The 228,526-nt window shown below is 69.8% G+C and carries 208 protein-coding genes, 2 tRNA genes and 1 riboswitch (2 of these 211 only partly in view); of the genes, 129 read left to right on the top strand and 81 right to left on the bottom strand.

Annotated elements, in window-relative coordinates; translation table 11 throughout:
- The 3 genes in view from ACW14X_RS08715 to ACW14X_RS08705 are tightly spaced (at most 33 nt apart) and all read left to right on the top strand, a layout consistent with a single transcriptional unit that may run on beyond the window.
- Positions 1-630, top strand: partial view of an N-acetyltransferase family protein gene (locus ACW14X_RS08715; RefSeq protein ID WP_457165333.1) — the 3' portion only. 222 nt of this gene lie to the left of the window's left edge; 630 of the gene's 852 nt are visible here — the last part of the coding sequence; its start codon lies beyond the left edge, outside the window; it ends in the stop codon at positions 628-630.
- 1 nt (position 631) lies between these two features.
- Positions 632-1,834, top strand: a complete 1,203-nt coding sequence (locus tag ACW14X_RS08710; protein ID WP_457165332.1) for a pyridoxal-dependent decarboxylase, exosortase A system-associated — start codon at positions 632-634, stop codon at positions 1,832-1,834.
- A 33-nt stretch (positions 1,835-1,867) separates the two neighbouring features.
- Positions 1,868-2,134: an acyl carrier protein gene (locus tag ACW14X_RS08705; RefSeq protein ID WP_350719830.1), complete on the top strand. Its 267-nt coding sequence runs from the start codon at positions 1,868-1,870 to the stop codon at positions 2,132-2,134.
- Between the two features lie 138 nt (positions 2,135-2,272).
- Here the strand turns inward: ACW14X_RS08705 and ACW14X_RS08700 are convergent, their stop codons facing one another.
- Positions 2,273-3,661 (bottom strand): AMP-binding protein, encoded by a 1,389-nt coding sequence (locus ACW14X_RS08700; protein WP_457165331.1) that lies wholly within the window; start codon positions 3,659-3,661, stop codon positions 2,273-2,275.
- Positions 3,662-3,814: 153 nt separating this feature from the next.
- Between ACW14X_RS08700 and ACW14X_RS08695 the strand changes: the two genes are divergently transcribed.
- Positions 3,815-5,113: a glycosyltransferase family 4 protein gene (locus tag ACW14X_RS08695; protein WP_457165330.1), complete on the top strand. Its 1,299-nt coding sequence runs from the start codon at positions 3,815-3,817 to the stop codon at positions 5,111-5,113.
- 117 nt (positions 5,114-5,230) lie between these two features.
- Positions 5,231-6,346, top strand: coding sequence for a DUF1972 domain-containing protein (locus ACW14X_RS08690; RefSeq protein ID WP_457165329.1), 1,116 nt, complete (start codon positions 5,231-5,233; stop codon positions 6,344-6,346).
- Here the strand turns inward: ACW14X_RS08690 and ACW14X_RS08685 are convergent.
- Positions 6,343-7,533, bottom strand: a complete 1,191-nt coding sequence (locus ACW14X_RS08685) for an MFS transporter (RefSeq protein ID WP_457165328.1) — start codon at positions 7,531-7,533, stop codon at positions 6,343-6,345. The two genes, ACW14X_RS08690 and ACW14X_RS08685, sit on opposite strands and share 4 nt — an antisense overlap.
- A 499-nt stretch (positions 7,534-8,032) precedes the next feature.
- On the opposite strand from ACW14X_RS08685, the gene ACW14X_RS08680 reads away from it, so the two are divergent.
- Positions 8,033-9,307, top strand: a complete 1,275-nt coding sequence (locus tag ACW14X_RS08680) for a DUF222 domain-containing protein (RefSeq protein WP_457165327.1) — start codon at positions 8,033-8,035, stop codon at positions 9,305-9,307.
- 650 nt (positions 9,308-9,957) lie between these two features.
- Here the strand turns inward: ACW14X_RS08680 and ACW14X_RS08675 are convergent.
- Both ACW14X_RS08675 and ACW14X_RS08670 read right to left on the bottom strand, forming a co-directional pair.
- Entirely contained in the window at positions 9,958-11,856 is a 1,899-nt protein-coding gene (locus ACW14X_RS08675) for a glycosyltransferase (RefSeq protein WP_457165326.1), read from the bottom strand.
- Complete coding sequence (locus tag ACW14X_RS08670; RefSeq protein WP_457165325.1) at positions 11,853-12,620, bottom strand: CDP-alcohol phosphatidyltransferase family protein; 768 nt, start codon at positions 12,618-12,620, stop codon at positions 11,853-11,855. Before ACW14X_RS08670 ends, ACW14X_RS08675 begins: the two co-directional genes overlap by 4 nt.
- Positions 12,621-12,791: 171 nt before the next feature.
- Between ACW14X_RS08670 and ACW14X_RS08665 the strand changes: the two genes are divergently transcribed.
- Positions 12,792-13,913 carry a glycosyltransferase family 4 protein gene (locus tag ACW14X_RS08665; protein ID WP_457165324.1) on the top strand — a complete coding sequence of 374 codons (1,122 nt, stop codon included), beginning with the start codon at positions 12,792-12,794 and terminating at the stop codon, positions 13,911-13,913.
- Complete coding sequence (locus ACW14X_RS08660; protein ID WP_457165323.1) at positions 13,910-15,391, top strand: lipopolysaccharide biosynthesis protein; 1,482 nt, start codon at positions 13,910-13,912, stop codon at positions 15,389-15,391. Before ACW14X_RS08665 ends, ACW14X_RS08660 begins: the two co-directional genes overlap by 4 nt.
- On the opposite strand, the gene ACW14X_RS08655 is transcribed toward ACW14X_RS08660, so the two are convergent.
- Positions 15,378-16,532 carry a right-handed parallel beta-helix repeat-containing protein gene (locus ACW14X_RS08655; RefSeq protein ID WP_457165322.1) on the bottom strand — a complete coding sequence of 385 codons (1,155 nt, stop codon included), beginning with the start codon at positions 16,530-16,532 and terminating at the stop codon, positions 15,378-15,380. The two genes, ACW14X_RS08660 and ACW14X_RS08655, sit on opposite strands and share 14 nt — an antisense overlap.
- Positions 16,533-16,711: 179 nt before the next feature.
- Between ACW14X_RS08655 and ACW14X_RS08650 the strand changes: the two genes are divergently transcribed.
- From ACW14X_RS08650 to ACW14X_RS08635, 4 genes are all read left to right on the top strand, one after another.
- Entirely contained in the window at positions 16,712-19,009 is a 2,298-nt protein-coding gene (locus tag ACW14X_RS08650; RefSeq protein ID WP_457165321.1) for a hypothetical protein, read from the top strand.
- 119 nt (positions 19,010-19,128) lie between these two features.
- Positions 19,129-19,749 carry a hypothetical protein gene (locus ACW14X_RS08645; RefSeq protein WP_457165320.1) on the top strand — a complete coding sequence of 207 codons (621 nt, stop codon included), beginning with the start codon at positions 19,129-19,131 and terminating at the stop codon, positions 19,747-19,749.
- An 11-nt stretch (positions 19,750-19,760) separates the two neighbouring features.
- Complete coding sequence (locus tag ACW14X_RS08640; protein WP_457165319.1) at positions 19,761-21,401, top strand: hypothetical protein; 1,641 nt, start codon at positions 19,761-19,763, stop codon at positions 21,399-21,401.
- Positions 21,402-21,411: 10 nt separating this feature from the next.
- Positions 21,412-22,326: a glycosyltransferase family 2 protein gene (locus tag ACW14X_RS08635; RefSeq protein WP_457165318.1), complete on the top strand. Its 915-nt coding sequence runs from the start codon at positions 21,412-21,414 to the stop codon at positions 22,324-22,326.
- Positions 22,327-22,335: 9 nt separating this feature from the next.
- On the opposite strand, the gene ACW14X_RS08630 is transcribed toward ACW14X_RS08635, so the two are convergent.
- From ACW14X_RS08630 to ACW14X_RS08615, 4 genes are read right to left on the bottom strand one after another with little or no spacing between them, the layout of a single operon-like run.
- The gene (locus ACW14X_RS08630; RefSeq protein ID WP_457165317.1) at positions 22,336-23,670 is read right to left on the bottom strand and encodes a phenylacetate--CoA ligase family protein; all 1,335 of its coding nucleotides are present in this window, start codon (positions 23,668-23,670) and stop codon (positions 22,336-22,338) included.
- A 16-nt stretch (positions 23,671-23,686) separates the two neighbouring features.
- The gene (locus tag ACW14X_RS08625; protein ID WP_457165316.1) at positions 23,687-24,706 is read right to left on the bottom strand and encodes an acyltransferase family protein; all 1,020 of its coding nucleotides are present in this window, start codon (positions 24,704-24,706) and stop codon (positions 23,687-23,689) included.
- On the bottom strand, positions 24,699-26,075 hold the full coding sequence (locus tag ACW14X_RS08620) for a hypothetical protein (protein WP_457165315.1): 1,377 nt from the start codon (positions 26,073-26,075) through the stop codon (positions 24,699-24,701). Before ACW14X_RS08620 ends, ACW14X_RS08625 begins: the two co-directional genes overlap by 8 nt.
- A 2-nt stretch (positions 26,076-26,077) precedes the next feature.
- Positions 26,078-27,499: a polysaccharide biosynthesis tyrosine autokinase gene (locus ACW14X_RS08615; protein ID WP_160025043.1), complete on the bottom strand. Its 1,422-nt coding sequence runs from the start codon at positions 27,497-27,499 to the stop codon at positions 26,078-26,080.
- 308 nt (positions 27,500-27,807) lie between these two features.
- Between ACW14X_RS08615 and ACW14X_RS08610 the strand changes: the two genes are divergently transcribed.
- Entirely contained in the window at positions 27,808-28,518 is a 711-nt protein-coding gene (locus ACW14X_RS08610; RefSeq protein WP_350714255.1) for an arsenate reductase/protein-tyrosine-phosphatase family protein, read from the top strand.
- 36 nt (positions 28,519-28,554) lie between these two features.
- Positions 28,555-29,337 carry a siderophore-interacting protein gene (locus tag ACW14X_RS08605; protein ID WP_400461005.1) on the top strand — a complete coding sequence of 261 codons (783 nt, stop codon included), beginning with the start codon at positions 28,555-28,557 and terminating at the stop codon, positions 29,335-29,337.
- 19 nt (positions 29,338-29,356) lie between these two features.
- Here ACW14X_RS08605 and ACW14X_RS08600 read toward each other — a convergent pair whose 3' ends face one another.
- Together ACW14X_RS08600 and ACW14X_RS08595 are read right to left on the bottom strand one after the other, a co-directional pair.
- Positions 29,357-30,256, bottom strand: coding sequence for a M15 family metallopeptidase (locus ACW14X_RS08600; RefSeq protein ID WP_457165314.1), 900 nt, complete (start codon positions 30,254-30,256; stop codon positions 29,357-29,359).
- Positions 30,253-30,840 carry a TetR/AcrR family transcriptional regulator gene (locus ACW14X_RS08595; protein ID WP_457165313.1) on the bottom strand — a complete coding sequence of 196 codons (588 nt, stop codon included), beginning with the start codon at positions 30,838-30,840 and terminating at the stop codon, positions 30,253-30,255. The genes ACW14X_RS08600 and ACW14X_RS08595 overlap by 4 nt, the downstream gene beginning before the upstream one ends.
- A gap of 67 nt (positions 30,841-30,907) precedes the next feature.
- On the opposite strand from ACW14X_RS08595, the gene ACW14X_RS08590 reads away from it, so the two are divergent.
- Both ACW14X_RS08590 and ACW14X_RS08585 read left to right on the top strand, forming a co-directional pair.
- Entirely contained in the window at positions 30,908-31,663 is a 756-nt protein-coding gene (locus ACW14X_RS08590; RefSeq protein ID WP_457165312.1) for an SDR family NAD(P)-dependent oxidoreductase, read from the top strand.
- Between the two features lie 43 nt (positions 31,664-31,706).
- The gene (locus ACW14X_RS08585; RefSeq protein ID WP_160025038.1) at positions 31,707-32,150 is read left to right on the top strand and encodes a MerR family transcriptional regulator; all 444 of its coding nucleotides are present in this window, start codon (positions 31,707-31,709) and stop codon (positions 32,148-32,150) included.
- Here ACW14X_RS08585 and ACW14X_RS08580 read toward each other — a convergent pair.
- A complete protein-coding gene (locus ACW14X_RS08580; protein ID WP_457165311.1) occupies positions 32,107-33,117 on the bottom strand; it encodes an aldo/keto reductase in 1,011 nt (336 codons plus the stop codon). The genes ACW14X_RS08585 and ACW14X_RS08580 overlap by 44 nt on opposite strands.
- A 187-nt stretch (positions 33,118-33,304) precedes the next feature.
- On the opposite strand from ACW14X_RS08580, the gene mfd reads away from it, so the two are divergent.
- The 3 genes from mfd to ACW14X_RS08565 all read left to right on the top strand — a co-directional run bounded on the left by mfd (position 33,305) and on the right by ACW14X_RS08565 (position 37,936).
- On the top strand, positions 33,305-36,820 hold the full coding sequence (mfd, locus tag ACW14X_RS08575) for a transcription-repair coupling factor (protein WP_457166057.1): 3,516 nt from the start codon (positions 33,305-33,307) through the stop codon (positions 36,818-36,820).
- An 89-nt stretch (positions 36,821-36,909) separates the two neighbouring features.
- Entirely contained in the window at positions 36,910-37,527 is a 618-nt protein-coding gene (locus ACW14X_RS08570; protein WP_457165310.1) for a MarR family transcriptional regulator, read from the top strand.
- The gene (locus ACW14X_RS08565; protein WP_457165309.1) at positions 37,487-37,936 is read left to right on the top strand and encodes a hypothetical protein; all 450 of its coding nucleotides are present in this window, start codon (positions 37,487-37,489) and stop codon (positions 37,934-37,936) included. Before ACW14X_RS08570 ends, ACW14X_RS08565 begins: the two co-directional genes overlap by 41 nt.
- Before the next feature lie 10 nt (positions 37,937-37,946).
- On the opposite strand, the gene ACW14X_RS08560 is transcribed toward ACW14X_RS08565, so the two are convergent.
- The gene (locus tag ACW14X_RS08560) at positions 37,947-38,324 is read right to left on the bottom strand and encodes a hypothetical protein (protein WP_457165308.1); all 378 of its coding nucleotides are present in this window, start codon (positions 38,322-38,324) and stop codon (positions 37,947-37,949) included.
- A 43-nt stretch (positions 38,325-38,367) separates the two neighbouring features.
- Between ACW14X_RS08560 and ACW14X_RS08555 the strand changes: the two genes are divergently transcribed.
- The 4 genes from ACW14X_RS08555 to ACW14X_RS08540 all read left to right on the top strand — a co-directional run bounded on the left by ACW14X_RS08555 (position 38,368) and on the right by ACW14X_RS08540 (position 40,953).
- The gene (locus ACW14X_RS08555) at positions 38,368-39,411 is read left to right on the top strand and encodes an alpha/beta fold hydrolase (RefSeq protein WP_457165307.1); all 1,044 of its coding nucleotides are present in this window, start codon (positions 38,368-38,370) and stop codon (positions 39,409-39,411) included.
- 82 nt (positions 39,412-39,493) lie between these two features.
- Entirely contained in the window at positions 39,494-39,889 is a 396-nt protein-coding gene (locus ACW14X_RS08550) for a PNPOx family protein (protein WP_160025031.1), read from the top strand.
- A gap of 60 nt (positions 39,890-39,949) precedes the next feature.
- Complete coding sequence (locus tag ACW14X_RS08545) at positions 39,950-40,531, top strand: NUDIX hydrolase family protein (RefSeq protein ID WP_141803230.1); 582 nt, start codon at positions 39,950-39,952, stop codon at positions 40,529-40,531.
- Positions 40,528-40,953, top strand: coding sequence for a MazG nucleotide pyrophosphohydrolase domain-containing protein (locus ACW14X_RS08540; protein ID WP_201451112.1), 426 nt, complete (start codon positions 40,528-40,530; stop codon positions 40,951-40,953). Before ACW14X_RS08545 ends, ACW14X_RS08540 begins: the two co-directional genes overlap by 4 nt.
- Positions 40,954-40,999: 46 nt before the next feature.
- On the opposite strand, the gene ACW14X_RS08535 is transcribed toward ACW14X_RS08540, so the two are convergent.
- Positions 41,000-42,469, bottom strand: coding sequence for an MFS transporter (locus ACW14X_RS08535; RefSeq protein WP_457165306.1), 1,470 nt, complete (start codon positions 42,467-42,469; stop codon positions 41,000-41,002).
- A gap of 100 nt (positions 42,470-42,569) precedes the next feature.
- Positions 42,570-43,193 carry a malonic semialdehyde reductase gene (locus ACW14X_RS08530; protein WP_160025029.1) on the bottom strand — a complete coding sequence of 208 codons (624 nt, stop codon included), beginning with the start codon at positions 43,191-43,193 and terminating at the stop codon, positions 42,570-42,572.
- A 93-nt stretch (positions 43,194-43,286) separates the two neighbouring features.
- Between ACW14X_RS08530 and ACW14X_RS08525 the strand changes: the two genes are divergently transcribed.
- Positions 43,287-43,640 (top strand): winged helix-turn-helix transcriptional regulator, encoded by a 354-nt coding sequence (locus tag ACW14X_RS08525; RefSeq protein ID WP_160025028.1) that lies wholly within the window; start codon positions 43,287-43,289, stop codon positions 43,638-43,640.
- A 63-nt stretch (positions 43,641-43,703) separates the two neighbouring features.
- Here the strand turns inward: ACW14X_RS08525 and ACW14X_RS08520 are convergent, their stop codons facing one another.
- Positions 43,704-46,049: an esterase-like activity of phytase family protein gene (locus tag ACW14X_RS08520; protein ID WP_457165305.1), complete on the bottom strand. Its 2,346-nt coding sequence runs from the start codon at positions 46,047-46,049 to the stop codon at positions 43,704-43,706.
- Positions 46,050-46,271: 222 nt separating this feature from the next.
- On the opposite strand from ACW14X_RS08520, the gene eno reads away from it, so the two are divergent.
- The 9 genes from eno (at position 46,272) to ACW14X_RS08475 (ending at position 52,668) form a co-directional block, all read left to right on the top strand.
- Positions 46,272-47,549, top strand: coding sequence for a phosphopyruvate hydratase (gene eno, locus ACW14X_RS08515; protein ID WP_160025026.1), 1,278 nt, complete (start codon positions 46,272-46,274; stop codon positions 47,547-47,549).
- A 95-nt stretch (positions 47,550-47,644) separates the two neighbouring features.
- The gene (locus tag ACW14X_RS08510) at positions 47,645-48,244 is read left to right on the top strand and encodes an FtsB family cell division protein (protein WP_350714280.1); all 600 of its coding nucleotides are present in this window, start codon (positions 47,645-47,647) and stop codon (positions 48,242-48,244) included.
- Between the two features lie 4 nt (positions 48,245-48,248).
- On the top strand, positions 48,249-48,758 hold the full coding sequence (locus tag ACW14X_RS08505) for a DUF501 domain-containing protein (protein WP_402991004.1): 510 nt from the start codon (positions 48,249-48,251) through the stop codon (positions 48,756-48,758).
- Positions 48,755-49,675: a Ppx/GppA phosphatase family protein gene (locus ACW14X_RS08500; protein ID WP_457165304.1), complete on the top strand. Its 921-nt coding sequence runs from the start codon at positions 48,755-48,757 to the stop codon at positions 49,673-49,675. The genes ACW14X_RS08505 and ACW14X_RS08500 overlap by 4 nt, the downstream gene beginning before the upstream one ends.
- A gap of 99 nt (positions 49,676-49,774) precedes the next feature.
- Entirely contained in the window at positions 49,775-50,440 is a 666-nt protein-coding gene (locus ACW14X_RS08495) for a hypothetical protein (protein ID WP_160025023.1), read from the top strand.
- 87 nt (positions 50,441-50,527) lie between these two features.
- Positions 50,528-51,046 (top strand): glycine cleavage system protein R, encoded by a 519-nt coding sequence (locus tag ACW14X_RS08490; RefSeq protein ID WP_350842706.1) that lies wholly within the window; start codon positions 50,528-50,530, stop codon positions 51,044-51,046.
- 17 nt (positions 51,047-51,063) lie between these two features.
- Complete coding sequence (gene def / locus ACW14X_RS08485; protein WP_201451111.1) at positions 51,064-51,600, top strand: peptide deformylase; 537 nt, start codon at positions 51,064-51,066, stop codon at positions 51,598-51,600.
- Positions 51,601-51,618: 18 nt separating this feature from the next.
- Positions 51,619-51,693 (top strand) — tRNA-Leu (locus tag ACW14X_RS08480).
- Between the two features lie 126 nt (positions 51,694-51,819).
- Complete coding sequence (locus tag ACW14X_RS08475; RefSeq protein WP_350714291.1) at positions 51,820-52,668, top strand: Bax inhibitor-1/YccA family protein; 849 nt, start codon at positions 51,820-51,822, stop codon at positions 52,666-52,668.
- 70 nt (positions 52,669-52,738) lie between these two features.
- Here the strand turns inward: ACW14X_RS08475 and ACW14X_RS08470 are convergent, their stop codons facing one another.
- Positions 52,739-53,761 (bottom strand): SGNH/GDSL hydrolase family protein, encoded by a 1,023-nt coding sequence (locus tag ACW14X_RS08470; protein ID WP_350842712.1) that lies wholly within the window; start codon positions 53,759-53,761, stop codon positions 52,739-52,741.
- Between the two features lie 87 nt (positions 53,762-53,848).
- Here ACW14X_RS08470 and ACW14X_RS08465 point away from each other — a divergent pair, with 87 nt between their 5' ends.
- Entirely contained in the window at positions 53,849-55,249 is a 1,401-nt protein-coding gene (locus tag ACW14X_RS08465) for a cystathionine beta-synthase (RefSeq protein ID WP_350842713.1), read from the top strand.
- A 149-nt stretch (positions 55,250-55,398) separates the two neighbouring features.
- Positions 55,399-55,710: a hypothetical protein gene (locus tag ACW14X_RS08460; RefSeq protein ID WP_350842715.1), complete on the top strand. Its 312-nt coding sequence runs from the start codon at positions 55,399-55,401 to the stop codon at positions 55,708-55,710.
- On the opposite strand, the gene ACW14X_RS08455 is transcribed toward ACW14X_RS08460, so the two are convergent.
- The gene (locus ACW14X_RS08455; protein ID WP_457165303.1) at positions 55,671-58,235 is read right to left on the bottom strand and encodes a LuxR C-terminal-related transcriptional regulator; all 2,565 of its coding nucleotides are present in this window, start codon (positions 58,233-58,235) and stop codon (positions 55,671-55,673) included. The two genes, ACW14X_RS08460 and ACW14X_RS08455, sit on opposite strands and share 40 nt — an antisense overlap.
- A gap of 465 nt (positions 58,236-58,700) precedes the next feature.
- Between ACW14X_RS08455 and ACW14X_RS08450 the strand changes: the two genes are divergently transcribed.
- The 4 genes from ACW14X_RS08450 to ACW14X_RS08435 are packed head-to-tail and all read left to right on the top strand — an operon-like array spanning position 58,701 to position 65,229.
- Entirely contained in the window at positions 58,701-60,170 is a 1,470-nt protein-coding gene (locus ACW14X_RS08450; RefSeq protein ID WP_160025015.1) for a cytochrome ubiquinol oxidase subunit I, read from the top strand.
- A gap of 10 nt (positions 60,171-60,180) precedes the next feature.
- The gene (gene cydB, locus ACW14X_RS08445) at positions 60,181-61,182 is read left to right on the top strand and encodes a cytochrome d ubiquinol oxidase subunit II (RefSeq protein WP_457165302.1); all 1,002 of its coding nucleotides are present in this window, start codon (positions 60,181-60,183) and stop codon (positions 61,180-61,182) included.
- 1 nt (position 61,183) lies between these two features.
- Positions 61,184-64,573, top strand: coding sequence for a thiol reductant ABC exporter subunit CydD (gene cydD / locus ACW14X_RS08440; RefSeq protein ID WP_457165301.1), 3,390 nt, complete (start codon positions 61,184-61,186; stop codon positions 64,571-64,573).
- Positions 64,567-65,229 (top strand): response regulator transcription factor, encoded by a 663-nt coding sequence (locus ACW14X_RS08435; RefSeq protein WP_350714305.1) that lies wholly within the window; start codon positions 64,567-64,569, stop codon positions 65,227-65,229. The genes cydD and ACW14X_RS08435 overlap by 7 nt, the downstream gene beginning before the upstream one ends.
- Position 65,230: 1 nt before the next feature.
- Here the strand turns inward: ACW14X_RS08435 and ACW14X_RS08430 are convergent, their stop codons facing one another.
- Together ACW14X_RS08430 and ACW14X_RS08425 are read right to left on the bottom strand one after the other, a co-directional pair.
- Entirely contained in the window at positions 65,231-66,871 is a 1,641-nt protein-coding gene (locus ACW14X_RS08430) for a GAF domain-containing sensor histidine kinase (RefSeq protein ID WP_457165300.1), read from the bottom strand.
- Between the two features lie 96 nt (positions 66,872-66,967).
- Positions 66,968-67,393, bottom strand: a complete 426-nt coding sequence (locus ACW14X_RS08425) for a YchJ family metal-binding protein (RefSeq protein ID WP_160025010.1) — start codon at positions 67,391-67,393, stop codon at positions 66,968-66,970.
- Between the two features lie 114 nt (positions 67,394-67,507).
- On the opposite strand from ACW14X_RS08425, the gene ACW14X_RS08420 reads away from it, so the two are divergent.
- From ACW14X_RS08420 to ACW14X_RS08410, 3 genes are read left to right on the top strand one after another with little or no spacing between them, the layout of a single operon-like run.
- Positions 67,508-70,360 (top strand): BTAD domain-containing putative transcriptional regulator, encoded by a 2,853-nt coding sequence (locus ACW14X_RS08420; protein WP_457165299.1) that lies wholly within the window; start codon positions 67,508-67,510, stop codon positions 70,358-70,360.
- Complete coding sequence (locus tag ACW14X_RS08415; protein ID WP_457165298.1) at positions 70,357-71,760, top strand: magnesium chelatase; 1,404 nt, start codon at positions 70,357-70,359, stop codon at positions 71,758-71,760. The genes ACW14X_RS08420 and ACW14X_RS08415 overlap by 4 nt, the downstream gene beginning before the upstream one ends.
- Positions 71,761-71,817: 57 nt before the next feature.
- Complete coding sequence (locus ACW14X_RS08410) at positions 71,818-73,833, top strand: hypothetical protein (RefSeq protein WP_457165297.1); 2,016 nt, start codon at positions 71,818-71,820, stop codon at positions 73,831-73,833.
- A 32-nt stretch (positions 73,834-73,865) separates the two neighbouring features.
- Here the strand turns inward: ACW14X_RS08410 and ACW14X_RS08405 are convergent, their stop codons facing one another.
- Entirely contained in the window at positions 73,866-74,468 is a 603-nt protein-coding gene (locus ACW14X_RS08405) for a DUF6461 domain-containing protein (protein ID WP_457165296.1), read from the bottom strand.
- Between the two features lie 95 nt (positions 74,469-74,563).
- Between ACW14X_RS08405 and ACW14X_RS08400 the strand changes: the two genes are divergently transcribed.
- The 3 genes from ACW14X_RS08400 to ACW14X_RS08390 are packed head-to-tail and all read left to right on the top strand — an operon-like array spanning position 74,564 to position 77,016.
- The gene (locus ACW14X_RS08400; RefSeq protein WP_160025006.1) at positions 74,564-75,343 is read left to right on the top strand and encodes a TSUP family transporter; all 780 of its coding nucleotides are present in this window, start codon (positions 74,564-74,566) and stop codon (positions 75,341-75,343) included.
- A 1-nt stretch (position 75,344) separates the two neighbouring features.
- Complete coding sequence (locus ACW14X_RS08395; RefSeq protein WP_457165295.1) at positions 75,345-75,968, top strand: YigZ family protein; 624 nt, start codon at positions 75,345-75,347, stop codon at positions 75,966-75,968.
- A 46-nt stretch (positions 75,969-76,014) separates the two neighbouring features.
- Positions 76,015-77,016: a GNAT family N-acetyltransferase gene (locus tag ACW14X_RS08390; RefSeq protein ID WP_457165294.1), complete on the top strand. Its 1,002-nt coding sequence runs from the start codon at positions 76,015-76,017 to the stop codon at positions 77,014-77,016.
- A 7-nt stretch (positions 77,017-77,023) separates the two neighbouring features.
- On the opposite strand, the gene ACW14X_RS08385 is transcribed toward ACW14X_RS08390, so the two are convergent.
- Together ACW14X_RS08385 and ACW14X_RS08380 are read right to left on the bottom strand one after the other, a co-directional pair.
- Positions 77,024-77,827, bottom strand: a complete 804-nt coding sequence (locus ACW14X_RS08385; RefSeq protein ID WP_457165293.1) for an SDR family oxidoreductase — start codon at positions 77,825-77,827, stop codon at positions 77,024-77,026.
- A 200-nt stretch (positions 77,828-78,027) separates the two neighbouring features.
- Positions 78,028-79,143: an NAD(P)H-dependent amine dehydrogenase family protein gene (locus ACW14X_RS08380; RefSeq protein ID WP_457165292.1), complete on the bottom strand. Its 1,116-nt coding sequence runs from the start codon at positions 79,141-79,143 to the stop codon at positions 78,028-78,030.
- Between the two features lie 77 nt (positions 79,144-79,220).
- Here ACW14X_RS08380 and ACW14X_RS08375 point away from each other — a divergent pair, with 77 nt between their 5' ends.
- On the top strand, positions 79,221-79,760 hold the full coding sequence (locus ACW14X_RS08375; RefSeq protein WP_457165291.1) for a DinB family protein: 540 nt from the start codon (positions 79,221-79,223) through the stop codon (positions 79,758-79,760).
- A complete protein-coding gene (locus ACW14X_RS08370) occupies positions 79,760-80,239 on the top strand; it encodes an N-acetyltransferase family protein (protein WP_457165290.1) in 480 nt (159 codons plus the stop codon). Before ACW14X_RS08375 ends, ACW14X_RS08370 begins: the two co-directional genes overlap by 1 nt.
- A 2-nt stretch (positions 80,240-80,241) precedes the next feature.
- Here the strand turns inward: ACW14X_RS08370 and msrA are convergent, their stop codons facing one another.
- Positions 80,242-80,895, bottom strand: coding sequence for a peptide-methionine (S)-S-oxide reductase MsrA (msrA, locus tag ACW14X_RS08365; protein WP_457165289.1), 654 nt, complete (start codon positions 80,893-80,895; stop codon positions 80,242-80,244).
- Between the two features lie 104 nt (positions 80,896-80,999).
- Between msrA and ACW14X_RS08360 the strand changes: the two genes are divergently transcribed.
- From ACW14X_RS08360 to greA, 5 genes are all read left to right on the top strand, one after another.
- A complete protein-coding gene (locus tag ACW14X_RS08360) occupies positions 81,000-82,169 on the top strand; it encodes a cystathionine gamma-synthase (protein WP_457165288.1) in 1,170 nt (389 codons plus the stop codon).
- Positions 82,156-83,523, top strand: a complete 1,368-nt coding sequence (locus ACW14X_RS08355) for a glutamate mutase L (protein WP_457165287.1) — start codon at positions 82,156-82,158, stop codon at positions 83,521-83,523. Before ACW14X_RS08360 ends, ACW14X_RS08355 begins: the two co-directional genes overlap by 14 nt.
- Before the next feature lie 10 nt (positions 83,524-83,533).
- Complete coding sequence (locus ACW14X_RS08350; RefSeq protein ID WP_457165286.1) at positions 83,534-84,982, top strand: AI-2E family transporter; 1,449 nt, start codon at positions 83,534-83,536, stop codon at positions 84,980-84,982.
- Position 84,983: 1 nt separating this feature from the next.
- Positions 84,984-86,195 carry a threonine ammonia-lyase gene (gene ilvA / locus ACW14X_RS08345; protein ID WP_350714675.1) on the top strand — a complete coding sequence of 404 codons (1,212 nt, stop codon included), beginning with the start codon at positions 84,984-84,986 and terminating at the stop codon, positions 86,193-86,195.
- 228 nt (positions 86,196-86,423) lie between these two features.
- Positions 86,424-86,933, top strand: a complete 510-nt coding sequence (gene greA / locus ACW14X_RS08340) for a transcription elongation factor GreA (RefSeq protein ID WP_457165285.1) — start codon at positions 86,424-86,426, stop codon at positions 86,931-86,933.
- Positions 86,934-87,024: 91 nt separating this feature from the next.
- Here the strand turns inward: greA and ACW14X_RS08335 are convergent, their stop codons facing one another.
- Positions 87,025-87,408: a DUF4307 domain-containing protein gene (locus ACW14X_RS08335; RefSeq protein ID WP_350842755.1), complete on the bottom strand. Its 384-nt coding sequence runs from the start codon at positions 87,406-87,408 to the stop codon at positions 87,025-87,027.
- 166 nt (positions 87,409-87,574) lie between these two features.
- Here ACW14X_RS08335 and mca point away from each other — a divergent pair, with 166 nt between their 5' ends.
- Positions 87,575-88,561: a mycothiol conjugate amidase Mca gene (gene mca, locus ACW14X_RS08330; RefSeq protein WP_160024996.1), complete on the top strand. Its 987-nt coding sequence runs from the start codon at positions 87,575-87,577 to the stop codon at positions 88,559-88,561.
- Positions 88,562-88,594: 33 nt separating this feature from the next.
- Positions 88,595-88,870, top strand: coding sequence for a hypothetical protein (locus ACW14X_RS08325; protein WP_160024995.1), 276 nt, complete (start codon positions 88,595-88,597; stop codon positions 88,868-88,870).
- Here ACW14X_RS08325 and ACW14X_RS08320 read toward each other — a convergent pair.
- Together ACW14X_RS08320 and ACW14X_RS08315 are read right to left on the bottom strand one after the other, a co-directional pair.
- Positions 88,851-89,513, bottom strand: a complete 663-nt coding sequence (locus tag ACW14X_RS08320) for a hypothetical protein (RefSeq protein ID WP_160024994.1) — start codon at positions 89,511-89,513, stop codon at positions 88,851-88,853. The genes ACW14X_RS08325 and ACW14X_RS08320 overlap by 20 nt on opposite strands.
- Positions 89,513-93,757 (bottom strand): LamG-like jellyroll fold domain-containing protein, encoded by a 4,245-nt coding sequence (locus ACW14X_RS08315; RefSeq protein WP_457165284.1) that lies wholly within the window; start codon positions 93,755-93,757, stop codon positions 89,513-89,515. The genes ACW14X_RS08320 and ACW14X_RS08315 overlap by 1 nt, the downstream gene beginning before the upstream one ends.
- Before the next feature lie 204 nt (positions 93,758-93,961).
- Between ACW14X_RS08315 and ACW14X_RS08310 the strand changes: the two genes are divergently transcribed.
- Positions 93,962-94,768 carry a HoxN/HupN/NixA family nickel/cobalt transporter gene (locus tag ACW14X_RS08310; RefSeq protein ID WP_457165283.1) on the top strand — a complete coding sequence of 269 codons (807 nt, stop codon included), beginning with the start codon at positions 93,962-93,964 and terminating at the stop codon, positions 94,766-94,768.
- Positions 94,769-94,792: 24 nt separating this feature from the next.
- Here the strand turns inward: ACW14X_RS08310 and ACW14X_RS08305 are convergent, their stop codons facing one another.
- Entirely contained in the window at positions 94,793-95,368 is a 576-nt protein-coding gene (locus ACW14X_RS08305) for a TerD family protein (protein WP_160024991.1), read from the bottom strand.
- A 42-nt stretch (positions 95,369-95,410) separates the two neighbouring features.
- Entirely contained in the window at positions 95,411-96,892 is a 1,482-nt protein-coding gene (locus ACW14X_RS08300; protein WP_457165282.1) for a cellulase family glycosylhydrolase, read from the bottom strand.
- A gap of 158 nt (positions 96,893-97,050) precedes the next feature.
- On the opposite strand from ACW14X_RS08300, the gene ACW14X_RS08295 reads away from it, so the two are divergent.
- Together ACW14X_RS08295 and ACW14X_RS08290 are read left to right on the top strand one after the other, a co-directional pair.
- Positions 97,051-99,411: a phosphoribosyltransferase domain-containing protein gene (locus tag ACW14X_RS08295; RefSeq protein ID WP_457165281.1), complete on the top strand. Its 2,361-nt coding sequence runs from the start codon at positions 97,051-97,053 to the stop codon at positions 99,409-99,411.
- Positions 99,411-100,253, top strand: a complete 843-nt coding sequence (locus ACW14X_RS08290; protein ID WP_457165280.1) for a ribokinase — start codon at positions 99,411-99,413, stop codon at positions 100,251-100,253. Before ACW14X_RS08295 ends, ACW14X_RS08290 begins: the two co-directional genes overlap by 1 nt.
- Here the strand turns inward: ACW14X_RS08290 and ACW14X_RS08285 are convergent.
- Positions 100,250-101,143 (bottom strand): bifunctional helix-turn-helix transcriptional regulator/GNAT family N-acetyltransferase, encoded by an 894-nt coding sequence (locus tag ACW14X_RS08285; protein ID WP_400459192.1) that lies wholly within the window; start codon positions 101,141-101,143, stop codon positions 100,250-100,252. The two genes, ACW14X_RS08290 and ACW14X_RS08285, sit on opposite strands and share 4 nt — an antisense overlap.
- Before the next feature lie 116 nt (positions 101,144-101,259).
- Between ACW14X_RS08285 and ACW14X_RS08280 the strand changes: the two genes are divergently transcribed.
- Positions 101,260-102,156 carry a Vgb family protein gene (locus tag ACW14X_RS08280; protein WP_457165279.1) on the top strand — a complete coding sequence of 299 codons (897 nt, stop codon included), beginning with the start codon at positions 101,260-101,262 and terminating at the stop codon, positions 102,154-102,156.
- A 63-nt stretch (positions 102,157-102,219) separates the two neighbouring features.
- Here the strand turns inward: ACW14X_RS08280 and ACW14X_RS08275 are convergent.
- Both ACW14X_RS08275 and orn read right to left on the bottom strand, forming a co-directional pair.
- Positions 102,220-102,295, bottom strand: a tRNA-His gene (locus ACW14X_RS08275).
- Between the two features lie 48 nt (positions 102,296-102,343).
- On the bottom strand, positions 102,344-102,991 hold the full coding sequence (gene orn, locus ACW14X_RS08270) for an oligoribonuclease (RefSeq protein WP_350842792.1): 648 nt from the start codon (positions 102,989-102,991) through the stop codon (positions 102,344-102,346).
- Between the two features lie 125 nt (positions 102,992-103,116).
- Here orn and ACW14X_RS08265 point away from each other — a divergent pair, with 125 nt between their 5' ends.
- The 5 genes from ACW14X_RS08265 to ACW14X_RS08245 all read left to right on the top strand — a co-directional run bounded on the left by ACW14X_RS08265 (position 103,117) and on the right by ACW14X_RS08245 (position 108,266).
- A complete protein-coding gene (locus tag ACW14X_RS08265) occupies positions 103,117-103,875 on the top strand; it encodes a DsbA family protein (protein ID WP_457165278.1) in 759 nt (252 codons plus the stop codon).
- A gap of 408 nt (positions 103,876-104,283) precedes the next feature.
- Complete coding sequence (locus tag ACW14X_RS08260; protein WP_457165277.1) at positions 104,284-105,582, top strand: DUF222 domain-containing protein; 1,299 nt, start codon at positions 104,284-104,286, stop codon at positions 105,580-105,582.
- A 92-nt stretch (positions 105,583-105,674) separates the two neighbouring features.
- Positions 105,675-106,436 (top strand): FkbM family methyltransferase, encoded by a 762-nt coding sequence (locus ACW14X_RS08255; RefSeq protein ID WP_457165276.1) that lies wholly within the window; start codon positions 105,675-105,677, stop codon positions 106,434-106,436.
- 9 nt (positions 106,437-106,445) lie between these two features.
- On the top strand, positions 106,446-106,862 hold the full coding sequence (locus ACW14X_RS08250; protein ID WP_160024982.1) for a limonene-1,2-epoxide hydrolase family protein: 417 nt from the start codon (positions 106,446-106,448) through the stop codon (positions 106,860-106,862).
- A 78-nt stretch (positions 106,863-106,940) separates the two neighbouring features.
- On the top strand, positions 106,941-108,266 hold the full coding sequence (locus ACW14X_RS08245) for a hypothetical protein (protein ID WP_457165275.1): 1,326 nt from the start codon (positions 106,941-106,943) through the stop codon (positions 108,264-108,266).
- Positions 108,267-108,272: 6 nt separating this feature from the next.
- Here ACW14X_RS08245 and ACW14X_RS08240 read toward each other — a convergent pair whose 3' ends face one another.
- Positions 108,273-108,854, bottom strand: coding sequence for a dihydrofolate reductase family protein (locus tag ACW14X_RS08240; RefSeq protein ID WP_350842780.1), 582 nt, complete (start codon positions 108,852-108,854; stop codon positions 108,273-108,275).
- An 81-nt stretch (positions 108,855-108,935) separates the two neighbouring features.
- Here ACW14X_RS08240 and ACW14X_RS08235 point away from each other — a divergent pair, with 81 nt between their 5' ends.
- Genes ACW14X_RS08235 through ACW14X_RS08225 form a run of 3 tightly spaced genes read left to right on the top strand, consistent with a single transcriptional unit; the run spans position 108,936 to position 111,007 of the window.
- Positions 108,936-109,382 (top strand): group II truncated hemoglobin, encoded by a 447-nt coding sequence (locus ACW14X_RS08235; protein WP_350842782.1) that lies wholly within the window; start codon positions 108,936-108,938, stop codon positions 109,380-109,382.
- Positions 109,383-109,391: 9 nt separating this feature from the next.
- A complete protein-coding gene (locus ACW14X_RS08230; RefSeq protein WP_457165274.1) occupies positions 109,392-110,465 on the top strand; it encodes an NAD(P)H-dependent flavin oxidoreductase in 1,074 nt (357 codons plus the stop codon).
- 23 nt (positions 110,466-110,488) lie between these two features.
- Complete coding sequence (locus tag ACW14X_RS08225; RefSeq protein WP_457165273.1) at positions 110,489-111,007, top strand: mycothiol transferase; 519 nt, start codon at positions 110,489-110,491, stop codon at positions 111,005-111,007.
- A 13-nt stretch (positions 111,008-111,020) separates the two neighbouring features.
- On the opposite strand, the gene ACW14X_RS08220 is transcribed toward ACW14X_RS08225, so the two are convergent.
- Positions 111,021-111,674: an NAD(P)H-binding protein gene (locus tag ACW14X_RS08220; RefSeq protein ID WP_457165272.1), complete on the bottom strand. Its 654-nt coding sequence runs from the start codon at positions 111,672-111,674 to the stop codon at positions 111,021-111,023.
- Positions 111,675-111,810: 136 nt separating this feature from the next.
- Here ACW14X_RS08220 and ACW14X_RS08215 point away from each other — a divergent pair, with 136 nt between their 5' ends.
- From ACW14X_RS08215 to ACW14X_RS08205, 3 genes are read left to right on the top strand one after another with little or no spacing between them, the layout of a single operon-like run.
- Positions 111,811-112,218 carry a DUF6069 family protein gene (locus ACW14X_RS08215; protein WP_457165271.1) on the top strand — a complete coding sequence of 136 codons (408 nt, stop codon included), beginning with the start codon at positions 111,811-111,813 and terminating at the stop codon, positions 112,216-112,218.
- Positions 112,219-112,228: 10 nt separating this feature from the next.
- Positions 112,229-113,293, top strand: coding sequence for a sensor histidine kinase (locus tag ACW14X_RS08210; RefSeq protein ID WP_457165270.1), 1,065 nt, complete (start codon positions 112,229-112,231; stop codon positions 113,291-113,293).
- Positions 113,290-113,898, top strand: coding sequence for a response regulator (locus ACW14X_RS08205; protein ID WP_457165269.1), 609 nt, complete (start codon positions 113,290-113,292; stop codon positions 113,896-113,898). Before ACW14X_RS08210 ends, ACW14X_RS08205 begins: the two co-directional genes overlap by 4 nt.
- Before the next feature lie 3 nt (positions 113,899-113,901).
- Here the strand turns inward: ACW14X_RS08205 and ACW14X_RS08200 are convergent, their stop codons facing one another.
- Positions 113,902-114,354: a MarR family winged helix-turn-helix transcriptional regulator gene (locus ACW14X_RS08200; protein ID WP_160024973.1), complete on the bottom strand. Its 453-nt coding sequence runs from the start codon at positions 114,352-114,354 to the stop codon at positions 113,902-113,904.
- A gap of 140 nt (positions 114,355-114,494) precedes the next feature.
- Between ACW14X_RS08200 and ACW14X_RS08195 the strand changes: the two genes are divergently transcribed.
- The 3 genes from ACW14X_RS08195 to ACW14X_RS08185 all read left to right on the top strand — a co-directional run bounded on the left by ACW14X_RS08195 (position 114,495) and on the right by ACW14X_RS08185 (position 117,006).
- Positions 114,495-115,676 (top strand): MFS transporter, encoded by a 1,182-nt coding sequence (locus ACW14X_RS08195; protein WP_457165268.1) that lies wholly within the window; start codon positions 114,495-114,497, stop codon positions 115,674-115,676.
- A gap of 30 nt (positions 115,677-115,706) precedes the next feature.
- Complete coding sequence (locus ACW14X_RS08190) at positions 115,707-116,528, top strand: aldo/keto reductase (protein WP_457165267.1); 822 nt, start codon at positions 115,707-115,709, stop codon at positions 116,526-116,528.
- 91 nt (positions 116,529-116,619) lie between these two features.
- A complete protein-coding gene (locus ACW14X_RS08185; protein ID WP_160024970.1) occupies positions 116,620-117,006 on the top strand; it encodes a hypothetical protein in 387 nt (128 codons plus the stop codon).
- Positions 117,007-117,026: 20 nt separating this feature from the next.
- Here ACW14X_RS08185 and ACW14X_RS08180 read toward each other — a convergent pair whose 3' ends face one another.
- Positions 117,027-117,452, bottom strand: coding sequence for a hypothetical protein (locus tag ACW14X_RS08180; protein ID WP_160024969.1), 426 nt, complete (start codon positions 117,450-117,452; stop codon positions 117,027-117,029).
- Positions 117,453-117,606: 154 nt separating this feature from the next.
- Between ACW14X_RS08180 and ACW14X_RS08175 the strand changes: the two genes are divergently transcribed.
- From ACW14X_RS08175 to ACW14X_RS08160, 4 genes are all read left to right on the top strand, one after another.
- Positions 117,607-117,840 carry a hypothetical protein gene (locus ACW14X_RS08175; protein WP_350844747.1) on the top strand — a complete coding sequence of 78 codons (234 nt, stop codon included), beginning with the start codon at positions 117,607-117,609 and terminating at the stop codon, positions 117,838-117,840.
- On the top strand, positions 117,837-118,487 hold the full coding sequence (locus tag ACW14X_RS08170) for an RNA polymerase sigma factor (RefSeq protein WP_457165266.1): 651 nt from the start codon (positions 117,837-117,839) through the stop codon (positions 118,485-118,487). Before ACW14X_RS08175 ends, ACW14X_RS08170 begins: the two co-directional genes overlap by 4 nt.
- On the top strand, positions 118,484-118,705 hold the full coding sequence (locus ACW14X_RS08165; protein ID WP_457165265.1) for a hypothetical protein: 222 nt from the start codon (positions 118,484-118,486) through the stop codon (positions 118,703-118,705). The genes ACW14X_RS08170 and ACW14X_RS08165 overlap by 4 nt, the downstream gene beginning before the upstream one ends.
- Before the next feature lie 94 nt (positions 118,706-118,799).
- The gene (locus ACW14X_RS08160) at positions 118,800-119,291 is read left to right on the top strand and encodes an SRPBCC family protein (RefSeq protein ID WP_457165264.1); all 492 of its coding nucleotides are present in this window, start codon (positions 118,800-118,802) and stop codon (positions 119,289-119,291) included.
- 3 nt (positions 119,292-119,294) lie between these two features.
- On the opposite strand, the gene ACW14X_RS08155 is transcribed toward ACW14X_RS08160, so the two are convergent.
- Both ACW14X_RS08155 and ACW14X_RS08150 read right to left on the bottom strand, forming a co-directional pair.
- Positions 119,295-119,672 carry a YdeI/OmpD-associated family protein gene (locus ACW14X_RS08155; protein ID WP_457165263.1) on the bottom strand — a complete coding sequence of 126 codons (378 nt, stop codon included), beginning with the start codon at positions 119,670-119,672 and terminating at the stop codon, positions 119,295-119,297.
- Between the two features lie 49 nt (positions 119,673-119,721).
- A complete protein-coding gene (locus tag ACW14X_RS08150; protein ID WP_457165262.1) occupies positions 119,722-121,245 on the bottom strand; it encodes an alpha/beta hydrolase in 1,524 nt (507 codons plus the stop codon).
- Positions 121,246-121,457: 212 nt separating this feature from the next.
- On the opposite strand from ACW14X_RS08150, the gene ACW14X_RS08145 reads away from it, so the two are divergent.
- The 6 genes from ACW14X_RS08145 to ACW14X_RS08120 all read left to right on the top strand — a co-directional run bounded on the left by ACW14X_RS08145 (position 121,458) and on the right by ACW14X_RS08120 (position 127,638).
- Positions 121,458-122,243 (top strand): HAD-IIA family hydrolase, encoded by a 786-nt coding sequence (locus ACW14X_RS08145; protein ID WP_350714388.1) that lies wholly within the window; start codon positions 121,458-121,460, stop codon positions 122,241-122,243.
- A gap of 153 nt (positions 122,244-122,396) precedes the next feature.
- Positions 122,397-123,659 carry an Nramp family divalent metal transporter gene (locus tag ACW14X_RS08140; RefSeq protein ID WP_457165261.1) on the top strand — a complete coding sequence of 421 codons (1,263 nt, stop codon included), beginning with the start codon at positions 122,397-122,399 and terminating at the stop codon, positions 123,657-123,659.
- Between the two features lie 26 nt (positions 123,660-123,685).
- Positions 123,686-124,351, top strand: coding sequence for a response regulator transcription factor (locus tag ACW14X_RS08135; protein WP_350714392.1), 666 nt, complete (start codon positions 123,686-123,688; stop codon positions 124,349-124,351).
- Positions 124,352-124,373: 22 nt separating this feature from the next.
- Positions 124,374-125,729: a sensor histidine kinase gene (locus ACW14X_RS08130; protein ID WP_457165260.1), complete on the top strand. Its 1,356-nt coding sequence runs from the start codon at positions 124,374-124,376 to the stop codon at positions 125,727-125,729.
- Positions 125,726-126,694: a TAXI family TRAP transporter solute-binding subunit gene (locus ACW14X_RS08125; RefSeq protein WP_457165259.1), complete on the top strand. Its 969-nt coding sequence runs from the start codon at positions 125,726-125,728 to the stop codon at positions 126,692-126,694. The genes ACW14X_RS08130 and ACW14X_RS08125 overlap by 4 nt, the downstream gene beginning before the upstream one ends.
- Positions 126,695-126,750: 56 nt before the next feature.
- Positions 126,751-127,638, top strand: coding sequence for a helix-turn-helix domain-containing protein (locus tag ACW14X_RS08120; protein WP_457165258.1), 888 nt, complete (start codon positions 126,751-126,753; stop codon positions 127,636-127,638).
- Here ACW14X_RS08120 and ACW14X_RS08115 read toward each other — a convergent pair.
- Positions 127,525-128,694 carry an MFS transporter gene (locus tag ACW14X_RS08115; RefSeq protein ID WP_457165257.1) on the bottom strand — a complete coding sequence of 390 codons (1,170 nt, stop codon included), beginning with the start codon at positions 128,692-128,694 and terminating at the stop codon, positions 127,525-127,527. The two genes, ACW14X_RS08120 and ACW14X_RS08115, sit on opposite strands and share 114 nt — an antisense overlap.
- 178 nt (positions 128,695-128,872) lie before the next feature.
- Here ACW14X_RS08115 and ACW14X_RS08110 point away from each other — a divergent pair, with 178 nt between their 5' ends.
- Genes ACW14X_RS08110 through ACW14X_RS08080 form a run of 7 tightly spaced genes read left to right on the top strand, consistent with a single transcriptional unit; the run spans position 128,873 to position 136,340 of the window.
- A complete protein-coding gene (locus ACW14X_RS08110; RefSeq protein ID WP_457165256.1) occupies positions 128,873-130,150 on the top strand; it encodes an amidohydrolase family protein in 1,278 nt (425 codons plus the stop codon).
- 1 nt (position 130,151) lies between these two features.
- Positions 130,152-130,898: an ABC transporter ATP-binding protein gene (locus tag ACW14X_RS08105; protein ID WP_457165255.1), complete on the top strand. Its 747-nt coding sequence runs from the start codon at positions 130,152-130,154 to the stop codon at positions 130,896-130,898.
- Positions 130,895-131,764 carry an ABC transporter permease gene (locus tag ACW14X_RS08100; RefSeq protein ID WP_457165254.1) on the top strand — a complete coding sequence of 290 codons (870 nt, stop codon included), beginning with the start codon at positions 130,895-130,897 and terminating at the stop codon, positions 131,762-131,764. Before ACW14X_RS08105 ends, ACW14X_RS08100 begins: the two co-directional genes overlap by 4 nt.
- A 46-nt stretch (positions 131,765-131,810) precedes the next feature.
- Complete coding sequence (locus ACW14X_RS08095; protein ID WP_457165253.1) at positions 131,811-132,995, top strand: hypothetical protein; 1,185 nt, start codon at positions 131,811-131,813, stop codon at positions 132,993-132,995.
- Positions 132,996-133,000: 5 nt separating this feature from the next.
- Entirely contained in the window at positions 133,001-134,344 is a 1,344-nt protein-coding gene (locus tag ACW14X_RS08090; RefSeq protein ID WP_457165252.1) for an FAD-binding oxidoreductase, read from the top strand.
- Positions 134,344-135,117, top strand: coding sequence for a creatininase family protein (locus ACW14X_RS08085; protein WP_160024951.1), 774 nt, complete (start codon positions 134,344-134,346; stop codon positions 135,115-135,117). Before ACW14X_RS08090 ends, ACW14X_RS08085 begins: the two co-directional genes overlap by 1 nt.
- Positions 135,114-136,340, top strand: a complete 1,227-nt coding sequence (locus ACW14X_RS08080) for an amidohydrolase family protein (protein ID WP_457165251.1) — start codon at positions 135,114-135,116, stop codon at positions 136,338-136,340. The genes ACW14X_RS08085 and ACW14X_RS08080 overlap by 4 nt, the downstream gene beginning before the upstream one ends.
- Here ACW14X_RS08080 and ACW14X_RS08075 read toward each other — a convergent pair.
- Positions 136,330-136,911, bottom strand: coding sequence for a cupin domain-containing protein (locus ACW14X_RS08075; RefSeq protein WP_201451107.1), 582 nt, complete (start codon positions 136,909-136,911; stop codon positions 136,330-136,332). The genes ACW14X_RS08080 and ACW14X_RS08075 overlap by 11 nt on opposite strands.
- 148 nt (positions 136,912-137,059) lie before the next feature.
- On the opposite strand from ACW14X_RS08075, the gene ACW14X_RS08070 reads away from it, so the two are divergent.
- Both ACW14X_RS08070 and ACW14X_RS08065 read left to right on the top strand, forming a co-directional pair.
- Entirely contained in the window at positions 137,060-137,512 is a 453-nt protein-coding gene (locus tag ACW14X_RS08070; RefSeq protein WP_160024949.1) for an agglutinin cell wall attachment protein, read from the top strand.
- A gap of 108 nt (positions 137,513-137,620) precedes the next feature.
- Positions 137,621-143,140 carry an ATP-binding protein gene (locus tag ACW14X_RS08065; protein ID WP_457165250.1) on the top strand — a complete coding sequence of 1,840 codons (5,520 nt, stop codon included), beginning with the start codon at positions 137,621-137,623 and terminating at the stop codon, positions 143,138-143,140.
- Between the two features lie 22 nt (positions 143,141-143,162).
- On the opposite strand, the gene ACW14X_RS08060 is transcribed toward ACW14X_RS08065, so the two are convergent.
- Together ACW14X_RS08060 and ACW14X_RS08055 are read right to left on the bottom strand one after the other, a co-directional pair.
- Positions 143,163-144,452: a hypothetical protein gene (locus tag ACW14X_RS08060; RefSeq protein WP_457165249.1), complete on the bottom strand. Its 1,290-nt coding sequence runs from the start codon at positions 144,450-144,452 to the stop codon at positions 143,163-143,165.
- Between the two features lie 139 nt (positions 144,453-144,591).
- A complete protein-coding gene (locus ACW14X_RS08055; protein WP_201451106.1) occupies positions 144,592-145,029 on the bottom strand; it encodes a DUF7144 family membrane protein in 438 nt (145 codons plus the stop codon).
- A gap of 229 nt (positions 145,030-145,258) precedes the next feature.
- Between ACW14X_RS08055 and ACW14X_RS08050 the strand changes: the two genes are divergently transcribed.
- Positions 145,259-147,499 (top strand): LuxR C-terminal-related transcriptional regulator, encoded by a 2,241-nt coding sequence (locus tag ACW14X_RS08050; RefSeq protein WP_457165248.1) that lies wholly within the window; start codon positions 145,259-145,261, stop codon positions 147,497-147,499.
- Here the strand turns inward: ACW14X_RS08050 and ACW14X_RS08045 are convergent.
- From ACW14X_RS08045 to ACW14X_RS08025, 5 genes are all read right to left on the bottom strand, one after another.
- On the bottom strand, positions 147,496-148,692 hold the full coding sequence (locus tag ACW14X_RS08045; protein WP_457165247.1) for a cation:proton antiporter domain-containing protein: 1,197 nt from the start codon (positions 148,690-148,692) through the stop codon (positions 147,496-147,498). The genes ACW14X_RS08050 and ACW14X_RS08045 overlap by 4 nt on opposite strands.
- A 94-nt stretch (positions 148,693-148,786) precedes the next feature.
- Positions 148,787-149,605 (bottom strand): substrate-binding periplasmic protein, encoded by an 819-nt coding sequence (locus tag ACW14X_RS08040; RefSeq protein WP_457165246.1) that lies wholly within the window; start codon positions 149,603-149,605, stop codon positions 148,787-148,789.
- 159 nt (positions 149,606-149,764) lie between these two features.
- Entirely contained in the window at positions 149,765-151,912 is a 2,148-nt protein-coding gene (locus tag ACW14X_RS08035; RefSeq protein WP_457165245.1) for an alpha-galactosidase, read from the bottom strand.
- Complete coding sequence (locus ACW14X_RS08030) at positions 151,909-153,987, bottom strand: beta-galactosidase (RefSeq protein WP_457165244.1); 2,079 nt, start codon at positions 153,985-153,987, stop codon at positions 151,909-151,911. The genes ACW14X_RS08035 and ACW14X_RS08030 overlap by 4 nt, the downstream gene beginning before the upstream one ends.
- The gene (locus ACW14X_RS08025; protein WP_457165243.1) at positions 153,984-155,024 is read right to left on the bottom strand and encodes a LacI family DNA-binding transcriptional regulator; all 1,041 of its coding nucleotides are present in this window, start codon (positions 155,022-155,024) and stop codon (positions 153,984-153,986) included. The genes ACW14X_RS08030 and ACW14X_RS08025 overlap by 4 nt, the downstream gene beginning before the upstream one ends.
- A gap of 110 nt (positions 155,025-155,134) precedes the next feature.
- On the opposite strand from ACW14X_RS08025, the gene ACW14X_RS08020 reads away from it, so the two are divergent.
- Genes ACW14X_RS08020 through ACW14X_RS08005 form a run of 4 tightly spaced genes read left to right on the top strand, consistent with a single transcriptional unit; the run spans position 155,135 to position 160,134 of the window.
- Positions 155,135-156,082 carry a carbohydrate ABC transporter permease gene (locus ACW14X_RS08020; protein ID WP_457165242.1) on the top strand — a complete coding sequence of 316 codons (948 nt, stop codon included), beginning with the start codon at positions 155,135-155,137 and terminating at the stop codon, positions 156,080-156,082.
- Positions 156,079-156,951 (top strand): carbohydrate ABC transporter permease, encoded by an 873-nt coding sequence (locus ACW14X_RS08015; RefSeq protein WP_457165241.1) that lies wholly within the window; start codon positions 156,079-156,081, stop codon positions 156,949-156,951. Before ACW14X_RS08020 ends, ACW14X_RS08015 begins: the two co-directional genes overlap by 4 nt.
- A 15-nt stretch (positions 156,952-156,966) precedes the next feature.
- Positions 156,967-158,307, top strand: a complete 1,341-nt coding sequence (locus ACW14X_RS08010) for an ABC transporter substrate-binding protein (RefSeq protein WP_457165240.1) — start codon at positions 156,967-156,969, stop codon at positions 158,305-158,307.
- Positions 158,308-158,310: 3 nt separating this feature from the next.
- Positions 158,311-160,134: a glycoside hydrolase family 35 protein gene (locus ACW14X_RS08005; RefSeq protein ID WP_457165239.1), complete on the top strand. Its 1,824-nt coding sequence runs from the start codon at positions 158,311-158,313 to the stop codon at positions 160,132-160,134.
- Between the two features lie 36 nt (positions 160,135-160,170).
- On the opposite strand, the gene ACW14X_RS08000 is transcribed toward ACW14X_RS08005, so the two are convergent.
- Positions 160,171-160,755: a TetR/AcrR family transcriptional regulator gene (locus tag ACW14X_RS08000; protein WP_350838323.1), complete on the bottom strand. Its 585-nt coding sequence runs from the start codon at positions 160,753-160,755 to the stop codon at positions 160,171-160,173.
- A 117-nt stretch (positions 160,756-160,872) separates the two neighbouring features.
- Here ACW14X_RS08000 and ACW14X_RS07995 point away from each other — a divergent pair, with 117 nt between their 5' ends.
- Positions 160,873-161,715 (top strand): alpha/beta fold hydrolase, encoded by an 843-nt coding sequence (locus ACW14X_RS07995; RefSeq protein ID WP_457165238.1) that lies wholly within the window; start codon positions 160,873-160,875, stop codon positions 161,713-161,715.
- A 53-nt stretch (positions 161,716-161,768) separates the two neighbouring features.
- Here the strand turns inward: ACW14X_RS07995 and ACW14X_RS07990 are convergent, their stop codons facing one another.
- A complete protein-coding gene (locus ACW14X_RS07990) occupies positions 161,769-162,752 on the bottom strand; it encodes an AraC family transcriptional regulator (RefSeq protein ID WP_457165237.1) in 984 nt (327 codons plus the stop codon).
- 121 nt (positions 162,753-162,873) lie between these two features.
- Between ACW14X_RS07990 and ACW14X_RS07985 the strand changes: the two genes are divergently transcribed.
- The gene (locus ACW14X_RS07985) at positions 162,874-163,626 is read left to right on the top strand and encodes an SDR family NAD(P)-dependent oxidoreductase (RefSeq protein WP_457165236.1); all 753 of its coding nucleotides are present in this window, start codon (positions 162,874-162,876) and stop codon (positions 163,624-163,626) included.
- A 98-nt stretch (positions 163,627-163,724) separates the two neighbouring features.
- Here ACW14X_RS07985 and ACW14X_RS07980 read toward each other — a convergent pair whose 3' ends face one another.
- The 12 genes from ACW14X_RS07980 to ACW14X_RS07925 all read right to left on the bottom strand — a co-directional run bounded on the left by ACW14X_RS07980 (position 163,725) and on the right by ACW14X_RS07925 (position 177,451).
- Positions 163,725-164,369 (bottom strand): NAD(P)H-binding protein, encoded by a 645-nt coding sequence (locus ACW14X_RS07980; RefSeq protein WP_457165235.1) that lies wholly within the window; start codon positions 164,367-164,369, stop codon positions 163,725-163,727.
- 169 nt (positions 164,370-164,538) lie between these two features.
- Entirely contained in the window at positions 164,539-165,195 is a 657-nt protein-coding gene (locus ACW14X_RS07975) for an NAD(P)H-dependent oxidoreductase (protein ID WP_160024932.1), read from the bottom strand.
- 34 nt (positions 165,196-165,229) lie between these two features.
- The gene (locus tag ACW14X_RS07970; RefSeq protein ID WP_350838317.1) at positions 165,230-165,559 is read right to left on the bottom strand and encodes an ArsR/SmtB family transcription factor; all 330 of its coding nucleotides are present in this window, start codon (positions 165,557-165,559) and stop codon (positions 165,230-165,232) included.
- 228 nt (positions 165,560-165,787) lie between these two features.
- Positions 165,788-167,371 carry a glycoside hydrolase family 32 protein gene (locus tag ACW14X_RS07965; RefSeq protein ID WP_457165234.1) on the bottom strand — a complete coding sequence of 528 codons (1,584 nt, stop codon included), beginning with the start codon at positions 167,369-167,371 and terminating at the stop codon, positions 165,788-165,790.
- A gap of 41 nt (positions 167,372-167,412) precedes the next feature.
- On the bottom strand, positions 167,413-168,885 hold the full coding sequence (locus ACW14X_RS07960) for a glycoside hydrolase family 32 protein (RefSeq protein WP_457165233.1): 1,473 nt from the start codon (positions 168,883-168,885) through the stop codon (positions 167,413-167,415).
- A 10-nt stretch (positions 168,886-168,895) separates the two neighbouring features.
- Positions 168,896-169,945 carry a LacI family DNA-binding transcriptional regulator gene (locus tag ACW14X_RS07955; protein WP_457165232.1) on the bottom strand — a complete coding sequence of 350 codons (1,050 nt, stop codon included), beginning with the start codon at positions 169,943-169,945 and terminating at the stop codon, positions 168,896-168,898.
- Positions 169,942-170,850, bottom strand: a complete 909-nt coding sequence (locus ACW14X_RS07950) for a carbohydrate ABC transporter permease (protein WP_201451103.1) — start codon at positions 170,848-170,850, stop codon at positions 169,942-169,944. Before ACW14X_RS07950 ends, ACW14X_RS07955 begins: the two co-directional genes overlap by 4 nt.
- Positions 170,847-171,752 (bottom strand): carbohydrate ABC transporter permease, encoded by a 906-nt coding sequence (locus tag ACW14X_RS07945; RefSeq protein WP_457165231.1) that lies wholly within the window; start codon positions 171,750-171,752, stop codon positions 170,847-170,849. The genes ACW14X_RS07950 and ACW14X_RS07945 overlap by 4 nt, the downstream gene beginning before the upstream one ends.
- Positions 171,745-173,082, bottom strand: a complete 1,338-nt coding sequence (locus ACW14X_RS07940; protein WP_457165230.1) for an ABC transporter substrate-binding protein — start codon at positions 173,080-173,082, stop codon at positions 171,745-171,747. The genes ACW14X_RS07945 and ACW14X_RS07940 overlap by 8 nt, the downstream gene beginning before the upstream one ends.
- Positions 173,083-173,141: 59 nt before the next feature.
- Positions 173,142-174,626, bottom strand: a complete 1,485-nt coding sequence (locus tag ACW14X_RS07935) for a GH32 C-terminal domain-containing protein (protein ID WP_457165229.1) — start codon at positions 174,624-174,626, stop codon at positions 173,142-173,144.
- A 366-nt stretch (positions 174,627-174,992) separates the two neighbouring features.
- On the bottom strand, positions 174,993-175,733 hold the full coding sequence (locus ACW14X_RS07930; RefSeq protein WP_160024926.1) for an SDR family oxidoreductase: 741 nt from the start codon (positions 175,731-175,733) through the stop codon (positions 174,993-174,995).
- Complete coding sequence (locus tag ACW14X_RS07925; protein WP_457165228.1) at positions 175,730-177,451, bottom strand: (2,3-dihydroxybenzoyl)adenylate synthase; 1,722 nt, start codon at positions 177,449-177,451, stop codon at positions 175,730-175,732. Before ACW14X_RS07925 ends, ACW14X_RS07930 begins: the two co-directional genes overlap by 4 nt.
- A gap of 104 nt (positions 177,452-177,555) precedes the next feature.
- Here ACW14X_RS07925 and ACW14X_RS07920 point away from each other — a divergent pair, with 104 nt between their 5' ends.
- Positions 177,556-179,100, top strand: coding sequence for an FAD-dependent monooxygenase (locus tag ACW14X_RS07920; RefSeq protein ID WP_350838303.1), 1,545 nt, complete (start codon positions 177,556-177,558; stop codon positions 179,098-179,100).
- Between the two features lie 149 nt (positions 179,101-179,249).
- Here ACW14X_RS07920 and ACW14X_RS07915 read toward each other — a convergent pair whose 3' ends face one another.
- The 4 genes from ACW14X_RS07915 to ACW14X_RS07900 are packed head-to-tail and all read right to left on the bottom strand — an operon-like array spanning position 179,250 to position 182,212.
- Positions 179,250-180,500 (bottom strand): alpha/beta hydrolase, encoded by a 1,251-nt coding sequence (locus ACW14X_RS07915; RefSeq protein ID WP_457165227.1) that lies wholly within the window; start codon positions 180,498-180,500, stop codon positions 179,250-179,252.
- Positions 180,497-180,745, bottom strand: a complete 249-nt coding sequence (locus tag ACW14X_RS07910; RefSeq protein WP_457165226.1) for a hypothetical protein — start codon at positions 180,743-180,745, stop codon at positions 180,497-180,499. Before ACW14X_RS07910 ends, ACW14X_RS07915 begins: the two co-directional genes overlap by 4 nt.
- The gene (locus ACW14X_RS07905; protein ID WP_457165225.1) at positions 180,742-181,428 is read right to left on the bottom strand and encodes a VOC family protein; all 687 of its coding nucleotides are present in this window, start codon (positions 181,426-181,428) and stop codon (positions 180,742-180,744) included. Before ACW14X_RS07905 ends, ACW14X_RS07910 begins: the two co-directional genes overlap by 4 nt.
- Before the next feature lie 28 nt (positions 181,429-181,456).
- A complete protein-coding gene (locus ACW14X_RS07900) occupies positions 181,457-182,212 on the bottom strand; it encodes a maleate cis-trans isomerase family protein (protein ID WP_457166056.1) in 756 nt (251 codons plus the stop codon).
- A gap of 156 nt (positions 182,213-182,368) precedes the next feature.
- On the opposite strand from ACW14X_RS07900, the gene ACW14X_RS07895 reads away from it, so the two are divergent.
- The 7 genes from ACW14X_RS07895 (at position 182,369) to ACW14X_RS07865 (ending at position 194,339) form a co-directional block, all read left to right on the top strand.
- Positions 182,369-183,718, top strand: coding sequence for an MFS transporter (locus tag ACW14X_RS07895; RefSeq protein WP_457165224.1), 1,350 nt, complete (start codon positions 182,369-182,371; stop codon positions 183,716-183,718).
- On the top strand, positions 183,711-184,850 hold the full coding sequence (locus ACW14X_RS07890) for an acetyl-CoA C-acyltransferase (RefSeq protein ID WP_457165223.1): 1,140 nt from the start codon (positions 183,711-183,713) through the stop codon (positions 184,848-184,850). The genes ACW14X_RS07895 and ACW14X_RS07890 overlap by 8 nt, the downstream gene beginning before the upstream one ends.
- 47 nt (positions 184,851-184,897) lie before the next feature.
- Positions 184,898-185,632, top strand: a complete 735-nt coding sequence (locus ACW14X_RS07885) for a TetR/AcrR family transcriptional regulator (RefSeq protein ID WP_457165222.1) — start codon at positions 184,898-184,900, stop codon at positions 185,630-185,632.
- Between the two features lie 185 nt (positions 185,633-185,817).
- Entirely contained in the window at positions 185,818-187,923 is a 2,106-nt protein-coding gene (locus tag ACW14X_RS07880) for a hydantoinase/oxoprolinase family protein (protein ID WP_350838294.1), read from the top strand.
- Between the two features lie 11 nt (positions 187,924-187,934).
- Positions 187,935-190,250, top strand: a complete 2,316-nt coding sequence (locus tag ACW14X_RS07875) for a hydantoinase B/oxoprolinase family protein (protein ID WP_457165221.1) — start codon at positions 187,935-187,937, stop codon at positions 190,248-190,250.
- A 99-nt stretch (positions 190,251-190,349) separates the two neighbouring features.
- On the top strand, positions 190,350-192,380 hold the full coding sequence (locus tag ACW14X_RS07870; RefSeq protein ID WP_160024915.1) for a thioredoxin domain-containing protein: 2,031 nt from the start codon (positions 190,350-190,352) through the stop codon (positions 192,378-192,380).
- 63 nt (positions 192,381-192,443) lie between these two features.
- The gene (locus ACW14X_RS07865) at positions 192,444-194,339 is read left to right on the top strand and encodes a helix-turn-helix domain-containing protein (protein WP_457165220.1); all 1,896 of its coding nucleotides are present in this window, start codon (positions 192,444-192,446) and stop codon (positions 194,337-194,339) included.
- A gap of 7 nt (positions 194,340-194,346) precedes the next feature.
- Here ACW14X_RS07865 and ACW14X_RS07860 read toward each other — a convergent pair whose 3' ends face one another.
- Genes ACW14X_RS07860 through ACW14X_RS07840 form a run of 5 tightly spaced genes read right to left on the bottom strand, consistent with a single transcriptional unit; the run spans position 194,347 to position 198,994 of the window.
- Positions 194,347-195,345, bottom strand: a complete 999-nt coding sequence (locus tag ACW14X_RS07860; RefSeq protein ID WP_350714606.1) for a branched-chain amino acid ABC transporter permease — start codon at positions 195,343-195,345, stop codon at positions 194,347-194,349.
- Complete coding sequence (locus ACW14X_RS07855; RefSeq protein WP_350714608.1) at positions 195,342-196,214, bottom strand: branched-chain amino acid ABC transporter permease; 873 nt, start codon at positions 196,212-196,214, stop codon at positions 195,342-195,344. The genes ACW14X_RS07860 and ACW14X_RS07855 overlap by 4 nt, the downstream gene beginning before the upstream one ends.
- Before the next feature lie 23 nt (positions 196,215-196,237).
- Positions 196,238-197,485, bottom strand: coding sequence for an ABC transporter substrate-binding protein (locus tag ACW14X_RS07850; protein ID WP_457165219.1), 1,248 nt, complete (start codon positions 197,483-197,485; stop codon positions 196,238-196,240).
- Positions 197,486-197,535: 50 nt separating this feature from the next.
- On the bottom strand, positions 197,536-198,228 hold the full coding sequence (locus tag ACW14X_RS07845) for an ABC transporter ATP-binding protein (RefSeq protein WP_160024910.1): 693 nt from the start codon (positions 198,226-198,228) through the stop codon (positions 197,536-197,538).
- A complete protein-coding gene (locus tag ACW14X_RS07840) occupies positions 198,221-198,994 on the bottom strand; it encodes an ABC transporter ATP-binding protein (RefSeq protein WP_160024909.1) in 774 nt (257 codons plus the stop codon). The genes ACW14X_RS07845 and ACW14X_RS07840 overlap by 8 nt, the downstream gene beginning before the upstream one ends.
- A 189-nt stretch (positions 198,995-199,183) precedes the next feature.
- Here ACW14X_RS07840 and ACW14X_RS07835 point away from each other — a divergent pair, with 189 nt between their 5' ends.
- Together ACW14X_RS07835 and ACW14X_RS07830 are read left to right on the top strand one after the other, a co-directional pair.
- The gene (locus ACW14X_RS07835) at positions 199,184-200,854 is read left to right on the top strand and encodes a tannase/feruloyl esterase family alpha/beta hydrolase (RefSeq protein WP_457165218.1); all 1,671 of its coding nucleotides are present in this window, start codon (positions 199,184-199,186) and stop codon (positions 200,852-200,854) included.
- 55 nt (positions 200,855-200,909) lie between these two features.
- Positions 200,910-202,409, top strand: coding sequence for an amino acid permease (locus tag ACW14X_RS07830; RefSeq protein ID WP_160024907.1), 1,500 nt, complete (start codon positions 200,910-200,912; stop codon positions 202,407-202,409).
- Positions 202,410-202,474: 65 nt separating this feature from the next.
- Here ACW14X_RS07830 and ACW14X_RS07825 read toward each other — a convergent pair whose 3' ends face one another.
- Together ACW14X_RS07825 and ACW14X_RS07820 are read right to left on the bottom strand one after the other, a co-directional pair.
- Positions 202,475-203,176, bottom strand: coding sequence for a DUF5937 family protein (locus ACW14X_RS07825; protein ID WP_457165217.1), 702 nt, complete (start codon positions 203,174-203,176; stop codon positions 202,475-202,477).
- On the bottom strand, positions 203,173-203,436 hold the full coding sequence (locus tag ACW14X_RS07820; protein ID WP_457165216.1) for a hypothetical protein: 264 nt from the start codon (positions 203,434-203,436) through the stop codon (positions 203,173-203,175). The genes ACW14X_RS07825 and ACW14X_RS07820 overlap by 4 nt, the downstream gene beginning before the upstream one ends.
- Before the next feature lie 56 nt (positions 203,437-203,492).
- On the opposite strand from ACW14X_RS07820, the gene ACW14X_RS07815 reads away from it, so the two are divergent.
- Positions 203,493-204,758: an MFS transporter gene (locus ACW14X_RS07815; RefSeq protein ID WP_457165215.1), complete on the top strand. Its 1,266-nt coding sequence runs from the start codon at positions 203,493-203,495 to the stop codon at positions 204,756-204,758.
- Here ACW14X_RS07815 and trhA read toward each other — a convergent pair.
- Positions 204,719-205,459: a PAQR family membrane homeostasis protein TrhA gene (gene trhA / locus ACW14X_RS07810; protein ID WP_350714621.1), complete on the bottom strand. Its 741-nt coding sequence runs from the start codon at positions 205,457-205,459 to the stop codon at positions 204,719-204,721. The genes ACW14X_RS07815 and trhA overlap by 40 nt on opposite strands.
- An 88-nt stretch (positions 205,460-205,547) precedes the next feature.
- Here trhA and ACW14X_RS07805 point away from each other — a divergent pair, with 88 nt between their 5' ends.
- The 3 genes from ACW14X_RS07805 (at position 205,548) to ACW14X_RS07795 (ending at position 208,930) form a co-directional block, all read left to right on the top strand.
- Positions 205,548-206,324 carry an isoprenyl transferase gene (locus ACW14X_RS07805; protein WP_160024904.1) on the top strand — a complete coding sequence of 259 codons (777 nt, stop codon included), beginning with the start codon at positions 205,548-205,550 and terminating at the stop codon, positions 206,322-206,324.
- A gap of 465 nt (positions 206,325-206,789) precedes the next feature.
- Entirely contained in the window at positions 206,790-208,031 is a 1,242-nt protein-coding gene (locus tag ACW14X_RS07800) for a PhoH family protein (RefSeq protein ID WP_457166055.1), read from the top strand.
- A gap of 188 nt (positions 208,032-208,219) precedes the next feature.
- Positions 208,220-208,930 (top strand): aggregation-promoting factor C-terminal-like domain-containing protein, encoded by a 711-nt coding sequence (locus tag ACW14X_RS07795; protein ID WP_160024902.1) that lies wholly within the window; start codon positions 208,220-208,222, stop codon positions 208,928-208,930.
- A gap of 120 nt (positions 208,931-209,050) precedes the next feature.
- Here ACW14X_RS07795 and ACW14X_RS07790 read toward each other — a convergent pair whose 3' ends face one another.
- Both ACW14X_RS07790 and ACW14X_RS07785 read right to left on the bottom strand, forming a co-directional pair.
- Positions 209,051-210,439, bottom strand: coding sequence for a class II fumarate hydratase (locus ACW14X_RS07790; RefSeq protein ID WP_160024901.1), 1,389 nt, complete (start codon positions 210,437-210,439; stop codon positions 209,051-209,053).
- 18 nt (positions 210,440-210,457) lie between these two features.
- Complete coding sequence (locus ACW14X_RS07785; RefSeq protein ID WP_457165214.1) at positions 210,458-211,144, bottom strand: spermidine synthase; 687 nt, start codon at positions 211,142-211,144, stop codon at positions 210,458-210,460.
- Between the two features lie 36 nt (positions 211,145-211,180).
- Here ACW14X_RS07785 and ACW14X_RS07780 point away from each other — a divergent pair, with 36 nt between their 5' ends.
- From ACW14X_RS07780 to ACW14X_RS07755, 6 genes are all read left to right on the top strand, one after another.
- Entirely contained in the window at positions 211,181-212,047 is an 867-nt protein-coding gene (locus ACW14X_RS07780) for a glucose 1-dehydrogenase (RefSeq protein WP_350714631.1), read from the top strand.
- Positions 212,047-212,547, top strand: coding sequence for a DUF6328 family protein (locus ACW14X_RS07775; protein ID WP_457165213.1), 501 nt, complete (start codon positions 212,047-212,049; stop codon positions 212,545-212,547). Before ACW14X_RS07780 ends, ACW14X_RS07775 begins: the two co-directional genes overlap by 1 nt.
- A 60-nt stretch (positions 212,548-212,607) precedes the next feature.
- Positions 212,608-213,054, top strand: coding sequence for an NfeD family protein (locus ACW14X_RS07770; RefSeq protein WP_160024897.1), 447 nt, complete (start codon positions 212,608-212,610; stop codon positions 213,052-213,054).
- Between the two features lie 15 nt (positions 213,055-213,069).
- The gene (locus ACW14X_RS07765; RefSeq protein ID WP_160024896.1) at positions 213,070-214,098 is read left to right on the top strand and encodes an SPFH domain-containing protein; all 1,029 of its coding nucleotides are present in this window, start codon (positions 213,070-213,072) and stop codon (positions 214,096-214,098) included.
- Between the two features lie 61 nt (positions 214,099-214,159).
- On the top strand, positions 214,160-214,705 hold the full coding sequence (locus ACW14X_RS07760; RefSeq protein WP_457165212.1) for a GNAT family N-acetyltransferase: 546 nt from the start codon (positions 214,160-214,162) through the stop codon (positions 214,703-214,705).
- A gap of 18 nt (positions 214,706-214,723) precedes the next feature.
- Positions 214,724-214,966: a hypothetical protein gene (locus tag ACW14X_RS07755; protein WP_457165211.1), complete on the top strand. Its 243-nt coding sequence runs from the start codon at positions 214,724-214,726 to the stop codon at positions 214,964-214,966.
- Positions 214,967-215,053: 87 nt separating this feature from the next.
- On the opposite strand, the gene ACW14X_RS07750 is transcribed toward ACW14X_RS07755, so the two are convergent.
- From ACW14X_RS07750 to ACW14X_RS07730, 5 genes are all read right to left on the bottom strand, one after another.
- Complete coding sequence (locus ACW14X_RS07750) at positions 215,054-215,356, bottom strand: TFIIB-type zinc ribbon-containing protein (RefSeq protein ID WP_350714639.1); 303 nt, start codon at positions 215,354-215,356, stop codon at positions 215,054-215,056.
- 114 nt (positions 215,357-215,470) lie between these two features.
- Complete coding sequence (locus ACW14X_RS07745; protein ID WP_292648302.1) at positions 215,471-215,704, bottom strand: helix-turn-helix transcriptional regulator; 234 nt, start codon at positions 215,702-215,704, stop codon at positions 215,471-215,473.
- A 3-nt stretch (positions 215,705-215,707) separates the two neighbouring features.
- A complete protein-coding gene (locus ACW14X_RS07740) occupies positions 215,708-216,574 on the bottom strand; it encodes an ABC transporter permease (RefSeq protein WP_160024892.1) in 867 nt (288 codons plus the stop codon).
- Positions 216,571-217,515: an ABC transporter ATP-binding protein gene (locus ACW14X_RS07735; protein ID WP_457165210.1), complete on the bottom strand. Its 945-nt coding sequence runs from the start codon at positions 217,513-217,515 to the stop codon at positions 216,571-216,573. The genes ACW14X_RS07740 and ACW14X_RS07735 overlap by 4 nt, the downstream gene beginning before the upstream one ends.
- Before the next feature lie 57 nt (positions 217,516-217,572).
- On the bottom strand, positions 217,573-219,261 hold the full coding sequence (locus ACW14X_RS07730) for a fumarate hydratase (RefSeq protein ID WP_457165209.1): 1,689 nt from the start codon (positions 219,259-219,261) through the stop codon (positions 217,573-217,575).
- A gap of 101 nt (positions 219,262-219,362) precedes the next feature.
- On the opposite strand from ACW14X_RS07730, the gene ACW14X_RS07725 reads away from it, so the two are divergent.
- The 8 genes from ACW14X_RS07725 (at position 219,363) to thiC (ending at position 225,743) form a co-directional block, all read left to right on the top strand.
- Complete coding sequence (locus tag ACW14X_RS07725) at positions 219,363-219,953, top strand: carboxymuconolactone decarboxylase family protein (RefSeq protein ID WP_457165208.1); 591 nt, start codon at positions 219,363-219,365, stop codon at positions 219,951-219,953.
- 44 nt (positions 219,954-219,997) lie between these two features.
- A riboswitch (TPP riboswitch) is annotated at positions 219,998-220,107 on the top strand.
- A 26-nt stretch (positions 220,108-220,133) separates the two neighbouring features.
- Positions 220,134-220,712 carry a thiamine phosphate synthase gene (gene thiE / locus ACW14X_RS07720; protein WP_457165207.1) on the top strand — a complete coding sequence of 193 codons (579 nt, stop codon included), beginning with the start codon at positions 220,134-220,136 and terminating at the stop codon, positions 220,710-220,712.
- A complete protein-coding gene (locus tag ACW14X_RS07715; RefSeq protein ID WP_457165206.1) occupies positions 220,712-221,722 on the top strand; it encodes an FAD-dependent oxidoreductase in 1,011 nt (336 codons plus the stop codon). The genes thiE and ACW14X_RS07715 overlap by 1 nt, the downstream gene beginning before the upstream one ends.
- A complete protein-coding gene (gene thiS / locus ACW14X_RS07710) occupies positions 221,719-221,919 on the top strand; it encodes a sulfur carrier protein ThiS (protein ID WP_160024886.1) in 201 nt (66 codons plus the stop codon). The genes ACW14X_RS07715 and thiS overlap by 4 nt, the downstream gene beginning before the upstream one ends.
- Positions 221,916-222,695 carry a thiazole synthase gene (locus ACW14X_RS07705; protein ID WP_457165205.1) on the top strand — a complete coding sequence of 260 codons (780 nt, stop codon included), beginning with the start codon at positions 221,916-221,918 and terminating at the stop codon, positions 222,693-222,695. Before thiS ends, ACW14X_RS07705 begins: the two co-directional genes overlap by 4 nt.
- On the top strand, positions 222,692-223,282 hold the full coding sequence (locus tag ACW14X_RS07700; RefSeq protein ID WP_457165204.1) for a thiamine phosphate synthase: 591 nt from the start codon (positions 222,692-222,694) through the stop codon (positions 223,280-223,282). The genes ACW14X_RS07705 and ACW14X_RS07700 overlap by 4 nt, the downstream gene beginning before the upstream one ends.
- Complete coding sequence (gene thiD / locus ACW14X_RS07695; protein ID WP_457165203.1) at positions 223,279-224,058, top strand: bifunctional hydroxymethylpyrimidine kinase/phosphomethylpyrimidine kinase; 780 nt, start codon at positions 223,279-223,281, stop codon at positions 224,056-224,058. The genes ACW14X_RS07700 and thiD overlap by 4 nt, the downstream gene beginning before the upstream one ends.
- Positions 224,055-225,743 (top strand): phosphomethylpyrimidine synthase ThiC, encoded by a 1,689-nt coding sequence (thiC, locus tag ACW14X_RS07690; protein WP_457165202.1) that lies wholly within the window; start codon positions 224,055-224,057, stop codon positions 225,741-225,743. The genes thiD and thiC overlap by 4 nt, the downstream gene beginning before the upstream one ends.
- 8 nt (positions 225,744-225,751) lie before the next feature.
- On the opposite strand, the gene ACW14X_RS07685 is transcribed toward thiC, so the two are convergent.
- Positions 225,752-226,651 (bottom strand): NAD(P)-dependent oxidoreductase, encoded by a 900-nt coding sequence (locus tag ACW14X_RS07685; protein WP_457165201.1) that lies wholly within the window; start codon positions 226,649-226,651, stop codon positions 225,752-225,754.
- Positions 226,652-226,778: 127 nt separating this feature from the next.
- Here ACW14X_RS07685 and ACW14X_RS07680 point away from each other — a divergent pair, with 127 nt between their 5' ends.
- From ACW14X_RS07680 to ACW14X_RS07670, 3 genes are all read left to right on the top strand, one after another.
- Positions 226,779-227,438 carry a DUF1707 SHOCT-like domain-containing protein gene (locus ACW14X_RS07680; protein ID WP_350714657.1) on the top strand — a complete coding sequence of 220 codons (660 nt, stop codon included), beginning with the start codon at positions 226,779-226,781 and terminating at the stop codon, positions 227,436-227,438.
- A 56-nt stretch (positions 227,439-227,494) separates the two neighbouring features.
- A complete protein-coding gene (locus tag ACW14X_RS07675) occupies positions 227,495-228,175 on the top strand; it encodes a DUF1707 SHOCT-like domain-containing protein (protein WP_350838243.1) in 681 nt (226 codons plus the stop codon).
- Positions 228,176-228,295: 120 nt separating this feature from the next.
- Positions 228,296-228,526 carry the start of a sulfatase-like hydrolase/transferase gene (locus ACW14X_RS07670; RefSeq protein ID WP_457165200.1) on the top strand. Its footprint extends 1,491 nt past the window's final position, so 231 of the gene's 1,722 nt are visible here — the first part of the coding sequence; its start codon is at positions 228,296-228,298; its stop codon lies off the right edge, out of view.

Raw genomic sequence — 228,526 nt, 5'->3', positions numbered from 1 at the left:
ACGCTCCAGGTCTGCAACCTAGGCGCCTGGTGCGTGCTCGACAGCCACCGCCACCAAGGGCTGCGGCTGCTGACCACGCTGCTCAAGCAACCCGGCTACGAGTTCACCGACTTCTCGCCCTCGGGCAACGTGATCGCGCTCAACCGGAAGCTCAAGTTCACCGACCTGGACACGACCACCTCGCTGGTCCCAGCGGTGGCGCTGCCGGGGCGTGGGGTGCGGGTGAGCAGCCGTCCCGACGTACTGGACTCGGTGCTGCAGGGCGCGGAGCGGGACCTCTATGCCGACCACCGGGCCGCAGCGGCGGCCCGGCACGTGGTGCTGAGCACCGGCTCCGAGCACTGCTACGTCGTGGCCCGCAAGGACACCCGCAAGGGCGTACGCGCCTTCGCCTCGGTCCTCTATGCGAGCAACCCGGAGCTGCTCCGGCGGCACGCGCCGCGGCTGGCCTCGCACCTGCTGACCCAGCACGGCGCCGCGGCGACCCTGGTCGAGCACCGGGTCGCGGGCGGGGCCCCGGGCGGTTCCTACCGGCTCTCGCGGTCGCGGCCGAAGATGCTGCGCAGCGACGCCCTCGACCCGGCGCGGGTCGACTACCTGTACAGCGAGCTGACATGTCTGGAGTGGTGAGATGCCGAACGTCGGGGCCATAGCCGTCGGGGGCGTACCCGTGCGGCTGCTGGCGGAGAGGGTCGGCTCGACGCCGTTCTTCGCCTACGACCGGGCCGCGATCGATGCCCGGGTCGCCTCGTTGCGCGAGGCGCTGCCCGGCGATGTGCACCTGAGCTATGCGGTCAAGGCCAACCCGATGCCCGCGGTGGTGCAGCACCTGGCCCGCACGGTCGACGCGCTCGACGTCGCCTCGGGGGCGGAGATGCGGGTGGCGCTCGACACCGGCATGGCGCCGGGCGAGGTGAGCTTCGCGGGACCGGGGAAGTCGGTCGCGGAGCTGTCCCAGGCCGTCGCGGCCGGGGTGCTCGTCGAGATCGAGTCGCCGCTCGAGGCCGACCGTCTGGTCGAGGCCGCCGAACGGCTCGGGATCCGGCCGCGGGTCGCGGTGCGGGTCAACCCGGACTTCGAGGTCAAGGGCTCCGGGATGCGGATGGGCGGCGGGGCGCAGCAGTTCGGGGTCGACGCCGAGACCGTTCCGCTGCTGCTCAAGACGCTGCACGACCGCGACGTCGAGGTGGCCGGCTTCCACGTCTTCTCCGGCTCCCAGAACCTGCACGCGTCGATTCTGGCCGAGGCTCAGGAACGCACCGTCGACCTGGTCCTGCGCCTCTCCGGTGACCTTCCCGAGGCGATGACCTACCTCAACATCGGCGGCGGCTTCGGCATCCCCTACTACACCCAGGACCAGCCTCTCGACCTCCCGCTGGTCGGATCGCGCCTCGAGGAGCTGCTCGCCACCCGGGTACGTCCTGCGCTGCCGTCCGCGCAGGTCGTCATCGAGCTCGGCCGCTATCTGGTCGGCGAGGCCGGGGTCTACGTCACCCGCGTCGTCGACCGCAAGATCTCCCGCGGCAAGACCTTCCTGATCGTCGACGGCGGCATGCACCACCAGCTCGCCGCCTCCGGCAACTTCGGCCAAGTCATCCGCCGCAACTACCCGATCTCGGTCGCCGCGGCTGCCGGTGATGCCGAGGCTGTGGAGGAGACCGTGCAGGTCGTCGGCTGCCTCTGCACGCCCCTAGACCTGCTCGGCGACAAGGTGAGCCTGCCGCGCGCCGAGGTCGGCGACCTCGTCGTGGTCCACCAGGCCGGGGCGTACGGCCTCACCGCCAGCCCCACCGCCTTCCTGAGCCACCCGGCGCCGCTCGAAGTGCTCGTCTGAGTCCCTGAACCCGTTGAACCCGAAGGAGTCCCCATGACCATCGACACCACCGAAGCGACCCTCGACGGGGTCGGCGAGGCGATCACCGAGGTGATCGGCACCGATCACAGCGCCGGCACGCTGAGCGCGGACACCCTGCTCTTCGGCTCCCTGCCCGAGCTCGACTCGCTCGCCCTTGTCGAGCTGATCACCGTCCTGGAGGAACGTTTCGGCTTCGAGATGGACGAGGACGACATCAACGCCGAGGTCTTCGAGTCCGTCGGGTCCTTGGCGGAGTACGTGCGGGCGCAGATCGGTTGACCGCCGGCCGGCCCCGCTGGTCGAGCCGCGAGCGCTAGCGAGCGTGTCGAGACCAACACGGTCCCCTCGCGCTCGATGGGACCGTGTTGGTCTCGACACGCCTCCGCCTAGCGGCTCCGGCGGCTCGACCAGCGTGGCTCAACCAGCGGTGGCAGCGAGGAGCTGAGCGGCCGCCTGGTCGATCTTGCCGTTGCCGAGGCGGGGGAGTTGGGCGACGGGGACGAGTACGTCCGGGACCGAGTCGGGACGCAGGACCGACGGCAGTCGCCGGCGGAGGTCGTCCAGGTGACCCTCGGGACCTTCGACGAGGCTGACCAGGCCGCCCTCGGGGGTGGCGGCGGTGAAGGTGGCCAGGCCGAAGGCCTGCTTCACCTCGGCGTCGAGCGCGTCCAGGTCGACGAAGCTGGCGCTGCGCTTGACCCGACGCCCCGCGCGGCCCAGGCAGAAGAGTTCCTCGCCGCGCCGGGCGCCGAGGTCGCCGGTGAGCACCCGCTCCGGACCCTCCCAGCGCGGGAACTCCCCGTTCGGGTTGCCGAAGAGATAGCCGCCGGGCAGGTGCGGCGACTCGATGGCCAGCATGTCCGCGGCCTCGGAGAGCAACGACGTACGCCACGCCCCGACCGTCCCACGCCCGATGCCGACCGCGCCGTGGATCGCATGGAGGTCGTCGCCGGCATCGAACCTGGCGGCGCTCGCGAAGCCGATGGTCTCGCTGGTGCCGTACGTGTTGACGACGGTCGCGACCCCGAGGTCGAAGACGCGCTGGGCGTCGGTGGCGGAGAGCCGGTCGCCGCCGGAGCCCCAGACCCGCAGGCTCCGCGGAGCCCCGTCGACGCGCTCGGCGGCCGCGAGGTCGATGAACCGGGGAGCCAGCCGCAGGTGCGTCGCCTCGACGCGGGCGCAGAAGCCGAGCGGCCGGAGGCGGTCGCCCAGCGAACCGGAGAGGTGGAGGGAGGAGCCGGTGGCCAGGGCGACCAGCAGGTTGGTCATCGCCAGGTCGTAGGAGAGATGCGAGACCTCGGCCCACACCGAGGAGGCGTCGAGGTCGAGCGCGGCCGCGCCGTGCGGGACGAAGGCGTCGATGCCGGCCCAGGACGACAGCACGCCCTTGGGGCCGCCGCCGGTGGAGCCGGAGGACATTGCGACGTACCCGGCCTCCAGTGCCTCTCGAGACGAGGACGATGATGACGCGACGGCCCGGATCCCCGACCGATCGAGCACCACGTCGGGATGCAGCGCCTGGAGGAGGGTCCGGCGGTGCTCCTCGGCGGCCGACGGGTCCACGAAGCAGACCGAGAGATCACCGAGGATCGCGGCCACGAGCGCGACGACCGCGTCGGTGGAGAGCGGCAGCGACACCGCGACCAGCGGCCGCGGGACACCAGCGGCCGCGACGAGGGCGAGCCGCAGCTCCTCGGCCGCGCCGACGAGCCCGTCCGCACCCACCGACGTGCGCCGGTCCGCGATCACGGCCTGCGACCGGGGTCGGGTGCGTACGGATCGGATTCGCTCGGCCAGCGGGTTCACAGGATGCGAGGCTAGGAGCCGCTGGGTGCTCCGGAACCGGCGTCTCCACTCACGATCCCCGGATTCGGGGATATGCCGTACATGCCCGACGAGCCCGGTCTCTGCACCCTCAACGCTTCTCACATGGTCAACGCAGCCCAGCAGAGACATGGCGTGGCAAAGACGCACGTGCTGATCATTGTCCAGAACCTCCCCGTGCCGTTGGACCGACGTGTCTGGCTGGAGTGCCAGGCGCTGGTCGCGCGCGGTTACGAGGTCAGCGTGATCTGCCCGAAGGGCCCCGGCGATCCCGGGCGCCAGCAGCTCGGCGGCGTACGCATCTACAAGTACCGGCCCGCGCCGCAGGCCCGCGGCGTGCTGGGCTATCTGCTCGAGTTCGTCTACTGCTGGATCCGCACGGCGCTGCTGGCCAACAAGGTCTGGCGGGACCGTCCGTTCGCGATCATGCAGGCGTGCAACCCGCCCGACACCTACTGGCTGCTGGCTCGCATCTGGAAGCGCCGCGGCGTCCGGTTCGTCTTCGACCAGCACGATCTCAACCCCGAGCTCTTCCTCTCCCGGTTCGGCACCCCGACGTCCCTGTCCGGTCGCGCCCAGCTGGCTGCGCTGCGCTGGCTCGAGAAGCAGACGTACGCCACCGCCGACCAGGTCATCTCGACCAACGAGTCCTATCGGAAGGTCGCGATCACCCGCGGCGGGATGGCTCCCGAGGACGTGACCGTGGTCCGCAGCGGACCCGACACCTCGGTGATGCGGCCCGTGCGATCCCACGAGTCGACGCCCAATGCGAACCGCCACACCCTGGTCTACCTCGGGATCATGGGTCCCCAGGACGGCGTCGACACGGTGCTGGAGGTCATGGAGAAGCTCGTCCACCGGCGCGGCCGCAGCGATGTCGACGCGGTGCTGATGGGCTTCGGCGACTGCCTTGAGGATCTCAAGCGGCGCTGCACCGAGCTGGGCCTCGACGATGTCGTCACCTTCACCGGCCGGGCCGGCGCGGCGCTGATCGCTCAGCACCTCAGCGCCGCCGCCATCGGCCTGTGCCCTGACCTGAAGACGCCGCTCAACGATGTCTCGACGATGAACAAGACGATGGAGTACATGGCGTACGCCCTGCCGTCGGTCTCCTTCGACCTGGTCGAGACGCGGGTCTCCGCCGAGGATGCCGCGCTCTTCGTCCCATCCGGGGACGTGGCCGCGTTCACCGACGCGGTCGAGTCGCTGCTGGACGATCCCGAGCTGCGGGTCGAGCTGGCCCTGCGGGCCCGGGAGCGCGCGGCGAAGGTGCTCGACTGGGGCCCGCAGTCGGCGGCGTACGTGCAGGTCTACGACTCCATGTGCGCGATCGGCGAGGCGCCGGCGGCGGTCGACGGGTTCGAGTACGTCGATCTGGACGACCCGGACGCGCTGCGCCAGTTCGTGCTCACCCGCGGACCTGCGGTGACGTAACCGATTTGGGGTATATGACCCCTACTTCGGGACCGCTGCCCCTGCGGATCCCCTTGGATGGCTCCTTGTGCTGAAAATAGGGGCCATCGGCTCCTAGAAACTAGGAGTCAACCCCACGTGACCCCCACTGTACGGATGCTCGGCACCCGTGGCGTGCCCGCGGCCCACGGCGGCTTCGAGACCGCGGTGGAGAACATCGGTCTGGACCTGGTCGACCGCGGCTGGCGAGTCGTCGTCTACTGCCAGGACGACGAGCCGCACGCGGATCTTCGGATCGACTCGTGGAAGGGCATCGAGCGCGTTCACGTGCCGGCCCGGCACGACGGTCCGCGCGGGACGATCGAGTTCGATGTCGGCGCGGTGCGGCACGCCGCCCGGGAGGCCGAGGTGGACGGCAGCGTCTGCGTGACGTTCGGCTACAACACCGGCGCCCTCAACGCGGTGCTGCGCTCCCGCCGCGTCCCCAACATCATCAACATGGACGGCATCGAGTGGAAGCGGGCCCGCTGGTCTGGCCCCGAGAAGGCGTTCCTGTGGACCCAGGAGCGGGCCGCCTGCTGGCTGGGTGACCACCTCATCGCCGACCACCCGGAGATCGCGCGCCACCTGGCGACCCGGGTGCCGGCGGAGAAGATCACCACGATCGCCTACGGCGCACCCAGCGTCGTCGACGCTCCCGAGTGGGCCGTGCTCGACCACGGGCTGGAGCCGGGTTCGTATCTCACCTTGGTCGCCCGGCCGGTGCCGGAGAACAGCATCCTCGAGGTAGTCCGGGCCTTCTCCAGCCGCCGCTGGGGCCGAAAGCTGGTCGTCCTGGGTTCCTATGACCCGGCGGATGACTACCAGCGCGCCGTCCTGGAGGCGGCCGGCGACGAGGTCGTCTTCCTCGGCGCGATCTACGACACAGACATCGTCTCGGCCCTGCGCTTCCACTCCGTGGCGTACGTCCACGGTCATCAGGTCGGCGGCACCAACCCGTCCCTGGTCGAGGCGCTCGGCTGCGGCAACGCCGTGATCGCCCACGACAACCGCTACAACCGCTGGGTCGCCGACGAAGCCGCCCTCTACTTCTCAGACGAGGCGGGCATCGTCGCGGCCTTGGAGCGTCTCCTGTCCGAGCCCGAGCTGGCGGCGTCGCTGTCCGGCCACGCCCGTGCCCGCCACTCCGCCGAGTTCACCTGGAGCCGGATCACCGACCAGTACGAGCAGCTCATCCGCGCCCACCTGCGCTAGACGTCGGTGGCGATGTCCGCGCCTCTCGGTGCCGTCTCACGGGCGGTGTAGGCGCGGTAGGCGAGGACGCAGGCGACGGTGAGAACCGCGGCGGTGACGGCACAGGCCGTGAAGAGGGTGTGCCACTGGTTGTGGTCCGCGGCCGGCCCGGCGATGACGGCGGCGATGGAGCTGCCGATGAAGAGCGAGGCGGCGAAGCACGCGACGACGGTGCCGCGCGCCTCGGGGACGATCGAGGTGGCCCAGGTCTGCAGCGAGGTGTGCAGGAAGGCCCAGGTGATCCCGAGCATCACGACGATGCCGACGATGGTGGGCACCGAGACCGTCACCGTCGCTGCGGCGTACCCGGCGGTCAGGGCGACGCCTCCGATCGCCATCAGCGCCCAGCGCGGGAGCCGTCGGGTGAGAGCCTTGAGGACCTGCGAGGCGAGCAGGACCGCGATGCCGTACGCAGCCGCCGCCAGCCCCGCTCGCGCCGCGTCGACGCCCTGGGCCTGGAGAGCCGGGGCGAGGAGGGTGAGTACGCCCAGGACCAGGCCACCCTCGACGAAGACGAGCAGCCCGACCACCATCACCCAGCGGTTGCTCAGCGCCGCCCGGAACGATGCGCCCACCCCTTGGTTCGTCGCGCGTGGCGGCTCAGCGAGCGAGCGCAGACCCCAGGCGCTGATCAGCGCCACGACCGCCGGCACCGCGAACACGACCCGCCACCCAGCCAGCTGTCCGGTGATCCCCGCGGCCGCTGCGGCCAGCGCCGTCCCGACCGCCATCGCGGCCATGAGGTCCGAGAGCGCCCGCTGCCGATGGGTCGCGGAGACGGTGTCCCCGACGTACGTCAGCGAGGTCGGCACGATCGCCCCGAAGAACGCTCCCGCAACGACCCGCACGACGACGAGAGTGATCAGGTTCGGGGCCGCCGCCGAGACGAGTCCCGCGATCCCCGCCCCGACCAGCGCACCCTGCATCAGGCGCACTCTTCCGAACCTGTCCGAGAGTGCACCCCACAACGGCTGGCTGAGGCCGTACGCCAGGTAGTAGCCGCTCGCGATCGCCACCGCCTGCCCCACGGAGACCTCGAACGTCGCCGCGACCAGGACCAAGATCGGGCTCACCACGAACCGGTCGAAGCTGCTCACGAACGAGGCGACCGAGATCCACAATGGTGGGCGTGTGGGGTCTGGGGGCACGCTGTCAGGTTAGTAAAGGACTGGTGTTCCCGCTGGTCGAGCCGCCGGAGCCGCTAGGCGGAGGCGTGTCGAGACCAACACGGTGGCTTCGCTGGTTGGGAGTGCCGAGATCTCTCCCTGCCGGGACGTTTCGCTCGGAGGGTGGTCGGGGCCGCCGACCCTTGCTTTGAGGCTCTTCTCGACGAACCCCGGAGTCAAGGACGGCCTTCGGCCGCCGGCTTCGCCGGCCGCTTCGCGGTCCTTGACACCGGGGCCCGGCGAGAAAAACTTGGCTGGCTATCGGGGCGGCGGCCCGGGTGTGGCGCAGCGGAATCTTCCTTGGGACGGGTGAGGCTAACGGGGTGGAAGGGTGGCCCTTCGGGCCACTTACCATCCACAGATACGAGGTCGTTCGCTCGCCGCGAAAATGGTCTCTGATCAGGGAAAACAGGTGGCCAGAGAGGAGTGGGGAGCGTAGAATTAGACCCATCACAGCACACCTCCGAGGAGAGGGGCAGCGATGAGTCTCGGCCGCTCGATCGACCACTGGGGCACCAACCCCGGCGATGCGATCGACGCTGCCCTGGCCGCCATCGAGACCGCCCTCCAAGAACTTCTCGCGACCGATCCCGCCTATTGGCGCACAGGCCAGAAGAAGGACCTCCTGGAACGGTTGGAGAAGCTCCAGGCCCAACAAGCGGCGTTGAAGCTGAGGGTGCTCGCCACGGCTGGCGATATTGCTGGGGAGACCGGTGCCAAGGACGCCTCCGGGTGGATGCGGACCGAGCTCTTGGTCGACAAGGGCGTGGCTCGCTCGCAGATCAAACTCGCGGCCAGTGTCGCGAAGTACGACCTCGTCGCCACCGGCCTCGCCGAGGGTGTCGTGACCCAGGACAAGGCCCGGGTGATCACCCAAGCCCTCGACAAGATCGAGACCAACCCCGTCGCCAGCGGCGAGGACCTGGTCCTGGCCGAGAAGCTCCTCGTTGACTACGCCACCCGGTTGACCGCCAACGAGCTCCGGATCGTCGGGAACCGGATCCTGGCCGAGATCGACCCGGCCCGGTTCGAAGACGCCGAAGCCAAAGCATTGTTGGCTGAGGAGGAGCGGGCTCAGCAGAAGACGGCGCTGCGGGTGTGGGACAACCACGACGGGACCGTCGGGTTCGACGGCGTTCTCCCGACCTCGATCGGGATGCGGTTCAAGCGGCTGGTCGAGGCCTGGGCCCAACCCCGTAAGCAACAGCTCGTCGGCAAGGGTGCCCCGCTGCCGCCATGGGAACGACTCATGGGACAGGGCTTCTCGCGGCTGCTCGAGACCATCGACCCCGCCGGGCTGCCCCGCCACGGTGGCGACGCCACCGTGGTCAACGTGGTCATCTCTCTCGAGGAGCTCCGCAAGGACCTCGGGATCGCCACCCTGGGTTACGACGAGACCAACGGCACCACCATCTCCGCGGCCGAGGCCCGTCGGATGGCGTGCAACGCCACCATCATCCCCTGGGTCCTGGGTGGTGACAGCGAGGTCCTCGACGCCGGCCGGGGCAGCAGGTTCTTCCAACCCATCCAACGCAAGGCGATGCGGTTGCAGCAGAAGTGCTGCCAGGCCGAAGGGTGTGACATGCCACCGGAGTGGTGCGACGCCCACCATCTAGAGCCGTGGGCCGCCGGCGGGAAGACAGATCTGAAGGACGGGGCGCTGCTGTGTCCCCACCATCACCGCCTCGCCCACAACGCGGCGTACGTTCATGAGCGACTACCGGACGGCACGATCAGGTTCACCCGTCGCCCCTGACCGGCTGGGTGGGGAGTCACTTCACCGGGTCCCGGCCGCGAAGCGAGAACCCCAACCGCTGACCGGTTTCAGTTCTTGCTGAAGCCGCCCGTTCTGGTGCCCGACGAGCGTTCCGGTCGGCTTTCTGGACTCCACGCTCGCCGTTTCCCACTCGCGAGGACGCTTCCCCACTGCAGTGAAGGTTCCCCATCCTCCGGAGAGTTGGGAACCTCCATGCCCGTGGGGACTCTCCGGATTAGTGGGGAACTGATGACCCGTCTTGACCGACCCCGACCCGGCCAGAGCGACGGCGATCTTGTGAACGCTTCACAAGATCGCGCCCACTGCCATAGGCCACCCACGAGGCACGATCCGCCAGTGCACGACCAGCCCACAGCCCCAAGCCCGTGCCCAACTGAATCCGCTGCGCCAGACCCCGCCGCCGACCCGATAGCCAGCCAAAATTCTCGACGGATCCCGGTGTCAAGGATCGCCGAAGGCGACCGGCGAAGCCGGCGGCCGAAGGCCGTCCTTGACTCCGGGATTCGTCGAGAACACCCTCCTCGAAAGGGTCGGCGGCAAACCCCAACCACCCAGCAACAGCCGACGACCGACGGTCGACGACGTACAACCCCTCTCGTCGCCCCCAAGAAATCGAGCGTCGCGACGATCTAGGGATACAACGAAGCCCGAAACACCGCGGCGTGGAGTGCGGCAGACTCCGGCCATTCGCGCGCCGACAGATCGGGACGACCAGCCGGCGGAATGCCGGTGACGGCCTTCAACGCACGCTGCAGGTCCTCGATGGTGAGGGTGCCTTCGAAGAGGTGGAGCCAGCCTTCGCCGACCTCCTCGGCCAGCAGACGGTTGACCTCGTTGTCGGGGGCCAGGACCGGGGTGTCGAGGGAGAGTGCGAGCAGGAGGGCGCCGGAGTTGTGCATGGCCTTGTAGGGCAGTACCACCAACGTGGCGGCGGCGATCTCGGCGGCCAGGGTGGGGTCGTCGGCGTAGTTCAGATCGGCGCTGATCCGGGCGTCGGCGGCTACGGCAGCGCGGACGCGGTCGGCGAGGGCGGGGTCGGAGGGGGAGCCGACGAGGCGTATGTCGAGGTCTGCCTCGGGGCTGTCGGCGACTGCCTCCAGGAGTTGCTCGACGCCTTTGTAGGGCTTGATCAGGCCGAAGTAGAGCACCCGCTTGTCGTCCTGCTCGATGGGCTCGAGTGCCTCGGTCACCGGCTCGAACCAGTCGCGGTAGTGGGCGTGGACGATCGTCGAGGTCGGTACGTCGAGCGGGGGAGCGGTCTGGTCGGTGAGCCGGATGATGTGCCTGGTGCGGCGCTCGAGGGCGTCGAGGAGCCGGTGGTCCCAGGGGCTGAGGCCGTCGGATCGGACGAGGTTGTGCCAGGTGCGTACGACCGGGGTCCGGGTCAGCCGGAGACGGGTGATGAATGCGGTGGTGAGGAGGCGGCGGGCCAGCCGGCGCAGCGGCGTACGTGCCGATGTCACCAGCAGCTCGGGCCAGTGCACGTGGAACACGTCGTAGCGGCCCACGATGGCCCGGGCGAAGCCGAACAGCACGACCTCGGTGTCGTCGCGCCGCTCCAGGGTCTCGATGAGCTGGACGATGTAGGGGTTGGTCGTCGCGCGCAGCTCCCGGGCCGATTCCAGGACCCGGACCGGGCGGTCGCGGCGCCCGTCGCGCAGCCCGCGCAGGACCGCGGAGACCGGTCGTACCGGGTGCAGGAGCTGGCGGCGGCCACCTCGCATCAAGATCTCGTACGCAGCCCCGACCGCCCCACGACGCCAGGCCCGCTGCCGCCCCTGGCTGAGCCAGGTCCGCGCGAAGAGGGCGCGGTTGCGGATGTTGAAGTAGTAGTAGGCCGGCGACTTGGCGCGGGAACCCTCCAGGCGCTGGGTGCCGCCGCCGGAGTGGATGGCCGTGGCCCCCTCGATGACCGCGACCCGGCCGCCGAGCGCCTGGACCCGCGCGCACAGGTCGACGTCCTCCCAGTAGAGGAAGTAGCGCTCGTCGAAGCCGGAGAGCCGCTCCCACAGCTCACGCGTGACCGCGAAGCAGGCGCCGGTGACCCAGGGCAGAGTGTCCGACTTTGGGTGCTCGGTGCGGCGCCGCCAGGGGCGCATCGTCCCGGTGTCGAGGTCGAGATCGAGGCCCGCGGAGGCGACCTCGCCGTCCGGGCCGAGCACCGTCGGCCCGGCGAGCAGGAGCGGCTCGGCCTCGACAGCGGCCATGAGGCGTACGGCCGACTCGACGTCGATCGAGGCATCCGGGTTGAGGAAGAGGAGCACGTCGGCGCCCTCGGCCAGCGCGGCCGCGGCGCCCAGGTTGCAGCCGGCGCCGAAGCCGGTGTTGGTGCCGGGGAAGACGCCGGTCCAGCCCTCGCGGGCGCAGAGCTGCCGGACCGCGTCGCGATGGGCGTCGGTCGAGTGGTTGTCGACGACGACGATCCTGGCGGGCCCGAGCGCGGCGGCGACCTGGGTCGTGTGCCGCTCCAGCAGGGCGGGATCGCCGTAGCTGACCACCACGACGGCAAGCCGGGAGAGCTCGCTCACGACGTGACCTCCACCGAGCCGTCGAGCACGCGCAGCTCACGCCACCACTTGCGCAGCGCGATGGCCAGCGCCGCGGCGTTGCAGACGAAGACGAGGGCGTAGACCCAGGTGAAGAGCGCCCCGAAGCCGAGCAGCACGAACATCCAGCACTGCGCGCCGTAGTCCATCGGCAGCAGCGCCCACTTGCGCAGCGGGTTCTCGTGGACCGATGCGGGCGATCCGGGAGGCCCGGTCACAGGGTCCGGGCGCAGCGTCGGCATCAGGATCAGCCCGAAGTACGTCACCACGGCAACCACCTCGAAGCCCAGCGGCACCAGCAGCCAGCCGTCGGTGACCGGACCGAAGCGGTACCAGGACACCAGCACCGCCAGATGCAGGCTGGCGGTCTTGAAGCAGTCGATGGTGTGGTCGAGCCACTCGCCCGAGCGCGACCCGCCGCCACGCAGTCGGGCGAGCTGCCCGTCGGAGGAGTCGAGCACATAGCCCGCGGCCAGCAGCACCGCGACCAGGATCCCGGTCCACCAGCGCGGCTCGACCAGCGCGAGCACCGCCAGGCCGGCCGCCGAGAGCGTCGCGCTCACCGCCGTCACCTGGTTGGGGCTCGCGCCGACGGTGTGCGCGGCCGCGGCGACGACCCGCCCGGCGGGCCGGTTGACCAGCCGCGAGTAGGCCGCGGTGTTGAGCGAGGGCTTCTGTGCCTGAGCCAGCGCCTCCAGATGTGCACGGAACCCGGCTGAGGCGCGTTCGGCGCCGGTCGCGGCCATGCTCGATCCTGCTTCGCTCATACGTGCGTACGTGGGGGAGGGGTTGGACATGCGGACCCTAGGTGACCCTCGATCGTCGTAGGGCACGAAGCGCGTCCACTCCCCAGATCTGGGTAGGACTTTGTCAGGACCTTCGGCCCGGGCCGTCCCGGTGACATACCGTTGCCCATCATGCGTTTGTTGGTCGCCCACCCGTCGCCGGACGTCTACGGCTCCGATCTTCAGCTGGTCGAGACGGTGCGTGGGCTGCACCAGGCGGGACAGCGGATCACCGTCGTCGTACCCGATCGCGGGCCGCTCCTCCCGCTGCTCGAGGCCGCCGGCGCGAGCGTCGAGGTGATGGCCTTCCCGGTGCTGCGCAAGGCCTACCTCAGCCCCACCGGACTGGTCCGGCTGGCCGCGGCGCTGATGGTCTTCTGGGTCCGCGCGGCGCGGCTGTGGCGGCGGGTCCGGCCGAGCCGGCTGCTGGTCAACACCGTGACGATCCCGTGGTGGATCGTCGTCGCGCGGGCGGCCCGCGTCCCCGTCGTCTGCCACGTGCACGAGGCCGAGGACGACCAGCCGAAGCCCGTACGCCTCGCCCTGACCGCTCCGCTCCTGCTGGCCACCCGGGTGGTGGCCAACTCGCGGGCATCGCGCGACGTCCTCACGCACACGGTGAAGGTGCTGGAGCGGCGTACGACCGTCGTCTACAACGGCGTGCCGGGGCCGGAGTCCGTGGCGGCGGCGCGCAGCCGGACGCCTAACGAGACGCTGCGGCTGGTGCTGGTCGGGCGGCTCTCGCCGCGCAAGGGGACCGACGTGGCCCTCGAGGCGCTCGCCGAGGTACGCCGCCGGGGGATCGACGCGCGGCTGCGGGTGTGCGGGTCGGTGTTCGCGGGCTATGAGTGGTTCGAGCAGGAGCTCCGCGAGCGCGCCGCCGTAGGAGACCTGGCGGGCAGCGTCGACTTCCTGGGCTATGTCGCCGAGCCCGCGGGTGAGCTCGAGCAGGCCGACGTCGTGCTGGTGCCCTCGCGCGTCGAGCCTTTCGGCAACGTCGCGGTCGAGGCACTGCTCGCCGAGCGCCCGCTGATCGCGAGCCGGGTGCAGGGCCTGGCCGAGATCGTGACCGACGGCGAGACCGGCCTCCTCGTGACCCCCGATGACGCGAACGACCTCGCCGGCGCGATCCAGAGGCTCGCCACCGATCCCGCTCTCGCCGCCGAGCTCGCCTCCGCCGGCCGCAAGGACGCCGAGGAGCGCTTCGGCGCCGAGCGCTACCGCGAGGAGATCGCGGCCGAGGTCCTCGGGTGACGGTGACCGACAACCCCCACTCCGGACTCGGCAGAAGCGCGACGCGCGGCGGTCTGGTCGTGCTCGGCGGCCAGGGCGTACGCATCCTGGTCCAGGTCGCCTCCGTCGCGGTGCTGTCCCGGCTGCTCGGTCCCCGTGACTACGGCCTGGTCGCGATGGTGCTGGCGGTCGTCGCGGTCGCCGAGATCTTCCGCGACCTCGGGCTCTCGACCGCCGCGATCCAGGCCAAGGTGCTCACCCGGGCGCAGCAGTCGAACCTGTGGTGGCTCAACACCGCCCTCGGCGTCGGCCTCGCGCTCGTCGTCATCGCGGCCGCCCCGCTCGTCGCCGCCCTCTACGACGAGCCGGCCCTGACAGCCCTGACCGCCGCGATGTCGGGGATCTTCGTCCTCAACGGCATGGGCGCGCAGTACCGCGCCGACCTCACCCGCCGGATGCTCTTCGCAAGGCTCGCCGTGGCCACCACCCTGGCGCCGCTGCTGGCCCTCGGGATCGCGGCGTACGCAGCAGCCAACGGCGCCGGCTACTGGGCCCTCGTCATCCAGCAGCTGGTCCAGGGCGCGGTCGCCCTGGTCGCCGTCGCGGCGTTCGCCGGCTGGCTCCCCGGGCGCCCGCGGCGCGGCGTGGAGATGGGCGGGTTCCTGCGTTTCGGCTGGTCACTGGCCGGAACCCAGCTGATCAACTACGCCGCCAGCAACATCGACTCCGTGCTCATCGGCACCCGCCTGGGTGCCGACCAGCTCGGCTCCTACAACCGCGCGTGGCAGCTGCTGATGAACCCGCTGGTCCAGCTGCGCGGCCCCACCACGACCGTGGCGCTGCCGGTGCTGAGCCGGATCCGCGACAACCCGGCGCTGACCCAGCGGTTCGTGCAGCGCGGCCAGGTCGCGCTCGGCTACAGCCTCGGCGCCGGGCTCGGCCTGGTCGCGGGCGCCGCGGCGCCGGTCTGCGCCCTCTTCCTCGGACCCGGCTGGGACGTCGCCGGTGTCTTCGCCCTGCTCGCCTGCGCCGGCCTGTTCCAGACGCTGGCCTACGTCGGCTACTGGGTCTATCTCGCCCACGGTCTGACCACCGAGCTGCGCCACTACACCCTGGTGGCCTCCGTCCTGAAGGTCGTCTGCGTGCTTGTCGGGGTGCAGTACGGGATCACCGGCGTCGCGGTCGGCTACGCGACCGCGCATCTCCTGGAGTGGCCGCTGTCGCTGTGGTGGATCTCCCGCCGCACCCGACTGCGCGTCGGCCCGCTCTATCTGGGCGCCGCCCGCATCCTGACGGTGGCCGGGTCGGTCGCCGCCGCTGCGTACGTCACCGCCGAAGCCCTCCACGGGCAGCACCCCGCGGTGACCGTGCCCGTCTGCGTGGTGGCCGGGGCCGCGGCGTACGCACTGCTTCTGCTCGTCCCGCCGATCCGCCGCGACGTGATGTCGCTGGTGGTGACCGTGAGGGGTGCGCTGGCTCGGAAGGTCAGCCGCGGCTGAGGGCCACCGGGCGGCCGGAGTCGTCCCAGACGTTGCCGGAGTGGGTGATCTTCGTCGAGGACGGGTGGATGATCGCGCAGCCGTCGATGCGCTGGTCGCTGAGGAACCGGTTGTCGCGGATCACCATGCCACGGATCGGGCCCCGGCCCTTCTCGGCGATGTTGACGGTGCAGCCGCCTCCGCCGAGGAGGTTGTCGCGGATCGTGACCCCGTTGACGTCGCCGATGCTCTGGGTGATCTGCACACCGGCGTTGTAGGCGCCGGTGAAGCGGTTGTCCGCGATCGTGATGTTGCTGCCGCCGATGATCTGGATCGAGTCGTCGTGGGAGGCACCGCCGCCCTGGTAGGGGTCGCGCTCGAAGTGGTAGTTGTCGTGAAACCAGTTGTCGCGCACCGTCACGTTGCTGCCGGTGATGTGGACCTGGTCGGTGACGTGGTGGATCTCCGAGTCCTCCAGGGTGAAGTCGCGGCCGACCACGCCGTTGACGCCCGGCGCGGCGTTCTCGGCGAGCACCTCGACGTTGCTGACCAGCATCCCGGCCCCGTTGCCGTTGTTGTTGGAGATCCCGGCGGTCTCCGAGCCGGTCGGCACGATCACCTTGGTGTTGCGGATCGTCACGTTCGGCGCCTCGACGCTGACCCGGCCGTGCACCTCGAGGCCGTCGACCACCTTCCCGGGGGTCCTGATGATCAGGTCGCCGCGGTGGACGCGCAGCTTCTTCTTCGGAGGTACGCCGGTGTCCCCGGACCCCGGAGCGTCACCCGCCGGCGGTGAGCTCAGCGGCTCACCATCGCGCGGTCCCTGCTCGCCCGGCCGGTCGCCGGAGCGGTTCGGCTTCCCCGAGTCCGTGGGCCGCTTCTTCGGGTCCGCCCCATCCGAGGGCTTGGCCGTCTGCGTCGAGGACGCGGAGGGAGAGACCGACGGCGAGGGGGATGGCGTCAGCGTCACCGGACCGCCGAAGTCGTCGGGCGGCAGATCGCCGTAGTTCCTCTCCGCACGCGGCGTGGGCTCCTCGGCGGGGCCGGAGGTCAGCGCGTAGGTCGAGCCCAGCGCGACCACGGTGGCGACCGTGGAGATACCGAGGAGGAGGACCCGGGACGGGACAGCCAAGAGACGTACGCCTTCCTGTGGACTCTGCATCCAACTGATGGTGTGGGAGTCTGCCCCCTGAACCACGCAGTTTGCGAGCGTTGGGTGCTTGCGTCCCCACACATACCCGATTCAGGGGATCGGAAGTGCGATTGACGGGCGGATGACCGTGTGTGTCCGCGACACTGCCGTGTCGCGGCCGAGGTGGCCGCCTTGTGCAGGGATGGATGATGACGCGGATTCACGAGTGGCGTCTGCTGGCGGCGGGGGCAGTCGCAGCTGTTCTCGGGGTGAGCAGCCTGGTCATGTCGGGAGGGGCGACGGCGGACACGGCTCCGGTCGACCCGGAGCTGCCGGAGACGGTCTCGGCCGACGTACTCCCGACGGTGCAGATCGACGGGGTCGCCTGGAAGCAGGTGATCGTCGGCGACATCGTCTACGTCGGCGGCAACTTCACCTCGGCTCGCCCGGCGGGCGCAGCGGCGGGGACGGATGAGACGCCGCGGTCCAACATGCTGGCCTACCGGCTCTCGACCGGCGAGCTGATCCCCGGCTTCGCGCCGAGCTTCAACGGCCAGGTCAAGGACATGGCGCTCTCGCCCGACAAGACGCTGCTCTACGTCGCCGGCAGCTTCACCCAGGTGAACGGGGTGAACCGCTACCGCGGCGCGGCGATCAACCTGGCCACCGGGGCGCTGACCAGCTTCCGCCCGATCTTCAACTCGACCACCAACGCGGTCGCGGCGACCGCCGACGCGGTCTTCTACGGCGGCGTGTTCACCTCGGCCGACAACACCGCGCGTACGAAGCTGGCCGCCGTCCGGCCCGGCGACACCGGCACCCAGCTGCTGCCGATGAACCCGACGGTCTCCAACGGTTCCGTGCAGGACATCGTGGTCTCGCCCGACGGCGCCGACATCGTGATCGGTGGCAACTTCACCCGGGTCAACGGATCCTCCAACCCGGGCTACGGTCTGGCCCGGATCAAGGTCGCGACCGGTGCCTCGATGGCGCTGCCGGTCAACTCCGAGTTCCGCGACGCCGGCAGCAACTCCGCGGTCCTCTCGCTGGAGAGCGACGGCAGCAGCTTCTACGGCAGCGGCTACCACTACGGCAGCGGCGGCAACTCCGAGGGCACCTTCAAGGCCGACTGGGCCACGGGCAGCCTGACCTGGCTCGAGGACTGCCACGGCGACACCTACTCGATCTGGCCGACCGCAGACGTCGTCTACCAGGCCAGCCACAAGCACTACTGCGGCAACTCCGGCGGTTTCCCGGAGACCAGCCCGCGCAGCTTCCAGCACTCCACCGCGGTCACCCAGGACGTACGCGGCACCAACACCCGCGACATCTACGGCTACCCCGACCACCCCGGCACGCCGCGCCCGGAGTTCCTGGAGTGGTACCCGAAGTGGACCCCCGGCACCTTCACCGGTGCCAACCAGGCGCCCTGGACGGTGACGGCCAACGCCGACTACGTCGTCTACGGCGGCGAGTTCCTCAAGATCAACGGGATCGCCCAGCAGGGTCTGGCGCGGTTCGCGGTCAACACGATCGCCCCCAACGACGTCGGTCCGGCCATGTCCGGCGCGGAGTTCGGGCTCACCGCGACCTCGCCCGCCGACGGTCAGGTCAAGCTGACCTGGCCCGGCAACGCCGACATGGACAACGCGACCGTGACCTACAAGGTCTACCGCGGCTCGACCGATGTCGCCCCGATCCACACCAAGCCCGTCACCGCGGCGTTCTGGAAGCAGACCACGCAGAGCTTCCTCGACACCGCGGCGCCGCCCGGCACCACCCAGAGCTACCGTGTCGTCGCCGAGGACGCCTTCGGCAACCAGTCGCCCACCGAGTGGGTCACCGTCGATGTCGCCGGCGAGCCGGCCCCTCCGGCCGAGGGCGTCGTCGCCGCGGACACCTTCGGGCGTGCCGAGGCGAGCGGCTGGGGCACGGCCGAGACCGGTGGCACCTGGACCCGCACCACCGGCACCGCCGGCAACTTCTCGGTCTCCGAGGGCCGCGGCTGGCACTCGGTCACCCCGGGTGGGACGACCGAGTCCCGGCTCGAGGAGGTCTCGGCGACCGACGTCGACGCCACCGTCAGCATCGGAGCGTCCCGGCTGCCCGACGCGGGCTACGTCTGGTCGATCTTCGGTGCCCGCGTCTCCGGCACCAACCACTACGCCTCGCGGCTCCGGTTCAACCCGGACGGCACCGTCGGCGTCCATCTCGTACGCAGCGGCACCCCGGTCGTCGGCGCCAACGTCGTCCCGGGCCTGAGCGTCGCGCCCGGCGACCGGCTGAAGGTACGCCTCCAGGTCACCGGCACCGCACCGGCGACCGTGCGCACCAAGGTGTGGCCGGCCGGCTCCGCGGAGCCGTCGGGATGGACGTACGAGCTCTCCGACTCGACCCTCGCCAACCAGGTCGCCGGTGGAGTGATGCTGCGCAGCTTCGGCGCCTCGACGATCGGCACCACGCCGGTCCTGGTCGGCTACGACGACCTGAAGGTCATCGAGCCGTAGGAGGCATACCCGATCTTGGGGAGTAGGCGTCAGGATCCCCCCACGGGCGTCCGGCTTGGGCTTTAATCCAACGTCTTTGAATCGATGTCTTTGTCCGACCCGCCCGCGGAAGATCCCCCATGCTCAGTCAAGTCCCGCGCTCGAGGATGTACGTCGCGGCAGCCGTCGCTGCCGTCGTCCTGGTGAGCGTCGCGGCCGTGCTCATCGTGCGTCACCCGTCCGGCTCGGCCGACCCCGGGTCGGACTCGACGGTGGCCGCGGCGCCCTCCTCGACGGCGACCCCGTCGGAGAAGTCCTCCGAGTCAGAGGAGTCGGAGGAGTCGGAGCCGGGAAAGCCGTCGGGCGACAACCGCGCGGTCGGCCTGAAGGCCGAGGCGACCTCGGCCCCGGGCGTGACGGCGCGGCTGGCCAGGATCGACTCGGTCCAGGCCACGGCGAGCCTGCCCGGCGAGGTCGGCGGCCCTGCGCTCGCGATCACCGTGAAGGTGAAGAACGAGACCGGGAAGAAGCTCGACCTCGCGCTCGGTGTGGTCAACGCCTACTACGGGCCTGAGCGCACCCCGGCGGTCAGCGTCGCCTCCGACGGCGAGGTGCCGTTCCCGGCCTCGGTCGCGGACGGCGAGGCGGCCAAGGGCGTCTACGTCTTCCAGATCCCCGAGGAAGCCCGCCCCGTACGCGTCGAGCTCGATCTGGGCAACGGCGCCGACGTGGTGGTCTTCAAGGGCCGTCCCCAGCGATAACCCTCCCCACGATGAGAGATGTGATGAAGCCGATCCTGGCTGTGCTGGCGCTCGTGGCAACGAGCCTGACCCTGGCGACGACCTCCGCATCCGCGGACACCGCGCCGACCGATCCCGACCTGCCGAAGACCGTCGCTGCCGACGTACTTCCCACCGTGCAGATCAACGGCGTCGCCTGGAAGCAGGTGATCGTCGGCGACATCGTCTACGTCGGCGGCAACTTCACCTCGGCGCGCCCAGCGGGGGCCGCGGCCGGCACCAGCGAGTCACCGCGGTCCCACATGCTCGCCTACCGCCTCTCGACCGGGAAGCTGATCACCACCTTCGCGCCGAAGTTCAACGGCCAGGTCAAGGACCTGGCGCTCTCGCCCGACAAGAAGCTGCTCTACGTCGCGGGCGGCTTCACCCAGGTCGACGGCGTCAACCGCTACCGGGGCGCGGCGATCGACCTCGCGACCGGGAAGGTCACCAGCTTCCGGCCGATCTTCAACTCGACCACCAACGCGGTCGCGGCCACGTCCAGCGCGGTCTTCTACGGCGGTGTGTTCACCTCCGCCGACAACACGGCACGGACGAAGGTGGCCGCCGTCAAGCCCGGCGACACCGGCACCGGCCTGCTGCCGATGAACCCGAAGGTCGCCGGCGGCAACGTCAACGACGTCGTGGTCTCCTCCGACGGCACCAAGATCGTGATCGGCGGGGCGTTCACCAGCGTCAACGGCTCCTCCAACCCGGGCTACGGTCTGGCCCGGATCGAGGTCTCCTCGGGCAAGTCGCTGGCACTGCCGGTCAACTCCGAGATCCGCAACGGCGGCGCCGAGGCGGCGATCCTCTCGCTGGAGTCCGACGGCACCAGCTTCTACGGCACCGGCTACGACTACGGCAGCGGCGGCAACTCCGAGGGCTCCTTCAAGGCCGACTGGGCCACCGGCAAGCTGACCTGGCTCGAGGACTGCCACGGCGACACCTACGCGGTCTGGCCGACCTCCGCTGTCGTCTACCAGGCCAGCCACAAGCACGGCTGTGACACCTCCGGTGGCTTCCCGGAGACCAAGCCGCGGGCCTGGTACCACGCCACCGCCACCACCCAGGACGTACGCGGCACCAACATCGCCGACGACAAGTACGGCTACCCCGACCACACCGGCACCCCGCGTCCGGAGTTCCTGGAGTGGTACCCCAAGTGGACCAACGGCACCTACACCAGCGCCAAGCAGTCGACCTGGACCGTGACCGCCAACGCCAGCTACGTGCTGTACGGCGGTGAGTTCCTCAAGGTCAACGGCGTCGCCCAGCAGGGCCTGGTGCGGTTCGCCGTCAAGGACATCGCGCCCAACAAGGTCGGCCCGACGCTGAAGGGCGCGAAGTGGGCCCTCACCGGCTCCTCGCCGTCGGCGGGCAAGGCCACGCTGAAGTGGCCGGGCAACCCCGACAAGGACAACGCGACCGTCACCTACAAGCTCTACCGCGGGTCGATCGAGTCCACGCCGATCAAGACCGTGAAGGTCTCCGCTCCGTTCTGGAAGCACACTGCGATGACCTTCACCGACACCGGCCGCGCCAGTGGCTCGGCGCAGAAGTACAAGATCGAGGCAGTGGACCCGCTCGGCAACATCTCCCGCTCCGACTGGGTGACGGTCACGATCAAGTGAAGTCAGTGGAATGACGAGGCCGGTCTGGGTCTGCATGCTCACCTATCGGCGGCCCGAGGGGTTGGCCGAGGCCATCGGCATGCTCCGGGCCCAGCTCGATCTGGTTCCCGGCGCGCGGCTGCTCGTCGTCGACAACGACGAGCAGCCCAGCGCTTCCTCGGCGGTCGCGGAGGCCGCCGGGGGTGACGTACGTGTGCAGTATGTGCACGAGCCGACCCCCGGCATCGCCGCCGCCCGAAACCGGGCGCTGGATGAGGCCGGTCCGGAGGCTGTCGTCGTGTTCATCGACGATGACGAGCAGCCGTCGGAGAAGTGGCTGGCGACCCTGCTCGCGTGCTGGGAGGAAACGGCCGCTGCGGCGGTAGCCGGGCGCGTCGTCTCCCGCTTCGCTGTGGATCCGGACCCTTGGGTCACGGCCACCGGTGTCTTCAATCGGCCGCGGTACTCAACAGGAGACTCGGTGGCCGCCGCCGCGACCAACAACCTTCTCCTCGATATGGCCCAGGTAGGCGCACTCCGCTTCGACCTCGGCTTCGGCCTCTCCGGGGGCTCGGACACCGTCTTCACCCGAGCCCTGGCTGCTGCTGGAGGACGGATCGTGTGGTGCGACGAGGCGACGGTCCACGATCTGGTGCCCGCCGGCCGCGCGACCCGAGACTGGGTGCTCGCCCGGGCCTCTCGCGTCGGCAACTCCGACTCACGGGTGCAGATCTATCTAGCCCCGCCCGGCAGTCGGGGCTTGGCGCGAGTCCGGGAAACGATGCGTGGCGTCGCTCGGGTCGTGTGTGGAGGCGTACGCCTGCTTCTGGGGCGTCTGACCGGATCCGTTGTCCATGACGCTCGCGGGACTCGGTTGGTGGTTCGCGGTGTCGGCATGGTTCGCGGCGCCTGGGGATCACATGTCAGTGAGTATCTCCGCGGGTAGCGTGTCCTGTCACTGATCCCTGGGCACGTCGCTGATCACATACTTCAGTTTCGCGCCGGTGTAGGGCAACGAGTCGACGTACTCGATCCTGATGGGAACCTCGTTGTCGATCCGACTCCTCAGGACCTCGACGTTCCGCGCCACGTGCGATCGGGCGTCCGGGATCCGTCCCTCCACGACGCGGACTGTGACCGAGTAGTCCGCGTGCTGGTGGACCTGCATCTGGCGCACGGCCTCCGGAACATCGCTGAACATCGCCATGATCCGATGACCGAGCGTACGGCCGCTCGGCGTGTACAGAAGGTCTGTGACGCGGCCCTCGGGCTGGGCCATGAGCGGAAGGCTGTTGCCGCACGGACAGGGCCGATCGAGCAGCCTGCCTCGATCGCCGATCCGGTAGCGGATGAGTGGGAACACCCGGTTGCTGAGATCGGTGAGGACGAGCTCACCGGTTTCGCCTGCGGGAAGCACGTGCCCGTGCTCGTCGACGACCTCGATGAGCCGGGCATCGGCGAAGACGTGCAGGCCGTTGCGCTCGCTGCACTCGCCCGCCATCCAGCCGAGCTCTGAACCTCGATACTCGTCGTGCACAGGTACGCCGAAGACCGACTCGAGGCGAGCGCGAGAGGTTGGGTCCAGCGGACCGGCGGTGGTCGCGATCGCGCGCAGCGATGGCAGCCGCAGACCCTCGGCCTCGACGAAGTCAGCGAAGGCGACGGTCGACCCCACATACCCTTCAAGCAGCGCCGGCCGTGTCTTGGTGAGCTCGGCATGGAACTGTCGCATCGACTCCGGGCTCATCAGTCCAGCGTCCGCGTAGCGCTGCTTGGACGGCCACCATGCGACATCGTTCTTGAGCGTGTCGAAACGCCCGAAACCCCAGCGGGCGATTCGCGCCAGATTGTCCCAAGGCTGGATTCCCCACCACGTGTACATGCGCCAAGCGAGCGCGAGCGTCGGCACGCGGGCGTCGTGCTTGGCTTTGAGGGGCTCGCCAGTGCTTCCGCCGGTGAGCGCAGGGCGCGAGTTCCGAGACGTGGCCTCAGACGAGGTGACCTGGTCGGCGTGCTCCTTGAGCATCCTTCTGTTCAGCAGGGGCAGCCGGGTCCAGTCGTCTTGCGTCAGCGCTCGACTCGGGTCGACGCCGGCGTCGGCGAAGTGTTTGGCGTAGAAAGCTGTCTGGCTCCGGGCGAACTCGGCGATCGCGACTGCCCGGGAGCGCTGCAGGTCGGCGAGGGCTGCCGGGTCAAGCTCCTGGTTGCGCAGCAGCTCCTTGTACAGGCGTCCCGAGTCGCGCCGGAAGGAGTGCAGCTTCAGGTTGAAAAAGGTCTCGGGCAGATTCATGGCGGAAATCCTGGGGCTAGGTTCTCTGGAGGGACGAGGAAGAGCGTTCGCGGGCTGCCTTTGCGGTCCAGCGGGCGACCGGAAAGTCGAAGACGCCGCGGATGCGACCCGTGATCAGCCGGTCGAGACCCAGTGCCAGCAGGATCGCTACGAGGGTCAGTAACGGCACCGCCACCAGGCCGGTGCCCGGCGGCCAGTTGATGTCGCGGCCGGTCAGTAGGGCTGCGGCGGCGGTGATCGGGAAGGCGTGGACGACGTAGATCGGCAGCGTGCGGGTGCCGAGGTGGCGTACGAATCCGAGCGCGGGGATGCGGGCGATCATCACTCCGAGCCCGCAGCCCGCGGCGACCGCGAGCAGGCCCAGCAGCGGCCGGACGAAGATGATCCTGTCGTCGGCGACGTAGAGGAAGAACCCCAGCACCACGGCGTACGCCACCCCCGCCCCGACCACGTGGACGGGCCGCATCCGCGGCACGACCGAGCGCACCGCGGGTGCCGTGCGGGAGGCCAGCACGAAGAAGAACCAGTAGCGGAACGTCTTGTCCCAGGGGACGTCGCCGGTGGAGACGAGCCCGGCGGCGAAGACCGCGGAGCAGATCAACGCGGTCCCGACGACCAGCCATGCGGGCAGCCGTTGCGTCAGCCAGCCGACCAGCGTGAACAGGCAGAGCGTGTAGAGGAACCAGAGGTAGACGTTGGGCTCGATCAGCACCAGGGCGAGCGAGGCGAACGCCTCGGGCGGCGGATGCGGCAGGAGCGCGCGGAAGGTGCCGAGGAGCAGGCACCACAGGACGTAGAGGTAGATCAGGTTCAGACATCGGGTGCGCAGCACGGTCCGCAGCGGGCGGGCGAGCAGCGCGGGAGCGAGGAGCCCGGCGAGGAAGAAGAACAGCGGCATCCGGAAGGTGTCGAGGGTGTAGGCCAGCCGCGACCAAGGGCCGGCGAGGCCGACCAGGTCGAGATTGATCACGGCGTGGAAGAGCACCACGAGGACGATCGCCAGGCCGCGCGCGGAGTCGATCCAGCCTTCACGCACGCTGCGGCCCTCCTGCGAGGTAGCGGCGGCGAGCCCGCTGGTCACGACGAGCCCTGCGCGGCTTTCGCATCGCCGGCCTCGGCTCCGGCGCCGCCGGACTGGCAGCAGCCTCCTTGCGCTGGAGCAAGAACACCCCGAGCGCGAGCGCGAGCGGCGCCAGCGAGCTCATGATCGGGCCGAAGAAGAGGTTCCAGGCGAGCTGCAGGGCGAGGAAGATGCCGAGCGCGGTGCCAGTGCGGTTGGCCATGCTGCGGCCCAGATAGATGGTGGCGAGCCACAGCAGCCATCCCGACAGCACCAGCCCAGCGAGCCCGAACCAGATCCACAGGTCGCCGATCAGCGAGTGCACCTCGATCCGGGTGCCGAACATGTAGTGCTCGACGTAGCCGTTGTCGGGGTCATAGCCCAGACGTGACATGCCCTGCTTGGCCGCCTGCATGTCGGTCGGCGTGGCCATGACGCCGGCGCCGTAACCGAGCGGCTCGTGGAGCATCAGTGCGACCGTGGCCCCGATCTCGGGTCTGCCGCCGAGGATGAGCGACCCGGCGGCCTGGGTCTGCTCCTCGGTGCGCTCCTGGGCCGACTGGCCGAGGTAGCCGTCGAGTGCGGCGCCCTCCAGCGCTCGGTAGAGCCCGAACCCCAGCGCCCCCACCAGCACCAGCGAGAGCAGGGCCGAGGTGGTTCGCTTGGCCGTTCTCGGCCGGTGCTGCCACAGCAGCAGCACGGCGGTCATGATCAGGAACGCGCTCATCGACCTGGCCCCGGACAGCGCGGTGACCGCGGTGATGATCCCGAGGACGGTCATGTCCGCGAGGAGCCTCTTGCGAGGCCGCCGCCGGATGAGCATGCAGGCACCGAGCAGCAGCATCGTCGACGGCGTCGCGAACCCGAACCGCCAGGGTTCGTCGGCGAAGCGCGAGCCCATCGTCGAGGTCATGAACGAGCCGATCGCGTAGAGGCAGACCACGACTCCCGGCGACAGCACCTGCTGCGCCCACAGCAGCGCCCCGACGCACATCGCGGCCGAGACGACCGGCACCAGCTCGAACAGCACGCCCGCCTCGGTCGGCGGGTGGGTCGCCGAGCGCCAGGTGGCGAGCGCCAGCGCGGAGAAGAGACAGGCGAGAAGGAGTACGCCGCCCAGGGCCGCACCGCGGTAGCGGCCCGCCTCCCGGATCCAGACCGGCGCCAGGGCCGCACCCATCAGTCCGCCCACGGTCAGGCCACGGACGAGATCGAAGTCCGTCCCGGCGAGGAACGCGGCCGCTCCCGCCAAGAGAGCGGTCAGCACCTCCCAGCCGGTGCGCTCGACGCGCGGGGTACGCCCGGTGCGCCCGGCGCGGACCCGGACCGCCGTCGCGACGGCCATGCTCAGCTCCCGGCGGCCGGGTAGCCCTGCTGACGCGGTTCCCGGGGGCGTACGAAACCGGAGAGGAGGCGGGCGAACCAGCCCTGCTCCGGCTGGCCGTAGTAGGTGTGCGCGGCAGTGTCCCGGACCTGGTTGGCGACGATGCCGAGGCAGCGGGCATCGACGGCCTCGAGGCTGTCGATCGCCTCCAGCACCTGCGGCCGGTGGATCGTACGGCAGTTGGCGACCACCAGGGCACCGTCGGTCAGCCGGGACAGGATCGCGCCGTCGGCCACCGGAAGCAGCGGTGGGGAGTCGAGGATGACCACGTCGTAGCCGTCGCGCGCCTCCTCCAGCAGGTCGGCCATCCGCGGCGAGCCGATCAGCTGCGCGGGGTTGGGCGGGATCTCACCCATGGTGAGCACGTGCAGATTGGCGTCGCCCCAGACCTGGACGACGTCGTCGAGGTCGGCCTTCCCGATCAGCACGGTCGTCAGCCCGGCCGCGCCCTCCAGGCCGCAGTAGTCGGCCACTGCGGGGCGGCGCATGTCGGCATCGACCAGCAGCACCCGCTGGCCCTGCTCCGCGATCGCCAGGGCCAGGTTGATCGAGGTGGTCGACTTGCCCTCGCCGCCGATCGAGGAGGTCACCACCATCGAGCGGACCGGCGAGGAGGCGTCGAGGAACTGCAGGTTGGTCTGCAGCCTCCGATAGGCCTCGGCGGCGACGTTGTGCGGGTCGATGGCGGTCACCGCACCGCGCGAGCGCCGCTGGCCGCGGCGCCGGGGGATCGCCCCCAGGAGCCCCACGTCGGTGAGCTGCTCGATCTCGGCCGCAGTCCTGACCCGGGTGTCCAGGAGGGCACGGACCACCGCGATCGCGACGCCGAGGCCGAAGCCGCCGGCGAATCCGACCAGAGCGGCCAGCCGCGTACGCGGCGCGAACGCCTCTTGGGGCGGGTCGGCACGGGCGACCACCGTCACCTCGACCGCGGACTTCTTGTTGGAGCTGGGGGAGAGGTTGGTGATCGTGGTGGTGAGCTCGTCGGCGACCGAGTTGGCGAGGTCGGAGGCGCCGGTGCTGGTGGTGGCCACCGCGTCGATCTCGATGATCACGGTGTCGAGCGGGTTCTCGGCGGTGATCTCCTCGGCCAGCGCCTTGGGGGTCGTGTCGAGGTCGAGCTCGTAGATGACCTGGTCGAGCACCACCGGCATCGTCGCCAGCTTGGCGTAGGACTGGACGATGTCCTGGGTGAACGTCGAGCCCTGGACCAGCTCCTGGGTCGTCGCGCCGCGCGCGATCGAGACGAAGACGGTGCTCTGTGCACGGTACTGCGGCGGGCTCGCGTGTGCCTGCGCGAAGGCCGCGCCGGCGCCGATGATCGCGAGCACCGCGACGATGTACCACCGCTTGCGCAGGGCAGCGACATAGTCGCGCAGATCCAACAGGTCACTCCATCCGATGTCTGTGCCAGGCTGCTTGTCCGGGACTCACCCGCCGAAGCGGAGCCCGAGGCAATGGGTCGCGCCGTCAGGGCGGGCCACGGGGCCATCGCACATCCTCACCCTGTTTGGGGGATGACAGGGCCGGGTGTCCGGCCCGTTCACCCAAATGGGGGATTGATTCGCCGTCGGTTTCTGGAGGCGTACGCCGACTGCGTAATGTCTGTCCGTCACGTTCGGGGGGTTGGCCGCGTGGATGTGAGGTCCGCGCTCGAGAACCGGCAGGCAACTGTTTCGAAGGTAGGCAGGGTATGGACACCGCGACGATCCTGGTCGTCTGCAGCGGGAACGTACGACGATCGCCGGCGATCGAGGCGATGCTCCGCGAGGGCGTCGGCCAGATCGGTGGGCTCGCCCGCCACGGCATCACGGTGATCTCGGCCGGCAGCGAGGCGCTCGAGGGCTACGACATGGACCCGATGATCGCCTCCGAGGTCGCTCTCGCCGGGGTCCGGCTGACCAGGCACCAGGCTTACCCGCTCGACGTCGACGACATCGAGAGCGCCGACCTGATCATCACCGCCGAACGCTCCCACCGCAGCGAGGTCGCCAAGCTGGTGCCCTCGGCGGTCAAGCGCACGTTCACCCTCGTCGAGATCGCCGCCCTCGGCGACCTGCTGGGACGTACGGCCCTGGGTGGCCCCGCGGGTTCGGAGGCGGACGCGGCCACCCGGCTGCGTACGCTCGTCCAGCTCGCGCCGCTGCAGAAGGCCCGGCGACGGGTCCGGCGGCCGGCCGACGACGACCTGCTCGACCTGCGGAAGCGCACCCCGCGCGAGGCCCGACGGCTGGTGACGGAGGCCCGTGGCCACGTCGAGTCGCTGCTGCGGGTGCTCGAACCGAGCCTGTCGCTGGTCGCCAAGCCCCAGCGGCCCGCGGCGGCTCCCACGATCCCCTCGCCCGCGGCTCCGGTCGAGACGACCCAGCCGCGCTCGGCGCACTCCACCCGGTCGGCGGGTTGACGGCCGGCGGTTTGCCGCCAAGTTAGGGTTGCCTATATGAACCGTCCCGCGAAGCCTGAGACCGCCCTCGTCGTGACCGCCACCCAGCGGCTCAGCCCGACGATGATCCGGGTGAGCTTCCGCTCCGACGACCTGAGCGCCTTCTCCTCGAGCGTCTTCACCGACCGCTACGTGAAGCTCGTCTTCCCGCAGGTGGACGGCGAGGTGGTCCGCACCTACACCGCCCTCAACCCCTCGGTCGAGGACGGCACCCTCGACATCGACTTCGTCGTCCACGGCACCGAGGGGTACGCCGGTCCCTGGGCCGCCGCGGCCAAGCCCGGTGACACCCTCGCGGCGCGCGGCCCGGGCGGCGCCTACTCGCCCGACCCGGAGGCCGACTGGCACCTGATCGCCGGCGACGAGACCGCTCTGCCGGCCATCCGCGCCGCGCTGGCCGCGCTGCCCTCCGACGCTCGCGGCTACGCCGTCATCGACATCCCGGCGCCGGGCCACGAGCAACCCCTGGACCACCCCGACGGCGTCGAGGTGACCTGGCTGGTCACCGGCGGCCACACCCACCACGCCGCCGAGGACGCCGAGGGCCACGAGCAGCTCCTCGTCACCGCCATCCGCGACCTGAAGTGGCTCGACGGCCGCGTCCACGCCTTCGTCCACGGCGAGGCCGCGGTCACCATGCACGGCATCCGCCCCTATCTCCTCAAGGAGCGCGGGGTCCCGAAGGCCGACGTCTCCATCTCGGGCTACTGGCGCCGTGGCCGCACCGAGGAGACCTTCCGCGAATGGAAGCGCGAGCTCGCCGAGGCCGAGTCGGCCTGAGCTCGGCGGGGTTTCGCCTTCAGGTGCCGTTCTCGCTGAAGTGCTGGTAGTCCTTCAGTGAGCTCCAGTCGCCGCCCCACTCCCAGCCGATGTCGGCGAACGCCTGGACCACGACGTCACCGTCGTGGATCATCCCGGGCGCCCGCCTGGACCGGTCCAGATACCAGCGGGCGAGCTCGGGGATGACGCGGTCGCCCTTGACGTACGGGTTCTGGAAGGTGTTCAGGTCGATCGCCAGGCCGTAGGCGTGCTGGGAGAACGAGGTCTGGCCGACCGAGGGACGGCAGACGAAGCCGCCGGTGCCGTTGCCGTCGCCGGTCGGCGGCGCGTCCAGGGCCGCCTTCGTGGTGATGTCCATCTGCTCGATCGGGAATTTCGCTTCGTACAGCCGCCGGAAGACCCCGACGACGTCCTCGGCGACCCGGGCGTTGATCAGCATCTCGCCGGTGTGGCGGGCACCGTCGAAGCCCCAGAACGTCATCCGCACCCAGGCCAGCTCCCGCCGCGAGACCGGACACCCCGGCACCCAGGTCGAGCGCGCGATCACGTCGTCCGGCGCGATGTCGACCTCGGCCGCGAAGCCGTCACCGGGCAGCATCGGCATGATGTCCGGCAGCGTCCACGCCCGGTTGCGCAGCTCCTTCGGCGTCGGCCCGGCGATCCCGTAGCCCTCCGCGTCCTCTTTCAGCACCCGGGTGCCGAGCCACGGCGGCGGCACCGACCCCGGCTTCGCGACAGTCGGTGAAGAAGACGAAGGTACGTCGCTGGGTGACGGCTCCGCCGAGGTCGAGGGAGCCGAGGCGCTGGTCGTCGGGGACGGCTCGGCCTCGGGCGCTCCGCCGCAGGCGCTGATCGCGAGCAGGAGGACAGCCGACCCGGCGGCGTACGTCCTGGTTCTCAGCGATCCGCGAGACGTCATCGCGGCCACGCAGCCATCGCGGCCGTGGCGAGCCCGCGCAGCTCCTGCCGGCTGGCGCCGTCGATCGCCTGCACCGACATGCCCTGGATCACCGCGCCGAAGAGCCGCGCCAGAGCGGCAGCGTCGGTCCCGGCCGGCAGCTCACCCTCGGTGACAGCGGTCCGCAGTCGCTGCTCGATCCCCGCCATCGTCTCCGAGCGCATCTTCGCCGGGCGGGTGGCGACGCCGCGCTGGGCGGTGCCCAGCGCCAGCGCGGCCGTCGAGACCATGCAGCCCGGCGGCAGGCCGCTCTCGCTGAACCGGTCGGCCGCCTCGTACAGGAACTCCGAGATGGCCTCCCGAGCCGGTCCGTCGGGCCGGAGCACGTTGCCGTGCTCACGGGCGTAGCGCTCGAGGGCGGCCCGGTAGAGCACCTCCTTGGAGCCGAACGCCCCATAGAGGCTGGGGGCCTTCAGCCCGGTCGCGGCCTCGAGCGTCGCGACGCTCGTGCCTTCGTACCCGTGCTCCCAGAACGCTCGCATCACGGCGTCGAGCACCGCGTCCTCGTCGAAGGAGCGCGGTCGTCCGCGGGAGGGCTTGCGCATTTCCATAGTGATCCCTACATTAACTCTCAGATCATTATTTAGCGACTACTACAGAAATGAGTCCGAGATGACCCGCAACGCCCTCGTCACTGGAGCATCGCGCGGGATCGGCCGCGCCATCGCCGTACGTCTGGCCGCCGACGGAATCGGTCTGATCGGCGTCCACTACGGCTCGAACCGTGCGGCCGCCGAGGAGACCGCGCGGCTCGTCGAGTCGGCCGGGGCCCGGGCGGTCCTGATCGAGGCGGACCTCGGCGAGGACGGCGCGAAGGCCGCCGCGGAGATCGCGGAGGCATGGACCGCGGCCGCGCTCGAGGAGGACGGCGGCCTCGACATCCTGGTCAACAACGCCGGCATCAACGGCAACCAGGAACTCCACGAGCTCGACCCGGCCACCGCGCGCCGCGTCCTCGAGGTCAACCTGATCGCGCCGATGTTCCTGACCCAGGCGGTCGCTCCGCACCTGCGCGAGGGCGGCCGGGTGATCAACGTGTCGACCGGCTACACCCGGGTGGCGGCGCCGACCCATCTGACGTACGCCGCCGCCAAGGCCGGCATCAACAACCTCACCCGATCCCTGGCCGCCCCGCTCGCCGCCCAAGGGGTGACGGTCAACGCGGTGCTCCCCGGCGTGATCGAGACCGACATCAACGCCGACTGGATCAACCTGCCCGGGCCGCGGGCACAGGCCGACGCGCTGTCGGTCTTCGGCCGGATCGGCACACCGGAGGAGGTCGCCGACGCGGTCGGCTTCCTCGCCTCGCCCCAGGCGCGATGGGTCACCGGCGAGACGCTCGACGTGACCGGCGGATCGGCGCTCTGAACGGCTTGACTTCGAGTGCACTCGAACCAGGACACTGGGGTCCATGACGACGCAGGCGGACAGCAACGGGCTCAGCATCGCCGAGGTGGCCGCGCGGACCGGCCTGACCGCGCACACGCTGCGCTACTACGAGCGTGACGGGCTGATGCTCGGCGTCGGCCGCAACGGGTCGGGCCACCGCGCCTACACCGAGGGCGACCTCGGCTGGATCACCCTGATCACCAGGCTGCGCTCGACGGGGATGCCGATCCGGGAGATCCGGCGCTACGCCGAGATGGTCCGCGACGGCTCCGGCAACGAGGAGGCCCGCCTCGCCCTGCTGCGCGCACACCGCGACCGGGTGCGCGCGCAGCTGGAGGAGACGGCGGCCCATCTCGACGCGATCGAGTTCAAGGTCTCCTACTACGCCGCGGCGGTCGGCGAGACCGACCCCGACGCCGAGCTCATCGCCCAGCAGCGTCGAGCCGAGCCCTCTGCTCCTCGCTGAGCTCCAGATCGACGGCGGCCAGGCTCTCGTCGAGCTGGGCCACCGACGAGGCCCCGACCAGCGGGATCACCGGAAGCGAGTCGCCGAGCATCCACGCCAGTACGACCTGGTTGCGGGTCGCACCGGTCTCCGCCGCGACCTCGTCGAGCACGGCGAGCCGCGCGGTGGTCCCAGGGTGGTCGTAGGCGGGATCGAGGGGCTTGGCGGGGTTCGTGTAGGCCCCGGTGAGCAGCGGCGTGTAGGCCACCAGCGTCAGCCCGGGAGTTGCCCGGAGCAGCGCGAGCAGTGACGCGTCGGCCACCCCGATCTCGCCGTCGACCGAGAGCCGCGGGTCGGGGATGTCGGTGCGCATCCGCAGGTAGGTGTGGTGATACTGCAGCACGCTCGGCCGGGCTTCCTCCGGGTTGACCGCCCGCGCCCGCTCGACCTGCCAGGACCAGTGGTTGCTCAGCCCGAACTGGCCGATGACACCGTCCTTCACGAGGGCGGCGAAGCCCGCGGCGTACTCCTCCAGCGGCACGCCGTTCATGTCCGGCACGTGCGCGTAGTAGAGGTCGAGCCGCTCGACGCCGAGGCGTTCGCGGGAGCGGTCGGCCTGCTCGCGTACGTTCTCCGGAGCCAGGCCTTCCCACACCCGGGTCCGCTGGTTCTCCCAGCCGTTCTCGACGCGCTCGACGACGTCCGTCGGGCGTGCGCCGACCTTGGTGGAGATGACGAGCTCCTCGCCGACCCCGCGGTCCCGGCGCCACTGCCCGAGCACCGTCTCGCTCTCGCCGCCCTGGGTGCCGTTGGCCCAGTAGGCGTAGTTGTTGGAGGTGTCGACGAAGGTGCCGCCGGCCTCGACGAAGCGGTCGAGGATCGCGTACGACGTCTCGACGTCCGTGTCCGTCCCGAACCGCATCACGCCGAGCGCGAGCTTGCTGACGCGCCGTGACCCGGCGCCTGTTCCGATGGTCGTGTATCTCATGCGATCCACGCTCCGGCCTCGCGTGCGCTCGAAGTCAAACGTCTTTACGCACGTCTTCTAGACTGGGGCCAGCACCCCCTGTCTTCCCGGCCGGGGGCTCTCGTGCTTGCCTGCCATTTTGGAGTCACCCGTGATCCTCGCCCCGCTCGCCGATCTCGTCCTGCGCGATGCTGCCCTGAGCGAGGTGATGGCGGAGGCCAAGGGCGGCCGGATGCTGGCGCTCGACGTCACCGGGCCGGAGGCGCTGCGCCCGTTCGTGGTCACCGGCCTCGTACGCCAGGAGCGCACCGTCCTCGCGGTCACCGCGACCTCTCGCGAGGCCGAGGACCTGGTCAACGATCTGACCGACCTGCTCCCGCCCGACTCGGTGGCCTACTACCCGAGTTGGGAGACGCTGCCGCACGAGCGGCTCTCCCCGCGCAGCGACACGGTCGGGCGTCGGCTCGCCGTGCTCCGCCGGCTGCGCCACCCGGATGCCGACGGTGCCCACGGCCCGTTGAAGGTCGTCGTCGCGCCGGTCCGCAGCGTGCTCCAGCCGCAGGTCAAGGGTCTCGGCGACCTGGAGCCCGTGGAGCTGATCAAGGGTCAGGAGGCGAGCCTCGACGACGCCGTCCAGAAGCTCGCCGACGCGGCCTACTCCCGCGTCGACCTGGTCGAGAAGCGCGGCGAGTTCGCCGTCCGAGGCGGCATCGTGGACGTCTTCCCGCCGACCGAGGAGCACCCCGTACGCGTGGAGTTCTGGGGCGACGAGGTCGACTCGATCCGCCACTTCGCCGTCGCCGACCAGCGCGCCATCCCTGCCGAGCACGGCGGCGAGACCGAGCGGCTGTGGGCGCCGCCATGCCGCGAGCTCCTGCTCACCCCGGAGGTCCGGGACCGGGCGCGAAAGCTGGGCGAGGCCCACCCCACCCTGATCGAGCTCACCGACAAGATCGCCGCCGGGATCGCGGTCGACGGCATGGAGTCGCTCGCACCCGCGCTCGTCGACGACATGGAGCTGCTGCTCGACCTGATCCCGGAGGACAGCCACGTCCTGCTGCTCGACCCCGAGCGGATCCGCAGCCGCGCCCACGACCTGGTCGCCACCGCCGAAGAGTTCCTCGGCGCCTCCTGGGCCGCCGCGGCCAGCGGGGGAGTCGCCCCGATCGATCTCTCCGCGGCCTCCTACCGCGACCTCGCCGACGTACGCGCCCACGCGATCGCCCTGGGCAAGCCGTGGTGGTCGGTCAGCCCGTTCGGCCTCGACGACGCGGAAGCCGACCTTGCGGACCCCGACGTCGTCGGCGTCCCCGCGCGCAAGATCGACTGGCAGCCCGCGAAGGCCTACCGCGGCGACACCGCTGCCGCGCTGACCGACATCGAGCGCTGGCGCGACGACTCCTACCGGGTGGTCGTGGTCCAGCCCGCGCACGGCACGGCGCAGCGTACGGTCGAGGCTCTGGGGGAGCGCGACGTCCCGGCCCGCCTGGCAGAGGGCGACGAAGAGAGCGCCAAGCCCGTCCACAAGACCGTCACCGTCATCCACGCCCGGCTCAACCACGGCTTCATCGACGAGACCAACCAGCTCGTCGTGCTCACGGGCGAGGACATCTCCGGCCAGAAGTCCTCGACGCGCGACATGGTGAAGATGCCGGCGCGGCGCAAGAAGCAGATCGACCCGCTGGAGCTCAAGCCCGGCGACTACGTCGTCCACGAGCAGCACGGTGTCGGTCAGTTCATCGAGATGAAGCAGCGCGAGGTGCAGGGCGCGACCCGCGAATACCTCGTCCTGGAGTACGGCGCCTCCAAGCGCGGCGGGCCGGCCGACCGGCTCTACGTCCCGGCCGACGCCCTCGACCAGGTCACCAGGTACGTCGGCGGCGAGCAGCCCAGCCTCGACCGGCTCGGCGGCGCCGACTGGCAGAAGCGCAAGGCCCGCGCCCGCAAGGCGGTCCGCGAGATCGCCGCCGAGCTGATCAAGCTCTACGCCGCGCGGCAGGCGACCAAGGGCTTCCAGTTCGGCCCCGACAACCCCTGGCAGCGCGAGCTCGAGGACGCCTTCCCGTTCCAGGAGACCGCCGACCAGCTCGCCGTCATCGACGAGGTCAAGCAGGACATGATGCGGCCGGTGCCGATGGACCGGCTGGTCTGCGGTGACGTCGGCTACGGCAAGACCGAGATCGCCGTGCGGGCCGCGTTCAAGGCGGTGCAGGACGGCAAGCAGGTCGCGGTGCTGGTGCCGACGACGCTGCTGGTCTCCCAGCACCTGTCGACCTTCATGGAGCGGATGTCCGGGTTCCCGGTCAACGTACGCGGCCTGTCCCGGTTCCAGACCGACAAGGAGGCCGCCGAGGTCATGGCCGGCCTCGCCGACGGCACCATCGACATCGTGGTCGGCACCCACCGCCTGTTCAACAAGGACATCCGGTTCAAGGACCTCGGCATGATCGTCGTCGACGAGGAGCAGCGCTTCGGCGTCGAGCACAAGGAGGCGATGAAGCGCCTGCGGACCTCGGTCGACTTCCTGTCCATGTCGGCCACGCCCATCCCACGAACCCTGGAGATGTCGATCACCGGCATCCGGGAGATGTCCACGATCACCACGCCGCCCGAGGAGCGACACCCGGTCCTGACGTACGTCGGGGCCTACGAGGACCGCCAGATCGTCGCCGCGGTCCGGCGCGAGCTGCTCCGCGAGGGACAGGTCTTCTACATCCACAACCGGGTCAACTCGATCGAGAAGGCGGCCGCGCGGATCCGCGAGCTGGTGCCCGAGGCGCGGGTCGCGGTCGCCCACGGCCAGATGAATGAGAAGCAGCTCGAGCAGGTGATGGTCGACTTCTGGGAGAAGGAGTTCGACGTTCTCGTGTGCACCACGCTGGTGGAGTCCGGCCTCGACGTCTCCAACGCCAACACGATGATCATCGAGCGCGCCGACACCCTCGGTCTCTCGCAGTTGCACCAGCTCCGTGGCCGCGTGGGCCGCTCACGCGAACGCGCCTACGCGTACTTCCTCTACCCCGGGGAGAAGCCGCTGACCGAGACCGCCCACGAGCGGCTCGCGACCCTGGCCCAGCACTCCGACCTCGGTGGCGGCATGGCGATCGCGATGAAGGACCTCGAGATCCGCGGCGCCGGCAACCTGCTCGGCGGCGAGCAGTCCGGCCACATCGCCGACGTCGGCTTCGACCTCTACGTCCGCCTCGTCGGCGAGGCTGTCGCCGAGTTCAAAGCGGGTCCGGACGGGGCCGCTGAAGAACTCAACGAGGTACGCATCGAGCTTCCCGTCGACGCCCACCTGCCCCACGACTACATCCCCTCCGAGCGGTTGCGGCTGGAGATCTACAAGCGCCTCGCCGAGGTCCGCTCCGACGAGGATGTCGAGTCGGTCGCCGCAGAGCTCCTCGACCGCTACGGCAAGCCGCCCGCGGAGGTCTCCTCGCTGCTCCAGGTCGCCCGCTTCCGCGCCCGCGCCCGCCAGGCCGGCGTCTCCGAGGTCACCCTGGCCGGCAAGAACGTACGTTTCCACCCGGTCTCGCTGCCCGACTCCCGCGTCGTCCGGCTGAACCGGATGTACCCGAAGTCGCTGGTCAAGCCGCAGCTGGACACCATCATGGTCCCGCGCCCGGTCTCCTCCGGCTTCCCCGCCAAGCCCCTCGACGGCCCGGACCTCCTCGACTGGGCCCGGGTCGTCATCGACGCCATCATCGACCCGCTCACCTGACCCATCCGCCGAGTCGGCTCGTCATGACGAGCCGACTCGGCGCGGTTGTGGGGTTTCATATCCACAAAATGGAGGTTATTATCCATTTTGTGAGAAGTCAGGCTCCGGTGCTCGCGCCTCTGTTCCGGTCGGAGGCGCAGGCGCTGCTGCTCTCGGAGCTGTTGCTCCCGGCAGAGGAGCTGAGCATGACCGACCTCGCCGAGCGGGCCGGGCTGCCCTATCCGACGGTCCATCGTGAGGTCGCGCGGCTGCTGGATGCGGGTCTGCTCGTCGACCGCCGCGTCGGAAGGACGCGGCTGATCAGGGGAAACGAGCAGAGCCCGCTGCTGGCGCCGACGCGAGAGATCCTGCTGACGGTCACCGGCCCGGTCGTACTGCTCCGGGAGGCCCTCGAGGACCTCGACGGGATCGAGCGAGCCTTCCTCTTCGGCTCGTTCGCGGCGAGGGCGAAGGGCGAGCCGGGACCGCCGCCGAACGACATCGACCTGATGGTGATCGGCAGCCCCGACGTACGGGCGGTCTACCGGGTCTGCCGGGAGGTCTCCGACAGCGTCGGGCGCATCGTGAACCCGACGATCATGAGCCCGGAGGAGGCCGAAGAGCAGACCGGGTTCCTCGAAGAGGTCCGGGCCAACCCGGTGATCGAGATCTATGGAGGAGGACCGGATGCCCCTGCCGCTGACCCCGGCGCAGCAGAAGGCGGTTGACGCGCTCGTACGCTCCGGCGCCCTGCGCGCCGTGAGACCCGACGAGAAGAAGGCCTGCGCCTTCCTCTCCGGCGCGGAGTCGGCCCTCGCCGACGTACCCAACGTCACCCGGACCGAGAACCGCTACAACCTCGCCTACAAGGCCGCGCACGACGTCGGCGAGGCGGTCCTGGCCGGCTACGGCTACAAGACGACGTACGGCGCCGGTGGCCATGTGAAGGTCGGCAGGTTCCTCGCCGCCATCTTCGACACCCCGCCACCGCGCGACGCGGCCGCCCACTACGACGTGATGCGGCTGGACCGTAACGCCAACAACTACCTCGGCAAGCCGGTCACGCACGCCGCCGCCGACGCGGCCGCGGAGGCAGCGCAGACGCTGTACGACGCCGCCGTCGCGCGGCTGGCCTGAGCCAGCCCCGTCAGCTCCGGTCGCCTGCTGCCCGGCGCAGCGCCGTCAGGGTCGTGTCGGGGCCGGCGTTGAAGGCGAAGCGGGTCCCGGGCGCGAGCTCATGGACCAGATTGACGATCGCCTCGAAGAGCTCGGTATGGGCCGGGACGGCCCGGACGCCGCCGCCGATCATGACGATGTCCCAGGGCTGCTTCTGGAGCGCCTCGCGGACCTGCGCGACGGCGTCGTCGACGCTGGTGCCGATCTCGCAGGAGAGCGCGTCGTAGCCGGCATCGGCGACCTCGGCGTTGCCGACGGCGATCCGCTCCTTCAACGTGGCCAGGTCGATCGGTGCGTCGGAGAGGTCGACAGCCTCGGGCGCCAGCCCGATGAGGAGGACTCGGTTCATGACAACGACGCTACTGGGACCACCCAGGCGCAAGAATGGCCGAGTGACCGGCGAGCCAGAGGTGCGCTACGCGCAGACCAGCGACGACATCTCGATCGCCTACCAGGCCGTCGGGAGCGGGCCGGTGACGATCTGGATGCCCTCGCTCAGCAACATCCGGGCACAGTGGCGGGTGCCCGCGCTGCGGATGGCCTACGAGCGGCTGAGCCAGGACCTGACGCTGGTGCTCTACGACGGCCGCGGCACCGGCTCCTCGGACCGCCGGGCCGGCGACCTGGGCCTCGACGCACACCTGCGCGACCTGGAGGCGGTCATCGAGGCTGTCGGTGCCGACCGGGTCAACCTGCTCGGTTACTACCACGCGGTCGCGGCTGCCGTGGCGTACGCAGCGACCAACCCGCAGCGCGTCGACCGGATGCTCCTGTTCGGAGGGGCGGCGCGGATGCGTGAGGCGATGAGCCCGGCGCAGACGCAGGCGCTGCTGTCGCTGGTCGAGCAGGACTGGGACCTCTTCGCCGATGCGGCCGCGACCGCCTGGCTGGGATGGGGGTCGGGTGAGAACGCCGGCCGGGTCGCCGAGGCGTTCCGCACCGCCGCGACGCCTGCGGTCGCCCGCGACTGGTTCGCGGAGGCCGCCCGGATGGACGTCAGCGACCTCCTCGACCGGGTGGTGGCGCCGACGCTCGTGCTGCACCGGCAGGCGGCCAGCCAGATCCCGGTCGAGGTCTCCCGGCGGCTGGCCGACGGCGTACGCAATGGGACGCTGGTCGAGCTCGAGGGCAGCACCCCGACGCTGTTCGTCGAGGGCGGAGCCCGTGACCTCGCCATGGTGAGCCGCTGGTTCCTGACCGGTGAGGTGCACCGCGGGTCCGCGCCCGCCTCGGGTCAGGCCGCCACGGCACTGACCACGCGTGAGCAGGACGTGCTGCGGCTGATCGCCACGGGACGTACGAACGCCTCGATCGCCCGGGACCTCGGCATCGCCGAGCACACCGTCGAGCGGCATGCCGCCAACCTCTACCGCAAGCTCGGCGTACGCAGCCGCGCCGAGGCCACCGCCTGGGCGATCCGCAACGGCGCGGCCTGAGCGCGGACTGACGGGAACCCGTCAGTCCGGCTGCCCACTGTCCGGGAAGCGGCGGCCCCGGATCCTGGGCAGAGTGGGGAGCATGACGACGACGATCACTCCCAGCAACGACTCCTGGCGGATGGCGAAGGCGACCGCCCCGATGATGCGGACCCTGGCCGGGCGCCGCCTGTTCCCGCTCTGGGCCGTGGTGCACCACCGGGGCCGCAAGACCGGACGCGACCTGAGCCTCCCGGTCGCGTTGCTGCACACCGAGGACGAGTTCGTGATCACCCTCCCGTGGGGTGCCGGCACCAACTGGGTCCGCAACGTGCTGGCCGCCGGCGAGTGCACGATCACCTGGAAGGGCCGCGACCACGCCGCCACCCAGCCGCGGATCCTCGACCGCGACGAGGCGCGTCCTTACTACGACGGGTTCTCCTGGTGGATGGTCGAGAAGGCGTTCAAGGCCGACAGCTTCCTGGCCCTGCGTCGGTGAGAGTCCACACTGCGGCGCCGTTGCTCCGTGACGTACGCCTGTGTCTGGCAGGATCGACGCATGACGATGGAGGCTTTCGGCGAGCAGTCCTTCCCTGAGGAGCCCTTCGGCAACGAGTGGGACACCGAGCCCGGGTGGCTCTCCGAGGAGGAGCTGGGCGAGACCCGCGGGCGCGTGCCGATCCTCTACGTGGAGGCGGTCCCGGTGCGCGTGGACCCGGACGGACGGGTCACCGAGGTCGGGCTGCTGCTGCGCGGCTCGCCCACGACCGGGACGATCACCCGGTCGCTCGTCTCCGGCCGGGTGCTGCACGGTGAGCGGATCCGCGACGCGCTGATGCGCAACCTGGAGAAGGACCTCGGCCCGGTCGCCTTCCCGACCCTGCCGCTGACCACGGTGCCGGTGACCGTCGCCGAATACTTCCCGTGGCCCGGCGAGCGCTACCAGGACCCGCGCCAGCACGCGGTCTCGCTGGTCTACGTCATCCCCGTGACCGGCGAGTGCGAGCCGCGTCAGGACGCCCTGGAGCTGTCCTGGATGACCCCGGCCGAGGCCGCCTCCGACGCCGTCGTCGGCGACATGGAGGGCGGTCGTGGTGCCCTGCTGCGGCAGTGCCTGAGCGCGTTCGGAGCGTTGGATTGAGCCCAGACGACGAGCGCAGGACGTACGCATCGGGGGAGGGGCTCGTCGAGTTCCTCGACCTGATGCGGCTGATGCGCGAGCGGTGCGTGTGGAAGTCGTCGCAGACCCACGCGTCGCTCGCGCAGTATCTGCGTGAGGAGTCCGACGAGGTCCTCGAGGCCATCGACGAGGCCGACCCCGAGCACCTCAAGGAGGAGCTCGGCGACCTCCTGCTCCAGGTCTACTTCCACGCGGCCATCGCGGAGGAGGCCGGAGAGTTCACCATGGACGACGTCATCGCCGGCCTCACCGCAAAGATGAAGCGCCGCAACCCGCACGTCTTCGGCCCCGAGGCCGCCTCCGGCCGCCGCTACACCCTCGAAGAGGTCGAGAAGCTCTGGTCGGCCGCCAAGGCCGCCGAACGCGCCCACCCCGCCGAATAGGCACCCACGTCGGCCGAGACGGCACTTACGTCGGCCGACACGTCAGTTACGTCGGCCGACACGGCACCTCGCTGCCGTCTCGGCCGACGGGAGCGACGCCTCGGTTCGCGTACGTGACTTCTCGGCCGGCGGGGGTGACCTTTCGCGGAGCCAGGGGGATGAGCATGGCCGCGAGGGCCGCGCCCAGAGCGACGAGGGTGAGGAACCCGAAGCCGTTGATGTATCCCTGCTCGGTCGGGTAGCCCGACGGCAGGGTGTGGGCGGTGACCACGGAGGTCATGACCGCGGTCCCGATGGTGCCGCCGACGGTACGGATGTTGGCGTTCATCCCGGTGGCCACGCCGGTGTGCTCCGGTGGCACCGCGGCCACGACGGCGTTGGCGAGGTTGGCGAAGACCAGGCCGGTGCCGAAGCCGGAGAGGCCCGCGGCGACGCACATCTGCCACGGCTCGTCGTGGACGAAGGCGACCATGGCCAGGGAGACCGCGGTGAGCAGCCCGCCGATGACCAGGATGCGGCGCATCCCGATGAGCTCGGCGAGCCGGGCGCTGATCAGACCGCACAGGAACGAGGTGATGGCCGTCGGGAGCATCAGGTAGCCGGCGACGGTGACCGACGCGCCGAACCCGTAGCCGGCCGACGGCGGGGTCTGGGTCAGCTGCGGGATGAAGCCGAAGGAGGCGTACATCGCGATGCCGATCAGCAGCGCGACCAGGTTGGCGGTCCAGACGCCGCGGCGGCCCATCAGGCGCAGGTCGACCAACGGCTGTCGTACGGTCCACTCGACCCGGATCCAGGTGGCCAGGAGCACCACGGCGGCACCGAGCAGACCCATGGTGGCGGGTGACGTCCAGCCCCACGACGGTGCTCGGCTGACACCGAGGAGGAGCGCGACCAGCCAGCCGGCGAGGAGTACGGCGGGAAGCAGCGGGATCGGCTCGCGAGTGAGCACCGGGGACTCGGGTACCAGCCAGCGCGCGGCGATCGCGGCGCCGGCCGCGACCAGAGCGGGCAGCAGGAACAGCGCCCGGAAACCGAGCGTCTCGGCGACCGGACCTGCCAGCACGATCCCGGCCGCGAAGCCCATCGAGAGCAGCGACGAGGTCACCGCGATCGCGCCGGCGACGCGCTCCTTGGGCAGCTCGTCACGCAGGATCGCGAAGGCCAGCGGCAGGGTGCCACCACCCAGCCCCTGCAGTACGCGCGCGCCGATCATGACCTCGATGCTGGGGGCCGCGGCGGCGAGAACGGCGCCGGCGGTGAGGGCGGCCAGGCTCCACACGTACATCCGGCGCTTGCCGAACGAGTCGCCCATCCGGCCGATGATCGGGGTCGCGACCGAGGCCGAGAGCAGGAACGCGGTCAGGATCCAGGACGCTGTGGCCTGGTCGGTCTTCAGCTCGGTCTGGATCAGCGGCATCGTCGGGACGGAGACCGACTGCAGCAGGGAGTAGGAGCAGACGCCGATGGCGACGATGGCGAAGGTGAGGCGGGGGCTGGTGCGGGTCGCGGACATCGAGGCAAAGTTTAGCTTGGCTAACTGTATTCCGGCGAAAACTTAAGGCGCTCGCCTGCCGTGACGGCAGACGAGCGCCTCGAACGAACAGCTCAGCGGGTCAGGCCCACTTCACCGCGGCCTCGGTCTCCACGCGGGGGAGCCGGTCGAACCACGGGTTCTCGCCCGGGTGGCCGATGTTCACGATCATCTTGGTGGTCCAGTCGCCCTCGGGGAAGAACTCCTTGTCGACGCCCGCGGTGTCGTAGCCCGCGATCGGGCCGGCGGCGAGACCGGCGGCGCGGACGGCGAGGATGAAGGCACCGGCCTGCAGGCCAGCGGACCAGCCGCCGGCGCCGTGGCGGGCGGTCTCGTCGGCCTCGAAGTAGTCCTTCATCTCCGGGCGGATCGGGAAGACGTTCGGGATCTCCTCGTGCCAGTTGTTGTCGTAGGCGACGATCGCGGTCGCCGGGGCGGCCTTGGTCTTCTCGACGTTGCCCTCGGCGATGTGCGGGAGCAGGCGCTCCTTGCCCTCGGCCGTGCGCACGAACACGATCCGCAGCGGCTGGGTGTTGGCCATCGTCGGAGTCCAGCGGGTGAGCTCCCAGATGTCGGCGAGCTCGTCGTCGGTGACAGGGGTGTCGGCGAAGGTGTTGGACGTGCGCGCACCGGTGAAGACGATCTCGCGGCCGCGGTTGTCCAGCTTCTCGAGGGAAGTGGTCTCGAGTGCAGTGGTCTCGGTCATGTCGCTCTGAACTCCGTGGTTGCTAGGGATATTCCGGTTGCTTCGAAAATAGTAGTTCCTCAGGTTTCAGGCAACTCCTGTACGCTGGGATGCATGCCCGCGACGAAGCCCGCCCACGATCCGCAGGTGTGCAATGCAGCGCTCGTGCGGGCCTTCGACTTCCTCGGTAAGCGCTGGAACGGCGTGATCCTCGGCAGCCTGACCCAGGGCCCGCTCGGCTTCGCGGAGCTCAAGCGAGCAGTGGCGGGCATCAGCGACTCGATGCTCTCCGAGCGGCTCAGCGAGCTGGCCGGCCTGGGCCTGCTCGCCCGCGAGGTCGACCCCGGCCCGCCGGTGGCGGTCCGCTACGCGCTCACCGGATCCGGCGCCGCGCTCGCGCCGACGCTCGGCGCGCTCACCGAGTGGGCGGGCACGCATCTTCCGGCCGAGCGCTGCTCCGAGGACTGACCGGTAGGCGAAATCAGGCCGGCCCGCCACCGAGTCGGTGACGGGCCGGCCTGATGCTGATCCTCAGCGCTTGGGACCTCGGCCGAGGTCGAGGAAGACCGTCTCCCCGGTGGCGTCCGCGAGACCGTCGTTGTCGGTGACCGCGTAGGCGCGACCGTCGGCGCCGATGGTGAAGCCCTCGAGCTTCTCCTGGGTCCAGCCGTTCGTGGCCCGCAGCGCCGGCAGCAGGTCGTACGCCAGGCGCTTGCGCAGCGGGGCCACGGGGCTGAGCCCGGTGACGCCCCGGCGGGGTACGTCGATGGTGTAGACCCGCTTGATCGCGGCGGTGGTGCCGTTCTGCTTGTCGCGCTCGATCACGGCGAGGGTGTCCTCGTCGACGGCGGTGATCTCGGACAGACCGAGCCAGTCACCGGCCACCGACGTCGACCCCAGGCCGTAGCCGAACCACTCCCACTCGCCGGTCGCCGGGGTGTAGCGACCGATCCGGGCGGTGCTCGCGCCGTCCACGCCGGGCTTCTTCGCGGTCGAGTCGGCCCACAGCGGGCGCTGGAGCGCGACGTACACCTTCTCCGAGCGGCGCTTCCCGGTCACCGTGACGCCCTCGAGGCCCCACTTGCCGACCTTCTCGGCGATCTCGGTGGGCAGCGGCACCGTCTCGGCGATCCGGCCGTCGCGGTCGAGGCGGAGCAGCGCGTTCCCGGCACCGGTCGCACCCTCGTTCGCCACCCAGAAGCCGCCCCCACGGCGGGCGGCCAGGCCCTCGATGTCGAGCCCCTCGGCGATCTCGCCGGCGGAGTCGGTGACCTCCACCACGTCGCGGATCACCGCGGGGGAGCGGCGGACGTCCAGGGTGTAGATCCGGCCGGTGGCGTAGGCCGCGTCGCTGGCGGCGTAGAGCTTGCCGGGCTCGCCGGGCACCTTCGAGAGCGCCCCGAGCGCACCCCAGCCGATCGGCTTGCCGTTGCGGGAGGCCGATTCGACAGTGGGGAACGACGACGACTTCCGACCGAAGCCGTAGAGCGAGACCGACGCCCGCACCAGATCCTCGTCCGAGTCCTCCTCCGAGGAGATCGCCAGCAGGTTGCGCGAGGGGATCGGCAGCAGCCCCTCGGGCCCGTTCGTCGCCGGCAGCACCTGGGTGAAGCGAGGAGAAGAAGGCGTACGCATGTCGTAGACGGCCACGAAGTTGCTGCGCTCGGAGCCGACGAAGGCGTACGGGACGCCGCCGAAGGTCTCGAAGGCCAGCCCCTCGGGCTCCGCGCCCTTCTTGGCGGCGCGGTCGTTGTTGTGCAGGCCGTACTTCGTGGCGAGGTCCTCGAAGGTGGATCCGGCGTCCCAGACCACCTCGCCGGTCGCGGCACGGAAGACGGTCCAGCCGCGGGTGCCGCCCTTCCAGTCACCCTCGTTGGCGGTGGCGACCAGACCCTTGCCGACCCACTGGATCGAGTCGGGCTCGCGCGGCGCGTCGATGGTGTCGACCGGGTTGAACAGCCCGTCCTTGCTCGCGTCCACGCCGGAGACGACCGCGTTCCCGGCGCTCCATGCCGCCTCGACGGTCGCGGACGGAAGGTCGATGATCGCGACGCCGTTGTTCTCCTGCAGCGTGAGAGCGAGCTGGTTGTCGGCGTTGATGTCGACGTACTCCGGCTCGGCGTCCTCCGGCGTGTCCAGCCCCTTCAAGAGCGAGGCGGGCAGAGCCACGTCGGTGATCCGCCACTCGGCCGGCCCGCCGTCGAGGCCGACGATCTTGACCGATCCGGCCGGCGTCTGGGGAAGGTCACCCTCCTCGCCGCCGGCAGGGGTGGCGGCCTCGTTGCGCTGGTTCTCCATCGCGATCGCGGCGTACGTCCCGTCGGGGCTGACCGCGATCGAGTCGGGCTGACCGCCCAGGTCGTACGAGGCCACCTCCTCGTGCGGGGCGGCCAGCGAGATCACGTCGATCCGCCCGGCTCGGGTGCCGACGGCAGGCTCCTCGTCCTCCCACTCGGTGTCCTCGAGGCCGGGGTAGGTCGACTCGTCCACGACGACGAGCGCGTGGTCGCCCACGATCGACACCGAGGTCGGCGAGCCGCCCTTCGCGCCGGCGACGTCGTGGCTGCCGATGCCCTTCGGCGAGGAGGGGTCGGTGATGTCCAGGAAGCCGATCCGGCCGCCGGCCGCGTCGGTGTAGGCCAGTGTCCTGCCGTCCTCGGAGACGGCCGAGATCTCGGCGACGGTCGGGTCGGCCGGGTCGACGCCTGCGGGCACGTTCTGGAAGACCGGATAGGTCGCGAGCCGGCTGAACTCGCGGTGCCCGCCCGGATCGGCGGTGGCGGTGCCACCGAGGACGGTCATCAGTGAGACGCCCAGGCCCCCGATGGCCAGGACGCCGACCCCGGCGAGTGCGAGGCGGTTCGTGCGGAGAAGCATGTGAGGGTTCCTCTCGGGGAATTGTTGCCGGAGGAACGATCCGGGCGGCACCGCACCCGGAGGCATCGACGTGGTGACGAGGCGCCGACCTCGACGTGAACACCAGGTGGGCGCGGGTCGGAGAGGTCCCACCGACCGGTTAACGTTCCAATCGCCAGGCCCATCCGGCCGAGTAATAGGCTGACGGACGACACCCCGTCCCTGAGACCCAGGAGTAGTTCAGTGGCATCGATCGACGCCGTAGGCGCCCGCGAGATCCTCGATTCGCGAGGCAACCCGACTGTCGAAGTTGAGGTCGTCCTCGACGACGGCACCTTCGCCCGCGCCCAGGTCCCCAGTGGCGCCTCGACCGGAGCCTTCGAGGCCGTCGAGCTGCGCGACGGTGGCGAGCGCTACGGCGGCAAGGGTGTGCAGAACGCCGTGACCGCCGTCGTGGAGACCCTCGCACCCGCGATCGAGGGCTTCGACGCCGACGACCAGCGCGCCATCGACCAGGCGATGATCGAGGCCGACGCGACCCCCAACAAGGCCAAGGCCGGCGCCAACGCGATCCTCGGTGTCTCGCTCGCGGTCGCCAAGGCCGCCGCCGACTCGGCGGGTCTCTCCCTGTTCCGCTACGTCGGTGGCCCCAACGCCCACGTGCTCCCGGTCCCGATGCTCAACATCCTCAACGGTGGCTCCCACGCGGACTCCAACGTGGACATCCAGGAGTTCATGATCGCGCCGATCGGCGCGCCGACCTTCGCCGAGGCGCTGCGCATCGGCGCCGAGGTCTACCACGCGCTCAAGTCCGTGCTGAAGGAGAAGGGCCTGGCCACCGGCCTCGGTGACGAGGGTGGCTTCGCGCCCAACCTCGAGTCCAACCGCGCCGCCCTCGACCTGATCGCCGAGGCGATCGGCAAGGCCGGCTACGAGCTCGGCAAGGACGTCGTCCTCGCGCTCGACGTGGCCGCCTCGGAGTTCTACCAGGACGGGGCGTACCTCTTCGAGGGCGCGAAGAAGACCGCCGAGGAGATGACCGCCTACTACGAAGAGCTCGTCTCGGCCTACCCGATCGTCTCCATCGAGGACCCCCTCGACGAGGAGGACTGGGACGGCTGGAAGGCGATCACCGACGCCATCGGCTCCAAGACCCAGCTCGTCGGCGACGACCTGTTCGTCACCAACGTCGAGCGCCTCGCCCGGGGCATCGAGGGCGGTCAGGGCAACGCGCTGCTGGTCAAGGTCAACCAGATCGGCACGCTCACCGAGACCCTCGACGCCGTCGACATGGCGCACCGCGCCGGCTTCAAGACGATGATGTCCCACCGCTCCGGCGAGACCGAGGACACCACCATCGCCGACCTCGCCGTCGCCGTCGGCTCCGGCCAGATCAAGACCGGTGCCCCGGCCCGCTCCGAGCGCGTCGCGAAGTACAACCAGCTCCTCCGCATCGAGGACGAGCTCGGCGAGGCCGCCCGCTACGCCGGCGCCTCCGCCTTCCCGCGCTACCAGGCGTAGGTCGTTCCGTACGCCGCCGCGGCCCGTGTCCTCAGGACACGGGCCGCCGCGCGTCTGCCGCCAGGAGGTAGGTCGTGGATGGGAGGATGAGCGACGTGGCAACGCAGGGACCCGGTCAGAGCAAGCGCGTACGCGGTCCTCGGGCCCAACAGGGTCCGGGACGACGGCCGCGCGCCCCGATCCCCGCCCGCCCGGCATCGATCGGCGGGATCGGTGGGATCGACGCACTGCGCAAGCGGCTGCGCCGGCCCAAGCTCACCGGCCGCGCGATGATGATCATCGTCGTGGCCGCCGTGATGGTGATCTCCTACGCCTCCTCGCTGCGCGCCTACATCCAGCAGCGCCACGACATCAACGCCCTCCAGACCGAGATCGCCGAGCGCAAGGAACACATCAAGCAGCTCGAGGAGCAGACCCGTCGATGGGAGGACCCCGCCTACGTCCAGCAGCAGGCCCGCGAGCGGTTCGGGTTCGTGATGCCGGGCGAGACGGCGTACGTCGCCCTCGACGAGAACGGCGAGCGCATCCAGACCGAGCCGGAGCTCACCGACCCCGGCAAGGTGGGCAGTGCGGAGCAGCCGAAGGCGTGGTGGGACGATGCGTGGGGTTCCGTGCTGCTGGCCGGTGACCCGCCGGAGCAGACAGGAGACGGGCCGGAGTCGGAGATCGACCCGCCCAAGCAGAAGAAAGACTGAAGACATGGCGATCGATCCCAAGGACGTGTCCGCGATCACGGCACAGCTGGGACGCGAGCCACGGGGGATCCACGAGGTCGGGCACCGCTGCCCGTGCTCGCTACCCGATGTGGTGACCACCGAACCGCGGCTGCCCAACGGCACCCCGTTCCCGACGACCTTCTACCTCACCTGCCCACGTGCCGCCTCGAAGATCGGCACCCTCGAGGGCACCCACGTGATGAAGGACATGGAGGCGCGGCTGGCCACCGACGAGGAGCTCGCCGCCGCCTACGCCAAGGCCCACGAGGCCTATCTCGAGGCGCGCTACGAGCTCGGTGACCCGCCCGAGATCCACGGTATCTCCGCAGGTGGGATGCCCAACCGGGTCAAGTGCCTGCACGTCCTCGCCGGCCAGGCGCTCGCCCAGGGCCCCGGCGTCAACCCGCTCGGCGACGAGGTGCTCGAGCGCCTCGGCGAGTGGTGGAAGTCGGGTCCGTGCGTGGATCTCGAGCTGGAGGACGAGGAGCAGTGACGAAGGTCGCCGCCATCGACTGCGGCACCAACACCATCAAGCTCCTGATCGCGACGGTCACCGCCGACGGCCTGAACGAGGACGTACGCGAGGCCCGCATGGTCCGCCTGGGCCAGGGTGTCGACCGCACCGGTGTTCTCGCGGAGGAGGCCCTGCAACGCGCCTTCGGGGCCATCGACGAGTACGCGGCGCTGATCCGCCAGCACGGTGTCGAGAAGGTGCGCTTCGTGGCCACCTCGGCCACCCGGGACGCCGCGAACGCGGCGACCTTCATCGACGGCGTACGCGCTCGGCTCGGGGTCACGCCCGAGGTCGTCACCGGGGCGGAGGAGGCGGCGCTCTCCTTCGGCGGCGCGGTCCGTAACCTGCGCGGCACCCCGGAGCCGCCGGTGCTCGTGATCGACATCGGCGGCGGGTCGACCGAGCTGATCCTCGGCGACGGGCCGACGCTGGGCGTCGGCGAGGAGGACAGCATGGACATCGGCTCGGTGCGTCTGCATGAGCGTCACCTGCGCTCCGACCCGCCGACGCGGGACGAGATCGAGGACTGCGTACGCGACATCGACGCCCACCTCGACGCCTGCCCCGTCGACCCGGCCACTGCCAACACCGTGGTCGCCGTCGGCGGCACCATGATCCAGCTGACCATGGGGCTGCTCGAGCTGGCTGCGTACGACCGCACCGCCACCGATCACGCCGAGGTGGCGCCCGACGACGTCTACCGGCTCGTCGACCGCCTGCTCGCGATGACCGTCGACGAGCGCCTGGCGCTGCCCTGGATGCACCCCGGCCGAGCCGACGTGATCGCGGCCGGTGGAGTCATCCTCAGCCGGATTCTGAAGCGCTCGCGCGTCGAGTCTCTGCTGGTCTCCGAGTCCGACATCCTCGACGGAATTGCCTGGTCCGTTAGAGACTAGGCATGTCGGGGGACTTGATCTTGTGTTTGACGCCTAGTTTTGGGTTCACCGGCGTACCCATCAAACAGAACCAAATGCTGTCTCTCGGAAGGTCAAGAAGTGAAAAAGCTCATCCTGCTTGCCATCGCCGCCGCTGGTGTCGGCGTGCTGGTCAAGAACAAGTCTGAGCAGCTGAAGGCCGGCGCGAACAAGGTCACCCATGACCCGCGCGTCCAGTCGGCCCTCGCGACCGCCTCGGAGAAGGCGGCGCCCATCAAGGAGAAGGCTGCTCCCTATGCTGAGGCCGCCAAGGCCAAGGCCGGTCCCTACGCCGCCACGGTGAAGGAGAAGGCCGGTCCCTACGCGGAGCAGGCCAAGGAGAAGGTCTCGGCTGCTGCCGGGGTCGCCTCCGACAAGCTGCACCGCAACGGCTCCGTCCCGGAGTCCACCACCCCCACGTCCGCTCCGGAGGCCCCGGAGTCGACCACGGGCTCGTCCTCGAGCAGCGAGTACGGCGGCTACCCGCCGGCTCCGCCGGTTCCGCCGTCACCGTCTGCTCCGCAGGCCGGCGTCACCGGTGACCCGCTCACCGACCCGATCGCCCCGGCGGACCCGTACGCCGCTGAGGTCCCGCCGCCACCGCCGGCCAACCCCGACAAGGCGTCCTACGACGACCTGGGCGGTGGCGACACCGCGGTCAAGCCCACCTCGGAGGGCACGCCCGAGTTCGCTCCCGAGCCGGTCGACCCTCCCGAGGAGGAGAAGGACAAGTGGTTCCGCGGCTGAGCTGCGGCTGACAGCTGATCTGTCATAGCGGGGCCATCTGCGTCACCCGCGGTCCGCCACAGGCGGGCCGCGGGTGACAATGGTTTGGTGACCATCCACGCCATCACCGTCCTGGGACACGACCGCCCGGGGATCATCGCCGACACCACCGCCCGCCTGGCCGGACTCGGACTCAACATCGAGGACTCGACGATGACCCGGCTCCGCGGTCACTTCGCGATGACGCTGCTCTGCGCGGGCGAGGCGACGACCCAGGCCATCCAGGCCGATCTCGAGCCGATCGCGGCCGACGGCACCCTGACGGTCACGGTCTACGAGCTCCCCGAGGAGCAGGCGCCGGCCGGCGCGGGCCAGCTCTTCGTGCTCTCCGTCCACGGCGGTGACCGCCCGGGCATCGTCTCCACGGTGACCGCCGAGATCGCCGCCGTCGGCGGCAACATCACCGACCTGACCACCCGTCTCTCCGGGGACCTCTATGTCGTCGTCGCCGAGCTCGAGCTGCCGGCCGACGCCGACGTCGCCGTGCTCGAGGCGTCGATCAAGCGGGTCGCCCAGGAGCTCGGCGTCGATGCCACCCTGCGGCCGATCGAGGCCGACGACCTGTGAGCATCAACGAACGAGTCTTGACCTGGACCGAGGCGGAGCTGGGGGTCGAGGGCAAGGTCCTCGAGGTCGTACGCGCCCCCGCACATGTCCTCTCCGTGCCCGGCAAGGACGTCGACCCCGCCGCCCCCGAGACCGTCCAGCTCGCGGCCGACCTGATCGCCACCATGAGGGTCTCGCCCGGCTGCGTGGGCCTGGCCGCCGACCAGGTCGGCGTCTCGGCCCGGGTCTTCTGCGTCGACGTCTCGACCCACGTCAAGACCAGGACCCACCACGGGACGTACGTCCTGTGCAACGCGGAGGTCGTCGAGGCCAGCCGCAACGAGAAGGCGCGCGAGGGCTGCATGTCCGTCCCCGACCTGACCGGCGACGTCAAGCGGGCCTCCCGGCTGAAGGTACGCGGCCAGCTCCCGGTCACCGGCGAGACCGTCGAGATCGTCACCGACGCCTTCGAGGCCCGCTGCCTGCAGCACGAGATCGACCACACCAACGGCCTGCTCTTCATCGACCGGGTCGCCGGCGCCCACGCTCTTCACCAGCGCCAGACGTACTTATGACGCTAAGGTCGGCCGCGCGCCCCGGTATCCCAATCGGCCAGAGGAAGGCGTCTTAAAAACGCTTCAGTGTGGGTTCGAGTCCCACCCGGGGCACTCCCGCGATCCGCGGAACATCAGGGTTGTCCCGGACGTTGAGTGAGACACAGGGCCGGTACGCTGGCCACAGGAGCCGCCACCGTGGCGGAACCTTTCACGTCGCTTTCGAGGAGTGACCCCCAAATGCAGAGCAACAACCCGGTGTTCCGTAGGGCAGAGGGCTTCGGGCAGCCGTCGCAGAACGCCTACGGCAATGCGACTTACGGTGGCAACGGTGCTGCGTACACCGGCTACGGGCAGGACCCGAGCCAGTGGTCCACGGGCGGCCCCCAGGCTCCCGCCGTCGGCGCCCCCATGACGATCGACTCGGTCGTGCAGAAGACCGCGGTCTCGCTCGGACTCGTTGTCCTTGCGGCCATCGCCACGTGGATGCTGACCCCGGACATCACTACGGGCGCCAACCTCGCGCCGTTGTACGCCGCGACTGCGATCGGCTCGATCGGCGGTCTGATCCTCGGTCTCGTCAACAGCTTCAAGCGTGTGGTCAGCCCCGCGCTGGTCCTCATCTATGCCGTGCTCCAGGGGATGCTGCTCGGCGGCATCAGCAAGACCTTCGACGCCATGTTCGGCGGCGGCATCGTCGTGCAGGCCGTGCTCGGCACGTTCGCGGCGTTCGCGGGTGTCCTGGCGGCGTACAAGTTCTTCGACATCAAGGTCGGCAACAAGTTCCGTACCTTCATGATGGCCGCCGGCTTCGGCCTCCTCGGCCTCATCCTCCTCGAGGTCGTCCTCGGTCTCTTCGGTGCGGGCATGGGGCTGTTCGGGATGGGTGCGATGGGCCTGGTGTTCTCCATCGCCGGCCTGGTCTTCGGTGTCTTCAGCCTGATCCTCGACTTCGACTTCGTCGAGCAGGGCGTCGCCAATCAGCTCGAGGAGCGGGAGTCTTGGCGTGCCGCGTTCGCTCTGACGGCGAGCCTGGTCATGATCTACTTCTACCTGCTTCGCATCCTCGCGATCCTGCAGCAGGACTGATCGAGACCCGGACTCTGACAAAGCAACAACCGCCCCGTGCCTACCAAGGCACGGGGCGGTTTGTTCGTCGTCAGCGCTGGGCGTGGTGGCGCTCGGCCACCGGGGGAGTCTCGTCGGGACGCTCGCCCCGGCGAGGCTCGCGCTGCTCGTTCTCGAAGGAACGGGCGCGGGCCCAGTTGCGGCCGAAGCGGCCACGGGGGCGCGGGGCCGGGTCGATCTCGGTTCCTGGCCGGATGACGGCGCGGAGCGAGGCGGCCGCCAGCGGCATCACCTGCTTGCCGTTGTAGGTCTCCAGGATCGCGTTCTCGTCGCCGACGAGGCCGAGCACCGAGAGCGTCGGCGGCACCAACACCTCCCCGAGGGCGTGGTAGCCGGCGGCGGAGGGGTGGAACTGGTCGGCACCGAACCAGAACGCCGGGGTCGCCTTGAAGGCCGGGCCGAGGACATCACCCAGGGACACCGTGTGGCCACCGGCGCGGATGACGTGGAAGATCTGGCCGGCGGCGATACGGATCGACCAGGCCCGCATGATCGACCGCAGCGGCGGCAGGATCGGGGTGGCGGTGCTGAGGTCGGGGACGGTGCCGACGAGCACGGTCACCCCGGCCTCCTGGAGCCGGATGACGGCCTGGGCGAGGTGGCTCACCGCGACCCGCGGGCGCACCCGGCGGATCACGTCGTTGGAGCCGACCAGGATGACCGCGATGTCGGCGTCGGCGGCGATCGCCTTCTCGACCTGCGGGTGCAGGTCGGAGGACTTGGCACCGATCTCGGAGAGGTCGTGCAGGCGCACCGGCCGGTGTGCCTTCTCGGAGACGCCGGAGGCGAGGACGGCGCCGGGCGTGTCCTCGACCTCGGTCATCCCATAGCCCGCGGCGCTCGAGTCGCCGAGCAGCGCGATGCTGATCGGTCGCCCCGGTTGCCGTGCTCCGTACCACCCGGTCGGGGAGGGTGCCACCGGCATCTTGACCTGATGCGTCGCTTTGACGGCAAGCGCCGCTTCCGCGACGAGGACCCCGGCGAACGCGGCCGTCGCGGCCAGAACACCCCCGCCGGCGTACGCGGTCTTGCGTGCCAGACTCTTCTTCGCCACGGGGACCACTCTAAAGTCTTCGGCCCATTACCGGGCACTCAGTATCGGGATATAGGGGATCTCACCTAGTGGACATACGCTGTCGGCATGGAGTACGTGGACTCGCTTCTCGACCTTATTGGCAACACTCCGCTCGTGCGGCTGGAGCGTGCGTTGGATGGCGCCGGGGCGTCCGAACCCGGTGCTGGACCGCTGGTTCTGGCCAAGGTGGAATACCTCAACCCGGGCGGTTCCGTGAAGGACCGCATCGCCACCCGGATGATCGAGGCGGCCGAGGCGTCCGGTGAGCTCAAGCCGGGTGGGACGATCGTGGAGCCCACCTCCGGCAACACCGGTGTCGGCCTGGCGATGGTGGCCCAGCAGAAGGGCTACAAGTGCATCTTCGTCTGCCCCGACAAGGTCAGCGAGGACAAGCGCAACGTGCTGAAGGCCTACGGCGCCGAGGTCGTCGTCGCGCCCACGGCCGTGCCGCCGGAGCACCCCGACTCCTACTACAACGTGAGTGACCGGCTCGCCTCGCAGCCCGGGGCCTGGAAGCCGAACCAGTACGCCAACCCCAACAACCCGCGCTCCCACTACGAGGAGACCGGCCCCGAGATCTGGCGCCAGACGGAGGGGAAGATCACCCACTTCGTGGCCGGTGTCGGCACCGGCGGCACGATCTCCGGGATCGGCCGCTACCTCAAGGAGCAGAACCCCGACGTCCAGGTGATCGGTGCCGACCCCGCCGGGAGCGTCTACTCCGGTGGCAGCGGGCGGCCCTACCTGGTCGAGGGCGTCGGTGAGGACTTCTGGCCCGAGACGTACGACCGCGATGTCGCCGACCGGATCATCGAGGTCTCCGACGCCGACTCGTTCGCCTACACGCGCCGGCTCGCCCGTGAGGAGCAGCTGCTCGTCGGCGGCAGCGCCGGCATGGCTGCGTACGCCGCCAAGCAGCTCGCCGCGGAGCTGGCCGGCACGCCGGAGGGCGAGAACGCCGTGATCGTCGTGCTGCTGCCCGACTCCGGGCGCGGCTACCTGACCAAGGTGTTCAACGACGAGTGGTTGGCGCAGTACGGCTTCGCGACCGGCGAGGCCGCCAAGCAGACCGTCGGCGACGTGCTGCGCGGCAAGTCCGGCCGGCTGCCCGACCTGGTCCACACCCACCCCGGCGAGACGATCGCCGAGGCGGTGCACATCCTGCAGGAGTACGGCGTCTCGCAGATGCCCGTCGTCCGCGCCGAGCCGCCGATCGTGGCCGCCGAGGTCGCGGGCTCGGTCTCGGAGCGCACCCTGCTGGAGGCGCTCTTCACCGGCAAGGCCAAGCTCACCGACTCCGTCGAGGAGCACATGTCCCCGCCGCTGCCCTCGATCGGCTCCGGCGCCGACGCGCACGACGCCGCCCACACCCTGGGCTCCTCCGACGCGCTGCTGGTGCACGAGGACGGCAAGCCCGTCGGTGTCCTCACCCGCCAGGACCTGCTCTTCTTCCTGACCAGCTCCTGAGCCCGAGTAGCGGTGGGGGACCGCGTACGTCATGATTCGTCGTCATGATGGCGAACCCCCACCGCCGAAGCGAAGCCCGAGGCATCTATCGCGGCCGAAGCGGAGCCCGAGGCAGCTCTGGGCGCCTTGTAGCGTTTGCAGCGGCATCTGTGCTCTTCCTGTTCTCGCTGACCGCATGTGGTGGTGGCGAGGGCAGCGGTGGTGGCGGGGCTGATCGGCCGAGCGTCGAGGACATCCAGGGCCAGATCGCCAAGAGCAGCGGCGATCAGGTGACCGAGAAGCAGGCCGTGTGCCTGGCGAAGACCTACTACGAGTCGGACCTCTCCGACGAGGCGGTACGCCTGCTGGTCGAGGCCGAGGACGTCTCCAAGATCAGCCCGGAGGATCTCTCCGAGGCGGACCAGAAGGCCAGCAAGGAGCTCTACGAGCCGCTGGTGAAGTGCCTGTCGCCGGCTGAGTAGTCGCCGTTCGGCGCCGGCCGGAGCCAGGTGTCGGCCACCCGGGCGAGGTCCTCGCGACCCGAGACCCCGGTCTTGCGGCTGATGTTGTGCAGGTGGGTCTCGACGGTGCGGGTGCTCATCTCCAGGTCCGCGGCCAGCGAGGCGGTCGTGGGTCCCTCCGGGAGCAGCCGCAGCACCTCGCTCTCGCGCCCGGAGAGCCCGATGTGGGTGGCCGCGCGACGGAACATGCCGGCTCGGCTACCGGAGATCTCGGAGCGCTCCCAGGCGGTGTCGAGGGTCTCGGCGGCGCCGGCCAGGTCGCCGGCCTCGCGCTGCAGGATCGCCAGCGAGATCGCGGCCCTGGTCACGAACACGAGGGCCCCGGCATCGGCGAGCTTCACGATCGCCTCGCGGAGGCCGTCGACGTCGCCGGCCGCGGTGGTCGCGGCGTACGCTCCCATGCCCTGCAGCAGCGGGCTCTCGGTGCCGGCCGCCAGGCTGGCGGCCCGGGTGATGTGCTTGTTCTCGTTGGCGCCGCGCTCGACCGCCTCGACGGCGAGGAAGATGCCGCCGGTGATGTAGCCGGCGTCCAGGCGCTGGCCGACGAGCTCGCACAGCTCCTTGAGGCTGGGCATCCGGCCGCTGGCGGGCGCCATGATGCTGGCCACCATCCCGGGCCAGGGCCCGAAGGCGACCTTCGCGCCGCCGATCTGGGAGGCGAGGCTGCGGGCGTACTCCGGGCGGCCCTGCGCCATCGCGATCTCGGCGCCGAGGGTCAGGATGCCGGTGTGGGCGACGTCGCGGTAGGCCGCGACGCTGGAGGAGGAGAGGCTCTGGAAGGCCGCCTGGCTCGCCTCGGTCAGCCGTCCGGCGATGCTCAGACCGAGGACGCAGAGATAGGCGTGGGCCTGGATGAGCATGGCGCTCGAGCTCTGGTTGGCCGCCTCGAGCTGCTCGCGGGCGAAGTCGATGCCGCGCTCGAGGTCGCCGCCCAGCATGTCGGCGAGCCCGACGAGGAAGGCGTGCAGACCGGCGGGCAGCGGGTTCTCCGGGCGCTGGCTCTCCAGCAGGTTGCGCGCCTGCTCGACCATCCCGGCGGCGAGGAGGCGTTCGGCGGCGACGACGCCGAGCATCTCGGGGCCTACCGTGTCGCGCGGGTCGGGCTCGACCGTGGGAACCTCGGGGACGTACTCCGTCTGGAACTGCAAGTGGGCGCGGGAGGCCTCGAGCGTCGCGGCGAAGGTGGGCAGCCGCTTCAGCCCGTCGTCGAGCACGGCCTTGGCGGCGTTCAGGTCGCCGAGCTCGACCGCCTTCCAGGTGGCGAACCAGGCCAGCATCCAGGCCGACTCCTGGGTGTCGGTCAGGGGCGTACGCCGCTCGACCTCCTCGATCTGGTCGCTGGGCGCCGCGGTGTTGCGGAGCGCCACGAGCAGCGGCAGCGCCGTCTCGGGCGAGGGCATCTCGGTCCAGGAGCGGCGCGCACGGGTGACCTCGTCGGCCATCTGGCGCAGCGAGCGCTGGTGGAGCAGGGCGGCGTCGGCGCCGCGGGGCCGGTGGGTGGTGTAGTCGAGGAGCGGTTGTTCGGTGGCCAGGTGGTTGCGCGCGATCACCAGCCCGAACGCCGAGCCCTCGGTGATCAGATAGTCGCCGATGAGCGGCGGGTAGAGGCCGACGACCCCGCTACCCGGGCCGTCCTCGCTGTGCCGTGCCAGACCGTGGGCGAAGAGCGCGTCGAGCACGGTGCGCTCGATCATCTTCTCGGCCTCGTCCAGCGGCACCGGCCCCGTCACCGCGAGTGCGGTCGCGCCGTCCCAGGCGTCCTGGTCGAGCCCGGCGACCAGCGGCTCGACCGCTGAGGCGAGCTCAGGAGCCCAGCCCGTACGCCGCGGCAGCCGCCACAGTCCGTCGAGCTGCTCCAGCACCCCTGCCCGCGGACCGACGGTGGCGATCGCGCGGACCAGGCCGAGCAAGCCGCCGGTCGCCATCGCGATCCGGGCCAGCGACCCGGCCTCCACCGGGCCGCCGAGGATCCCGCGGCACACCTCGTGCACCTCGTCGACCTCGAGCGCGGGGGAGCGGACCTGGACCGAGGGGGCGATGCCGAGCATCAGCGTGTTCTCGGCGACGGGGTGCTGGTGGCGGCTGCTGGTCACGGCCAGGAGGCGTCGTTGGCGGTGGATGTTGCGCAGGGCGCCGACCGAGTAGGTGTCGAGCGCGTCGGCGTCGTCGATCACCAGGACGGTGCCGTTGCCTAGCTGCTTGCTCAGCGCCGTGGTCATCTCGCCGATGGTGCGACGGGGACCGGTGGGTGTCGCGCTGCCGATGCCGGCGGCGGTCAGAGCGGCGAACGGCTCGTTCTGCCAGGCGCGGTGTCCGCTGATCTGAAGCACGGACCGGCCGTCGTCCTCGAGCCGGTGGGCGACCAGGGAGCAGAGCTCGCTGCGTCCGGATCCGCGGGGTCCTACCAGATGGACGCTCAGGCCCGCGCCGACGTAGTCGATGACCTCGTCGACCACCCGCGCGAGGACACCTTCGCGATCCGACATGCTCACCCCCTACCTCAAGGTACATCCAAATGCATACCGGATTTTCTGTGGGGACGCTGTATCGCCCGCGTATTACGTCTACTGATACGCAGGTTACCTGTTTACAGTACGTAAACAGTCCGTCCGCGACCGCAACCTCTGGGCGCAGATGATGAGATAGTGATCTCACGGGCTGAGGTTCTCCTCGGCCTGCACCACTGAGTGACACCAGGGTGCCGCATCAGCTCCCCCATCTGTATGCGGCCCTGGTGGCACGAAGACCTACGGAGCCCGGCCGTCCCGGACTCGAGGTCGCGATCATCCCCCCGCGGTCGTGACCTCGAGCCCAGGGCGGCCGGGTTCTTTGGCGTTGGCGAGCGTGAACGGTGGCGTGGTTCACAAGGGACGTAAGCCACGACACAAGGGACGTATGCCTAGGGGAGGGGGTGGTGTGGCCGGTGTTGCGGCAGTGACATAGTGACTGGCGTGGACAGCGTCCTGGAGTTAGCCAGGTGGCAGTTCGGCATCGTGACCGTCTACCACTTCCTGTTCGTCCCACTCACGGTGGGACTCACCATGCTCGTCGCCGTGCTGGAGACGATCTGGCTGCGTACGAAGAACCCTGAGTGGCTTCGGCTGACCAAGTTCTTCGCGAAGCTCTTACTGATCAACTTCGCGCTCGGTGTGGTCACCGGGATCGTGCAGGAGTTCCAGTTCGGGATGACCTGGTCGGACTACTCCCGCTTCGTCGGGGACGTCTTCGGGGCCCCGCTGGCGATCGAGGCGCTGCTCGCCTTCTTCCTGGAGTCGACCTTCCTCGGCCTGTGGATCTTCGGCTGGGACAAGCTGCCGCGAGCGTTGCACAACGCGTGCATGTGGATCGTCCACCTCGGCACCCTGGCGTCGTCGTGGTTCATCCTGGCGGCCAACTCCTGGATGCAGCACCCGGTCGGCTACAAGTTCAACGAGGTCACCGGCCGCGCCGAGCTCACCGACTTCTGGGCGGTGATGTTCAACAAGGTGCAGCTGGGCACGTTCCCGCACGTCATCCTCGCCGCCTACCTGACCTCGGCCGCCTTCATGCTCGGCATCCTGGGCTGGCTCTACCTGCGCCGGCCGGGACGCGACGGGTCCGAGCGGCCGATGTACCGGCGCGGGATGGTGCTGGCGGCCTGGGTCATGGTCTTCTCCGGCATCGGCGTGGCGGTCTCGGGCGACATCCAGGGCAAGATCATGACCGAGGTGCAGCCGATGAAGATGGCGGCCGCGGAGGCGCTGTGGGAGACCTCCGACTCGTGTGCGCCGTTCTCCATCCTGACCATCGGCACCCGCGACGGGAAGCACGAGAAGTGGGCCCTCGAGGTGCCCTGCGTGCTCTCCTTCCTCGGCACCGGCACCTTCGACGGCAGGGTCGAGGGCATCTACGACCTGCAGGAGAAGTATCGGGAGACGTACGGCTCGACGCCGGGCGCGACCTACTACTCACCCGGCGACTACACCCCCAACATCCCGGTCACCTACTGGACGTTCCGGTGGATGATGGGCCTGGGCGTCGTCGGTGGCCTCATCGGGCTGGCGGTGCTCTGGTTCACCCGCCGAGGACGTACGCCGACAGGGCTGGTCGGGCGCTTCCTGCCCGCGCTGGCGATCTCGGCGCCGGTGATGGTGCTGCTGGGCAACTCGATGGGCTGGATCTTCACCGAGATGGGGCGTCAGCCATGGGTGGTCTTCGGGGTGCTGACGACCGCCAACGGCGTCTCGCCGGGCGTCGAGCCCTGGGAGGTGTGGATGTCGCTCCTCGGGTTCACCGCGCTCTACGCGGTGCTCGCCGTGGTCGAGGTCGGGCTGCTCATCAAGTATGTGAAGAAGGCTCCGGACCCGTTCGTGGAGCCACCCGACCCCTCCCTGCGCGGCTCCGACTCGGATGCCGACGAGCCGATGAACTTCGCGTACTGAGGAGCCTGCGATGGAACTCACGACTGTTTGGTTCTGCCTCATCGGCGCCATGTGGATCGGCTACTTCGTCCTGGAGGGCTTCGACTTCGGCGTCGGGATGCTGCTTCCGGTGCTGGCCCGCGACGACCGCGAGCGACGGGTCATGATCAACACGATCGGCCCGGTCTGGGACGGCAACGAGGTCTGGCTGATCACTGCGGGCGCAGCGACGTTCGCGGCGTTCCCGGAGTGGTACGCCACCCTGTTCTCCGGTTTCTACCTGCCGCTCTTCGTCATCCTGATCGCCCTGATCGTGCGTGGCGTCGCCTTCGAGTATCGCCACCAGCGGCCATCTGTCACCTGGGCCGGCTGGTGGGATCGCGCGGTGATCTTCGGCTCCTACGTCCCCGCGTTCTTGTGGGGTGTGGCCTTCGCCAACATCGTGCGCGGGGTGCCGATCGACGCCGACTTCGAGTTCACCGGGACGGTGCTGACGCTGCTGAACCCGTACGGCATCCTCGGCGGACTCGTCACGCTGTCGCTCTTCGTGACCCACGGTGCGCTGTTCATCGCCCTCAAGACCGACGGCGAGATCCGTGGCCGGGCTCGTGCGCTGGCGCTCAAGGTCGGGGTCGTCGCGGCCGTGCTCGCCGTGGTGTTCCTGGTCTGGACGCAGGGCCTGACCGGCAATCTCGGCACCGCGATCCTCTTCGTCGTGGCTGCGCTCGCGCTCGTGGCCGGGCTGGCTGCTGCGTACGTCGGTCGTGAGGGGTTCGCCTTCGCCGGCACCTTCCTTGCGATCGGGCTCGCCGTGGCCGGGCTCTTCGTCGGGCTCTTCCCCGACGTGATGCCCTCGACCACCGACGTCGCCAACTCGCTGACGACGACGAACGCCGCGGCGACGCCCTACACGCTGAAGCTGATGACCATCACTGCCGCAGTGTTCGCGCCGCTCGTGCTCGGTTACCAGGCCTGGACCTACTGGGTCTTCCGCAAGCGGATCTCGATCCACCACATCCCCGCTGCTCATTGACATGCGTCCGAACGACCCGCGACTGCGAGCCCAGCTGTCGGTAGCCCGGCGGCCGCTCGCCGTCGTGGTGGCCGCCGGGGTGCTGGGTGCGGTGCTGCTGATCGCCCAGACGTACGCCGTCACCGGACTGCTCATCTCCGCGATCCGCGACACCGGGTCGGTGAGCGGCTGGGCTCTGGCGGTCGTGGCCGTCTTCGCCGGGCGCGCCCTCGTCGGGGTGGTCTCCGACGTGGCCGGTGCCCGGGCGGCCGGTGTCGTCGGGGCGGACCTGCGACGCCGGGTGGTCGGCGCGATCCTGCGCGGCCGGTCGGAGAGCTCCGGCTCGCTCTCGGCGTTGGCCACCCGCGGGGTCTCGGCGGCCGAGCCGTACCTGACCCGCTATGTGCCGGCGCTGGTGCTCGCCTGCGTGCTGCCGGTCATGGTGCTCGCGGTGATCGTCTGGACCGACCCGCTCAGCGGTCTGATCGTCGGGCTCACGCTGCCGCTGATCCCGATCTTCGGAGTGCTGGTCGGGCTGGCCACGCGTGACCAGGCGGCCAGCCAGTGGCGGGCGATGTCGGCCCTGGCCGGTCACTTCCTCGACGTGATGAAGGGCCTGCCGACCCTGGTCGCCTTCGGTCGCGCCACGGCCCAGTCCCGTGTCATCGCCACGATCACCGACCGCTACCGCCGCCGCACCCTCGAGACCCTGAAGATCGCGTTCGCCTCCTCGGCCGTGCTCGAGCTCGTCGCGACCATCTCGGTCGCCCTGGTCGCGGTGATCATCGGGGTCCGGCTCGCCGCCGGCTCGGTCGACCTGCAGACGGCTCTCGTGGTCCTGCTGCTCGCCCCCGAGGCCTACTGGCCGCTGCGTCGCGTCGGCACCGAGTTCCACGCGGCCGCCGAAGGTACGGCGACTCTCGAGGCCACCGCGGACCTCTCCCGAGACGTCACCCGCGTCGACCGAGACGTCACCGACTGCCACCTCGACCGACCGGAGCGACGCCTCGGCATGTCTCTCGATGGGGTGGGGCTGACCTATCCGGGGCGCGATCGGCCGGCGCTGGCGCCGGTCTCCGCGACGGTCCCCGCTCGGGGGATCACCGCGATCGTCGGCCCGAGCGGTTGCGGAAAGTCCACCCTGCTGGCGACGATCGCGGGCCTCCACGAGACGTACGCGGGCTCGGTGGAGCTCGACGGACAGACGCCGGCCGCAGGCGACGAGTGGCGACGGCGGTTCGCCTACCTGCCCCAGCGACCGGTGTTCGTCAGCGGGACGATCGCCGACAACCTGCGGCTGGGGGCGCCGGAGGCGACCGAGAGCGACCTGTGGCGCGTACTCAAGCGGGTCGCCCTCGCCGACCGGATCGCTGACCTCCCCGGCGGTCTCGGCGCCGACCTGGCCGAGGACGGCCGCTCCCTCTCGGCGGGCGAGCGGGCCCGGCTCGCGCTGGCCCGCGTCGTACTCTCCGATCGTTCCTGGATCCTCCTCGACGAGCCGACCGCCCACCTCGACCCCGACACCGAGCGGATCATCGCCGACACCGTCACCGACCTCGCCCGCGAGCGCGCCGTCGTCCTCGTCGCCCACCGCGAGGCGCTGATCGACATCGCCGACCAGGTCATCACCCTCTCCGCCGAATCCCCGCCCGCCGAGGCGTCGTCCGCGTCGGCCGAGGCGTCGCTCCCGCCGGTCGAGACGTCACGTACGTCGGTCGACGCGGCAGCGGGTGACGCTTCGGCCAGCGCGAGTGACGCTTCGGCCGACGTACCTGACGGCTCGGCGCGGAGGGCGCTGTGGGGGTCGGCGGTGGTCGGCGGGCTGAGCTGGGCGTCGGGAGTGGCGCTGACGGCGCTGGCGGGGTGGCTGATCATCAAGGCCTCCTACCATCCGGTGATCCTGACGCTGGTGGCCGCGATGGTGGGGGTGCGTACGTTCGGGATCGCGCGGCCGGTGCTGCGCTACCTGGAGCGGTTGTGGTCGCACGACAGTGCGCTGCGGCTGTTGGCCAGGCGGCGGGTGCAGATCTACGACGCGCTGGTGCCGTTGGTGCCGGGTGCGCTGCCCGGCCGCCGGGGCGATGTGCTGGCGAGCGTCGTCGACGACGTCGACGCGGTGCTCGACGAGGAGCTGCGGGTGCGGTTGCCAGTCCGGGAGTACGCCGTGGTGGCTGCCCTCGCGGTCCTGGCGACAGCGCTCATCGACCCGGTCGCCGGGGCATTCACCCTGGCCACGGTGCTGGCGGCGGGGGCCGCCTTCGGGATCGCGTACGCCGGAGCAGCACGAGCCGAGAACATCTCGGTCACGGTGCGGGCGAGGGTGTCCGAGCAGGTGGTCGAGGCGACTCAGACGGCGACCGAGCGCCGGATGTGGCAGGCGAGCGAGCCCGTGCTCGACACCCTCGACGACCTGGCCGCCACCGCCACCAGGGCGACCACGACAGCGGCGTCGGCCTCTTCGCTGGCCAAGGCCATCGTCCTGGTGACCGCAGGCGCGGCGGTTGCTGCGACCGCCGCCTACACCACCGTCGGCGACGGCCCGATGCTCGCTCTGCTCACCCTGGTCCCGCTGGCGCTGGCCGAGCCCGCGGCGACGCTCGCCGACGCCGGTGCGGCACGAGCACGCACCCGTGCCGCACAGCGCCGTCTCGACGATCTCACCAGCCGCCCGCCGGCGGTCAGCGCTCCGGAGCACCCCGAGCCGCCCACCCACGACACCACCATCACGATCACCGGCGTCACCGCCCGCCCGGGCGACGGCCAGAGCGTCGAGATCCCCGACCTGCACGTCGAGCCGGGCGCGCGGATCGGCATCGTCGGCCCCTCCGGATCCGGCAAGAGCACCCTGGCCGCGCTGCTGCTGCGCTTCCTCGACCCGGACACCGGCACCATCACCCTCGGCGGCCGGTCGACGCGTGACCTGGACCCACCGGACGTACGGAAGATCGTGGGTCTCGTCGACGACGACCCGCATGTCTTCGCCTCGAGCCTCGTCGAGAACGTCCGCCTGGCCAGGCCCGGAGCCACCGACGACGAGGTCGAGCAGGCGATCCGGCGCGCACACCTCGGCGACTGGCTCGATGCCCTCCCCGCAGGGATGCAGACCAGGCTCGGCGACGGTGCCGCCGAGGTATCCGGCGGCGAACGGGCCAGGCTGGCGGTGGCGAGGTCACTGCTGGCAGGGCACAAGGTCCTGGTTCTGGATGAACCTTTGGCTCATCTCGACACCGCGACCGCCGCGTCGCTGGCGCGTGAAGTGCTCGCGCGGGAGGATGGCTCGACGGCTGGCGCAGAGCCTGGTCCGCATGGCGGCACGAAAACCGTATTGTGGATGACTCACACATCGACCGGACTGGGGCTGACCGATACCGTGGTCTCCCTTCAACGAATGGGGGAAGTGAGACGGTGTTGACCGAGACAAGGACGATCCGGGTCTACCTGCTCGACGACCACGAGGTCGTGCGCCAAGGGTTGACGACACTGCTCGACAGTCATGACGACATCGCCGTCGTCGGCCAGGGTGGCACCACCGCCCAGGCACGCGAGGACATCGACCGCCTCCAGCCGGACGTGTGCGTGCTCGACGCCCGCCTGCCCGACGGCTCGGGGATCGAGGTGTGCCGTGAGGTCCGTGCGGCCTACCCGGAGATGCTCGCGCTCATCCTGACCTCCTATGACGACGACGAGGCGCTCTTCTCGGCGATCATGGCCGGGGCCAAGGGGTACGTCCTCAAGGACATCCGCGGCAACGACCTGGTCGAGGCGATCCGCACCGTTTCCGGTGGCGGCTCCCTGCTCGACCCGCTGATGACCGCGAAGGTCATGGAGAAGATGCGCAACCCCGATGGCGAGTCGCCGCAGATGCAGGCGCTCACGCCGCAGGAGAAGCGTCTGCTGGCGCTCATCGGCGAGGGCCTGACCAACCGCGAGATCGCCGGCCGGATGTTCCTGGCCGAGAAGACGGTGAAGAACTACGTCTCCAGCATCCTGGCCAAGCTCGGCGTGCAGCGACGCACCCAGGCCGCGCTGATGGCCAAGGAGCTGCTCCACCCCCGCAAGGGAAACTGAGTCAGACCCCAGCGGTGATCGGCACCTGCCAGACGAGCTCGGTGCCGCTGGGTGAGCGCGGCCCGATCTCGAGCTGACCGCCGAGCTGGACCGCGCGACAGCGGGCGTTCTTCAGCCCGCTCTCCTCGGCCTCGTCGGGGACGCCGCTGCCGTCGTCGCGTACGACCAGCTTGATCTCGTCGTCCTGAAGGGACAGCTCGATCTGAGCGCTGTGGGCCTGGGCGTGCCGGGCGAGGTTGGAGACCGCCTCGCGCAGGACCGGCAGCAGGTGGTTGCGGACCGAGTCGGGCACCGCGGTGTCGACCGGCCCGGTGATCTTGATCTCCGGGGTGAAGTCCATGACGCCCGCGTACTCCCGGACGACCCCGCGCACCTGCGCCCGCAGCGAGGAGGGATCGTGGTTGCTGAGGTCGAAGATGGAGCCGCGGATGTCCTTGATCGTCTGGTCCAGTGCGTCGACCTGCTCCGAGAGCCGCTGGGGCAGGTCCTCGACCCGCTGCGGGTTCCGGCCCAGGGCCTCGAGCTGGATGCCGATGGCGAAGAGGCGCTGGATGACCACGTCGTGCAGGTCACGGGCGATCCGGTCGCGGTCGGTGATGACGGCGAGGTCGGCCCGGTCCTCGACCGCGCGGAGGCGGTCCAGGGCGAGGGCGGCCTGGCCGGCGAAGCCGAAGAAGAGCTCGCGCTCGTGCTCGTCGTGGGCGGCGCTGGCCTTGTCGTAGATCGCCAGCAGCGCGCCGCGGCCGGCGAGCGTGGACCGGACCGGGGCGACCACGACGTAGAGACCGTCGACCTCGAGGTCCAGCGGCTCGACGATGCGGCGGTCGATCAGGTGCGGGACCTTCTCGGTGACTGCCCGGACCCGTTCCTCCTGGCCGGGCGCGGCAGCGACTCCGGAGACGATGCCGTGCTCGATGCGGGTGCCGGCGCCGACCCCGATCGCGCGCATCAGCGGCAGCGCGGTCTCGCACATCCGCTCGAGCGCGACCAGATGGTCCAGCGGCGGCGTCAGGGCGCGGCTGAGCTCGGCGCTCGCCTCGAGCCACCTGCGGCGCTGCTCGCTGAGCTCCAGCTCGCGTACCTTGTCGATCTGGGCGCCGGCGGCGCGGGCCAGGGCGACGACGAGCTGCTCGTCGTGGCTGGTGAACTCGGCGCCGCCGACCTTCTCCGACAGCAGCAGGTGGCCGAAGTCGCGGTCACCGATGCGCAGCGGCACCTCGATGAACTTGCGCTTGCCAGGGTCGCCGGTACGCAGCGCGTGGCTGCCGCCGCCATCATGCGTGCGAGGTGAGACCAGCAGGAGCGGCTCGGGAGCGGTGATTCCGCGGGGCCGGGTCGTCGAAGCCGGTTCGTCGTCGTCGCCGTCGTCATCGACGCGAGCCCGGCGGCCCCGGCTCTTGCCCACGACCTGCAGCGTCGGCTCCTGCTGGTGACCGTAGGTGATCAGGTCCTGCAGGTCGCCGTCGGGGCTGAGGACACCGAGGGCGCCGTAGCTCGCCCCGGTCAGCTCGCAGGCGGAGCGGGTGATTCTCTCCAGCATGGCGCTCAGGTCGAGCTCGCTCGACATCGCGATGACCGCGTCCAAGAGCGAGCGCGCCGATGGCTCCAGACCGGTCAGGTCCTCGGTCGCGTCAGTGGTCACTTGTCAGAGTCTGTCGTGCTGGACCCGGTCGCGTCCACATATCGGCAACAGTTTCTCCACTGTCTGCCTCAAACTCACGTGGATGCTTGCGTTTGGTCACTGATCCGCGATCTCCCCGTCGACGTAGAGCCACCGTCCGGCACGCACCTCGAACCGGCTGTGCTCGGCGAGCACCCCGTCGCCCGACGGCGCCTGGTAGGACGCCCGGAACGCCACCCAGCCGTGGGTGTCGTCATCGAGCCCGGAGCCCTCGATCTCCAGCCCCGTCCACGTCAGTCGCGAGTCGGGTGCGGCCACGCCCAGGTCGTCGGGGCGGGTCCCCGGATGCCAGGTGCGGAAGATGTAGTCCCAGTCCCCGAGGGCGTACGCCGCGTAGCGGCTGCGCATCAGCTCCTCCGGAGTCTCGGCCAGGGCACCGCCGCGGTGCAGCCGGTGGCAGCACATCGCATAGCGTCGCCCGCTGCCGCACGGGCACTCCTGGGGCAGGGGCGAACCGGTGGCGGTGCGGCCGAAGGGAGACATGCGCCCCATTGTGTACCGGAATGGGCGCATTCTCGTCGTAGGCCCGGAGCGCCCCGTCTATTGTGTGGGGGTGGCTCTCAGGCGCGATCGGCTCGGGACGGCGGGGGTGCATCGGTGACGGATGTGAGCATCTGTCTGCTGGGCCCCCTGATCGTCACGCGCGCAGGCGAGCCCGTGGAGGTCCCGGGACGACGCCCGCGCACGTTGCTGTCGTTGCTGGCCCTGGAGGCCGGCACCCCGGTCTCCGCCGACCTGCTCGCCGACCGGATCTGGGGCGAGGAGCTCCCCGACAACCCGCGCGGCAGCCTGCACACCTACATCGGCCGGCTGCGTCGGGTGCTCGGCAAGGAGGTCGTACGCCGCGCCGCCGGCGGCTACATCCTCGACCTGCCGCGCTCCTCGGTGGACGCGCTCACTTTCATCGACCTGCTCGACGCGGCCGAGGGCCCGGAGGCCTACGACCGGCTCGAGGAGGCGATCGCGCTGTGGCGCGCCGAGCCGTTCGACGAGCCGTCCGGGGACTCGCTGGCCGAGCGCACCCGTCCGTGGCTGGTCGACCGCTATCTGGCCGCACTGGAGCGTCGTGCTGCGCTCGACATCGCCGCCGGCCGGGCTGCGAAGGCGGTCGCCGACGTGCGCCGGGTGGTGGGCGACCATCCGCTGCGCGAGTCCCTGTGGGTGGTGCTCCTGGACGCGCTGGACGCGGCGGGGCGTACGGCCGAGGCGTTGGAGGCCTATGAAGAGGTCCGGGCGCGGCTGGCCGACGAGCTCGGCGCCGACCCCGGCGCGGAGCTGCGTTCCACCTTCACCCGGCTGCTGACCGGCTCCTCGCCGGCCCCGGAGGTCGACGCCTCCCATGGCCAGGCGACCGTGCCCGCGCAGCGCGTCTCGGAGGAGGACATGGTCCCGAGACAGCTCCCGGCCGACATCCCCAGCTTCTCCGGGCGTGAGGCCGAGCTCCGCCTGCTCGACGCGGTGACCATCTCCCACGACGCCGGCTGGCCGAGCGTCGTCGCCGTGCACGGCATCGGGGCGGTCGGCAAGACCGCGTTCGCGGTGCACTGGGCCCGCGCCCGGACCGAGCACTTCCCCGACGGTCAGCTCTTCATCGACCTGCGCGGCTTCGGCCCGGGCGAGCCGCTCTCGCACGCCCAGGCGCTCACGACCCTGCTCATCGGGCTCGGCGTCGACGCCGCCTCGGTGCCGGCCGAGGTGGACGCGGCGTCGGCTCTGCTGCGTACGACACTCGCGCAGCGACGCATGCTCCTGCTGCTCGACAACGCTCGCGACTCCACCCAGGTGCGGCCCCTGCTGCCGGGTGGTGACTCGCTGGTGCTGGTGACCAGCCGGAGCCAGCTGCGTGGCCTGGCCACCCGCGAGGGTGCCCGCCGGCTCGCGCTGGACACGCTCGCCCCGGCGGAGTCGGCCGCCTTCCTGAGGCAGCGGCTCATCGACCGGACCGCCGACGAGGCTGACATCCGCGCCCTGGCGGACAGGTGTGGACACCTTCCGCTGGCTCTCGCCGTCGCGGCCGAGCGCTGCAGCCGCTACCCCGATCTCCCGCTGACCGACCTGATCGCCGAGCTGGACGGCGAGACCAGCCGGCTGGCGGCTCTGGAGGCACCGCTCGACCCCATCTCCGACCTGCGCGCGGTCTTCTCCTGGTCCTACGACTCTCTCGACGAGGAGTCGCGGCGTGCCTTTCGCCTCCTCGGCCTCCGCCCGGGTCATGAGATCGGGATGCCCGCGATGGCGGCGCTCTTCGCCGTCGACATCGCCGCCGCCCGGCGTCTGGTCGACAAGCTGGTCGATGCCAACCTCGTCCGCGAGCACCGCCCCGGACGCTTCGTGCTCCACGACCTCATCCGCGACTACGCCCTGGAGATGGGCTCCGAGAAGGAGTCCGGCGAGGCGCTGCTGCGGCTGGTGAGCTGGTACACCCACTCTCTGGTCGCGGCCTCCGAGGCCGACGGCCGGTCCTTCCGGCTGATGAGCCTCGACCCCGTCGTGGACGGGGTGACGCCGCTGAGCTTCGCCACCTCGCAGCAGGCCCGCGCCTGGGGTGACCGGGAGTGGCCGACCATGGGCAGTGCCGTACGTCTCGCCGTGCGCGCGGGGCTGCTGGGCCCTGCGTATCAGCTGGTCAACAAGATGTTCAGCCTCTCGATGCGGCACCCACCCGCCGAGACCGTTCCCCTCCAGGAGCTCGGCCTCGACGCCGCCCTCCGCGCCGGTCAGCACATCGACGCGGCCTACATCCGCAACCAGTTCGGGATCAGCCGCGCGCGGGTCGGCGACCTGCCCCGCGCGATCACGGAGTTCCGTGGCGCCGCCGAGGTGTTCCGCGAGGCCGGCACCGCCGCCGGCCTGGAGATGGCGCTGTCCAACTGCGGCCAGGCGCTCAGCATGATCGGCTCGCTCGACGAGGCCGTCGCGGTCCTCGAGGAGGCGTACGCGGTCGCGGATGCGGCCGGGATGGATGACCGTGCCCGCGCCAGCCTGATCGGGCTGGCCGAGGTCTACGTCCGGATGGAGCGCTACGAGGACGCCGTGCGGCTGGTGGAGGAGGAGATCGGCTACGCGTCCGTCGACGTCGACTCCTCCGCCTCGCCGCGGATGACGCTGGTCGATGCCCTGATCGGCCTGCGGCGCTACGCCGAGGCCGAGAACCATCTGCGGCTGGAGCTGGCCCACCGCCTCGAGGAGCGCAACCGGTGGGCCGAGGCCAACGTCCTGGTACGCCGGGCAGTGGTCGAGCGCGAGACCGAGCGGGTCGCGCAGGCCCGGGCGACGCTCCACGAGGTCGTCGCGATCCTCGACGAGGTGGGCGAGCTCGACCGCACCGCGCTGACCCGGGAGCGGGTCGAGGAGCTGCTCGCCAGCGTCGGTTCGTCCGCATCCGCGGATCGGGACGTCGACGCCGAGGCCGCCCAGGGGTTGGGCGGCGGCGTAGCGTTGCGTCCGTGACTGCCGCACCCACGATCAGCACCCTCGGCCAGCTTCGCGCGAGTGGCCATGTGTTCAAGTCGCTCCGCGAGGAGGTCCGCGACAACCTGCTGGCGAAGCTGGCAGCCGGAGAGGACCCCTGGCCCGGGCTGCACGGGCTGGAGGACACCGTCATCCCACAGCTCGAGCGTGCCCTGATCGCCGGACACGACGTCGTACTGCTGGGCGAGCGTGGTCAGGGAAAGACCAGGCTGCTGCGTACGTTGGTGGGCCTGCTCGACGAGTGGACCCCGGTCATCGAGGGGTCCGAGCTCGGCGAGCACCCCTATGAGCCCGTCAGCGTGGGCTCCCAGCGGTTGGCCGCGACCGCCGGTGAGGCGCTGCCGATCGCGTGGAAGCACCGCTCCGAGCGCTACTCGGAGAAGTTGGCCACCCCCGACACCTCCGTGGCCGACCTGATCGGCGACGTCGACCCGATGAAGGTCGCCGAGGGACGCTCGCTGGGCGACCCGGAGACGATCCACTTCGGCCTGATCCCGCGCTCCCACCGCGGCATCGTCGCGATCAACGAGCTACCCGACCTCGCCGAGCGGATCCAGGTCGCGATGCTCAACGTGATGGAGGAGCGCGACATCCAGATCCGCGGCTACGTGCTGCGGCTGCCGCTCGACCTGCTCGTGGTCGCCTCCGCGAACCCGGAGGACTACACCAACCGTGGCCGGATCATCACGCCGCTGAAGGACCGCTTCGGTGCCGAGATCCGCACCCACTACCCGCGCGAGCTCGCCGCGGAGATGGCGGTCATCCGGCAGGAGGCCGCGCTGGTCGCCGACGTACCCGACCACCTGCTCGAGATCCTCGCCGTCTTCACCCGTCATCTGCGGGCGTCCTCCGCAGTGGACCAGCGCTCCGGGGTCTCGGCGCGCTTCTCGATCGCCGGCGCCGAGACCGTCGCCGCCTCGGCGCTGCACCGCGCCACCGTCCTGGGCGAGGCAGACGCGGTCGCCCGCATCGTCGACCTGGAGACAGCCGTCGAGGTGCTGTCCGGCAAGATCGAGTTCGAGTCCGGCGAGGAGGGCCGCGAGGCCGAGATCCTCACCCACCTGCTGCGTACGGCCATCGCCGAGACCGTCCGCAAGTCCTTCCGCGGCCTCGACTTCGCACTGCTCATCGACGCCATCGAGGACGGCCGCATGGTCACCACCGGCACCAAGGTCGCTGCCGGTGACTTCCTGGCCGGCCTCCCCGTCCTGGGCGAGTCCGACCTCTACGACCAGATCGGTGACCGGGTCTACGAGTCCACCGGCGGCCCGAAGAACGACGGCCAGCTCGCCAGCGCCATCGAGCTGGCCCTGGAAGGCCTCTTCCTGGCCAGAAAGATCGGCAAGGACACGGCCGACGGGGAGACGATCTATGGCTGAGCAGTCGACACGGATTCGCTCGTACCTCACGAATCCGGCTCAACCAGCGGGGCAGTGATGAGCCGCTACAAGAAGTACGCAGGGGGTGACCCGCTCGCGCCGCCGGTCGACATCGCCGAGGCGCTGGACGCGATCGGCGAGGACGTGATGTCCGGCTACTCGCCCGAGCGGGCGATGCGGGAGTTCCTGCGGCGCGGGGGACAGGACCAGCGCGGGCTCGACGACCTCGCCCGGCAGGTCGCGGAGAGGCGCCGTGAGCTGCTGCAGCGCCACAACCTCGACGGCACGCTCGAGCAGGTGCGTGAGCTGCTGGACAAGGCGGTCCTGGAGGAGCGCAAGCAGCTGGCCCGCGACGTCACGATGGACGACGGCGACCGCGCGTTCCGGGAGATGCAGATCGACAACCTCTCGCCGAACACCGCCGCCGCGGTCAGCGAGCTCGCCTCCTACGACTGGACCTCACGCGAGGCCCGCGAGGCCTACGAGGAGATCAAAGACCTGCTCGGCCGCGAGCTCCTCGACCAGCGGTTCGCCGGGATGAAGCAGGCGCTCGAAGGGGCCACCGACGAGGACCGGGAGGCGATCGCGGAGATGCTGCGCGATCTCAACGAGCTCCTCGACAAGCACAACCGCGGGGAGGACACCCCCGAGGACTTCGACGAGTTCATGGCCAAGCACGGCCAGTACTTCCCCGAGAACCCGCAGAACATCGACGAGCTGCTCGACACCCTCGCGCAGCGTTCGGCGGCCGCGCAGCGGATGCTCAACTCGATGTCGCCCGAGCAGCGACGCGAGCTGATGGAGCTCTCGGCGCAGGCGTTCGGATCGCCCGCGCTGATGGAGCAGATGGCACAGCTCGACGCCAACCTGCAAGCGGCTCGGCCCGGCGAGGACTGGTACGGCTCCGAGGAGTTCGGCGGTGGCGAGGGCCTGGGCCTCGGTGACGGCACCGGCGTACTGCAGGACATCGCCGAGCTCGACCAGCTCTCCGAGCAGCTCCAGCAGTCCTACGCCGGCTCGCGGCTCGACGACATCGACCTCGACGCCCTCTCCCGTCAGCTCGGTGACCAGGCCGCGGTCGACGCGCGCACACTGCAGGAGCTCGAGCAGGCGCTGCGCGACTCCGGTCAGCTCGAGCGCGGCTCCGACGGCGACCTCCGGCTGACCCCGAAGGCGATGCGCCAGCTCGGCAAGGCCCTGCTCCGCGACGTCGCGCAGCGACTCTCCGGCAGGCAGGGCGAACGCGACCTGCAGCGCGCCGGCGCGGCGGGCGACCTCTCCGGCTCCTCGCGGCCCTGGGCCTTCGGCGACACCGAGCCCTGGGACGTACCTCGCACGATCACGAACGCCGTCATCCGGGAGGTCGGCGAGGGCCGTCGCGGCCCCGGAGTGCGGCTGAGCGTCGACGACATCGAGGTGCAGGAGACGGAGGCCCGTACGCAGGCAGCGGTCGCCCTCCTGGTCGACACCAGCTTCTCGATGGCGATGGACGGCCGTTGGGTGCCGATGAAGCGCACCGCGCTGGCGCTGCACACGCTGATCAAGAGCCGGTTCCGCAACGACGACCTGCAGCTGATCTCGTTCGGCCGCTATGCCCAGACGATGGAGATCGAGAAGCTGACCGCGCTCGACGCGATCTGGGACAAGGGCACCAACCTGCACCACGCGCTGCTTCTCGCCAACCGGCACTTCCGCAAGCACCCCGGCGCCCAGCCGGTGCTCCTGATCGTGACCGACGGCGAGCCCACCGCCCATCTGGAGGCGGGCGGCGACGTCTGGTTCTCCTACCCGCCTCACCCGGTGACGATCGCCCGGTCCGTCGAGGAGCTGGAGAACTCCCGCCGCCTCGGCGCCCAGACGACCTTCTTCCGCCTCGGCGACGACCCCGGCCTGGCCCGCTTCATCGACTCCATGGCCCGCCGCGTCGAGGGCCGGGTCGTAGCGCCCGAGCTGGACGACCTCGGCGCGGCCGTGGTCGGGTCCTATCTCGGCGACAGGACGGCGCGGCGTACGTCGAACACCTACGGCGGCTATCCGGATGCGTTCGGCGGTCGCGGCTGGTGGGCTACCTGAGGCGGTTCTCGTCCGCCTCTGTTCGTGGCACCTCAGGCGGAAATCGGGTCACCGCCGAGGATGCCCGCTGTCAGAGCGGCGTTGTACATCAGATGCTCAGTCATCTGGACGCCGGAGATCTGCTCGATCATCCGGAGAGCAGCGACCTTGAAATTCGGGATTGGACCGTCCTCCGGCTGCGCCAGAATGCCGGCGCGGGCCATGTGCTCGTCGAGTCCGTGTGGGTCCTCGCCGCCGTAGTGGTCAGGTCCGAAGAGGTCCAGGGTGGTGACCCTTCGACCGTTCCGGTAGTGGGCGAAGAGATAGAGGGGCTTGCCATCGAGGTTGTAGAAGCTCCAGACCTCGGTGTCCCGGGAGAGCTCTTCGAGCCACTGACTCTCCCAGCCGTACCCGCTCATGAACTCGATACCGACGGCGTAGTCGCCCACCTCCGCGACTCGCACGCCATAGCGTCCAGACTCCCAGTCTTCTTCGTCGTGGATGGTGGCGGACGTATGTGTCCCGTCCACGACCTCGGCCCGCCAGCGAGCTAGGAAGTCCTGTGCGCGGAGGCCTCGGGCAACGGTGATGCAGTACATCCCAGTGTCACCGTTCGCCCAGGCGTAGCGCTCGAAGCTGCCGGGGTCGTCGATCATGGCGGGAGTCTGGCAGAGTCCCCGCCATCGCGCCGGTCGAATAGACCTGCTCACCGAGTTACCTCGGTGAGCATCCGGCCGCGTAGCCTGCGCTCGTGCCCGAGGAGACGCTGAACGTACTTGCCCTTCTCGCCCTCGCGGCCCTGGCCGCAGGCTACGTGGATGCGGTCGTCGGCGGAGGTGGGCTGATCCAGCTCCCCGCGCTGCTGCTGTTCCTTCCCGGTGCCGCGCCGGTGCAGATCCTGGCGACCAACAAGCTGGCCTCGATCTTCGGCACCTCGATCAGCGCGGCGACCTACTACCGGCGGGTGGGTCCGGACCCGAAGACGTTCATCCCGCTCATGATCCTTGCGTTCGCGGGCTCTGCGCTGGGGGCGGGGGTGGCCTCCTATCTCCCGGAAAGCGTCTTCGAGCCCATCGTCCTGATCGCGCTGATCCTGGTCGGCGCGTGGGTGCTCTTCAAGCCGTCCCTGGGCGAGGCGACCGAGCTGAGGTACGACGGTCACCGGCACCTGATCGGCGCGATGGTGGTCGGGTTCGCGGTCGGCTTCTACGACGGTGCCCTAGGCCCCGGAACCGGCAGCTTCCTGGTGATCGGGCTCGTCGGCCTCCTCGGCTACTCCTTCCTGGAGGCGAGCGCGAAGGCGAAGATGGCCAACGTCGCCACCAACCTCGCCGCCCTGGTCGTCTTCATCCCACAGGGCGCGGTGCTGTGGAAGACCGGCCTGGTGATGGGTGTCTGCAACCTGATCGGCGGCTACCTCGGGGCGCGGACGGCGGTGGCGAAGGGCGCCGGGTTCGTACGCGTCTTCTTCATCGTCGTCGTCGCCGGGTTCATCATCCGTCTCGGTGGCAGCGTCCTGGGAGTCTGGTGACGTGCACTACCTGACCATCGGCCGCGACGGCGCCGCCGAGATCGAGGAGAAGCGGTCCCGGTTCCTGTGCACGCTCGCCCGGGTGGAGGACGAGGCGGGCGCGCGGGCTGTGGTCGAGCGGCTGCGCAAGCAGCACTGGGACGCCCGCCACACCTGCTCCGCCTTCGTGATCGGTCCGCCGCCGCAGCCGGTCGAGCGCTCCAACGACGACGGCGAGCCGGCCGGCACCGCCGGGGCGCCGATGCTCGAGGTGCTCCGCGGCGCCGGAGTCTCCGACACGGTCGCCGTCGTGACCCGCTGGTTCGGTGGAACCCTGCTCGGCGCGGGTGGCCTCGTCCGGGCCTACTCCGACGCCGTCCGGACCGCGCTCGACGAGGTCGGCACGCGCCGGCGCGAGCTGGTCCGGGAGTACGAGATCGAGGTCCCGTACGACGCCGCCGGCCGCCTCGAGACCGACCTGAGATCCTCCGGGGTGACCGTCCTCGACACCACCTACGGGGCTGCCGTGACGCTGCGGATCGGGGCGCCTCCGGAGGACGAGAAACGGCTCGAATCGTTGCTCGCCGAGCTCACCGCGGGTGCATCGTCGCTGGTCCCAGGCACGGACCGCTGGGTCGACCGCTGACACCATTTGGGAGAATGGCCGGGTGAGCGACCATAGCGAGACGCCCGTGGAACTCCCTGCCGGATGGACGGCGAAGGTCCCTGACCTCGACGATCTGCCCGCCCTGCTGAGGCTTCGGGCGGCCGACAAGACGCCGTTCGAGGGCTCCGGAAAGGTCGATGCCGACGCCATCACCGGCGAGATCGCCGGACCTGCTTCCTGGACCCGCCAGCAGCTCGTCGCGATCGACCCCGGCGGCGACATCCGCGCCTGGGCCATCGCCCATGACCGCGCCGCCGGCCGTACGCTCGTCTACCTCTACGTCGACCGCACCATCGCCCAGGCCGCCGAGGTCGCCGCCGGGCTCTACGCCTGGCTCGAGGACCAGGCCCGATCGATGGCCGAGCTGCGCGGCATCACCGAGTCCCACCTCGACGCCAGCCCGTTCGCCGACGACACCGTGCAGCGCGAGTGGCTGGCGGCGGCGGAGTTCACCAACAAGCGCACCTGGCTGCACATGAGCCGGCCGGTGCTGCCCGATGAGAAGGTGCCCCCGCTCCGCGAAGGGGTGACGATCCGCCCGGTCGAGACCCACGAGAACGGCATGCCCGTCGCAGCCGACCTGCAGACGGTCCACCAGACCTTGGAGGAGTCCTTCCAGGACCACTTCAACTCCTACCGCGAGAGCTTCCCCGAGTTCGTGCAGCGTCTGCGCGAGGACCCCGGTCATCGCTGGTCCCACTGGTGGCTTGCCTATGTGGACGTTCCCGACGAGCCGGACACGCTCCTGCCCGCGGGTTCGCTGGTGGCCTCCGTGCTGCCCGCCAACGCGGCCGGGGTCGAGGGGACGTACGTCGAATACATCGGCGTCAACCGCAACGCCCGCGGCCGCGGGGTCGCGAAGGGACTGCTCTACACCGTCATCGCCGACGCTCTCGAGCGCGGCCGTGACCGGGTCTCGCTCGAGGTCGACGCCGACAGCCCCACCGGCGCCGACGGGCTCTACAAGTCGATGGGCTGGGTGACCGACTACGTCACCGAGTCCTGGCACAAGGACGTCACGGTCTGATCGAGGATCAGGCGCCGACGTCGGGGAGCTTGAGGTCGAGCGTCGGCGCCTCGGTGCCGCCGTCGACCTCGAGCATCTTCCCGGTGACGAACTGACCCGCCTTGGAGGTCAGATAGACCACCGCGGCGGCGATGTCCTCGGCCTCGCCGATCCGTCCGAGCGGGGTCTTCGACTCGATCTCGCCGCGCATCTGGTCGTCCCCGGCGACGAACTCGAGGGCGCTGGTACGCACCGACCCGACGAAGATGCCGTTGACCCGGATCCGCGGCGCCAGGTCGGTCGCGGCCAGCCGCGTCCAGTGCGCCAGCGCCGCCTTCGCGGTGCCGTAGGCCAGATAGCCGCGCCCCGCGGTACGTCCCATCATCGAGCTGATCGACACCACCGACTGCTGCCCGTCCGGACTCTTCACCAGGTACGGCACCGCCGCCCGCGTCAGTGCGTGCGCGGTCGTCACGTTGAAGTGGAAGGCTTCCTCGAGGTAGCTCTCGTCGGTATCGAGGAACGTGTTCGGGATCGTCCCGCCCACGTTGTTGACCACGATGTCGAGTCGCCCGAACTCCTCGTACGCCTGCTCCGCCAGCCCCGCAGTCGCCTCCGTATCGGCCAGGTCCGCAGGCACCACCAGCGCCCGCCTGCCCGCCGCCTCGACCTTGGCGGCGACCTCCCGAAGCTGCTTCTCGGTGCGCGAGGCGATCACCACGTCCGCCCCCGCCTCGGCCAGCGCCACCGCGGTGGCCGCCCCGATCCCACGCCCCGCTCCCGTCACGATCGCAACGTGATCGGTCAGCTCGAATCGTTCAAGAATGCTCATGCTGTCTCCTCGTTCGCGCCGAATCGGTCGAAGCGGCGGCCGAATCTGTAGTTGTGGTAGGCGAATCGGTGGAAGTGGGAGCCGAGAACGCAGTTGTGGTGGCCGAAGCGGTCGTTCTGACGATTGCCGGAACTACACACTCGGGGCACCAGAAGTGCGGTTTCGGCCGCCAAAGGTGCGGTTTCGGCGTCCACAACTACCTATTCGGTCGAGACCAGGCCACGGCCGGTGATCAGCGGGAGGTCGAGAGGGGAGACGAGGCCGGGTTCGGCGGCGACGACGGCGGGGATGGCGTTGACCAGGCGCTGGGCGGTGACGATCATCCCGGAGACGTTGTGGTCGCCGTGCTCGCCGTGGTGGCTGAACTCGACGGTCATCGACGGCTCGCCGGTGATCTCGATGCGGTAGCAGCCGTCGCCGGTGGCCGGGGTGGGCCAGTCGGGGTCGGACGCCGCGTCGGTCCGGGTGACGTGCTCCAGGGTGATGCGAGGGACTCCGTCGACGCTGCCGGTGACGGTGAAGCGTACGGAGCCCTGGGTGCCCTCGGCGATGTCCACCGACACCGTCTTGGTGTCCTTCGTCGCCGCCCGGCGCTCGACCGACTCGACGAGCGGCTCGTCGAGGGTCACCCCGAGCCCGGCGGCCAAGACCCGGACGACGGGGCCCCATGCGGTGCTCAGCACGCCCGGCTCCCACAGGAACGGCTTGTCCTCCAGCGAGCCCCCGAAGCCGAAGAGATCCTTCATCACGACCGGCTGGAAGTACGTCGAGTAGTCGGCGATCTCGCTGACCCGAAGGTGGTCGATCCGCTGGGACAGAGACGTCATCGCGAGCGGCAGTACGTCGTTGGCGAAGCCCGGGTCGATGCCGTTGACGTGGAGCGAAGCACCGCCCTCGCGGCCGGCCTCGTCGATGCCCGCGATCATCTCGTCCGGCAGCGTCCCCTGCGGGTGGACCAGGATCACCGGCCCGGAGGAGACCACGTTGACCCCGTCCCGGATCAGCCCGGTCAGGTCCTCGATCGCCTCGAAGACCCGGTCGTCGGTCATCGCGGCGTGGACGACGCAGTCCGGGGCGAGCGCGAGCAGCTCGTCGCGCGACGTGGTCGCCGCCACGCCAAGGGTCCGGCCCAGTCCGGCCAGCTCCCCGGCATCGACCCCTGCCTTCGCCGGCGTCGAGGTCCAGACCCCGACCAGCTCCAGGTCAGGATGGGCATCGACTCCCGCGATCGCGTGACGACCCACCGTCCCGGTGGACCAGACGACGACTCTGAGCGGCTTCTCCGGACTCTGGGGACCTCTGGACGTGTGGGGCATGGGGCCAAATCTAGAACGCGTTTCAGTTTCGCGAAAGTGATTCGCCGAGGAAACTCGCCGCCGCTACGTTGGCGCCCATGACCGAGGCACTCTTCGAGGACACCCGCCATCCGACCGGTGCCCCCTACGTCGCGGACGAGTCCACGACCCTGCGCACGTTCCTCGACTTCCACCGGGCGACCCTGCTCAGGCAGGTCGCGGGCCTCGACCACGAGCAGCTGAACCGTCCCTTCCCGCCCAGCACCATGACGCTGGCCGGGCTCGTCAAGCACATGGCGTACGTGGAGGACATCTGGTTCGGCGTACGCCTGGCCGGCCACGATCCGTTCCCGCCCTTCGACACCGCTCCCTGGGGCGACGACCAGGACTGGGAGTTCAACAGCGCCGCCGCGGACGACCCCGAGGCGCTGCGCACCCTGCTCCGCGACGCGATCGCCCGCTCCAACGAGCTCACCGACGCCGCCGGCTCCCTCGACCGCATCGCGGTCGGCAGGACGCGGGACGGCCAGGAGATCAGTCTGCGCTGGATCCTGGTCCACATGATCGAGGAGTACGCCCGCCACTGCGGCCACGCCGACCTCATGCGCGAGGCCATCGACGGAAAGGTTGACCTCTGATGGAGATCCGCGAAGCGACGGCCGAGGACTGGCCGCAGATCTACCCGTTCTGGGCCGAGATCGTCGCGGCGGGGGAGACCTACGCGTACCCAGAGGGCCTCACGTCCGAGGAGGCCAAGGACCTGTGGATGTACGACCACGTGGTCGTCGCGGTCGAGGGCGAGGAGATCCTGGGCAGCGCCAAGATGGGCCCCAACCGCCCGGGCCGCGGCAGCCACATCGGCACCGCCTCGTTCATGGTCTCGCCGAACGCCCGCGGCAAGGGCGTCGGCCGGGCCCTCGGCGACTACTGCGTGCAGTGGCACAAGGACAGCGGCTTCCACGGCATCCAGTTCAACGCGGTGGTGGAGACCAACACGACCGCCGTACGCCTGTGGAAGTCCCTCGGGTTCCAGATCATCGGGACCGTCCCGGACGCGTTCGACTCGACGTCGCACGGCCGGGTCGGCCTCCATGTGATGTATCTGCCGCTGACCTGACCTCAGGCGGTCGCGGGGAAGGCGATGCCCGTGTTGGCGTGGCAGCGGTAGCCGTTGGGCACGCGGTCCAGGTACTGCTGGTGCGCGGGCTCGGCGGCGTAGAAGGTCGGGACCTCGCGGATCTCGGTGGTGATCTCGCCGTAGCCCCGCCGGGCGATCTCGTCGCCGTAGACCTTGGTCAGCTCCTCAGCGGTCTCCCGCTGCGCCTCGGAGACGTAGTAGAGCGCCGAGCGGTACTGGGTCCCGACGTCGTTGCCCTGCCGCATCCCCTGCGTCGGGTCGTGCACCTCGAAGAACTTCTTGACGAGGTCCGCGTAGGAGACCACGGTCGGGTCGAAGACGACCCGGACGGCCTCGGTGTGGTTGGTCTGACCGCTGCAGACCTCCTCGTAGGTCGGGTTGGCCGTGGTGCCGCCCTGGTACCCGACGGCGGTCGAGTAGACCCCCGGCGTCTGCCAGAAGATCTCCTCGGCGCCCCAAAAACAGCCGAGACCGAAGTACGCCACCTCGGACCCTTCCGGGGCGGTCCCGTCGGACGGGGAGGCGAGCAGAGGAGTGCCGAGGACCCGGTGCTTCGCAGGCAGCTCGAAGAGCGCCTGGTCGCGCCCGGCGAGCGTGCGGTCCTCGGGGAAGAGCTGAGTCGGTCGGCCGAACATTCGGAACCTCCATTGGTCGGGTTGTCTACCAGTCTCCAACACAGTTCGACGCGCGAACGTTCCCGGATGGGCCGCGAGGTGGGATCGGACGTAGGCTCGGCTGTGTGAGCGAGCAGCAGCACCTCGGCAAGGCCGGTTTCGAGACCAAGGCGATCCACGCGGGCTACGAGCCCGACCCGACGACGGGTGCGGTGATCCCGCCGATCTACGCCACCACGACCTACAAGCAGGACGGCGTCGGTGGCCTGCGCAACGGCTATGAGTACAGCCGCTCCGCCAACCCGACCCGCACCGCTCTCGAGGGTGCGCTGGCGGCGGTCGAGGACGGTGAGAAGGGGTTCGCCTTCGCCTCCGGCCTGGCCGCCGAGGACACCCTGATCCGCAGTCTGATGCGTCCTGGTGACCACATGGTCATCCCCGACGACGCCTACGGCGGCACCCACCGGCTGATCGACAAGGTCGAGAGCCAGTGGGGGATCGCGCACACCCCGGCCCAGGTCGCCGACGTCGACGCGGTCGCGGCCGCGATCCAGCCGGGCAAGACCAAGGTGGTCTGGGTCGAGACGCCGACCAACCCGCTGCTCAACATCGCCGACATCTCGGCCCTCGCCACGGTCGCCCACGAGGCCGGCGCCCGTCTGGTCGTCGACAACACCTTCGCCAGCCCCTACCTGCAGCAGCCGCTCACCCTCGGCGCCGACGTCGTGGTGCACTCCACGACGAAGTACGTCGGTGGCCACTCCGACGTCGTCGGCGGCGCCGTGGTCGTCCGCGACCTCGGGATCGCCGAGAAGATCGGCTACCTCCAGAACGCCGCCGGCGCGATCGCCGACCCGTTCGGGGCCTGGCTGACGCTGCGCGGCCTCAAGACCCTGGCCGTACGCATGGACCGCCACTCCGACAACGCCGAGCGCGTCGCCGACTTCCTGACCTCGCACCCGAAGGTCGGCGAGGTCATCTACCCGGGCCTGGAGACGCACCCCGGCCACACGACCGCCCAGAAGCAGATGAAGCGGTTCGGCGGCATGATCTCCTTCCGCGTCGAGGGCGGCGAGGCCGCCGCGCTCGCGGTGTGCGAGCGCACCAAGATCTTCACGCTGGGCGAGTCGCTCGGCGGTGTCGAGAGCCTGATCGAGCACCCCGGACGCATGACCCACGCGAGCGTCGCGGGCACCGACCTCGAGGTGCCGGCCGACCTGGTCCGGCTCTCCGTCGGGATCGAGTACGCCGAGGACCTCGTCGCGGACCTCGAGCAGGCCCTTGACCAGAGCTGACTCGCCACAGACCGCCATCTGCGTCGACTTCGGCTCCACCTGGACCAAGGCGCTCCACGTCGACCTCGTCTCCGGCGAGATCCTCGGCACCGCGAGCGCACCGACGTCGCTGCACGAGGTGATGGAGGCGTACGACGCCTGCCTGACCGCGCTCACCGAGAATGACTCCCGGGCGGCCGACGCCGAGATCCTCGCCTGCTCCTCGGCCGGCGGCGGCCTCCGGATCGCCGTGGTCGGCAACGAGGAGCTGGTGACCGCCGAGGCCGGGCGACGAGTGGCGCTGTCCAGCGGCGGCAAGGTCGTCGCGGTGATCGCGACCGCAGGTCGTGGAGCCGAGATTGACGTCGTGGCCACTCTCAGCTCCACCACCCCCGACCTGGTGCTGCTGACCGGCGGCACCGACGGCGGCAACCGGGATGCCGTCGTCTCGGCTGCGCGCGAGCTGGCCGCGGCGGGCTGGCGCGGACCGGTGGTCGTGGCGGGCAACCGCGAGGCGACCCAGGAGATCGACGAGATCCTGGCCGATGTTCCCCATGTGACCTGCGACAACGTCGTTCCGAAGATCGGCGTGCTGGCACCCGAGAGCGCCCGCGCGGCGGTCCGGGAGATGTTCCTCGAGCACGTGATCGGCGGCAAGAACCTCAGCAGCCGGGCCGACTTCCGGCGGATCGTCCAGGGGGCGACCCCCGATGTCGTGCTCCAGGGAGTCGAGACGCTGGCCGAGGTGCTCGGCGAGGACGTGGTCGTCGTCGACGTCGGCGGCGCCACGACCGACGTGCACAGCGTGGTCCGTCCCGACCCGGAGGCGGAGCACGTACGCGAGGAGGTCGTCGCCGTCACCCCGGTGACCCGGACCGTCGAAGGCGATCTCGGCATGCGCTGGTCGGCGACCACGACCCTCGAGGCGGCCGATCACTCCGACCCGAGCCTCGCCGAGTCGGACCTCTCCGGCGAGGTCGAGCATCGGCGCCACCATCCCGGTTGGCTGCCGCGCACCGAGCAGGACAAGGACATCGACGAGCTCCTGGCGAGGATCGCGATCTCCACGGCCCTGCAGCGGCACGCGGGTCGCTCCCGGGTCGTCCTGTCCCCGAGTGGCAAGGTCATCGAGCGCACCGGCACCGACCTGCGCCGGGTCGGCGTGGTGATCGGCTCCGGCGGCGTACTCAGGCACGGACGCCGGGGCATCGCAGAGCGGGTGATGCGCTGGTCGGGTCGCGGCGGATGGCAGCTCCCGGAGGCGCCGCTGCGGGCGGTCGACAGCGACTACGTGCTCGCCGCAGTGGGCCTGCTCGCGCGGTCGTACCCCACGACGGCACGGCACCTTGCGACCCATCTCTCACCCTCCCGGTAGCCTCTGTCAGGTGACAGATCAGGGGGATGTTCCCGGGGGCGAGAAGCGGACCGCCAAGGATGGCTTCGAGCGGATGAAGGGCGCGTTCAGGCGCAGCCGAGAGACGCGTGTGGCGCAGCGCTTCGCCCAGGAGGAGGCCGACGCGCGCGAGTCGGCCGAGGTCGCCAAGGAGGCGGCCGCGGAGGCCCGTGAGTCGGCCGAGAACTTCGCGCTTCGCCTCGTCAACCAGTTCGAGCGTCTGCGCGAGGAGCGCCAAGAGCAGCTGGCCGCGCCGGAGCCGGTGACCGCGCCCAAGGCCGTCAGCCGCACCGACGTCCCCTACGGCGTCGAGCTCTCCGCGCAGTGGGCCTGGCGGTTCCTGGTGATCGTCGCCGCCGGCTACCTCATCGTCCGCGCTCTCGGCTTCCTCAGCATCGTCGTGGTGCCGGTGGTCATCGCCCTGCTGATCGCCGCGCTCGTCTCCCCGGTCGTCAACGGCCTGGCCCGGATAGGGCTGAAGCGGAGCATCTCGGCACTCTTCGTGGTGCTCGGCGTGCTCGTGGCGGTCATCGCCATGCTGAGCTTCGCCGGCACCCAGGTCGCCAACGGCTTCAACGACCTGGCCGGGCAGACCGTCAAGGCGCTCGACGAGATCCGCGACTGGCTGATCAACGGCCCGTTCAACGCGAGCGAGACCCAGATCGACACCTGGCTCAACACGGTGCAGACAACCCTTGAGGAGTGGGCGGCTGCGTACGCCTCCAACCCGTTCTCCCGGGTCAGCGAGGTCGGCGGGGTCGCTCTCGACGTCTTCGCCGGCCTGTTCATCGTGCTCTTCTCCACCTACTTCTTCTGCGCCGAGGGCGAGCGGATCTGGGGCTGGCTGGTCCGGCTCGCGCCGCGGGCCGCGCGCAGCCGGATGGACAGCTCGGGCCGGGTCGCCTGGGTGTCGCTGACCCAGTTCACCCGGGCGACGGTCATCGTGGCCGCGGTCGACGCGGTCGGCATCATGATCATCGCCAGCGCCCTGCAGGTCCCGTTCGTCGCGGCGATCGGCGTGCTCGTCTTCCTGAGCTCGTTCGTGCCCCTGATCGGTGCCACCGTCGCAGGCGCGGTCGCCGTGCTCGTCGCCCTCGTCTCCCAGGGACCGGTGACGGCGCTGCTGATGCTCGGTGGCGTGATCCTGGTCCAGCAGCTCGAGGCCCACGGCCTGCAGCCGTTCCTGCTCGGCCGCTGGGTCCGGGTCCATCCGCTCGGCGTGATCCTGGCGGTCGCGACCGGCATCGTGCTCGGTGGCGTGGCCGGTGCCCTCGTGGCCGTGCCGCTGGTGGCCGCCCTCAACGCGGTCGCCAACCATCTGACCGCCACCGCCCCGGCCCAGGTACTGGCCCAGGCTCAGGCGCCGACGTCGCCGCCCCCGCTACCGGCCAACGGGCCGACCTCCCCACCCCCGCCGAGCCCAGGAGCAGGCAGTGCCTGAGATGCATGGTCAGCCGACGTACGAGGACATCCTCGAGGCCCGCGAGCTGCTGCGCGACCACATCACCGAGACGCCTGTCCAGGGAGCCCGCTGGCTCACCGACATGATCGGCGACACGGTCATCCTCAAGTGCGAGAACCTGCAGCGTACGGGCTCCTTCAAGGCCCGCGGAGCCTTCGTACGCATCGCCCGGCTGACCGAGGAGGAGCGCAAGAACGGCGTGGTGGCCGCGAGCGCGGGCAACCACGCCCAGGGCGTCGCGCTGGCGGCGACCACCCTCGGCATCCCGTCCACCGTGTTCATGCCCGAAGGCGCGCCGATCCCGAAGGAGAAGGCCACCCGGGCGTACGGCGCCGAGGTGATCTTCGAGGGGCAGTACGTCGACCAGTGCCTCCAGGCCGCGATGGCCTTCGCCGAGCGCACCGGTGCGGTGATGATCCACCCGTTCGACCACCCCGACGTCGTCGCCGGCCAGGGCACGATCGGGCTCGAGATCCTCGAGCAGGCCCCGGACGTGAAGACCGTCGTCATCCCGCTCGGCGGCGGTGGCCTGCTCGCCGGCGCGGCGCTCGCGATCAAGGCGAAGCATCCCGACGTGAAGGTGGTCGGCGTGCAGGCCGAGACGGCCGCCGCCTACCCGGTCTCGCTGCGCGAGGGCCGTCCGATCCGGCTCGACAAGATGCCGACGATGGCCGACGGCATCGCGGTCGGCCTGCCGGGAGAGACCAACTTCCCGATGATCCAGACCTACGTCGACGAGATCCGTACGGTCTCGGAGGAGGCGATCTCGAGCGCGCTGCTGGCGCTGGCCGAGCGGGCCAAGCTGGTCGTCGAGCCCGCCGGCGCGGTCGGCGTGGCAGCCCTGATGGACGCGCCCGAGGCCTTCGAGGGTCCCGTCGTGGTGGTGCTCTCCGGCGGCAACATCGACCCGCTCCTGCTCGGCAAGGTGATCCAGCACGGCATGACGCTGGCCGGGCGCTACCTGCCGGTCGCGGTGACGATCCCCGACCAGCCCGGGGCGCTGGCCACCCTGCTGTCGGTGATCGGCGACACCGGCGCCAACGTCATGGAGGTCGTGCACTCGCGCACCAACCCCGGACTGCGGCTCGCCGAGGTCGGCGTGCAGCTCCAGCTGGAGACCCGGGGTCAGACCCACGCCGAGCGAGTACTCGAACAGCTGCGCAGCAAGGGATATCCAGTGACCACGCCCTGACCGTTCGACCGGACGTTCCGGGGAACGGTCCCGAGGCCAGATTGCGCGACGTTTCGGTCGCGAACTGTCTTCGGGTGTGGTTGCCTTGTTAAACTGAACCTTCTGACAATCTCCCGCGGAACGTTCAGCTGGGTGAAACACGCCCGCTCAGCAGGGAGAAAAGGCGCCGGTTGATGGGGGTTGACCGGCGCCCCTTACCTATTCACTACCCATCAGGAGTAACTCGCTATGACTCAGTCGACCGAGACCACGGCTGCCACTATCTGGCTCAGCAAGGGTGCATTCGACAAGCTCACCGCGGAGTTGGAATACCTGAAGGGCCCCCGGCGCCAGGAGATCCTTGCCGAGATCAGCTCCGCGCGCGATGAAGGCGACCTCAAGGAGAATGGCGGCTACCACGCCGCTCGCGAGGAGCAGGGCAAGCTCGAGGGTCAGATCCAGCAGCTCGAGGCACTGCTGCGCAAGGCCGACACCACCGTCCCCGAGGACGACGGTGTCGTCTCGGTCGGCAAGCTGGTCACGTTCAAGTTCGAGGGCGATGACGACGGCGAGGCCGAGACCCGCCTCATCGCCTCGATCGAGATGAAGGACTACGCGGGCGGCGTCGAGATCTCCTCTGCCGCCTCGCCCATCGGCGCTGCCCTCATCGGTGCCAGCGTCGGCGACACCGTGACCTACGAGGGTCCTCGCGGGCCGCTCAAGGTCGAGATCCTGAAGACCGAGGTCTTCACCGGCTGACCTGCGCAGGGATACCCGGTTAACCGGGTATCCCTGCACTTCTCTGGCGTTGCAATGCCCGAGAAGTGCAGGGATTGCCTGAGAAGTACGGTCACTCGACCGTGCACTCACCCCACTCGACCCGCAGCGCACGGCGCTCGGTCGGGATGGTGATCGTCTGACGCCCCTCGGTGGCGGTGAACTCGGCGTGGCCGACCTTCTCCTCCTGGTCGTCCTCGGCCTCGACGGTGCAGACCGGCTTCGCGTCCTTGTCGTGGAGGCGTACGACGAAGGTCACCTGGACCTCGTTCTCGCTGACCGCCTCCCACTTCTCCAGCCCGGAGGAGACCTCGGGGTGCAGGGCCAGCCACAGCGCCCAGCCGAACCAGCCGACGATCGCCGCGAGCATGAGAGCCAGGGCGACGATGAGTACGCCCGGGCGACGGCGCGGGCCGCGACCGTAGCGGGCCGCGATGCGGGATTCTTCAGAACTCACGGCTTCGGGCTCCGCTTCGGCAGATGACGGCGTGCTCACGGGAAACATGGTCCCACCCCGGCGAAGGAGACCGCACATCCGTCCCCGGCCACCTACCACCAAAGTTGTCCGCGGAGTGGGAGCGGGTAACCGAGTGGTGAGACGGAGCGTGGTTAGGATTGAACTCATGCCAGAGCAGCTCCAGCAGGCGTTCCGCCTGATGCACGTGCACGCGCACCCCGACGACGAGTCGAGCAAGGGCGCGGGGATCACCGCGAAGTACGTCGCCGAAGGGGTCGACGTCCATGTCGCGACGTGTACGGGCGGCGAGCGGGGCGACATCCTCAACCCGAAGATGGAGCGCCCCGGGATCCTGGAGAACATCCACGAGATCCGCCGCGAGGAGATGCATCGCGCCCGCGACATCCTCGGCATCAAGCAGGACTGGCTCGGCTTCGTGGACTCCGGGTGGGTCGAGGAGTTCATGCTGGTCAAGGAGATGGGGGCCAAGGACTGGTCGCTGCTCCCCGAGGGCTGCTTCGGCCGGACGCCGCTCGAGGTGAGCACGCGCCGGCTCGTCGAGATCATCCGCTCCTTCCGGCCGCACGTGGTCACGACGTACGACGAGAACGGGGGCTACCCGCACCCGGACCACATCATGTGCCACCGGGTCTCGGTGGAGGCGTTCCGGGCGGCGGGCGACCCTGACCTGTTCCCGGACGCGGGCGAGCCGTGGCAGCCGCTGAAGCTCTACTACAGCCACACCTTCAACTATCCGCGCATGGTCGCCCTGCACGAGGCGATCAAGAGCCATGGCCTCGCCTCGCCGTACGAGGAGCGCCTCGAGGAGTGGAAGCCGGACCCGGGCTGGGACGAGCGGGTCACCACGAAGGTGGAGTGCGCCGAGTACTTCGGCGTACGTGACCAGGCCCTGCTCGCGCACGCCACCCAGATCGACCCCGACGGCCCCTGGTTCGCCGTGCCCCGGGAGATCGAGAAGGAGGCCTGGCCGACCGAGGACTACGAGCTGGTGACCTCCTACGTGCCGGTGCCCGAGGCGGAGAAGCGTGAGGAGACCGATCTCTTCGCCGGTCTCGACGTCTCCACCGCCGACGACGAGGGCAAGGCCGCGGTCGGCCGCGAGATCAGCTTCGGCAAGGTCGTCACCGCCTGAGCTTTCCTCAGACAAGGGTGAGACAATGTCGGTATGTCCGGCCTCCCGATGACGACGCACACGCTGCACACCTCTCAGCCAGCTCCTGAGCCCACCCCGCCGCAGGACGAGGACGTGGTCGCGGGCTGGACCGCCTTCGGCATCTTCATCGCGCTCTGCGTCGCCGTCGCGGTGATCGCGTGGAGCATGCTGCGTCAGTTCAAGAAGGTCGAGAAGGCCAAGGTCGAGGGTGTCTTCGGCGAGGAGGCCCAGGCCGAGGCGATCGCCCAGCAGGCCGCCAAGGACGAGATCAAGAAGCTGAAGCGCTAGCTTCCGCCTGCCGGCGGCGTCGCACGAACCACCAACCGCCGGTACCGACCAGCGCGATCGCGCCGAGGGTGCCGCCGAGCTGGAGCAGTGCGCCGAGTCCGGTCGCCGCGGCCCGGGACTCGTCGAGGGACCAGCCGTGGGAGCGGGTGGTCCCTGCGTACGCCGCCTTCTGACCGTTCGGCCCCGAGGCGAGGGTCTGGTACGCCGGATGCAGGTCGGTCATCATGTCGATCTCGATCGACGTTGCCGAGGCCGGGGACGGGCAGTCGAAGGTCACCGTGGTGCCGTCGGCGATCAGATCCTCACCCGTCTCGACCGACCCTTCGCAGCCCTCGATCCGGATGTGGTCGAGCACGTAGTCGGCGTACGCCTCCGACCGCGCGAGCGCGGTCTCGTCGCCGGGCTCGTAGAGGACGACGCCGTCGAGCGTCATCCGGTCCGGCGGTAGGGCCCCGACCTGCACCGCGAGGTAGGCGATGTCGTCGGTGGCTCCGAACCGCCAGGTCACCTCGGGACCGCCGGTGGTGCCGGCGATCGTCGCGGTCTGCGGGGCGCCGAACGGGTGAGCGGAGGCGGTCACGGCCGCGGTGGCCGCCAGCACGAAGCCGGCGACCACCGCGAGTGCCCGGAGAGGACGAGCCACTAACGCTGCCTGACCGTCAGCGTGAGGTTCGTCGTGGCCGGGGCGTGCGTGTCGTCACCCGGGTAGAAGACCTGCACCTGGTGACGTCCCGGCGGCGGCAGCACGTCGACCTCACACTCGGCGACGCCGCGTCGGACGCGCGCCTCGCAGAGGACGTCCTCACCGATGAGGAACTGCACCGTGCCGGTGGCGCTGCGCGGCGCGACCGACGTACGCAACACCAGGTCCCGTCCGAAGCGGACCGTGACGTCCTTAGCGGTGAGCGTGACCGGGGTCAGCTCGGGCACGTCGGGCTCCTCCACGACGACCGCGCGCGAGGCGACGGCCTGGTTGCCGTTGGAGTCGGTGACCGTGTAGGTCAGCGGGTAGGCGCCGGCCTTGGTCGTGTCGACGCTCCCGGAGACCTGGATCGCCGAGGTGAGGTCACCGTCGGTGTTGTCGGTCGCGCTGACCCCGTCCAGCGGGTCGAACTCCGCGCCCACCTCTATCGTCGTCGAGGCCGGGACCGTCAGCACCGGCGGCGTCGCGTCGGTGCCGGCCGCAGTGGCCAGGAAGACGCCGCCGAACTGGTCGATCGAGCCGAGCGTCTGGGCCTCGCCGGTGCGTGAGGTCGAGGTCCAGGCGTACACCTGGCCCTCGGTCAGCCCGGCCCACTCCACCGTCGCCGGCCAGCCCGAACGCGCGGTGTCGGTGCCGATCACGGTGTCGGTCGGGGTGACCACCGTCAGCGCGTCGGTCGTGAAGGACGTACGCCTGGTGGAGAGGTCCACCGGAAGCGTGAGGTTGTCCTCGGCTCCGTTGTAGCGGTGGCGGTCGTCGTACTCGGTCGCCCCGAAGTCGTCCAGGTGCGGGGAGTAGGTGTCGATCGACATCTCGGCGCGTTCGGTGTCGAACTGCAGCAGGCGCAGGTAGGAGGCGCCGAACTGCAGCAGGTCGGTCGCCTTGTGGTCGACCGTCCCGTCACCGTTCAGGTCGATGTTGCCGGCCGCGTCGACGGAGTCGGGGAAGAGCTCACCGGCGGTCACCTTGTAGAACTGGTAGTCGGCGAGCAGCTCCACGACGTTGTGCGAGACCGTGGCGCCGATGCCGCGCTTGAGGTTGGTGCCGACGCCGTGCTCGTGGCCGGCGAGGACCAGGAACACGTTGGGGTTGGCCTCCACGACCTGGTCGAAGAGCCGGGACCCATCGGTGGAGAAGTTGGCCCCACGCCCGTCGGGCGCCGATGAGGGCGCCAGGTAGGCGTGGGTGCTCAGGATGCCGTTGCGGTCCGGGAAGCGGGCGAAGATCTCGCTCGCCCAGGCCGCCTCTTCCAGGGTGACGCCGTAGGAGAGGCCGACGGCGACGAAGTCGAGCCCGCCGGCGGAGAAGAGCACGTAGTTGTTCTGGTTGTCCGTGCCCGGCGTGACCACGTTGCCGGAGCCGTCGGTCACCTCGTCCCAGGCGTGGTAGGACGCACCATCGGGCCATCCCTGCGCCGCCTGGTAGTAGCGCTCCGGGCTGAAGTAGCGGCTGAACCGCGACTGCGCCCCGGTCTCGCGGCCACCCTGGTTGTCGTGGTTGCCGGCGACGACCTGGTTGACCACGCCCGCCTCGTCGAGGATCCCCTGCGCGTCCGAGGTGAACTCGAACTCGCGGGTGATCTGCTCGTCGAGCCCCGGGTAGAGCAGGTTGCCGTTGGCGTCGGTGGCCAGCGGGTCCTTGGTGTCGTTCTCGGTGACGTCACCGGTGTGCGAGGTGAACGCGATCTTGCGCTGGTCGGCGTTGTCGCGGATCCACTCGGTCTCGGCGCGGTAGGCGCGCTGCCACACCGCCTGCTCCTCGACCAGCTGCACGTCCGAGGGCTCCTCGATCCCGTTGAAGTTCTCGTACGTCCCACCGGCCGCGCCCTCGGCGATGTACTGGGTGTCGGTGAAGTGGGCGAAGGAGAAGTCGTAGTCGTCGGGGTTCTCGAAGTGGTCCTTGTCGGCGGCGGCCGACTCGTCGCGCGGCGAGAGGTCGTCGGCGAACGGGTCGATGCCGGTCACCAGGACGTGCACGACGCCGTCGTCGACGTGGGCGGCCAACGCTCGGCCCTGCAGCGTGGTGTCGCCGTCGGCGATGCCGCGCGCGGAGGCGAGCTCGTCCCAGCTTCTCTCGACGGTGTTCCACACCCGCAGCGAGACCGAGCGGGCCGGGTCGGCCGTGCCGGTCCAGACCACGTGGCGACGCGAGTCGGAGGCCGGGACGGAGACGTCGTAGCGCTGGAACGGGATCAGCTTGCTCGAGGCGCTGTCGGTGGTCTGCCCGTCCGGCTTCTGGCTCCCGTCGATCGTCTCGGGGGAGGAGTAGTCGAACTCGAGCGCGCTCGGGAGCACCGGCACGACCCCCTGGAAGCCGCCGTCGGCGACGGAGGCGGAGGCCGCCTTGAAGGTGGTGGTCACGTCCGAGCCGTCGGGGCTGTTGGCGATCGCGGAGAGCGTCACCTTCCCCTTGCCCTGACCGGTGTCGGTGCCGCCGCCGGTCGGGATGGCGTCGGAGGTGAACGTCGAGGTGTGCGCGACCGGACGTCCGAAGACGTCCTTCGCCGCGATCTCGATGGTGTGCTCGCCGCGAGCGAGGCCGGCGCCGATCTCCTGGCCGGGCCGGATCGGGTCGCCGTCGAGCGTGTAGGTCCAGCCGGAGGCGTTGCCCTGGTTGGTGATGTCGACGGCGAACTCGGTCGGTGTGGTGATGTGCGAGCCGGCCGCGGGGGTGGTGCCGTTGACGACCACGCCGGCGTCGCGTACGTCACCGAGCGCGGCCACGCTGAGCGCGTTGGCCTCGTCCGCGGTGAGCACGTCGGTGAAGATCCGCGCGGTGCGCACGGTGACCGGCGACCAGAACTGGTTGACCGAGTCGGCCCCGACGTAGAAGGAGTTGAGGGCGTTGCCACCGGGACGGGTCAGCGGCGCAGGTGCCGCGATCGAGGCGGCCAGCGCGCCGTCGACGTAGAGCCGCGCGGTCGAGCCGTCCCAGGTGCCGACGGCGTGGTACCAGCGGCCGGTCTCGATCTCGACCTGGGCGTTGCGGTAGGCCCCGCCGGCGTGGACTGCGAAGGTCAGCTTGCCGCTGTAGACGACGATGGAGTAGCCGCCGCCCTCCTTCTCCGAGCAGATCGAGTGCTCGGTCCCGTTGGGGAAGGTGCCGTTGTCCTTGAAGGTGCACTCGATCGAGACCTGCTCGTCGATCTGGTCCCAGGCCGCGGAGCCCATTGCATAGGCGTACGCGTCGTTGGCGCCGTCGAAGGAGGCGACCTTGGCGTCCAGCGCGGTGTCGTCGGAGATCACCGGCTCGCCGACCGTGGTGACGGCCCGGCCGGTGTCGTCGGCCGGGGTGCCGTCGTCGAAGTCGACGTCGAGCACGTCCGCGGCGGGCACCGGGGGAGCGGTGTCGTACTCGCCGGCCAGCGCCGCGGCCTCGGCGTCGGTCACCGCGCGGGCGAAGAGGGAGGCCGCGGCGAACGAGGCGGGCGGGGCCGGCTGGCCGATCCCGGTGGGAGCCGAGTCGGCGCCGACCACGAAGCGGCGCGAGGTCGCGGCCGGGGCCTGCAGCGCGCCGGTGGCGGCGGTCGAGCCGGCCTTGGTGCCGTTGACGTACAGGTTCAGCCTCTGGCCGTCCCAGACCGAGAGCACGTGGTACCAGCGGTGGGCGGTGATCGGGGTCAGCACCGTCTTGTAGCCGCCGCCGATGTGGGCCATCGTGCCCAGGTTGGAGCCGGTCACATAGACCGAGTAGCCGCCCGCCTCCTTGTTGGAGCAGAGGTCCTTCTCGTTGCTGGTCGGCAGCGTGGTCTCGACCCGGAAGACGCACTCGATGGTGAAGCCCTGCTGCAGGCCGGACCACGGGTCGTGCTCGACGGAGACCGCGTCGTCGGTCCCGTCGACGGTCATGACGCCGGTCGGCGTCTCGGCGAGGGTGTCGTCGGTGCCGTACGTCGGCGCACCCCAGGTGCGCGGCTCGAGCGACTGGGCGCGCTCGTGCGGGGCGCCGCCCTCGAAGTCGATGTCGAGTACGTCGGGTGCCGGCGCGTCCACGGTCGCCAGCGCGGCGCGCGGCGGGCCGGTCAGCGGTGCGCCGACGGCGGTGTAGGTCGACGCGCTGGCGGAGGTGACGGCGTCACCGGGCAGGGCGGCGATGACACCCCCGGCGAGGGCCAGACCGGCGGCGACGGCGACCAGTCGCCTACGTCCGGGTCTGGCGAAGCTGGCACTCGTTGGTGCGAACACGATGCTCCTTGGGGTCGTGCGGCATGACGTGCGGCATCGCCCGAGGTGCCGAACGGCCGAGGCACACGCCCGGCCATTGGATGAGGATCCTGAGATCTGGTGAACGTGGCCGAGCGGCGTTGTCGACGCCCGTCTGTCCGGTGGGTAAACGCTTGCCGCAGCCGTATCCGGCGGCGGAACTCTGTGCCATCGTTTGCGTCTGACATGGACGACTTCTTGACGGGTGACTGGTTCGGCGCGGCGGCTCTGGTCGAGCGCGTGCAGGGCTATCTGGACGAGCCCGGCATCGCTGCGGCCGCCTTCGTGCTCGCCTTCGCCGCCGGCGCTGCGCATGCGATCGCGCCGGGCCACGGCAAGACCCTGGCGGCGGCGTACCTGATCGGCGCGGAGGGCCGGGTGCGCGACGCGGCCTGGCTGGGCGGCTCGGTGGCGGTGATGCACACCTTCTCGGTGCTGGTCATCGCGGTGGCGTGGGCGTTCTTCTCGCTCTCGGATCTCGTACGCCTGGAGAACCTCACCGCCGGGCTGCAGATCGTCGCCGGGGTGCTGATCATCGGCACCGGGCTCTGGCTGCTGCGCCGGCACTGGCGTGCTGCCCGCTCGGGGACCGGACACGGGCACTCCCACGGGCACTCCGCCGAGCACGGTCATGGGCACGGACATGGGCATGGCAACGGTCAGCCAGGCGTACGCCGCCCCGGCATCGTCCTGCTCGGCATCTCGGGCGGCCTGACCCCGTCCCCGGGGGCCTTCCTGGTCCTGGTGACCGGCCTGTTCGCCGGCCGCTCGGCGTTCGCGCTGCTGCTGGTGATCACCTTCGGCCTGGGCATGGCGACGATCCTGTTCGGCGTCGGCCTGCTGGCCCTGGCCGGCAACAACCTCGTCGTCCGGGTCGCCGAGTCGAAGACCTACCTCCAGGTCGCGGCGAAGGTCACCCCGATCCTGGCCGCGCTCGGCGTCACGGTCCTCGGCGCCGGCCTCACCGTCGTCGGCGTCGGCTCACTCGGCTGACCGCGATCCACGCAGTCTGAGCGGTCAGAGTGTCGGGGCGATCGAGGGCAGCAGGTCCTGGAACGTACGTCCATTGCCGATCTCGCCCAGCGCGGTCATCGCCCAGCCGCCGTCCTGACGGCTGACCTTGGCCATGATCTCCGCGGTGTGCGGGCCGGTCTGGCTCACGTCGAAGCGGGCGATCTCGGTGTGGGTGTTCTCGTCGACCAGACGGCAGAAGGCGTTCTGGATCTGGGCGAAGCTCTGTCCGGTGAAGGAGTTGATCGTGAACACGATCTGCGCGACCTCTGCGGGCATGCGGTCGAGGTGGACGATGATCGACTCGTCATCGCCCTCGCCGGCACCGGTGCGGTTGTCGCCGGTGTGGACGACGGCGCCGTCCCTGGACTTCAGCTGCCGGAACCAGGCCTGGTCGAGGTGGGCCCCGTTGGCGTCGTAGAGGATCGCCGAGGCGTCCATGTCGACGTCGGCCCCGCGGAACCCGCCGAAGAGGCCCTTCCTGACCGCGTCCCAGCCGAGCGCTATCCGTACGTGCGTCATGCTGCTGCCGTCACCGGTGGTGAGCGAGACCGACTGTCCCTTGGCGAGCGAGACGGACAACTGATCCTCCGATGGCTGGACCGACGAGCGGGCACCGCCACCTTAGTCAATCGTGACGGTCACCGGCTCGGTTCCGGTCGCCTCGACCAGGATCCGGTGGTGCTCGGCCTTACCGATCACCCGGCCGCCTTCGACCGAGATGTCCGGCCCGGACGGGTAGTGGAGGGGGCTGACGAAGATCTCGGTCGGCTCGTCGATCTCGGCGGAGGGCTCGTAGGTGTAGCTGAACGCACCGGTCTCCGGGTCGAAGGAGAGGTCCACCGGCGTCCCGGCCGTGGCCTGCGGATAGGTGCGGACCAGCGTACGCAGCTTCTCGGGCTTCACCGTCGAGAGATCGGCGTCGTCGGTGAACATGCCCTGCGCGCCGTCGGCGGTGGTCGGGTCGTCCCAGTGCTTGTAGGCCCAGTGCATCCAGGAGGTGAAGTGGTCGTCGGCCGAGGCGGTGTCGATGGCCAGCAGCTCGGTGTTGTCGGTCGCGCCGAACTCCGACATCAGGTTGGTCGCGCCCATAGTCTCGGCCTGTTCGAGCGCCTTGAGGTTGTGCGTCTCGTCGTAGTCCTTGCAGCCGCTGACCCCGACCGGGATGCCCTGGGAGTCGAGGTAGCCGTAGGGGCAGTAGCTGTGCCAGGAGTAGCCGACCTGGTCGTCGTCGGCCGGGCCGAAGCTCGAGTTGGGGACCTGGTTGGCGAGCAGCTGCGACTCGTACCAGACGATCCCGTCGGGGTCGGACCGGCGGATCGCCGCCGTCGCCCTCTCGTACGCTGGCTGGAACTCGTCCCGGTAGGAGCTCGCGCACCCGGTGATCGGGCAGGTCAGCCACTCCCGGCCCGCCCACGGCTCGTTGATGAGGTCATAGCCCATCGAGTAGGGCTGGTCGCCCCACCGCTGTGCGACCGCGCCCCAGGCCGCGGCCCAGCCGTCCTGGACGCCGTTCTTGTTGGCCCAGAAGTTGTCGTAGACGGTGGCCAGCTCGGGCGTGATGTACGTCGCCGGGAAGGACAGCTTGATCGGCGGGTGCAGGTTGTAGGGCGCCGGTCGCTTCGCTGCCCAGTCGGGCACGCCCTCGCCGCCGTAGGTCTCGTGCCACATGTCCTGGTGGAAGTCGTACTGCATCCAGATGCCCTCGTCGGCGAGCAGGTCGATCACCCGCTGCCAGTCGTCGAGGTAGCCGTCGTCGACCTGTCCGGGGGCGTCCGGGGTCACGCCTGCCCACAGGGTGCCGATCCGGGCGCCGTTGAACCCGTGCTCGGCGAGCCATTCCGCGTCGGCCGCGGTGAAGCCCTCGGGCGAGTCGGGCGGGACGTACGGATCGTGCTTCCAGACCAGGTTCTGCCCGTGCACCAGCACGATCCGGCCGTGCTGGTCGACCAGCCAGCGCCCCTCGCGGGACAGCCGCGGCGTCTCCGCCGGGTCGGCGGAAGGGTCGGCGGCGGCCGGACCAACGGGGCTCAGCAGGGAGGTTCCGAAGGCGAGCACAGTCGCCGCAGCGACAACGATGGCGAAGCTTCCCGAGCGACGTGACATGTGCGGAACCTAGTGCTCTTCATCACATTCGACAAGAACATGTTCTCATTCTGGACGGCGGGCGGCGCATCGGGGCTGTTCAGAAGAGACCCGCAGTGGACAGGGGCGGCCTCTCTGCGGTTGAGTCAGCTGAGGAGCATTGGGGGAGAATGTCACCTGTGAGAGACGAAGCGAGCGGCTGGTCAGGCACCTGGGTGGCCGAACGTCTGGGCGTGCGTCTGCGGACGACCGACGCGCCGAGCGGGATGATGCTCACCGATCTGGTGGGCCTGGCGGTGCGACGCAACCCACGCCGGGCGCAGCTCCTCGTCTCCTCCGTCCTCGGCAAGCATGTTCCGACCGACCCGCGTCTGGTGACCGACGCCGGGCTGCGTCTGGGCGCCAAGGCGCGCGCCGCGGTCACGGGTGACGCGGTGGTCCTCGGCTACGCCGAGACCGCGACCGCGCTCGGCCATCTCGTCGCCGACGCCCTCGGGGCGCCCTACCTGCACTCCACCCGCCGGGTCGTCGACGGCATCGAGTCCGTCGCGGACTTCTACGAGGAGCACTCGCACGCGACCGCCCACCGGCTGCTCCCCGCCGACCCCGCCTTCCTCGCCCGCGCCGACACCCTGGTGCTGGTCGACGACGAGGTCATCACCGGCAAGACTGTCGTCAGCACCATCCGGGCGCTGCACAAGAAGTTCCCGCACAAGCACTACGTCGTGGCCGCGCTCGTCGACCTGCGCTCGGAGGCCGACCGCGGCCGGATGGAGCGCTCGATCAAGCGGCTGCGCGCGACCTTGGACGTGGTCTCCCTCGCGAGCGGCGAGATCGAGCTGCCCGAGGATCTCGCCGACAACGGCAACCGGCTCATCGACACCGTCGAGAACCTCCGTCAGCTGGCCGGCGTCGAGACGAGCCAGCGCCCGCGTGGCGAGGTCGTCCAGGTCGTCGCGACCTGGCCACGCGCCGTCCAGGAGGGTGGTCGCCACGGCTTCGCGCCCAGCGCCGCCGGCTCCTACGAGTCGGCCGTCACGGTGACCGCCGCGGCCGTCGCCGGCCGTATCCCCGACGGCCCGGTGCACGTCCTGGGCACCGAGGAGCTGATGTACGCACCGCTGCGGATCGCCTCTGCCCTGGCGGACCGGCGCGCGGCCGAGGGCCGCCGCCACGAGATCACCTACTCCACGACCACGCGGTCGCCGGTGCTCGATGTCGACGACCCGGGCTATGCCATCCGCACCGCGATCACCTTCCCCTCCCACGACGCCCCGACCGACGGCGACGGGCCGCGCTACGCCTACAACCTGCGCGAGGGCGCCTTCGAGACGATCGTGCTGGTGGTCGACGAGCCCGCCGACACCCCCGCGCTGCACGAGGAGGGCGGCCTGGTCGACCAGCTCGCCCGGCTCGCGCCGCGGGTCGTGGTCGTGACCATCCCGGCGTACGCCCCGGAGCCGCGCCACGACCAGCCGGCCCGGCAGCTGCCTGCTCCTCTCCACGGGCCGGCCTTCGGCTCCTACGACCGCGACGACGTCGCCTGGCTGCTCAAGGACCTGTCCGAGGACACGGCCGAGGCACCGGCCGAGGAGCACGCGGAGGCTCACCGGGAGCTCTTCGACGAGGCCCTGACCGCATCGGCCCAGCGGGTCGCGTACGCCATCGGCCTGGTCACCGAGCAGGTGCTCGCCAGACGCGGGCAGGACGCCGTGCTGGTCTCTCTGGTGCGTGCCGGCATCCCGATCGGCGTGCTGATGCGGCGCTGGGCTCAGCGCGTGCACGGGCTCGACCTGCCCCACTACGCGATCTCGATGGTCCGCGGTCGCGGTATCGACCAGACCGCGCTCGCCTATCTGGCCGCCCACCACGATCCCGCCCAGGTGATGTTCGTGGACGGGTGGACCGGCACGGGCGCGATCGCGCGCGAGCTGGCCGCGTCGGTCGAGAAGGCCAACTCGACGCTCGACGCCCATCTGGCCTCGCCGTTCTCCCCGGAGCTCGCGGTCCTCGCCGACCCGGGCCGGAGCGTGGCGGTCTACGGCACCCGCGAGGACTACCTGATCCCGTCGGCGTCCCTCGGGTCGACGGTCTCCGGCCTCGTCTCGCGCCCCATCATCGATGACGACCGGGTCGGCCCCAACGACTTCCACGGCGCGGTGTTCCACGCCGAGCTGGCGCCGGCCGACGTGTCCAAGAAGTTCATCGACACCGTCGCGGCCCGCTTCCCGATCGTGCGCACCAAGGTGATGCTCGACCTCGGTGCCCACCTCGGTGGCGACCACACCCCCACCTGGGTGGGCTGGGACGCGGTCGAGGAGGTCGCGGAGAAGTTCGCGGACGGCGACGTCAGCCTCGTCCAGGCCGGCGTCGATGAGACCCTCCGGCTGCTGCTGCACGGCGAGCCGGTGAAGATCCTGGTGGACCCGGCCCATGACGCCGACGTGAGTCAGGTGAAGAAGCTCGCCGAGGCGCGCGACGTGCCGGTGGAGCGCATCTCCGGCCTGCCCTACTCCTGCATCGGTCTCGTACGTCCCTGATGCCGGTGCGCCCGCCACAGGACCTGGTCGTCGTCGGGAGCATCAACGTCGACCTGACGGCGCTCGTCGAGCGGTTGCCCGGTGCCGGAGAGACCGTCGGTGGTGGTCGGCTGCGCCGCGACGTCGGCGGGAAGGGTGCCAACCAGGCGGTCGCGGCGAGTCGGCTGGGAGCGCGGGTGCGGATGGTCGGCTCCGTCGGCTCCGATGCCGACGGTGCCTGGGCGGTCGAGACGATCCGGGCCGCCGGGGTCGACGTCGCCGGCGTGTGCGTCACCGACTCGCCGACCGGGACGGCGCTGATCGCGGTCGACGCGGCGGGGGAGAACCAGATCGTGGTGTGCGCCGGCGCCAACGCGTCGGTCGGCGCCGACGGGATCTCGGTCGGGGCGGACGAGGCGGTGCTGATGCAGCTCGAGCTCTCCTTGGAGGTGGTCCGCGCCGTCGCGGCCCAGGCGTCGGGCTTCGTCGCGCTCAACGCCGCCCCGGCCCAGCCCCTCCCGGCCGACCTCGTCGAGCGGGTGGACCTGTTCATCGTCAACGAGACCGAGTACGCCGCGATGCCCGAGCTGCGCGCGGCCCGGCGGGTCGCGGTGACCTACGGCGCCTCAGGCGCGGCGATGATCGCCGACGGTGTCGAGACCGCTCGCGTGCCCGCCGTGGCGGCGCCGGACGTGGTCAACACCGTCGGCGCCGGCGACGCGTTCTCCGCGGCGCTCACCCTCGCGATCCGGGCCGGCGCACCGGACGAGCAGGCGCTGCGTACGGCCTGCGCGGTCGGCGCCGCCGCGGTCGCGCACCCCAGCGCCCAACCGCCGCTGGCGCGGCTGGAGACGTACGCCTAGGCCAGCTCCTTCCGGAAGAAGTGGGTGGCGTGCGGGTTGTCGTTGTAGCGGTCGATGCGCTCGTAACCGGCCCGCTCGTACATCCCGATCGCCTCGCTGAGGACGTCGCGGGTGTCCAGGCGTACGACCGTGTGGCCCAGCCGCAGCGCCTCGGCCTCGAGGTGGCGCAGCAGGCGTGAGCCGAGGCCCGCACCGCGCCAGGCGGGATCGACCCACATGCGCTTGATCTCGCCGGTGCCGTCGAACTCGCGCACGCCACCGCAGGCGACCGGGGCGCCGTCGCTGGCGGCCACGAAGAACGTGCCGTGGGGCGGTCGCAGGGAGGGGTCGTCGCCGAAACCCTCGTCGCCGACGGTGAACCCGAAGCGGTCGCCGATCTCGGCGAAGTAGTGGCCCACCGCCTCCTGGGCCATCGGGTCGCGCGGGTCCACCTGCTCGATGGTGATCGTGGCGGCGCGCACCAGGAGGTCGGCTGTCGCCAGCGCCTCGTTGAGACGGTCACGCTGCCGCTGGGTGAGCGGATCGAGCAGCAGGTGGGCGCGCTCCTCGGAGCGGCGCTCGAGGTCGTCCCACTGCTTGAGGCCGTCCTCGGTGAGCGCCACCAGCCGGCGCCGGCCGTCGGAGGGGTCGCGGTCCGTCGCGACGTACCCCTTGGTCTCCAGCGTCCGCAGCATCCGGCTGACGTAGCCGGAGTCGAGGCCGCCGAGCCGGGTCCTGAGGTCCTGCACCGTGGGGGCGGAATCGGAGTCGGAGGCGGCGAGCCCGATCTCGTAGAGGATCCGGGCCGTGCCATAGGGGAGACCACTGCCGAGGAAGGAGTCTTCGAGCGCTCCCACCCGACGGACGTAGCTCATGTTGAACTTGCGCATCACCGAGGTGTCCACTGTCATATACCTGACTTTAGTCAGGTAATTCGGGGATTCCAAGGATGGTCCGAAAACTGGTTGTTCGGGCCTCGCTGCGCGGCGAGAGTGGGAGCGCCGAAGCCGAACGGAGAGAGGTACGTATGACATCCGAGCAGCCCGGCCGCGTCACCGAGCACCCAGTGCCCGGCCGTGGCCCGTACGCCGTCGCCACAGGTCCGGATGATGCGCTGTGGTTCACCCTGGAGGGCAGTGGCGAGATCGGCCGCCTCGTTCCGGGGGAGTCTCCTGCCACGTTCTCGCTGGCGGCCGACTGCGGTCCGACGATCATCGCGCCCGGGCCGGACGGCGCGCTCTGGTTCACCGAGACTCGCGCCCACCGGATCGGCCGGATCACCGTCGACGGCGTGGTGAGCGAGTACGCGCTGCGGGAATGCGGGCCGTACGGGCTCGCCGCCGGCCCCGACGGTGCGCTGTGGTTCACGGAGATGACGACCGACTGCATCGGACGCATCACCACCGACGGCGCGGTCACCGAGTTTCCGCTCCCGATCACCGAGGCGTTCCCGTCGGCGATCGTCGCCGGTCCGGACGAGGCGCTGTGGTTCACCATGAACCGGGCCAACGCGATCGGCCGGATCGACCTGCGCGGCGAGGTCACCGTGCACGAGCTGCCGACTCCCGACGCGGCACCGGTCGGCATCACGCTCGGCCCCGATGCTGCGCTGTGGTTCGTCGAGATCGCGGCGGGCCAGATCGGCCGCATCACCGTCGACGGAGAGATCACCGAGCATCCCCTGCCCGACCGTGCCGCGCGTCCGCACGCCATCGTCGCCGGCGCCGACGAGCTCTGGTTCTCCGAGTGGGGTGGCAACCGGGTCGGCTCGATCACCGCGGCCGGCGTGATCGAGTCCGTAGCGCTGCCGACCCCGAACTCCGAGCCTCATGGACTCACCGTCGGGCCCGACGGTGCGCTCTGGGTCGCTCTGGAGCACGGCGCGCTCGCGCGCGTCTCGCTCGGCATCAAGGAGACAAAATGATGAAGGGCGAGGTTCAAACCCGACCAGAGGTTTCCCTCTGGTGGAGGTTTGAACCTCGCCATATGGGGTGAGCGACGGGGCTTGAACCCGCGACCCTCGCGACCACAACGCGATGCTCTACCAGCTGAGCTACGCCCACCATCGGCTCGGACAGCGCATGTTCGAGCCAGCAAGAATCATAGGGGAATCAGGCCGGATCTGTGGAATCGGGGGTGGCCACCGGGTCGCCGAGGCCGGTGATTGAGGCTCCGTGCCGGCCGGCGATCTCCTTCGCCGCCTCGGAGTCCGGGCCGGGCATCGGCACGAAGACCGCCTCGCGGTAGTAGCGAAGCTCCTCGATCGACTCCTGGATGTCGGCCAGGGCGCGGTGGTTGCCGCGCTTGGGAGGCGCCGAGAAGTAGGCCCGCGGGAACCAGCGGCGCGACAGCTCCTTGATCGAGGAGACGTCGACGTTGCGGTAGTGGAGGAAGCCCTCCAGCTCGGGCATGTCGCGGGCCAGGAAGTTGCGGTCGGTGGCCACCGTGTTGCCGCCCAGCGGCGGCCGGGAGTCCTTGCCGCAGTGCTCCCAGACGTACGCCAGGACCTGCTCCTCCGCCTCGCGCATCGGCACACCGTTCTCGAGCTCGACCAGCAGGCCGGACTTGGTGTGCATGTCGCGTACGAAGTCGTCCATCTGCTCCAGCGCCTCGGCCGGGGGCTTGATGATGATGTCGACCCCGTCGCCGAGCACGTTGAGATCGAAGTCGGTGACGAGGGCTGCCACCTCGATGAGCGCATCGTGCTCGAGGGACAGCCCGGTCATCTCGCAGTCGATCCAGACCAGACGTTCGTTCAGTGAAGCCACCGCAGCACCATAACGCTGCTGCTCAACGGCTTCGCGGAGGGTTAGGAGACGATGTGATAACGGTTCCCATGGCGTGGTTTCAGCCTGCGCTCAGGAGAGGCATCTATGTTGGCTCCATGAGCACGGATTCAGCCAGCAGCCCCTCGCGCAAGGAGAAGCGTGAGGCCCGCGCTGCCAAGGCCGCCGCAGAGCTGGAGGCACTGCGCAAGAAGCAGGCCCGCAAGTCGATCCTCACCGTTGCGGCGGTCGTCGCCGCCATCGCGGTGATCATCGGTGGGCTCGTCTGGTTCAGCGTGAACCGCTCGACGGACAGCGAGATCGCTGCGCCCGAGGCCGGCAGCAGCGAGCACGGTCTGGTGATCGGTCCCGACGACGCGCCGCACAAGGTCGTCATCTACGAAGACTTCCTGTGCCCCTACTGTGGTGAGTTCGAGAACGCGTCCCGTGAGGACCTCGCCGAGCTCGCCGCCGACGGCAAGGTCCAGGTCGACTACCGCCCGTTCGTGCTCCTCGACCAGGTCGGCCCCTACTCCGAGCTCGCCACCTCGGCCTTCGCGGTCGTCCAGGAGGAGGCTGGTCCCGAGGTCGCCAAGAAGTTCCACGACCTGCTCTTCGAGAATCAGCCCAGCGAGTCCGGCCCGTTCCCCGAGGCCGCTGACCTCGTCGACCTCGCCGTCGAGGCGGGCGCTGAGGAGTCCGCGGTCAAGGACCGCATCGAGAGCCTCGACGGCAAGGCCTGGGCCGATGCCGCCACCAAGGCTGCCGCCGACGACGGGGTGAGTGGCACTCCGACCATCCTGCTCGACGGCGAGCAGTTCCGGGACGGCAACTCCTTCGACGAGATCGCCGACAACCTGGTCGAGCAGATCTCCTGATCCCGCGGTCGAGTCGGCGGAGCCACCGTGCTCCGCTGGTCGAGCCGCCGGAGCCCCCGCTGGTCGAGCCGCCGGAGCCGCTAGGCGGAGGCGTGTCGAGACCAACACGGTCGCTTCTCGGGGGAGGCTCGCTTAGCGACTGTTCTTCGTTTCAAAGGTTCGCCGCCGACCCTTGATTTGAGTGTTTCTCGATCGTGCGCCGCGTCAAGGACGCCCTTCGGGCGCCGGCTTCGCCGGCCGCTTCGCGGTCCTTGACCCGGCACCCGATCGAGAAAGATTTCGCCTATATCGGGGCGGCGGCGAGAGTGTGGCGCGGAGTTCACGTTCCTTGTTCGCTGACCGCGTAACACTGGCTTGACCTGCTTAAATAGGTCGCTAGATGATGCTCTTGCGCATATAATAAGGCGCATGTACGAGACCATCGACCGCCTCCTCGCTGGGCCGCCTGCGGGGGCGTCCGAGGCTGAGCTGGTCGACTGGATCGCGCGCCTCGAAGCCATCAAGTGCACCGCCGAGGCGGTCCAAGCCGAAGCAGCGGTACGCCTCGATGACGCCGTCCGGGCCCGCCAGGCCGCGGCCGGGGTTCCCGCCCGCAAACTTGGCGAGGGGGTGGCTTCGCAGGTTGCGTTGGCGCGGCGGGTCTCGCCCGAGAAGGGCGCCAAGCTCCTCGGATTGGCGAAGGTTCTGACTGCGGAGATGCCGCACACCTTCGCACTGATGAGGGCCGGCCTGTTCTCGCAATGGCAGGCCGCCATCCTGGCCCGCGAGACCGCCTGCCTCTCGCTCGAGGACCGGCGGGTCATCGACCACCAACTCTGTGCGACCGGGCCGGACGGTGAATCTGCTCGGGCGGTGCCGATGGGGTTGCGGGAGCTCGAGAACGCCGCCAAGAAGCTCGCCATCACCCTCGACCAAGCCTCCGTCGTCGCCCGCGCCGCCAACGCCGCGAAAGACCGCCGCGTCAGCCTGCGGCCGGCACCCGACACGATGACCTGGCTCGGGGCGCTGCTCCCGGTCCAGGACGGCGTCGCGGTCTTCGCGGCACTGGACCAGGCCGCCAAGGCTGCTGCGGCTGCGGGTGATGAGCGCACCCGGGGTCAGGTCCTGGCCGACACCCTGGTCGACCGGATCACCGGCCGCGCAGAAGTTGGTGGCAAGCCGCGGATCGAGGTCAAGATCGTGATGACCGCCGACTCCCTCACCGGCGACGCCGACCAGCCGGCCATGGTCGAGGGCTACGGGCCCGTCCCCGCGGCCTGGGCCCGTGAGACGCTCAACGATGCCGAGGTGTTCGTGCGCCGGTTGTTCACCGACCCCGCCGGTCAGCTGGTCGCGATGGAGTCACGCTCACGCAACGCCCCCGAGGGGCTCGCCGAGTTCATCGCGACTCGCGACGGTGGGATCTGCCGCACCAACGGCTGCGATGCTCCGATCCGCAACATCGACCACGTCGAACGCCACGCGGACGGCGGTGAAACGAGATCCGAGAACCTCCAAGGGCTGTGCGAGAGGTGTAACCAGGCCAAGGAAGCGCTCGGTTGGCAGGCCAGACCAGGGCCAGATGGCAGCATCATCACCATCACGCCCACCGGGCACACCTACATCAGCCCGCCACCAGATTCCTGGGCACCGGACCCACCGCCGCGACTGTCGCCAGCAGAACACAGGCTGCGCGACGTACTCCTCACTCACACGCTTGCGGCCTGATCCGCGTTGCCCGAGGTTCGGCTGGTGTTTCCGAAGGCACTTTAGGGTTCGGCGACGGCTATTGGCGGACCCTAAAAGTGAAGGTGCTCGAGATGGCGTACGCGACGACCGAAGACGGCTATCGGATCTATGTGAAGCCGACGGATCCACGGGCTCTGGGGTTGATCGCGAACAAGGGCCGGATCATCCGGGGCTCGCTCGAGCTGTGGCGGGTGGCGCTCGGGCTGCACGAGTGGCAGACGGTGATCGACATCGGTGTGAACTACGGCGAGATGCTGGTCGGGGTGGAGATCCCGGAGGGCGCGGAGCTGATCGGGTTCGAGCCGAACACCTCGCTGCACAAGGTCCTGCGCAAGACGCTCGAGACCCGTGGGATCGCGATCGACCTGCGCGCGCAGGCCGTCGCCGACAAGCCCGGCGTCGCGCGGTTCGCGGTGGATCGGACCTGGTCGGGGACGTCGTCGCTGTACGACGAGCGCCACGACGGCTCGGCGCGCTGGCAGCTCTGCGACGTCGAGGTCACCACGCTCGACGAGGTGCTCGGCGACAAGCGGCGGCCGTTCTGCGTGAAGGTGGATGTGGAGGGCTTCGAGCGGGAGGTCGTCGACGGCGCGGCGAGGTCGCTGGAGGGCACGGAGCACTGGGCGCTGATGCTCGAGATCGAGCACATGGACCGTGGCTACCTCGCCGAGCTGGCCAGGACGCGCGACGTGTTCGTGAAGGAGAAGGACTCGACCACACTGCGACGGGTGCCGGGCGGACGGGTCGCCGTCGAGGAGCTTCTCGACGACCAGGCGCTGCACCGGCAGGACTGTCTGGTCCTGAGCCCAGCACTGGCCGCTGAACAGCGATAACGTGGCGGCATGACCGAGATCCAGATCGTCGAGCAGTTCCTGGCCGCCCTCGAGACGGGCGACGTCGACGCGGCGCTGCTGCTGTGCGCGGACGACGTCACCTACCAGAACGTGCCCCTCCCACCCGCGCGTGGCCTCTCCGATGTCGGGCGACAGCTGCGGGTCATGGGGAAGTACGCCACCGGCTTCGAGGTCCGGATGATCAACATCGCGGCCAACGGCCCGGTGGTGCTCACCGAGCGCATCGACGTGCTCAGCCGCGGCTCGGTCTCCGCCGAGTTCTGGGTGTGCGGCACCTTCGAGGTGCGCGACGGCAAGATCGTGCTCTGGCGCGACTACTTCGACTGGACCACCTTCATCGCGGCGGGCGTCAAGGGCGTCGGCCGGGCGGCGTTCGGCGCGATCCGGAAGGCCGTCGGCCGCTGAGTCGTTGTGCGCAGTGCACGAGGCACATGGTGCACTATTCGTGTGACGCCAGTCACAGCGAGCCCTACTCTCGGAGACATGCCTCGTGTGTCAGCCGCTCTCCTCGCCCTGCTCCTGACCGCTTCCGCTCTGGTCGCCTCGACCGGCACGGCGCTCGCTGACCCCGAACCACCCGGTGACCAGCCGCTTCCCGGCTACACGATCAGCAACCCGCCGGTCGCGCCGATCGTCGTCGATGGCCAGGAGACGACGGTGCGCCAGGGCGTGCACGAGCACGCCGCGTACATCCTCGAGGTGCCGGCAGACTGGAACGGCGAGCTGGTGATGTGGGCCCACGGCTACCGCGGGCTCAGCTACACGCTGACGCCCGAGACGCCTGGGTTCGGGCTGCGGCGTACGTTCCTCGAGCAGGGGTACGCCTGGGCGGCGTCGAGCTACTCGACCAACGGCTACGACGTGGGCGCCGGGGTGCGCTCGACCCGGGACCTGGCGACGTACGCCTCCGAGCTGCTGCCGCGGAAGGCCGCCCGCACCTATGTGACCGGGGTGTCGATGGGCGGGCACGTGATCGGGCGCTCGCTGGAGCAGTATCCGGGCTTCTACGACGGTGCGATGCCGATGTGCGGGCAGCTGGGGGACGTGGAGCTCTTCGACTTCTTCGTCGACTACAACCTCGGCGCGCAGGCGCTCGCGGGGCACGACGCCTACCCCTATACGAAGGACTACCAGAGCGTCGACGTCCCGGTGATCAAGGAGCGGCTCGGGCTCGGCGGCACGCTGACCCCGGAGGGCGAGCAGCTGCGGGCGATGACCATCGAGCGCAGCGGCGGTCCGCGGCCGGGCGCGGTGGCGGCCTTCGGGCAGTGGAAGGACTTCCTCTTCACGCTGCCGTCGGTGGACGACGGCGGCACGCTGGGCTTCAACATCGGCCGGGTGGCGACCAACCGGGACACCGTCTACACGCCGAGCTCGCCGGTCGACCTCAACACCGAGATCGAGCGGGCGGACCCCACGGATCCGTCCGGGCGCTACAGCCACCGGCTCAACGCCCCGTCGCGGATCTCCGGTCGCCCCACCGCCCCGGTGGTGAGCCTGCACAACCTCGGCGACATGTTCGTGCCGTTCTCCCTGGAGCAGATCTATGCCCGTGAGGTGGCCCGCCACCACCGCGACGGTCTGCTCGTGCAGCGGGCGATCCGCTCGGCCGGGCACTGCGAGTTCAGCCCCGCCGAGGCCTCGGCCGCCTGGGGCGACCTCGTCGACTGGGTCGAGAACGGCGACCGTCCGGCCGGCGACGACGTGCTCGACCGGGCAGCCGTGGCCGCACCGGACTACGGCTGCGCGTTCACCGACCCCACGGCGTACGGAACCGGGTCGCGTCGTCTCTACGCGCGCTGCCCCTGACCGGGGTCAGCGGAGGACGTCGTAGACGAGCTTGATGATGCCGTTGGCGTAGGTCTCCGACTCGACCAGCTCGAGGCGCTGCTTGTCCTTGTCGGTCTCGCTCCACATCGACTTGCCGGCGCCGAGGACGACGGGGAAGACGAGCAGGTGGTAGCGGTCGATCAGGCCGGCGTCGGAGAGGTTGCGGGCGAGCTCGGCGCTGCCGGCGATCAGGATCGGGGCGCCGTCGCCCTGCTTGAGCTTCTCGACCTCGTCGAGCGACCTCAGGATGTTCTGCGGGCCCCAGTTGTCGACCAGGGCGTCGTCGCCGAGGGAGGTCGAGACGACGTACTTGGGGATCTCCTTGACCACCGCGAAGTCCTCGATGTCGGGCCAGATCGGTGCGAAGGCCTCGTAGCTGCGTCGGCCGAACAGCAGCGCGCCGGCCTCCTCCATCTCGCTGCCCTTGATCGCATAGGCCTCGGGCAGGAACTCGATGTCCTTGAAGGTCCAGCCGCCGCTGCGGTGCTGCTCGGACGGGGAGCCGCCGCCGGGGGAGTCGACGACGCCGTCGATGGACACGAACGCTGAGTAGATGAGTGTGCGCATGCTCCTGATCCTGCCGCTCGGGTCCCCATACCGCCACAAGTATTTCGTTGCGCATCTCGGCGCCGGACGTGATGGTGAGGCATGACCTTGTACGAGGACCTCGGCGGCGGGCCCGCGCTGCGCCGGCTGAGCGACGCGTTCTACGAGAGGGTGCTGGCCGATGAGCTCCTCGCGCCGGTGTTCGCGAACTTCACCCCCACCCATGTCGAGCGGGTCGCGATCTGGCTGGGCGAGATCTTCGGTGGCCCGGCCGACTTCACCGCCAGGCTCGGCGGCCATCAGGCCCTGCTGAACGTCCACCTCGGCCTCGGGATCCGCGAGGAGCACCGGCAGCGCTGGCTCGAGCTCATGCAGGCAGCGATCGAGGAGGTCCTGGCCGACCGGCCGGACCTGCACAAGACGCTGATGGCCTACTTCGACTGGGGCACCGCCATCGCCAAGGACGTCTCCCAGGAACCACCGGGGACCGACCTCGGCGACCCCGGGCCGACGCCTCGCTGGGGCCGCGACGGACTGGTCGAGGACTAACCTGGCGGCGTGACTGCTCGACGACGTGCTCAGGAGTTCTGCGAGGCGTACGGCCTCACGATGCCGATCCTTCAGGCGCCGATGGCGGGTGCGTGTCCGCCCGCGGCGGCGGCCGCGGTCGCCGACGCCGGTGGGATGGGCGCGGCGGGGGTGGTGCTCGACTCGCCGGAGCGGATCGCGGAGTGGGCCGCCGAGTTCCGGTCGCTGTCGTCGGGACCGTTCCAGCTGAACATCTGGATCCCCGACCCGGCCGACGACGACCCCGCCAGGATCTCGGCGGCGGAGGAGTTCCTGGCCCGGTTCGGTACGCCGGGCCCCGAGCAGCCGCCCGCGCCGTCGTTCGAGGAGCAGTGCGAGGCGATGCTCGCCGCCCGGCCGAGGGCCGTCTCCTCGATCATGGGCCTCTTCTCGCCGGAGTACGTCGACCGCCTGCACGACGCCGGGATCGCCTGGTTCGCGTGCGCCACGACCCTGGCCGAGGCAGTCGCCGCGCAGGAGGCCGGTGCAGACGCCATCGTGGCGCAGGGTCTCGAGGCGGGCGGGCACCGAGGGGTCTTCGAGCCGGCGACGGCTGAGCGTACGGCCGTGGGGCTGTTCGCTCTGCTGCCGCACATCGTCGACGGGGTCGACGTGCCGGTCATCGCCACCGGCGCGATCGCCGACGGACGTGCGGTCGCCGCCGCGCTGACCCTCGGCGCGAGTGCCGTGCAGGTCGGCACCGCGCTGCTGCGGTCCCCGGAGACCGCGATCGCCGACGCCTGGGCGGCATCGCTCGACGGCCTCGCGCCGGAGGACACGGTCGCCACCCGCGCCTACTCCGGTCGTCTCGGCCGCGCCGCTCCCACGGGCTATGTCCGCTCCTGGGAGGCTCCGGACGCGCCGTCGCCGGCGCCCTACCCGCACCAGCGCAGGCTGGTCGCCAGGTGGCGCAAGGGAACACCCGACCCCGCCGCCGGCGCACCCCTGGACCGGGCCAACCACTGGGCCGGCCAGGCCGCAGCGCGCGCGGTGGCCGAGCCGGCCGCCGACATCGTGACCCGGATGTGGAGCGAGGCACGGAGCCTCCTCCCGGACACGGTCTAGTTCGACGGTGTAGAACGGAAGGCATGAGCGAAACCTGGCCCCAGCGACTGCTCGTGGACGGCTTCGGCCGGATCGCGGAGACCCTTCCTTCGATCGTCGACGGGCTCTCGGTCGACGACCTGTTGTGGCGGCCCTACGACCGCGCCAACTCGATCGCCTGGATCCTGTGGCACATCGCCCGGATGGAGGACGCCCAGATCGCGCCGCTCGCCGGCACCGACGAGGTGTGGGCGCGCGAGGGCTGGGTGGAGCGGTTCGGGCTGCCGTACAAGCCCAGAGCGATGGGATACGGGCAGAGCGCCGAGGAGGTCGCCGCGTTCCGGCTCGAGGACCCGGCCCTGCTGACCGGCTACTACCACGCGGTCCACGAAGCCACGATCGAGCTGGTCGACTCGTTGAGCGAGGACGACCTCGCCCGCGTCATCGACGAGCGCTGGGACCCGCCCGTCACCCTCGCGGTGAGGCTGGTCAGCGTCGTCGACGACGCCGCCCAGCACATCGGCCAGGCGGCGTACGTCAAGGGCTTGCTGGGTCTCCGCTGAGTCAGCGCCGGAGTCAGAGGACGGCGGCGATGGCCTCGTCGATCGAGGCGTCGCCGGAGACCAGCTCCCACTGCTTGCCGACGGTGGCGTCGTCGTCGATCACGGCGGCGATGACCGCGGCCACGTCGGCACGCGGGATGGTGTCGCGGTCGACCTTCTCGGCCAGCTTCACCCGCCCGGCGGCGGGCTCGTCGGTGAGGCCACCGGGACGCAGGATGGTCCAGGCGAGGTCGCTGTCACGCAGGGCGATGTCGGCGTCGCGCTTGGCCTCGACGTAGGCCTTCCACACCTCGCCCGCATCGGCCGGGACCGGCTCGTCGACGCTGATCGCCGAGACCTGAACGAAGCGCCGGATGCCGGCGGCCTTGGCGCCCGCGATCGACTTGGTCGAGCCCTCCAGGTCGACAGTGCGCTTGCGCTCGATGTTGCCGTCGGGGCCGCCGCCGGCGGCGAAGACCACCGCGTCGCAGCCGGCGAAGGCGGCGGCGAACCCGTCGGCGTCCTGGTTCTCGATGTCGAGCAGGCCCACCTCGGCGCCGAGCGCTTCGAGCTCGTCTCGGTAGCTCTCGCTGCGTACGAGCGCGACCGGGGTGTGGCCCGCGGCCGCGAGGATCGGATGGAGCTGCAGGGCGACCTTGCCGTGGCCGCCGACGATGGCGATACGCATGCTCTCACCCTAGGCATACGACGCCACTGACAATTGTCACCGTCGGCTCCGGACAATCAGATCTGACGCCCGGGTGCCTCCGCACGCGAGCCTGGAGACACCACCCACGGTGGGTGGTGGAGACGGAGGAATCGCGATGACAACCGTGACGAACGAGACCGCGCAGCGCACCCGGGTCGGCTGGCCGCGGATCGGCGGGGTAGCGGCCACCGCGGCCGTGGCGGCGACGGTCGTATGGCTGCTGTGGACCCAGGCCGGGGGCGTGGACCTCGAGGTGAAGTCGGGTGGCGGCAGCCAGCAGATCGGGATCGGCTCGGTGATCGTCAGCAGCCTGATCATCGCGCTGGCCGGCGGTGCGCTGCTGCGCTGGTGGGAGGGCCGTTCCGAACGCGGGACGCGGCGATGGACGATGCTCGCCGTCGGGATCGCCGTGCTCTCCCTGATCACGCCGACCAGCGCGCTCACCCTGGCCGCCGGGCTGGGACTCGCGAGCCTGCACGTCGTGGTCGCCGTTGTGGTCATCGCCGGCCTGCGGCGACGGTAAAGTGACGCGCGTGTCCGGCCTGTGGTGTCACATCCATCGCCACGGTGTGGTGCTGGTCTGGCTGCCGGTCCTGCTGCTCTTTCCGCTGCTCAACCTCTCCGGCGAGGTGCTTCCGGCCGTCGGCCAGGTGGTCCTGGTGCTGGCCGTCGCCGCGGCCGCCGTCGCTCTCGTGGTCACCGGCCGGGTCCGGGTCCTGCTGCCCGTCCTCGTCGTCCTGATCGTGCTCGCCGCGATGCAGGGGGAGGGCTGGCAGACGGTCTGGGGCGTGCTGGCCATCGTCTCCCCGGCGGTCCTGCGCGGCTGGCGCCTGCTGGTCGCCATCGTCGCGGCCACGGTCGGCGTCGCGGTCTCGATCGCGGTGATCGAGGGCATCGGCGACGCCTACCTGCTCAGCGTCGGCGGCACCTTCCTCAGCGGCGTCACCACGACCTCCTTCCTCCGCCTCGTCGAGGCCGTCGAGCAGCTCCGCCGCACTCGTGAGGAGCTGGCCCGGGCGGCGGTCGCCGAGGAGCGCGCCCGGATGTCGCGCGACCTCCACGACCTGCTCGGCCACACCCTGAGCGTGATGGTCGTCAAGGCCGAGGCCGTACGCCGCCTGGCTGCCCGTGACCCCGAAGCAGCCGCCGCGCATGCAGCCGACATCGAGGAGGTCGGACGCGCCGCCCTGGCCGACGTCCGGGCCGCCGTCGACCAGATGAAGACCCTCTCCCTGGCCGAGGAGCTCGACGGTGCGCGCCGCGCGCTCGACGCCGCCGGGATCCGTACGTCGATCGCCGCCGCCGAGGCCGAGGTGCCCGACATCGCCGGACAGGCGCTCGCCTGGGTCGTGCGCGAGGGGGCGACCAACGTGATCCGCCACTCCGGGGCGGCCAGCTGCCGCTTCGAGCTCACCGAGGACGGCGGCGAGCTCCGGCTCGCCGTGGTCGACGACGGCGTCGGCGGTCCGGCGGACACCAGCGAGAGATCAGGCGGACTCGAGGGCCTGCGGCAGCGGTTGCGTGCGGTCGGCGGTCGCCTCGACGTACGTCCCGGGGCCGACGGGTTCCGCCTCGAGGCGAGGGTGCCGGCATCGTGATCCGCATCCTGCTCGCCGAGGACCAGGCGATGATGCGCGGCGCGCTCGCCGTGCTGCTCGGCCTCGAGGACGATCTCGAGGTGGTCGCCCAGGTCGGGACCGGCACCGAGATCGTGCCGACGGCGCTCGAGATGCGCCCCGATGTGGCCCTGCTCGACATCGAGCTGCCCGGGATCAGCGGCCTCGAGGCCGCGCGCGAGCTGCGCGCGTCAATCCCGGAGTGCCGGGTGATGATCCTGACGACGTTCTCCCGACCCGGCTACGTACGCCAGGCGATGGCCGCCGGCGCGGTCGGCTTCCTGGTCAAGGACGGGCCGGTCGAGGAGCTGGCCGACGCGATCCGCCGGGTGCTGCGCGGCGAGACGGTCCTCGATCCCGGCCTGGCCGCGGCCACGCTCCGCGCCGCTCCGAACCCGCTGACCGCGCGCGAGCGCGATGTGCTCGTGGCCTCCGAGGACGGGTCGAGCATCGCCGACATCGCCGGACGGCTCTTCCTTTCTCCGAGCACGGTGCGCAACTATCTCTCCGCGGCCATCGGCAAGACCGGCACCCGCAACAAGACCGAGGCGGCCCTCACCGCTCGGCGCAACGGCTGGCTGGCCTGACGCTCAGGCCGGGGCCGGTGACAGCGACCCGAGCGCGTGCACGAGCGGCGCGAGCTCGGGGATCTCGGCGGCCTCGTCCAGTGCCGTACGCAACACCTCGTCGTGCAACGGACGGGCCTTCTTCAGCAGGGCGCGCCCGGCGGGCGTGAGCTCGGTGTAGATCCCGCGGCGGTCGTCGGCGCACAGGATCCGGGTGAGGAGGTCGCGGTTCTCCAGGCGCGTGACCAACCGGGTCGTGGCCGAGGAGGAGAGGGCCGCCGCGCGGGCCAGCTGTTGCATGCGCATGTGCCAGCCGTCCTGACGGCTGAGCGCGTCGAGGACGGTGAACTCGACGACCGACAGCCCGTGCTCACGCTGCAGCGCCTTCTCGAGCGCGGCCTCGATCAGGCCGTGCACGGCGGCCAGCGTGCGCCAGCCCTGCGCGCGGATCTCGACGGCGTCGTCAGCGATTCCCATGGGTCCTCCTTCGTGGACGACTCCAGCATACCCGAGTTGCGCTGATAGTGCGCGCGTGCAACTATAAATACAAAGCGCGTGCAACTAATGCACACGCGGACTATCGACAGACGCAACCCGTCCACGTTCAGGAGTCATCCATGCCCGTCGCACTGCTAGCCCTCGCGATCGGGGGGTTCGGCATCGGCCTCACCGAGTTCGTCATCATGGGCCTGCTGCCCGAGGTCTCCACCGACTTCGGGGTCAGCGAGACCACCGCCGGCTACCTCATCTCCGGCTATGCCCTCAGCGTCGCGATCGGCGCCGTCGGCCTGACCCTCCTGCTCACCCGGGTGCCCCGCAAGGTCGCCCTGCTCGGTCTGATGGTGCTGTTCATCCTCGGCAACCTGATCTCCGCGATCTCGCCCGACTACGCCACGATGATGGTCGGCCGGATCATCGCCGCGCTGTGCCACGGCGCCTTCTTCGGCATCGGTGCCGTCGTCGCCGCCCAGCTGGTCGCCCCGGAGCGCAAGGCCAGCGCGATCGCCTTCATGTTCGGTGGCCTCACGCTCGCCAACGTCCTCGGCGTACCTCTCGGCACCCTGCTCGGCCAGGCCGCCGGCTGGCGCTCGACCTTCTGGGCGATCACCGCCATCGGCATCATCGCCTTCATCGGCATCGCCCTCCTGGTCCCCGCCCACACCGGTCGCAGCGAGGAGAACACCCCGGCCGTACGCACCGAGCTGGCCGCCTTCGCCAGCCCGCAGGTCTGGTTCTCGATCGCCCTGACCGTCCTCGGCTACGGCGGGATGTTCGGCGGGTTCACCTACATCGCCTTCACCCTGACCGAGGTCAGCGGCTTCTCCTCCGGCACGGTGCCGCTGCTGCTCGTCCTCTTCGGTGTCGGCCTCTTCTTCGGCAACATCGTGGGCGGCCGCGCCGCGGACCGCGATCTGGTCAAGACCCTCGGCGTGCTCCTGGCCGCCCTGACCGTCGTCCTCGCCGGCTTCGCCCTCGTCGCGACCAGCCAGGTGCTCACCGTCGTCGCGCTGGTCCTGATGGGCGCGGTGGGCTTCGGCACCGTGCCGGCCCTGCAGATGCGCGTCATGGGGTACGCCGACCGGGCACCCACCCTCGCCTCCGGCGCCAACATCGCCGCCTTCAACGTCGGCAACGCGCTCGGCGCCTGGATCGGCGGTCTCACCCTGGCCGCCGGGCTCGGCTACACCTCGCCGCTGTGGGCGGGCGCCGGTGTCACCGCGCTCGGTCTCCTCGTCCTCCTGGTCGCCGTCCGTGCGCCCGGCGGCGAGCGGCGTACGTCCGTCCCCGTCCCTGCCTGAACCTCACCCCGTCCCAGAGAAGGAAATCTCATGACCATCCCGACCATCACCCTGAACAACGGCATCGCGATGCCGCAGCTCGGCTACGGCGTCTTCCAGGTGCCGGACGACGAGACCGAGGCCGCCGTGACCGCGGCGCTCGAGGCCGGCTACCGCAGCATCGACACCGCGGCGGTCTACGGCAACGAGGCCGGCGTCGGCCGTGCGATCGCGAAGTCGGGCATCGCCCGCGAGGACCTCTTCATCACCACGAAGCTCTGGAACGCCGACCACGAGCGGCCGGTCGAGGCGTACGAGAAGAGCCTCGAGCTCCTCGGCCTCGATCAGGTCGATCTCTACCTGATCCACTGGCCCACTCCCGCGCGTGACCTCTATGTCGGTGCGTGGCAGGGCCTCGAGGAGCTGTACGCCGCGGGGCGAGTCCGCGCGATCGGCGTCTCCAACTTCCTGCCCGAGCACCTCGACCGGATCGTCGCGCTCGGTGGCACGGTGCCGGCCGTCAACCAGATCGAGCTGCACCCGGCGCTGCAGCAGCGCACCACGGTCGCTGCGAACGACGGGCTCGGGATCGCGACCGAGGCCTGGAGCCCGCTCGCCCAGGGCGCGATGCTCGAGAACCCGGCGATCACCGCGATCGCCGACCGCCTCGGTCGTACGCCGGCCCAGGTGATCCTGCGCTGGCACCTCCAGCAGGGCCGGATCGTCATCCCCAAGTCGGTGACCCCGTCGCGGATCGCGCAGAACCTCGACGTGTTCGGGTTCGACCTCACCGCCGCCGACCTGGCCACGATCGACGACCTGGAGAGCGAGGGCCGCACCGGGCCGGACCCGGCGACCTTCAACGCCGCCTGACCATCTGCGTCTGACCATCTGGAGCAGGTGTTATCGATCGGTGATCAGCCCGGGGCAGATGTCCGGACCGGTTGAGGGCATGCTTGGCGTCATGCGATTGACCGAGCATGAGCTCACCGTGGCCCTGACCGGGACGGCCAAGACCGTCCTGGCCTCCGGCCGGAGGTTCCGCAAGGGCGGCGCCGACATCGACAAGGTCTGGGACGAGACCGACCGCTTCCAGCGCTTCAAGCTCCTGGACAGCATCGGCACCCAGATCTTCCCGGTGCTCACCGATCTCCCTGACATCGATGTCCCCGTCGGTGGTCGCCCGACGTTCCCGGAGGAGCAGATCCGCGAATCGGTCGAGCGCAACATCGGTGATGACGTCGGCCGGCTCCGCCGGGCGGTCACGGTCAAAGCACGCGTCGCGCTCGTCCAGGCCGCCCTCTCCAACCTGCCGCCCCGGGCCGAGGGCGACCTGCGCCTGGCCGACTGAGCCCGGGGCGCGCGGGTCGTTCAGGCAGCGTTCCGCTTGCGGCCGAAGGCAAGGGCGGCGAGGGCGAGCGCTCCGACCAACAGGCCGAAGTCGCGCAGCGCGACGTCGTAGAACTCGCCCATCGAGACGAGGTTGACGATGATCCCGGCCAGCCAGGCGGCGACCAGCAGTGCGCCGTAGCGAGGGATGATCGCGACGACGATGCCGGCCACGATCTCGATGATGCCGACTGCGAGCATCGCCTGGTGCGCGCTGCCGGGGACGATGTCGTCGATCCAGGGCGCGAGGTAGCGGTCCCATTCGGTGAGGACTTCGACGAACTTGTCGAGTCCGAAGGCGATCGGGGCGACGACGAAGACCGTGCGCAGCAGGAAGAAGGCCCGGTCGCTGCCGGAGGATTCGGTGATCGACCTGGTGATCGAGGTCTCGGATGTGTGGCTGGTCATGAGTGCTCCCTTTCGGGGGTGGATGAAGGCTCTGTTCGGGACGTTCCCGGGTGCCTTTGCTGCATGTGTGTCATCGACTCGCCCGCGTCTTACCGCCGCCCGAGAAGTTCGGCTCGTCCGGTAAGAACCTCGCTGCGCGCGACACCAATCAGTCATGAAGCTGCAGAAGCGGGACCGTGCCCTGCGCTCGCGCCAGGCTTTCGAGGATGCGGTGGCGTGGCGTCGGCGAAGCCTGCTCGGTGCCGGCTTTCCGGACGACTTGGCCGCGGAGGTGGCCGCGGACGTACGCCTCGACCTGCATGCGCTGCTGCAGCTGGTGGACCGCGGGTGCCCGCCCGAGCTGGCTGTCAGGATCGTGGATCCGTCGCCGGGCGAGGTGGGATCATGAACATCGTGCAGGGTGGCATGGCTGAGATCGGCGTAGCGTCGAACGAGCCCTGGGTGAGCGATCTGAACGACCCCGGGCCTCCGGGGCACGTCGCCCAGCGCAGTCTCCATGACCTGCTGCTGCGGGCGACCCGGCATCAGGTGTGGCGCCTGCGGAGCCAGCTGCCTGGTGCGGGGTCTGCGGACCTGGAAGACCTGGCACAGCAGGCTGCCGACGATGCCCTGGTCGCGGTGCTCGGCAAGCTCGCCACCTTCGAGGGGCGAAGCCGGTTCAGCACCTGGGTCTACAAGTTCGGCGTCCTGCACGCCGGCGTCGCCGTCCGGCGGCAGGCATGGCGGCATCGGGAGGTCGCGCTTCCGGACTCGTTCGACGTCCCGGACGACGGCAGCGCTCCCGAGGGATACGTGCAGGCGGATGATCTCTCGCGGGCCGTCCAGGCCGCGATCGCCACCGTCCTGACACCCCACCAGCGGCGGGTCACACTGGCGCTGCTGATCGATCAGGTGCCGATCGACGTGCTCGCCGAGCGGCTCAACACCAATCGCAACGCCCTGTACAAGACACTCCACGACGCCCGCCAGCGACTACGTACGTCCCTGCTGGCCAGCGGCCATCTCGATGAATCGTCCCTGCGGAGCGCGCCATGACCGACAGGAACCGCCGTCTGCCCGCTGCCGCTCTCGACGGCCTGCTGCTCGACACCAATCCCTACTTGTCCTGCGACGACTGCTTCGACCAGATCGACACCTACGTCGAGCAGCTGCTGGCCGATCCGGGCCACGTGGACCTTCCGATGCAGGTGCATCTGAAGGCCTGCGGCGCCTGCGCCGAAGAGGCTGAGGCGTTGATGGACCTGCTCACGTAGTGACCTGATCGTCTCGCCGCGCCGCTGCGGTCCTGCCGATCGTGTATCGACGAAGATGTAGTCGTCCTCATCTCGAGCTCACAAAGGTTGGCCCATGACCCGCTGGTACCCCCTCGCTCCCGCCGACGACGACTTCCTGGGGACCGCACGCGCGGTCACGACCAAGGTGCTCGACGTCGACGTGCCGGTCGAGACGTTGTGGGAGGCGCTGGCCGCCGACGATGCCGTGGTCTCGTGGGGGCCCGGCGCCACGAAGACGCGGTGGGTCGGTCCGCGACCGTACGGCGTCGGCACGGTGCGCGAGGTCACCATGGGCGGTGTGGCCACGGTGCGGGAGAAGTTCTACCGCTGGGACGAGAACCGGCGGATGACCTTCGCGGTCGTCGAGTCGAACCGCCCCGGCATCCGCCGGTTCGCGGAGGACTACGTCGTCGAGTCGACGCCGACCGGCTCCCGGCTGACCTGGACCGTTGCCGTCGAGGTGGCGAAGGGAGCCGGACCCACGGCGCCGATCGTCCGGGCTCTGCTCTCGCTCGCCGTGGGGTCGCTGATCAACGGCCTGAGGAAGAGGCTCGAGCGCGGCTGAGGGTCAGGTCCAGGGGTTGTCCCAGCGACCATCTGCCCGCGCCGTCTCGACCTCGGCCAGGCCGGCCGGCCGCATGCGGCCCTCGGCGGTGAGCCGCTCGACCTTGGAGATGTTGAGCCGGGACCACTTCGAAGCGGGGCGCCGGCGGGTGTAGCGCTGCAGGTACGTCTCCTCATCGCCTCGGCGGCGTACGGCAGAGATCCAGCCGAAGCAGAGGCCGACGTCGACCAGCTCGTCGGAGGAGAGCGAGGCCGGCTCGACGCCCTTGCGGGTCAGGCGCAGCCACACCGCTCGGGTATTGGGATCAACGGTCTCGAAGTAGGCCTCGACATCGGTCACCGATGGCCGGTCCAGCACCGGCTCGCCGTCGATGGTCTCCACGCGGCCAATCTAGTGGTTGGCCGCGTGAAGACCTGGCTGGGCATCACAGCTAGCCGACGAAGGCTGTCGTGGTGCGGGGTGCGGCGTCGGCCGAGCAGTGGTAGTCGCGCAACGGCCGCTCGCCCGTTGTCAGATAGGTCGTCACCACGTGGTTCGCGCAGCGGTTCCTGCCGCCCGGGTAGACGCCGTGGCCACTCTGATCGGCGGTGACCATGGTGGCCCGCTTGCCCAATGCCGCCCGCATCTCCCGCGCGCCGTCGAGCGGTGTCGCCGGGTCGCGAAGGTTCTGCACCATCAGTACGTTGGACGGACCCTGATCGGTGATCCGGACCTGCGGTTCGGCGGGATCCGGCCAGTACGCGCACGGCGTGATGTTGGCTCCCGCGGCACCGAACAGCGGGTATCTGATCCGGTCGACGGCGACGTTGCGCTGGTAGGTCGCCACCGACGACGGCCAGTGCGCGTCGTTGCAGATCATGTAGTAGCGACCGGAGATGAGGTTGTCCACGTCGGTCACGGCGCCGCCACCGGGCAGCGGTGGCGGGGGCTGGTTCGTATCGACCGCCTGCCAGATGTCCGCAAGTAGCGGCAGCTGGGTCGGGCCGTACAGCAGACCGAAGTTGATCAGCCGGAACGCGACATGGTCGAAGGGGCCGTCCGGTGTCGGGATCGGCTTCTTCTCCAGTCGCTCGGCGAGCTCGAAGTGCTTCGCCCGTACCTGCGCCGGTGTCTTGCCCAAGCCGTACTCGCGGTGGTTCGCCGCAGCGAACTTCGCGAAGGCCGGGAAGGTGTCCTCGACGCCCTGCGACCACAGCCGGTCGCTGGCGTAGTCCCAGCCACCCGGGCCCATGTTGCTGTCGAGCACGATCCGGTCGCTGCGCTGCGGGAACAGGGTGGTGTAGACCGCACCCAGGTGGGTTCCCCAGGAGGCACCGGCGTACGACAGCTTCGACTCACCCAGCGCGGCCCGGATCCGATCCATGTCACGTGCGGTGTTGGCCGGGCTGATGTGCGGCAGCATCCGGGATGTCTTGGACGCCGCGCACTGCTGGGCGATCTGCTTGCTCACGGCCGCGTGCTCGGCCACATCGGCGGCGTCGAGCGGGTACGGCGGGATGCTGCCTGTGAGCACTTGATCCGGGGTGAGGTCGCAGGTCACCGGTGTGCTGCGGCCGATCCCGCGCGGGTCGAAGCCGATCACGTCGTAGCTGTCCCGGACACTCTGTGGGAGTCCGATCGCGACGAGCATCGCCGGATAGCTCTCTCCGGCGGAGGGGCCGCCGGGGTTGGTCAGCAGGATGCCGCGCCGCTTGTCGGGCTTCTTGCTCGGCAGGCGCGAGACCGCGATATCGATCGTCCGGCCGTTGGGGTCGCTGTAGTCCAGCGGGACCTTCAGGGTCCCGCACTGCATCCCTTCCGGGATCGGCACCGGAGAGATATCGGCGGGGCATCTGTCCCACCTGATGCTGTCCGGTGGCGCGGCCTGCGCCGCCGCTGGACCTGCCACCGAGACCACGGGGGCCAGTGTGGCGACGGCGACGGCGACGGCGAGCGGTACTGAGATGCGTTTCATTTCTTCCTCCCGAGGATGGTGGGGACGGTGTCAGTCTTCGCTGATCGGAGGGCGGGAACATCCGGCCGCAGACCATTCCGGGGTGGTCGAAAGGACTATTGACCGGTGGGGAAAGTAGTAGTGCTGCAGATCACTGCCCCTGCTGAAGACGGTTGCCGTACGAGTCGGCCACAACGGTTGGCGGTTGGGCCGCGATCGGCGAGGATGTCCTCGTGATCGACGAGCGCCCCATCAAGACCTGGCTGACCGACATGGACGGTGTCCTGGTGCGTGAGGAGGAGCCGATCCCGGGAGCCGGCGAGTTCCTGGCGAAGCTGACCGCGGCGTCGGTGCCGTTCATGGTGCTGACCAACAACTCGATCTACACCCCGCGGGACCTCCGGGTGAGGCTGCTCCGCTCCGGGCTCGACGTCCCCGAGAAGTCGATCTGGACCTCGGCGCTCGCGACCGCGCAGTTCCTCGCCGACCAGCGGCCGGGCGGCTCGGCGTACGTCGTCGGCGAGGCGGGGCTGACGACCGCCATGCACGCGGTCGGCTACGTGATGACGGAGAACGACCCCGACTATGTGGTGCTCGGGGAGACCCGCACCTACTCCTTCGAGTCGATCACCCGGGCGATCCGGCTGATCGAGGCCGGCGCGCGGTTCATCGCGACCAACCCGGACCCGAGCGGGCCGAGCCCGCAGGGCACGCTGCCCGCCACCGGCTCCGTCGCCGCGCTGATCAGCGCCGCGACCAACCGGGCGCCCTACTACGTCGGCAAGCCGAACCCGCTGATGATGCGCAGCGCGCTCAACCAGCTCGAGGCCCACTCCGAGACCACGGTGATGATCGGCGACCGGATGGACACCGACATCATCAGCGGTCTCGAGGCCGGGATGCGCACCATCCTCGTCGAGACCGGGTCGACCAGGCCCGAGCAGATCGAGACCTTCCCGTTCCGGCCGACCCGCGTGGTCTCCTCCATCGCCGACGTACTGCCGCTGCTCGACGCCTGACCTGGCCTCCGGATCGGGTCGAGCGCCCGAATTCATTGGGTTGTGTAAGGAAAGTCCGCTCAAGGCCTCTCCTCGTGGACGCGACTGTGTCGACCGTCACATAGTCGGGCGTCCGGGTGACCCCACCCGGAGAAGACCGAGGAGTTACAACTGATGACTGTCATCGATGACAAGTCCGCAGGGGCCGTCCCTCGCTGGCGCTTGATCGGGCCCGGCCTGGTCGTCGCCGCGACCGGTGTCGGCGCCGCCGACCTGGTCGCCACCATGATCGCGGGCAGCAAGTACGGCTACGCGCTGCTCTGGGCCGTCGTGCTCGGGTGCCTGATGAAGGTCGTGCTCGTGGAGGGAGCCGGCCGCTACAGCCTGGCGACCGGACGTACGATCTACGAGGGCTGGAGCAGCCTGGGCCGCTGGACCCACGCCTACTTCGGGCCGTATCTCATCATCTGGGGGTTCGTGTACGGCGCGGCCGCCATGTCGGGCACCGGGCTCGCCGCCCACGCCCTGGTGCCGGTGCTGTCGGTGAAGGCCTGGGGCATCATCGCCGGGATCTTCGGCCTCGCGCTGGTCTGGACCGGCCGCTACGGACTGTTCGAGAAGGCGCTCAGCATCATGGTGCTGCTGATGTTCATCTCGATGGTCGCCGCCGCCGCGCTCACGGTGCCGAACCTGCCCGAGCTCGCCGCCGGCCTGGTGCCCCGGATCCCGGACGGGTCGCTGCTCAACATCCTGAGCGTCGCCGGCGGTGTCGGCGGCACGATCACGCTGGCCGCGTACGGCTACTGGCTGCGGGAGAAGGGCTGGGCGACCCCGGCGTACATGCGGGTGATGCGCATCGACAACTCGGTCGCGTACGTCGTGACGGGGATCTTCGTCGTCTCCACGCTCATCGTCGGGGCCGAGCTGCTGTACTCGGCCGGCATCGCGGTCGACACCGGCGACAAGGGGATGCTCGACATCGGGAACGTCCTCGAGGACCGGTACGGACCGGCCGCCGGAACGATCTTCCTGATCGGCTTCCTCTCCGCCGCGCTGAGCTCGCTGGTGGGGGTGTGGCACGGGGTCAGCCTCATGTTCGCCGACTTCGCCGGTCACGTACGGAAGGCTCCCGAAGACGCTCCCGAGCGGCTCGCCGGCGGCATCTGGTACCGCGGGTACATCCTGTGGCTGACGTTCCCGCCGATCATCGCCCTGTTCCTGGACCAGCCGGTCTATCTGATCCTCGCCTACGGCGTGCTCGGGGCGCTCTTCATGCCGTTCCTCGCGATCACGCTCCTGTGGATCCTCAACACCGACCGGGTGCCGCGCGAATGGCGCAACCGGATCTACTCGAACGTGGTGATGGGTCTGTGCGCGCTCGTCTTCGTGGCACTGGCGGTGCACCAGGTCCGCGTCGTCGTCACCGGTGCGTTCTGATCACCGCACCAGGTTAGGTTGACTCCGTGCGGATTCTGGTGGTCGAGGACGACCCGAGCGTTGCGGAGGCGTTGGTGGACGCCTTCGAGGACGTGGGGTGGACCACGACGCACTGCAGTCGCGGCGACGACGGGCTGCACCAGATCGCCGGAGCCGACCTGGTGGTGCTCGATCTCGGCCTGCCGGACATGGACGGACTCGACTTCCTGCGTACGGTGCGGCGGGTCTCGACGGTTCCGGTGCTCGTGCTCACGGCGCGTGACAGCGACGGGTCCGTCGTCCTCGGCCTGCGTGCCGGCGCCGACGACTACCTGGTGAAGCCGGTCGGCAGGGCGGTGCTGCTCGCTCGTGTCCACGCGCTGGTTCGGCGGAGCCGGATGGCCTCCGCCGAACCGCGCCCGGCCGAACGCGTGGTCACGTTGGGCGAGCTGAGCGTCGACGTCGCTGCGCGCACCGTCCACCGTGCCGGGTCCCCGGTCTCGGTGACCGCGACGGAGTTCGATCTGCTGGCCGCGCTGATCGCCCGCACCGGCGAGGCGGTGAGCCGCGACGAGCTGCTGCTCCAGGTGTGGGGTACGCCGGCGGTCGGCAAGTCGCGTTCGCTGGACTTCTTCGTGACCGCGCTCCGCAGCAAGCTGGGTCGGGACCTGCCGCTGCACACGGTGCGCGGCTACGGCTTCCGGCTCGGCTGATCGAGAAGGGGAGACGACGGTGATGGAGCGTCGGGTACAGCTCGTCGTCGGCCTGCTCCTGCTCGGGACGCTGCTGGCACTGGCGTTTCCGCTGGCGACCACGCTCGCCGACCGGCGGACCGCCCGGCTCGCGTCCGAGCGGGACCGGCAGATGGCGGTGATCGCGGAGGCGGCGGCCTCCGGCCAGCCGGTCGCAGAGCTCGTCGACCGCTACCACGACGTCTACGGCGAGCCGGTCCTCGTCGTCGATGCCGATGGCCAGGAGCTCTCGCTCGCTGGCGACCTCGACGCCGGCGCCGCCTCCGTCCGGGGAGCGCTGCGGATCGGACTGGTGGGCGTGCCTCCCGTCGCGATGCCTCGGATCCTGCCCTGGACCACCGCGGACCCTTTGCGCGGAGCTCCGGGTCGCGAGGACGGCGAGGTCAGGTCGTACGCGCTGACTCGCGTCGACACCTCGGTCGCCGCCGCACAGATCAGGCGGGACTGGGCGCTCATCGCGGTCGGGGCGCTGGCGCTCCTGCTGGTGGCTGCGGCGCTCACCAGGCGGCTGTCGCGATGGACCATGCGTCCGGTGCACTCGCTCGAGGCAGCGGCGCGCACGATCACGCATGGCGACCGCAGCGCGGATGTGCTCGCGACCGGCCCGGCGGAGCTTCGCGGTCTGGTCGCCGAGTTCAACCGCATGGGTGCCGCCGTCGAGACGTCCCTGGAGCAGCAGCGTCAGCTGGTCGCCGACGCGTCGCATCAGCTGCGCAACCCCCTGGCGGCGCTGCGGCTGCGAGCCGATGGACTGGAGTCACATGTGAACAGCACCGGTGAGCGGGCCTATGCGGGTCTGACCAAGGAGCTGGAGCGCCTGGAGACGCTCCTCGACCAGCTGATGTCGCTCGCGCGGGCCCAGGAGGCCGGGGCGGCCCGTGCCGGTGGAGGCGTCACGGTCCCGGATCAGGTCGTGGGCACCGTCATCCGCGAGCGCGTGGAGGCCTGGCGGCCGGCCGCGGAAGCGGCGGGGCAGTCCTTGGCGATCACGGGAGACCTGCCGGAGGTGGAGGTGGCCGGGGTGCTCGACCAGATCCTCGACGTCCTCATCGACAACGCCATCCGCTATGCCGGTCCGGGCGCCCACGTCGAGCTCTCGGCGACCGAGACCGCCGACGGGGTCGTCGGCTGGGTCCGTGACGACGGGCCGGGGCTCGAACCCGACGAGTGGCACCTGGCGACCGAGCGGTTCTGGCGGTCCGGTGGCCAGCGGACGGGATCCGGCCTCGGACTGGCGATCGCCGAGGAGCTCGCGGGCGCCAACGGTGGTCGCGTACGCCTGCGGCCCGCCGAACCGGTCGGGACGATCGCCGAGTTCTCGCTGCGGGTGGCGTCGTGACCTGGACGGGTGGGCAGCTGACGAGACGGACGTTGGTGCGGACGGTCACCGCCGCTGCCGTCGCGCCGACCGTGGCGTCCTTGGCGGGATGCGGCGACACCGCGACGTCACCCGTCACGATCGCGGCGGGCACTGAGTACGGGACCTATGCGGTCTTCGCTGGCCTGCTCGCCGATCAGCTGCGTGCCGTGAGCCCTGGGCTGGAACCGACGGTCCTGTCGACGGAGGGAAGCCTCGACAACGTACGTCTCCTCGGAGACGGCGAGGCTGCGCTCGGGCTCGCGCTCGAGGACGGCCTCGACCGGATCGTCGCCGACATGCCCGAGGAAGCGCGTCCGATGGCGTTGGCGCGCATCTATGAGAACTATCTGCAGCTCCTCGTGACCGACGACAGTCCGATCCGCGAGGTCGGCGACCTTCGCGGCCGGCGGGTCGTGCTCGGGGCCGCCGGGTCCGGCGCCGCCGTGACCGCTGTCGTGCTCCTGGGAGCAGCCGGTCTGCAGACCCGCGATCTCACGGTGAGGTACATGGGGCTGGCCGCCGGTCTGGACCGGCTGCTCGAGAACGACGTCGATGCCGTGTTCTGGTCCGGCGGGATCCCGACGCCCACGATCGGCAAGGCGGGCCGTGAGCGGCCGCTTCGGATGATCGACCTCGGGGCGCTCGCCACCCCGATGTCGCGACAGTCCGGCTACCGCTACTCGACCCGGAAGGTGCCACCGGTCGACTACGGTCCCCCCTCGGGCGGCACGACGATCGGCGTCCCCAATCTGCTGCTGGCGCGCCGCGACCTGCCGCACCGAGTGGCGCGGGAGATCGTCGATGTGATGGTCAGCCGTGCGGACCTGCTGATCCCGGACTTCGTCCGAGGGCTGCAGTACCTGGAGCCCGCCACGATGATCCAGACCGGACGGATCCCTCTCCATCCCGGCGCGTTGTCGGCCTATCGCGCTCTGCACGGATGAGGTGGCGGCGACGGCCTCGGGAATAGCCGGGCGGCGGTCGCACGCTGGGGCTTGATGTGAACGAGGACCGCCCGTCGTGGGAGATGACGCTCGCCTACCAGGAGGAGCTGGCCGCCGGCTCCGCCGGTGAGGACGTACGCTCCGCCACCTGGTTGCTCGTCGACGACGGCACGGTCGTGCTGACCGCCGCCGGGCAGTCGCACCTGCTGCGCGTCGGGGATGCGGCGCTGGTCGGGGGCCAGGTCAGGCATCGGGTGGCGACCCATGACGGGGCCGCGGTGACCAGGGCCGATCTGCGGGCGGTCGCGGTGGCGTACCCGCTCGCCAACCCGCTGGTCGTGCGCGACTTCGTGGGTCGCCACGGCGGGGTGGCGGAGCTGGTGCGACGCTGCCCGCTGGCGGGGCCGTGCCGGCCGTCGGCGCTGTTCGCGTCGGGCTACGCGTCGCTGCTCGGCGCCGCGATGACGGCCTCCTGGCTCGAGGACACCGGGCGCGGCACCGACGGTCCCGCGCCCGTCCTCGACCCGACGGTGGCGCAGGTGCTCTCCGCGCTGATCGAGGATCCGGCACGGGCCTGGTCCGTCGAGGCGATGGCGGAGTCCGTGCACCTGTCGAGGTCGGCGCTGGGGGAGCGGTTCCGGCGCAGCCTGGGGCAGAGCCCGAGCGAAGCGCTGCGGGACGTGCGGATGCGCGCGGCCCGCCACCTGCTGGCCGGCGGTGACCGTCCGGTCGAGCAGGTGGCGTACGCCGTGGGCTACGGGTCGGGCGCGGCGTTCAGCCGCGCCTTCACCACGGTCCACGGGACCGGGCCGCAGGCGTGGCGGGACGGCTCAACCACGCGGGACGCGAACCGCCCCGAACCCCGCCGCGGCGATCACCGCACCGACCGCGCCGATGAGGAGCACCCGGCCGACGCCGTACTCATCGAGGACCGCGCCTCCTAGCGCCGCCCCGAGGGCGATCGAGACCTGGAACGCGGTGACCTGGAGCGCCAGCGCCGACTCGGTGCGCTCGGGCTCGACGCGGGTGACCCACAGTTGCGTGCCGACCGGCACCAGGTTGAACCCGAAGCCCCACACGATCATGGCCAGCGCCATGACCGGCGTGCTCTCGGCGAGGTACGTCAGCACCAGCCCGCCCGCGAGAAGGAGCGGCGCGACGGTGACGACGACCCGCAGCCGGTCGGCGAACCGCCCGGCCGCGAGGTTGCCGAACAGCCCGCCGACACCCCACAGCGCCAGCATCCACATGCCGTCGCCCGGCGAGGTCTCCGAGATCGCGATCCGGATGAACGGGTACGCCACGAAGTTGCCGAGCACCACCACGACCACCAGCAGCACACCGGCGACCAGCCGCGGGTTGCGGAGAGCCTGTCGCATCATGGTCAGCCCGGCCGACGGGTGGGCCGGCACCGACGGCAGCGCCCGAGCCAGCGCGGCGGCGGAGACCAGGCTCAGCACCGCCGCGGCCGCGAACCCCCAGCGCCAGCCGGGGCCGTCGGCGAGCAGCGAGCCCAGCGGCAGGCCGACGATCGTGGCCACCGTGACACCCAGCGCGATCGAGGTCGAGATGACGTGGTCACGGCCCGGCGAGGCGTACGTCCCGACGGCGAACGCGAAGGACCAGTAGCCGGCGATCGCCGCACCCAGCACGAGCCTGCCGAGGAGCAGGACGATGAAACCGGGGGAGATCGCGACGGCCAGGTTGGCGACGGCCGCGGCGACGAGCAGGCCGACCAGCAACGTACGCCGGTCCATCCGGGGCAGGATCATGGCGATGGTCGGTGCGGTCGCGGCCCCGGCGATCGCGGTCGCCGCCACCGCGAGCCCCGCCGTCCCCTCGCTGATCCCGAGGTCGCGCGCCATCGTGGGCAGTACGCCCGCGGGCAGGAACTCGCTCGAGACCAGGATCGCGATCCCGGCGGCGAGGGCGACCACCGGCGCCGCTCGGCCCTGGGAGGTGGTCGTGGACGGGGTCGTTTCAGGCGAAGTCGTTGTCACCCTTCGATCGTCGCCGCGATCCGCGCGCCCGCGTTGATCGTCCGTCGCCCGTGCTTGACCGGACGACCGCCATCGCTGGTTTCATCGAGGAGGACCGAAACGGTTACGCCGCCGAAATAACCGCTCCTTACGCTCGAAAATGTTCATCTCATCAACATTTGAGCCGGAAGGGGTGTCGATGGCCGCGGCACGAAATGCGGGACAGATCGGTCCGGTGGACGGCCCGGCGCAGCTGGCCGGCGTGGAGCTGACCGCTCTGCGCAACGTACGCCTCCTCGACGGCACCCTCGCCGATCTCGACCTCGCGGACGGTGAGATCACCGTCGTCCGGCCGGTCGAGGGCGGTCCCGGGACAGATGCCACGGGCTGGCGGCTGATCCCCGCCGCCGGCGAGCCGCACGCGCACCTCGACAAGGCGCTGAGCGCGGAGCAGATCGAGCCGGGCCCGCAGGCCGGGAACGATCTGGTGACCGCCATCGAGCAGTGGCGCTCGCTCGTTCCCGCGCTCACCTCCGACGACTTCGCCGACCGCGCCCGGCGCGCGGTCCGCCGCTATGTCGCGAACGGCATCACCACGATCCGTACGCACGCCGACGCCCTCCTCGCGGGCGACCCGCTGCGCGGGGTCGACGCGCTGCTCGGCCTGCGCGAGGAGCTCAGCGGAACGGTCACGCTCCAGGTCTGCCTGCTCGCCGGCCAGGACGTCCCGGACGCGGTGATCGAGGACGCGATCGGGCGCGGGATCGACGTCCTCGGCGGGTGTCCGCACCTGGCCGACGAGCCCGCCAAGGAGACCAGCCGCATCCTCGACCATGCCGAGCGGTCCGGTCTCGCCGTCGACCTGCACACCGACGAGCAGACCACCACCGGCCACCTCGACCTGGCCGATCTCGCCGAGCAGGTCATCGCCCGCGGACTGCCGCAGCGGGTGACCGCCTCCCACTGCGTACGTCTCGGCATGCTCGACCACGACCGCCGAGCTCCCGTCGTGGACCTGGTGGCGAAGGCGGGGATCGGCATCGTGACGCTCCCGATCACCAACCTCTACCTGCAGGGCCGCGACGCGGACGGTGCGGTGCCGCGCGGTCTCACCGCGGTCCGGGCGTTGCTCGACGCGGGGGTGCCTGTCGCCGCCGGTGCCGACAACCTGCGCGACCCCTTCAACCCGGTCGGCCGGGCCGACCCGTTCGAGACCACCTCGCTCCTGGTCGCCGCCGGTCATCTCCGGCCGGCCGAGGCACTCGCCGCGGTCACGACGACCACCCGCACCGTGCTCGGGCTCCCGGACGCGGGCACGGGACCCGGCAGCCGGGCCGATTTCATTCTCGTTCCCGACGTACCTCTCAACGACGTCGTCGCCGGAGCGCAGACCGCCCGCGTCGTCGTCCATGGCGGCCGCGTGCTCGCCGACACCCGCGTCAGCACCGTCCTCGATCTCGAACCCATGCCGAGGTGACATGAACACGACGACCACCACCGCCACGCTCGCCCTCTCGGGGGTGACGAAGCGATTCCCGACCGGTACCACCGCGCTGACCGGGGTCGACCTCAGCGTCGACGCCGGAGAGTTCGTCTCCGTCGTCGGCCCGTCCGGCTGCGGCAAGTCCACCCTGCTCCGGCTGGCCTCGGGACTGGAGGACGCCACCGTCGGCCGGGTCGACGTCGACGCCGACACCACCAGCTACGTCTTCCAGGACCCCACCCTGCTGGAGTGGCGCAGCGCCCGGAAGAACGTCGAGCTGATCGGCGAGCTGAGCGGGCTCTCCAAGGAACAGCGCCGCCGAGCGGCGCAGGAGGCCCTCGACCTGGTCGGCCTCACCGGCTTCGAGAAGCAGCATCCGCGCCAGCTCTCCGGAGGCATGCGGATGCGGGTCTCGATCGCCCGGGCCCTGGTCGCCGAGCCCGACCTCGCTCTCTTCGACGAGCCGTTCGGCGCGCTCGACGAGATCACCCGGCTGGCGATGCAGACCGAGCTGCAGCGACTCTTCAAGCTGCTGGGCTTCGCCGGCCTCTTCATCACCCATTCGGTGGCCGAGGCCGTCTACCTCTCGACCCGCGTCGTCGTGATGAGCGGCCGGCCGGGCCGGATCGTCGCGGAGATCCCGGTGCCCTGGGAGTTCCCACGCCCACCCGAGCTGCGTTTCGAGTCCGACTTCGCCCACCTGGTCGGCCAGGTCTCCGAGGCACTGGAGGAGCACGCATGAGCACCGAGCTGATCGTCGAGCCGGACGTCGAGCCCGTGACCGAGGCGACGCCCGCCGAGCCGCTCACCAGACGTACGTCCCCGGTGCTCCGCAGCATCATCGCCAAGGTCCTGCCGATGATCGCGGCGCTCGCCGGCCTGGCGGCCGTGTGGTACGCCGTGACGTACCTCGTCCTCGGTGAGGACAAGCGGTTCCTGCTGCCGCCGCCGCACCAGGTCTTCGGCGAGACGCTGGGCCGGCCGGAGATCATGCAGCCGATGCTCGCCGCGCTGTGGCAATCGGTCATGGTCGCACTGGCCGGTCTGGCGATCGCGGTGGTCATCGGGATGGCCTGGGCGATGGTGATGGCGCAGACCCGGCTGCTGGAGAAGGTGCTCTACCCCTATGCCGTCATCCTGCAGACGGTCCCGATCCTGGCGCTGACCCCGCTGATCGGGATCTGGATGGGCTACGGCATCGCGGCCCGGATCGTGGTCTGCGTGATCATCGCGGTCTTCCCGATGATCGCCAACACCCTCTTCGGCCTGCAGTCGGCGACGGCGCCGGCGCACGACCTCTTCACCCTCAACCGGGCGACGCGGCTGCAGCGGCTGCTCAAGCTGCAGCTGCCCGCCGCGATGCCGGCGATCTTCACCGGCCTGCGCAACGCCGCCGGGCTCTCGGTCATCGGCGTGATCGTCGGCGACTTCTACTTCCAGCAGGGCAGCCCCGGCATCGGTGGCCTGCTCCGCGTCTACACGCTCCGGCTCAGCATGGAGCCGCTCTTCCTGGCGATCATCCTCACCGCCCTCTTCGGTGTCGTCGTCTTCTCGGCCTTCGCCGCTCTCGACCGTGCCGTCATCGGCAAGTGGTACGGCGAGCGCTGACCTCACTCCATCCCCCAAGCTCTACCCATAAGACAAGGGACACAGCATGAACCGACACATACCCCTGCGCGCCGCCACCCTCGTGGCACTCTCGACGATCGCCCCGTTCGCACTGGCCGGCTGCGGGAGCGACGCCGGCTCCGCCAACACCGCCACCGCGGGCGAGGTGACGAAGGCCGAGAAGGGCAGCGCGAAGGACCTCTCCGACGTCTGTCCCGCGACCGTGGTGATGCAGCAGGACTGGCAGCCCGAGGCCGAGCACGGCGGCATGTACAGCCTGATCGGCGAGGGCTACACCGTCGACACCGACAAGAAGACCGTCACCGGGCCGCTCGTCTCCGGGGGCGTCGACACGGGGGTGAAGATCGAGGTCCGCTCGGGTGGGCCGGCGACGGGCTTCCAGCCCGTCCCCGCGACCATGTACCTCGACAAGGACATCCTCATCGGAGCGGTCAACACCGACGCCGCGATCGCGGCCGCGGAGAAGCAGCCGACCGTCGCGCTGGCCTCACAGCTCACCGTCTCGCCGCAGATCCTGATGTGGGACCCGAAGAGCCAGGACGACGCGAAGACCATCGCCGAGGCCGCCGGCGACGGCGACCCGGTCGTCACCGCCGGCGACGTCATCCCGGCGCTGCTCGAGTCGCAGGGGATGATCGAGAAGAAGCAGTCCGACCTCTCCTACGAGGGCACCCCGCAGCGCTTCGTCACCGAGCCGACGATCCTCCAACAGGGCTTCGCCACCGCCGAGCCCTACATCTACGAGAACGAGATCAGCAGTTGGTCCAAGCCGATCGGCTACCAGCTGCTCGCGGAGGTCGGCTACACCATCTACCCCGAGCCGATCGCGGTGCGTGCCGAGGACGTCGAGAAGGAGGCGGACTGCCTCGAGAAGCTCGTCCCGGTGATGCAGCAGGCCGAGATCGACTACCTGGCCGACCCGGACTGGGCCAACGGGATCATCGTCGACATCGTCGAGCGCTACCAGACCGGCTGGACCTACAGCGAGGGCGTCGCCGCGTACGCCGCCAAGACGATGACCGACCTCGACCTGGTCCACGACGACCCGAAGTCCGGAGTCTTCGGCCAGATCGACGGCGGGCGGATGAAGGGGATCGTCGAGACGTTCGCGCCGATCATGAAGCAGGCCGGCACGATCACGTCCGACGACATCGACCCGGAGTCGCTCTACGACAACCGGTTCATCGACGACTCGATCTCGATGAAGTGATGTCGATGACCATCTCGCAGCGTACGTCCCAGGTGACCGCCCTGGTCTCCGACCTCCTCGGCGCGGACAGGGTCGAGACCGACCCGGCCGCGCTGGTGAAGCTCTCCTCGGACTGGTCCCGGATGTCGCCGGTGCTCCAGGAGAAGGTGCCGAGCGGCAGGTACGTCGCCGACGCCATCGTCCGGCCGCGCACCGAGCAGGAGGTCGCCGACGTGCTGGCCGTGGCCTACGAGCACGACGTGCCGGTCGTCCCGCGTGGCGCCGGGACCGGCAACTACGGCCAGGCGACACCGTTCACCGGCGGGATCATCCTCGACCTGCGTGGTCTGGACTCGATCGAGGTGCTGGCCGACGGCAACCTACGCGCCGGAGCCGGTGCCCGGATGACCCGCATCGACAAGGTCGCCCGGGCGGCGGGGCGCGACCTGTGGATCTTCCCCTCGACCAAGGGCTCCACGATCGGCGGCTTCATCGGCGGCGGCAGCGCCGGCACCGGGACCATCGAGCACGGCACCACCTCCGACGGCTTCGTCACCGAGCTGACGGTGGCCCCGATGGACGGCAGCGGACGCCTCCTCACAGTCACCGGCGAGGAGACGCTGCCCTACATCCACGCCTACGGCGTGACCGGCGTGGTGACCTCGGTGGTCGTCCGCACCGACCCGGCCCGGGACTGGGTGGCGGTCTATGCCGCCTTCGACAGCTGGGACGCGATGGTGTCCGTGCACCGCCGTCTGCTCGACCTGCCGGTGCTGCCGAGGCTGGCCTCGGGCGACGAGCCGGCGCTGGTCCCGACCCTGACCACCAACGTCGAGCTCGACCCGTCCCAGCACAGCCTGCGGGTGATCGCGGAGGCCTCCACGGTCGCCGAGATCGAGTCGCTCGTGATGGCCGCCGGAGGCAGCGTACGGGCTCGTCTGGAGGACTACGCCGCGACCGATCTGCTCTCCGGGATGTCCTACAACCATCCGGTCTATTTCCTCCAGCGCGCGCACCGTGACCGGAGCTGGTTCCACATGGAGACCGGCGGCGAGCTCTACTGGAACGACGCCGACCGGGTGCGGAAGGTCTACGACGGCCCCGTCTGGCTACACCTGGAGCTGATGGGGAACGCCCCGCTGGCGATGGTGGTCGCCGAGTACGTCTCCGAGGAGCAGGTCCTCGCCGGCATCCCGCGCTTCGACGAGATCGGGGTCGGCGTGCACTCGCCCCACCAGTGGTACGTCGACCGCAACGTCGAGCTCGTCACCGCGGTCGCGCGCGAGCGCGACCCCAAGGGGCTGCTCAACCAGGGCAAGCTCACCGACCACGCGCTGGTCGACACCCGCATCAACATCGGAGTCCGCTGATGCCCCGTTTCGCCGACCTCACCGCCCCCGAGATCGCCGCTCTGCCCGAGGACACCGTCGCGGTGCTCGGTCTCGGCGCGATCGAGCAGCACGGTCCTCACCTGCCGGTCTCGACGGACTACGTCATCGCTGCCGAGGCGGCCTCGGCAGCGGTGGCGGCCGTGGCCGAGGCGGGCAGCGCCTCTGTCGTGCTGCTCGAGCCGCTGGCCTACACGAAGTCCGACGAGCACTCCTGGTCGCCCGGCACCATCTGGCTCTCCTGGGACACCCTGATGCGGGTGCTGGTCGACATCGGCCGCTCGCTCAGCACCTCCGGGATCACCCGGCTGCTGTTCGTCAACGGCCACGGCGGCAACTCCGCGCTCGGGCAGGTCGCCAGCCGTGAGCTGCGCAAGCAGTTCGGCCTGGCGACCTTCTTCGCCCACCTCTCGGTGCCACCCGACCAGGGAGGACGTTCCTCGCGGGAGGACGAGCTCGGCCTCGGCATCCACGGCGGCCACGGCGAGACCTCGATGATGCTGCACCTGCGGCCTGAGCTGGTGCACCAGGAGCGAGGGGAGCGGAAGGTGCCCGAGCACCTCGCGGGCTATACGCACATCGGCTTCGGCAAGCCGGTCTCCTTCGGCTGGCTCTCCGACGACTTCGGCACCGACGGCTACCTCGGCGACCCGACCACCGCCACCGCCGAGGACGGCAAGCTCCGCTTCGAGGCCGGGGTCGCCACGCTGGCCGAGGTCATCGTGGAGGCCTCCCGCTTCACGCCGTCGGCATGACGCTGCGGATCACCGGCGCGGCCACGGGTGACCTCTCGATCGAGGGGCCCGACGACACCCTCGACGCCTCGGGCTGCCTGGTCACGCCGGGCCTGGTCAACGCCCACCATCACCTGCTGCAGACCGCGTTCCGCACCCTGCCCGGGACGCGTGGCGTACCGATTGCCACCTGGCTGCCCACGATGGCGGCGGCCTACGACCGCGTCGGGGTCGACGCCGAGCTCACCTACGCCGCCGCGCGGGCCGGGCTCGCCGAGTCGCTGCTCTGCGGGGTGACGACCGTGGCCGACCATCACCTGACCTGGCCGGGCTCCCTGACCCCGGAGGAGACGGTGCCGTTGGCGCAGGGGACCGCGCGAGCGGCGGTCGAGCTGGGCGCCCGCCTGGTCCTCGTCCGCGGTGCCGCCCGCGACGACCCCGAGACCGCGGCGCACAGCGCCGACCTGATCGCGGAGGCGCTGGTGGAGGACGCACCCGGCGGGGTGAGCGCCGACGGCATGCTGCAGGTCGCGGTCGGGCCGGCCGGGGTGCACTCCGATCCGGAGCCGACGTTCCGGCTGATGGGGGAGGTGGCTGCCCGGCGCGGGCTGCGGCGGCGTACCCAGGCCAACGAGCAGGTCGACGTCGCGATCGCGGCCGAGCGCTACGGCCGCCGCCCGATCGACCTGCTGGAGGAGTGGGGCTGGCTCGCGCCCGACGTGACCCTGGCCCATCTGTGCGACGTGACGCCGGACGAGATCCGGAGGCTGAGCGCGGCCGGGGTGAGTGCCACCCACGCGCCCGGCTGCGACCTGCCGATGGGGTGGGGGATCGCGCCGGTCGCCGCGCTCCGCGAGGCGGGGGTCGAGGTCGGGCTCGGCACCAGCGGTGGCGGCAGCAACGACGCCGGTCACCTGCTCGCCGATGCCCGTCTCGCGATGCAGGTGGCGCCGCTGGTGGGTCCTCCGCTGGCGGCCGCCGAGGTGCTCGCGATGGCGACGACCGGCTCAGCGGCCGGCCTCGGCCGACCGAGGCTGGGGGAGCATCAGGACCTGTGCGTCTGGGACGTCTCCGGGGTCGCCGACGCCGGCGTCCACGACCCGGTCGCCGGCCTGCTGTGGGCCTCGCCCGGGCGGCGTCCGCGGCACGTGGTCGTGGCCGGCCGGGTCGTCGTACGCGACGGGGTGCTCACCACCGCCGACGAGGGCGAGATCGTCGCGGATCTGGGGCGGCTCAGCGCCTGAGCTGCTCCTTGACGACCAGCAGCCGGAAGAGCTCGCCGTCGGCGCTGGCCCACCGGTGCCGTACGCCGCCGGGGATGTAGACCGAGTCGGCGGTCTCCATGACCTGCTCCTCGCCGTCCAGGTCGATCCGGAGCGTCCCGCCGACCACGTAGACGAACTCGTCCTCCTCGTGCTGCCAGTAGCGGTCCCAGGTCGGCTCGTCCCCGGCGAACTCCATCGGGATGAAGGCGTGGTCGGCCCCGGCGACCAGCGCCTGCACCATGCCGTTGGACGCCTCCGCGGTGCCGGGGTCGGAGCGGCGTACGACCGTCACGGGGCCGGCGGAGGCGCTCTCGACGCTGTCCGCGAGCAGCGCCTGCTGGGTCGTGCCCAGCGTCTCGGCGATCCGGAACAGCGAGGACATCGAGGGCCGCGCCATCCCCCGCTCGATCTGGCTCAGGAACGGGTGCGACAGGTCGGTCGCCTCGGCGAGCTGGACCAGCGTCATCCCCTGCCCCTTGCGCAGCTCCCGCACGCGGGCGCCCAGCCGCAGCACCGAGCGATCCAGGGACTGTCGCGGATTCCGAGTCACCTGCTCAACCTAGCCGTGGACGGCGCTCCGCGTTCACCGCGTCACGAGGAACTCACGGTTCCGTCGCGTGTCAGAAACAACACATCCGTTCCTGCTCTGCGAAACGGAGTTTCGAAATGGTGTCGACAGCGGTAGTAGGTTGATGGGCATGACCGTTCCTCCTGTGGTCAGACAGGAACAGCTCATCGACGAGATCGCCCTCCACCTCGCTGACGAGGTAGAGGGCGACTGGTCCACGTTGGTCTTCAACCACCGCAACCTGTCCATGTTCTTCACCGGCCGCATCGACGTCCATCGCCCGGACGGCAGCTTCGCGCACGCCCGGCCACCCGACACGATCCTCGCGCTGACCGATGAGCTCCGGCGGGTGATGTACGAGCCCGGCAAGGGGGCCTGGTTCTCCGCTCGCTGGACCATCGCGTGCGAGGGCGGCGAGGCGCCCACGACGAACGTCGCGTTCAACTACGAGGACGAGCCCGTCTGGCGCTGGCCCGCGCACCCGGGGCTGTACGCCCTCGACCTCGAGACCTTCCCACGTGACGAGGATCGCATCCCCGCCTGGCTCCGGCAGAAGGTCAACGGCGCCCGCCGAACGCTGTAGGGACGCCGGGCGACCCGTCTCGCTTGGGAAGGACCCACAAGGAATCCCGGCGAAGCCTGTCGGAGTTGAGCGGTCACAGGAGCGGCGGCAGATGAAAGGGTCTGCACCGTGCCACAGGTCTCTCGAATTGCCATCGTCAACCGCGGTGAAGCCGCGATGCGTCTGATCCATGCTGTCCGCGACCTCAACGCGCGGGATACGTCCGAAGGGACGATCCGCACCATCGCGCTGCACACCGACGTCGACGCCGGGTCGGCGTTCGTACGCGAGGCCGACGAGGCCTACTTGCTCGGCGCCGCCGCGGATCGCCCGTACCTCGATCTCGCCGTCCTCGAGCAGGCGCTCGTCGCCTCCCGGGCCGACGCCGCCTGGGTGGGCTGGGGCTTCGTGGCCGAGGACCCCGCCTTCGCCGAGCTGTGCGACCGGCTGGGCGTCACCTTCATCGGCCCCAGCGCCGAGGCCATGCGGAAGCTGGGCGACAAGATCGGCTCGAAGCTGATCGCCGAGGAGGTCGGCGTCCCGGTCGCTCCGTGGAGCCGCGGGGGCGTGAACACGCTGGAGGAGGCGCTCTCGAGCGCCGAGGAGATCGGCTACCCGCTCATGCTCAAGGCCACCGCCGGTGGCGGCGGTCGCGGCATCCGGAAGGTCACCTCCGGTGCCGAGCTCGCCGAGGCGTACCAGCGCACCCGGGACGAGGCGGAGCGGGCCTTCGGCAGCGGCGTCGTGTTCCTCGAGAAGCTGGTCACCGACGCCCGCCACGTCGAGGTCCAGGTCATCGCCGACGGTCAGGGCACCGCCTGGGCGATCGGCGTACGCGACTGCTCCGTGCAGCGGCGCAACCAGAAGGTCATCGAGGAGTCGTCCTCCCCGCTGCTGACCGAGGACCAGTCCGCCGAGCTCAAGGCGTCCGCCGAGCGGCTCGCCACGGCGGTGGGCTACGCCGGAGCCGGCACCGTCGAGTTCCTCTACCACCCGGGCGAGAAGACGTTCGCCTTCCTCGAGGTCAACACCCGCCTCCAGGTCGAGCACCCCATCACCGAGGCCGTGACCGGCACCGACCTGGTCGCGCTGCAGATCCAGGTCGCCTCCGGCGTACCGCTCGCTGGCGACCGGCCGCTCGAGCGCGGCCACGCGGTCGAGGCCCGGCTCAACGCCGAGGACCCGGACCGCGACTTCGCGCCCGCTCCGGGCCGGATCAGCCGCCTCGAGTTCCCCGCCGGCCCCGGCATCCGCGTCGACACCGGCGTGGCCGAGGGCGACACCATCCCGGCCGACTTCGACTCGATGATCGCCAAGGTGATCGCCTGGGGCGCCGACCGCGAGCAGGCGCTGGCGCGACTGCGCCGGGCGATGGGCGAGACCACCGTCATCATCGACGGCGGCGCGACCAACAAGAGCTTCATCCTCGACCTCCTCGACCAGCCCGAGGTCACCACCGGCAGCCCGTCCTGGGCCGACACCGGATGGATCGACCGGGTGCGCGGCGAGGGACGGCTCCAAGCTGCCAGGCACGCCGGCGTCGCGCTCGTCGCCGCCGCGATCGAGGGGTACGACGAGGCCGAGCGCGGCGAGATCGCCCGCATGCTCCAGACCGCCCAAGGTGGCCGCCCCCAGATCCAGCACGACCCTGCCCGCACCATCGAGCTCAAGCTGCGCGGGGCGACGTACGCCCTGACCGTGCGGCAGTCCGGACCCGCCCGCTACCAGGTCACCATCACGGCCGGCGGCGAGCGGCGCACCCTCACCGCCACCCTCGACCGGATCGACGAGGTGCACGGCCGGCTCACCGTCGACGGCCACCGCTACCGGCTGGTGACCGCCACCCATGGCCCCGTCCATCTGGTCGAGGTCGACGACGTGATGCACCGGGTCAGCCGCGACGAGGGCGGCATGGTCCGCGCTCCCGCGCCGGCGCTGGTCGTGTCCACCCCGCTCGCCGTCGGCGACGAGGTGGCAGCCGGGCACCCCGTGCTGGTGCTCGAGTCGATGAAGATGGAGACCGCGCTGACCGCGCCGTTCACCGGCCGGGTCAAGGAGCTCCTGGTCCGGGTCGGGAGCCAGGTCGAGACCGCGGCGCCGCTGCTGCGCTTGGAGCCGACCGGCGAGGCCGAGGGCGAGGCGACCACCGCCACCCTGGCCGACCTCGATCTGCCCGAGCCCACCACCGAGCCCGGCCGCAGCAACGGCGCCCTGGACGACCTGAGCAGCCTGCTGCTCGGCTACGACGTCGAGGATGATCAGCGTCCGGCGCTGCTCGCCGCCCATCTGGCCTCTCGCTCCACCCGCGCGCCCGCGGAGACCCTGCGCGTCGAGATGGACCTGCTGGCCCTGTTCACCGACTTCGCCGAGCTCAGCCGCAACCGCCCGGCCGGTGACGAGCCGTCCACCGAGCTGCGGGTGCACAGCTCGCGGGAGTACTTCCACACCTACCTGCGCAGCCTCGACCCCGACCGGGGCGCGCTCCCGGACCACTTCCGCGACAAGCTGCTGCGGGTGCTCGCGCACTACGGCGTCACCGACCTCGAACGTACGCCGGAGCTCGAGCGCGCGGTGTTCCGCATCTTCCTCGCCCAGCAGCATCCCTCCGACGTCGACGTCGCGATCGGGGTGCTGCAGCGCTGGCTCGGCGACCCGCCGCCCGCGACGGAGGACGCCGCCGAGGTCCGCGCGCTGCTCGAGCGGATGGTGCGCGCCACGCAGCTCCGGTTCGCCGTGGTCGGCGACCTGGCCCGCTCCGTACGGTTCGGCTGGTTCGACCAGCCGCTGGTCGATGACGAGCGCCGCGCGGTGCTGGAGGGCGTACCGGCCGAGGTCGCCGCCCTCACCGACCCGAACGCCCCCGACCGGGCCGCCCGCGTCGACGCGCTGGCGGCCGTCCCCGAGCCGCTGGTCGGCTTCCTCCGCGACCGGCTGATCGAGGGACTCCCCGAGAGCGAGCCACTGTTGGAGGTGCTGATCCGGCGCCACTACCGCGACTACCACCTGCACGACCTGACCGTCACCGGCACGGGCAATGGCGACGGACGCCCGCTCGCGCACGCCGAGTACGCCACGGACGACAAGGGCGCGACCCGCGTGGTGTCCACCATCGGCGACGTGACCGAGCTCGCCAGCCCCGACGGCGAGCTCGGTGCCGCCATCACCTCGGCGCTGAGCTCCGACCACGATGATGTCGTCGAGATCTACCTGCGCTGGACGGATGCGCCGACCGATCCGGACCTCGCCTCGGCCGAGCTCGCCAAGATGCTCGCCGGCCACGAGTTTGCCCGCCGCGCCCGTCGCGTCTCGGTCGCGGTGTGCCATGCCGCGCCGCAGCCGATCGACTACTTCACCTACCGCCACCACGCAGACGGCGCCCCGCAGACCCCGACCGCCGAGCTGGTCGAGGACAGCCTGGTCCGGGGCATGCACCCGATGGTCGGTCGCAGGCTCAACCTGTGGCGGCTCAGCGAGTTCGACGTCACCAGGCTCGCCGCGCCCGACGATGTGCTGCTCTACGAGTGCGTCGCCCGGGCCAACCCGGCCGACCGTCGGCTCGTCGCGGCAGCCCAGGCCCGCCAGCTCGCCGTGGTCCGCGACGACGAGGGCCGCGTGATCGCGCTGCCGCACGTCGAGCGTGCCGTAGAGAACTGCCTCGAGGCGATCCGCCGCGTACGCACCGCCCGAGGCCGCGAGGGCACCAAGCTCGACGTGAACCACGTGTGGGTGACGGTGTGGCCGGTCGTCGAGGCGGATCTCGACCAGATCACCGCGCTCCAGAGCAAGATCACCCCGCTCAGCGAGGGCGCCGGGATCGAGGAGGTGCTCGCGCAGGGCCGGGTGGCCGGGCGGGACGGCGGCGACCCGACCCCGCTGGCCATCCGCTTCCACGCCAAGCCGGGCGCGGGCGTCGTGGCCGACGTCATCGAACCGCCCACCGAGCCGCTCGCCCCGATGGACGAGTACGCCGCCAAGGTGCTGCGCGCCCGACGCCGCGGCCTCGTCTACCCGTACGAGCTCCAGCGCGCCCTGGCCGGGAGCGGCACGGTCGTCGAGCACGACCTCGACGCGGACGGCGTACTCGTACCCGTCGATCGTGCTCCCGGGCTCAACAGCGCCGGCATCATCGTCGCCGTCGTGACCACCCCGAGCCCGCTCTACCCTGAGGGCATCAGCAGAGTCGTGCTCTGCGGTGACCCGCTCAAGTCCCTCGGTGCGCTCTCGGAGCCCGAGTGCGCCCGGGTGATCGCAGCCATCGACCTCGCCGAGCGGATGAAGATCCCGGTCGAGTGGTTCGCGGTGTCGGCCGGTGCGCGGATCTCGATGGAGAGCGGCACCGAGAACATGGACTGGGTCGCGGCCGCGCTGCGCCGGATCGTCCAGTTCACCCAGGACGGCGGCGAGATCAACATCGTCGTCGCCGGGATCAACGTCGGTGCCCAGCCGTACTGGAACGCCGAAGCGACGATGCTGATGCACACCAAGGGCATCTTGGTGATGACCCCGGACAGCGCGATGGTGCTGACCGGCAAGCAGTCGCTCGACTTCTCCGGCGGTGTCTCCGCCGAGGACAACCACGGGATCGGCGGCTACGACCGGGTGATGGGCCCGAACGGGCAGGCGCAGTACTGGGTGCCCGACCTGGCCGGTGCCTTCCGGGTGCTCATGGCGCACTACGAGCACAGCTACGTGGTTCCCGGCGAGACCGGGCCGCGTCGCGCGCCGACCTCCGACCCGGTCGACCGCGACGTGTCGTCGTTCCCCCACGCGGGTGACTTCGCATGCGTCGGCGAGATCTTCTCGGCCGAGCACAACCCCGACCGCAAGCGACCCTTCGACATCCGCACGGTGATGCGGGCCTTGGCCGACGCCGACCACGAGATGCTCGAGCGGTGGGCCGGCATGGCCGATGCCGACACCGCCGTGGTCGTCGACACCCGGATCGGCGGCTACCCGGTCAGCCTGGTCGGCATCGAGTCCAAGCCGGTGCCGCGCGCCGGCTTCCCTCCCACCGACGGTCCGGACACCTACACCGCGGGCACCCTGTTCCCGCGGTCGTCGAAGAAGGTCGCGCGCGCGATCAACGCGGCGTCGGGCAACCGGCCGCTCGTGGTGCTCGCCAACCTGTCCGGCTTCGACGGCTCCCCGGAGTCGATGCGCAACCTGCAGCTCGAGTACGGCGCCGAGATCGGCCGCGCGGTCGTCAACTTCCAGGGCCCGATCGTCTTCTGCGTCATCTCCCGCTACCACGGGGGTGCGTTCGTGGTGTTCTCCAAGCACCTGAACCCGTCGATGACCGTGCTCGCCATCGAGGGTTCGTACGCCTCGGTCCTCGGTGGTGCTCCTGCGGCGGCCGTCGTGTTCGCTGCGGAGGTCTCCAAGCGGGCGGCGGCCGACCCTCGGGTCGCTGCGCTCGAGGAGCGCATCGACCACGCCGAGGACGGGGAGCGCGGCGAGCTCGTCGTCGAGCTGGCCGAGCTCCGCGCCCAGCTGCGGGCGGACAAGATCGCCGAGGTCGCGGCCGAGTTCGACGATGTCCACGACATCCACCGCGCCGTCGAGGTCGGCTCGGTCGACGAGGTCATCGCGGCCAGCGACCTGCGGCCCAAGGTGATCGACGTCATCGAGCGGGCGTGGGGCAACGGGTGACCGACCGAGGTCACCACCTGCTCTAGGTCGCCGGGCTGGAGCCCAGGGAGGCGGATGCCTCCCTGGGTCGGCCGGCTCCGGCCAGGATCTGGAGAACGACCAGCAGGGCGAGCACCAGAGCCAGGGACCACCAGAGTCGGTCCATCGTGACGTTGTTGCCCCAGAGCAGGACCACGCCGCCCAGCGCCACCACGGCGACCCGCAGCCAGGTCACGTTGGCGGCGACCCAGCTGCCCGCTCCGCCGACGGGACCGTCCCCCAGACGAGCGCCGACGCTCTCGAGACCCCCGCCGATGGTCGTACGTGCGGTGGTGCCGTACCTGTTGGCGCCGGCGAACCAGCCGGCGAGCACGATCACCAGACCGAGCCACAGGACCACCTGCTGGCCGCGGTCGAGGTAGGTGAGCAGGGTGTCGAAGAAGACCCTGCTCGCCGGCCCGAAATCGGTGCCGGCGAGCGCATTGACGAACATCTGCCGCCCGATGGACAGCGCCCATGCCAGCACCAGGGCGTTGGCGGCGATGACCGCTCCGATCCACACCGCCATCCGAGGCCGGCGGCGGGCCAGCACCAAGGCGGCCAGGAACAGGACCCCGACCACGGGAAGGAGCCACTGGGCGACCGGGTTCGAGAACGCGTAGATCGTGCGTACCTGCCGGAGCTGGGGTGCGTCCATCAGCACGATCTGACGGTCGGTCTCGGGGATGGGCACGTTCTCGACGATGGTCAGACCCCGGGCGACGAGTCGCTCCTTGACCCGTTCGATGACCTCGTCGACCGCGAGCACGACCTCGTCGCCCTGGAGCGACACGGCACCGGAGTCGTCGCCGTTCAGGATGCGCTGGAGGGTCTGCTGGGCTCTGGTGTTGACCAGGACCCAGATGTCGGCGAACTCGTCGGAGGCGATGAACGCGCGTACCTCGCGCTCCACCAGACCGTTGATGGCCGCGGCAAGAGGCGCCACGAGCTGCTCCAGGCGCGGTCTGTCCTCGATCACGCCGGCGAACGCGGTGTTGAGGATCGCCTCGACGTCGACCTGCTGCTGGATCGCCGCGGTGACCCGGGTCGCGATCACGTCCTGCACCTCGGGAGACTCCACGAGGGGGCCGACGGTCTCGACGTACCGCTCGGCGTCGTTCAAGGTGCGCTGCCCCCAGTAGGCCACCGCGGCCGGCGTGGTCAACAACCCGGCCAGCACCAGGCAGATCACCGCCGCGATCGAGCGTCCTCGTGAGGGTCGGTCGGCGGTGGTGGCCACCGGGTCGTCGGTGGGTTCTCGGAGTTCGCGGGTGATGGGCGAGTCGTTCGACATGATGGTGGTCCTCTCGGCAGGTCCCGTCTTCGAACGAGGCCGGTCCCCAGGCTGTCCGGCGGGTCCGCCCGAGACATCACCCGGAGCGGGCGAACCCAGGTCCCGTCAGCCGGTCGTCCCGATCCGGTCGAGGGCCAGGTCAGCGGGTGATGTCGCGCCCGTGCGCCGTCAGCGCCCAGATGACGAAGATGTCGACAGCGATGATCAGCATCGACCAGAACGGCGAGTAGGGGATGAACGCGAAGTTGGCGCAGGCACTCAGCACGGCCAGGGTGACGCCGATGACGCGACCCCAGACCATGCCGTTGAGCACAGCGAAGCCCGCGAACACCACGAGCAGTCCCAGGATCAGGTGGATCCAGCCCCAGCTGGTGGCGTCGAGCTGGAGCAGGTAGTTGGGAGTCGTGACGTAGAACTCGTTCTCGAAGAGGGCGACGAGGCCGGAGAAGGCCTGGAAGCTGCCGGCCATGATCATCATCACGCCGGCGAACAAGATGAAGCCGGTCGCCCAGGTGCTGGGTGGCGGTTCCTGTGCCTTCCAGGTGGTCTCATCGTTCAATGGGGTCTGTTCGGTCATGACGGGACGCTCCTTGGATTGCCGCCGACCGCGAGGGACTCGATGTCGGGTCGTGAGGTGAACGGACGATCTCAATCTGGTCGTCCGGACCCGTGGGCGAATCACTCTCATTGTGTGAAACGTGAGGGCGTCAGGACTGACACGGTGGCCGTAGAGTGCGCCGGCTCTGCCCACAAGTCATCCGTCAGGGATGAGACGTCGTGCTGCCCGGATCTCTAGCGTGCGAAGCGTGGAAGACGCTGGTGAAGCCGCGCGAACGGCCGCTGGGCTCGACGACGTTCTGCTGGACGTCAAGCTCTCGGTTCCCGAGCTGCCGCCCAGACTGGTGAGCAGGGCCCCTCTGATCGAGGCGGCCCGGAACAGCGGCGCGCCGTCGGTCGGGATCACCGCGCCCGCCGGCTACGGCAAGTCCACACTCTTGGCGCAGTGGGCAGAGGCCGAGGACCGCCCGGTCGGTTGGGTGTCACTCGACCGCCTGGACGACGACTCCAGCGCCCTCCTCGTGCTGCTCGCCTCGGCGTACGCGCGGGCCGTGCCGGATCAGCAGGGCGTGGTCGCCGACGTGAGCGGTCTGGGCGTCTCGCCGTTAGGGCGCGCCGCACCCCACCTGGCTGCCGCCCTCAGCCGAAGCCCGGAACCCTTCGTGCTGATGGTGGATGACCTGCATGAGCTGCACTCCTCGGCCTGTCACGATGTGCTGAGCGTGGTCATCTCCGGTGTCCCGGCCGGCTCCCAGCTGGTGTCGGCGAGCCGCGTCGAGCAGCCCCACCTGGCTCGGCTGCGCGCCTCCGGCGCCGTCCTCGACGTGCTGGGACCCGACCTGGCGCTGGATGTGACGGGTGCCGAGCAGATCTTCACCGCGGCACAGGTGCCGCTCACCCGTGACCAGGCGATGGTGGTGACCGAACGGACGGAGGGTTGGGCGGCCGGCCTGCACCTGGCGGCGATGATCGCTCGGGACACGAGACAGGACGTGTCGAGCATCTCCGGCGACGACCGGTACGTGGCCGACTACCTCTACCGGGAGTCGCTGAGCCATCAGGACGAGGCGACGCAACGGTTCCTGCGGCGTACCGCTGTGCTCGACCGGCTCTGTGGCTCGCTGTGCGATGCGCTGTCGGGGGACACCGACGGTCAGGACCGGCTTCTCGCGCTCGAGGGATCCAACTCGTTCCTGCTCCCGCTCGACCGGCGGCGGGAGTGGTACCGCTATCACCCGCTGTATCGCGAGTTCCTGCTCGGAGAGCTGCGTCGGGTCGAGCCCGAGGTCGTCGCGAAGCTGCACCTGCGGGCCGCCGACTGGTTCGAGGCCAACGAGTCCTCGGCGATGGCCCTCGAGCACCTGCTGAACACGTCCGAGCGGGACCGCTGCGTCCAGATCGCGACGCAGCTGGTGCTGCCGACCTACAGCGCCGGGCAGATGTCGACCGTGAGGCGGTGGCTGTCCGTGCTCGGTGACTCGGCCATCGAGGAGCACCCTCCGTTGGCCGTACTGGCCGCCTGGATGGACGTCCTGGGAGGCGACCCCCTCGGGGCGCAGCGCTGGGCTGCGGTGGCAGAGGCTGCGGAGTACGACTGGGTGCCGATGGACGGCACCGCATCGTTCGAGTCGGCGCGTGCCATGTTGCGGGCCGCCATGTGCCCGGCGGGACCTGCGGCGATGATGCGTGATGCCGACCTCGCCATGGTCCAGGAACCGCCGTGGAGCCCGTGGCGCGACACGGCCCTGGCCGACGCCGCCGAGGCGCAGCTGCTCCTGGGGGACGTCGAACGGGCCGCCGCCCTGTTCGCCGAGAGCTCCACCGCCGGAGCCGAGCTCGGCAACACCGACACCATCGTCAACGCTCAGGCCGAGCTCGCGCTGTTGGCGATGGAACGCGGACGATGGGACGAGGCGACGGAGCGGGTCGCCGCCGCCCTCGCCGTCGTCGAGAAGCACCGGATGTACGACTACGCGATGAGCGTCCTCGCGTTCGCGGCCGCTGCCCGGCTCGGATTGCACGACGGGAATCTCGGTGAGGTCGACCGGCAGCTGACCCGGGCCATGCGCGCGCGTCCGTCCTGCACGTACGTCCTGCCGCACCTGGCCGTGCGCAGTCGCCTCCAGCTGGCCAGGGTGTTCTGGGCACGCGGCGACCAGACGTCCGCCCGGCACCTGCTGCGCGAGATCGACGACGTGCTGCAGCGCCGGCCGGAGCTCGGGGTGCTGGTCGACCAGGTCGCGAGGCTGCGCGCCAGGATCAACTCCTCGGAACGTGCCACCGCCGGCAGGCCGCCCCTGAGCCCGGCCGAGCTGCGCCTGCTGCCCTACCTCCAGACCCACCTCACCATCGCCGAGATCGGCGAGCGACTGTTCGTCTCCCGCAACACCGTCAGCTCGCAGGTCGCCTCGATCTACCGGAAGCTGGGCGTCACATCGCGGAGCGATGCGGTCCGGCAGGTCATCTCGATCGGGCTCCTCGGCTCCTAGCCGTCCGCAGGCGGTCCGTGCGCGGGGAACCGGTTGGCCGCGGGTACGGCGCTGAACCCGTGTGCCATCACGCTGAGCAGGACTGTGAGCGAGATGACCGCCACCACGTCCTCGCCCGCGACATGGAGATCCTCGAGCGCGATCAACGCGAAGATGACCGAGGCCAGGCCGCGCGGGCCGAACCAGCCGACGAACACCACGCTGTAGCGGTCGAGCCCCGCTCCGAGCAGTGCCAGCACGACCGGCAGCATGCGAACGACGGTGAGGCTGAGCACGGCGTAGCCCAGCATCGTCCAGCTCCACGAGTCCTGGATGACCGGAATCGCCAGCGCGCCGAAGATCAGCCAGCTGATCATCGAGGCCATGTCGCTGGACTGGTCGACGAAGTAGACCTCCTTCTCGCCGCTGCGTCCGGCAACGGTGCCGAAGACCAGACCGCCGACGAAGGCGGCGACGAACCCGTTCCCATCCGTGACGAGTGCTACGGCGTACGCCAACAGGGCCAGTGCGAGCACGGCCGGGCCGCCGAGCTCCTCGGACAGCCAGCCGCGCTTGCGTGCGCGCCTGGTGACCACGCCGCCCACGCTGCCGACGACGATGCCCGCGAGCAGGCCGATCAGCAGGGAGACGACCGCGCCGCCGGGGCTCTCGACACCGATCACGCCCTCGTCGACCGCGACCCCGGCGATCGCCACCAGCACGATCGGAGTGGCGATGCCGTCGTTGAGCCCGCTCTCCACGTTCAGCACGCTTCGCACCTTCGCGGGCACATGTGGGTTCGACATGACGGGTGCACCAAGGGCAGCATCCGTCGGCGCGAGCGCGGCCCCGACCAGGAGCGCTGCCCACGGGTCGAAGCCGAGCACGATCATCGCGGCTCCGGTGCCGATGGCGATCGTCAGCGGCAGACCGACACCGAGCAGCCGGACGTAGGTGCTCAGATCGCGTCGGAACTGGTCGAGCCGGACCCGCGATGCATCCGCGAAGAGGACCCAGACGAGGGTGACCTCCGCGATGACCTTGACCAGCTCGGGTTCGGCCTCGAGCTCGAGAAGGCCGAGTACGTCCGCGAACACCCAGCCGCCCGCCACGAACACGATGGGGGCGGTGAGCCCCAGCTGTTGGAGGCGACCTGCGAGGACGCACCACGCGACGATGGTCGCGAGGACCGCTACGAGCGCCGAGGTTTCCATGGGACGGACCTCCCGGCCGGCTCAGCGTGGGTGTATCACTCCCGTCTATCACGGACCCGAGGGGGATGTGCGCCGTTCGCCAGGAGTGATGGGTTCAGGATCCCTTGTCGCGGAACACATCGGCGAGCGGATCGGCCTCGAAGTAGGCGGTCTTGATCCTCATCCACTCGCCGTCGAGGACCATGTCCTTCAGGACCTCGTCGATCTGTTCCTTGCGCTGGTCGCCGGAGCGGATCACGAATCCGATCGGGGCGTCCTTGACCGGGTAGACGATCGGCTCCTCCAGGGCTATGGGCGCGCTCTTGATGATCGACTGAGCGTACGGAGCGCCATGGAACAGCGCGTCCGCCTCGCCTCGCTCGATCAGCCCGATGGCAGCGCCCACGTCGGGAGCCCTGACGACCTCGACGTCGTGATACTTCTCTTCGAGGTAGGCCCCTTGGACGGCGCCGTCGACGACCGCGATCCTCTTCCCGTTGACGTCACCGCGCTTCCGGATCGTCGATCCCTCGGGGGTGAGGAAGGCGACGTACGTCGAGAAGTACGGCGCGCTGAAGTCGAACTCCCGCTCGAGGTCCGAGGTGCTCGTGACCTGGGCCCCGATCATGTCGATCTTTCCCGCTCGCAGGGCCGGGAAGAGCTCGTTGAAGTCCATCGCCACGAACTCGGGCTCGACGCCCATGCCTTCGGCGACGCTGCGGGCCATCTCGTAGTCGAAGCCTTTGGTCGCGCCGCCGCTCTGGTAGTAGACGGGTTCGGTGCTGTCGACACCGATCCGAAGGGTGTTGCTGCTGCTGACCGCGGCGCTCGCCTGTCCGCCGGCGGACGGCGTGGGGTCCGAGAAGTGTCCGCTGAAGGCGATCGCGCCTAGAAGGGCCACGGCGCCGGCGACGACCAACTTGATCTGGTTCATGTGGGGGGTCCTGTTGCTGGCGATGGCTGGCACGCCAGCCCGAGCAGTATGGCGTGAGTCAGCCAATCGGACCCGTACGTCAGGTGGGTCTGGGGCAGACCAACACGGCGCGAACGAGCGACGAACCCCGGGTGACGCGGTCGCCATCGGCGATGACGGTCACGACGCCACCTCCGCGACCAGGTGCACGATGACCAGGTCGTCGGCTTCCAACCAGGGCGCGATCACGCCGACCTCGTCGAGCAGCCGGCCGCTCATCACCGCGCCGCCGGCGTACCACGCGGGTCGCGGGCGCTCCACGGGCGACACCGCCAGAGGCACCGGCGTCACCCGGTACGCCTTCTCCGGGGCCAGGCCGGGGAACCGGACGCGGCCGGCCGGCTGGCCCAGGGTGAGGTCGAGCGCCGAGAGACGGAACAGCGCCTCGCGCCCGTCGGGGGCGACCACGCCGTCCAGCTGCAGGCCGTCGGGCACGGTGTCGGCCCGCACGACGCGGCCGGAGTGGAGCAGACCGCGGAACTGCTTGTGCAGCGCGATCCAGGCCCGGAGCTCCTCGCGCTCCTCGTCCGTCATGGTGGTGAGGTCCCACTCGATGCCGAGGTGTCCCCACAGGGCGGTGCCGGCACGGAAGCGCAGGGTGTGCTGGCGTCCGGTGGTGTGGTCGGTGCTCGATCCCACGTGGGTGCCCATCAGCTCGGGCGGGAGGGTCAGCCCGGTCCACCGGACCAGACGGTGCCCTTCGTGTGCGTCGATGCAGTCGGAGACCCAGGCCCGGTCGGTCCGCTCGAGGACTCCCAGGTCGAGGCGCCCGCCACCTCCGGAGCAGGCCTCGATCTCGAGCCCGGGGTGCCGCGCACGGAGTGCGTCCATCATCCGGTAGGTCGCAAGGGTCTGCAGGTGGACGCCGGGGCGGCGGTCCCGGCCACGACCCGCGCCGGTCAGGGCACGGTTGTGGTCCCACTTGATGTAGGCGATGCGGTAGCGGTCCACCAGCGCCGAGATCTGGCCGAACACGTGGGCCCAGGCGTCCTCATCGGTGAGGTCGAGGACGTGCTGGTCGCGCGAGGTGATGCCGGGACCGGCGTGGGTGCCGAGGATCCACTCGGGATGCGCCCGGGCCACGTCGGAGTCGAGGCTGACCATCTCGGGCTCGAACCACAGCCCGAACTCCATGCCCAGGCTGTGCACGGTCTTCACCAGCTGGGTGAGCCCGTCGGGGAACACGTCCTCGTCCACGACCCAGTCACCCAGGGAGGTTGTGGCGTCGCGGCGCCCCTTGAACCAGCCGTCGTCGAGGACGTACCGCTCGACGCCCAGGTCGGCCGCACGCTCGGCGAGCTCGACGAGCTTCGGCATGTCCATGTCGAAGTAGACCGCCTCCCAGGTGTTGAGGAGTACGGGGCGCGCGCGCCGTGGGTGCACGTCCCGGGCCCTCAGGTGTTCGTGGAAGCGGCCGGAGAAGGCATCGAGCCCCTCGCCCCAGGAGGCGTAGAGCCAGGGCGAGGCATAGGTCTCGTCGTGGCCCAGCACCATCTCGCCGGGCATGAGCAGCTCGCCTCCGCGCAGCAGCTTCCAGCCCGTGAAGGAGTTCTCGGCACAGAGCACCTGGTTGCCGCTCCAGCCGAGGTGAACACCCCAGACCCGACCGGCACGGAAGCCGAACCCGGACCGGCCGGCACACAGCACGGTGGCCGAGTCGTGGCCGGGACGACCGCCCCAGGCCTCGCGGACGTGCTGTCCCTGGGTGAACGCGTGGCGCTGCGGGGTGCGCTCGTGGGCGTGCCGCCCCGCCATGTCGAGGAGCTCGTCGGCCTCTGCCGGCACGGGCAGAGCGGGCTCGAGCAGCGTCACCTCGTACGGCGTCGCCTCCAGGTTTCGTACGCTGGCACGGAGGCGCAGCAGACCGTTCCCGAACAGCTCGATCTCGGTGGTCACCTCCACCCCGGCCGGCCTGTCCAGCGCGACGCTGGTGAGCCGGGTGCAGTCGGTCGACTCGGTGACCGTGTGGTCCACCGAGTCGTAGGTGAGCGCCCAGGCCTGACCGGCGCGGCTGCCCAGCAGACCCGGACGACCCACCCAGCCACTGGTCTGCTGCGGCAGCACCGATGCCCACGAGTGCTGGTAGATCGCCCCGTCGAGGCTCGGCATCTCCAGCGAGCGGAGAAGGTCGGGAAGGTGCTCGACCGCGGTCTCACCGAGATCCGGTCCCCAGTGGAGGACGCAGGGGAGCTCGGTGGAGTCCAGCCGGACGACCAGGCTGGTGTCGCCGCGTCGGAGGTGCACGCCGCGGGCGCGCTCGTCGGTCATCGGGCGGTGCGGGTGAACACGGCCACCCCGGAGCCCGCCAGCTCGGCGACGCCACGATCGGCTCCCGAGGAGAACATCGGCTCGCCGAGGCCGCCCAGCTCGTCCAGCTCGTCCAGCTCGCCGAGGTCGACCACGTCGTCGGTCCGGTTGACCAGGAACCAGTACTCCCTCTCGCCGTCTGCGCGGATCGCGAGCTCCACCCTGCCGCGAAGCCCCGCAGGCAGCTCGCTGTCCACCCCGGCGGCCTCGAGCAGTCGGGCCAGCAGCGGCTCGAGACCATCCGCACCCAACCGGGTGGAGACGTACGTCGCCGAGCCGTGAGCCAGGGCCCGCCGGGTCACCGCCGGGCGGCCCGCCTGCAGGCCGGTCTTGTACGACGCGAGGACCTGTGTGCCGGGAGTCGTCGCGGTGATCCGGTCGGTCCACCGGGTCCCGGTACTGCCGTCGTCGAGAACGACCTCGCTCCCGTCCAGGAGCGGCCCGAACTCCTCGATGCGGATGCCGAGCAGGTCCCGCAGCGCACCCGGGTAGCCACCCGGCCACACGTGGTTGTTCTCGTCCACGACGCCGGAGAAGTACGTCGTGACCAGGTGGCCACCGCGGTCGACGAACTTCCTCAGCAGGTCGGCCGTCGCGGCCGGCATCACGTGCAGCACCGGCGCCACCACCACGTCGTATCCGTCGAGCGGCGCGCCGACCGGCAGGACGTCAGCCCGGACACCGAGCGCGAGGAACGCGACGTACCAGTCGAGCGCCTCCGCCCGATGGCTCACCGAGGAGCTCGGGTTGGCCTCCAGATCGAGGGTCCACGACGACTCGATGTCGAAGAGGATCGCGGCCCGGGCCTGCCGGCGCCGCGACCCGACGACGGGGCCGAGCCGCTCGAGGTGTCCGCCCAGCTGGACCACCGTCCGATAGACCTCGCTGTCCTCGCCGGCATGGGGCAGCATCGCCGAGTGGTACTTCTCCGCGCCGGCCACTGACTGCCGCCACTGGAAGAAGCAGACGGCGTCCGCACCGTGCGCCACGTGGGTCAGCGAGTCTCGCACCAGCGCGCCGTCCGCCTTGGGTGGGTTGATCGCGCGCCAGTTGACCGCGCTGGTCGAGTGCTCCATCAGGAACCACGGCTCACCGCCGGCGATGCCGCCGGTCAGGTTGGCCGAGAACGACAGCTCGTCGCGGGCGCGGTCGTCCACGAGCACGTAGTGGTCGTTGGAGACGAAGTCGATCTCGGCCGCCCAGTCGGCGTAGTCGATGCCGTTGAAGTGGTCCATCACCATGAAGTTCGTCGTCACCGGCACGTCGGGGGTCAGCCGGTCGAGGACCCCCCGCTCGGCGCGGAGGTAGTCCTTGAGGGCGTCGGAGGAGAACCTCTTGAAGTCGAGCTGGTGCGTCGGGTTGGGAATGGTGGGCGCCAGCCGCGGTGGCAGCACCTGGCTCCAGTCGCTGTAGCGCTGCGACCAGAACGCCGTGCCCCAGGCGCGGTTGAGACCGTCGAGGTCGCCGTACCTCTGCGACAGCCAGGTGCGGAACGCCGTCGCGGCGTCCTCGGAGTAGTCGTAGAGGTTGTGGCAACCGAGCTCGTTGGAGACGTGCCAGGCGGCGAGCGCCGGGTGCTGGGCGTACCGGCTCGCCATCTTCTCGACGACCGCCAGGGCGTGCTGCCGGAACACCGGTGACGTGGGTCGCCAGTGCTGCCGGGCGCCCGGCCACATGGTCTCGCCGGTGCGCGTGACCGGAAGGATCTCCGGGTGCCCGGTGCTCAACCAGGGCGGCGGCGAGGCGGTCGCGGTGGCGAGGTCGACGGCGATGCCGTGGGCGTGCAGGAGGTCCATCACCTCGTCGAGCCAGGCGAAGTCCCAGGTGTCCGCCGTCGGCTGCAGGCGGGCCCAGGAGAAGATCCCGAGGGAGACGATGTTCACCCCGGCCTGACGCATCAGCCGGACGTCCTCGTCCCACACGTCCCGTTCCCACTGGTCAGGGTTGTAGTCGGCCCCGAAGCCGAGCGGTCCGCGAGCGTTCTCGACCGCGAGCGACTCGGGCCAGCGCACCCACCGGTGGAGGCGCCGGCTCATGCGGTCGTCCTGCGAGGCGCGGCGGTGCTGGCCCGGACCACCAGCCGGGGCCGCACCAGGGCCTCCTGGTGCTCGTGCTCGCCGGACTGGATCTCCCGGATCAGGGCATCGACCGCGCCCCGGCCGACCTCGTCGAACGACTGGTGGACGGTGGTCAGCGGCGGCCAGAAGTACGCCGCCTCCTCCATGTCGTCGAAGCCGACGACGCTGACGTCGTCGGGGACCCGGCGACCGCGCTCGTGCAGGGCTCTCAGGAGTCCCAGGGCCATCTGGTCGTTCGCGGTGAACACCGCGGTCACCTCCTCGTTGTCGGCCAGCCGGAGGCCGGCCTCGTAGCCGGCTCCGGTCGACCAGTCGCCCGGCAGCACCGGTGGAACCGTTCGGCCGTGGGCCTCGAGCGTCTCCTGCCACGACGTCCGGCGGCGCCGCGCGGAGTAGGACAGCTCGGGCCCGGCGACGTGCCAGACGGTCTCGTGACCGAGGTCGAGCAGGTGCTCGGTGGCCAACCGTGCTCCGAGGGCCTGGTCGTTGTCGACGATCGGGTAGTCGTACTCCGCGCTGGAGTCGACCACGACCACCGGCAGCCCGTCCGGTACGGCGACGCCGTCGAGCCGGTGCGTCTCGACCAGGATGATGATGCCGTCCACCGCCTGCTCGCCGAGCTGGTCGAACGCGGATCGAACGGCGTCCTGGGTGGCGTCCAGCACCGGCAGCAGGTTGATGGCGTACCCGGTCTGGGTGGCGGCGGCCGCGATCGCGTCGAGCGTGTGGGTGGTGCCGACGCTGGAGAGCTCGAAGGCGATCACGCCGATGCTCTGGAACCGTCCGCTGCGCAGCGCCCTGGCCGCCCGGTTGGGCCGGTACCCGACCTCGCGCATCGCGGACAGCACCCGCTCCCGGGTCGCCGCGTCGACATAGCGGGCGCCGTTGGCGACCCGCGAGACCGTCTGTCCCGATACCCCAGCGATCCGGGCAACGTCGGCCTGAGAGGCCCCTCGCCGTGTCACTGGCCCCGAGGCCGTGCTGTCTGTCGCCATGGGCCGAATAATCCTTCCGCCAACCTGTTGACGTCAACATGTGTCGTACGTCACTGTACCTGTTGACGTTAACAGGCCGCCATCGGAACGGCGGTGAAAGGAGGTGGACCGTGTCCCAGGGCGTGACTCAGTTGGAGAGCATCCGGGAGACCCGCGGTGGTGGGCGACCGCCCGCACCCGGTCGCCGGTGGTCCCGCAGCGACACGAAGGGCTGGATCTTCGTCGGCCCGTTCCTGGCGGTCTTCGCGCTGACCTTCCTGGCGCCGATCGGCTATGCCGCCTACCTCAGCCTCTTCCGTGCGCAGGCGTTCTTCGGCACCACGCAGTTCGTCGGCCTGGACAACTACGTCGACGTGTTCACCGACGACAAATTCTGGGACGGCTCGTTGCGGGTCCTGCTGTTCTTCGTCGTACAGGTGCCGATCATGCTCGGCCTCGCCCTGGTGGCCGCGCTGGCAATCGACAGCGCACGGCTCTACGGCACGAGCTTCTTCCGGCTCTTCATCTTCCTGCCCTATGCCGTCCCCGGCGTCGTGGCCGTCCTGATGTGGGGCTTCATGTACGGCACCAACTTCGGGCTGGCCGCCGACCTCAACGAGCTGTTCGGCACCTCGATCGCGCCGCTCAGCAACAACTGGATGCTCGCCTCGATCGCCAACATCGTGACCTGGGAGTTCGTGGGCTACAACATGCTGATCTTCTACTCCGCCCTGCGCACAGTGCCCGGCGAGATCTACGAGGCTGCCGCGCTCGACGGCGCCGGAGCGCTGCGCACCGTGCTCTCGATCAAGATCCCGGCACTGCGCGGGGCCATCCTGATCGCCACGATCTTCTCGATCATCGGGACCTTCCAGCTCTTCAACGAGCCGAACATCCTGCGGACGCTGGAACCCAACGTCATCACGACCTACTACACGCCGAACCTCTACGCCTACAACCTGTCCTTCGGCGGGCAGCAGTACAACTACTCGGCGACGGTCGCGATCGTGATGGGCCTGCTGACCGCGGTGATCGCGTACGCCGTCCAGCTCCGCGGCTCACGAGAGGCGATGAAATGACGGGCCGGGTGGGCACGTCGCCGCTGGCGCCGCGACGGTCGCCTCTGCTGACCGCGCTGATGGCGCTGTTCCTCGTCTACACGCTGGTGCCGCTGGCATGGCTGATCCTGAGCTCCACCAAGACACAGGCTGATCTGTTCTCGAGCCCGGGGCTGTGGGTCGGCGACGAGTTCGCGTTCTTCAGCAACGTCCGCGAGACGCTGACCTACCGCGACGGCATCTTCCTGCGCTGGCTGGCCAACACCCTTCTCTACGTCGTGGTGGGTGCCGGCGGCGCGACCCTGCTGGCCACCGCGGCCGGCTACGGCCTGGCCAAGTACCGCTTCCCCGGCCGGCGGGCGGTCTTCGCCGTCATCATCGGCGCGGTGGCCGTGCCCGGGACCGCGCTGGCCGTGCCGACGTTCCTGATGTTCTCGAACATGGGCCTCACCAACACGGTCTGGGCGATCATCATCCCCTCGCTGATCAGTCCGTTCGGCCTGTACCTGATGTGGGTCTATGCCGCGGACGCCGTACCGGACGAGCTGCTCGAGGCGGCGCGCATCGACGGCGCCGGCGAGATCCGGATCTTCTTCACGGTCGCTCTGCGCCTGCTCGCTCCCGGCATCGTCACGGTGCTTCTGTTCGCCGTCGTCTCGACGTGGAACAACTACTTCCTGCCACTGATCATGCTGAGCGAGCCGAAGCTCTACCCGCTCACCGTGGGCCTCACCCAGTGGAGCGCTCAGGCGACGGGCGCGAACGCGCAGCCCGTCTACAACCTGGTGGTCACCGGCTCCCTGCTGACCATCGCCCCGCTCGTCATCGCCTTCCTCCTCCTCCAGCGGTTCTGGCAGTCCGGCTTGAGCGCGGGAAGCGTCAAACAGTGAAATGAAAGGAACGCCATGTTGATCATCAATGGGCGCAGATCCCGCCGGATCGCCCTCGTCGCGGCAGCCCTCACCGCCGCCTCCGTGCTCGCCGGCTGCGGCTCGGACGACGGGGGTGGCAGTGGAGGCAGCGGTACGGCCGCGGACCTCGACGCCGCCCTCGAGGAAGGGGGCACCATCACCTACTGGACGTGGACCCCGTCCGCAGAGGCCCAGGTCGCGGCGTTCGAGGACCAGTACCCGAACGTCGACGTGAAGCTGGTCAACGCCGGCACCGGCAACGACCACTACACGAAGCTGCAGAACGCGATCAAGGCCGGCTCCGGCGGCCCCGACGTGGCGCAGGTCGAGTACAAGGCGCTGCCGCAGTTCGCGCTGCCCGGCGACCTGGTCGACCTGAGCCAGTACGGCTTCGACGAGTTCGAGTCGGACTACACGCCCTCGACCTGGGCCTCGGTGCAGGCCGGCGACGGCCTCTACGGGCTGCCGCAGGACTCCGGCCCGATGGCGCTCTTCTACAACCAGCAGGTCTTCGACGAGCACAAGCTCGAGGTGCCGACCACCTGGGACGAGTACGTCGAGGCGGCCCGGACCATCAAGAAGGCCGACCCGTCACAGTGCATCACCAACGACAGCGGTGACGCCGGCTTCACCACCAGCATGATCTGGCAGGCCGGTGGCACGCCGTTCGAGGCCGACGGCGAGAACGTCACGATCGATCTGCAGGACGAGGGCACGCGGAAGTGGACGGGCGTGTGGAACCAGCTCGTCGAGGACGAGCTGGTCTGCACCATCCCCGGCTGGACCGAGGAGTGGTACAAGGCGCTGGGCGACGGGACCATCGCGTCCATCGGACTCGGTGCCTGGGCACCTGGCGTGTTCGAGCAGTCCGTGCCCGACGGTGCCGGCAAGTGGCGGGTCGCACCGATGCCGACGTACGACGGGCAGCCGGTGACGGCCGAGAACGGCGGCAGCACCCAGTCCGTGCTGGAGCAGAGCAAGAACCCCGCGCTGGCCGCGGCGTTCGTGCGCTGGCTCAACCACGACGAGGGCGTCGAGCCGTTCCTGGAGAGCGGTGGCTTCCCGGCGACGGTCGCCGACCTGCAGGACCCCGCGTTCGTCGACAAGAAGAGCGACTACTTCGGCGGCCAGCAGGTCAACCAGGTGCTCACCGAAGCGGCCACCCAGGTGGCCGAGGGCTGGCAGTACCTGCCCTACCAGCTGTACGCGGACACGATCTACGGCGACACCGTCGGCAAGTCCTACCAGACCCACACCGCCCTCGATGAGGGCTTGGGGGCCTGGCAGGAAGCGCTCGTGAAGTACGGCGACGAGCAGGGCTTCAGCGTCAACTGACCCATGACTGACGGACAGACGGCCGCCGCACATCGCGGAGCGGCGGCCGTCGGTCCCTCGCGAGAGGTAGGCATGCCCGAGTTCACGATCGGCGAGACCGACTTCCTCCTCGACGGTGAGCCGTTCCGGATCCTCTCCGGCGCGCTGCACTACTTCCGGGTCCACCCCGATCACTGGGCGGACCGGATCGAGAAGGCCAGGCTGATGGGCCTCAACACCATCGAGACGTACGTGCCGTGGAACGCCCACAGCCCCCGCCCGGGCGTGTTCGACACGGACGGCATCCTCGACCTGCCGCGGTTCCTGCGCCTGGTGGGGGAGGCCGGCCTGTACGCGATCGTGCGTCCCGGGCCGTTCATCTGCGCGGAGTGGGACAACGGCGGGCTGCCGCCCTGGCTGTTCCGGGAGCCGGGCGTCGGGATCCGCCGCCATGAGCCGCGCTTCCTCGGCGAGGTCGAGAAGTACCTCCACCAGGTCCTGGCGCTCGTGCACCCGCACCAGGTCGACCAGGGCGGACCAGTGCTGCTGGTCCAGGTGGAGAACGAGTACGGCGCGTACGGCGACGACCGGAGCTACCTGCAGGCGCTCGTGGAGATGACCCGTGCCGCCGGCATCACGGTGCCGCTGGTCACGGTGGACCAGCCCGTCGATGCCATGCTCGCCGCCGGCGGAGTCGACGGGGTGCTGCGTACCAGCTCCTTCGGCTCGGACAGTGCGAACCGCTTGCGCACCCTCCGCGGCCACCAGCCGACCGGGCCGCTGATGTGCATGGAGTTCTGGGACGGCTGGTTCGACCACTGGGGAGGCCGGCACCACACCACCGCCGTCGAGCAGGCCGCCGAGGAGCTCGATGCCCTTCTCGCCGCAGGAGCGTCGGTCAACGTGTACATGTTCCACGGCGGCACGAACTTCGGCCTGACCAGCGGGGCCAACGACAAGGGGATCTACCGGCCGACGGTCACCTCGTACGACTACGACGCTCCCTTGGACGAGGCCGGGAACCCGACCGCGAAGTACTTCGCGTTCCGTGACGTCATCGCCCGCTACGCCCCGGTGCCGACCGAGACCCCCGGCGCCGCCGGTCCCGCCCCCGAGCAGACGGTGGCGTTGGGTGAGCCGGTCCGGCTGCTCGACGACCCGGCTGCGTGGGGCTCCTGGAGCACATGGGAGTCGCTGCCGATGCTGGACGAGCTGGAGACGGACACGCGTCTGGCCGTCTACCGGACCGAGCTGCCGGGCGACGGCTCGGGCGTCCTCACCATCGGCGAGGTCCGTGACCGGGCCGCCGTCCTCCTCGACGGCGCTCCGGTCGGCATCCTCGAGCGCGAGCACCACGAGCGGGCGATCGCGCTACCGCGCGGGCGCGGCGTACTGGAGCTGGTCGTCGAGGACCAGGGCCGGGTCAACTACGGCGCCCGCATCGGTGAGCAGAAAGGCCTGGTCGGACCGTCTCTGCTCGACGGGGTGCCGCTCACGGGCTGGGAGGTTCTGGCCGTCGACCTCGACCGGGTGCCGCGCCTGTGGGAGATCGACTCACCCGAAGACCGTGGCTCCGGCGTCGGGCCCACCGCGTGGCGCGCACCCTTCTCGGCCGAGCCCGACGTCGACCTCTTCCTCGACACCACCGCCTGGGGCAAGGGCATCGCCTGGATCAACGGCTTCTGCCTGGGGCGCTACTGGCGGCGCGGGCCGCAACGCACCCTCTTCGTGCCGGGCCCGGTGCTGCGGCCCGGCCGCAACGAGCTGGTCGTACTGGAGCTTGACGTGCTCACCGAGCCGACGGCCCGGTTCGTCGCAGGGCCGTCCCTGGGGCCACTCGAAGACTGAGGGCAGTCAGTGCTGCGGGTCACCTGCGGCATCGACTCAGTGCGAACCGCCCACGGTTTGCAGGCGTGCCGCCGCATCGAGCAGTGTCTCGGCGGCGGCGCGGGCATGTTCGGCGGCGTCGGGCGTTCCTGCGATGGCAGCTGTGGTCTGGGCACCCTCAGCCAGGATCGCGAGCTGCGGTGCGAGGCCGGGCGGACCTCCCAGCTCCTCGACCAGGCGGGCGACGTACGCCTGGAACGCGGCCTTCTGCTCGCGTACGGCATCAGCCACGGCCTCCGAGCTGCCGCCCAGCTCTCCGTTGGTGTTGATGAAGGCACAGCCACGGAAGTCGGGCTGCCGGAACCAGGAGTCGAGGAAGTCGAAGATCGCGAGTATCCGCTCGCGCGCCGTCGTGGCGCGCTCGGTGGCTGACGCGAGGCCGGCATCCCAGACCTGGGTGCGATGTCGTAGGACGGCGACGATCAGATCGTCCTTGGAGGCGAACAGTGCGTAGATCCGTTTCAGCGATACGCCTGCCGCAGTCCGGACCGCGTCCATGCCGACCGCCTGCACGCCCCGTGCGTAGAACAGCTCGTCCGCGGCTCGGACGACCTGCTCCCGTGCGCTCGTATCGTCGATCATCTGCCCTCTTCCTCTGTCCGGATCCGCGGCACTTGCGCGGAGAACGATCATTCTCTATGCTAGCAAACGACGCGGAGAACGATCGTTCTCCGGGCGCGAATCCAAAGGAAGAGGATCATGGGCTACATCAACGTGGGCACCGAGAACAGCACCACCACCGAGATCTACTACGAGGACCACGGCACCGGGCAGCCGGTCGTCCTCATCCACGGCTATCCGCTGGACGGCAACAGCTGGGAGCTCCAGTCGCGCGAGCTGATCGCGGCCGGCTACCGCGTCATCACCTACGACCGGCGCGGGTTCGGGCAGTCGAGCAAGGTCGGCACCGGCTATGACTACGACACCTTCGCGGCAGATCTGAACGCACTCCTCGAGACCCTGGACCTGCGTGACGTCATTCTGGTCGGCTTCTCCATGGGCACGGGTGAGCTGGCGCGCTACGTGAGCAACCACGGTCACGAGCGTGTCGCGAAGCTGGCGTTCCTCGCCTCCCTGGAGCCGTTCCTCCTGGCGGCCGACGACAACCCGACCGGAGTGCCTCAGTCCGTCTTCGACGACATCGCCAAGGCGGCCCGCGCCGACCGGTACGCCTGGTACACGCAGTTCTTCAGCGACTTCTACAACCTCGAGGAGACGCTGGGCTCACGGATCAGCCAGGAGGCGGTCACGGCCAGCTGGAACACCGCCACCCGCAGCGCACCGGTGGCTGCCTACTCGGTGGTGCCGACCTGGATCGAGGACTTCCGTGAGGATGTCGTCGCCGTGCGCGCCTCCGGCAAGCCGGTCCTGATCCTGCACGGGACCAGCGACAACATCCTGCCCATCGACGCCACCGGGCGGCCCTTCCACGAGGCGCTCCCCGAGGCTGAGTACGTCGAGATCGAAGGCGCTCCCCACGGTCTGCTGTGGACCCACGCCGCCGAGGTCAATGAGGCACTTCTGGGTTTCGTGAAGGCATGAGACCCCTCTTTCCGCCTCCGTCCGGATTCCTTCGGGCGGAGGCGGAAAGAGTCCTAGGTGCCTGCGGCGGTTCCCTGCAGGACCCGGCTGGTCGGTCTCGAGGCTGTCGCGACCGCGCGCCGCGCTTCGCTTCGGAACTTCGCGGGTGATGCGCCGACCACGCGGCGGAATGCGGTGCTGAAGGCGCTCTCGGACTGGTAGCCCGTCGCCCGTGCGAGCTCGGAGATGGACATCGTGTCGCGGGCGAGGGCGTCGCGCGCGAGGCTCATGCGCCACTGGATGAGGTACTCCAGGGGTGGGACCCCGACGTGGCTCTTGAAAGCCTGGGCGAACGCGGAGCGTGACATGTGGCTGATCTCGGCGAGCTCCTTCAGGGTCCATGAGTGGGCCATGTCCGCGTGCACGGCACGCAGGGCGGCACCGATGCCGTCCTCGTTCAGCGCGCCCAGCCAGCCGATGGGCCGGTCGGTCTGGCCGGCATGCGCACGGAGCATGTGCACGAGCAGGATCTGTGCGAGATGGTTCTGCACCAGCGGACCGCCGGCGGCGGCGATCCCGACCTCGTTCGCCAGCAGATCGATCAGCTGCGAGAGCCGCCTGCCATGTGGGTCCGTCTCGCGGACGATCACGAGCGGCGGCAGTAGATCGGTGAGCAGCGCCGCATTCCTGTCGTCGAAGGCGATGTGGCCGACGCAGAGGTAGAGGTCGTCCTCGGACTCCGAGCCGATCTGAACGATCCCGTCCTCGGCATCCGCCAGCACCAGCCCTGCAGGACGCGGGCTCGCATCGAGCGAGCTGGCCAGCACGTAGGGCGGCGGGTTGCCCAGCATGAAGGTGTCACCCTCCTGCAGGAGCACCGGCTCGTGGCCTTCGAGGATCAACCAGCACGTGCCGCGCACGAGGCCGCCGATCCGTACGTGCAGGAACGTGTCGAAGCGCAACGCCCACTCGCCTGTGGCCCGGAGGCTGGGGCCGATCACCGTGCGGGGGCGCAGCAGACTGATCGCGTCTGCCACCGGATCCCGAAAGCCGACCACACCGGCACCTCCTGGACGATACGTAAAGAATTTCGGACTTCGCGTTATGGATAGTAGCCCCCTGCTGCGACAGCATGGATGGCGAAGGAGATCCGCTCGGAAGTGATGGAGAGAGACTCACATGGGACAGTTCGACGACAAGACGGCCGTGGTCACCGGGGGCAGCACCGGGATCGGCCTGGCCACCGCGGTGCGGCTGGCCGAGGAGGGCGCGTACGTGTTCGTCACGGGGCGACGCGAGGCCGAGCTGGAGGCTGCCGTCAAGACCATCGGTACGAACCGGGCGACGGGCGTGGCCGGCGACATCTCCGACCTGGCGGACCTGGACCGGCTCTACGACGCGGTCCGCGCCCGGGGCAAGGGGGTGGACGTGCTCGTGGCGAACGCGGCAGTCGGCTCGTTCGTGAGCTTGGAGCAGACCACCGAGGAGCACTTCGACCAGATCTTCGGGGTCAATGTCCGAGGGACGCTGTTCACGGTGCAGAAGGCGCTCCCACTGCTCAACGACGGCGCCTCGGTCATCCTGACCGGCTCCACGGCGGCCGACCGCGGCGTGGAGGCGTTCGGAGCCTACTCTGCCTCGAAGGCAGCCGTCCGTTCCTTCGCGCGGACCTGGTCCACCGAGCTCAAGGGCCGTGGCATCCGGGTCAACGTCGTCTCGCCGGCATGGATCGAGACCCCCGGAGGCACAGCCGCCTTCGGTGACGAGGACACCGCCCGAGCCGTGAAGGAGAAGGTCGCCGCGACGGTGCCCAAGGGCCGCATGGGGCAGCCCGAGGAGGCTGCAGCGGTCGTGGCGTTCCTCGCCTCGGAGCAGAGCAGCTATGTCGTCGGTGCGAACATCTACGTCGACGGTGGGGAGAACCAGATCTGAGACTCCGCCACGCTTCGCCCGGTCAGGCATCAGCCCGATGCCTGACAGAAGGTGGGGCGGGGCACCTCGCCCACCCAGTGAAGTGGAACGGTGGCGCCTCAACGAATGTTGCGCCGCACTGCTTCGGCAATCGGGGTGTCCCCGGAGTTGAGCTCGAGGATCTGTCGGCTGATCCGCGGCTCGTGCACCAGGGTCGCAAGAGTGTCGGCGACATCGGCGCGAGATATCTGGCCGTGGAGCTCGGCAGGACCGAGCGACACCACGCCGGTTCCGGAGTCGTCGGTGAGCAAGGACGGACGCAGGATCATCCAGTCCAAGCCACTGCGGGCCACAGCGGCATCGGCCTGCTTCTTCACCGCGAAGTAGTACTCCTCCTCGTCGCTGAGGTTCCGCTCCCGCCATGATTCGGGGAGCACCGAGACCAGCGCCAGCCGTCGCACCCCGGTGTGGCGGATCGCCTCGATCGTCTTGCAGACCCCCTCGCCGTCGACGGCCCGGGTCACCTCGGCGGCGCCGCCGTTCGATCCCGCCGTGAACACCACGACCTCGGTGTCCGCCAGTGCTGAGGCGAGCTCCGTCGAGTCCATCCTCGCGAGATCGCCCACGACCGCGTCGATCCCATCGGCAGCGAGGACATCCCGCTGCTCCTCGCGGCGCACGAGGCCACGTACTTCATCACCGCGGGATCGAAGGTTCCTCGCAAGCAGTCCGCCGATCCTGCCGGTGATCCCGATGATGAGCACCTTCACTACGATCGCGCTTCCCGGCTCCGCGTGGCGCGGGGGCCAGTCCGACCGTCAACGATGCGCCGGTGCTGTCCGTCAAACCTTGCGTCATCTGATGTCCTCTCGTTGGCCGCTGATTCGGGCGCGGGGTCGTTACGAAGATGGTGTGTCTGTGCCGGGTTCGAGCTCAGGCGATGCTGGTGACGGACTGTCGGACGGCTTCGAGGGCTGCGGCTCGCTCTGTGTCGGTCATGTGGGCGGGGCCGTAGGTGATGACGGGCTCGAGCGGCTTGTAGCCGACGAACTCCAACATGCCACGATGGATGTGGAACAGGAAGTCGGAGATCGAGCCGAGCGCGCCGCCGGGGCGGAACGACTCACTGGAGCCGCCGGTCGTCAACAGCAACATGGCCCGCTTGCCGGCGAGGGCCGCCTCGTCGAACATGCCGTGGTCTCCGCCGAAGAGGGCCCCCATGACGAAGACTCGGTCGACCCAGCCCTTGAGGATGGCGGGCAGCGAGAACCACCACATCGGGAAGGACAGCACCAGCAGGTCAGCGGCGAGGAGTCGGTCGAGATGGTTCTTGACGGCCGGGTCGAGCGTGTTCTCGGTGACCGCGCGCTGCTGCAGGGCCTGCGGCTTGAAGTGTCCCTCGACGGGCTCGAACTCGCCGCGGTCGAGGACGGGGGCCCAGTCGTCCGAGTAGAGGTCGATGACATCGACTCGGTAGCCCGCGTCGCGCAAGGCCTGGGACGCGGTTGTCATCTGGGCGGAGCTGAACGAGCGACTCTCCGGGTGCGCGTGGACGATCAGCGCGGTCGGAATGGGATCGGGGATCGACATGAATCGATCATATCGAGATATCGCGATTTGTAAATTAGAGATCGGCGATGGATCCGGCGAGCTGGGCGAGCCGCTCGTGGTCGCGTCGATAGTGGGTCCACTTGCCTACCCGGGTCGACCGGACCAGCCCGGCGCGTTCGAGCGTGCTCATGTAGTTCGAGACGGTCGACTGTGCGAGGCCCGACTTCGCGTGGATGTGGGTGACGCAGACGCCGACGGACTGGCGGTCCGCGATCGGGTCGTACTCGCTGAAGTGTTGTTCGGGATCTTTGAGCCATTCCAGGAACTGCAGTCGCACGGGATTGCTCAGTGCCTTGAAGACCTCGATCAGCTCGTCTGATGTCTGGCTCATCTCGGTTGCCATGTGTGCTCCTCCAACGTTTCGACACACCACGATATCTCGATACTCAGGCGGGGACTCCCGTATCTCTGCGGCCCTGGCGGCGCTTCCAGCAGCGCTCCGGACGTCGACTCATCCCCGTGGTCGACCTCAAAGGTGCCGAGGTGTGCCTGTAACCACAGCGCCCCGCCAGGGGCAACCGCCGCCGCGGATCGTGGCATTCATGGAGGCCTGAGTGCTCGAGCAGACGAGCTAGCCGATGCTGCGGAGCTGGCGGATGGTGATGCCGGTGAAGCTCGCCGGTCCGCCATCGGTGTAGAGCGAGATGCCGGTGTCGCCCTCGGTGAAGTGCACTTGCTGGGAGAGCACGGTATGGCCTGAGTTGACGAACACCTCGACGCTCTGGGTGTCGACGAAGATCCGCAGGTGCACGGAGCGTGCGGCGGCGTCGATGGGTGCGGCGGCACGTGTGTAGGGAGCCAGGGAGTACCCGGCAAGGTCGGACGGGGCTCGGTCGACGTAGAGCTCGGCGCCGTACTTGCCGATGTTCGTGTGCCGTGAGCCGTCGGCCGAGCGTCCGACGGAGACGCCGACGTTGGTGGCGGCGTCCCAGGAGATGTCGAGCTCGAGCTCGTACGCCCGTCCGGTCCAGGGGAGGACGAGGCTGCCGTTGACCGTCTGGTCGGGCAGTGTGGTGGTCGCTGCCACGTAGTCCGAGAGCTTGCTGACGGGGCTGCTGAGCAGGGAGTACCAACCGCCGGGCTGGCGCTCGAGGCGCAGCTCTCGCACGATCGAGTTCTGTCCGTTGTAGCCGTCGGGGGCATCCGTCGGTACGTCTCGGGCGGCGTACTTCCAGTTGTTCATCCAGGCGATGGCGAGACGTTTGGTCTCCGGCGCGTCCATCGAGGGCCAGGTGACGGCGGCGTACCAGTCCCAGCCCCAGTCGAGCCACTGTGGGGTGAGGTCGTGGGCGATGAACTCCTCGCCGTTCCACGTGCCCATCCAGTACGCGTAGGTCATCGGAAGCCCGATGCTGAAGGCGTCCATGCTGGCGCCGAGCACCCAGTGCCGGGTGCCGTCGTTCGCGGTCATCTCGAACAGGTCGGGGCACTCGATGCCGCCGAGCGCGTGGTTGGGGTAGTCGAAGTTGCGCTTGAGCTGCCAGTCGATGAGGTTCGTGGAGGTGTAGAAGGCCGCATACCGGGCACGGCCGATGACGCAGACCCATTCGCCGCGGGCCGCGTCCCAGTGGATCTTCGGGTCCCGGAACCACTCGGCGTTCTCGATCTCGGCGGGCGTTGTCGCGGTGCGGCCGTCGGTGTTGACGATCACCGGATCTGGCCGAGGGGTGAAGGTGTAACCGCCGTCGGTCGACCAGTAGAGGTACTGCTCTTGATACTTGCGGATGCCGTCGGTCGGCTGGGTCGCGAGCGCGATGACGGCTCCGGCGCCGTATCCGGCGGTGTTCGCGGTGTCGACGACTGCTGATCCGGACCACACGGGGAAGTCGGGCCTCAGGGGCATCACGGTGCCATGGTGGGTGAACGAGACGGCGTCGGTCGTCGTCGCGTGGTCCCAGCCACCGGGGCCGTTGTTCTGGTCGGAGTGCAGGTAGTAGAGCTGGTAGGCGCCGCGGGTGGTGACCGGTCGCTGCGGGTCGCAGAGCCAGCCCGAAGGCGGGGTCATGTGGTAGATCGCACGAAGCGATGCCTCGGCTGCTGGCGCCGTGACCGGGGTGGCGTGGGCAGCGCCTGGAGTGGCGTGGACCGCAAAGAACGCGAGCGACCCGACTCCGGCGCCCTGCAGCATGGTCCGTCGTGAGATGGGGTGGGGCATGATGACTCCTTCGACTCAGGGGGTTCGACTCGGGGTTCGGCTCAGACCGATGCGCCCGGCGCATCGGCGTGGATCGGCCTCGGGGCGAGGTGCGGCCCCGACTTCTCCTCTTCGAGGTCGACGGCGGTGTACGCGATCGGCCCGCCGATCTCGGTGTCGATGGCCACGGTGATCGGTCCGGGGCCGAGCGTGACGAGGTGCGAGATCGTCGCCTCGCCATCGTTCGCGAAGACCTCGAGGAGGGGTCCGTCGAGGCTGACGAGCAGCTGGCCCCGCGGCCCGCCCTCGAGATGGGTGATGCTGGTCGAGGGAAAGTCGGGATGCACCGCCTCGGCCGCGGGACCACCACGGGTGATGCGGATGGTCCGCGCGGAGTGCTCCAGCTCGACCCAGGCATCCGCGCCACCGCGCAGTCGCAGACCGACGGATCCTGTGACGGACGGATCCCAGGTGAGCGCCAGCACGCTGTGGCCGCTGAGCGAGAGCTCGACAGGCTGGGCGCCGACCGACACGGTCGCCGGTGCGGCCCGGGCGAGCTGTTCGAGGAGGAAGGTGGGCGGTCTCTGGATGACGCGCGGAGTTTTCTCGACGGTGCGCAGGGCGAGCTGTCGTGGCAACGACATGGCGCCCCTCCACGGCGACGAGGGAAATGCTCCCGCATAGCGCCAGTTGCTCATCCAGCCGAGCATGACCGCGGCTCCCCGCGGCGCGCTGTCGAAGGTGACTCCGGCGTAGAAGTCGCGGCCGTCGTCCAGGCGTACGAGCTCGGGAGAGTCTGCCGTGAACGTGGATCCGTCGAAGCGACCGACGACATAGCTCATCGAGGAGCCCTCCGGATCCGGGTCGTCGCCGATCGGGTTGGTGCTGAGGATCAGCACCCAGCGAAGGTCATCGGGATCGCCGTCGAGCGGCAGTGGGACGAGATCCGGACACTCCCAGACGACCCCGGCCGGGCCCAGCGGTCCGAAGACGCTCGCGTGCTCCCACGAGCGCAGGTCGTCCGAGGTGTAGAGATGCACCTGCCGGTCCTCCGCCTCGACCGCGAGCAGGACCCACCGGAGCCGGCCCGCCTCGTCGGTGTAGCGAATGACCTTGGGATCTCGGAACGCGCTCGTGCCGCGGTCGAGCACCGGGTTGCCGGCGTCGAGCTCCCAGGTGAAGCCGCCGTCCCTGCTGATGGCGCGCGACTGCGCCTGATGCCCGTCGGCGTACGCGCTCGTGTAGTACGCCGTCAGTGAGGTTCCATCCTCAGCGGGGGTGGAGACGATAGACCCGGAGAAGATCTGCTCGCCGTCACGGAACCGCAGCGCGACCGGGTGCTCGGTCCAATGCTGCAGGTCGGAGCTGGTCGCGTGGCCCCAGCTCATGTTTCCCCAGTCGGATCCCTCCGGGTTGAACTGGTAGAAGAGGTGCCAGCGGCCGCGGTCGTGGACCAGACCGTTGGGGTCGTTCATCCAGTTGCGCTGCGGTGCGAAGTGGAAGGTGGGCCTGGGCACGACAACGGGGTTGGACACTGCGCGTTCCTCAGATCGAATGTCGTGGGACGGATGGGCATGCGACGCGGATCAGCTGCTCGTCGGTGGACGACTCGATGCCGAGTAGCGTTCGTACGCCGGCGGCACCGAGTTCGTAGTGCGGAAGCGCCACCGTCGACAGCGGCGGACGCAGGTGCGCGGCGATCACGTCTTGGTTGTCGAACCCCATGACCGCGACGTCGGTCGGGATGCTCAGCCCGAGCTCGCGCAGCCCGTCATAGAGACCCATCGCCACGCGGTCGTTGTGGCAGAACACGGCCGTCGCCTCCGACTCCACGATTCGCGGCGCGGTGGCGTACCCGCCTTCCTGGGCAGGTTCGGCCGGGAACACGAGAGAGTCGTCGAAGCCGACACCTGCTGCCTCCAGGGCTGCCCGGTAGCCGGCCAGGCGACCGCTCTGGGCCGGCGAGGGTGTCGTCGTGTTGATGAACGCGATCCGCCGGTGACCGGCAGCCAGGAGCTCTTCGGTCGCCGTCCTGCCACCCTGCTCCTCGTCCGGCACGACGGCGGGAAGACCGCTGCCCTCGGCGAAGCAGTCCACGAGGACCGTATCGGTCTGGTGCAGCATCTCGGGAACGACGATCTCGCGGTGGTACCAGCTCGAGTAGAGGATGCCCCGCACCTGGTGCTCGAGCATCATCGCGATGGCCTCGTTCTCTGCTGCCTCGTTGCCGTCGGTGTTGGCGACGAGAAGGACATATCCGTGCGCCCAGGCCTCGTCCTGTGCCCCGTGGATGATCTGGCCGGCGAACGGGGTGGTCGCGATCGCGTCGGCGACCAGGCCGATGAATCGCGACCCTCCTCGCGACAAGGTCTTGGCCAAGGCGTTCGGCCGGTAGCCCAGTGCCGCGACCGCGTCCTGCACCCTGCGTCTGGCCTCGTCTCCGATGCGCGCCCCGGGCTTGTTGTTGACGACGTGGGACACGGTCGCGACCGAGACGCCCGCGGCCTTGGCGACGTCTCGCATCGTCACGTTCGCCGCGCTCTTGATGGGCTCAGCCGTGTTGGGTTCGGCCTTGTTGGGCTCCGTGCCGCTCATCCCTTGGTCGCCCCGCTCTCCAGACCCTGGATCATCGCCTTGTTGAGGACGAGGAAGACCAGGAGCAACGGCGTCACGGTGACGCAGACTGCGGCGAACGTCGCCGTCCAGTCGGTGTTGCCCATCGCCCCGATGTAGTTCTGCAGGCCGAGCGGGATGGTCTTGAGCCCGTCGGAGAGCACGAAGGTGTTCGCGAAGATGAAGTCGTTCCAGATGAAGATGCTGTTCACGAGTACGACCGTAATGATCGTGTTCGCGGAGAGCGGGAAAGTGATCTGCGCGAAGATCCGGTACGGCCCGGCGCCGTCGAGCGAGGCGGCCTCGTACAGCTCGCGGGGGATGTACTCGTAGAAGGACGAGAACAGGTAGACGGCCATCGGGAGCGAGAACGCGGCCAACGGGATGATCATCGACAGGTGGGTGTCGAGGAGCCCGACCCGGGAGTAGTCGATGAAGAGGGGGACGAGCGCGATCTGCACCGGAACCACGATTCCGAGCAGGAACAGCGAGCGTACGACGCCGCTGAATCGGAACCCGAGCACCTGCAGCGCGTACGCCGCCATCATCCCCGCGACGACGATCAGCACACTTGCACCGGCCGTGACGATGAAGCTGTTCAGGATGTTCAGCCACAGGTTGCCGGTCGCGAAGGCTCGGGTGTAGTTGTCGAGCGTGTAGTCCGACGGCAACGCGAACGGGCTGCCCCCGGCGAAGTCAGCGGCGGTGCGAAAGCTCGTCACGAAGAGCCACACCATCGGGTAGACCTGCACGATGACGATGAGCACGATCGTGATCGTGAGCAGCGCGCGTTGGGCACGGAGCCGTGGCGGTCGCGCTGCCGCTCGGGGCTTCGGCGAGTGCGGCACGGCGGCCTTCGGTGGTCGGGTGAGCACAGGCGTGGTCACGAGTCGTCCCTTCGACGGAGCAGCAGGAAGATGAGGCCGACGGCGACGAGACACTCGACGACGATGAAGACGGAGATCGCGCTGGCGTAGCCGTAGTCGGTGTGCACGAACGCGGTCTTGTACATGTACGTGGTGAGCAGCTCGGAGGACTGGCCCGGGCCGCCGTTCGTCAGCAGGTAGGGGATGTCGAAACCGCGTAGCGCGAAGGTGGTCGCCATCACCGTGGTCGTGATCCACACGGGCCGGATGTAGGGGAACCGGATCTTCCAGAACGTCTGCCACCAGGATGCGCCGTCGAGTCGAGCCGCCTCCTCGAGCTCGCGAGGCACGGCGATGAGTGCCGCATAGACGATGAGCATGTAGAGACCGGTGAAGCGCCAGCCCTCCGGGACGGACACAGCCGTGAGTACCGTGTTCACGTTCGAGAGCCAGGCGGTCTGGGCGCCGTCGAGACCGACCCACGCCAGTAGCTGGTTGAGCGGGCCGACCGGGTCGAGGGAGTAGATCCGCTGGAAGAGGAACGCGATCGCGACCGTCGAGATGACCGCCGGGAGCAGATACAGCGTCTTCACGAGCTCCCGGGCCCGCGGCAGCGCCGTCAGGAGCGCCGCGACCGCGAGTGCGCCGCCGAGCTGCAGCACCAGGCAGATCACCAGATAGCCGAGCGCGTTGCCGAACGCCCTCCAGAAGACGTCGTCGCGGGCGAACATCTTGACGTAGTTGTCGAGGCCGACGAACCTCATCTCCGTGATGCCGTCCCAGCTGAACAGGCTGAGGAACAGCGACTGCACGATCGGAAGCAGCACCGCGACGCCGTACAGCAGAAGGGGTGGGACCAGGAAGACGGCGACCGACAGCCTCGACCGGCGCGGCAGCATCGACGGTCGTGCGAGGTCAGCCATCGCTGTTCTCCGCGAGGGTCGCGTCCATCGTCTCGATGAACTCGTCCGGCTTGATGTCTCCCTGGACGAGCAGCGTCAGCTCCTGCTGAAGGCGGGTGTTCGTGGCGGGGTCGAGCTGGGTGTCCCAGGGCATCGCGCTCTCCGCGCCGACCCCGTCGGCCTGCTTCACCGCCTTGGCGTAGAGGTCGGTCGCGTTGTCCGGGATCGAGGTCTCCACGTTGGTGGTGGGGGAGAGGGCACCGGTCGAGGCGTACGTCTCCGGGTAGCGCTCGAGCGCGTAGGCGAGGAAGTCGCGGACCAGCGGGTCGTAGGTCTGCGTGTTGACCGCCATGCCGATGCCTGAGGGCGTGACGTACGCGTTGTCGTCGGTGACGGCGTCCTCGACCGTCGGCAGCGTGAAGTAGTCGACAGACTTGCGTACGCCCGGGTCCAGCGCGTCCGTCGCGAGGTTCGCGAGCTCCCAGGTCCCGATGTTGTAGATCGCGGCCTTGCCCGAGGTGAACTGCGCCTGGGCATCGGCATACCCGGTCGAGGAGAAGTCTTCCTGGAAGCACCCGGCCTGACCGAGCTCGTAGAGCCACTCGGCGGCCGCCCGGCCGGCGGGGTCGGCGAACTTCGCCTTGCCGTTCTTGAGGTCCTGGACGTACTCCGGTCCGGCCATCCTGAACGGGTAGTAGGACATGTAGCGCTCCAGCGGCCACTGATCCTGCCCGTCGAGGGCGATCGGGGTGATGCCCGCGGCGCGCAGGTCCTTGCAGACCTGAGGGAAGTCGTCGAGCGTCTTGGGGATCTCGACCTTGGCGCGTTCGAGGAGCGCGGAGTTGTACCAGAAGAACTCGAGCTGGAACTCGAACGGCACCATGTAGAGGGAGCCGTCGTCGAACCGCTGGTAGTTCAGCGCTGCCTCGCGATAGTCGTCATCGAGACCGAGGTCCTTCAGCAGCAGCTCGACGTCGAGCATGCGGCCCTGGTCGGCGAGCTTCTGGGCGAACGGCGTCGCATCGGTGTCGAACAGCTCGGGCAGCTTGTTCGCTGCGGCGAGCGCCTCGTACTTCTGGATGTAGGAGGGGCGGTCGGGCGTCGTGATCAGGTTGAGCGAGAACCCCGGGTGGTCCTTGGCGTACTCCTCGGCGATCTGCTCCATCGCGGTGATCACGCCGCCATCGGCCGGGCGCGAGAGAAGCCAGGAGATCTCGCGAGCCTCGACCTTGCCCTCGGGATCGACTTCCGTGGGGTCGGCGCTGCCAGCTGTGCCCGAGCAGCTGGTGAGGGTGAGCGCGGCGGCGGTCAGGGCGGCGAACAGCGCCGTCTTGGGGTGGCGGATGGGCATCGTGGTCTCCGTTGACTAGGTCGGAAGGGGTCGGATGGGTCGGGCGGATGAGGAGGGGATCAGGTGGCGGCCGCGACCAGATCGTGGTCCTGGGAACCGGGCTCGTCGCCCGGCTCGGCGCGAGTGAAGACGGAGAAGGCGTCGATCGTGACCGTGCCCTCTCCGACGAAGACGCCCAGACGGCCCGTCGGGCGGTCGTAGATCCGCGTGCTCAGTACGGTCGCGTTGTCGACGGTGGCCACGCAGATGTCACCGTCGACGATGACCTCGAGCTCGTGCACTCCGGGCTCGAGGTGGCAGGGACGCTCCAGCTCGATCGCGAACGGTACGTCGCCCGAGATCTGCCACTGCTCGGTGCCGGTGCTCCGGCGGGGCCAGCGGTCGAAGACGAGGCGGCCGCGCTTCGGTTCGAGACGAAGAACGTAGGCCTCGTCACCGTCGGCGCTCGCACGCAGCAGTACGCCGCACTCGGTCGTGCCGTCCGAGATGCCGAACCTGACGACCGACCGGAAGGCACTCGGTGCATCGGTCGAGGTCAGCACCTCGGCACGGCTGCTCGGTGCGTCCAAGAGCGTTCCTGCGGCGATCCCGGCGCCGTCGGCGATCTCGGTGTCCAACGTGTCGCGCAACCCGTCGGTCGGATGGAACGCGAGGGTGCCGTCCGGCCGCTGGTCGGCCTCGAGCACCGCCATCGTCCCTGCCCACTGCCAGGCGCCGTCGTCGCGGGCGCCCTCTCGCGAGGCGATCCAGCCGAAGAAGAAGCGGCGGCAGTCGCGGCCGGCCGACTTGGCGGCGTAGAACGCGCGTCCGTCGAGCGTGTCGTGCTCCGGCACGATCCATGGGCCGTGCTGGCTACGTGACATGCGGTAGCGCGTGGTGAAGGCGTCACTGAACTCGGAGTAGACGAGATACCACCACTCGCCCCACTGGAAGACCTCGGGACATTCCATCGCGACGTACCGCTGGGGGTCCCAGAACGGCTCCGCGGGCTCCCAGCGAACCAGATCGCTCGAGACGCACTGCGCGATCACGCCACGCCGCCGGGCCGGTCCCTCCGCACGGCGTGCGGTGATCAGCATTCGCCACAGCTGCGCCTCCTCGTCCCAGAAGACGAAGGGGTCGCGCCAGTCGCCGGTCTCGTAGCCGTCGGTGGCGCCGAACGTGTCTTGGGGACGCCGCTGCCAGGTGTGCATGCCGTCGTTGCTCGTTGCATGCATGACCAGCTGCAGCGGTCGGCCGTCTTTGCCCGTCTTGGCCGGGTTCTGGCCGGTGTAGAAGGCGTGATGGGTGCCATCGGCCTCCAGCACGATGCTGCCGGTGTAGACGTTGAAGTCGTCAGCCGAGGTCCCACCCGATCCGATGGCCTCGCCGAGCTCCTGGAAACCAGCGAGGTCCTCCGTCACCACCCGGTGCCACGGCATTCCCTCGGCCGGAGTCCGACGAGTCTCGCGCAGGTAGAAGAGGTGGAAGGTTCCGTCCTCCTGCCATGGGATGACATCGCCCACCCATGCACCCTGCGGTCGGTAGAAGCCCTGCTGGCTCATGACACCTCATTCGTTGGTTAACCGGTTACGCAAGAACCATAGATGTGACACAGGTCACTGGTCAAGCGGTTAACCAAGTTGTCTCAACTCAAGGCGGTGGGACCGAGCCCGCCGACGCGATTCCTGTCCCGAATTCGTTTCCCGACGGTCTCAGTGGCTTGTGTGACCAGGATTGAGGTCTCTCGCGGTCAGAAACGTATGGCGCGGGTCACGGTCTGAATCGTGAGCGGTGGAGGTCGGCCTCGACGCCTTCAGGTCAGTCGCGTGCGCCGTGTTCGGCCCTGGTGCATGCCATCTGGATGAGGTGCACACCGTGGGACGTCCTGAACGTCACCTGGATCTGCGGTTGCGGCCTGCGAGAGCGAATCAGCCCAACGCGCGCCAGTCCACCAGTTCGTGCATGCCCGCACCCGCCGTCACGAGTGGCAGGACGGGCACGAAGCAGCGAGACGACTGACCCAGCAGGAAGCGAACAGCTGCTGCAACGTCTTCGGCTGGGATCATCCGATCGCGGGTGTGTTCCGGGGCCCAGCTGGTGCCGGGGGTGTCGACTAGTCCGGGTGTCAGCGCGGTGACATGTATGCCGTCGGGGCTGAGCTCCGCGTGGAGGGAGCGGGATAGAGCAACCAGGGCTGCCTTGGTGGCGGAGTAGACCGATGCGTACGGGGGCGTCTCGGTCGCCGTCATCGAGCTGACGTTGATGATCCAGCTCGCGCCGTTGCTCCTCGCGGCGTCGCTCAGTTGAGGTAGAGCTTCCTGGATCAGTCTCACGGCGCTGCGGAGGTTCAGGGCGAGCTCCAGGTCGAGCTCCTTGGAGGTCTTCTGCTGGATCGGGCCGATGAGGCCGGCGCCGGCGTTGTTGACGAGGAGGTCGAGCCGAGCGTGACGGCGTACGTGTTCGGCGACCACATCCCTGGCAAGGTCGTTCGCCAGGTTGGCGGCTACGACGTGGACCCGCTCGGAGCCAAGCTTGGCAGCGGCGCTCAGCAGCTTCTCGCGGTCGCGGCCTACCAGGGTCACTGACCAGCCCTGGTCGACGAGCATGGCAGCGATGGCCAACCCGATGCCGGCTGAGCCCCCTGTCACCAGTGCTGCTGGGGTGCTCATGCGAGGGAGCGCCGCTCGTCCTCGACCCGAGCCACGATCTGTGCGTGCAGGCGCTTCTTGTCGATCTTGCCGACCGCGGTCTTCGGCATCTCCTCGATCCACTCGAGCCGCTCAGGCCACTTGAACTTGGCAACCCCGAGGCTGTCGAGGTGATGTTGGACGTCGGACATGGAGAGCGGCTCTCCGCGTCCGACGAGATAGGCACAGGACCGCTCCCCGAGCCTCTCGTCGGGCATGGCTACCACAGCAGCGCCGATGATGTCGGGGTGGCGCAGCAGCAGGACCTCGACCTCTTCGGCATTGATCTTCTCGCCGCCGCGATTGATGACGTCCTTGAGTCGCCCCTCGACCGAGAGAAATCGTTCGGTCCCGTAAGTCTGCACCGCGACCAGGTCTCCGGTCCGATAGAGCCCGGTCGAGGTGAACGCGCCGAGATTGTGCTCGGCGGCATCGAAGTATCCGCGCAGTGTGTAAGGCCCCGAGCAGCAGAGCTCTCCCACCTCTCCATCGGCAACCTCATCCTCGGATCCTGGGGCCAGGACCACGAACGTGTCTGCAGGAGAGAGTCCGGAGCCGACCGTCGTGAGGCGGGCCTCTCGGGGTGCGTCGAGCGGGGTGACCGCGAAGAACCCCTCGCCCATTCCGAACAGCTGACCGCTCCAGATGCCGAGTCCTTCGAGACGCTCGAAGATCGGAAGGGGCACCTTTGCACCTGAGAGCACCACCGTCCGAAGGGTCGGTGCGAGCCTGTCGAACTCGGGGGAGCGGATGGCGTTGTAGTGGCCGTGGCCGAGGAGCACGTCGGTGACCTGGGAAGCCGCGAGGAGTGGTAGAGCCTCGGAGAGGTCGGGGGTAGCGAGGATGAGCGCGCCCCCGACGCTGTGGGGGCCGTGCAGTCCGCAGACGATCCCGGCGTTGTGGATCAGCGGGATCAGGTGACCGTTGCGGGTGCTCTCGTCCCAATCCCACGCAGCGGCGTAGGCGCGTGCGTTGTACCAGTACTCGGCGTGCAGGCGAGGGATGACCTTCGGGACGCCGGTGGTTCCTCCCGACAGTTGGAACACCGCGACTTCGTCAGGATCGACGCCCGCCTGAATGGAGTCGACGATCTTGCGGGCGGTGGCGGCATCCAGGTGCTGACCTAGATCCTCGATCCGAGTTCCTGCCCCGTCGGCGGCTGCCGCGATCGTGAGGAGATGACGTAGCCGGGGATGTTCGGCCTGCTGCTCCTCGGCGAAGGCGACGAGGTCGAAGCCGCGGGTTCCCGACTCGACCAGGTGCGCGACGGCCCCGGTGCGCTCGGCGATGGTTCCGATCTCGTGCGCGCGGTGCACGGCCAGCGTGCACACTGGGATCAGACCGGCCTTGAGGACCGCGTACCAGGCGACGACCGTCAACAGTCGGTTGGTGACCTGGAACAGGACGCGATCTCCGGGTTCGAGGCCGAGGTCGACGAGTCCGGCGGCCACGCGGTCGGACCGCTCGTCGAGCTCGGCATAGGAGAGCCGACCCTCCGAGGTGATCACCGCGTCGCGCTCGGCGTATCTCTCGGCGACCGCGCGAAACTCGGCCGCGATCGGGAGAGTCCCCCAGAGACCCTCGGCGCGGTACGTCGACACGAGCTCCTGCGGGAACGGGACGACTCGTCCCGCCCAGTCGATGCTGCCCATCCTGTGCCCCTCGGCATCTCGCCGCGACGGCCCGGTGACCGTCGACATCAGTCTGCACCGTAGACCGGAATCGACGCGCGCGTCAAGTTATTGACGTAGCTGTAAAACAAGCATATCGTGGAGACACTTGTCGTCGGCCGAAAGGCATCACCGTGGAACTGCGTTCCGTCGCCGTCCTGGGCGGAGGACCAGGCGGACTGTACGTCGCTCGCCTCCTCAAGCTGCGCCATCCCCACTGCGCCGTGGACCTGTACGAGCAGAGCCCACCGCACCAGACCTTCGGCTTCGGTGTCGGTCTCGCGACCCGAACCCAGCGCAACCTCGAGGCCGCTGACCCGGAGAGTCTGGCCGCGATCGTCGAGCGGTCGTTTCAGCACGAGATGGCGATGGAGGTCCGCGGACAGCGTGCGCTGCTACCGGTCGACAACCTCATCGCCATCGGTCGCTCCACCCTGCTGGACGTCCTCCGTCAGCATGCCGAGGATGCCGGCGTCCGGTTGCATTACGGCGAGCGGGTCTCGGCAGCGGAGATCGACGCCGAGCTGATCATCGCGGCGGACGGGGTTAGCAGCGCGACCCGGGAAGGGGCCGAAGACGCATTCGGTGTCACCGTCGAGACTCATGATTCCCTCTATCTGTGGTGCGGAACCGACTTCGCTCTCCCGAGCGCCGTGTTCCTGCCCGTCGAGACCGAGCACGGCACCTTCGTGGCTCACGGATACCCCTACGCGCCGGACCGCAGCACCTTCCTCGTCGAGACGGACGAGGAGACCTGGCGCCGAGCCGGTTTCGACCTGACGACGGTTCGTACCCCGTTCGACCAGACCGACGAGGAGTCGCTGGCCTACCTCAGCGCCGCGTTCCAGGACGAGCTGCAGGGTCACCCCCTCATCGGAAACCGGACCCGCTGGCTTCAGTTCCGCACCGTCCAGTGCGCCCGATGGCACCACCACAACGTCGTACTGCTGGGAGATGCGGCACATACGGCGCACTACTCGATCGGCTCCGGGACGAAGCTCGCCATGGAAGACGGCATCGCACTCGACGCCGCCCTGGCGGCCGCGCCGGACCTGCCGTCGGCACTCGTCCGCTACGAGACCGAGCGCCGGCCCGCGGTCGAGCATCTCCAGGAGACCGCTCGGCGCAGCATGCGCTGGTGGGACACGTTCCCCGATCGGCTCGACGTCCCTGTCGACCAGCTGCTCATCGCCTATATGACGCGTGCCGGGAAGGTGAGCGTCGACCGCTTCGCCGCCCTCGCCGGCGATGTCGTACGTCGCGGGCTGAGCCACTACGCCGGGTGTGCGGTCTCCGACGTGCCCGACGACGACCGAACCCCGTGGATCCTGTCGCGGCCCCTGGTTCGAGACGACCGGACATGGTCATCACGGTCGATTTCCCTCGAGGAGCTGGGCAGCCATCACGAGCTCGTTGTCGATGTACGCGACCCTTGGGGTCCGGAAGGGGACGCCCTGGTGAAGCACCTGGCCACCGATATCGACCACTCCGCGCGCAGTGTCCTCCTTCGATCCGGGGACGACCTCGGATCGACGCTCACGATGTTCGATCTGGGCGAACGACTGCGCCGGGAGACCGGCGCGGTGGTTGCGGCGCGGATCGACGAGCGCTGGATCGAGCATGCCGTCGCCGGGCTGGCCAGTGGCCGCATCGACCTGGTGGTCCGCACAACATCGTGATGTGCCGCTCGTCTGCACGGGGCCCGATCTCCTTCGCGGAGATCGGGTCCCGTGTCGTCCGGATTGATCCTCACCGAAGACGGACGGCAGACAGATCGAAACCGCCGGCCCACGGAAAACTCCCGTGGGCCGGCGGCTGCGTTCGGCAATCAGAACCGCTGGCGGAGCCAGTCCTCGATACGCGTCGCCGCCAGCGACGTGCCGGTCGGCGCGCCGGGACGGATCGGCCCACCGAAGTGGGTGCCCTGCACAGCATCAACGGTCAGGTCGCTCGCAGCCAGCGCATTGCTCATTGCCGCGATGTCCGATGGGAAGGAGGCCTGATCGCCGGTGAACTCCAGAAGGAGGGTGGGGACGGTGACCCCCGGAGCACAGCGGACGAAGTCGGCGTGGGTGGTGTTGGCCGACCACGTCGAGAGCCAGGCATCAGCCGTGCTGAGCCGGCCGAAGCCGACGAGGCCGTAGTTGGTCAGGTCCGGGCGTCGCCCGAACAGGGAGCCGTACGGCCGTTCGTTGGGGTCGAGGGTGAGGTCCACGTTCCGCAGGTCTGCGTCTGTCCGGTAGACCGTGATCAAACGAGGGGCAAGCGCACGCCGCCGGTCAGCGGCAACGCCGCCGTTCCTGAAAGCACTGTTTGCTGCTACGGAGGCGGCAACGTGCGCACGTGCAATCTCGTCGATCCGTTGCAGCCGCCGCTGCTGCGCCTTCCGGTAGCGCTGGACGAAGTCGGCGGCGTAGCTGGTCGGCTCCGGGGCCGCCCGATACCCGTTACGGGGGTCGAACGGATCGAGCTCCGGGTCGATCGACAGCGGGTCGGACTCGTCAACGACGGAGGGGTCGATGACGCGCCGGAGCAGGGCCCCCTGGCCCGGATGCGGCGCCAGGAAGACCACGCCGTCCGGTAGCGGCATGTCGGCGCTGCGCAGTGCGACCGGGCGTCCCGATGGGGCCGTGGCGAGTCGCTGCGCCGGATCGAGACGGGCCTGTTGACAGTAGAAGGCAGCGAGTGTGCCGCCGCCCGAGTGGCCCAGAGACACCACGCCGAGGCCCCGCGACCGCAGGAACGAGTGCCCGGCTGCGAAGTCGAGGATCGCCTGCTCGTGGATGAGGGTGAGGTCGTTGTTGGGCGACCGCGAACCCTGGGTCCACACCGCGTATCCCGCGCGGAGGAGGTACGGCACGAGCGAGTGGTGGGTGACGTCCTGCCGCGGGTGCATGATCGTCACGACGGTCTGCGCGCCTGCAGGCACCCGCAGCAGGCCGGTGACCTTGGCGTCATCAGCCGTGACGAGCTCATGGACCGAGGTCACCGCTCCGTCGGGCGCGTCGATCGTGTCGACGTAGCGGCCGGAGCCGAGCCGCGTGGCCGTGCCTGCGTGATCCGCTCGGGGGCCGGTCATCGACGCTCCATCCGGAGCGCGTCCTTGTCCCACTGGGTGATGCGGCAGCCCTCGAGGCCGGCGACGCAGCTGTACCAGACGGCGTGCCGTGCGCCGGTTGCCCGGCGATCGATCACGACGGGGTCCTCGGACGCGATGACGAAGTACGGACCGAGCTTGTCGACCTCCACACCGGGCGCCTTCTCGGCTACGGCGGCGATCGCGGTGTTCTCGGGAACATCGAGCACGAAGAGGCGGTGGGTCATCGCGCCACCGGCCCTTCCGGTCCGGCGACCTGGTCTGGGCGTACGTCCTCGACGAACGCCTTCTGATGCCCCTGCCATGCCTCGGCGCGCTCGACGATCAGCTCCGCTTTGCGTACGAGCAGGTCGTCCATGCCGGCGCCGGGACGCTGGGCGATGTCGACGAGGGCGTCGATGGTCAGGTTGGCGTCAAGGTCCTCCTGCGGGGTGACCGGGCGCAGTGCACGGGTGATCTCGACCATGTAGCCGTTGGGGTCATGGGTGTAGATCGACTCGATCGTCTCGTGCTGGATCTGCATCTCGACGGGCCACTGGCTCGCATCGAGCCGCTTGCGGTACTCCAGCAGGTGGTCCTCGCTGTCGACATGGATCGCGAGGTGGCGCGAGCGGACGAACCACTCCGGCGTCCCTTCTCCGAACTGGGCGTACACGTCGCCTTTCGTCACCTCGGGCGCAGGCAGGCCGAAGTAGTAGAAGAAGGCGATTCGGTCATCGTTGCCGATGTCGAAGAAGAAGTGGATGAAGTCCGGGTGGTCATCAGGGCCCCAGCCGGCGGCACAGATCGAATGCACGACCGGGAAACCCAAGGTGTCCCGGTAGAAACGCACCGTGCCGACGGGGTCGAAGGTGGGGAAGGCGGCGTGGTCGACGCCACGGACCAGGTGCTGGTCGGAGAGCGAGCTCATCGGATTCCTTTCGCCGTTGGTCGTGGGGTCAGAGGGTGGGCTGCAGACTGTCGGTGCGCAGCAGGGAGCCGGCGCCGGGGATGTCCACCGACAGTCCGGCAGCCCGCAGGATGCTGAAGGCGCCAGCCGTCGCGGCGGACAGCACCGGCACGCCCAGCTCTTGCTCGGCCACCTCGACGAGGGGGAGCGACGGCATCTGGACACAGGCGGAGATGACGAGTGCGTCGACCTCAGTCAGATCGAGGCTCCGGGCCGCCTCCAAGACCCGATCACCGGGGATGCAGCCGACCTCGCGGTTGTCCTCGACCTCGAGCGCACGCCAATCGGACACTTCGAAGCCTTCGGCCTCGAGGTACGCCACGACCTTCTCTGCCAGCGGCTTCATGTAAGGGGTGACCAGCGCGATGCGCCGCGCCGACAGCGCTTGGAGCCCTTCGACCAAGGCCCCCGCGCTCGAACGCACGCGCGCATCGGCACCGCCGGTCGCGAGCTGCTCGGCCACGAGACCCTCGACCCGCTGGTGCTCGCCCGGCCCGACAGACATCAGGGCGACCAGGCAGGCATAGAGAATGACGTCGGGAGAAGCGTCACCCAGCTCGAGGATGCAACGCTCGCGCTGCGCGTTCATCGCGGCGAGCTGCTCGGGGGAGACCTTCGCCATCCGCATGCGGCTGGCGTGGAACGAGAAGCTCGCCAGCGGGTGGCGGTTCAGGATGGCCGGCATTTCCGTCTCGACCGTCACGTTGGAGCTCGGGACGACCAAGCCGATTCGTACGTGGTTCATGGGGGTCCTTTCGTCTCCGTCCATCTTTCAACGCATGTGACGAAAAGTCAACGCAAGCGTCAATTCGTCGTGATCTGGGCTCTTGACGCGTGAGTCAAACTATTGACGAAGATGTCGAGTCGATCTACGGTCTGCGTCGACACCAAGGAGTTCGACATGCAGACACCTACGACCGCGACTGGAGCCGGGCTCAACGTTCGGCGAACCCCCAGGGCCGTTCTCGCGCTGAGTTTCGCTGCGCTTGCCCTCGAGGGCTACGACCTGATCATGTACGGCACGGTGGTTCCGAGCCTGCTGAGCTATCAGGCCTGGGATCTCACCCCTGAACGAGCTGGCTTCCTCGGATCTCTCGCCGTCTTCGGCATGCTGGTGGGTGCTCTGGGATCGGGGGCCCTGACGGACAGGATCGGACGCCGCAGGACCATGGTCCTGAGCGTGACCGTGTTCTCTGTCGCGATGGGGTTGTGTGCCGTCGCCGGAAGCCCCGGCCAGTTCGGGTTCTTCCGGTTCGTCGTCGGCCTCGGAGCCGGCGGACTCATGCCAACTGTCGTCGCGCTCATCGTCGAGTACTCGCCGAGACACCGGCGAAGCTTCAATACGGCCGTCGCCTTCGCCGGCGTCGGTATCGGCGGCGTCTTCGCGGGCCTGCTCGCCATCGTCCTCGTCCCCGCCTACGGCTTCCGGGTGATGTTCGCCGTCGGGTTGGTGCCGCTGATCATCGTGCTGCCTCTCCTGCTTCGCCACCTTCCTGAATCGGTTGAGTACCTTCGGGCTCGGGGCCGCGCCGGTGAGGCTCGTGCGGTGATCGAGCGCCATGGCCTCGACGTCGACCTCGAGGGCATCGACGCCTCGGCTGCCCCCGCGGCTGCTGGGGATGCGACCGGACGACGGGCGCAGGTGCGCACCATCTTCGGCAAAGAGCTGCTGGCGACCACGCTGCTCTTCTGGGTGGCGACGTTCCTGTGTCTCCTGGTGCTGTTCGGTGCGAACGCGTGGCTGCCGGCGCTCATGGTGAAGGCGGGCTACGGCCTGGGTTCGGCGCTGTCCTTTCTCCTCGTGCTCAACCTCGGTGCCGTCTTCGGAACCTTGGCCGCCTCGCCCCTGGCCGATCGACTCGGCTCGAAGCCGGTTGTCGCCGCGGCGTTCCTCGCTGCCGCGGGGTCGCTCTCCCTGCTCGCACTGCATCCGCCGACCGCTGTCGTCTATCTCCTTGTCGCTGTGGCAGGAGTGGGCACGACCGGAACCCAGATCTTGATCAACACCTATGTCGGAAGCTCCTATCCGACCGACAGCCGGGCGACGGCGCTCGGCCTGTCCCTGGGGGCCGGCCGCCTGGGCGGGGTCCTGGGACCCATCTATGGCGGCTATCTGCTGGCGACCGGACTACCCGCCTCTGGCCAGTTCTACGCGTACGCGGCGCCTGCGCTCGTCGGCTGCCTGGTCATTCTCGCCATCCCCGGCGCCAAGCGCACCAGCCCGGCCCCGGGGACTGGTACCCATGCGTGAGGCTGTCATCGTCGGCACCGCGCGGACGCCGATCGGAAAGGCATACCGGGGCGCGCTGAGCGGAGTCTCTGCGCCGGCGATGGCGGCGCACGCCATCGCCGCCGCCCTTGGCTGCACGTCGGTCGAGGGCGGTGAGGTGGAGGACGTCGTCCTGGGTTGCGCCATGCAGGAAGGTACGTCCAGCTACAACGTCGCCCGGCAGGCCGCCCTTCGAGCGGGACTTCCGACCAGCGTTCCAGGGATGAGCCTGGACCGGCAGTGCGCCTCGGGCATGATGGCGATCGCGACCGCTGCGAAGCAGATCGTCGTCGACGGCATGCAGGTGACGGTCGGAGGCGGCGTCGAGTCGATCTCGTTGGTGCAGAACGAACACCGCAACACCTACCGCGCACGGGACGCCTGGCTCGCGGAGCGAGGGCATGCGATCTACGTGAGCATGCTGGAGACGGCCGAGACGGTCGCGGACCGCTACCGCATCACGCGGGAGAGGCAGGACCATTATGCCCTCGAGTCACAGCGGCGTACGGCCGCGGCGCAGGCTGCAGGTCTGTTCGACGACGAGATCGTCCCGTTCCGCATCGAGGCCGATGAGGGCAACCGCCCGTCGACGACGATCGAGGGCCTCCGCGGCCTGCCGACCGTACTCCCTGACCGTCCAGGGCATGCCGCGACGATCACCGCAGGGAATGCGTCGCAACTGTCGGACGGGGCTGCTGCGGTCGTCCTCATGGAGGGTGGCGAGGCCGCTCGGCGCGGCATCGAACCACTGGGGGTCTACCGTGGGATGGCAGTGGCCGGATGCGAGCCGGACGAGATGGGGATCGGTCCGATCTTCGCGATCCCGCGACTGCTGCGCCAACACGGCCTGAGCATCGATGACATCGACCTGTGGGAGCTCAACGAGGCCTTCGCCTCCCAGGCGGTCTACTGCCGGGACCGCCTCGGAATCGACCCTGACAGATACAACGTCAACGGGGGAGCCATCGCCATCGGGCACCCGTACGGCATGAGCGGTGCCCGCATGGTCGGCCATGCGCTCCTGGAAGGGCGACGCCGTGAAGCGCGGTACGTCGTCGTCAGCATGTGTGTCGGCGGCGGCATGGGTGCAGCCGGACTCTTCGAGCTGCGATGACGCGCCACTCTGCTTGACATGACCGTAAAATCGATAACATCCACGTCATGAGCACCAGCAAACCCCGCACGAAGACCAAGGCCGGCAAGGATGCCGATCCGGCACGACCCGGTGTCCGTCGCGGCTTGGTCGAGCAGGAGATCTACGATCACGCCACCCGCTTGTTCGCGGAACGTGGCTTCGCTGGGACCAGCTTCCAGGACATCGCCGACGCCGTCGGGCTGACTCGGCCGGCGCTCTACCATTACGTGAGCAGCAAGGACGAGCTCCTGGCGAAGCTGGTCGCTGAGATCACTCAGGACTCCGCGGCTGGCATCCAGGCGATAGCTGACCGCGACGACATCGATGCCGCCCGCAAGGTGCACGAGATCGTCGCCATGAGTGTGCGCCGCCAGGCGGAGAGCGCATCGCGGTTCCAGCTCCTGATCCGGTCCGAGGCCGACCTCCCTGAGGGCATCGCCACCACGCATATGGCCGGTCGTCGCGCCGTGCTGAAGGCGATGGCCGGGGTCATCGAGGACGGGGTTGCGCAGGGCGTGTTTCGGCCTGTCGACCCGCGGGTGGCCGCGCTCGGCCTGCTGGGTATGAACAACTGGGTCGCCTGGTGGTATCACCCCGACGAGCGCAACGACCTCGACTTGATCTGCGAGCAACTGGCCGACATGGCAGTGGCGTCGCTCGTCAACCCTGACGGCAGCGCCACCACTCGCGCGGAGCCGCGTGACGTCCTGCGACTGATCCGCCGCGATCTCGACCACCTCGAGGACCTGCTCGGCGGCTGAGCAGTCAGGTCTCACCACCTCTCGTCGGGCCCCCGCGACAACGCGGGGGCCCCGACGCGTTTTCGCGACCGACCAGAACGAGCGGCGACGAGCAGCTTCTGATTTACGCATGCGTCAACCTATTGACGTTACTGTCGAAGCGTTCTAGCGTCTGTGACTACGGACACAACGAAACGAGGATGCTCATGGCTTACGTCATCGGTGTCGACGTCGGCGGAACCTTCACGGACGCCGTGCTCGACGACGACACAGGGAACATCGTCGCGGCGAAGGCGCCGTCGACGCCGCCCGACTACTCCCAAGGCGTCATGGACGTGTTGGGGGTGCTGGCCGAGCAGCTCGGCATGCCGGTGGAGCAGATGCTGGCCGACACGCACCACATCGCCCACGGCACCACGTCGTCGCTGAACGCGCTGGTGACGGGCAACGTGCCTCCAGTCGGCTTCCTGACAACTGCAGGGCACCGCGACTCGATCTTCATCATGAACGTCGAGGGCCGCTACCTCGGCGGATCACCCGACCAGCTCCAGAACGTGTTGGGGCAGAGCAAGGACCACGGCCTTCTGCCCAAGCGGCACGCACTGGAGGTCATCGAGCGCATCGACCGCGACGGAGCGGTCATCGTTCCGTTGGACGAGGAGTCGGTGCGTACCTCCGTCCGCAAGCTCCTGGATGCCGACGTCAAGGCGATCGCCGTCTCCCTTCTGTGGTCCTTCAAGAATCCGGCCCACGAGCAGCGGATCCGCGAGATCGTCCACGAGATCGACCCGGACATGTTCGTCTCCCTCTCCTCTGAGGTGAGCCCCCGGATCCGGGAGTTCGCCCGCAGCTCCACCACAGTGATGAGCGCCCAGATCGGCCCGGGCCTGCGCGACTACCTCGGCTCGCTCGAGGGTCGGCTCCGCGAGCACGGCCTCGTCGGCCCGCTCCTCGTCATGCAGAGCAATGGTGGCGCCATCGCCGCCGCGGAAGCACCCGCGACGGCCATCAGCACGGTGGGCTCGGTGCTCACCGGTGGTGTGGTCGGTGCTGTCTCGCTCGGCGAGCAGCTGGGACACCGCAACATCATCTCCACCGACGTCGGTGGAACCACCTTCCTCGTCGGTCTGGTCGTCGACGGTGAACCGGTGCGGACCAGCAGCACGATCATCAACCACCATCCGATCAACGTGCCGACCCTCGAGGTCCACGCCATCGGGTCCGGTGGAGGCGCCATCGCCTGGCTCGACAAGGGCGGCAACCTGCAGGTCGGTCCGCGCAGCGCGCAGTCGGTGCCCGGACCCGCGTGCTACGACTCCGGTGGCACCGAGCCCACCAACACCGACGCCAACCTCGTGCTGGGGATCCTCCCGGAGGCCGGCCTGCTGGGCGGGCGAAAGGCGCTCAACGTCGAGGCAGCGCGTGAAGCCATCCGCGTGAAGATCGCCGAGCCACTGGGCCTCAGCATCGAGGACGCCGCTGCCGCGATCTATGCGATCCAGAACGCACAGACCGGCGACCTGCTGCGCAAGACAGTGGTCGAGACCGGCCATGATCCGCGCGACTTCGTTCTCTACGCCTTCGGTGGTGCAGGTCCCGCGTACTGCGGCTTCTACGCTGCCGAGGTCGGTGTCAAGGAGTGCATCGTGCCGCTCGGCCCCGTGGCCTCCGCGTTCTCCGCCTACGGCCTCGCCTCCTCCGACATCGTGCTTGCTTCCGAGCTCTCCGACCCGGGGCAGATGCCGCTCGACCCGGCCCGCGCGATGGAGAACTTCACCTCGCTGGAGCACCAGGTCAAGGCCGCACTGGAACGGCAAGGCCTCGACTTCGAGCGGATCGAGCTGGTCCGGTCCCTCGACCTGCGCTACACCGCGCAGCTCGCCGAGGTCGCCGTCGAGGTTCCGGCCGGCGCGCTGGACGCGGCGGCGATGACCCAGGTGATGGCCGACTTCGAGCAGCGCTACGCCGAACTCTTCGGCGAAGGCACCGGCTTCAGCGCTGCCGGCGTCCAAGCGATCACCTTCCGCGTCCGCGGCACCGGCGTCCTGCCGTTCTCACCTGCCCTGCCGAAGGTGGACTCCGCAGCCGAACCCGACCCGTCCGTCGCGCTCCACGCGACCCGCAAGGTCTGCCTCGACCCGCGCGTGGGGTACGTCGACACCCCGGTCTACGACTACCGCGAGCTGCGTGCGGGCCACCGGATCGTCGGGCCGGCGATCATCGAGGTCCCCACGACCACCGTCGTCGTACCGCCGGAGATGACCGGCACGGTCGACCACCTCGGCAACCTGACCATCATCACCAGGAACTAAGAGGAACTGACATGACGATGCAGATTCCCGGCTCGGAGCACTTCTCCAGCCGTCCCACGGACCACGACGAGATCGCGGCAGGCCTGCCGGACTCCTTGAAGGTCCATTCCGTCAGCCAGGCTCAGATCGATGACCTGGACCCCCTGACGTACGAGGTCGTCCGGCACCGCCTTTGGTCAGTGACCGAGGAGATGGGCGAAGCGCTCAAGCGCATGTCCGGGTCGCCGATCGTCACCGATGCCAACGACTTCGACTTCGCCATCTGCGACGAGCTCGGCCAGGAGGTTCAGGTAGGGCTCTACAACACGATGCTCGCCGGTGCGGTCGACCTGGCGATCTACTGGACGCTGCGCAACCGATCGCACAACCCCGGCATCCGCGAGGGCGACATGTTCCTCTGCAACGACCCCTGGGTCGGCGGCGGACTCCACCAGAACGACGTGATCGTCTTCCAGCCCGTCTTCCACGACGGCAAGCTCTTCGCCTGGACCAGCGCCATCTGCCACGAACCCGACCTCGGTGGTGTCGGGCTCGGCTCCTTCAGCCCTGCGGCGCAGGACGTGTTCTCCGAGGCCCTGCCGACACCACCGATCAAGGTGGTCAAGGACTTCGACCTGCAGGACGACGTCGTCGACGTGTGGATCCGCCGTTCGAGGGTGCCGATGCTGGTCAACCTCGACCTGCGCGCCAAGGTCGGCTCGAACACGGTCGGCCGCAAGCGGCTCGAGGAGGTCATCGCCCAGTACGGCGCGGACACCGTCAAGGCCGTCATGAAGCGGATGATGGCTGACGCCGAGGGCCGGATGCGCACCAAGCTCAGCGACCTGCCCGACGGCACCTGGGAGGCCACCGGCTACCAGGACCAGTCCCACGAGGGTGACCGCGGTGTGCACAAGATCACCGTGGCCATGACAAAGCGGGACGACCACCTGACCTTCGACTTCACCGGGACCGACCCGCAGGCAGGCATGATCAACTGCACCTACGCAGGCATGCGTGGCGGAGTGATGCTCGCCCTCCTCCCGATCCTCGCCAACGACATCCCTTGGTCTGCAGGCGGACTGATGCGCTGCTTCGACCTGGTGTCGGAGGAAGGAACGATCAACAACGCCACCTATCCCGCCGCCGTCAGCCGCGGCCCGATCGGACCAGCGTGGTTGACCGGCACCCTGGTTGCCCAGTGCCTGTCTCAGATGCTCGACCGCTCCGCCGACATCGGCAAGAGCGTCCAGGCCGCCTGCTGTGGCACGTGGGACACTGCCGTCGTCGCGGGTCTCGACGAACGCGGTGACGTACCGATGCCGTTCCTCAACGTGATGATGGAACCGATGGCCGGTGGATTCGGTGCCCGCCCCGAGATGGACGGCATGGACACCGGCGGGCTGTTCTGCATCCCGATGGGCCGCATCCCCGACGTCGAGATGACCGAGTTCCTCTACCCACTGCTCACCCTGTGGCGACGCGAGGAACCCGACTCCGGTGGCCCGGGGCGCCAGCGCGGGGGAGTGAGCGCCTCGCTGGCTGTCACCCTCCACGGGTCCTCACAGCCGGCGGGTCTCGTGCTCGCCTCGGCGGGCAAGGCGGTATCGCAGAACAACGGCCTCGCGGGCGGCTATCCGGGCAACACCGGTCTCGATGCCGTCGCCCGCCAGGTCGACATCGGACAGATTCTCGCCGAGGGCCGCATCCCCCAGTCCTTGGATGACTTCGGCGGCGATGTCGAGATCGGGAACTGCTATGCGCAGTCCTACCTCGCGCCGGGCGAGGTGCTCTACATGAACTGGCAGGGCGGCGGTGGATACGGCGATCCTCTGCTGCGCGACCCGCACGCTGTCCTCCACGACGTCGTCGAGGACAAGGTCAGCCCCGCCGCCGCCACCACCGTCTACGGCGTCGTTCTCGCCAATGGCGAGGTCGACCAAGCGGCAACCACGACCCGGCGAGCGGAGCTGCGTGACGAGCGACGGCAGCGATCGAGGACAGAGCCCCGCGACCGCGGGACGCTCGACACGACCCGAGCGCGTCGCATCGACGACAACCTCGTCATCGCCGGCGACACGGTCGGCTGTGCACACTGCGGTCTCGGCCTGGCCGACGTCACCCGCGACGTGTCGCTCGGCCTTGCGATCTACGACGGGCCATCGACCGACGCCGGGCCCCAGGTCACCTCCGACCCAGGGCACTACGTGGACGATCAGATCGTCTTCCGCCAGCTCTGCTGCCCCGGATGCTGGACCGCGATCACCTCGACGATCGTTCCGGCAGACCACATCGACCAGACCGACGATGTCTCCCGCCTTGGAGTCGGTCTCGTCGCAACACAGTAGGTTCACCGGCGTCGCGACCGTGCCCGCGTGCGGTCGCGACGCAGCTCGTGGGAAGACGACACCGACCGATACTTGTCCCATGCGTGCAAGGCTGGGGGTGTGGCCAACCGACTTGCCTCTGCGACCTCGCCGTACCTGCTCCAGCATGCTCAAAACCCGGTCGACTGGTGGGAGTGGGGGGCAGAGGCGTTGGAGGAGGCGCGGCGGCGGGACGTACCTGTCCTGCTCTCGGTTGGGTACGCCGCCTGCCACTGGTGCCACGTGATGGCGCACGAGTCGTTCGAGGACGCCACGACGGCCGCGTACATGAACGAGCACTTCGTCAACATCAAGGTCGACAGGGAGGAGCGGCCGGATGTGGACGCCGTCTACATGGCGGCGACGACGGCGATGACCGGGTCGGGCGGGTGGCCGATGACGGTGGTGCTCGACCACGACGGCAACCCGTTCTTCGCCGGCACCTACTTCCCGGACATGCCGAGGCACGGACAGCCGGCGTTCACGCAGGTGCTGCAGGCGCTCTCGGAGGCGTGGACGCAGCGGCGCTCGGAGATCGGGGCGGTGGCGGAGAACGTACGTCAGCACCTGGCCAACATCTCCGGGGCGGCTGGGTCCGCGGGCAGCTGGCAGGTCGACGTCGATGCCGCGGTCGAGACGCTGGCCGGGGAGTTCGACCCGATGGCGGGAGGGTTCGGGGGTGCTCCGAAGTTCCCGCCGTCGATGGTGCTGGAGTTCCTGCGGCGAGCGGCCGGTGCGCCCGGGGCGGACTCGCGGGTCTCGCACATGCTCTCGCGGACCGTGGCCGCGATGGCCGGTGGCGGGATCTACGACCAAATCGGGGGTGGGTTCGCCCGCTATGCCGTCGACCGCGGCTGGGTCGTTCCGCACTTCGAGAAGATGCTCTACGACAACGCCCAGCTGATCGGCCTCTACGCCCGCCTCGGCACCGAGCTCGGCGACCGGGTCGCGCGGGAGAGCGCCGACTGGATGATCCGCGAGCTCGGCACCGCCGAGGGCGGGTTCGCCTCCGCGCTCGACGCCGACAGCGAGGGGGTCGAGGGGAAGTTCTACGTCTGGACGCCGGGCGAGCTCGTCGACGTCCTCGGTGCCGACGACGGAGCCTGGGCAGCCGAGGTCTTCGAGGTGACCGAGGCAGGCACCTTCGAGGAAGGAGCCTCAACCCTGCAGCTGCGGCACCGGCCTGAGGACACCGAGCGGCTCGAGGCGGTCAAGGCGCGTCTGCTGGCGGCGCGCGCGGAGCGGGTACGCCCGGCACGCGACGACAAGGTCGTCGCGGCCTGGAACGGGCTGGCGATCAGCGGTCTGGTCGACGCCGGACTGCTGCTGGGGGAGCGGCGCTACGTGGACGCCGCGGTCTCGGCGGGCGAGCTGCTGTGGCGAACGCACTGTGTTGGTCTCGACACGCCTCCGCCTAGCGGCTCCGGCGGCTCGACCAGCGAATCGTCGGTCCGCCTGCTCCGCGTCAGCCGAGACGGCGTGGCCGGGGCCCACGCGGGGGTGCTGGAGGACTACGGCTGCGTCGCGGCCGGCTTCCTGGCGCTGACCCAGGCGACCAGCGACAGCACCTGGCTCGACCGGGCGACGGCACTGCTCGACACCGCACTGACCCACTTCCGCGCGGAGGACCGCGGCTTCTACGACACCGCCGACGACGCGGAGGCGCTGGTCACCCGGCCCCGGGACCCCTCCGACAACGCCAGCCCCAGCGGCACCAGCGCGATGGTCCACGCGCTCGTCACCGCCCACGCGCTCACCGGAGAGGGCCGCTACCGTACGGCCGCCGAGGAGGCGCTCGCGGCCACGAGCAACCTGATGGCCAAGGCGCCCCGGTTCGCGGGCTGGTCGCTGGCGGCCGCGGCGACGATGGCTGACGGTCCGCTCGAGATCGCGGTCGTCGGACCGCCGGGACCCGACCGCGACGCTCTCGAGACCGCGGCCCGGCGCAAGCCGGGTGCGGTGGTGGTCGTCGCCGACGAGGCGCGCGAGGACATCCCGCTGCTGAGCAGCCGCACTCCCGTGGACGGGAGGGCGGCGGCGTACGTCTGTCGGGGGTTCGTCTGCGAGCGCCCGGTCACCACCGTGGAGGAACTGGCGAAGACCCATACCTGATCCCGGGCAACTATGTGGTGATCCCCTATGTCGGTGCGCGCGTAGAAGTGTAACTTCGGTCACATGACGGTCGATGTGGTCGCGTTCCTGGAGCTGCTGGCCGGGGATGCCGCGGAGGCCGACTTCGAGGGACCGTCGCAGGCCGCGCGAGCGGCGGGGGCGAGCGCCGCGGAGCAGGAGCGGATCGACTACGCCAAGAGGCTCGCGCTGCAGGTCAGGGCGACTCTGGAGGCGCGCCGCCGGCGCGAGGGCGAGCTGGGGGCGCTGTTCGAGTCGGCCAACGACCTGGCGATGCTGACCAACCTGGAGGCGGTGCTGCAGGCGATCGTGACCCGGGCGAGGCAGCTGCTCAACAGCGACGTCGCCTATCTGACCCTCAACGACGAGCGTCGTGGCGAGTACATGCGCGTGACCGAGGGCATCCTGACCGCGGCCTTCCGCTCGACCCGGATCCCCTACGGCATCGGGCTCGGCGGCCTCGTCGCCCAGACCATGAAGCCCTACTCGACAGCCGACTACATCCCCGACGAGCGGTTCCGGCACGCCCCCGACATCGATGGCGCGGTCAGCGGCGAGGGCATCCGCGCGATCATCGGCGTACCGCTCCTGCTGGGCACCCAGGTCATCGGCGTCCTCTTCGCCGCCAACCGCACCGTACGTCCCTTCGGTGCCGAGGCGAGCGCACTGCTCGTCTCCCTGGCGGCCCACGCGGCGATCGCGGTGGACAAGGCCCGGCTGCTGGAGGAGACCCGCGCGGCGGTCGCCGAGCTCGAGGTCACCACCCGCAAGCTGCAGGCACGCAACGAGGCGGTCGAGCGCGCCGCGGACGCCCACGACCGGCTCACCCGGATCGTCGTCGAGGGCGGCGGCGTCGACGACGTCGTACGCAGCGTCGCCGAGGTCCTCGGCGCCCGGGTGGTGGTGCTGGACCTGAGCGGCGAGACCATCGCCAGCAGTGCCCCCGACCAGCCCGTCTCCGACTACGAGGCCGCCGTGACCCGGCGCAGCCTCGACCTGAGCCGTACCGCCGGCAGCGGCGACATCTACGCCACCCCGGTGCTCGCCGGGGCCGAGCAGCTCGGCTCGATGCTCCTCGGCCCGCGCGAGGTCGACCGCGAGGACGGGGACCTGGACGACGGCGACCAGCGGATCCTGGAGCGGGCGGCGCTGGTCACCGCGCTGTTGCTGCTCTTCCGGCGCAGCGTCGCCGAGGCCGAGGGACGCGTACGCGGCGAGCTCCTCGACGAGCTCCTCTCCGGCACCACCCCGGACCCGGACACGCTGCGCGAGCGGGGCCGGCTGCTGCAAGCGGACCTGTCCCGGGACTATGCCGTCGTGGTGGCGAACGTCCCCGGCGACCGGGCCCGGGTCGGCCAGGCGGCGACGTTCGTCGCCGCCACCCACGACGGGTTCGCGGCGGTGCGGCAGGGGCAGGTCGTGCTGATCTTCCCCGACTGCGACGCCCGCGCCGCCGGCGAGCTGGTGGTCGAGGGACTGCGGCTATCCGCCGGCGCCCCGGTGACGGTCGGCGCTGCCGGCCCGGTGCCGGGGCCGCTGAGCAGTCCCGACGCGGTGGTGAAGGGCTACGACGAGGCTCGCCGCTGTCTGGCGGCCGCGATGACGCTGGGGCGTGAGGGCCAGGTGGTCACCGCCGAGGACCTCGGCTTCGTGGGGCTGCTGCTCGGCTCCGACGGCCTCCCGGCGTCGTACGTCACCTCGCGGCTGGGGCCGGTGATCGACTACGACGCCGCGAAGGGGTCGAAGCTGGTAGAGACCCTGCGGGCCTACTTCGCCGCCGACCGCAACCTCACCCGCACCGCCGGCGCGCTGCATGTGCACGTCAACACGGTCACACAGCGTCTGGAGCGGGTCACCCGGCTGCTGGGCAAGGGCTGGCAGGAGCCGGAGCGCCAACTCGAGGTGCAGCTGGCGCTCCGGCTCCATCAGCTGGTCGCCTAGAGCGAGCTCAGGAACGACGACGGGTCAGCCAGAGGTGGCGGGCGGTGCCCCAGATCCCGCGACGGAAGAGCAGCACCACGGTGACGAACACGGCGCCGGTGACGATCCCGATCCCGTCGAATCCGGACGAGGCCAGGTAGTCGGCGAGCATCACGATCAGCCCGGCGCCGATGACGCCGCCCCACAGGGTGCCGATCCCGCCGAGCACGGTCATCAGCACGACCTCGCCGGAGGTAGCCCAGTGCAGCTCGGGCAGCGCCACGAAGCCGTGCGAGACGGCGAAGACGCCGCCGGCGAGCCCCGAGAGCCCGGCCGAGAGCACGAAGACGATCAGCTTGTAGCGCTCGACGTCGTAGCCGAGTGCCCTGGCCCGAGGTGCGTTGTCACGGATCGCGACCAGCACCCGCCCGAAGGGGGAGTGGACGATCCGCCAGGCGGCCCACATCCCGAGCAGGATGATCGGCAGCGCGGCGTAGTAGAAGAAGAACGAGTCGGTCTCGACGGCCTCGATCCCGAAGAACGATCGCGGCACGCCCTGGAGCCCGTTCTCGCCGCCGGTGAGCGATGAGGCCTGGTTGGCGATGAAGAAGAGCATCTGCGCGAAGGCGAGGGTGACCATCGCGAAGTAGATCCCCGACCGCTTCACCGACAGGTAGCCGATCGGCACCGCCAGGAGCATCGCGAAGAGCGCCCCGCCCAGAACTGCCACCGGAAAAGGCACGCCGAGGTGGATCGCGATCAGTCCGGTGGCATAGGCGGACCCGCCCCAGAACGCGGCGTGGCCGAACGAGAGCAGCCCGCAGTAGCCCAGCAGCAGGTCGAGGGCCACCGCGAAGAGCGCCCACGCGGCGATGTCCATCGCCACCGGCGGGTAGACGAACCACGGCAGCGCCAGCGCCACCACCAGTCCCACGGCCAGCAGGACCAGTCGCTGCCATGGGCGTGCGCCCGCTATCGCCGCATGCTGCTCGGTGACGCTGGCACCGGCTGTCGCGATGGACGTCATGCCGTCGCCTCCTCTCGGCCGAAGAGCCCGGCCGGCCGGGCCAGGACCACCACAGCCATCAGCACGAAGATGAGAACCTGCGAGAACGTCGGTGCGTACGCCTGCCCGAAGGCCTCCACGAGCCCGACCAGGAACCCGCCGACGACGGCGCCCACGATCGAGCCGAGCCCGCCGATCACCACGACCGCGAACAGGATGATGATGAAGTCGCTGCCCATCTCGGCGGTGATCGCCCGGAACGGCGCCGCCAGCACCCCGGCCAGCCCGGCGAGCGCGACCCCGAAGCCGAACACCGGCGTCACCCAGCGCCCGACGTTGATGCCGAGCGCACCGGCGAGCTCGGGTCGCTCGGTCGCGGCGCGGACGATCATGCCCACCCGCGTACGCGTCATCAGCAGCCAGACGCCGAGGCAGACGAGCAGCGCGACACCGATCACGAAGAGCTGGTAGACCGGCAGCCCGACGCCACCCACCTGCACCCGCCCGGTCAGCGCCTCGGGGCGCTCGTAGGGCAACCCCGAGACCCCGTAGCGGCGCTTGACGAGGTCGACCAGCAGCAGGGTCAGCCCGAAGGTGAGCAGCAGGTTGTAGAGCGGGTCGAGCGGCAGCAGCCACTGCACCAGCAGCCGCTCGACCAGCATCCCGAAGACCAGCATCAGCAGCGGCACCACGATCAGCGCCAGCCACAGGCTCATCCCGACGGTGTCCAGGAGCACCGCGGCGGCGACCGCTCCCAGCATGTAGAAGGCGCCGTGGGCGAAGTTGACCACGCCCAGCACCCCGAAGATGACGGCCAGGCCGAGCGCGGCCAGCGCGTAGAAGCTGCCGGCCGCGAGCCCTTGGACGGTGTACTGCAGAACCGCGTTCATACCAATCCCTCTAGACCTCGCGCCTACATCGAGCAGCCGGACTCAGCTGCCGGGCGGAACGCCTCCTCGGCCGGGATCGTCTTGATGATCTCCTCGTAGTCCCAGTCCTCCTTGACGTCGTCCGGTCCCTTGACCCGGGCCAGGTAGGCGTCGTGGATGACCCGGTGGTCCTCGGCGCGGATCTCACCGTTGCGCAGGAACATGTCCTCGACCTTCTTGCCCTCGAGCTCCTCGACGATCTTGTCGGCGTCGTCGGTGCCGGCCGCCTGGACCGCCTCGAGGTACTGCGTCGCCGCCGAGTAGTTGCCCGCGTGGGCGTACGTCGGCCGGTCGCCGGTCTCCTCCATGAAGCGGTCGGCCCACTCGCGGGACTTCTCGTCGAGGTTCCAGTACCAGGCGTCGGTGAAGATCGTGCCCTCGAACGCCTCGACGCCGAGCGAGTGGATGTCGGAGATGAACATCAGCCCGACGGCCAGGTCGATGCCCTGGTCCTTGAGCCCGGACTCGTTGTACTGCTTGACCAGGTTGATCAGGTCGCCGCCGGCGTGCATGGTGCCGATGACCTGCGGTTTCGCGGCTCCCGCCTTGGTGATGTACGTCGCGAAGTTGTCGTTCGGGAACGGCGTCGCGATCGTGCCCGCGACCGTGCCGCCGCCCGCCTCGATGGCGCCGGTGAACGACTTCACCATGTCCTGGCCGAAGGCGTAGTCGGGGTAGATCAGCTGCCAGTTCTTGTCGCCTTCCTCGGTGACGACGGTGCCGGTGCCGTTGGCCAGCATCCAGGTGTCGTAGGCGTAGTGGAAGGTGTACTTGTTGCACTGTGCGCCGGTCAGCTCGGTCGTGCCGGCGCCGATGTTCATGTAGAGCTTCTTCTTGTTCTTCGCCTGCGTCGCGACGGCCAGCGCCGCCGACGAGGTCGGCACGTCGAGGATGACGTCGGCGCCCTCGCGGTCGTAGAGCTCCTGGGCCTTGGTGTTGGCGATGTCCGGCTCGTTCTGGTGATCGGCCGAGGTCACCTCGATGTCGTCGACGACGGCCTCGTCGCCGTACTTCTCCTGGTAGTCGTCGATCGCCATCTGGATCGCGATCTTCGAGTTGGGGCCGGAGACGTCCTTGTAGACACCGGAGGCGTCGTTGAGCAGGGCGAGGACCACCTTGTCGTCGGTGAAGTCACCTCCGGCAGCAGCCGGCCCGCCGGCACCGCAGCCTGCGGTGATCAGGACACCTGCCATCAATATCGAGGCGCCCGCAGCTGTGCGTCGCTTGTTCATCGTGTCTCTCCTCGTGGGGTAGGGCTGTGCTCGATCTCTGCGGACGTACGTCAGATCCCGAGGTGTTCGAGTAGCTCGTCCTGACGTTCGACGAACTCGTCGTTGTCGAGGCTCTCGACCAGGCGGCCCTGGGCGAGCAGGTAGTGGCGGTCGGCGACGGTGGCGGCGAAACGTACGTTCTGCTCGATCAGGAGCACGCCGATCCCGGACTGCTTCGCGGTCCGCACGATGTCGCCGATCTGGGCGACGATGACGGGGGCGAGCCCCTCGGAGGGCTCGTCGAGCAGCAGCAGGCGGGCGCCGGTGCGGAGCACCCGGGCGACGGCGAGCATCTGCTGCTCACCGCCCGAGAGCGTCGTCCCGCCCGCTCGCCGACGGCTGCCGAGAGCCGGGAAGGCGTCGTAGACCTGCTCCAGCGTCCACGCCGACTCGGAGACCTTCGGCGGCAGCAGGAGGTTCTCCTCCACGCTCAGGTTGGCGAAGATGCCGCGGTCGTCCTGCACCCAGCCGAGCCCGGCGCGGGCCCGCTTGTGCGCGGGCAGCGAGGTGATCTCGCGGCCGTCGAGCCGGATCGATCCGGTCAGGTGCTTGTGGAGGCCCATCAGGCAGCGGACGAGCGTGGTCTTGCCGGCCCCGTTGCGGCCGACGAGGGTGACGACCTCGCCCTCGGCCACGCTCAGGGTGGCCTCGCGCAGGGCCTGCGCCTCGCCGTACCAGGCGCTCAGGTTCTCTATCTCAAGCACGGTGAGCCTCTCCGAGGTAGGCGGTGATGACCCGCGGATCCGCACGGACCTCGTCGTAGGGGCCTTCGGCGAGCACCGAGCCCTGCTGCAGGACGGTGACCCGGTCGGCGAGGTGGGCGACGACGTGCATGTTGTGGTCGACGAAGACGACCGTGCGGCCCTCGGCGATGCGCCGGACGAGCTCGATGGTGCGGTCCACGTCCTCGATGCCCATCCCCGCCGTCGGCTCGTCGAGGAGCAGCAGCCGGGGCTCGACGGCGAGGACGAGAGCGAGCTCGAGCGCCCGCTTCTGTCCGTACGCCATCAGCCCGGTCGGCTTGTCGGCCAGCTCGGTCAAACCGACCTCGGCCAGCAGCCGGTCGACCTCGTCGCGGCGGCGTCCGAGCAGCTTCTCCGAGCGCCAGAACCTCAGCCCCTGGCTGGTCAGTCCCTGGAGCGCGATCTCGACGTGCTCGCGCGGGGTGAGGTTCTCGAAGAGGCTGGTGATCTGGAAGGAGCGGGCCACCCCGTGGCGGGTGATCCGCTCCGGCGCCATCCCGGTGACATCGTCACCGAAGACCGTGATCCTTCCGCCGGTGGGCTTGAGGAACCCGGTCAGCAGGTTGAAGAGCGTCGTCTTGCCGGCGCCGTTGGGGCCGACGAGCGCGTGTACGGTGCCCTCGGCGACCTCCAGGTCGACGGAGCTGACCGCGCGGAAGCCGCGGAAGTCCTTGGTGAGACCCTCGGTCCGTAGTGCGCACCTCGGGGTCGGTGTGGTGCTCGTCACAGGGGCGACGCTAGGGAAGCGGTGAGACGTACGCCATAGGGGTTCGGGACACACTGAGCCTCGTCATTGTGTGGCTCGCCCCCATGCCGGCTCTCCAGTGCCCGGCTCAAGTCTGGCCACATCTTGCGCACAGGAGTTGTGTGCGGCGGCCACATGGCGCAGGTCACACCGCGTCGCGATCCTTGAGCAATGGCCCCCACCCACGTACGCAGATTCCTGACCGTCGGCTCCGCGCTCGCCCTCGCCGCCGCGGCCCTGGTCGTCGGCCAGGTGCCCGCGAGCGCCGCGCCGTCGACGGGCACCGCCGACTGCTCGTCGCTGGTCGGGCTGAAGATCCCCGCCCACCGCATCGGCCTGCCGACCACCGGTGCTGAGGTCACCGCGACGACGTCGATGTCGGCCTCCGGGACCCGGCCGACCGCGCTCCCGGCCTACTGCCGCGCCGACATCGCGATCCACCCGGTCGACCCTGCCGCCCCGGACATCCGGATGGGCCTGGCCCTGCCCCAGGGGTGGAACGGGAAGACGATGATGTTCGGCGGTGGCGGCTACAACGGCACCATCCCCAATCTCGCCCAGAACGTGCCCTTCGGGCCGGTCGACCAGCGCACCCCGCTCGGCCGCGGCTATGCCACGTACGCCAGCGACTCCGGCCATCAGGCCGACACCAGCCGCCACCCGATCGCCAGCCTGGACGGCTGGTTCGGCCAGAACGACGAAGCCGTGCGCAACTTCTCCGGTGACGCGCTCGAGAAGGTGCACGACACCGCCACGTACGTGATCTCGAAGGCCTTCGGTCGGGCGCCCGGCACGGCCTACTTCGCCGGCGGCTCGACCGGTGGCCGGGAGGCCCTGGCGGTCGCGCAGCGCTGGCCGCGCGACTTCGACGGGGTGATCTCCGCGTACCCGGCCTGGAACGCCGCCACCCTCGACCTCTTCTTCGGCCGGATCACCCACGAGTTCGGCAAGCCCGGCGCGTTCCCGTCGAAGGCGCAGCAGGACCTCGTCGCACAGCGGGTCCTGGCCGCCTGCGACGGCGGCGACGGGCTCACAGACGGGGTGATCTCCGACGAGGCCGGCTGCGACTTCGACCCGGAGACGCTGTTGTGCGGCGAGGGCGAGACGCCGGGGGACACCTGCCTCTCGCGTGAGCAGGTGGATGCGGTGGTAGCGGCCGACAGCAGCTGGCGGCTGCCCTACCGCGTGGCGAGCGGGGAGTGGGGCTATCCCGGGTTCCCGCTCCTGTCCGGAGCACGCATGTCGACGCCGGTCCTCGGCTTCGGCACCGCCGCGCCGGCCGACCCGATGCCGGTGACCGCCGGCTACGGCATGCAGTTCTGGAACCAGTGGGCCAAGTACTTCGTGGCTCGCGACCCGCAGATCAGCCCGTTCGCGATCGACCCGGCCGACCCGGGGGAGTGGCAGGGCCGGATCAGCGAGCTGACCGCGCTCCAGGACGTCAACGACGCCGACCTGCGCCCGTTCGCCCGCTCCGGCGGCAGGCTGATCCTGGTCCACGGTGCCGCCGACGAGCTGGTGAGCCACCGCTCCACGATCGACTACTACCAGCGCGTCCAGCGGGTGATGGGCAAGCGAGCGACCGAGGGATTCTCCCGGTTCTATCTGGTGCCCGGCGCCAACCACGCCAACTTCGCCCCGGTCGCCTTCTCCGCCTCGTACGACTCGCTCACGGCCCTGGAGAAGTGGGCCGAACGGGGCGTCGCTCCCGGGCAGAACCAGGTGGTCGCCGACGGCAACGCCGGAGCCGCCCGAACCCGACCGTTGTGCGAATGGCCGGCCTGGCCCGCGTACGTCGGAGGACCCGCCTCGGAGGCGAGCAGCTTCCGGTGCGAGATGTGACGGATTACACCCCCGACCTTTCCCGTCCATCAGCCGAGATGGTTTCCTATCCCTCATGTCTGTTTGGCGCACCAAATCCATCGAGCAATCCCTTGCCGATGCCGAGACCCCGGAGTTCAAGCTCAAAAGGCGACTCACTTCGGTTGACCTGACCGTCTTCGGGATCGGCGTCATCATCGGAGCGGGAATCTTCACGCTGACCGGTAGAGCCGCGGCTGAGTACGCCGGCCCGGGTGTGGTCTTCTCCTTCGTCATCGCCGCGATCTGCTGCGGCCTGGCGGCGCTGTGCTACGCCGAGTTCGCCTCGACGGTGCCGGTGTCGGGGTCGGCGTACACGTTCTCCTACGCCACCCTCGGCGAGATGCTCGCCTGGATCATCGGCTGGGACCTGATCCTGGAGATGGTGCTCGGTGCGTCCGTGGTCGCGCAGGGCTGGAGCAGCTACCTGGTGACGTTCCTCGAGGAGATCGGCCTCGGCTGGCCCAAGGGCTACGGGCCCGACGCCAGCGCCGACTGGGGTCAGCCCAACCTGGCCGCCCTGCTGCTCGTGATCGTCCTGGTGGGCCTGATCGCGATCGGGATCAAGGAGTCGCTGCGGGTCAACCTCGTGCTGGTCGCGGTCAAGCTGTTCATCGTCCTGTTCGTCATCGTCGCCGGCATGTTCTACATCACCGGCTCCAACTACGACCCGTTCATCCCCGACCGTGCCGGTTCCGTCAGCGGTGAGGGCATCCACCAGCCGCTGATCCAGTGGGCCTTCGGCCTCGAGCCGCAGACCTTCGGTGTCCTCGGCATCATCTCGGCCGCCTCGGTCGTCTTCTTCGCCTACATCGGCTTCGACGTGGTCGCCACGACCGCGGAGGAGGCCAACAACCCCCAGCGCGACCTGCCCCGCGGCATCATCGGCTCGCTGGTGATCTGCACGATCCTCTACGTCGCCGTCGCCCTGGTGATCACCGGCATGGTGAAGTACGACCAGATCGACACCGAGGCCGCGCTCGCCACCGCGTTCCGAGATGTCGGCCGCGGCGGGTTCGCGACCCTGATCTCGGCCGGCGCCGTCGCCGGTCTGACCACCGTCGTGATGACGCTGATGATCGGCGCCATCCGGGTCATCTTCGCGATGAGCCGCGACGGTCTGTTCCCGGTGAGGTTCGCCCACGTCAACCCGAAGACCGGCACCCCGGTCCGGATCACCCTCACCGTCGGCGCCTTCGTCGCGATCGTGGCCACCTTCACCCCGATCGGCAAGCTCGAGGAGATGGTCAACATCGGCACCCTGACCGCGTTCGCGCTGGTCTCGATCGCCGTGCCGATCCTGCGCAAGCGTCGCCCGGACCTGCCGCGCTCCTTCAAGGTGCCGTTCAACCCGGTGCTGCCGATCGTGGCCGCGCTGATCTGCATCTACCTGACCCTCAACCTGAGCGTCGAGACCTGGCTGCGGTTCCTGGTCTGGATGGCGATCGGATTCGCCATCTACTTCCTCTACGGCTACCGCAACTCGCGGGTCGGTAAGGGCGGCGACGACAACGTCGTCGAGCCGCTGCACATGTGAGGATCTCGTAGACGAGAAGGGGCGCGTGGCCGGACCGGCCGCGCGCCCCTTTCCTCGTCTGGACGTCACCTGACGGCATCGACCAGGCGGTCGCCGAGGTCGGAGCGGAGATAGAGGACCGATCGGCCGTGGCGGGCCGAGGTCAGCAGCCCTGCCGCGCGCATCGCCCGCAGATGCTGGTTGACGGCTGTGGGGGTCACCCCGAGGCGTACGGCCAGCTCGGTCGACGAGGCCGGAGCCGCCAGCAGGGTGAGGAGCCCGGAGCGGGTCTCGCCGATGAGGTCGCGCAGCGCCCGCGGCGCCTGTGGCCGGTCACTGGTCCACAGCGTGCCGAGCCCGCGTGCCGGGTAGAACATGACCGGCGGCTCCTCGGGCGAGATCGGCGTCGACGGGTTGCGGGAGAACAGGGTGGGCACCAGGGTGAGCCCGACCCCCGCGGTCGTACGCCGATAGTCGACCTTCGACGTGGTGAGCCGGATCGCGAGGACGTCGTCGGCGAGGGTGACTCGCGGCGAGATGCCGGCGAACATCGACGCCATGCCGGAGTGGACGATCGTCCGGCCGCGATGCACGATGTCGGCCTCCAGCACCGCTCGCATCCGCTGCCAGTGCGGTTCGAAGCAGGCGTCCCAGTAGCCGCGCAGCGCGGTGAGGACGCGGCGCAGCAGCACCTGCGGAGGCCCGTTCAGGACCGGCGGTGGGCCGCCCTCGAAGTGCACTGCGGCCAGGTCGGCACGTACGCGCTGCGGCGAGGTCGCCGCGATCACCTCGAGCTCGTCCTCGAGCCGGGCGAGCGGGGTGCGCGGGCGCGGGTTGAGAAGTCCGGTGTCCAGAGTCGGTCGTTGGTCAGCGCCAGCAGGGTCCCGCGATCCAGGTCGGCGGTGCCGACACCGCGGAGCCAGGGCAGGTGGAGCGGGAACCTGCCGGGGTCGCGCAGCGCCCGGAGCGAGAGGGTGAGCTCGTTGAGCGGCGAGATGGCGAACCGGACCTCGCTCAGGTCGGGACCGGCCAGCTCGTACCTGATCATGAAGCAATACGCTACATCGTTAGCGCGCGCAGGCGTGGGGTGCGACAACTGGACCCGTGATCCGCCTCCCCAGCGACCCGGTCGAGCGCCCGCTCGTCGGCGCCATCGCCGCCCTCTCCCTCGCCCGTGGCATGTTCTTCGCGGTCAGCGCGCTCTACTTCACCCGCACGGTCGGCCTCTCGGCGGTGACCGTCGGCATCGGCCTGACCGTCGCCGGAGCCGTCGGCGTCGTGGCGACGTACGCAGGTGGACGGCTCAGCGACCGGTGGGGCGCCGACCGGGTGCAGCTGTGCGCGATGGCGAGCTACGGCATCGCCCTGCTCGCCTACGCCCTGGCGCGGGACGTGGTCGCGTTCGTGCTGGTCGCGACCTGGGTCTCGGCCTCGCGAGGCTTCCAGTCGAGCGCGCAGTCGACGCTGATCGCGCGCTGGTTCGACGGCCCCGACCGGGTCGCCGTACGCGCCCGGCTGCGCGTGGTCATGAACGTGATGATCGGAGCGGGGACCCTGCTCGCCGCGCTGGCGCTGGCGGTCGACACCGGGACCGCCTATCGCACCACGATGGTGGTCGTCGGGTTGCTCACCACGCTCGCGGCCGTGCCGCTCATCGGGCTCAGGCGCCGGGTCGCGGGGCTGGCCGAGACGATGGACGCCGGCTCCGGTCCGACGGTGGTCGCAGGCCCCTCACCGCTGCGCGACCGCACCTATGTGACCGCGACCGTGCTCAGCGGAGTGATGGCGATCCACTTCGGGGTGACCTCGATCGGGGTGCCGCTGTGGGTGGCCGACCACACCGACGCGCCGACGGTCCTGGTCTCGCTCCTCCTGGTGGTGAACACCGTCTACGTCGCGCTCTTCCAGGTGCGGGCCTCGCGCGGCACGCACGACATCGCCACGGCGGGTCGAGCCGTGCGCGGCGCCGGGTTCCTGCTGCTCGCCGCCTGCCTGCTCTTCGCGGGGGCGGGCTATGCGGGCCCTGTGTTCGCCACGTGCCTGCTGCTGCTCGCCGCGCTGGCCGCCTCGGCAGCCGAGACGCGCGGCGAGGCGGGCAGCTGGGGGCTGGCCTTCGAGCTCGCCGACCAGCAGCGGGCCGGTGCCTACCAGGGCGTGAGCCAGATGGGCTACGCGCTGGCGCACATGCTCGCGCCTCTGGTGGTGACCGCCACCGCGATCGACCACGGCACCGGTGGCTGGATGGTGCTGGGCGCGCTCTTCGCCGTCACCGGCATCCTCACCGCGGTGCTGGCCCGGCACGCGGCCACGGCACGTGACCGGGCTCAGGCTCAGCGCAGCGAGTACGTCGCCAGCGAGACGCCGGTGTAGTGCACGATGAACGCGAGGATCGTGAAGGTGTGGAAGACCTCGTGGAAGCCGAACCACTGCGGCCACGGGTTGGGCCGCTTGAAGCCGTAGATGACGCCGCCGGCGGTGTAGAGCGCGCCGCCGACACAGATCAGCGTGAAGGTGGCGATCCCGATGCCGACACCGAGCGCGACCGCGCCGGAGAAGAACGAGGGGATGAAGAAGATCGCCGCCCAGCCGAGCGCGATGTAGTTCGGGACGTACAGCCAGCGCGGGGCCTCGGGCCAGAACACCCGGAAGAAGACGCCCAGGATGGCACCGGTCCAGACCACCGAGAGCAGCACGACCTGGGTGACGCCGTCGAGGAGCAGCAGCGAGAAGGGGGTGTAGGAGCCCGCGATCATCAGCATGATGTTCGCGTGGTCCCAGCGCTTCAGGATGGTGTGGGAGCGTGGGCTCCACTTACCCATCGCGTTGCCGCGGTGGTAGACCGCGGAGACGGTGAAGAGCAGCAGCGCGGCCATCGTGAACACCGCCGCGCCGAGCCGCGGCGCACCCGCGGGGGCCAGGACGATCAGCACGATCCCGGCCGCCAGCGTGAGCGGGGCGCTGGCCAGGTGGATCCAGCCGCGCAGCTTTGGCAGGGCCTCGTGAACGGTCGAGGAGACCGAGTCGGTGATCGTTCCGACCTTGAGGCGCATCGCGTCCGTCATCTCGCTCATAAGTGCCAAGGCTATCGGTCCACCCTGAAGATCGGGTGAACCCCGTCCCGCTGGGAGATGTGGGCGCGGCGCCGATACCCTTCTGCACGTGGCAGACTGGAAGGAAGGCGTACGTCGGGTTCTCTACCCAGCCTACGAGGCGCGGATGCTCCGCAAGCTCGATGCCTCCAAGCTGCCCAAGCACGTCGGGGTGATGCTCGATGGCAACCGTCGCTGGGCCAAGGAGGTCGGCCAGTCGACCGCCCACGGCCACCGGGCCGGCGCGGCCAACATCGAGCCGCTGCTCACCTGGTGCGACGAGATCGGCATCGAGGTGGTCACCCTGTGGCTGCTCTCCACCGACAACCTCAACCGCCCCGCCGACGAGCTGGCACCGCTCCTCGAGATCATCGCCGACGCGGTCGACTCTCTGGCAGACGTACGCCGCTGGCGGTTGCACCCGGTCGGCGCGCTCGACCTCCTGCCCGACTGGCTGTCCCAGCGCCTCAAGGCCGCCGAGGAGGCGACCCGGGACGTCGACGGGATGCTGGTCAACGTCGCCGTCGGCTACGGCGGCCGCCGCGAGATCGCCGACGCCGTACGTGCCCTGCTCAACGAGCACGCCATCCGCGGCACGTCGCTGGAGGAGCTCGCCCAGATCATCGACGTCGAGCACATCGCCGACCACCTCTACACCAAGGGCCAGCCCGATCCCGACCTGGTGATCCGTACGTCCGGGGAGCAGCGCCTGGGCGGATTTCTGCTCTGGCAGAGCGCGAAGTCGGAGTTCTACTTCTGCGAGGCCTACTGGCCCGACTTCCGGCGCACCGACTTCCTGCGGGCCCTGCGCGCCTACGCCCACCGCGAGCGTCGCCTCGGAAGGTGACCACTGGCCGGAACATTCGGTCGTGTCACCAGGAGTTCACAAAGAAAAATCGTTCGTGTTGCCACAGACCGTTGGTCCGGCGTCGTAGCGTTGTATCCAACGGCGGGGAACAAATTCCCGTCGCACCTGGAGGCCCGTTACGTGAGTAGTCACGAACCGAACCTGCGTCAGGATCTCATCGATCCCGACGGGCGTGAGGCGGTCGGCACCCCGACTGACGGTCCACCGTCCGGTCCATCTGATTAACGATGAAATGGCCGGACTCATGGGTGTATGAGCCGGTCGCGAGAGGTGATCCGCGTGGCCAACCGAACCACGAACGAGCATGTCACCGAGGCCGATACGTCGGCCGCTCCGACACCGGCGTCGGAGCCATCCCCGTCCAGCGCAGCCCCGGAGAGCGAGTCGCCTTCTGTGCGCACGTTCGTTCTCGACACCAGCGTCCTGCTCTCGGACCCGAAGGCCATGACGCGCTTCGCCGAGCACCAGGTCGTCCTCCCGGTGGTGGTCATCACCGAGCTGGAGGGGAAGCGACACCACCCGGAGCTGGGCTACTTCGCCCGCTCCGCGCTCCGGCAGCTGGACGGGCTGCGGGTCACCCACGGACGCCTCGACACGGCGGTCCCGGTCGGCGAGGAGGGCGGCACGATCCGTGTCGAGCTCAACCACACCGACCCGTCCTCGCTGCCGAGCGGATTCCGGCTCGGGGACAACGACACCCGGATCCTCGCGGTCGCGCGCAACCTGCAGGGCGACGGGCTCGACGTCACCCTGGTCTCCAAGGACCTGCCGATGCGGATCAAGGCGTCCGCGGTCGGGCTGAAGGCCGAGGACTACCGCGGTGAGCGGATCAACGACTCCGACCCCGGCTACTCCGGGATGGCCGAGCTGGACGTCGCCTCCGCGTCCCTCGACGAGCTCTACGACGACGGCGTCCTCGAGCTCGACGCGGCCCGCGACCTGCCCTGCCACACGGGTCTGGTGCTGATGTCGGACCGCGGCACCGCGCTGGGCCGGGTCGGACCGGACAAGCAGGTGCACCTGGTGCGCGGGGACCGGGAGGTCTTCGGGATCCATGGCCGCTCCGCGGAGCAGCGGATCGCGCTGGAGATGCTGCTCGACCCCGAGGTCGGCATCGTCTCCCTCGGTGGCCGGGCCGGCACCGGGAAGTCCGCGCTCGCGCTGTGCGCCGGGCTGGAGGCGGTCATGGAGCGCAACCAGCACAAGAAGGTGCTGATCTTCCGCCCGCTCTTCGCCGTCGGCGGCCAGGAGCTCGGCTACCTCCCCGGCACCGAGGGCGAGAAGATGTCGCCGTGGGGCCAGGCGGTCTTCGACACGCTCTCCGCGGTCACCACGCAGGACGTGATCGACGAGATCATCGACCGGGGCATGCTGGAGGTGCTGCCGCTGACCCACATCCGCGGCCGGTCGCTCCACGACTCGTTCGTGATCGTCGACGAGGCGCAGTCGCTGGAGCGCAACGTGCTCCTGACGGTGCTCTCCCGCATCGGCGCCAACTCGAAGGTCGTGCTCACCCACGACGTCGCCCAGCGCGACAACCTCCGGGTCGGACGCCACGACGGCGTGGTCGCGGTCATCGAGAAGCTGAAGGGCCACCCGCTCTTCTCCCACGTCACCCTGACCCGCTCCGAGCGCTCGCCGATCGCCGCGCTCGTCACCGAGATGCTGGAGAACGTCGTCCCGTAATCATTGTCACGTCAACGGCCCCGGACCTGTAAGGTCTGGGGCCGTTGTGATTTCTGTGACTCATGTTACGGAAGTGATGCTCAGGACGGTCATTTCTGACCTACAAACGGTGCGTCCGGTTTGATACGAGGTTGGTGCTCATGCATTGTTTGCGGGTCTGTAATGCCTCAGCCCCCGAATGAGAGCCCGTGACCAAGCCTGTTCATCGTGCCCCGCGACATCGCGGTGCGCCAGCGAATCCGCTTGTCGACGTTCCGCACAAGGCTGCGCGTACGACCGCCAAGACAACCCTCCTCCTCTCCGTCCTCGCCCTCGGCGGGACCGGAGCCGCAGTCGCAGGCGGGGTGGCCTACACCGGCCCCGCCACCGACGACCCGACGCTCAGCGCGGGTGAGTCGGCAGCCGCCGACATTCCCGAGCTCACCGACGCCCAGCGCGCCGCGATCGAGGCCGAGTCCGCCGCCCGCGGCAACGAGACCTCCCTGTCGCGTTCTGCCGGTGACCGCCGCGAGGTCGCCGACCCCGGCAAGCAGGCCGCCCTGTCGGCCGGCAACGACGTCCGGGCCATCGCCGGCGTCGAAGAGATCGAGATCGATCTGCGCAACCCCAAGGACATCGCCAAGTCGATGCTCGGCGACTTCGGCTGGGGGATGGACCAGTTCTCCTGCCTCGAGCCGCTCTGGGAGAAGGAGTCGGGCTGGAACCCGACCGCTGCCAACCCCTCCTCCAGCGCCTACGGCATCCCGCAGGCCCTCCCCGGCTCCAAGATGGCCTCCGCCGGCGACGACTGGGAGACCAACCCCGCCACCCAGATCGAGTGGGGCCTCGGCTACATCAACGACCGCTACGGCTCCCCCTGCGGCGCCTGGAGCCACTCCCAGTCCGTCGGCTGGTACTAGGCCGAATCTGTTGGCCTGGCGGCCGAGTCGGCTCGTCCTGACGTGAAATCTCGCCGAGTCGGCGCGTTCTAACGCGCCGACTCGGCGATGTTTTTGGTCAGGACGAGCCGACTCGGCGGTTCAGGGGTGGGTCATCGACTCGACGTCGAGCGCTTCGTCCAGCTGGGCCTCGGTGAGGGTACCGTCGGCGACGTAGCCGAGCTTGATGACGGTGTCCTTGATCGTGGCGCCCTCGGCGAGGGCCTGCTTGGCGACCTTGGCGGCGGCCTCGTAGCCGATGTACTTGTTGAGCGGGGTGACGATCGAGGGGGAGGACTCGGCGTACGCGCGCAGGCGCTCGGGGACGGGGACGATCCCGTCGACGGTGCGCTCGGCCAGGACGGTCATCGAGGTCGAGAGCAGGCGGATCGACTCCAGAATGTTGCGGGCCATCACCGGCATCGCGACGTTGAGCTCGAAGGCGCCCGAGGCGCCGGCGGCGGTCACCGCGGCGTCGTTGCCGATCACCTGGAAGGCGACCATCAAGGTGGCCTCCGGCACGACCGGGTTGACCTTGCCGGGCATGATCGAGGAGCCCGGCTGGAGGTCGGGCAGGTGGATCTCGGCCAGACCGGTGGTGGGGCCGGACGACATCCAGCGCAGGTCGTTGTTGATCTTGATCAGGCCGACCGCGAGCGTCTTCAGGACGCCGGAGAGCTCGACCAGCGAGTCGCGGGTGCCCTGGGCCTCGAAGTGGTTGCGGGCCTCGGTGAACGGCTGGCCGGTGCGGTTGGAGAGGTCGGCGATCACGGCCTGCGGGAACCCGGCGGGCGTGTTGATGCCGGTCCCGACCGCGGTGCCGCCGAGCGCCAGCTCGCGCACCCTCGGGAGGACCGACTCGAGCCGCTCGGCCGCGTAGCGGACGGTGGCTGCGTACCCTCCGAACTCCTGGCCGAGGGTGACCGGGGTGGCGTCCATCAGGTGCGTACGTCCCGACTTCACCAGGCCCGAGAACTCCTCGGCCTTCGCCTCGAGCGAGCCCGCCAGGACGTCGATCGCGGGCAGCAGCTGCTCGGTGACGGCGACGGCGGCCGCGACGTGGATCGCCGTCGGGAAGGTGTCGTTGGAGGACTGGGAGGCGTTGACGTGGTCGTTGGGATGTACGTCCCTGCCCGCCCGAGCCGCCAGCGACGCGATCACCTCGTTGGCGTTCATGTTGGAGGAGGTGCCGGAACCGGTCTGGAAGACGTCGATCGGGAACGCGTCGTCGTGGCGGCCCTCGGAGACCTCGCCCGCGGCCGCGATGATCGCCTCGGCCTTGTCGCCGGGCAGGACGCCGAGGTCGAAGTTGGCCTTGGCGGCGGCCGCCTTCACATGACCGATCGCATGGATCAGCGCCGGCTCGATGGGCGTGCCCGAGATGGGGAAGTTCTCCACGGCCCGCTGGGTCTGGGCGCGCCACAGCGCATCCTTCGGGACCCGGACCTCTCCCATGGAGTCGTGCTCGATGCGAAAGCTCATGTCGTCCATGTCTGATTCAACCTTTGACTAGTTGGTGCCATTCCCGCGCGAGACCCCGTCGGCCGAGAGCCGGCCCACATAGAGCCAGTACGTCTCGGAGTGCCCCTGCAGGTCGACCGGGTAGGAGAGCGCCTCGGCCTCGTCGAAGACCTGCGCCATCACCTCCAGCAGCGCCGGAGCCTTCGCCGCCGACCACACCACCACGGTGCCACCCGGGGCCGTCGCCCGCCGCGCATCCGCCAGCGCGGGCGCCTCGTAGAGCGCTCCGTTGGCGTCGTGGACCAGGTAGCCGGGACCGTTGTCGACGTCCAGCAGCACGACGTCGTACGCCTCGGGCCGGCTCTCCCGCAGGACCACGGCCACGTCGGCCACCTCGATGTGGACGCGCTCGTCCCTCAGCAGGTCGGGGCCGTGGGGGATCCGGCCGGTACGCATCCACTCGACCAGGCGCGGCTCGATCTCGACGACCGTGACCGCCTCGACCCGTGGATCGGTCAGCACGGCCTCGAGGGTGAAGCCGAGCCCGAGGCCTCCGATGAGCACGTGCTTCGGCGCCGGGTGCAGCTCGAGGGCGTGCGTGGCCAGCGCCTTCTCAGTCGAGGTCTCCCGGGTGTCCATCACGAAGATCCCGTTGGCCCGCAGCTCGAGGTGGCCGTCCGCTCGATGCCGTAGCGCCAGCCCACCGTCGACGATCACCGATTCAGTCCCACTCACGGTTCCATTGTGTCCGATGTGGGTACCGGGCCCGTCATGAGCGATGACGACACCCAGTTCCCAGCCCAGCAGCAGGAACCTCCCGGGCTCACCGGAGAGATGGACCCGCTGCCTGATCACGGCGAGTCCAGCTACCAGGGCCACGGCCGCCTCGATGGCAAGGTCGCGCTCATCACCGGTGCCGACTCCGGCATCGGCCGCGCGGTCGCCATCGCGTACGCCCGTGAGGGGGCCGACGTGGCCTTCACCTACCTCCCGGAGGAGGAGCCGGACGCCCAGGAGACCTCGAAGCTGGTCGAGGAGGCCGGACGTACGCCGCTGGCCATCCCGATCGACCTGCGCGAGCGTGAGGCGTGCGACGAGGTCGTCGAACGCACCGTGCAGGAGCTCGGCGGCCTCGACATCCTGGTCAACAACGCCGGCTACCAGTTCGCCCGCGACAAGGGTCTGACGGACATGGACGACGAGCGGATCGACCGGACGTTCAAGACGAACCTGTACGCCCTCCTCTGGCTGACCCGCGCAGCCGTCCCGCACCTGCGGAAGAGCAACGGCTGCGTCATCAACAACGCCTCGATCCAGGCGTACGAACCTTCGACCAGCCTGCTCGACTACGCCGCGACGAAGGCGGCCATCAACAACTTCACCGTCAACCTCGCCGCCGAGCTCGGGCCCGACGGGGTCCGGGTGAACGCAGTGGCCCCGGGGCCGATCTGGACCCCGCTGCAGCCGGCGACGCAGGCGCCGGAGAAGGTGCAGAAGTTCGGGGCGAACACGCCGCTGGGGCGCGCCGGTCAGCCGGCCGAGGTCGCGCCCGCGTTCGTGTTCCTGGCCTCTCCGGCCGAGGCGTCCTACGTCTCCGGCACCGTTCTCGGGGTGACTGGGGGACGGCCGGTGTTCTGATGGCCGCGAGCAGCTTTCACCCCGGTGAGATCGAGGGCGGTGGTCCGGACGAGGACCCGGCCGAGCGGATCACCCGGAACTGGAACGAGCTCCTCCAAGAGCTGCGGGTGCTGCAGACCGGCGTGCAGATCCTGACCGGTTTCCTGCTGACGGTCCCGTTCTCGCCCCGCTTCCCGGACCTGGCCGACCATCAGCAGACGATCTACCTCGTCGTGCTGGTCGGCTCGGTCATCACCACCTCCCTGATCATCGCCCCGGTCTCCTTCCACCGGATCCTGTTCCGGCGTCGCCAGCGGCCGTGGCTGGTCACGGCCTCGCACGCCTGTGCCCGCGCCGGACTGGCAGGATTCGCGGTCACCTCGGCGCTGGTCGTGCTGCTCGTCTTCGACGTCGTCCTCTCCTTCGGTGCCGGGGTCGTCGCCGCGGTCGGCGTACTGGTCCTGTTCGTCTCGCTGTGGGCGGGACTGCCGCTGCTCAACGGGCGAAATAACTCGCACTGACCCCATGTGATGACCACCACACCGGGAGTACGCTGGTCGGAAACCGAGTCTGGTGGGCTTATGTGGTCGTTCTTCTGGATCCTCGTCGCGGTACTGCTCGGAATTGCCGAGGCGTTCACGATGACGCTGGCGTTCGCTTTCGTCGCCGGCGGGGCGCTCCTTGCCGCGGGCAGCGCGGCCTTGGGCGCGCCCGTGCTGGTGCAGATGCTGGTCTTCGCGCTCGCGGGTGGCGGCAGCGTGCTGCTGGTGCGGCCGATCGCACGCCGTCACATGGCCCTGCCGCCGCCGGTGCGTGATGGCACCGACGCGCTGGTCGGCCGTCAGGCGGTCGTCCTCGCGGAGGTGAGCTACGCGCACGGGCTGGTCCGGCTCGCGGGCGAGGAATGGACCGCCCGCCCCTACGACGAGGACCTGGTCATCCCGGTCGGATGCCGGGTCGACGTGCTCGAGATCGAAGGCGCGACGGCGCTCGTGCATCCGCGCGACCCGCTGTCGCTGTCCCCTTAGAGGAGGGCGTACGAGATGGAACTTCTGCTGATCGTTCTGGTCATGGTCGCGCTTGTGGTGGGGGCGGTCGCCTCGACGGTGCGGATCGTGCCGCAGGCCCGGCGCTACAACATCGAGCGCTTCGGGCGCTACCGGATCACGCTCCAGCCAGGGCTGAACTTCGTGATCCCGCTCGTGGACCGGGTCAACACCAAGCTGGACGTACGCGAGACCGTCTACTCCTCCAACCCGCGTCCGGTGATCACCGAGGACAACCTGGTGGTCAACATCGACACGGTGCTCTACTACCAGATCACCGACCCGCGGGCGGCCGCCTACGAGGTCGCGAACTACCTGCAGGCGATCGACCAGCTCACCGTCACCACGCTGCGAAACCTGATCGGCTCGATGGACCTGGAGCGCACCCTGACCTCGCGCGAGACGATCAACGCGCGGCTGCGTGAGGTGCTCGACGACGCCACCGGGAAATGGGGGATCCGGGTCAACCGGGTCGAGATCAAGGCGATCGACCCGCCGGCCTCGATCAAGGAGGCGATGGAGAAGCAGATGCGCGCCGAGCGTGACAAGCGCGCCGCCATCCTGCACGCGGAGGGCAAGCGGGCCTCGCTGATCCTCGAGGCCGAGGGCACCCGGCAGAAGTCCATCCTGGAGGCGGAGGGCAACCAGCAGGCCCGGATCCTCGAGGCCGAGGGTGAGGCCACCGCGTTGGAGCGGGTCTTCCAGGCGGTCCACGCCAACGACGCCGACCCCAAGGTCCTGGCCTACAAGTACCTCGAGATGCTGCCTTCGCTCGCGTCGCACGGCAACTCGTTCTGGGTCATCCCCGGCGAGCTCACCGAGGCGATGCGTACGGTCACCGGCGCCTTCGCCGACAACGCCTCCTCTATGCAGTCGGCGAAGGGGTCGGACAACGGCCACGACGCAGGACGTACGCCGCCGGTTCCCTCGCCTCGCGAGGCGATCGAGCAGGCGGAGCACGAGGCGGCCAAGGCGGTCGAGGCGGCCCACGAGGAGTCGGCCCGGGCGGACCGCATCATCGGGTGACGCCGCAAAGGTCGCAGAAACCCGTTTCCCGAGGGCACCCGGTCGCTGACAAGATGGCCGGGTGCCGCTGTCCACCCCGACGCTGACGACCGAGCGGTTGCGGCTGCGGCCGTTCGCCGCCGCCGATGCCGAGCCGCTGTTCGCCCTCCAGAGCGACGCGTACGTCCTGCGCTACTGGGACTCGCCGCCCTGGACCGAGCGGGCGCGTGCCGAGCAGTTCATCGCCCGAAGCCATGCGATGGCCGAGGAGGGGAGCGGGGCGCGGCTGGTCATCGAGCGCGACTCCACCTTCGCCGGCTGGTGCACCCTGAACTCCTGGAATCCCGACTTCCGCAGCGCCTCGCTGGGCTACTGCCTCGCCCGGGCGGGGTGGGGTCAGGGCATCGCGACCGAGGCCGCGGGCGCGCTCGTGGACTGGGCCTTCGACACCCTGGACCTGAACCGGGTCCAGGCCGAGGCCGACACCCGCAACGCCGCCTCCGCCCGGGTGCTGGAGAAGCTCGGCTTCACGCTGGAGGGGACTCTGCGCGAGGACTGCGTCGTGAACGGTGACGTCTCGGACTCGTGGGTGTTCGGGCTGCTGCGCCGGGAGTGGTTCTCCCCGTAACGGGGTACCGCACGGAACATGAGCCAGCAACCGTTACCAGCAGAGGGCCCCGACGATCCCGATTACACCGAGGAGACGGGGGAGGACGAGGAGGGCGGCCAGGTGTCCGCGGCCGAGAACCTCGAAGGCGAGGGTGGCACTCCGATCGCGCCGTCCGACGCGACTGCCGGCTACCCCGACTCCGAATCCGGCAGCCCGGACACGCACGGGTCCGGGCCCGGTGAGGCGCCGCCCGAGAACCGGCGCGACAACGACGTCTAGGGACTCTGCGTACGTCCAGCCCCTGCGGTACACCGAATCTCGGTGTGCCGCAGGGACCATCAGGCGCGTACGCGGCGCCCAGCAGGATCAGCCGAAGAGGTCGCCCAACCAGGACTCGCGGTGGTGGCCGCGGCGGTTGTCGTGGCGGCGGTCGTCGTCGTCATAGTCGCGCCGCTCGTACTCCCGCTTCTCATAGCGTCGCTCGTCGCGCTTCTGCTCCTGGCGGGGCTGCTGGTAGCTGCCGGGCTGCGGGGCACCGACGGACCGCTCGATGATCTTGTCGATCTCGCCGCGGTCCAGCCACACGCCACGGCACTGCGGGCAGTAGTCGATCTCGATGCCTTGGCGCTCGCTCATCACCAGGGTGGCACCGTCGATGGGGCACTGCATGGGGGTCTCCTCGTCGTCGGGGATCGGCGCCCATCAACCTAGCCGGTCGCTCGGCATCGCCGAGGCTCGACGTCGGCGGATATCCGGTCTTCGGCTGCTCCGGAAGGATTGGGATCAGTCGCCGAGACGCTTGAACGGCTCGATGGCGAAGACGACGTCGACGGCGACGTCGAAGTAGGCGGCGATCCGCAGAGCAAGATGCAACGAGGGGCTGTATTCGCCCCGCTCCAGGTAGCCCACGGTCTGGTAGTGGACGCCGAGGGCGTCGGCGAGCTCCCGGCGCGAGATGCCGCGCTCGGCGCGTAGCATCGCGATCCGGTTGTAGACGGTGTCCGATTCGTTGGCCACAGGTCAGTAGCCCCTGGACATGACCTTGTCGCGCGCTGCCGCGATCGCGGAGCCGGTCTGGCGGCGAGCCATCCGGCGGAGCACGATCGGTGCCAGCACGAGGCCGACCACGGCCCAGACGCCGAGGACGCCGAACATCTCGACCGTACGCCAGGAGTCTCCGATCTCCGCGGCCTCCGCCCCCGCGGGCATCATCGCGGACCGCGTGCCGAGCCCGAGCCAGTAGAAGGGGAAGATCTGCCCGACCCACTGCAGCCAGGTGGGCATCGCGGTGATCGGGTAGAAGATGCCGGAGATCGCGATCAACAGCATCGAGGCCAGCATGATCAGCATCGACTGGGCGCTCGACTTGAAGATCGAGCCGAGCGCCGACCCGATCGGGACGGTCGCGACCATGCCGACGACGAAGATGACCGGGAGCAGCAGCGCCGTGCGGCCGTCGATCCGGAGGTCGCCGATCACCGTCATCGCGGGGATCGCGAGCAGCACCAGGCTGGCCAGCGTGGTCAGCCCGAAGAACCAGATCTTGCCGATCAGGTAGCCGAGCATCCCGTCGGGCGTCGCCTTGGCCCGCAGCAGCGTGCCGTCCTCACGGTCGGTGGCGATCTGCATCGCCGGGCCCGCGAGGCCGCCGAAGGCGATCGACATCCCGATCAGGCTCGGCAGCACCATCGCACCCAGGGCGAGGTCGGTGCCGGGCACGGTGTTGCCGCGCATGAACAAGAGCGTCACCGTGAAGCTGACCGGGAACAGGAGCATCCAGAAGATGTCGCCGACGTCGGTCAGCGAATACTTGGTCTCCAGCCAGCCGCGGTGCAGCCCGGCGCGTACGGCGACGCCGCGCGTGCCTGTGGTCCCGGTGGTGATCATGACAGCGCCTCCAGCTTCTCGTGCTCCTCGGCCAGGCCGCTCTCGACCCGCTGGACGAGCGCGAGGTAGGTGTCCTCGAGGTTGGCCCGTTTCACCTCGAGCTCGGTCACGTCGGGGTCGGTCGCGAGCAGGCGGCGTACGAACTCGGTCGGGTCGCGGTCCTCGACCGCGTGCACGTGCCGCTCGCCTCCGGCGGTCCAGCGGACCTCCGCCTTGGTCGCGAGGTCGAGGGCCAGCTTGTCGGGACTGCCGTCGGCGATGATCGTGCCGCGGTCGAGCACGAGGATCCGGTCGGCGAGCTTCTCCGCCTCGGCCAGGTCATGGGTGGTCAGCAGCACGGTGGTGTTCTCGAAGTCGGAGAGCCGGTGCACCAGCTCGTGGAACTCTCGTCGCGCGTGCGGGTCGAAGCCGGCCGTCGGCTCGTCGAGGAACACCAGCTCGGGACGGCCGACGATGCCGATCGCGACGTCGACCCGGCGGCGCTGGCCGCCGGAGAGCCGCATCACCCTCTGGTCTGCGTGGGCGGTGAGGCCGACGACGGCGAGGAGCTCGTCGACGTCCCACGGGCGAGGGACCTCAGCGGTGGCGTACGGCGCGTAGAACCGCGCGTGGTAGTCGAGCAGGTCGCGCACCCGCCAGCGGCTGTGGTCCCGCCATGACTGGAGCACCACGCCGACCCGCGCTCGCCACCGTTCGTCGCCCCGTGCCGGGTCGGAGCCCAGCACCGAGACGTCGCCCGAGGCCGGCATCCGGAACCCTTCGAGGACCTCGATGGTCGTGGTCTTGCCGGCGCCGTTGGGGCCGAGCAGGGCGACGACCTCGCCGCGACGGGCGGAGAAGGTCACACCCTTGAGCACCTCGTTGCTGCCGTAGCGCACCCGCAGGTCGCGTACGTCGAGCGCGAGGTCGGTGAGCGCTGTTGTGCTCTCGCTATCGGGCATAGCAGGAATACTACGACCGATAGACGAAGTGCGACAGCGAATTGGGTGGGCGCCCGCTCAGCGCTCCTTGGAGCGCACCCGGATCCCGGTCAGCGGCACCGTGGTGGTGCCGGAAGGGTCGGTGAAGAAGTCGTTGCCCTCGCCGTCGACGACGATGAAGGCCGGGAAGTTCTCGACCTCGATCTTCCAGACCGCCTCCATGCCGAGCTCGGGGTACTCGAGCACCTCGACCGACTTGATGCAGTCCTGCGCCAGCCGGGCAGCGGGGCCGCCGATGGAGCCGAGGTAGAAGCCGCCGTAGGTCCCGCACGCCTCGGCGACGACCTTGGAGCGGTTGCCCTTGGCCAGCATGACCATTGAGCCGCCGGCAGCCTGGAACTGCTCGACGTAGGAGTCCATCCGGCCGGCGGTGGTCGGCCCGAAGGACCCGCTCGCCATGCCCTCGGGCGTCTTGGCGGGCCCGGCGTAGTAGACCGGGTGGTTCTTCAGGTAGTCCGGCATCTCCTCGCCGGCGTCGAGGCGCTCCTTGATCTTGGCGTGCGCGATGTCGCGGGCCACGACCATCGGGCCGGACAGCGACAGGCGGGTCTTGACCGGGTGCTGCGACAGCGTCGCCAGGATCTTGTCCATGGGCTGGTTCAGATCGATCGAGACGACCTCGCCGGCCGAGATCTCCTCGGCCATGCCGGCGTCGGGCATGTACTGCGCCGGGTCGGTCTCGAGCTGCTCGAGGAAGACGCCGTCGCGGGTGATCTTGCCCAGCGCCTGGCGGTCGGCGGAGCAGGAGACCGCGATCGCCACCGGGCAGGACGCGCCGTGGCGGGGGAGCCGGACGACGCGTACGTCATGGCAGAAGTACTTGCCACCGAACTGGGCCCCGATCCCGAAGGACTGGGTGAGCTCGAAGACCTTCTCCTCCAGGTCGGTGTCGCGGAAGCCGTGGGCGCTCATCGAGCCCTCGGTCGGGAGGTTGTCGAGGTAGTGGGCACTCGCGTACTTCGCGGTCTTGAGCGCGAACTCCGCCGAGGTCCCGCCGATGACGACGGCGAGGTGGTACGGCGGGCAGGCGGCGGTGCCGAGCGAGCGGATCTTCTCGTCGAGGAAGGTGAGGATCCGGTCGGGGTTGAGGATCGCCTTGGTCTCCTGGAACAGGAACGACTTGTTGGCCGAGCCGCCGCCCTTGGCCATGAAGAGGAACTTGTACTCCGGGCCGTTCTCGCCCTCGGTGGTCGAGTAGATCTCGACCTGCGCGGGCAGGTTGGAGCCGGTGTTCTTCTCCTCGTACGTGGTCAGCGGCGCCAGCTGGGAGTAGCGCAGGTTGAGCTTGGTGTAGGCGTCGAAGACACCGCGGCTGACGGTCTCGGCGTCGTCGGCGCCGGTCAGCACACCCTCGGACTTCTTGCCCATCACGATCGCGGTGCCGGTGTCCTGGCACATCGGCAGGATCCCGCCGGCGGAGATGTTGACGTTCTTGAGCAGGTCGAGCGCGACGAAGCGGTCGTTCCCGGAGGCCTCGGGGTCGTCGATGATCTTCCGCAGCTGCTTGAGGTGGGCCGGGCGGAGGTACTGGTTGATGTCCTTCATCGCCTCGGCGGTCAGCCGGCGGATCGCCTCGGGGTCGACCTTGAGGAACTTGCGCCCGTCGACCTCGATCTCTTCCACCCCCTCGCTCGTGATCAAGCGGTAAGGAGTGTCGTCCTTGCCGGTCGGGAGGAGGTCGGAGTACCGGAACTCAACGTCAGCCACGGAAGAGAATCGTACGCCGCCGGGGATGTCACAGATCGCGCGCGTCCGTCGTCTAGATGTCGAGCGCCCCCGGAGAGCGGGGCCGAGAACCAGGAGGAGAAATGACTGCCACCCGTATTGCGCCCGCTGAGATCACCGGCTTCAAGGGGATGCTGATCAAGCGGTTCGCCAAGAAGATGCTCGGTCAGGTGCCGTCCTCGGTCGGCGTCTACTGGCACAACCAGGAGGTGCTGATGGGCATGTCCGGCCTGGGCTCCAAGGTGAAGAAGTGGGACGCCTGCGACGAGCAGCTGAAGTCCTTCGCCCACATGGCCGTCGCCTCGGCCGTGGGATGCAGCTGGTGCCTGGACTACAACTACTTCGAGGTGCACAACCGCGGTCTCGACATGGACAAGGCCCGGGAGGTGCCGCGCTGGCGTGAGTCCGAGGTCTTCACGCCGCTGGAGCGGGACGTGATGGCGTACGCCGAGGCGATGAGCGAGGCGGAGCCGACCGTCACCGACGAGATGGTGTCGGGCCTGGTCGCGCAGCTCGGCGAGGCGGCGGTGATCGAGCTGACCGCGGTCATCGGGTTCGCCAACTTCTCGACCCGCACCAACATCGCCCTGGGTATCGAGTCCGACGGCTTCGCGGAGGCCTGTGAGCTCAAGCCGCTCGCACAGCGCGGAGGTCAGCCGTCCACGATCGGGTGAACGCCTTGCGTCGGGTGCCCACGATTCCGTTACAGTGATCGAGACCCAACCCACACGGGAGTCCGCGGCAGCGGGCTGAGAGGGAGCTGGAGCCGCTCCGACCGTAGTACCTGATCCGGATCATGCCGGCGAAGGAAGTGACCTGACGTGTTGCCTGCTCTACCGCGGTTCTTCTGCCTCGTGTCCACGACCGACGACCTGACGCTCCTGCCTGCGCTCGCCGCAGCAGGAGTCGACGGCTTCCAGGTACGCGACAAGGGCGCGACCACACGGGAGTTGGTGGTCCTCACCGCGTCCGTCATCGAGCTCGTCGCGGCGTACGAGGCGCGCGTCGTCGTCGACGACCGGCTCGACGTCGCGCTCGCCGCCGGTGCTGACGGCGTCCATCTCGGCGCGTCCGATCTGCCGTTGGCCGACGCCCGGCGGATCGCCGACGCGGTCGCTCCGGGGCTGATCATCGGCGCGACCTGCCGGGACCGTGCCGCGGTCGAGGCGGCTGCCGCCGCGGGCGCGGACTACGCCGGGTTCGGACCGGTCTTCGCCACCACCTCCAAGGCCGGACTTCCCGACCCGCTCGGCGTCGACGCGGTCACGGCCGCCGCCGGTGTCCTGCCGCTGATCGCGATCGGCGGGATCTCGACCACCTCCGCCGGGGCCGTCCGCGCCGCCGGCGCCCACGGAGTCGCCGTGATCGGCGGACTCTGGCGACAACCCGACCCACTCCAGGCCGCGAAGGAGCTCGTGGAAGCCGTCGGCTGATGCGGGTACGGATCCTCGGTGCCGGGATCGTCGGGCTGTCCGTGGCCGACGAGTTGCTCCGCCGCGGGCACGACGTCACCCTGGTCGATCCGGCACCGGGCTTCGGGGCGTCGTACGCCGCGGCCGGCATGCTCAGCCCGGCCGGCGAGGCCTGGTACGGCGAGGAGTCGCTGACCCGGCTGTGCTTATCGTCGCTGGCACTGTGGCCGGGGTTCGCCGCCCGGCTCGGGGTGCCCGTGCACACCCGCGGGACGCTGCTCGTCGGCCTCGACGCCGGGGACGTCCAGCAGGTCGAGCGGCAGCTCTCGGTGCTCGATCTCGCCGGGGTCTCCTACGAGAGACTCCTACGCCGCGAGCTGCTCGCCCGCGAGCCCGGACTCGGCCGCGTCGCCGGCGGGGCCTTCCTCGCCGAGGACCACTCGGTCGACCCGCGTGCGGTCGTCGCGGCCCTGCTCGAACGGGTCGGGGACCGCGTTGGTGTCGAGACCAGCACGGTCGCTGACGTGACCGTCATAGCCACAGGGGTGAACCTCCCCGACCCGTACTCCTCCCTGATCCGCCCGGTGCGCGGGGACGTCGTGCGGGTGCGGACGCAGGAGCCGGTGGCGCGGACGGTGCGGGCCTGGGCGCACGGCGAGCAGATCTACGTGGTGCCACGGATCGACAGCGACGAGGTGGTCATCGGGGCCACCACCGAGGAGCGCGACGGTCCGCTGCTGCCGACCGTCGAAGGCGTGTGGCGGCTGCTCGACTCCGCCCGCCGGGTGGTGCCGGCGCTGGACCGCGCGAGCGTGGTGGAGTCGACCTCGCGCGACCGCCCGGGCACCGCCGACAACCTCCCGCTGGTCGGCCCGACCCACGAGCCGGGAGTCGTGCTCGCCGCGGGGGCCTACCGCAACGGCGTCCTGCTGGCGCCGCTCATCGCGCAGCTGGTGGCCGACCACATCGAGACAGGGTCAGTGGAGCCCGCGGTCGATCCGCGTCGGTTCCGGATGAAGGAGGACGGATGAAGATCACCGTGAACAGCGAGCCGATGGAGGTCAGCGGCACCGTTGCCGACCTGCTCGAGGCACGTACCGGCGACCGGCGGCCGAGCGGCATCGCCGTTGCCGTGGACGAGGAGATCGTGCCGCGCGACGACTGGGCGCGATGGCCGCTCCAGGACGGACATGTCGTCGAGATCGTGACGGCGGTGCAGGGCGGATGACCAACCCACCGACGAGCAGCCTGAAGGTCGCCGGGCGCGAGCTCTCCTCACGCCTCTTCCTCGGCACCGGTGGCCTGCCCAACCTGGCCCTGCTCCCCGACGTCATCGCCGCCGCCGAGCCCGGCCTGGTGACGGTCTCGATGCGGCGTACGTCCTCGACGGCCTCCGGCGGGCTGCTCGAGACGCTGCGTGCGGCGGAGGTGCCGATCCTGCCCAACACCGCGGGCTGCCTCTCGGCTCGCGAGGCGGTGCTGACCGCCGAGCTCGCCCGCGAGGCGCTGGAGACGGATTGGGTCAAGCTGGAGGTGATCGGTGACGAGACCTCGCTGATGCCCGATGCCGTCGAGCTCGTCGAGGCCGCCGAGCAGCTGGTGCGCAAGGGCTTCACGGTCCTTCCGTACGCCACCGACGACCCGGTTCTCGCCCGCCGGCTCGAGGACGTGGGCTGCGCGGCGGTGATGCCGCTCGGCTCGCCGATCGGGTCGGGGCTCGGGCTGCTGAACCCGTACGCGATCGAGGCGGTCGTCGCCGCGGTGTCCGTGCCCGTCGTGCTCGACGCCGGTGTCGGGACAGCTTCGGACGCGGCCCTGGCGATGGAGCTCGGCTGCTCAGCGGTCCTCGCCGCCACCGCGGTGACCCGCGCCGACGACCCGGTCGGCATGGCTCGCGCGCTGCGCCTGGCGGTCGAGGCCGGGCAGACCGCCCGCGCCGCCGGTCGGATCCCGCGGCAGGCGGTCGCCCGGGCGTCGTCCCCCATGGAGGGCCGGATCGCATGACCGTACTGCCGCGCCTGCTCGTCCTCACCGACCGCTCCCAGCTGCCGCTCGGCCGCAGCCTGTTCGCGACGATGGCAGCGTGCGCCGAGGCGGGCCTGACCCACGTCGTGCTCCGCGAGCTCGACGAGCCCCTGGAGCATCGGGCCAAGCTGGCCGAGCTGCTCGCCGGACTCGGCCTGAACGTCATCGCCGCCCACACCCCGCTCCCTGCAGCGGAGGGCCTGCACCTGCCCGCCTCCGCGAGCTGTAGTCGGTGTCACAGCGTGTTACACCGCGGCCGGAGCTGCCACAGCCCCGCCGAGGTCGCCACCGCCGCCGAGGAGGGGTTCGACTACGCGATGCTGAGCCCGTACGCGCTGACCGAGTCCAAGCCCGGCTACGGGCCGCCGCTGGGGCCGGCCGCGTTCGGCGACCTGCCGCTGCCGACATACGCGCTGGGCGGGATCACCCCGGACAACGCCGCGGCGGCGGTGGCGGCCGGGGCCCACGGGGTGGCCGTGATGGGCGCGGTGATGCGCGCGGAGGAGCCGGCCGAGGTCGTACGCGACCTGCTGGCGGCCCTCGGCACGACGGCGGTGGCGTCGTGAACCCGCCGGTCGCGCTCACCATCGCGGGCACCGACTCCGGGGGAGCGGCGGGCACGGCCGCCGATCTGGCCACCTTCGCCGCGCTCGGGGTCCATGGAGCCTGCGTGATCACCGCCGTCACCGCCCAGGACACGACCGGGGTCAGCGATATCCACGCCATCCCGGTCGCCACCGTCGAGGCTCAGCTCCGCGCCGTCTTCGACGATCTCCCCGTCGCGGCGGTCAAGACCGGGATGCTCGGCAGCGCCGAGGCGGTCGCGCTCGTCGCGCGGCTCTGCGCCGGCCGGCCGCTCGTCGTCGACCCCGTCCTGGTCGCCACCTCCGGCGCGGTGCTCGGCGGTGAGGACGTACGCCGCGCCTACCTCGACCACCTGCTCCCCGTCGCCACCGTCGTCACCCCCAACCTCGACGAGGCCGGGGCCCTGGCGGGTCACGACGGATCGCCCGAGGAGATCGCCGCGGGACTGGCAAGCGCGAAGTCTGCGGTGATCGTCACCGGCGGTGACCCGGAAGCCACCGGCACATGCACCGACTGGCTCGCAGAGCCGGGGAGACCCCCGATCCCGCTCACCCATCCCGCCGTCCCGACGAAGAACGACCACGGCACCGGCTGCACCTACAGCTCGGCCCTGGCCGCCCACCTCGCCCACGGCGCCCCGCTGCGCGAAGCGGCGGAGCAGGCCGCCGCGTACGTCACCCGACAGCTCACCAGAAGCCAGCACTGGACCCTCGGCCGTGGCCGAGGACCGATCGCTCACACCAAGGAGATCGCATGACCGTCCACCCCGCCCACACCCGCCTCGAGATCGGCGACCTGAAGGTCCCGGTGACCCGGGTCGCGCTCACCAACGGTGAGACCTTCGACCGCTACTGCACCGAGGGCCCCGGCTCGCAGCCGGAGCAGGGCCTCCCGCCGCGCCGCGACGAGTGGATCGTCGAGCGAGGCGACACCGAGACCTACGAGGGCCGCCGGACCGAGCTGGTGGACAACGGCAAAGCAGCCGTACGCCGCGGCGAGGCCCGGCAGGAGTGGCAGGGCGAGCGCCGCCAGCCGCGCAGGGGCGAGAACGTCACCCAGATGCACTACGCAAGAAAGGGCATCATCACCAAGGAGATGGCCTACGTCGCGGTGCGTGAGAGCTGCGACCCCGAGCTGGTCCGCGAGGAGGTGGCGGCGGGCCGGGCGATCATCCCGAACAACGTCAACCACCCCGAGTCCGAGCCGATGATCATCGGACGCAGGTTCCTGGTGAAGATCAACGCCAACATCGGCAACTCCGCGGTCACCAGCAGCATCGCGGAGGAGGTCGACAAGCTCACCCACGCGATCACCTGGGGAGCGGACACGGTGATGGACCTGAGCACCGGCGACGACATCCACACCACCCGCGAGTGGATCCTGCGCAACTCACCCGTCCCGATCGGCACCGTGCCGATCTACCAGGCCCTGGAGAAGGTCAACGGCGAGGCCGACAAGCTCACGTGGGAGGTGTTCCGGGACACCGTCATCGAGCAGGCCGAGCAGGGCGTCGACTACATGACGATCCATGCGGGCGTCCTGCTCCGCTACGTCCCGCTCACCGCCAACCGCGTCACCGGCATCGTGTCCCGAGGCGGCTCGATCATGGCCGGCTGGTGTCTCGCGCACCACCAGGAGAGCTTCCTCTACACCCACTTCGACGAGCTCTGCGAGATCTTCAAGCAGTACGACGTCGCCTTCTCGCTCGGCGACGGGCTCCGCCCGGGCTCCACCGCCGACGCCAACGACGAGGCCCAGCTCAGCGAGCTGCGGACGCTGGCCGAGCTCACCGAGAGGGCCTGGGAGCACGACGTACAGGTCATGGTCGAGGGCCCCGGGCACGTCCCGCTCAACCTCGTGGAGGAGAACGTACGACTCCAGCAGGAGTGGTGCCACGGCGCGCCGTTCTACACGCTGGGCCCGCTCGCCACCGACATCGCGCCCGGCTACGACCACATCACGAGTGCCATCGGTGCGGCCACGATCGCGATGCACGGCACCGCGATGCTCTGCTACGTCACCCCCAAGGAGCACCTCGGCCTGCCGGACCGGGACGACGTGAAGACGGGCGTGATCACCTACAAGCTCGCCGCCCACGCCGCCGACATCGCCAAGGGCCACCCCGGCGCCCGCGACCACGACGACGCGCTCTCCAGGGCTCGCTTCGAGTTCCGCTGGCGTGACCAGTTCGCCCTCTCGCTGGACCCCGTCACCGCGGAGAGCTTCCACGACGAGACGCTGCCGGCGGAGAACGCCAAGACCGCCCACTTCTGCTCCATGTGCGGCCCGAAGTTCTGCTCGATGAAGATCAGTCAGGACGTACGCGACCGCTTCGGCGGCGAGAACGGCGCGTCCCCCGAGGAGATCGAGGCGGGGATGCTGGAGAAGTCGAAGGAGTTCGCGGCCGCAGGGAGCCGGGTCTACCTCCCGCTCGCCGACTGACCCGCCGGCTACGAGTCCGACCGCAGGCTCTCGTAGACCCTCGCGAGTCCCTCCGAGCCGTGCCCTGCAGCGATCTGTTCGCTGATCAGTGCTTGAGCGGCAGCGATGGGGGAGGGGTCGACCCCCTCCTCCTCGCTGGCCCGCACGATGTGCGAGAGGTCGGAGAACTCCAGGCTCTGCTGGCCAGGGACGGAGTAGTCGCCGCCGTCGATGACCTTCGCGTAGCCGGCCAGCTCCTCGGTCATGGCGGCCAGGAACGGAGCCTGTCGAGCGGCGAAGTCCGCCGCGCTCATCCCCATGGTGGCGGCCATCGCGGCACCGTGGAAGAAGCCCGTGAACATCTGGTACATCCCCGACAGCATCGCCAGGTCCACCAGCGACGCCCGGCCGGCGTCCTCGCCGTGGAACTCGCTCGTGGCCCAGACCTCGAGCGTCGGCAGCACGGCGTCGTACGCGGCCCGTGAGCCGCTGTAGAAGATCTGGCCAGCGCGGGACCCGATCATGGCGGGCACGGCCATGATGGCGCCGTCGAGGTAGTCGATGCCGTGCTCGGCCGCCCAGGAGGCGAGCGCACGGGCCTCGTTGGGCGTCGTGGTCGTGACGTTGACCAGGGTGCGGCCACGCAGCTCGCCGGCGGCCAGGCCGAGGGTCTCCTCGACGGAGGAGTGATCGAGCAGGCAGGCGATGACCACGGGGCTCGCCAGCACCGCTGCCGGGACCGAGTCCGCGGCACCGGCGCCGCGGGCCACCAGCTCCTTGGCGCGGCCAGGCGTACGGTTCCAGACGGTCACGGAACGACCGGCGTCGAGCAGCGCGGTGGCCAGCGCGCTGCCCATCGCGCCGAGGCCGAGCACGCTGACGTCGGTCGAGGGGATCGAGTTTCCATTGGTTTCTGACACGTCATCCATGCTGGAGGAGATCGCCCGGCTGCGGGAGTACCCACTATTTACTGGGGTACGCACCCATCGGTCAGTGCTCAGCCTCAGGGTTGAACCTGAGAGACGGGCGACACGTACGCCGATAGCATTCAGGACCATGGGACTCCCTGAACCGCACCCCGGCCAGCCCCGCCGAGCCGACCTGCGTGTCAGCGATGCCGACCGCCACGCCGTGGCCGACATCCTGCGCGAGGCTGCCGGCGAGGGCCGCCTGGACATCGACGAGCTGGAGGAGCGGCTCGAGGAGACCTACAAGGCCAAGACGTACGCCGACCTGGAGCCGATCACGCAGGACCTGCCGGTCGCGGGGCAGGCGCCGGTCTCACCGCCATCGGCCGCGGTGCCGGTCGTCTACGGCGAGGGCGCGGCGAGCGACAGTGCCAGCGCGTTCCTGAGCAACGTCGAGCGCAAGGGCGTATGGGTGGTTCCCCAGCAGTTCTCGGTCAATGCGGTGCTGGGCGACGCCAACATCGACCTGCGGGAGGCGCACTACTCGGCGCGGGAGGTGGTCATCAACGCGACCTCCGTCCTGGGCAGCGTGAAGGTCACCGTCCCGCCGAACGTGCACGTGATCGTCGAGGGCAACGGCGTCCTCGGCGACTTCAAGGAGCCCTCGGAGAAGGTGCCCGAGGCGCTCACCGCGGACTCCCCGGTGGTGCGGGTGCGGGGCCTCGCCGTGCTCGGCGACGTGACCGTCAAGCGCCGAGGTCCGCGCGGCCCGAGGCGCACGCTGAAGCAGCACCTCGGCCTGGAGTGAATGGTGTAGGGGGATTGTTGAGGCACAGTCTCGAAGCCCCCACTAGCATTCGCCCCATGGGAACGACCCCCGAGCCATTCCGCGGCCAGAATCCTGATCCGAACCTCCGGATCAGCGATGCCGACCGCCACAAGGTGGCTGACATCCTGCGCGAGGCCGCGGGCGAGGGCCGCCTGGAGATCGACGAGCTCGACGACCGCCTCGAGGCGACCTTCAAGGCCAAGACGTACGCCGACCTGGTCCCGATCACGGTCGACCTGCCGGCCGCGGGCACCCCGGCGCCGCCGGTTCCGGTGTCCAAGCCCGCCAACGCGAGCAGCCCCGCCGTCTTCGCAGCCAATCCGATCGAGAGCCAGCTCTACGTCGCGATCATGAGCGGTGTCGACCGTCGCGGGGTCTGGACGGTGCCGGCGACCGGCAACGTGATCGCCCTGATGGGCGGCGCCGAGCTCGACATGCGTCAGGCGCAGTTCTCCGCGCAGGAGACCGTGATCTACGCCAACGCGATCATGGGTGGGGTCAACATCACCGTCGGCCCCGATGTCCAGGTCGTGATGCAGGGAGTCGGGATCATGGGCGGCTACGTCGGTCCGCGCGGGATCGAGCCGACCGGCGGTCCGGTGCTGCGGGTGAAGGGCCTGGCGCTGATGGGTGGCGTCACGGTCATCCGCAAGCCGCTGAAGGAAGCGAAGGGCTCGCGGCAGCTGAAGATGCCGCCGCCGCACGAGCTGCACTGAGCAACACCATCTCGGGGATGGTCCGCTCCGCGGACCGATTTTGTCGTGCCAGGAAATCAGGCACTAATCTCACCTGAACCAGATATTGTGTAGTTACATAATAGACAAAGGAGTCTCGGGATGAAGCCGAAGTGGAGCGCACTGCTGGGCGCCGCACTCCTGGCCGTCGTGGCCCTGATCGCCGGACTCCTGGTCCTCGGCCCGAAGACGGTGGCCGCCGGCTCTGCCGCCGCCGACCCGTCGGCCGCGCCGGTCGAGGAAGCCGCGGAGCTGGCCGCGACGACCGACGAGCGGCCCAACATGGTCCTGATCCTGATGGACGACTTCTCCCTGGAGCTGCTCCGCACGATG

This window comes from Nocardioides sp. YJ-D4 (assembly GCF_054031495.1).
Note: the sequence above shows the minus strand (reverse complement) of the source record. Positions and strands in the feature narration are given on the sequence as shown.

Coding starts and splice junctions, on each gene's coding strand:
- ACW14X_RS08710 (WP_457165332.1), top strand. CDS start 632: ATGCCGAACGTCGGGGCCATAGCCGTCGGGGGCGTACCCGTGCGGCTG.
- ACW14X_RS08705 (WP_350719830.1), top strand. CDS start 1,868: ATGACCATCGACACCACCGAAGCGACCCTCGACGGGGTCGGCGAGGCG.
- ACW14X_RS08680 (WP_457165327.1), top strand. CDS start 8,033: ATGAGTCTCGGCCGCTCGATCGACCACTGGGGCACCAACCCCGGCGAT.
- ACW14X_RS08670 (WP_457165325.1), bottom strand. CDS start 12,620: ATGGCCGCGACCGGCGCCGAACGCGCCTCAGCCGGGTTCCGTGCACAT.
- ACW14X_RS08665 (WP_457165324.1), top strand. CDS start 12,792: ATGCGTTTGTTGGTCGCCCACCCGTCGCCGGACGTCTACGGCTCCGAT.
- ACW14X_RS08655 (WP_457165322.1), bottom strand. CDS start 16,532: ATGCAGAGTCCACAGGAAGGCGTACGTCTCTTGGCTGTCCCGTCCCGG.
- ACW14X_RS08650 (WP_457165321.1), top strand. CDS start 16,712: ATGACGCGGATTCACGAGTGGCGTCTGCTGGCGGCGGGGGCAGTCGCA.
- ACW14X_RS08645 (WP_457165320.1), top strand. CDS start 19,129: ATGCTCAGTCAAGTCCCGCGCTCGAGGATGTACGTCGCGGCAGCCGTC.
- ACW14X_RS08640 (WP_457165319.1), top strand. CDS start 19,761: ATGAGAGATGTGATGAAGCCGATCCTGGCTGTGCTGGCGCTCGTGGCA.
- ACW14X_RS08635 (WP_457165318.1), top strand. CDS start 21,412: ATGACGAGGCCGGTCTGGGTCTGCATGCTCACCTATCGGCGGCCCGAG.
- ACW14X_RS08630 (WP_457165317.1), bottom strand. CDS start 23,670: ATGAATCTGCCCGAGACCTTTTTCAACCTGAAGCTGCACTCCTTCCGG.
- ACW14X_RS08620 (WP_457165315.1), bottom strand. CDS start 26,075: ATGGCCGTCGCGACGGCGGTCCGGGTCCGCGCCGGGCGCACCGGGCGT.
- ACW14X_RS08610 (WP_350714255.1), top strand. CDS start 27,808: ATGGACACCGCGACGATCCTGGTCGTCTGCAGCGGGAACGTACGACGA.
- ACW14X_RS08605 (WP_400461005.1), top strand. CDS start 28,555: ATGAACCGTCCCGCGAAGCCTGAGACCGCCCTCGTCGTGACCGCCACC.
- ACW14X_RS08600 (WP_457165314.1), bottom strand. CDS start 30,256: ATGACGTCTCGCGGATCGCTGAGAACCAGGACGTACGCCGCCGGGTCG.
- ACW14X_RS08595 (WP_457165313.1), bottom strand. CDS start 30,840: ATGCGCAAGCCCTCCCGCGGACGACCGCGCTCCTTCGACGAGGACGCG.
- ACW14X_RS08590 (WP_457165312.1), top strand. CDS start 30,908: ATGACCCGCAACGCCCTCGTCACTGGAGCATCGCGCGGGATCGGCCGC.
- ACW14X_RS08585 (WP_160025038.1), top strand. CDS start 31,707: ATGACGACGCAGGCGGACAGCAACGGGCTCAGCATCGCCGAGGTGGCC.
- ACW14X_RS08580 (WP_457165311.1), bottom strand. CDS start 33,117: ATGAGATACACGACCATCGGAACAGGCGCCGGGTCACGGCGCGTCAGC.
- mfd (WP_457166057.1), top strand. CDS start 33,305: ATGGCGGAGGCCAAGGGCGGCCGGATGCTGGCGCTCGACGTCACCGGG.
- ACW14X_RS08565 (WP_457165309.1), top strand. CDS start 37,487: ATGCCCCTGCCGCTGACCCCGGCGCAGCAGAAGGCGGTTGACGCGCTC.
- ACW14X_RS08560 (WP_457165308.1), bottom strand. CDS start 38,324: ATGAACCGAGTCCTCCTCATCGGGCTGGCGCCCGAGGCTGTCGACCTC.
- ACW14X_RS08550 (WP_160025031.1), top strand. CDS start 39,494: ATGACGACGACGATCACTCCCAGCAACGACTCCTGGCGGATGGCGAAG.
- ACW14X_RS08545 (WP_141803230.1), top strand. CDS start 39,950: ATGACGATGGAGGCTTTCGGCGAGCAGTCCTTCCCTGAGGAGCCCTTC.
- ACW14X_RS08535 (WP_457165306.1), bottom strand. CDS start 42,469: ATGTCCGCGACCCGCACCAGCCCCCGCCTCACCTTCGCCATCGTCGCC.
- ACW14X_RS08530 (WP_160025029.1), bottom strand. CDS start 43,193: ATGACCGAGACCACTGCACTCGAGACCACTTCCCTCGAGAAGCTGGAC.
- ACW14X_RS08525 (WP_160025028.1), top strand. CDS start 43,287: ATGCCCGCGACGAAGCCCGCCCACGATCCGCAGGTGTGCAATGCAGCG.
- ACW14X_RS08520 (WP_457165305.1), bottom strand. CDS start 46,049: ATGCTTCTCCGCACGAACCGCCTCGCACTCGCCGGGGTCGGCGTCCTG.
- ACW14X_RS08505 (WP_402991004.1), top strand. CDS start 48,249: ATGGCGATCGATCCCAAGGACGTGTCCGCGATCACGGCACAGCTGGGA.
- ACW14X_RS08475 (WP_350714291.1), top strand. CDS start 51,820: ATGCAGAGCAACAACCCGGTGTTCCGTAGGGCAGAGGGCTTCGGGCAG.
- ACW14X_RS08465 (WP_350842713.1), top strand. CDS start 53,849: ATGGAGTACGTGGACTCGCTTCTCGACCTTATTGGCAACACTCCGCTC.
- ACW14X_RS08455 (WP_457165303.1), bottom strand. CDS start 58,235: ATGTCGGATCGCGAAGGTGTCCTCGCGCGGGTGGTCGACGAGGTCATC.
- cydB (WP_457165302.1), top strand. CDS start 60,181: ATGGAACTCACGACTGTTTGGTTCTGCCTCATCGGCGCCATGTGGATC.
- cydD (WP_457165301.1), top strand. CDS start 61,184: ATGCGTCCGAACGACCCGCGACTGCGAGCCCAGCTGTCGGTAGCCCGG.
- ACW14X_RS08425 (WP_160025010.1), bottom strand. CDS start 67,393: ATGTCTCCCTTCGGCCGCACCGCCACCGGTTCGCCCCTGCCCCAGGAG.
- ACW14X_RS08410 (WP_457165297.1), top strand. CDS start 71,818: ATGAGCCGCTACAAGAAGTACGCAGGGGGTGACCCGCTCGCGCCGCCG.
- ACW14X_RS08405 (WP_457165296.1), bottom strand. CDS start 74,468: ATGATCGACGACCCCGGCAGCTTCGAGCGCTACGCCTGGGCGAACGGT.
- ACW14X_RS08385 (WP_457165293.1), bottom strand. CDS start 77,827: ATGAGCATTCTTGAACGATTCGAGCTGACCGATCACGTTGCGATCGTG.
- ACW14X_RS08380 (WP_457165292.1), bottom strand. CDS start 79,143: ATGCCCCACACGTCCAGAGGTCCCCAGAGTCCGGAGAAGCCGCTCAGA.
- ACW14X_RS08375 (WP_457165291.1), top strand. CDS start 79,221: ATGACCGAGGCACTCTTCGAGGACACCCGCCATCCGACCGGTGCCCCC.
- ACW14X_RS08370 (WP_457165290.1), top strand. CDS start 79,760: ATGGAGATCCGCGAAGCGACGGCCGAGGACTGGCCGCAGATCTACCCG.
- msrA (WP_457165289.1), bottom strand. CDS start 80,895: ATGTTCGGCCGACCGACTCAGCTCTTCCCCGAGGACCGCACGCTCGCC.
- ilvA (WP_350714675.1), top strand. CDS start 84,984: ATGCATGGTCAGCCGACGTACGAGGACATCCTCGAGGCCCGCGAGCTG.
- greA (WP_457165285.1), top strand. CDS start 86,424: ATGACTCAGTCGACCGAGACCACGGCTGCCACTATCTGGCTCAGCAAG.
- mca (WP_160024996.1), top strand. CDS start 87,575: ATGCCAGAGCAGCTCCAGCAGGCGTTCCGCCTGATGCACGTGCACGCG.
- ACW14X_RS08325 (WP_160024995.1), top strand. CDS start 88,595: ATGTCCGGCCTCCCGATGACGACGCACACGCTGCACACCTCTCAGCCA.
- ACW14X_RS08310 (WP_457165283.1), top strand. CDS start 93,962: ATGGACGACTTCTTGACGGGTGACTGGTTCGGCGCGGCGGCTCTGGTC.
- ACW14X_RS08300 (WP_457165282.1), bottom strand. CDS start 96,892: ATGTCACGTCGCTCGGGAAGCTTCGCCATCGTTGTCGCTGCGGCGACT.
- ACW14X_RS08290 (WP_457165280.1), top strand. CDS start 99,411: ATGCCGGTGCGCCCGCCACAGGACCTGGTCGTCGTCGGGAGCATCAAC.
- ACW14X_RS08285 (WP_400459192.1), bottom strand. CDS start 101,143: ATGACAGTGGACACCTCGGTGATGCGCAAGTTCAACATGAGCTACGTC.
- ACW14X_RS08280 (WP_457165279.1), top strand. CDS start 101,260: ATGACATCCGAGCAGCCCGGCCGCGTCACCGAGCACCCAGTGCCCGGC.
- ACW14X_RS08265 (WP_457165278.1), top strand. CDS start 103,117: ATGAGCACGGATTCAGCCAGCAGCCCCTCGCGCAAGGAGAAGCGTGAG.
- ACW14X_RS08260 (WP_457165277.1), top strand. CDS start 104,284: ATGTACGAGACCATCGACCGCCTCCTCGCTGGGCCGCCTGCGGGGGCG.
- ACW14X_RS08255 (WP_457165276.1), top strand. CDS start 105,675: ATGGCGTACGCGACGACCGAAGACGGCTATCGGATCTATGTGAAGCCG.
- ACW14X_RS08250 (WP_160024982.1), top strand. CDS start 106,446: ATGACCGAGATCCAGATCGTCGAGCAGTTCCTGGCCGCCCTCGAGACG.
- ACW14X_RS08245 (WP_457165275.1), top strand. CDS start 106,941: ATGCCTCGTGTGTCAGCCGCTCTCCTCGCCCTGCTCCTGACCGCTTCC.
- ACW14X_RS08240 (WP_350842780.1), bottom strand. CDS start 108,854: ATGCGCACACTCATCTACTCAGCGTTCGTGTCCATCGACGGCGTCGTC.
- ACW14X_RS08235 (WP_350842782.1), top strand. CDS start 108,936: ATGACCTTGTACGAGGACCTCGGCGGCGGGCCCGCGCTGCGCCGGCTG.
- ACW14X_RS08225 (WP_457165273.1), top strand. CDS start 110,489: ATGAGCGAAACCTGGCCCCAGCGACTGCTCGTGGACGGCTTCGGCCGG.
- ACW14X_RS08220 (WP_457165272.1), bottom strand. CDS start 111,674: ATGCGTATCGCCATCGTCGGCGGCCACGGCAAGGTCGCCCTGCAGCTC.
- ACW14X_RS08215 (WP_457165271.1), top strand. CDS start 111,811: ATGACAACCGTGACGAACGAGACCGCGCAGCGCACCCGGGTCGGCTGG.
- ACW14X_RS08200 (WP_160024973.1), bottom strand. CDS start 114,354: ATGGGAATCGCTGACGACGCCGTCGAGATCCGCGCGCAGGGCTGGCGC.
- ACW14X_RS08195 (WP_457165268.1), top strand. CDS start 114,495: ATGCCCGTCGCACTGCTAGCCCTCGCGATCGGGGGGTTCGGCATCGGC.
- ACW14X_RS08190 (WP_457165267.1), top strand. CDS start 115,707: ATGACCATCCCGACCATCACCCTGAACAACGGCATCGCGATGCCGCAG.
- ACW14X_RS08185 (WP_160024970.1), top strand. CDS start 116,620: ATGCGATTGACCGAGCATGAGCTCACCGTGGCCCTGACCGGGACGGCC.
- ACW14X_RS08180 (WP_160024969.1), bottom strand. CDS start 117,452: ATGACCAGCCACACATCCGAGACCTCGATCACCAGGTCGATCACCGAA.
- ACW14X_RS08175 (WP_350844747.1), top strand. CDS start 117,607: ATGAAGCTGCAGAAGCGGGACCGTGCCCTGCGCTCGCGCCAGGCTTTC.
- ACW14X_RS08170 (WP_457165266.1), top strand. CDS start 117,837: ATGAACATCGTGCAGGGTGGCATGGCTGAGATCGGCGTAGCGTCGAAC.
- ACW14X_RS08165 (WP_457165265.1), top strand. CDS start 118,484: ATGACCGACAGGAACCGCCGTCTGCCCGCTGCCGCTCTCGACGGCCTG.
- ACW14X_RS08160 (WP_457165264.1), top strand. CDS start 118,800: ATGACCCGCTGGTACCCCCTCGCTCCCGCCGACGACGACTTCCTGGGG.
- ACW14X_RS08150 (WP_457165262.1), bottom strand. CDS start 121,245: ATGAAACGCATCTCAGTACCGCTCGCCGTCGCCGTCGCCGTCGCCACA.
- ACW14X_RS08140 (WP_457165261.1), top strand. CDS start 122,397: ATGACTGTCATCGATGACAAGTCCGCAGGGGCCGTCCCTCGCTGGCGC.
- ACW14X_RS08130 (WP_457165260.1), top strand. CDS start 124,374: ATGGAGCGTCGGGTACAGCTCGTCGTCGGCCTGCTCCTGCTCGGGACG.
- ACW14X_RS08110 (WP_457165256.1), top strand. CDS start 128,873: ATGGCCGCGGCACGAAATGCGGGACAGATCGGTCCGGTGGACGGCCCG.
- ACW14X_RS08105 (WP_457165255.1), top strand. CDS start 130,152: ATGAACACGACGACCACCACCGCCACGCTCGCCCTCTCGGGGGTGACG.
- ACW14X_RS08100 (WP_457165254.1), top strand. CDS start 130,895: ATGAGCACCGAGCTGATCGTCGAGCCGGACGTCGAGCCCGTGACCGAG.
- ACW14X_RS08095 (WP_457165253.1), top strand. CDS start 131,811: ATGAACCGACACATACCCCTGCGCGCCGCCACCCTCGTGGCACTCTCG.
- ACW14X_RS08090 (WP_457165252.1), top strand. CDS start 133,001: ATGACCATCTCGCAGCGTACGTCCCAGGTGACCGCCCTGGTCTCCGAC.
- ACW14X_RS08085 (WP_160024951.1), top strand. CDS start 134,344: ATGCCCCGTTTCGCCGACCTCACCGCCCCCGAGATCGCCGCTCTGCCC.
- ACW14X_RS08080 (WP_457165251.1), top strand. CDS start 135,114: ATGACGCTGCGGATCACCGGCGCGGCCACGGGTGACCTCTCGATCGAG.
- ACW14X_RS08070 (WP_160024949.1), top strand. CDS start 137,060: ATGACCGTTCCTCCTGTGGTCAGACAGGAACAGCTCATCGACGAGATC.
- ACW14X_RS08060 (WP_457165249.1), bottom strand. CDS start 144,452: ATGTCGAACGACTCGCCCATCACCCGCGAACTCCGAGAACCCACCGAC.
- ACW14X_RS08055 (WP_201451106.1), bottom strand. CDS start 145,029: ATGACCGAACAGACCCCATTGAACGATGAGACCACCTGGAAGGCACAG.
- ACW14X_RS08045 (WP_457165247.1), bottom strand. CDS start 148,692: ATGGAAACCTCGGCGCTCGTAGCGGTCCTCGCGACCATCGTCGCGTGG.
- ACW14X_RS08040 (WP_457165246.1), bottom strand. CDS start 149,605: ATGAACCAGATCAAGTTGGTCGTCGCCGGCGCCGTGGCCCTTCTAGGC.
- ACW14X_RS08035 (WP_457165245.1), bottom strand. CDS start 151,912: ATGACCGACGAGCGCGCCCGCGGCGTGCACCTCCGACGCGGCGACACC.
- ACW14X_RS08030 (WP_457165244.1), bottom strand. CDS start 153,987: ATGAGCCGGCGCCTCCACCGGTGGGTGCGCTGGCCCGAGTCGCTCGCG.
- ACW14X_RS08025 (WP_457165243.1), bottom strand. CDS start 155,024: ATGGCGACAGACAGCACGGCCTCGGGGCCAGTGACACGGCGAGGGGCC.
- ACW14X_RS08015 (WP_457165241.1), top strand. CDS start 156,079: ATGACGGGCCGGGTGGGCACGTCGCCGCTGGCGCCGCGACGGTCGCCT.
- ACW14X_RS08010 (WP_457165240.1), top strand. CDS start 156,967: ATGTTGATCATCAATGGGCGCAGATCCCGCCGGATCGCCCTCGTCGCG.
- ACW14X_RS08005 (WP_457165239.1), top strand. CDS start 158,311: ATGACTGACGGACAGACGGCCGCCGCACATCGCGGAGCGGCGGCCGTC.
- ACW14X_RS08000 (WP_350838323.1), bottom strand. CDS start 160,755: ATGATCGACGATACGAGCGCACGGGAGCAGGTCGTCCGAGCCGCGGAC.
- ACW14X_RS07995 (WP_457165238.1), top strand. CDS start 160,873: ATGGGCTACATCAACGTGGGCACCGAGAACAGCACCACCACCGAGATC.
- ACW14X_RS07985 (WP_457165236.1), top strand. CDS start 162,874: ATGGGACAGTTCGACGACAAGACGGCCGTGGTCACCGGGGGCAGCACC.
- ACW14X_RS07975 (WP_160024932.1), bottom strand. CDS start 165,195: ATGTCGATCCCCGATCCCATTCCGACCGCGCTGATCGTCCACGCGCAC.
- ACW14X_RS07970 (WP_350838317.1), bottom strand. CDS start 165,559: ATGGCAACCGAGATGAGCCAGACATCAGACGAGCTGATCGAGGTCTTC.
- ACW14X_RS07965 (WP_457165234.1), bottom strand. CDS start 167,371: ATGCCCCACCCCATCTCACGACGGACCATGCTGCAGGGCGCCGGAGTC.
- ACW14X_RS07955 (WP_457165232.1), bottom strand. CDS start 169,945: ATGAGCGGCACGGAGCCCAACAAGGCCGAACCCAACACGGCTGAGCCC.
- ACW14X_RS07945 (WP_457165231.1), bottom strand. CDS start 171,752: ATGGCTGACCTCGCACGACCGTCGATGCTGCCGCGCCGGTCGAGGCTG.
- ACW14X_RS07940 (WP_457165230.1), bottom strand. CDS start 173,082: ATGCCCATCCGCCACCCCAAGACGGCGCTGTTCGCCGCCCTGACCGCC.
- ACW14X_RS07935 (WP_457165229.1), bottom strand. CDS start 174,626: ATGAGCCAGCAGGGCTTCTACCGACCGCAGGGTGCATGGGTGGGCGAT.
- ACW14X_RS07930 (WP_160024926.1), bottom strand. CDS start 175,733: ATGAGCACCCCAGCAGCACTGGTGACAGGGGGCTCAGCCGGCATCGGG.
- ACW14X_RS07925 (WP_457165228.1), bottom strand. CDS start 177,451: ATGTCGACGGTCACCGGGCCGTCGCGGCGAGATGCCGAGGGGCACAGG.
- ACW14X_RS07915 (WP_457165227.1), bottom strand. CDS start 180,500: ATGACCGGCCCCCGAGCGGATCACGCAGGCACGGCCACGCGGCTCGGC.
- ACW14X_RS07910 (WP_457165226.1), bottom strand. CDS start 180,745: ATGACCCACCGCCTCTTCGTGCTCGATGTTCCCGAGAACACCGCGATC.
- ACW14X_RS07905 (WP_457165225.1), bottom strand. CDS start 181,428: ATGAGCTCGCTCTCCGACCAGCACCTGGTCCGTGGCGTCGACCACGCC.
- ACW14X_RS07900 (WP_457166056.1), bottom strand. CDS start 182,212: ATGAACCACGTACGAATCGGCTTGGTCGTCCCGAGCTCCAACGTGACG.
- ACW14X_RS07895 (WP_457165224.1), top strand. CDS start 182,369: ATGCAGACACCTACGACCGCGACTGGAGCCGGGCTCAACGTTCGGCGA.
- ACW14X_RS07890 (WP_457165223.1), top strand. CDS start 183,711: ATGCGTGAGGCTGTCATCGTCGGCACCGCGCGGACGCCGATCGGAAAG.
- ACW14X_RS07885 (WP_457165222.1), top strand. CDS start 184,898: ATGAGCACCAGCAAACCCCGCACGAAGACCAAGGCCGGCAAGGATGCC.
- ACW14X_RS07880 (WP_350838294.1), top strand. CDS start 185,818: ATGGCTTACGTCATCGGTGTCGACGTCGGCGGAACCTTCACGGACGCC.
- ACW14X_RS07875 (WP_457165221.1), top strand. CDS start 187,935: ATGACGATGCAGATTCCCGGCTCGGAGCACTTCTCCAGCCGTCCCACG.
- ACW14X_RS07865 (WP_457165220.1), top strand. CDS start 192,444: ATGACGGTCGATGTGGTCGCGTTCCTGGAGCTGCTGGCCGGGGATGCC.
- ACW14X_RS07860 (WP_350714606.1), bottom strand. CDS start 195,345: ATGACGTCCATCGCGACAGCCGGTGCCAGCGTCACCGAGCAGCATGCG.
- ACW14X_RS07855 (WP_350714608.1), bottom strand. CDS start 196,214: ATGAACGCGGTTCTGCAGTACACCGTCCAAGGGCTCGCGGCCGGCAGC.
- ACW14X_RS07850 (WP_457165219.1), bottom strand. CDS start 197,485: ATGAACAAGCGACGCACAGCTGCGGGCGCCTCGATATTGATGGCAGGT.
- ACW14X_RS07835 (WP_457165218.1), top strand. CDS start 199,184: ATGGCCCCCACCCACGTACGCAGATTCCTGACCGTCGGCTCCGCGCTC.
- ACW14X_RS07830 (WP_160024907.1), top strand. CDS start 200,910: ATGTCTGTTTGGCGCACCAAATCCATCGAGCAATCCCTTGCCGATGCC.
- ACW14X_RS07820 (WP_457165216.1), bottom strand. CDS start 203,436: ATGATCAGGTACGAGCTGGCCGGTCCCGACCTGAGCGAGGTCCGGTTC.
- trhA (WP_350714621.1), bottom strand. CDS start 205,459: ATGAGCGAGATGACGGACGCGATGCGCCTCAAGGTCGGAACGATCACC.
- ACW14X_RS07800 (WP_457166055.1), top strand. CDS start 206,790: ATGACGCGCTTCGCCGAGCACCAGGTCGTCCTCCCGGTGGTGGTCATC.
- ACW14X_RS07790 (WP_160024901.1), bottom strand. CDS start 210,439: ATGGACGACATGAGCTTTCGCATCGAGCACGACTCCATGGGAGAGGTC.
- ACW14X_RS07780 (WP_350714631.1), top strand. CDS start 211,181: ATGAGCGATGACGACACCCAGTTCCCAGCCCAGCAGCAGGAACCTCCC.
- ACW14X_RS07775 (WP_457165213.1), top strand. CDS start 212,047: ATGGCCGCGAGCAGCTTTCACCCCGGTGAGATCGAGGGCGGTGGTCCG.
- ACW14X_RS07770 (WP_160024897.1), top strand. CDS start 212,608: ATGTGGTCGTTCTTCTGGATCCTCGTCGCGGTACTGCTCGGAATTGCC.
- ACW14X_RS07765 (WP_160024896.1), top strand. CDS start 213,070: ATGGAACTTCTGCTGATCGTTCTGGTCATGGTCGCGCTTGTGGTGGGG.
- ACW14X_RS07755 (WP_457165211.1), top strand. CDS start 214,724: ATGAGCCAGCAACCGTTACCAGCAGAGGGCCCCGACGATCCCGATTAC.
- ACW14X_RS07750 (WP_350714639.1), bottom strand. CDS start 215,356: ATGCAGTGCCCCATCGACGGTGCCACCCTGGTGATGAGCGAGCGCCAA.
- ACW14X_RS07740 (WP_160024892.1), bottom strand. CDS start 216,574: ATGATCACCACCGGGACCACAGGCACGCGCGGCGTCGCCGTACGCGCC.
- ACW14X_RS07735 (WP_457165210.1), bottom strand. CDS start 217,515: ATGCCCGATAGCGAGAGCACAACAGCGCTCACCGACCTCGCGCTCGAC.
- ACW14X_RS07725 (WP_457165208.1), top strand. CDS start 219,363: ATGACTGCCACCCGTATTGCGCCCGCTGAGATCACCGGCTTCAAGGGG.
- ACW14X_RS07715 (WP_457165206.1), top strand. CDS start 220,712: ATGCGGGTACGGATCCTCGGTGCCGGGATCGTCGGGCTGTCCGTGGCC.
- thiS (WP_160024886.1), top strand. CDS start 221,719: ATGAAGATCACCGTGAACAGCGAGCCGATGGAGGTCAGCGGCACCGTT.
- ACW14X_RS07705 (WP_457165205.1), top strand. CDS start 221,916: ATGACCAACCCACCGACGAGCAGCCTGAAGGTCGCCGGGCGCGAGCTC.
- ACW14X_RS07700 (WP_457165204.1), top strand. CDS start 222,692: ATGACCGTACTGCCGCGCCTGCTCGTCCTCACCGACCGCTCCCAGCTG.
- thiC (WP_457165202.1), top strand. CDS start 224,055: ATGACCGTCCACCCCGCCCACACCCGCCTCGAGATCGGCGACCTGAAG.
- ACW14X_RS07685 (WP_457165201.1), bottom strand. CDS start 226,651: ATGGATGACGTGTCAGAAACCAATGGAAACTCGATCCCCTCGACCGAC.
- ACW14X_RS07680 (WP_350714657.1), top strand. CDS start 226,779: ATGGGACTCCCTGAACCGCACCCCGGCCAGCCCCGCCGAGCCGACCTG.
- ACW14X_RS07675 (WP_350838243.1), top strand. CDS start 227,495: ATGGGAACGACCCCCGAGCCATTCCGCGGCCAGAATCCTGATCCGAAC.